Source organism: Natrinema sp. SYSU A 869 (assembly GCF_019879105.1).
In the GTDB taxonomy this organism is placed as follows: domain Archaea; phylum Halobacteriota; class Halobacteria; order Halobacteriales; family Natrialbaceae; genus Natrinema.
Genome location: NZ_CP082249.1, coordinates 114,252 through 341,184, shown reverse-complemented (window position 1 = coordinate 341,184; position 226,933 = coordinate 114,252). Strand labels below are relative to the sequence as shown.

210 protein-coding genes, 4 tRNA genes and 13 pseudogenes (2 of these 227 only partly in view) are annotated in these 226,933 nt (G+C 62.7%); 107 read left to right on the top strand and 120 right to left on the bottom strand.

What is annotated here, in order from left to right:
- From K6I40_RS09765 to mbhE, 3 genes and pseudogenes are all read right to left on the bottom strand, one after another.
- Window positions 1–146: the beginning of a sodium:proton antiporter gene (locus K6I40_RS09765; protein ID WP_222918837.1), read on the bottom strand. Its footprint begins 208 nt before the window's first position; only the first 146 of its 354 coding nucleotides appear in the window; it begins with the start codon at window positions 144–146; the stop codon falls past the left edge of the window.
- Window positions 143–607 carry an MnhB domain-containing protein gene (locus K6I40_RS09760; RefSeq protein ID WP_222918836.1) on the bottom strand — a complete coding sequence of 155 codons (465 nt, stop codon included), beginning with the start codon at window positions 605–607 and terminating at the stop codon, window positions 143–145. The genes K6I40_RS09765 and K6I40_RS09760 overlap by 4 nt, the downstream gene beginning before the upstream one ends.
- Window positions 604–3,059 (bottom strand): annotated as a pseudogene (gene mbhE, locus K6I40_RS09755) (hydrogen gas-evolving membrane-bound hydrogenase subunit E). The gene K6I40_RS09760 and the pseudogene mbhE overlap by 4 nt, the downstream one beginning before the upstream one ends.
- Window positions 3,060–3,224: 165 nt before the next feature.
- On the opposite strand from mbhE, the gene K6I40_RS09750 reads away from it, so the two are divergent.
- The gene (locus K6I40_RS09750; RefSeq protein ID WP_222918835.1) at window positions 3,225–4,886 is read left to right on the top strand and encodes a tRNA uridine(34) 5-carboxymethylaminomethyl modification radical SAM/GNAT enzyme Elp3; all 1,662 of its coding nucleotides are present in this window, start codon (window positions 3,225–3,227) and stop codon (window positions 4,884–4,886) included.
- A 340-nt stretch (window positions 4,887–5,226) separates the two neighbouring features.
- Here K6I40_RS09750 and K6I40_RS09745 read toward each other — a convergent pair whose 3' ends face one another.
- Together K6I40_RS09745 and K6I40_RS09740 are read right to left on the bottom strand one after the other, a co-directional pair.
- Window positions 5,227–5,580, bottom strand: a complete 354-nt coding sequence (locus K6I40_RS09745) for a hypothetical protein (protein ID WP_222918834.1) — start codon at window positions 5,578–5,580, stop codon at window positions 5,227–5,229.
- Window positions 5,581–5,671: 91 nt separating this feature from the next.
- The gene (locus K6I40_RS09740) at window positions 5,672–6,502 is read right to left on the bottom strand and encodes a ZIP family metal transporter (protein WP_222918833.1); all 831 of its coding nucleotides are present in this window, start codon (window positions 6,500–6,502) and stop codon (window positions 5,672–5,674) included.
- Between the two features lie 146 nt (window positions 6,503–6,648).
- Here K6I40_RS09740 and K6I40_RS09735 point away from each other — a divergent pair, with 146 nt between their 5' ends.
- Complete coding sequence (locus K6I40_RS09735) at window positions 6,649–7,206, top strand: hypothetical protein (protein WP_222918832.1); 558 nt, start codon at window positions 6,649–6,651, stop codon at window positions 7,204–7,206.
- Window positions 7,207–7,410: 204 nt separating this feature from the next.
- Here the strand turns inward: K6I40_RS09735 and K6I40_RS09730 are convergent, their stop codons facing one another.
- Window positions 7,411–8,055 carry a hypothetical protein gene (locus tag K6I40_RS09730; RefSeq protein ID WP_222918831.1) on the bottom strand — a complete coding sequence of 215 codons (645 nt, stop codon included), beginning with the start codon at window positions 8,053–8,055 and terminating at the stop codon, window positions 7,411–7,413.
- A gap of 252 nt (window positions 8,056–8,307) precedes the next feature.
- Between K6I40_RS09730 and rqcH the strand changes: the two genes are divergently transcribed.
- The 3 genes from rqcH to K6I40_RS09715 all read left to right on the top strand — a co-directional run bounded on the left by rqcH (window position 8,308) and on the right by K6I40_RS09715 (window position 11,303).
- Window positions 8,308–10,494, top strand: coding sequence for a ribosome rescue protein RqcH (gene rqcH / locus K6I40_RS09725; protein ID WP_222918830.1), 2,187 nt, complete (start codon window positions 8,308–8,310; stop codon window positions 10,492–10,494).
- 135 nt (window positions 10,495–10,629) lie between these two features.
- On the top strand, window positions 10,630–10,872 hold the full coding sequence (locus K6I40_RS09720; RefSeq protein WP_222918829.1) for a hypothetical protein: 243 nt from the start codon (window positions 10,630–10,632) through the stop codon (window positions 10,870–10,872).
- Between the two features lie 137 nt (window positions 10,873–11,009).
- Window positions 11,010–11,303: a hypothetical protein gene (locus tag K6I40_RS09715; RefSeq protein WP_222918828.1), complete on the top strand. Its 294-nt coding sequence runs from the start codon at window positions 11,010–11,012 to the stop codon at window positions 11,301–11,303.
- A 53-nt stretch (window positions 11,304–11,356) separates the two neighbouring features.
- Here K6I40_RS09715 and K6I40_RS09710 read toward each other — a convergent pair whose 3' ends face one another.
- A complete protein-coding gene (locus K6I40_RS09710; RefSeq protein WP_222918827.1) occupies window positions 11,357–11,899 on the bottom strand; it encodes an HTH domain-containing protein in 543 nt (180 codons plus the stop codon).
- A 434-nt stretch (window positions 11,900–12,333) separates the two neighbouring features.
- Window positions 12,334–12,951 carry a hypothetical protein gene (locus K6I40_RS09705; protein WP_222918826.1) on the bottom strand — a complete coding sequence of 206 codons (618 nt, stop codon included), beginning with the start codon at window positions 12,949–12,951 and terminating at the stop codon, window positions 12,334–12,336.
- A gap of 200 nt (window positions 12,952–13,151) precedes the next feature.
- On the opposite strand from K6I40_RS09705, the gene K6I40_RS09700 reads away from it, so the two are divergent.
- Window positions 13,152–14,219 (top strand): mRNA surveillance protein pelota, encoded by a 1,068-nt coding sequence (locus K6I40_RS09700; protein ID WP_222918825.1) that lies wholly within the window; start codon window positions 13,152–13,154, stop codon window positions 14,217–14,219.
- A gap of 23 nt (window positions 14,220–14,242) precedes the next feature.
- On the opposite strand, the gene K6I40_RS09695 is transcribed toward K6I40_RS09700, so the two are convergent.
- The 3 genes from K6I40_RS09695 to K6I40_RS09685 all read right to left on the bottom strand — a co-directional run bounded on the left by K6I40_RS09695 (window position 14,243) and on the right by K6I40_RS09685 (window position 18,941).
- Entirely contained in the window at window positions 14,243–14,998 is a 756-nt protein-coding gene (locus tag K6I40_RS09695; protein WP_222918824.1) for a helix-turn-helix domain-containing protein, read from the bottom strand.
- Entirely contained in the window at window positions 14,995–17,988 is a 2,994-nt protein-coding gene (locus K6I40_RS09690; RefSeq protein ID WP_222918823.1) for an MMPL family transporter, read from the bottom strand. Before K6I40_RS09690 ends, K6I40_RS09695 begins: the two co-directional genes overlap by 4 nt.
- Before the next feature lie 218 nt (window positions 17,989–18,206).
- Window positions 18,207–18,941: an MBL fold metallo-hydrolase gene (locus tag K6I40_RS09685; protein WP_222918822.1), complete on the bottom strand. Its 735-nt coding sequence runs from the start codon at window positions 18,939–18,941 to the stop codon at window positions 18,207–18,209.
- A gap of 447 nt (window positions 18,942–19,388) precedes the next feature.
- Here K6I40_RS09685 and K6I40_RS09680 point away from each other — a divergent pair, with 447 nt between their 5' ends.
- Window positions 19,389–20,198, top strand: coding sequence for a hypothetical protein (locus tag K6I40_RS09680; protein ID WP_222918821.1), 810 nt, complete (start codon window positions 19,389–19,391; stop codon window positions 20,196–20,198).
- A 13-nt stretch (window positions 20,199–20,211) separates the two neighbouring features.
- Here K6I40_RS09680 and K6I40_RS09675 read toward each other — a convergent pair whose 3' ends face one another.
- Window positions 20,212–20,559: a hypothetical protein gene (locus tag K6I40_RS09675; RefSeq protein ID WP_222918820.1), complete on the bottom strand. Its 348-nt coding sequence runs from the start codon at window positions 20,557–20,559 to the stop codon at window positions 20,212–20,214.
- A 310-nt stretch (window positions 20,560–20,869) separates the two neighbouring features.
- Between K6I40_RS09675 and K6I40_RS09670 the strand changes: the two genes are divergently transcribed.
- Window positions 20,870–21,415, top strand: coding sequence for an acyltransferase (locus K6I40_RS09670; RefSeq protein ID WP_222918819.1), 546 nt, complete (start codon window positions 20,870–20,872; stop codon window positions 21,413–21,415).
- A 114-nt stretch (window positions 21,416–21,529) separates the two neighbouring features.
- A complete protein-coding gene (locus K6I40_RS09665; RefSeq protein WP_255681941.1) occupies window positions 21,530–22,585 on the top strand; it encodes a DUF4013 domain-containing protein in 1,056 nt (351 codons plus the stop codon).
- Window positions 22,586–22,729: 144 nt separating this feature from the next.
- On the opposite strand, the gene K6I40_RS09660 is transcribed toward K6I40_RS09665, so the two are convergent.
- Together K6I40_RS09660 and rocF are read right to left on the bottom strand one after the other, a co-directional pair.
- Complete coding sequence (locus K6I40_RS09660; protein ID WP_222918818.1) at window positions 22,730–23,899, bottom strand: NAD(P)/FAD-dependent oxidoreductase; 1,170 nt, start codon at window positions 23,897–23,899, stop codon at window positions 22,730–22,732.
- Between the two features lie 115 nt (window positions 23,900–24,014).
- Entirely contained in the window at window positions 24,015–24,935 is a 921-nt protein-coding gene (gene rocF / locus K6I40_RS09655; protein WP_222918817.1) for an arginase, read from the bottom strand.
- Between the two features lie 96 nt (window positions 24,936–25,031).
- On the opposite strand from rocF, the gene K6I40_RS09650 reads away from it, so the two are divergent.
- Entirely contained in the window at window positions 25,032–25,712 is a 681-nt protein-coding gene (locus tag K6I40_RS09650) for a metal-dependent transcriptional regulator (RefSeq protein ID WP_222918816.1), read from the top strand.
- A gap of 299 nt (window positions 25,713–26,011) precedes the next feature.
- Window positions 26,012–26,545 (top strand): Rrf2 family transcriptional regulator, encoded by a 534-nt coding sequence (locus K6I40_RS09645; protein WP_222918815.1) that lies wholly within the window; start codon window positions 26,012–26,014, stop codon window positions 26,543–26,545.
- 102 nt (window positions 26,546–26,647) lie between these two features.
- On the opposite strand, the gene gyrA is transcribed toward K6I40_RS09645, so the two are convergent.
- The 4 genes from gyrA to psmA all read right to left on the bottom strand — a co-directional run bounded on the left by gyrA (window position 26,648) and on the right by psmA (window position 32,668).
- Window positions 26,648–29,149, bottom strand: a complete 2,502-nt coding sequence (gyrA, locus tag K6I40_RS09640) for a DNA gyrase subunit A (protein WP_222918814.1) — start codon at window positions 29,147–29,149, stop codon at window positions 26,648–26,650.
- Window positions 29,150–29,167: 18 nt separating this feature from the next.
- Window positions 29,168–31,099 (bottom strand): DNA topoisomerase (ATP-hydrolyzing) subunit B, encoded by a 1,932-nt coding sequence (gene gyrB / locus K6I40_RS09635; RefSeq protein ID WP_222918813.1) that lies wholly within the window; start codon window positions 31,097–31,099, stop codon window positions 29,168–29,170.
- Between the two features lie 110 nt (window positions 31,100–31,209).
- Window positions 31,210–31,926 carry an archaeal proteasome endopeptidase complex subunit beta gene (gene psmB, locus K6I40_RS09630; RefSeq protein WP_222918812.1) on the bottom strand — a complete coding sequence of 239 codons (717 nt, stop codon included), beginning with the start codon at window positions 31,924–31,926 and terminating at the stop codon, window positions 31,210–31,212.
- Window positions 31,919–32,668, bottom strand: a complete 750-nt coding sequence (gene psmA, locus K6I40_RS09625; protein ID WP_222918811.1) for an archaeal proteasome endopeptidase complex subunit alpha — start codon at window positions 32,666–32,668, stop codon at window positions 31,919–31,921. Before psmA ends, psmB begins: the two co-directional genes overlap by 8 nt.
- 660 nt (window positions 32,669–33,328) lie before the next feature.
- Between psmA and K6I40_RS09620 the strand changes: the two genes are divergently transcribed.
- From K6I40_RS09620 to K6I40_RS09580, 9 genes and pseudogenes are all read left to right on the top strand, one after another.
- Window positions 33,329–34,597, top strand: a complete 1,269-nt coding sequence (locus K6I40_RS09620) for a divalent metal cation transporter (RefSeq protein WP_222918810.1) — start codon at window positions 33,329–33,331, stop codon at window positions 34,595–34,597.
- A gap of 268 nt (window positions 34,598–34,865) precedes the next feature.
- The gene (locus K6I40_RS09615; RefSeq protein WP_222918809.1) at window positions 34,866–35,645 is read left to right on the top strand and encodes a sulfite exporter TauE/SafE family protein; all 780 of its coding nucleotides are present in this window, start codon (window positions 34,866–34,868) and stop codon (window positions 35,643–35,645) included.
- 54 nt (window positions 35,646–35,699) lie between these two features.
- Window positions 35,700–36,128 carry a universal stress protein gene (locus K6I40_RS09610; RefSeq protein WP_222918808.1) on the top strand — a complete coding sequence of 143 codons (429 nt, stop codon included), beginning with the start codon at window positions 35,700–35,702 and terminating at the stop codon, window positions 36,126–36,128.
- Between the two features lie 103 nt (window positions 36,129–36,231).
- Window positions 36,232–36,759, top strand: coding sequence for a hypothetical protein (locus K6I40_RS09605; RefSeq protein ID WP_222918807.1), 528 nt, complete (start codon window positions 36,232–36,234; stop codon window positions 36,757–36,759).
- Between the two features lie 107 nt (window positions 36,760–36,866).
- Window positions 36,867–38,125: pseudogene (locus K6I40_RS09600) on the top strand (hypothetical protein).
- The gene (locus K6I40_RS09595; protein ID WP_222918806.1) at window positions 38,122–39,120 is read left to right on the top strand and encodes a potassium channel family protein; all 999 of its coding nucleotides are present in this window, start codon (window positions 38,122–38,124) and stop codon (window positions 39,118–39,120) included. Before K6I40_RS09600 ends, K6I40_RS09595 begins: the two are co-directional and overlap by 4 nt.
- A gap of 111 nt (window positions 39,121–39,231) precedes the next feature.
- Complete coding sequence (locus K6I40_RS09590) at window positions 39,232–40,680, top strand: dihydrolipoyl dehydrogenase (RefSeq protein ID WP_222918805.1); 1,449 nt, start codon at window positions 39,232–39,234, stop codon at window positions 40,678–40,680.
- Window positions 40,681–41,374: 694 nt separating this feature from the next.
- On the top strand, window positions 41,375–43,927 hold the full coding sequence (locus tag K6I40_RS09585) for a DNA topoisomerase VI subunit B (protein WP_222918804.1): 2,553 nt from the start codon (window positions 41,375–41,377) through the stop codon (window positions 43,925–43,927).
- On the top strand, window positions 43,924–45,015 hold the full coding sequence (locus K6I40_RS09580) for a DNA topoisomerase IV subunit A (protein ID WP_222918803.1): 1,092 nt from the start codon (window positions 43,924–43,926) through the stop codon (window positions 45,013–45,015). The genes K6I40_RS09585 and K6I40_RS09580 overlap by 4 nt, the downstream gene beginning before the upstream one ends.
- A gap of 384 nt (window positions 45,016–45,399) precedes the next feature.
- Here K6I40_RS09580 and K6I40_RS09575 read toward each other — a convergent pair whose 3' ends face one another.
- On the bottom strand, window positions 45,400–46,398 hold the full coding sequence (locus tag K6I40_RS09575; RefSeq protein WP_222918802.1) for a zinc ribbon domain-containing protein: 999 nt from the start codon (window positions 46,396–46,398) through the stop codon (window positions 45,400–45,402).
- Between the two features lie 239 nt (window positions 46,399–46,637).
- Between K6I40_RS09575 and K6I40_RS09570 the strand changes: the two genes are divergently transcribed.
- The gene (locus tag K6I40_RS09570; RefSeq protein WP_222918801.1) at window positions 46,638–46,943 is read left to right on the top strand and encodes a hypothetical protein; all 306 of its coding nucleotides are present in this window, start codon (window positions 46,638–46,640) and stop codon (window positions 46,941–46,943) included.
- A gap of 107 nt (window positions 46,944–47,050) precedes the next feature.
- Here K6I40_RS09570 and K6I40_RS09565 read toward each other — a convergent pair.
- The 6 genes and pseudogenes from K6I40_RS09565 to K6I40_RS09540 all read right to left on the bottom strand — a co-directional run bounded on the left by K6I40_RS09565 (window position 47,051) and on the right by K6I40_RS09540 (window position 52,739).
- Window positions 47,051–47,754: pseudogene (locus K6I40_RS09565) on the bottom strand (MBL fold metallo-hydrolase).
- Window positions 47,755–47,794: 40 nt separating this feature from the next.
- Window positions 47,795–48,532 (bottom strand): fumarylacetoacetate hydrolase family protein, encoded by a 738-nt coding sequence (locus K6I40_RS09560; protein ID WP_222918800.1) that lies wholly within the window; start codon window positions 48,530–48,532, stop codon window positions 47,795–47,797.
- 201 nt (window positions 48,533–48,733) lie between these two features.
- Entirely contained in the window at window positions 48,734–49,594 is an 861-nt protein-coding gene (locus tag K6I40_RS09555; RefSeq protein ID WP_222918799.1) for a sugar phosphate isomerase/epimerase family protein, read from the bottom strand.
- A gap of 526 nt (window positions 49,595–50,120) precedes the next feature.
- Window positions 50,121–51,035, bottom strand: a complete 915-nt coding sequence (locus K6I40_RS09550; protein ID WP_222920328.1) for a UbiA family prenyltransferase — start codon at window positions 51,033–51,035, stop codon at window positions 50,121–50,123.
- Between the two features lie 70 nt (window positions 51,036–51,105).
- Entirely contained in the window at window positions 51,106–51,936 is an 831-nt protein-coding gene (locus K6I40_RS09545) for a sugar phosphate isomerase/epimerase family protein (protein WP_222918798.1), read from the bottom strand.
- A gap of 2 nt (window positions 51,937–51,938) precedes the next feature.
- Window positions 51,939–52,739 (bottom strand): TatD family hydrolase, encoded by an 801-nt coding sequence (locus tag K6I40_RS09540; protein ID WP_222918797.1) that lies wholly within the window; start codon window positions 52,737–52,739, stop codon window positions 51,939–51,941.
- Window positions 52,740–53,032: 293 nt separating this feature from the next.
- Here K6I40_RS09540 and K6I40_RS09535 point away from each other — a divergent pair, with 293 nt between their 5' ends.
- The 5 genes and pseudogenes from K6I40_RS09535 to K6I40_RS29000 all read left to right on the top strand — a co-directional run.
- Entirely contained in the window at window positions 53,033–54,247 is a 1,215-nt protein-coding gene (locus K6I40_RS09535) for an inositol-3-phosphate synthase (RefSeq protein WP_222918796.1), read from the top strand.
- Between the two features lie 78 nt (window positions 54,248–54,325).
- Window positions 54,326–55,738 (top strand): nucleotide pyrophosphatase/phosphodiesterase family protein, encoded by a 1,413-nt coding sequence (locus K6I40_RS09530; RefSeq protein ID WP_222918795.1) that lies wholly within the window; start codon window positions 54,326–54,328, stop codon window positions 55,736–55,738.
- Window positions 55,739–55,930: 192 nt separating this feature from the next.
- Window positions 55,931–56,005 (top strand) — tRNA-Glu (locus K6I40_RS09525).
- A 503-nt stretch (window positions 56,006–56,508) separates the two neighbouring features.
- Complete coding sequence (gene lrp / locus K6I40_RS09520) at window positions 56,509–56,964, top strand: HTH-type transcriptional regulator Lrp (RefSeq protein ID WP_222918794.1); 456 nt, start codon at window positions 56,509–56,511, stop codon at window positions 56,962–56,964.
- A gap of 300 nt (window positions 56,965–57,264) precedes the next feature.
- Window positions 57,265–57,402: pseudogene (locus K6I40_RS29000) on the top strand (twin-arginine translocation signal domain-containing protein); the annotation flags it as partial.
- Window positions 57,403–57,420: 18 nt separating this feature from the next.
- Here the strand turns inward: K6I40_RS29000 and K6I40_RS09515 are convergent.
- Window positions 57,421–58,506 (bottom strand): sodium:calcium antiporter, encoded by a 1,086-nt coding sequence (locus K6I40_RS09515; protein WP_222920327.1) that lies wholly within the window; start codon window positions 58,504–58,506, stop codon window positions 57,421–57,423.
- Between the two features lie 179 nt (window positions 58,507–58,685).
- Window positions 58,686–59,708 (bottom strand): sodium:proton exchanger, encoded by a 1,023-nt coding sequence (locus tag K6I40_RS09510; protein WP_255682177.1) that lies wholly within the window; start codon window positions 59,706–59,708, stop codon window positions 58,686–58,688.
- A 628-nt stretch (window positions 59,709–60,336) separates the two neighbouring features.
- Between K6I40_RS09510 and K6I40_RS09505 the strand changes: the two genes are divergently transcribed.
- Entirely contained in the window at window positions 60,337–60,591 is a 255-nt protein-coding gene (locus K6I40_RS09505) for a HalOD1 output domain-containing protein (RefSeq protein WP_222918792.1), read from the top strand.
- A 165-nt stretch (window positions 60,592–60,756) separates the two neighbouring features.
- Window positions 60,757–61,524 carry an MOSC N-terminal beta barrel domain-containing protein gene (locus K6I40_RS09500; RefSeq protein WP_222918791.1) on the top strand — a complete coding sequence of 256 codons (768 nt, stop codon included), beginning with the start codon at window positions 60,757–60,759 and terminating at the stop codon, window positions 61,522–61,524.
- A gap of 3 nt (window positions 61,525–61,527) precedes the next feature.
- Here K6I40_RS09500 and K6I40_RS09495 read toward each other — a convergent pair whose 3' ends face one another.
- Window positions 61,528–61,857, bottom strand: a complete 330-nt coding sequence (locus K6I40_RS09495; RefSeq protein ID WP_222918790.1) for a hypothetical protein — start codon at window positions 61,855–61,857, stop codon at window positions 61,528–61,530.
- Between the two features lie 176 nt (window positions 61,858–62,033).
- On the opposite strand from K6I40_RS09495, the gene K6I40_RS09490 reads away from it, so the two are divergent.
- Entirely contained in the window at window positions 62,034–62,831 is a 798-nt protein-coding gene (locus K6I40_RS09490; protein WP_222918789.1) for a transcriptional regulator, read from the top strand.
- A gap of 388 nt (window positions 62,832–63,219) precedes the next feature.
- Window positions 63,220–63,447 (top strand): DUF5795 family protein, encoded by a 228-nt coding sequence (locus tag K6I40_RS09485; protein ID WP_222918788.1) that lies wholly within the window; start codon window positions 63,220–63,222, stop codon window positions 63,445–63,447.
- Window positions 63,448–63,895: 448 nt separating this feature from the next.
- Here the strand turns inward: K6I40_RS09485 and K6I40_RS09480 are convergent, their stop codons facing one another.
- Window positions 63,896–64,783 carry a UbiA family prenyltransferase gene (locus tag K6I40_RS09480; protein WP_255681936.1) on the bottom strand — a complete coding sequence of 296 codons (888 nt, stop codon included), beginning with the start codon at window positions 64,781–64,783 and terminating at the stop codon, window positions 63,896–63,898.
- 373 nt (window positions 64,784–65,156) lie between these two features.
- Here K6I40_RS09480 and sucC point away from each other — a divergent pair, with 373 nt between their 5' ends.
- From sucC to K6I40_RS09465, 3 genes are all read left to right on the top strand, one after another.
- Complete coding sequence (sucC, locus tag K6I40_RS09475) at window positions 65,157–66,308, top strand: ADP-forming succinate--CoA ligase subunit beta (RefSeq protein ID WP_222918787.1); 1,152 nt, start codon at window positions 65,157–65,159, stop codon at window positions 66,306–66,308.
- Window positions 66,305–67,177 carry a succinate--CoA ligase subunit alpha gene (gene sucD, locus K6I40_RS09470; protein ID WP_222918786.1) on the top strand — a complete coding sequence of 291 codons (873 nt, stop codon included), beginning with the start codon at window positions 66,305–66,307 and terminating at the stop codon, window positions 67,175–67,177. Before sucC ends, sucD begins: the two co-directional genes overlap by 4 nt.
- Before the next feature lie 187 nt (window positions 67,178–67,364).
- On the top strand, window positions 67,365–67,520 hold the full coding sequence (locus tag K6I40_RS09465; protein WP_222918785.1) for a hypothetical protein: 156 nt from the start codon (window positions 67,365–67,367) through the stop codon (window positions 67,518–67,520).
- A 111-nt stretch (window positions 67,521–67,631) separates the two neighbouring features.
- Here the strand turns inward: K6I40_RS09465 and K6I40_RS09460 are convergent, their stop codons facing one another.
- Window positions 67,632–68,567, bottom strand: coding sequence for a hypothetical protein (locus K6I40_RS09460; protein ID WP_222918784.1), 936 nt, complete (start codon window positions 68,565–68,567; stop codon window positions 67,632–67,634).
- Between the two features lie 131 nt (window positions 68,568–68,698).
- Here K6I40_RS09460 and K6I40_RS09455 point away from each other — a divergent pair, with 131 nt between their 5' ends.
- Complete coding sequence (locus tag K6I40_RS09455) at window positions 68,699–68,836, top strand: hypothetical protein (protein WP_222920488.1); 138 nt, start codon at window positions 68,699–68,701, stop codon at window positions 68,834–68,836.
- Between the two features lie 54 nt (window positions 68,837–68,890).
- On the opposite strand, the gene K6I40_RS09450 is transcribed toward K6I40_RS09455, so the two are convergent.
- Window positions 68,891–69,790 carry a haloalkane dehalogenase gene (locus K6I40_RS09450; RefSeq protein ID WP_222918783.1) on the bottom strand — a complete coding sequence of 300 codons (900 nt, stop codon included), beginning with the start codon at window positions 69,788–69,790 and terminating at the stop codon, window positions 68,891–68,893.
- Window positions 69,791–69,992: 202 nt separating this feature from the next.
- On the opposite strand from K6I40_RS09450, the gene bioB reads away from it, so the two are divergent.
- From bioB to bioD, 4 genes are all read left to right on the top strand, one after another.
- Window positions 69,993–71,099: a biotin synthase BioB gene (gene bioB, locus K6I40_RS09445; protein WP_222918782.1), complete on the top strand. Its 1,107-nt coding sequence runs from the start codon at window positions 69,993–69,995 to the stop codon at window positions 71,097–71,099.
- 37 nt (window positions 71,100–71,136) lie between these two features.
- Window positions 71,137–72,210, top strand: coding sequence for a transcriptional regulator (locus K6I40_RS09440; protein ID WP_222920325.1), 1,074 nt, complete (start codon window positions 71,137–71,139; stop codon window positions 72,208–72,210).
- Window positions 72,211–72,380: 170 nt separating this feature from the next.
- On the top strand, window positions 72,381–73,604 hold the full coding sequence (locus tag K6I40_RS09435) for an 8-amino-7-oxononanoate synthase (protein WP_222920324.1): 1,224 nt from the start codon (window positions 72,381–72,383) through the stop codon (window positions 73,602–73,604).
- Complete coding sequence (gene bioD, locus K6I40_RS09430; protein ID WP_222918781.1) at window positions 73,601–74,353, top strand: dethiobiotin synthase; 753 nt, start codon at window positions 73,601–73,603, stop codon at window positions 74,351–74,353. Before K6I40_RS09435 ends, bioD begins: the two co-directional genes overlap by 4 nt.
- A gap of 16 nt (window positions 74,354–74,369) precedes the next feature.
- On the opposite strand, the gene K6I40_RS09425 is transcribed toward bioD, so the two are convergent.
- Both K6I40_RS09425 and K6I40_RS09420 read right to left on the bottom strand, forming a co-directional pair.
- The gene (locus K6I40_RS09425; RefSeq protein ID WP_222918780.1) at window positions 74,370–74,567 is read right to left on the bottom strand and encodes a hypothetical protein; all 198 of its coding nucleotides are present in this window, start codon (window positions 74,565–74,567) and stop codon (window positions 74,370–74,372) included.
- Window positions 74,568–74,706: 139 nt separating this feature from the next.
- Window positions 74,707–76,212: pseudogene (locus K6I40_RS09420) on the bottom strand (replication factor C large subunit).
- A gap of 166 nt (window positions 76,213–76,378) precedes the next feature.
- On the opposite strand from K6I40_RS09420, the gene K6I40_RS09415 reads away from it, so the two are divergent.
- Window positions 76,379–77,893 (top strand): hypothetical protein, encoded by a 1,515-nt coding sequence (locus K6I40_RS09415; RefSeq protein ID WP_222918779.1) that lies wholly within the window; start codon window positions 76,379–76,381, stop codon window positions 77,891–77,893.
- A 78-nt stretch (window positions 77,894–77,971) separates the two neighbouring features.
- Here the strand turns inward: K6I40_RS09415 and K6I40_RS09410 are convergent, their stop codons facing one another.
- The 3 genes from K6I40_RS09410 to K6I40_RS09400 form a co-directional block, all read right to left on the bottom strand.
- Entirely contained in the window at window positions 77,972–78,937 is a 966-nt protein-coding gene (locus K6I40_RS09410) for a hypothetical protein (protein WP_222918778.1), read from the bottom strand.
- A gap of 280 nt (window positions 78,938–79,217) precedes the next feature.
- Entirely contained in the window at window positions 79,218–80,585 is a 1,368-nt protein-coding gene (locus K6I40_RS09405; protein WP_222918777.1) for a hemolysin family protein, read from the bottom strand.
- Window positions 80,579–80,755 carry a hypothetical protein gene (locus K6I40_RS09400; RefSeq protein ID WP_222918776.1) on the bottom strand — a complete coding sequence of 59 codons (177 nt, stop codon included), beginning with the start codon at window positions 80,753–80,755 and terminating at the stop codon, window positions 80,579–80,581. Before K6I40_RS09400 ends, K6I40_RS09405 begins: the two co-directional genes overlap by 7 nt.
- A gap of 185 nt (window positions 80,756–80,940) precedes the next feature.
- Here K6I40_RS09400 and K6I40_RS09395 point away from each other — a divergent pair, with 185 nt between their 5' ends.
- Window positions 80,941–81,702: a molybdopterin-binding protein gene (locus K6I40_RS09395; RefSeq protein ID WP_222918775.1), complete on the top strand. Its 762-nt coding sequence runs from the start codon at window positions 80,941–80,943 to the stop codon at window positions 81,700–81,702.
- Window positions 81,703–81,766: 64 nt separating this feature from the next.
- On the opposite strand, the gene K6I40_RS09390 is transcribed toward K6I40_RS09395, so the two are convergent.
- Window positions 81,767–82,411: a metal-dependent hydrolase gene (locus K6I40_RS09390; RefSeq protein ID WP_222918774.1), complete on the bottom strand. Its 645-nt coding sequence runs from the start codon at window positions 82,409–82,411 to the stop codon at window positions 81,767–81,769.
- A gap of 149 nt (window positions 82,412–82,560) precedes the next feature.
- On the opposite strand from K6I40_RS09390, the gene K6I40_RS09385 reads away from it, so the two are divergent.
- Complete coding sequence (locus K6I40_RS09385; RefSeq protein ID WP_222918773.1) at window positions 82,561–83,274, top strand: helix-turn-helix domain-containing protein; 714 nt, start codon at window positions 82,561–82,563, stop codon at window positions 83,272–83,274.
- Window positions 83,275–83,399: 125 nt separating this feature from the next.
- On the opposite strand, the gene K6I40_RS09380 is transcribed toward K6I40_RS09385, so the two are convergent.
- From K6I40_RS09380 to gcvT, 3 genes are all read right to left on the bottom strand, one after another.
- On the bottom strand, window positions 83,400–84,458 hold the full coding sequence (locus tag K6I40_RS09380) for an E3 ubiquitin ligase family protein (RefSeq protein WP_222918772.1): 1,059 nt from the start codon (window positions 84,456–84,458) through the stop codon (window positions 83,400–83,402).
- 200 nt (window positions 84,459–84,658) lie between these two features.
- On the bottom strand, window positions 84,659–85,042 hold the full coding sequence (gene gcvH, locus K6I40_RS09375) for a glycine cleavage system protein GcvH (RefSeq protein WP_222918771.1): 384 nt from the start codon (window positions 85,040–85,042) through the stop codon (window positions 84,659–84,661).
- Window positions 85,042–86,181: a glycine cleavage system aminomethyltransferase GcvT gene (gcvT, locus tag K6I40_RS09370; RefSeq protein ID WP_222918770.1), complete on the bottom strand. Its 1,140-nt coding sequence runs from the start codon at window positions 86,179–86,181 to the stop codon at window positions 85,042–85,044. The genes gcvH and gcvT overlap by 1 nt, the downstream gene beginning before the upstream one ends.
- A gap of 198 nt (window positions 86,182–86,379) precedes the next feature.
- Between gcvT and K6I40_RS09365 the strand changes: the two genes are divergently transcribed.
- Entirely contained in the window at window positions 86,380–87,861 is a 1,482-nt protein-coding gene (locus K6I40_RS09365) for an aldehyde dehydrogenase family protein (protein WP_222918769.1), read from the top strand.
- A 94-nt stretch (window positions 87,862–87,955) separates the two neighbouring features.
- Here the strand turns inward: K6I40_RS09365 and K6I40_RS09360 are convergent, their stop codons facing one another.
- Together K6I40_RS09360 and K6I40_RS09355 are read right to left on the bottom strand one after the other, a co-directional pair.
- Entirely contained in the window at window positions 87,956–89,578 is a 1,623-nt protein-coding gene (locus tag K6I40_RS09360; protein WP_222918768.1) for a S8 family serine peptidase, read from the bottom strand.
- 358 nt (window positions 89,579–89,936) lie between these two features.
- Window positions 89,937–91,574 (bottom strand): S8 family serine peptidase, encoded by a 1,638-nt coding sequence (locus K6I40_RS09355; RefSeq protein WP_222918767.1) that lies wholly within the window; start codon window positions 91,572–91,574, stop codon window positions 89,937–89,939.
- Window positions 91,575–91,903: 329 nt separating this feature from the next.
- Between K6I40_RS09355 and K6I40_RS09350 the strand changes: the two genes are divergently transcribed.
- Complete coding sequence (locus tag K6I40_RS09350) at window positions 91,904–92,362, top strand: NYN domain-containing protein (RefSeq protein ID WP_222918766.1); 459 nt, start codon at window positions 91,904–91,906, stop codon at window positions 92,360–92,362.
- Window positions 92,363–92,387: 25 nt separating this feature from the next.
- On the opposite strand, the gene K6I40_RS09345 is transcribed toward K6I40_RS09350, so the two are convergent.
- Both K6I40_RS09345 and K6I40_RS09340 read right to left on the bottom strand, forming a co-directional pair.
- Entirely contained in the window at window positions 92,388–92,660 is a 273-nt protein-coding gene (locus K6I40_RS09345) for a TRAM domain-containing protein (protein ID WP_222918765.1), read from the bottom strand.
- A pseudogene (locus K6I40_RS09340) lies at window positions 92,657–94,226 on the bottom strand (Na+/H+ antiporter NhaC family protein). Before K6I40_RS09340 ends, K6I40_RS09345 begins: the two are co-directional and overlap by 4 nt.
- A gap of 227 nt (window positions 94,227–94,453) precedes the next feature.
- On the opposite strand from K6I40_RS09340, the gene K6I40_RS09335 reads away from it, so the two are divergent.
- The 5 genes from K6I40_RS09335 to K6I40_RS09315 all read left to right on the top strand — a co-directional run bounded on the left by K6I40_RS09335 (window position 94,454) and on the right by K6I40_RS09315 (window position 100,428).
- Window positions 94,454–95,305 carry a TatD family hydrolase gene (locus tag K6I40_RS09335; RefSeq protein ID WP_222918764.1) on the top strand — a complete coding sequence of 284 codons (852 nt, stop codon included), beginning with the start codon at window positions 94,454–94,456 and terminating at the stop codon, window positions 95,303–95,305.
- 167 nt (window positions 95,306–95,472) lie between these two features.
- Window positions 95,473–96,051 (top strand): DUF2150 family protein, encoded by a 579-nt coding sequence (locus K6I40_RS09330; protein ID WP_222918763.1) that lies wholly within the window; start codon window positions 95,473–95,475, stop codon window positions 96,049–96,051.
- 77 nt (window positions 96,052–96,128) lie between these two features.
- Window positions 96,129–97,670 carry a hypothetical protein gene (locus tag K6I40_RS09325; RefSeq protein WP_222918762.1) on the top strand — a complete coding sequence of 514 codons (1,542 nt, stop codon included), beginning with the start codon at window positions 96,129–96,131 and terminating at the stop codon, window positions 97,668–97,670.
- Window positions 97,671–97,766: 96 nt separating this feature from the next.
- Window positions 97,767–99,104: a hydroxymethylglutaryl-CoA synthase gene (gene hmgB, locus K6I40_RS09320; RefSeq protein ID WP_222918761.1), complete on the top strand. Its 1,338-nt coding sequence runs from the start codon at window positions 97,767–97,769 to the stop codon at window positions 99,102–99,104.
- Window positions 99,105–99,234: 130 nt separating this feature from the next.
- The gene (locus K6I40_RS09315) at window positions 99,235–100,428 is read left to right on the top strand and encodes an AI-2E family transporter (RefSeq protein ID WP_222918760.1); all 1,194 of its coding nucleotides are present in this window, start codon (window positions 99,235–99,237) and stop codon (window positions 100,426–100,428) included.
- 18 nt (window positions 100,429–100,446) lie between these two features.
- Here the strand turns inward: K6I40_RS09315 and K6I40_RS09310 are convergent, their stop codons facing one another.
- A complete protein-coding gene (locus K6I40_RS09310) occupies window positions 100,447–101,205 on the bottom strand; it encodes a DUF2270 domain-containing protein (protein WP_222918759.1) in 759 nt (252 codons plus the stop codon).
- Window positions 101,206–101,421: 216 nt separating this feature from the next.
- Between K6I40_RS09310 and gcvPA the strand changes: the two genes are divergently transcribed.
- The 3 genes from gcvPA (at window position 101,422) to K6I40_RS09295 (ending at window position 105,689) form a co-directional block, all read left to right on the top strand.
- Entirely contained in the window at window positions 101,422–102,759 is a 1,338-nt protein-coding gene (gcvPA, locus tag K6I40_RS09305; protein ID WP_222918758.1) for an aminomethyl-transferring glycine dehydrogenase subunit GcvPA, read from the top strand.
- Window positions 102,756–104,282 (top strand): aminomethyl-transferring glycine dehydrogenase subunit GcvPB, encoded by a 1,527-nt coding sequence (gene gcvPB, locus K6I40_RS09300; protein ID WP_222918757.1) that lies wholly within the window; start codon window positions 102,756–102,758, stop codon window positions 104,280–104,282. The genes gcvPA and gcvPB overlap by 4 nt, the downstream gene beginning before the upstream one ends.
- A 762-nt stretch (window positions 104,283–105,044) precedes the next feature.
- Window positions 105,045–105,689 carry a hypothetical protein gene (locus K6I40_RS09295; protein WP_222918756.1) on the top strand — a complete coding sequence of 215 codons (645 nt, stop codon included), beginning with the start codon at window positions 105,045–105,047 and terminating at the stop codon, window positions 105,687–105,689.
- Window positions 105,690–106,161: 472 nt separating this feature from the next.
- Here the strand turns inward: K6I40_RS09295 and K6I40_RS09290 are convergent, their stop codons facing one another.
- Window positions 106,162–106,338, bottom strand: coding sequence for a hypothetical protein (locus K6I40_RS09290; RefSeq protein WP_222918755.1), 177 nt, complete (start codon window positions 106,336–106,338; stop codon window positions 106,162–106,164).
- Between the two features lie 130 nt (window positions 106,339–106,468).
- Between K6I40_RS09290 and K6I40_RS09285 the strand changes: the two genes are divergently transcribed.
- Entirely contained in the window at window positions 106,469–107,002 is a 534-nt protein-coding gene (locus K6I40_RS09285) for a cob(I)yrinic acid a,c-diamide adenosyltransferase (RefSeq protein WP_222918754.1), read from the top strand.
- A 147-nt stretch (window positions 107,003–107,149) separates the two neighbouring features.
- Here K6I40_RS09285 and K6I40_RS09280 read toward each other — a convergent pair whose 3' ends face one another.
- The 3 genes from K6I40_RS09280 to K6I40_RS09270 all read right to left on the bottom strand — a co-directional run bounded on the left by K6I40_RS09280 (window position 107,150) and on the right by K6I40_RS09270 (window position 108,588).
- Window positions 107,150–107,338 carry a hypothetical protein gene (locus K6I40_RS09280; protein WP_222918753.1) on the bottom strand — a complete coding sequence of 63 codons (189 nt, stop codon included), beginning with the start codon at window positions 107,336–107,338 and terminating at the stop codon, window positions 107,150–107,152.
- A gap of 182 nt (window positions 107,339–107,520) precedes the next feature.
- The gene (locus tag K6I40_RS09275) at window positions 107,521–107,937 is read right to left on the bottom strand and encodes a DoxX family protein (protein ID WP_222918752.1); all 417 of its coding nucleotides are present in this window, start codon (window positions 107,935–107,937) and stop codon (window positions 107,521–107,523) included.
- Window positions 107,938–108,339: 402 nt separating this feature from the next.
- Window positions 108,340–108,588, bottom strand: coding sequence for an adenine deaminase C-terminal domain-containing protein (locus K6I40_RS09270; protein WP_222918751.1), 249 nt, complete (start codon window positions 108,586–108,588; stop codon window positions 108,340–108,342).
- A 476-nt stretch (window positions 108,589–109,064) separates the two neighbouring features.
- Between K6I40_RS09270 and K6I40_RS09265 the strand changes: the two genes are divergently transcribed.
- A tRNA-Val gene (locus K6I40_RS09265) sits at window positions 109,065–109,139 on the top strand.
- 259 nt (window positions 109,140–109,398) lie between these two features.
- Window positions 109,399–109,539, top strand: coding sequence for a hypothetical protein (locus K6I40_RS09260; RefSeq protein WP_222918750.1), 141 nt, complete (start codon window positions 109,399–109,401; stop codon window positions 109,537–109,539).
- A gap of 24 nt (window positions 109,540–109,563) precedes the next feature.
- On the opposite strand, the gene K6I40_RS09255 is transcribed toward K6I40_RS09260, so the two are convergent.
- Both K6I40_RS09255 and K6I40_RS09250 read right to left on the bottom strand, forming a co-directional pair.
- Window positions 109,564–109,980, bottom strand: a complete 417-nt coding sequence (locus K6I40_RS09255) for a hypothetical protein (protein ID WP_222918749.1) — start codon at window positions 109,978–109,980, stop codon at window positions 109,564–109,566.
- A gap of 154 nt (window positions 109,981–110,134) precedes the next feature.
- A complete protein-coding gene (locus K6I40_RS09250; RefSeq protein ID WP_222918748.1) occupies window positions 110,135–112,150 on the bottom strand; it encodes a helix-hairpin-helix domain-containing protein in 2,016 nt (671 codons plus the stop codon).
- A gap of 396 nt (window positions 112,151–112,546) precedes the next feature.
- On the opposite strand from K6I40_RS09250, the gene K6I40_RS09245 reads away from it, so the two are divergent.
- Window positions 112,547–114,004, top strand: coding sequence for an MATE family efflux transporter (locus K6I40_RS09245; protein ID WP_222920323.1), 1,458 nt, complete (start codon window positions 112,547–112,549; stop codon window positions 114,002–114,004).
- A 67-nt stretch (window positions 114,005–114,071) separates the two neighbouring features.
- Here the strand turns inward: K6I40_RS09245 and K6I40_RS09240 are convergent, their stop codons facing one another.
- The 3 genes from K6I40_RS09240 to rdfA form a co-directional block, all read right to left on the bottom strand.
- Entirely contained in the window at window positions 114,072–114,815 is a 744-nt protein-coding gene (locus tag K6I40_RS09240; RefSeq protein WP_222918747.1) for an SRPBCC family protein, read from the bottom strand.
- A 785-nt stretch (window positions 114,816–115,600) separates the two neighbouring features.
- Window positions 115,601–117,556, bottom strand: a complete 1,956-nt coding sequence (locus K6I40_RS09235; RefSeq protein WP_222918746.1) for an archaea-specific SMC-related protein — start codon at window positions 117,554–117,556, stop codon at window positions 115,601–115,603.
- Window positions 117,557–117,619: 63 nt separating this feature from the next.
- Window positions 117,620–118,246 carry a rod-determining factor RdfA gene (gene rdfA / locus K6I40_RS09230; protein ID WP_222918745.1) on the bottom strand — a complete coding sequence of 209 codons (627 nt, stop codon included), beginning with the start codon at window positions 118,244–118,246 and terminating at the stop codon, window positions 117,620–117,622.
- A gap of 647 nt (window positions 118,247–118,893) precedes the next feature.
- Between rdfA and K6I40_RS28335 the strand changes: the two genes are divergently transcribed.
- Together K6I40_RS28335 and K6I40_RS09225 are read left to right on the top strand one after the other, a co-directional pair.
- Window positions 118,894–119,022 carry a hypothetical protein gene (locus tag K6I40_RS28335; protein WP_255681920.1) on the top strand — a complete coding sequence of 43 codons (129 nt, stop codon included), beginning with the start codon at window positions 118,894–118,896 and terminating at the stop codon, window positions 119,020–119,022.
- Between the two features lie 94 nt (window positions 119,023–119,116).
- A complete protein-coding gene (locus tag K6I40_RS09225) occupies window positions 119,117–121,372 on the top strand; it encodes an NADP-dependent malic enzyme (protein WP_255681918.1) in 2,256 nt (751 codons plus the stop codon).
- A 12-nt stretch (window positions 121,373–121,384) separates the two neighbouring features.
- Here the strand turns inward: K6I40_RS09225 and gfo6 are convergent, their stop codons facing one another.
- From gfo6 to K6I40_RS09185, 8 genes and pseudogenes are all read right to left on the bottom strand, one after another.
- Window positions 121,385–122,455: a D-xylose 1-dehydrogenase Gfo6 gene (gene gfo6, locus K6I40_RS09220; RefSeq protein ID WP_222918744.1), complete on the bottom strand. Its 1,071-nt coding sequence runs from the start codon at window positions 122,453–122,455 to the stop codon at window positions 121,385–121,387.
- Between the two features lie 90 nt (window positions 122,456–122,545).
- Window positions 122,546–123,034 (bottom strand): universal stress protein, encoded by a 489-nt coding sequence (locus K6I40_RS09215; RefSeq protein WP_222918743.1) that lies wholly within the window; start codon window positions 123,032–123,034, stop codon window positions 122,546–122,548.
- 137 nt (window positions 123,035–123,171) lie between these two features.
- On the bottom strand, window positions 123,172–124,566 hold the full coding sequence (locus K6I40_RS09210) for an SLC13 family permease (RefSeq protein ID WP_222918742.1): 1,395 nt from the start codon (window positions 124,564–124,566) through the stop codon (window positions 123,172–123,174).
- A gap of 1,226 nt (window positions 124,567–125,792) precedes the next feature.
- Window positions 125,793–126,161 (bottom strand): hypothetical protein, encoded by a 369-nt coding sequence (locus K6I40_RS09205; protein WP_222918741.1) that lies wholly within the window; start codon window positions 126,159–126,161, stop codon window positions 125,793–125,795.
- Between the two features lie 99 nt (window positions 126,162–126,260).
- Window positions 126,261–128,482, bottom strand: a pseudogene (locus tag K6I40_RS09200) (ABC transporter ATP-binding protein).
- 328 nt (window positions 128,483–128,810) lie between these two features.
- Window positions 128,811–129,595, bottom strand: a pseudogene (locus K6I40_RS09195) (ABC transporter permease); the annotation flags it as partial.
- Window positions 129,596–129,603: 8 nt separating this feature from the next.
- Window positions 129,604–130,494, bottom strand: a pseudogene (locus K6I40_RS28995) (glycoside hydrolase family 3 N-terminal domain-containing protein); the annotation flags it as partial.
- A gap of 884 nt (window positions 130,495–131,378) precedes the next feature.
- Window positions 131,379–132,818 carry an aldehyde dehydrogenase family protein gene (locus tag K6I40_RS09185; protein ID WP_222918740.1) on the bottom strand — a complete coding sequence of 480 codons (1,440 nt, stop codon included), beginning with the start codon at window positions 132,816–132,818 and terminating at the stop codon, window positions 131,379–131,381.
- Between the two features lie 111 nt (window positions 132,819–132,929).
- Here K6I40_RS09185 and K6I40_RS09180 point away from each other — a divergent pair, with 111 nt between their 5' ends.
- Entirely contained in the window at window positions 132,930–133,796 is an 867-nt protein-coding gene (locus K6I40_RS09180) for a fumarylacetoacetate hydrolase family protein (RefSeq protein ID WP_222918739.1), read from the top strand.
- A 226-nt stretch (window positions 133,797–134,022) separates the two neighbouring features.
- On the opposite strand, the gene K6I40_RS09175 is transcribed toward K6I40_RS09180, so the two are convergent.
- From K6I40_RS09175 to K6I40_RS09145, 7 genes and pseudogenes are all read right to left on the bottom strand, one after another.
- Window positions 134,023–135,168: an ABC transporter ATP-binding protein gene (locus tag K6I40_RS09175; protein WP_222918738.1), complete on the bottom strand. Its 1,146-nt coding sequence runs from the start codon at window positions 135,166–135,168 to the stop codon at window positions 134,023–134,025.
- Window position 135,169: 1 nt separating this feature from the next.
- Entirely contained in the window at window positions 135,170–136,312 is a 1,143-nt protein-coding gene (locus K6I40_RS09170) for an ABC transporter ATP-binding protein (protein WP_222918737.1), read from the bottom strand.
- A gap of 3 nt (window positions 136,313–136,315) precedes the next feature.
- Window positions 136,316–137,248: a carbohydrate ABC transporter permease gene (locus K6I40_RS09165; RefSeq protein ID WP_222918736.1), complete on the bottom strand. Its 933-nt coding sequence runs from the start codon at window positions 137,246–137,248 to the stop codon at window positions 136,316–136,318.
- A 1-nt stretch (window position 137,249) separates the two neighbouring features.
- A complete protein-coding gene (locus tag K6I40_RS09160; RefSeq protein WP_222918735.1) occupies window positions 137,250–138,203 on the bottom strand; it encodes a sugar ABC transporter permease in 954 nt (317 codons plus the stop codon).
- Between the two features lie 80 nt (window positions 138,204–138,283).
- A pseudogene (locus tag K6I40_RS09155) lies at window positions 138,284–139,581 on the bottom strand (ABC transporter substrate-binding protein).
- A gap of 413 nt (window positions 139,582–139,994) precedes the next feature.
- Window positions 139,995–141,229, bottom strand: a pseudogene (locus K6I40_RS09150) (mandelate racemase/muconate lactonizing enzyme family protein).
- 76 nt (window positions 141,230–141,305) lie between these two features.
- Entirely contained in the window at window positions 141,306–142,349 is a 1,044-nt protein-coding gene (locus tag K6I40_RS09145) for an alcohol dehydrogenase catalytic domain-containing protein (protein ID WP_222918734.1), read from the bottom strand.
- Window positions 142,350–142,508: 159 nt separating this feature from the next.
- Between K6I40_RS09145 and K6I40_RS09140 the strand changes: the two are divergent.
- Window positions 142,509–143,281, top strand: a pseudogene (locus K6I40_RS09140) (SDR family NAD(P)-dependent oxidoreductase).
- A gap of 149 nt (window positions 143,282–143,430) precedes the next feature.
- Window positions 143,431–143,673 carry a hypothetical protein gene (locus tag K6I40_RS09135; protein ID WP_222918733.1) on the top strand — a complete coding sequence of 81 codons (243 nt, stop codon included), beginning with the start codon at window positions 143,431–143,433 and terminating at the stop codon, window positions 143,671–143,673.
- An 80-nt stretch (window positions 143,674–143,753) separates the two neighbouring features.
- On the opposite strand, the gene K6I40_RS09130 is transcribed toward K6I40_RS09135, so the two are convergent.
- The 6 genes and pseudogenes from K6I40_RS09130 to K6I40_RS28990 all read right to left on the bottom strand — a co-directional run bounded on the left by K6I40_RS09130 (window position 143,754) and on the right by K6I40_RS28990 (window position 151,905).
- The gene (locus K6I40_RS09130; protein WP_222918732.1) at window positions 143,754–144,518 is read right to left on the bottom strand and encodes an IclR family transcriptional regulator; all 765 of its coding nucleotides are present in this window, start codon (window positions 144,516–144,518) and stop codon (window positions 143,754–143,756) included.
- 1,277 nt (window positions 144,519–145,795) lie between these two features.
- Window positions 145,796–145,975, bottom strand: a complete 180-nt coding sequence (locus tag K6I40_RS09125; protein WP_222918731.1) for a hypothetical protein — start codon at window positions 145,973–145,975, stop codon at window positions 145,796–145,798.
- Window positions 145,976–146,059: 84 nt separating this feature from the next.
- Entirely contained in the window at window positions 146,060–147,184 is a 1,125-nt protein-coding gene (locus tag K6I40_RS09120) for a cytochrome b/b6 domain-containing protein (RefSeq protein ID WP_222918730.1), read from the bottom strand.
- Window positions 147,181–147,867 (bottom strand): hypothetical protein, encoded by a 687-nt coding sequence (locus tag K6I40_RS28315; RefSeq protein ID WP_255681904.1) that lies wholly within the window; start codon window positions 147,865–147,867, stop codon window positions 147,181–147,183. The genes K6I40_RS09120 and K6I40_RS28315 overlap by 4 nt, the downstream gene beginning before the upstream one ends.
- Window positions 147,864–148,514 carry a 4Fe-4S dicluster domain-containing protein gene (locus K6I40_RS09110; RefSeq protein WP_222920321.1) on the bottom strand — a complete coding sequence of 217 codons (651 nt, stop codon included), beginning with the start codon at window positions 148,512–148,514 and terminating at the stop codon, window positions 147,864–147,866. Before K6I40_RS09110 ends, K6I40_RS28315 begins: the two co-directional genes overlap by 4 nt.
- 26 nt (window positions 148,515–148,540) lie before the next feature.
- Window positions 148,541–151,905, bottom strand: a pseudogene (locus K6I40_RS28990) (molybdopterin-dependent oxidoreductase).
- A 272-nt stretch (window positions 151,906–152,177) separates the two neighbouring features.
- On the opposite strand from K6I40_RS28990, the gene K6I40_RS09100 reads away from it, so the two are divergent.
- Together K6I40_RS09100 and K6I40_RS09095 are read left to right on the top strand one after the other, a co-directional pair.
- The gene (locus tag K6I40_RS09100) at window positions 152,178–154,310 is read left to right on the top strand and encodes a hydrogenase iron-sulfur subunit (RefSeq protein WP_222918729.1); all 2,133 of its coding nucleotides are present in this window, start codon (window positions 152,178–152,180) and stop codon (window positions 154,308–154,310) included.
- A gap of 2 nt (window positions 154,311–154,312) precedes the next feature.
- Entirely contained in the window at window positions 154,313–154,945 is a 633-nt protein-coding gene (locus K6I40_RS09095; RefSeq protein ID WP_222918728.1) for a molecular chaperone TorD family protein, read from the top strand.
- 37 nt (window positions 154,946–154,982) lie between these two features.
- Here the strand turns inward: K6I40_RS09095 and K6I40_RS09090 are convergent, their stop codons facing one another.
- The 5 genes from K6I40_RS09090 to K6I40_RS09070 form a co-directional block, all read right to left on the bottom strand.
- On the bottom strand, window positions 154,983–155,174 hold the full coding sequence (locus K6I40_RS09090) for a hypothetical protein (RefSeq protein ID WP_222918727.1): 192 nt from the start codon (window positions 155,172–155,174) through the stop codon (window positions 154,983–154,985).
- 98 nt (window positions 155,175–155,272) lie between these two features.
- Window positions 155,273–155,632 (bottom strand): hypothetical protein, encoded by a 360-nt coding sequence (locus K6I40_RS09085; RefSeq protein ID WP_222918726.1) that lies wholly within the window; start codon window positions 155,630–155,632, stop codon window positions 155,273–155,275.
- A gap of 192 nt (window positions 155,633–155,824) precedes the next feature.
- Window positions 155,825–156,082, bottom strand: coding sequence for a hypothetical protein (locus K6I40_RS09080; RefSeq protein WP_222918725.1), 258 nt, complete (start codon window positions 156,080–156,082; stop codon window positions 155,825–155,827).
- A gap of 112 nt (window positions 156,083–156,194) precedes the next feature.
- Window positions 156,195–157,004 (bottom strand): hypothetical protein, encoded by an 810-nt coding sequence (locus tag K6I40_RS09075; protein ID WP_222918724.1) that lies wholly within the window; start codon window positions 157,002–157,004, stop codon window positions 156,195–156,197.
- Window positions 156,997–158,835: an aldehyde ferredoxin oxidoreductase C-terminal domain-containing protein gene (locus tag K6I40_RS09070; RefSeq protein WP_222918723.1), complete on the bottom strand. Its 1,839-nt coding sequence runs from the start codon at window positions 158,833–158,835 to the stop codon at window positions 156,997–156,999. Before K6I40_RS09070 ends, K6I40_RS09075 begins: the two co-directional genes overlap by 8 nt.
- 217 nt (window positions 158,836–159,052) lie before the next feature.
- Between K6I40_RS09070 and K6I40_RS09065 the strand changes: the two genes are divergently transcribed.
- On the top strand, window positions 159,053–159,451 hold the full coding sequence (locus K6I40_RS09065) for a hypothetical protein (RefSeq protein WP_222918722.1): 399 nt from the start codon (window positions 159,053–159,055) through the stop codon (window positions 159,449–159,451).
- Window positions 159,452–159,553: 102 nt separating this feature from the next.
- The gene (locus K6I40_RS09060) at window positions 159,554–160,615 is read left to right on the top strand and encodes a zinc-dependent alcohol dehydrogenase family protein (RefSeq protein ID WP_222918721.1); all 1,062 of its coding nucleotides are present in this window, start codon (window positions 159,554–159,556) and stop codon (window positions 160,613–160,615) included.
- Between the two features lie 434 nt (window positions 160,616–161,049).
- Here K6I40_RS09060 and K6I40_RS09055 read toward each other — a convergent pair whose 3' ends face one another.
- Window positions 161,050–161,289, bottom strand: a complete 240-nt coding sequence (locus K6I40_RS09055; RefSeq protein ID WP_345779447.1) for a glutaredoxin — start codon at window positions 161,287–161,289, stop codon at window positions 161,050–161,052.
- Window positions 161,290–161,425: 136 nt separating this feature from the next.
- On the opposite strand from K6I40_RS09055, the gene K6I40_RS09050 reads away from it, so the two are divergent.
- Both K6I40_RS09050 and K6I40_RS09045 read left to right on the top strand, forming a co-directional pair.
- Window positions 161,426–162,463 (top strand): Gfo/Idh/MocA family oxidoreductase, encoded by a 1,038-nt coding sequence (locus K6I40_RS09050; protein WP_222918719.1) that lies wholly within the window; start codon window positions 161,426–161,428, stop codon window positions 162,461–162,463.
- A gap of 343 nt (window positions 162,464–162,806) precedes the next feature.
- On the top strand, window positions 162,807–163,022 hold the full coding sequence (locus K6I40_RS09045; protein WP_006432768.1) for a hypothetical protein: 216 nt from the start codon (window positions 162,807–162,809) through the stop codon (window positions 163,020–163,022).
- 102 nt (window positions 163,023–163,124) lie between these two features.
- Here the strand turns inward: K6I40_RS09045 and K6I40_RS09040 are convergent, their stop codons facing one another.
- The 8 genes from K6I40_RS09040 to K6I40_RS09005 form a co-directional block, all read right to left on the bottom strand.
- Entirely contained in the window at window positions 163,125–163,454 is a 330-nt protein-coding gene (locus K6I40_RS09040; RefSeq protein ID WP_222918718.1) for a gas vesicle protein, read from the bottom strand.
- Window positions 163,451–164,413, bottom strand: a complete 963-nt coding sequence (gene gvpL / locus K6I40_RS09035; RefSeq protein WP_222918717.1) for a gas vesicle protein GvpL — start codon at window positions 164,411–164,413, stop codon at window positions 163,451–163,453. The genes K6I40_RS09040 and gvpL overlap by 4 nt, the downstream gene beginning before the upstream one ends.
- Complete coding sequence (locus K6I40_RS09030; protein WP_222918716.1) at window positions 164,410–164,754, bottom strand: gas vesicle protein K; 345 nt, start codon at window positions 164,752–164,754, stop codon at window positions 164,410–164,412. The genes gvpL and K6I40_RS09030 overlap by 4 nt, the downstream gene beginning before the upstream one ends.
- A complete protein-coding gene (locus K6I40_RS09025) occupies window positions 164,751–165,335 on the bottom strand; it encodes a gas vesicle protein (RefSeq protein WP_222918715.1) in 585 nt (194 codons plus the stop codon). The genes K6I40_RS09030 and K6I40_RS09025 overlap by 4 nt, the downstream gene beginning before the upstream one ends.
- Before the next feature lie 86 nt (window positions 165,336–165,421).
- Entirely contained in the window at window positions 165,422–166,360 is a 939-nt protein-coding gene (locus tag K6I40_RS09020; RefSeq protein WP_222918714.1) for a hypothetical protein, read from the bottom strand.
- Window positions 166,357–166,941 (bottom strand): Hsp20/alpha crystallin family protein, encoded by a 585-nt coding sequence (locus tag K6I40_RS09015; RefSeq protein ID WP_222918713.1) that lies wholly within the window; start codon window positions 166,939–166,941, stop codon window positions 166,357–166,359. Before K6I40_RS09015 ends, K6I40_RS09020 begins: the two co-directional genes overlap by 4 nt.
- Window positions 166,941–167,195, bottom strand: a complete 255-nt coding sequence (gene gvpF, locus K6I40_RS09010) for a gas vesicle protein GvpF (RefSeq protein WP_222918712.1) — start codon at window positions 167,193–167,195, stop codon at window positions 166,941–166,943. Before gvpF ends, K6I40_RS09015 begins: the two co-directional genes overlap by 1 nt.
- Window positions 167,196–167,197: 2 nt before the next feature.
- The gene (locus K6I40_RS09005) at window positions 167,198–167,821 is read right to left on the bottom strand and encodes a GvpL/GvpF family gas vesicle protein (protein WP_222918711.1); all 624 of its coding nucleotides are present in this window, start codon (window positions 167,819–167,821) and stop codon (window positions 167,198–167,200) included.
- A gap of 385 nt (window positions 167,822–168,206) precedes the next feature.
- On the opposite strand from K6I40_RS09005, the gene gvpA reads away from it, so the two are divergent.
- The 3 genes from gvpA (at window position 168,207) to gvpO (ending at window position 170,136) form a co-directional block, all read left to right on the top strand.
- Window positions 168,207–168,494 carry a gas vesicle structural protein GvpA gene (gene gvpA / locus K6I40_RS09000; protein WP_222918710.1) on the top strand — a complete coding sequence of 96 codons (288 nt, stop codon included), beginning with the start codon at window positions 168,207–168,209 and terminating at the stop codon, window positions 168,492–168,494.
- A gap of 6 nt (window positions 168,495–168,500) precedes the next feature.
- On the top strand, window positions 168,501–169,529 hold the full coding sequence (gvpN, locus tag K6I40_RS08995; protein WP_222918709.1) for a gas vesicle protein GvpN: 1,029 nt from the start codon (window positions 168,501–168,503) through the stop codon (window positions 169,527–169,529).
- A gap of 61 nt (window positions 169,530–169,590) precedes the next feature.
- Window positions 169,591–170,136, top strand: a complete 546-nt coding sequence (gvpO, locus tag K6I40_RS08990; protein WP_222918708.1) for a gas vesicle protein GvpO, halophile-type — start codon at window positions 169,591–169,593, stop codon at window positions 170,134–170,136.
- A gap of 245 nt (window positions 170,137–170,381) precedes the next feature.
- Here gvpO and K6I40_RS08985 read toward each other — a convergent pair whose 3' ends face one another.
- Window positions 170,382–170,933 (bottom strand): gas vesicle protein GvpH, encoded by a 552-nt coding sequence (locus tag K6I40_RS08985; protein ID WP_222918707.1) that lies wholly within the window; start codon window positions 170,931–170,933, stop codon window positions 170,382–170,384.
- A gap of 563 nt (window positions 170,934–171,496) precedes the next feature.
- Here K6I40_RS08985 and K6I40_RS08980 point away from each other — a divergent pair.
- Window positions 171,497–171,847 carry a CHY zinc finger protein gene (locus K6I40_RS08980; protein WP_222918706.1) on the top strand — a complete coding sequence of 117 codons (351 nt, stop codon included), beginning with the start codon at window positions 171,497–171,499 and terminating at the stop codon, window positions 171,845–171,847.
- A gap of 41 nt (window positions 171,848–171,888) precedes the next feature.
- On the opposite strand, the gene K6I40_RS08975 is transcribed toward K6I40_RS08980, so the two are convergent.
- On the bottom strand, window positions 171,889–173,358 hold the full coding sequence (locus K6I40_RS08975; RefSeq protein ID WP_222918705.1) for a helix-turn-helix domain-containing protein: 1,470 nt from the start codon (window positions 173,356–173,358) through the stop codon (window positions 171,889–171,891).
- Window positions 173,359–173,498: 140 nt separating this feature from the next.
- On the opposite strand from K6I40_RS08975, the gene mutS reads away from it, so the two are divergent.
- The 4 genes from mutS (at window position 173,499) to K6I40_RS08955 (ending at window position 177,478) form a co-directional block, all read left to right on the top strand.
- Window positions 173,499–176,360 carry a DNA mismatch repair protein MutS gene (mutS, locus tag K6I40_RS08970; RefSeq protein WP_222918704.1) on the top strand — a complete coding sequence of 954 codons (2,862 nt, stop codon included), beginning with the start codon at window positions 173,499–173,501 and terminating at the stop codon, window positions 176,358–176,360.
- Window positions 176,361–176,513: 153 nt separating this feature from the next.
- A complete protein-coding gene (locus K6I40_RS08965; RefSeq protein WP_222918703.1) occupies window positions 176,514–176,657 on the top strand; it encodes a hypothetical protein in 144 nt (47 codons plus the stop codon).
- 89 nt (window positions 176,658–176,746) lie between these two features.
- A complete protein-coding gene (locus K6I40_RS08960) occupies window positions 176,747–177,202 on the top strand; it encodes a YbhB/YbcL family Raf kinase inhibitor-like protein (protein WP_222918702.1) in 456 nt (151 codons plus the stop codon).
- Between the two features lie 69 nt (window positions 177,203–177,271).
- The gene (locus K6I40_RS08955; RefSeq protein WP_222918701.1) at window positions 177,272–177,478 is read left to right on the top strand and encodes a helix-turn-helix domain-containing protein; all 207 of its coding nucleotides are present in this window, start codon (window positions 177,272–177,274) and stop codon (window positions 177,476–177,478) included.
- A gap of 39 nt (window positions 177,479–177,517) precedes the next feature.
- Here the strand turns inward: K6I40_RS08955 and nucS are convergent, their stop codons facing one another.
- Window positions 177,518–178,261: an endonuclease NucS gene (gene nucS, locus K6I40_RS08950; RefSeq protein WP_222918700.1), complete on the bottom strand. Its 744-nt coding sequence runs from the start codon at window positions 178,259–178,261 to the stop codon at window positions 177,518–177,520.
- Window positions 178,262–178,386: 125 nt separating this feature from the next.
- Between nucS and K6I40_RS08945 the strand changes: the two genes are divergently transcribed.
- Window positions 178,387–178,989, top strand: coding sequence for a hypothetical protein (locus K6I40_RS08945; RefSeq protein WP_222918699.1), 603 nt, complete (start codon window positions 178,387–178,389; stop codon window positions 178,987–178,989).
- Between the two features lie 43 nt (window positions 178,990–179,032).
- On the opposite strand, the gene K6I40_RS08940 is transcribed toward K6I40_RS08945, so the two are convergent.
- The gene (locus tag K6I40_RS08940; protein WP_222918698.1) at window positions 179,033–179,518 is read right to left on the bottom strand and encodes a hypothetical protein; all 486 of its coding nucleotides are present in this window, start codon (window positions 179,516–179,518) and stop codon (window positions 179,033–179,035) included.
- A gap of 360 nt (window positions 179,519–179,878) precedes the next feature.
- Here K6I40_RS08940 and K6I40_RS08935 point away from each other — a divergent pair, with 360 nt between their 5' ends.
- Window positions 179,879–181,813, top strand: coding sequence for a beta-CASP ribonuclease aCPSF1 (locus K6I40_RS08935; protein ID WP_222918697.1), 1,935 nt, complete (start codon window positions 179,879–179,881; stop codon window positions 181,811–181,813).
- A gap of 233 nt (window positions 181,814–182,046) precedes the next feature.
- On the opposite strand, the gene K6I40_RS08930 is transcribed toward K6I40_RS08935, so the two are convergent.
- The 12 genes from K6I40_RS08930 to K6I40_RS08880 form a co-directional block, all read right to left on the bottom strand.
- Window positions 182,047–182,487 (bottom strand): hypothetical protein, encoded by a 441-nt coding sequence (locus K6I40_RS08930; protein WP_222918696.1) that lies wholly within the window; start codon window positions 182,485–182,487, stop codon window positions 182,047–182,049.
- A 52-nt stretch (window positions 182,488–182,539) separates the two neighbouring features.
- On the bottom strand, window positions 182,540–183,343 hold the full coding sequence (locus K6I40_RS08925; protein WP_222918695.1) for an ABC transporter permease: 804 nt from the start codon (window positions 183,341–183,343) through the stop codon (window positions 182,540–182,542).
- Window positions 183,336–184,256 (bottom strand): ABC transporter permease, encoded by a 921-nt coding sequence (locus K6I40_RS08920; protein ID WP_222918694.1) that lies wholly within the window; start codon window positions 184,254–184,256, stop codon window positions 183,336–183,338. Before K6I40_RS08920 ends, K6I40_RS08925 begins: the two co-directional genes overlap by 8 nt.
- 2 nt (window positions 184,257–184,258) lie before the next feature.
- A complete protein-coding gene (locus K6I40_RS08915; RefSeq protein ID WP_222918693.1) occupies window positions 184,259–185,407 on the bottom strand; it encodes an ABC transporter ATP-binding protein in 1,149 nt (382 codons plus the stop codon).
- 20 nt (window positions 185,408–185,427) lie between these two features.
- Window positions 185,428–186,576, bottom strand: a complete 1,149-nt coding sequence (locus tag K6I40_RS08910; RefSeq protein ID WP_222918692.1) for an extracellular solute-binding protein — start codon at window positions 186,574–186,576, stop codon at window positions 185,428–185,430.
- 214 nt (window positions 186,577–186,790) lie between these two features.
- On the bottom strand, window positions 186,791–187,096 hold the full coding sequence (locus K6I40_RS08905) for a hypothetical protein (protein ID WP_222918691.1): 306 nt from the start codon (window positions 187,094–187,096) through the stop codon (window positions 186,791–186,793).
- 218 nt (window positions 187,097–187,314) lie between these two features.
- Entirely contained in the window at window positions 187,315–188,127 is an 813-nt protein-coding gene (gene nth, locus K6I40_RS08900) for an endonuclease III (RefSeq protein WP_222918690.1), read from the bottom strand.
- A gap of 83 nt (window positions 188,128–188,210) precedes the next feature.
- Window positions 188,211–188,624: a DUF371 domain-containing protein gene (locus K6I40_RS08895; RefSeq protein ID WP_222918689.1), complete on the bottom strand. Its 414-nt coding sequence runs from the start codon at window positions 188,622–188,624 to the stop codon at window positions 188,211–188,213.
- A 61-nt stretch (window positions 188,625–188,685) separates the two neighbouring features.
- Entirely contained in the window at window positions 188,686–189,060 is a 375-nt protein-coding gene (locus K6I40_RS08890) for a hypothetical protein (protein ID WP_222918688.1), read from the bottom strand.
- Between the two features lie 67 nt (window positions 189,061–189,127).
- Window positions 189,128–190,471 carry an alkaline phosphatase family protein gene (locus K6I40_RS08885; RefSeq protein ID WP_222918687.1) on the bottom strand — a complete coding sequence of 448 codons (1,344 nt, stop codon included), beginning with the start codon at window positions 190,469–190,471 and terminating at the stop codon, window positions 189,128–189,130.
- Window positions 190,472–190,668: 197 nt separating this feature from the next.
- Window positions 190,669–190,803 (bottom strand): hypothetical protein, encoded by a 135-nt coding sequence (locus K6I40_RS28300; RefSeq protein ID WP_255681901.1) that lies wholly within the window; start codon window positions 190,801–190,803, stop codon window positions 190,669–190,671.
- A gap of 161 nt (window positions 190,804–190,964) precedes the next feature.
- On the bottom strand, window positions 190,965–191,495 hold the full coding sequence (locus K6I40_RS08880; protein ID WP_222918686.1) for an inorganic diphosphatase: 531 nt from the start codon (window positions 191,493–191,495) through the stop codon (window positions 190,965–190,967).
- Window positions 191,496–191,700: 205 nt separating this feature from the next.
- Here K6I40_RS08880 and K6I40_RS08875 point away from each other — a divergent pair, with 205 nt between their 5' ends.
- Window positions 191,701–192,060 (top strand): PadR family transcriptional regulator, encoded by a 360-nt coding sequence (locus K6I40_RS08875; protein WP_222918685.1) that lies wholly within the window; start codon window positions 191,701–191,703, stop codon window positions 192,058–192,060.
- Here K6I40_RS08875 and K6I40_RS08870 read toward each other — a convergent pair.
- Window positions 192,057–192,695, bottom strand: a complete 639-nt coding sequence (locus K6I40_RS08870; protein WP_222918684.1) for a rnhA operon protein — start codon at window positions 192,693–192,695, stop codon at window positions 192,057–192,059. The genes K6I40_RS08875 and K6I40_RS08870 overlap by 4 nt on opposite strands.
- Window positions 192,696–193,101: 406 nt before the next feature.
- On the opposite strand from K6I40_RS08870, the gene K6I40_RS08865 reads away from it, so the two are divergent.
- Window positions 193,102–193,665: a sugar O-acetyltransferase gene (locus K6I40_RS08865; RefSeq protein WP_222918683.1), complete on the top strand. Its 564-nt coding sequence runs from the start codon at window positions 193,102–193,104 to the stop codon at window positions 193,663–193,665.
- Between the two features lie 399 nt (window positions 193,666–194,064).
- Here K6I40_RS08865 and rnhA read toward each other — a convergent pair whose 3' ends face one another.
- Window positions 194,065–194,658, bottom strand: a complete 594-nt coding sequence (gene rnhA, locus K6I40_RS08860) for a ribonuclease HI (RefSeq protein ID WP_222918682.1) — start codon at window positions 194,656–194,658, stop codon at window positions 194,065–194,067.
- Between the two features lie 162 nt (window positions 194,659–194,820).
- Here rnhA and K6I40_RS08855 point away from each other — a divergent pair, with 162 nt between their 5' ends.
- Window positions 194,821–195,783, top strand: a complete 963-nt coding sequence (locus K6I40_RS08855; RefSeq protein WP_006184711.1) for a transcription initiation factor IIB — start codon at window positions 194,821–194,823, stop codon at window positions 195,781–195,783.
- A 105-nt stretch (window positions 195,784–195,888) separates the two neighbouring features.
- On the opposite strand, the gene K6I40_RS08850 is transcribed toward K6I40_RS08855, so the two are convergent.
- The 3 genes from K6I40_RS08850 to K6I40_RS08840 form a co-directional block, all read right to left on the bottom strand.
- The gene (locus K6I40_RS08850) at window positions 195,889–197,043 is read right to left on the bottom strand and encodes an alpha/beta hydrolase (protein ID WP_222918681.1); all 1,155 of its coding nucleotides are present in this window, start codon (window positions 197,041–197,043) and stop codon (window positions 195,889–195,891) included.
- A gap of 144 nt (window positions 197,044–197,187) precedes the next feature.
- Window positions 197,188–197,841, bottom strand: coding sequence for a transcriptional regulator GfcR (gene gfcR, locus K6I40_RS08845; protein WP_222918680.1), 654 nt, complete (start codon window positions 197,839–197,841; stop codon window positions 197,188–197,190).
- Window positions 197,838–198,962 carry a glucose 1-dehydrogenase gene (locus K6I40_RS08840; RefSeq protein WP_222918679.1) on the bottom strand — a complete coding sequence of 375 codons (1,125 nt, stop codon included), beginning with the start codon at window positions 198,960–198,962 and terminating at the stop codon, window positions 197,838–197,840. The genes gfcR and K6I40_RS08840 overlap by 4 nt, the downstream gene beginning before the upstream one ends.
- A gap of 207 nt (window positions 198,963–199,169) precedes the next feature.
- Here K6I40_RS08840 and K6I40_RS08835 point away from each other — a divergent pair, with 207 nt between their 5' ends.
- The 6 genes from K6I40_RS08835 to K6I40_RS08810 all read left to right on the top strand — a co-directional run bounded on the left by K6I40_RS08835 (window position 199,170) and on the right by K6I40_RS08810 (window position 204,807).
- The gene (locus K6I40_RS08835; protein ID WP_222918678.1) at window positions 199,170–200,486 is read left to right on the top strand and encodes an HAD hydrolase family protein; all 1,317 of its coding nucleotides are present in this window, start codon (window positions 199,170–199,172) and stop codon (window positions 200,484–200,486) included.
- A gap of 317 nt (window positions 200,487–200,803) precedes the next feature.
- A complete protein-coding gene (locus K6I40_RS08830) occupies window positions 200,804–201,484 on the top strand; it encodes a helix-turn-helix domain-containing protein (RefSeq protein ID WP_222918677.1) in 681 nt (226 codons plus the stop codon).
- A gap of 137 nt (window positions 201,485–201,621) precedes the next feature.
- Window positions 201,622–202,539 (top strand): dihydrodipicolinate synthase family protein, encoded by a 918-nt coding sequence (locus K6I40_RS08825; protein ID WP_222918676.1) that lies wholly within the window; start codon window positions 201,622–201,624, stop codon window positions 202,537–202,539.
- Between the two features lie 62 nt (window positions 202,540–202,601).
- Window positions 202,602–203,732 (top strand): acyl-CoA dehydrogenase family protein, encoded by a 1,131-nt coding sequence (locus K6I40_RS08820; protein WP_222918675.1) that lies wholly within the window; start codon window positions 202,602–202,604, stop codon window positions 203,730–203,732.
- Window positions 203,733–203,781: 49 nt separating this feature from the next.
- A complete protein-coding gene (locus K6I40_RS08815; protein WP_222918674.1) occupies window positions 203,782–204,201 on the top strand; it encodes a hypothetical protein in 420 nt (139 codons plus the stop codon).
- Window positions 204,202–204,267: 66 nt separating this feature from the next.
- The gene (locus K6I40_RS08810; protein WP_222918673.1) at window positions 204,268–204,807 is read left to right on the top strand and encodes an HAD family hydrolase; all 540 of its coding nucleotides are present in this window, start codon (window positions 204,268–204,270) and stop codon (window positions 204,805–204,807) included.
- Between the two features lie 31 nt (window positions 204,808–204,838).
- Here K6I40_RS08810 and K6I40_RS08805 read toward each other — a convergent pair whose 3' ends face one another.
- A complete protein-coding gene (locus K6I40_RS08805; protein WP_222918672.1) occupies window positions 204,839–205,072 on the bottom strand; it encodes a DUF5822 domain-containing protein in 234 nt (77 codons plus the stop codon).
- Window positions 205,073–205,205: 133 nt separating this feature from the next.
- On the opposite strand from K6I40_RS08805, the gene panB reads away from it, so the two are divergent.
- Together panB and K6I40_RS08795 are read left to right on the top strand one after the other, a co-directional pair.
- The gene (gene panB, locus K6I40_RS08800; protein ID WP_222918671.1) at window positions 205,206–206,018 is read left to right on the top strand and encodes a 3-methyl-2-oxobutanoate hydroxymethyltransferase; all 813 of its coding nucleotides are present in this window, start codon (window positions 205,206–205,208) and stop codon (window positions 206,016–206,018) included.
- 247 nt (window positions 206,019–206,265) lie between these two features.
- Window positions 206,266–206,466, top strand: a complete 201-nt coding sequence (locus K6I40_RS08795) for a hypothetical protein (RefSeq protein ID WP_222918670.1) — start codon at window positions 206,266–206,268, stop codon at window positions 206,464–206,466.
- Between the two features lie 53 nt (window positions 206,467–206,519).
- On the opposite strand, the gene K6I40_RS08790 is transcribed toward K6I40_RS08795, so the two are convergent.
- Window positions 206,520–207,317, bottom strand: coding sequence for an alpha/beta hydrolase (locus tag K6I40_RS08790; protein ID WP_222918669.1), 798 nt, complete (start codon window positions 207,315–207,317; stop codon window positions 206,520–206,522).
- Between the two features lie 238 nt (window positions 207,318–207,555).
- Between K6I40_RS08790 and K6I40_RS08785 the strand changes: the two genes are divergently transcribed.
- Together K6I40_RS08785 and K6I40_RS08780 are read left to right on the top strand one after the other, a co-directional pair.
- Entirely contained in the window at window positions 207,556–207,804 is a 249-nt protein-coding gene (locus K6I40_RS08785) for an Hsp20/alpha crystallin family protein (protein WP_222918668.1), read from the top strand.
- Window positions 207,801–210,059 carry a CDC48 family AAA ATPase gene (locus K6I40_RS08780; protein WP_222918667.1) on the top strand — a complete coding sequence of 753 codons (2,259 nt, stop codon included), beginning with the start codon at window positions 207,801–207,803 and terminating at the stop codon, window positions 210,057–210,059. The genes K6I40_RS08785 and K6I40_RS08780 overlap by 4 nt, the downstream gene beginning before the upstream one ends.
- 56 nt (window positions 210,060–210,115) lie before the next feature.
- Here the strand turns inward: K6I40_RS08780 and K6I40_RS08775 are convergent, their stop codons facing one another.
- Window positions 210,116–210,952, bottom strand: a complete 837-nt coding sequence (locus K6I40_RS08775; protein ID WP_222918666.1) for a helix-turn-helix domain-containing protein — start codon at window positions 210,950–210,952, stop codon at window positions 210,116–210,118.
- 304 nt (window positions 210,953–211,256) lie between these two features.
- On the opposite strand from K6I40_RS08775, the gene K6I40_RS08770 reads away from it, so the two are divergent.
- Entirely contained in the window at window positions 211,257–211,571 is a 315-nt protein-coding gene (locus K6I40_RS08770) for a HalOD1 output domain-containing protein (protein ID WP_222918665.1), read from the top strand.
- A gap of 46 nt (window positions 211,572–211,617) precedes the next feature.
- Here the strand turns inward: K6I40_RS08770 and bcp are convergent, their stop codons facing one another.
- From bcp to priS, 3 genes are all read right to left on the bottom strand, one after another.
- Window positions 211,618–212,091 (bottom strand): thioredoxin-dependent thiol peroxidase, encoded by a 474-nt coding sequence (gene bcp / locus K6I40_RS08765; RefSeq protein WP_222918664.1) that lies wholly within the window; start codon window positions 212,089–212,091, stop codon window positions 211,618–211,620.
- 91 nt (window positions 212,092–212,182) lie between these two features.
- Window positions 212,183–213,202 (bottom strand): hypothetical protein, encoded by a 1,020-nt coding sequence (locus tag K6I40_RS08760; protein WP_222918663.1) that lies wholly within the window; start codon window positions 213,200–213,202, stop codon window positions 212,183–212,185.
- On the bottom strand, window positions 213,199–214,374 hold the full coding sequence (gene priS / locus K6I40_RS08755) for a DNA primase small subunit PriS (protein WP_222918662.1): 1,176 nt from the start codon (window positions 214,372–214,374) through the stop codon (window positions 213,199–213,201). Before priS ends, K6I40_RS08760 begins: the two co-directional genes overlap by 4 nt.
- Window positions 214,375–214,535: 161 nt before the next feature.
- Between priS and K6I40_RS08750 the strand changes: the two genes are divergently transcribed.
- Window positions 214,536–214,910 carry an MFS transporter gene (locus tag K6I40_RS08750; RefSeq protein WP_222918661.1) on the top strand — a complete coding sequence of 125 codons (375 nt, stop codon included), beginning with the start codon at window positions 214,536–214,538 and terminating at the stop codon, window positions 214,908–214,910.
- Between the two features lie 182 nt (window positions 214,911–215,092).
- Here K6I40_RS08750 and K6I40_RS08745 read toward each other — a convergent pair whose 3' ends face one another.
- Entirely contained in the window at window positions 215,093–215,569 is a 477-nt protein-coding gene (locus K6I40_RS08745; protein WP_222918660.1) for an N-acetyltransferase, read from the bottom strand.
- Window positions 215,570–215,738: 169 nt separating this feature from the next.
- Between K6I40_RS08745 and K6I40_RS08740 the strand changes: the two genes are divergently transcribed.
- The 3 genes from K6I40_RS08740 (at window position 215,739) to K6I40_RS08730 (ending at window position 218,977) form a co-directional block, all read left to right on the top strand.
- Entirely contained in the window at window positions 215,739–216,206 is a 468-nt protein-coding gene (locus tag K6I40_RS08740; protein ID WP_222918659.1) for an archease, read from the top strand.
- A 108-nt stretch (window positions 216,207–216,314) separates the two neighbouring features.
- Entirely contained in the window at window positions 216,315–217,415 is a 1,101-nt protein-coding gene (locus tag K6I40_RS08735; protein ID WP_222918658.1) for a DoxX family protein, read from the top strand.
- Between the two features lie 95 nt (window positions 217,416–217,510).
- Window positions 217,511–218,977, top strand: coding sequence for an RtcB family protein (locus tag K6I40_RS08730; protein WP_222918657.1), 1,467 nt, complete (start codon window positions 217,511–217,513; stop codon window positions 218,975–218,977).
- Window positions 218,978–219,058: 81 nt separating this feature from the next.
- Here the strand turns inward: K6I40_RS08730 and K6I40_RS08725 are convergent, their stop codons facing one another.
- The 3 genes from K6I40_RS08725 to K6I40_RS08715 all read right to left on the bottom strand — a co-directional run bounded on the left by K6I40_RS08725 (window position 219,059) and on the right by K6I40_RS08715 (window position 220,401).
- Window positions 219,059–219,307, bottom strand: coding sequence for a sporulation control protein (locus K6I40_RS08725; RefSeq protein WP_222918656.1), 249 nt, complete (start codon window positions 219,305–219,307; stop codon window positions 219,059–219,061).
- Window positions 219,308–219,450: 143 nt separating this feature from the next.
- Window positions 219,451–219,666 (bottom strand): hypothetical protein, encoded by a 216-nt coding sequence (locus tag K6I40_RS08720; protein WP_222918655.1) that lies wholly within the window; start codon window positions 219,664–219,666, stop codon window positions 219,451–219,453.
- Window positions 219,667–219,735: 69 nt separating this feature from the next.
- Window positions 219,736–220,401 (bottom strand): helix-turn-helix domain-containing protein, encoded by a 666-nt coding sequence (locus K6I40_RS08715; RefSeq protein ID WP_222918654.1) that lies wholly within the window; start codon window positions 220,399–220,401, stop codon window positions 219,736–219,738.
- A 160-nt stretch (window positions 220,402–220,561) separates the two neighbouring features.
- Between K6I40_RS08715 and moaA the strand changes: the two genes are divergently transcribed.
- From moaA to eno, 13 genes are all read left to right on the top strand, one after another.
- The gene (moaA, locus tag K6I40_RS08710) at window positions 220,562–221,533 is read left to right on the top strand and encodes a GTP 3',8-cyclase MoaA (protein WP_222918653.1); all 972 of its coding nucleotides are present in this window, start codon (window positions 220,562–220,564) and stop codon (window positions 221,531–221,533) included.
- A 187-nt stretch (window positions 221,534–221,720) separates the two neighbouring features.
- A tRNA-Ser gene (locus K6I40_RS08705) sits at window positions 221,721–221,803 on the top strand.
- A 71-nt stretch (window positions 221,804–221,874) separates the two neighbouring features.
- Complete coding sequence (locus tag K6I40_RS08700; RefSeq protein WP_222918652.1) at window positions 221,875–222,405, top strand: 30S ribosomal protein S13; 531 nt, start codon at window positions 221,875–221,877, stop codon at window positions 222,403–222,405.
- Window positions 222,405–222,926 (top strand): 30S ribosomal protein S4, encoded by a 522-nt coding sequence (locus K6I40_RS08695; protein ID WP_222918651.1) that lies wholly within the window; start codon window positions 222,405–222,407, stop codon window positions 222,924–222,926. The genes K6I40_RS08700 and K6I40_RS08695 overlap by 1 nt, the downstream gene beginning before the upstream one ends.
- A 1-nt stretch (window position 222,927) precedes the next feature.
- Window positions 222,928–223,314: a 30S ribosomal protein S11 gene (locus tag K6I40_RS08690; RefSeq protein WP_222918650.1), complete on the top strand. Its 387-nt coding sequence runs from the start codon at window positions 222,928–222,930 to the stop codon at window positions 223,312–223,314.
- 3 nt (window positions 223,315–223,317) lie between these two features.
- Window positions 223,318–224,067: a DNA-directed RNA polymerase subunit D gene (locus tag K6I40_RS08685; protein ID WP_222918649.1), complete on the top strand. Its 750-nt coding sequence runs from the start codon at window positions 223,318–223,320 to the stop codon at window positions 224,065–224,067.
- 129 nt (window positions 224,068–224,196) lie between these two features.
- Window positions 224,197–224,281, top strand: a tRNA-Leu gene (locus K6I40_RS08680).
- 153 nt (window positions 224,282–224,434) lie between these two features.
- Window positions 224,435–224,788: a 50S ribosomal protein L18e gene (locus K6I40_RS08675; protein WP_222918648.1), complete on the top strand. Its 354-nt coding sequence runs from the start codon at window positions 224,435–224,437 to the stop codon at window positions 224,786–224,788.
- A complete protein-coding gene (locus K6I40_RS08670) occupies window positions 224,785–225,234 on the top strand; it encodes a 50S ribosomal protein L13 (RefSeq protein ID WP_222918647.1) in 450 nt (149 codons plus the stop codon). The genes K6I40_RS08675 and K6I40_RS08670 overlap by 4 nt, the downstream gene beginning before the upstream one ends.
- Complete coding sequence (locus K6I40_RS08665; protein ID WP_222918646.1) at window positions 225,228–225,626, top strand: 30S ribosomal protein S9; 399 nt, start codon at window positions 225,228–225,230, stop codon at window positions 225,624–225,626. The genes K6I40_RS08670 and K6I40_RS08665 overlap by 7 nt, the downstream gene beginning before the upstream one ends.
- 12 nt (window positions 225,627–225,638) lie before the next feature.
- Window positions 225,639–225,833, top strand: coding sequence for a DNA-directed RNA polymerase subunit N (locus tag K6I40_RS08660; protein WP_180841420.1), 195 nt, complete (start codon window positions 225,639–225,641; stop codon window positions 225,831–225,833).
- 2 nt (window positions 225,834–225,835) lie between these two features.
- Complete coding sequence (locus K6I40_RS08655; protein WP_222918645.1) at window positions 225,836–226,021, top strand: DNA-directed RNA polymerase subunit K; 186 nt, start codon at window positions 225,836–225,838, stop codon at window positions 226,019–226,021.
- On the top strand, window positions 226,018–226,933 hold the 5' portion of the coding sequence (gene eno, locus K6I40_RS08650) for a phosphopyruvate hydratase (protein ID WP_222918644.1). The gene runs 290 nt beyond the window's last position; only the first 916 of its 1,206 coding nucleotides appear in the window; its start codon is at window positions 226,018–226,020; its stop codon lies beyond the right edge, outside the window. The genes K6I40_RS08655 and eno overlap by 4 nt, the downstream gene beginning before the upstream one ends.

Here is a 226,933-nt window from a genome sequence, read left to right as displayed (position 1 = left end):
CCGCCCATCGCCAGCAGATAGACGTTCGCGGCCTGACTGATGATCGCCAGCCCCCAGACGACCCGGATCAGGTCCCGCCGCAGGAGGAGGAAGGTCCCGAGAGCGAACAGCGAACCGACCGTGGCTGCGAGGACGACCCCCGTCATTCGGCTCCCACCACCGAGAGGATCGTGAGCAGCCCGCCGACGACCACGCAGTAGACACCGAAGTCGAACGCAAGCGCGCTCGCGACCTCGAGATGATCGTAGATCGGAATCCCCTCGAGCATGACGAACGTCTGCGTGAGGAAGTTGCGGCCGAACAGCAATGGCGTGAGGCCGCTGGCGACCGCGATAGCGAAGCCGTAGGCGAAGAGGCGACGATATGCCAGCACGACGCGATCCCGTGAGGGTCCCTTGCCGGGATCGACGTCGCGACCGAGGATCCCCCGCTCTAAGAAATCCAGCCCGAAGGCCATGTAGACGATCGCGAAGGCGGTCGTCGTGAGCACGCCGCCGATGAACCCGCCGCCGGGGAGGTTGTGTCCCTCGAAGAACAGCGAGATCGAAACGACCAGAATGATCGGGACGATCGCTCGAGCAGTCGTGCGCATGATGACCGTCGTCATTCGTCGTCACCTCCTGTGGGTCCGCCGTCACTGCGTGTCCCTGTCGGGTCGTCGTCGGTCGAGTCGCTAGTCAGTTCGTCGCCGTCGCGAATGGCAGTCCGTTCGCCGTCGCGATCGCGCATGACGATTAGCGTCAGGATCGAGATCGCGGCGAGCGCGACCACGGCGAGTTCACCGAGGGTGTCGAAGCCCCGGAAGTCGACGAGAGTCACGTTGACGATGTTGGTTCCGCCACCCTGGGGAACCGCCTGCTCGGCGTAGGCGCGGGCGATCTCGCTCGGGCCGTCGGGACGCGCGCTGGTCGTGACCAGTACCGTCACGAACGCGGTCGCACCGACGGCGACGGAGAGGACGGCGTCGCGGACGACCGTCCCGATCTCGATCTCGTAGTGTTCGGGAATCTCCTCGATCACGAGCAGGAAGATCACGAGCACGAGCGTCTCGACGACGAGCTGGGTCAGGGCGAGGTCGGGCGCGCTCGCGAGGATGTAGAAGATGGCGACCATGAACCCGAGGATCGAGAGGGTGAGGACGCCGGCGATGTGTGACTCGGATGTGACGACAGCGACGCCACCGATCACCGCGACGAGCAAGACGAGCGCGATGGCGAGCGAGACCTCGAGGCCGAATTCGGTCGGTGCGATGGCACCGGCCGCGACGAAGCCGGTGAGAGCGAGGGTACAGGTCGCTGCGAGAGTCCACGTCGCGTACGTCCGGAGGGCCCCGTCGTGGACCGTTTCGGCGAACGCTCGTCCCTCGTCGCTGAGACCGTCGATGGCGGTATCGTACCACCAGTTCGCACCGATCGGCGGCACTGTCTGGGGACCGATCGAATCGCATTGTGGAGACGTCCGTAGGCCGGATACGCGAGGAGTCCGACGCCGATCGTGACAGCGCTCATCCCCAGTGCCGGCGAGTACGACGTCGGGATGCCGGCGTGCATCTCGTGGGGGTCGACCGCCGTCGCCTCGAGGCCGGACTGGACGATGGCGTCGACGGCGAGTTGGGGGTCGACGCTGACGACCGCGGCGAGCAGCGCCAGCACGGTCGGCGGGATGAGGAGCGTGACGGGCGGGCGGTGGACGTGGCCGAGCGCGTCGGGCCGGTCGCCGAAGAACAGCGAGAGGAATCGCAGCGAGTAGAGGACGGTGAAGATGCTGCCGAAGACGGCGACGGCGGGGTAGAGCCACCCCAGCAGGCCGATATCGTGGTGGTGGCTCGCCTCGACGGCGGCCTCGAAGAGCAGTTCCTTCGAATAGAAGCCGTTGAAGGGCGGGATGCCGGCCATGCTGAGCGCAACGACCGTCGTGATCGCCGCGGTCACCGGCAGATCGTGGCGGAGCCCGCCGAGTTTGTCGATCTCGCGGGTCCCGGCCTCGTGGGCAACGATACCGGCCACGAGGAACAGCGCGGCCTTGAAAAGCGCGTGATTGAGAAGATGGAAGACGCCGGTCTCAGCGCCGTAGACCGACGTGAAACCGAAGCCAGCGACCATCAGCCCGAGGTGACTCGCCGTCGAATAGGCGAGCAGTTCCTTGATGTCCGTCGACGCGACGGCCATGATCGCACAGACGGTCATCGTCGTCAGGCCGAGCGTCGCGAACAGGAACAACCACTCCGTGCTAACGAGCATCGGGCGGACCCGCCCGATGAAGTAGACGCCGACCTTGACCATCGTCGCTGAGTGGAGGAAGGCCGAGACGGGCGTCGGAGCCGCCATTGCGTTCGGCAACCAGAAGTGGAGCGGGACCTGCGCGGACTTGGTCCCTGCGCCGATCGCGAACAGTCCCAGCACCGGGAGGAACAATCCTCGCTCTCGCAGGGCCGCTTGCATCGCCTCGGAGTTCTCGAGCATCGCGGCGAGATTGAACGCGGCTCCGGGACCGAGGACGTCACTCGCGACGAGCGAGAGCAAGAGGAGACCGACGAGCAAGAAGAGGCCGCCGCCGACGGTGATGAGCATGGCCATCCGGGCGGCGTACTGCGAGGAGTCGTCGGCGGTATAGTAGCCGATCAGGACGAACGACGCGAGGCTGGTGAGTTCCCAGAAGAGGAAGATCGAGATCAGGTCGGCGGCCAGTGCGACGCCGACGATCGATCCCATAAAGGCGAACAGGGCGGCGTAGTACCTGACGAGGCCGGATTCGCCGTGCATGTACGCGGGCGAGTAGGTGAAGATTAGGGCCCCGATCCCACACGCTAACATCGCGAACAGCAACGCCCAGCCGTCCACGTAGAATCGGAGCGCGATGTTGAGCGAGGGGACCCACTCGAGTCCGACGGCTCCCTCCGTCCCGTACTGGGTCGCAAGGAGGCCGAACGAGGTGAGTGCGACGACGGTCCCGACGAATCCAGTTCCCTCACCGAGGGCGCGAAAGGCCACCGGTGTGAGTGCTGCTGCGACGAACGGTAACGCGACCGCGGCGATGACCATCGCCAGGTCGGGAGACATTCAGTACGCCGAGGGTAGGGCGAGACCGCCCTTAAACGATTACCTTTTGGAAGCCACACCCGTGTCAGAGTCGACGACGCACCATCGGTCGTCCGAGGTGGTGAGTCGGTCTCCCGATCGAAGAGTCCGACACGCTTATTCGCGAACGGCGACGAATTACGTGTAGTGAGTACCGAGACGCCAGAACCGACCGAAACCGAAGCGTTCGAACGGGTCTGTAAGACGCTCGTCGATCGGATCCTCGCCGGCGAGGTCGAGCGCGACGAGGTCGAGAAGGCCAAACTCGAGGCCTGTTCGGAACACTCGGCACCCAAGGTGCCGAAGAACTCCGAGCTGCTGGATTACGCGCCCGAGGAGCACCGCGAGGACTTAGAACCCGTGCTCCAGCGCAAGCCGGTCCGCACGGCTTCGGGCGTCTCGCCGGTCGCGATCATGACCTCGCCCGAGCGGTGTCCACACGGCAAGTGTCTCTACTGTCCCGGCGGACCCGACTCCGAGTTTTCGTCCTCGCAGAGCTACACGGGCGAGGAGCCCGCCGCCGCCCGCGGGGTCCAGAACGACTACGATCCCTATGGGCAGGTGACGCTGCGACTCGAGCAACTGCGCCAGATCGGCCACCCCGTCGATAAGGTCGAACTCATCCTGATGGGTGGGACGATGACTGCCCGGAGCCATGACTACCAAGAGTGGTTCGTCAAGCGCGCGCTCGAGGCGATGAACGATTACGACGTCGACAAGGAGCCCGAACCGGCACAGGGCGTCAGCTTCGCCGAGGATCCCGAGGAGTACGAGTTCAACTATCTCGAGGATGTCATCGCGGAAAATGAGACGGCGGACATCCGCAACATCGGGACGACGTTCGAGACGAAGCCGGATTGGTGCGACCCGGAGCAGATCGACCGAATGCTCGACCTCGGCGGGACGAAAGTCGAGGTCGGCGTCCAGACCACCTACGAGCGGGTCAACCGCGATATGCACCGTGGCCACGGCGTCCAAGAATCGATCGACGCCAACCAGCGGCTGCGGGACTCGGCGTTCAAGGTCGGCTTCCACATGATGCCGGGCCAGCCCGGGATGTCGAAGGAAATGTGTCTCGAGGACTTCCGGCGGCTCTTCGAAGAAGAGCAGTGGAAGCCCGATTACCTGAAGATCTACCCGACGCTCGTGGTACGGGGCACTGCGACCTACGACTGGTGGCACAAGGACGAGTACGACCCCCTCTCGAACGACGAGGCCGCGGACCTGGTCGCGGAGATCAAGGACATGATCCCCCGCTACACCCGGCTCCAGCGCGTCCAGCGGGACATCCCAGCGGACTTCATCGACGCCGGCGTCTGGAAGTCGAACCTCCGGCAACTCGCCCGCAAACGCATGGACGAGCACGGCTGGGAGTGTGAGTGCATCCGCTGTCGCGAGGCCGGAATGCACGACGAGGAACCCGAGACCGTCGAACTCGACGTGATGAGCTACGAGGCCTGCGGCGGCACGGAACACTTCATCTCCGTCGAGGACTTCGAGAAGGACCTCCTCATCGGCTTCTGCCGGCTCCGGTTCCCGAACAATCCCGTCCGGCCGGAACTCGAGAACACGGCGCTGATCCGGGAACTGCACGTTTACGGGACGGAGGTCGCGATGGGTGACGAGGGCGATACCGACCAGCATCAGCATCAGGGCTACGGCCGCAAACTGATGAACCGCGCCGAGGAACTCGCTGCCGACGCTGGCTACGATAAGGTGAGCGTGATCTCGGGCATCGGCGCTCGAGAGTACTATCGGAACAAACTCGGCTACCACCAGGACGGCCCGTACGTCAGCAAGCGACTCTAAGTCCCGTTCGGACGGCGGCCCGATGATATCCAGCGTGGTCGCAGTTCGGCGGCAATTTCCGCAGTAGACATCGCGTCACCGACGCCGAATGCGTTTTATTCTCATTTAGTCACGCAAAATATATACTTATAGAAGATTAGTGTAGCGTGCCGACACCTATCGTCACCGTTGTCAGCTCCCCTACTCCGACATCGGCACACCGCACTGCCTCTCGCTCGAGTGCGCTGCCACCACCCGCTTGATCCCTTGGAGCGACCATCGCGGCGCGTTCGTCGCCAGGGACCCCTTTTCGGACTCCGCTTTCGCCTCGTAGCGGTGACCCCAGTCGCTCCTGAGGTCGTCAGCGGGCAGCGTTTCGGTTCGTGCCCACCGCACGGCATTCGTAGCTCACGAGGACGAGAATCAGGACGATACCGGTTGTCCGGAACGCTAGCTGTTCAAACCCGACCGTGACCGACCCGTATACACCGCTGAGAAGCGCACTGAGCAGCAGGGAGAGACGGACCCGCAGTACCGACGGCCGGTCGTCGACATCGGTGACCACAAGATAGAGTTGCGACCCGAGAAGCGGACTCACGAGTAACACGACGAACGCGAAGAACGGGCCGCCGAGTCCAGCCAGGGCCCCGAGCAGAAAGGCGACGAAACAGATGCCTAGTGTGACGGCGAAGACGGTGTTCTCTCGAGAAACCATGACTACGTATCACTCAAACAATGTATATCTCTTCCGAATATCCGACGGGGACCAACACCGATCGGAGAGCGGATTCCGGGTTGATCCGCGTTCAGACTGCGAGGACGGTGTCGACGACGAGCATAATCGCGAATCCGAGGACGAACGCCGCTGTGGCGGTGTCGACGTAGCCGTGGCCATGACTCGAGGGGATGAGTTCTCGGAAGACGACGGCGATCATCGCGCCGGCGGCGAAGCCGGCGGCGACGGGGAAGAGTCCGGAGACGACCGTGACGAGCGAGAAGCCAACGGCCGCGGCGATCGGTTCCGGAACGCCGCCCGAGAGCGTGGTGTAGAACAGCGTCTTGGGGGCGGAGACGCCCGCCCGAACTGCGGGGACCGCCATCGCGAATCCGTCGGGGACGTTCTGGACGGCGATTGCCGTCGCGATGGCGAGTCCGAGTGCCGTTTCGCCGCTGGCGAATGCGATGCCGACCGCCAGCCCTTCGGGGACGTTGTGGATGGTGACGGTCCCGCCGACCAGTGCGGCCCGTCGCAGGTTGTCACCGTCGTCGCGGAGCGGTTCGGTGACAGTCCCTTCCTCGACCGGTGGTAAATCACCGGCTGGATCGAGTTCTCTCGTGCCTTCGACGCGTTCCCCGCGGAACAGGAGATGGAGATGGGGGAAGACGGCGTTGACCGCGAGGAGGAAGCCGCCACCCCCGAGGATCCCGGCGACGACCTCGAGTGGCGACCCCATCTCGAGCCCGGGGAGCACGAGCGCGAAGACAGCAGCGCCAACCATGATCCCCGCTGCGAGTCCGAGTGACCCGTCGTAGACGCGATGGCTGATCCGGTCGGTAAGCAAGAGGGGAAGCGCACCGATTCCCGTCGTACAGCCCGCGACCGTGGCGACGAGGACTACTTCGCCGAAGGGCGACATATCGTCTCCTTCGCCGCCGCTTCGAAAACGCTTACGGTCGACTTACAAACGATTACTCGCGGCCAGCGCTGTCGTGACCGGTTCGCCGTCATCTCCCGACCTGCTCCTCGGCCCGCCGGCCAAACGAATCCTCGTGGACGCGATCGGTGACGGACCTCGCCGAAGCCGACCTGGTTGAATTGCCGGCTGAACCGGGCGAGGATGATGGAACAGTCTTCGACTCGACGTTGACGGGGCTGCTCGCGATAAACGAGATATCGGTGTTCGTCGGCGAAATCGAACGTGACGAGATCGGCGAGCGATTGGCGACCGATCCGGACGCTCTCTATTCGGTCCAGTTCAAACAAACCGATCGAATCGACGACTACGAGATCTACACTGGGACCGAGCGGGACAACCGAGTCGCCGCTGTCGGTGACGACGCGATCGTCTACAGACGGGGTGACGGCGCGTTCGAGGCCGTCCAGTCGATCCTCGCCGCGCGACTCAATGGTGGGTCCTCGAAACGGACGGGGACGCGGCCTGGCTCACGGAGACCGGCGGTCGCGGCCACCTCGTGTTCGGTGGCTATGGCGGGCCTCCGGCGATGGCTGTCGAGAAGATCGGTGCCGAATCGACAACGTACGACGTGGGGGACCAGTACGACGATCTCTCGGCAGCCAACGGCGTCGTCGCGTCCGCTGGGATCGATGGAGACGAGATGACCGGTGCGTTCGCCGCCGCGTTCGGAGACTCGGCGGACGTTCCCGCGTCGCTTGAGGACGATATCGGGACGACGGCGACCGAGCGGAGTGTCGATGTCGACGGCGGTCGGCTTAGCGCGACCGCGCGGTGGGCGAAAAGACGATCAGGACGTCATCTGATTCGGTCCCAACGGTATACTCGATCCCGAGTGGCGTGCGTCGTTGTCAGTCGACCGTGACCTCAAGTTCGAGCAGGCCGAGGTGGGCGGGTGCGCCGCCGCCGTTGGTGCGGAACTCCTCGGGCGTGGAGTTGACGACGTTGTAGAAATCGGACTGACTGGTGGGAACGAGCGTACTGCCGTCGTCGCGCTGGAGGAACGCCGGGGTGTCCGTGCCCTCGATGAGGTCGCGTTGTTCCTGCCAGTCCTCGTCGGCGTAGATAAAGGTGCCAAAGGAAAACCGGCCCGCGGCGAGGGCGTCGTGTTTCGACATGAATAGCCCGGCCTCCTCGGCGTTGTACTCCTCGTCGCTGACCCAGGCGATCGCTGCGATACCCTCGGACTCGAGCAGGTAGAAGTCCCAGGAGAGCGTCGCGTCGAACACCGCCCAGACGCTACGGGGCCCGACGGTGTGGAGTTCGACGCTGAACGCGGGCCGCAGTCGCTCCCCTTCCGGCTCCGGGACGAAGGTGGCGTCGTAGCCCGGCGATCGAATGCCGCGGTCGTGGTAGACGACCCCGTCCATGTCGACGTCCGCCTCGATCCGGTCGATGATCCCGCTGATCGTGGCACCGCCCTGTCCCTCGAGGTGCTCGAGGAAGTCCGGAAACTGGGAGACGTTCTGCCACGGTTGCTCGTCGCCCGCGCTCATACGGGTTGCCCTCCGTGTGGGTGGCGTGATCGGTCTCGATGTCCGTCACGCGATATCGATCCGGCCGACTCGCAGGTGGTGCCACCGATAGCGTCGTCCATGGCTCCTACTGGGTGCTGGCGCGGATTAGGCTTTCCGACCTCGGGAGCGGTTCCGCAAGGCGGGCGCGGCTAATCAGTTAGCGCCAAAGCGAACCGTTCGGCGCTGGCGTCGGAGCGACACGTCTTTTTGACCGGGCCGGGCAGTGTGAGTATGGATCCAAAGCGGGAGCTCACCAGCGTCGACCTCGCCGCCCTCGTCGGGGAACTCGGTGCCTACGAGGGGGCAAAGGTCGACAAAGCATACCTCTACGGCGACGATCTCGTCCGGCTCAAGATGCGGGACTTCGATCGGGGCCGCATGGAGCTGATCCTCGAGGTCGGCGAAGTCAAACGGGCCCACACGGTCGCCCCCGAGCGGGTGCCCGACGCGCCCGGCCGGCCGCCACAGTTCGCGATGATGCTCCGCAATCGGCTCTCCGGTGCCGACTTCGCCGGCGTTGAGCAGTACGAGTTCGATCGCATCCTCGAGTTCGTCTTCGAGCGCGACGACGGCACGACCCGGATCATCGTCGAACTGTTCGGTCAGGGCAACGTCGCCGTCACCGACGGCGAGTACGAAGTGATCGACTGCCTCGAGACCGTGCGCCTGAAGTCTCGAACTGTCGTCCCGGGCTCGCGATACGAGTTCCCCGACACCCGGACGAACCCACTGACGGTCTCGCGCGAGGCGTTCGATCACGAGATGGACGACTCCGATACGGATGTAGTCCGAACGCTCGCGACACAACTGAACTTCGGCGGGCTCTACGCCGAGGAGGTGTGTACCCGTGCCGGCGTCGAGAAGGGGATGGACATCGACGACGCCGACGAGGACATCTACGAGCGACTTTACGAGACGATCGAGCGCCTCGCGCTCGACATCCGGAACGGCAACTTCGATCCGCGGCTCTATCTCGAGACCGCCGACGAGGAGGCCGGTGACGGGGCAGACGACGACGGTGCAGACGATGACGCGGTACCCGAGGGCGGTGACGCCCACGTCGTCGACGTCACTCCGTTCCCGCTCGATGAACACGACGACCTCGACGGCGAACCCTATGACTCGTTCCTCTCGGCGCTGGACGACTACTTCTTCCGGCTGGAACTCGCGGAGGAAGAAGAGCCCGATCCGACCGATCAGCGGCCCGACTTCGAGTCGGAGGTCGCCAAACACGAGCGCATTATCGAGCAACAGCAGGGGGCGATCGAGGGATTCGAGGAGGAGGCCGACTCATTGCGAGAGCAGGCCGAACTGCTCTACGCGGAGTACGGTCTGGTCGACGACATCCTCTCGACGATTCAGGAAGCCCGCGAACGCGATCGCTCGTGGGACGACATCAGGGAACGATTCGAAGAGGGTGCCGAGCAGGGTATCGACGCCGCCGAGGCGGTCGTCGGCGTCGACGGCAGCGACGGAACAGTCACCATCGAAATCGACGGCGAACGGATCAATCTCGACTCCCAGCAGGGCGTCGAACAGAACGCCGACCGGCTCTACACTGAGGCCAAGCGCGTCGAGGAGAAAAAAGAGGGCGCACTCGCGGCCATCGAGAACACCCGCGAAGACCTCGAGGACGCCAAGCGCCGCCGCGACGAGTGGGAGGCCGACGAGAGCGGTGGCGGGGACGAAGACGAGTCCGATGAGGACGAGTCGGACCTCCCACAGGACTGGCTCTCGGAACCGTCCATTCCGGTCCGCGAAAACGAGCCCTGGTTCGACCGCTTCCGCTGGTTCCACACCAGCGACGGCTTCCTCGTGATTGGCGGCCGCAACGCCGACCAAAACGAGGAGCTAGTAAAGAAATACCTCGAGCCCGGGGACAAAGTCCTCCACACGCAGGCCCATGGTGGCCCCGTCACCGTTCTGAAGGCGACCGATCCCAGCGAGGCCTCCTCGAGCGATATCGAACTGCCCGAGTCGAGCATCGAGGAGGCAGCCCAGTTCGCGGTTTCCTATTCGTCAGTCTGGAAAGACGGTCGCTACGCGGGCGACGTCTATGCCGTCGACTCCGATCAGGTCTCGAAGACCCCCGAGAGCGGCGAGTACTTAGAGAAGGGCGGGTTCGCGATCCGAGGCGACCGGACCTACTACCGAGATACGGCGGTCGGCGCGGCAGTCGGGATCCAGTGCGAACCGTACACCCGTGTCATCGGCGGCCCGCCAGCTGCCATCGAGGGCCAGGCAGTGACCACGATCGAACTCGAGCCCGGGCGGTACGCTCAGGCCGACGCGGCGAAGCGGCTCTACCGCCGGTTCCGCGAGCGCTTTGAGGACGAGACGTTCGTCCGCAAGATCGCAAGCCCGGATCGCATTCAGCACTTCATGCCGCCGGGCGGAAGCCGAATCAACGGTGATTGAACCGCGGCCCGGCGGCGGCCGTCTCGAACCGGTGTTGGGCGTCCAAACCCTCGTCTATCGCCCGCCTGTCGGTCCGGAAGCAATCCCGACATAGACGGCTCAATGTTATTCGGTATCTCCGGACTAGCGCAATTGATGAGCCTACTCGAGATACTCGCACCCGCCGTACTCGGCGGACTTGACGGACCGGTCATCATCGGCTGGGATATCATCGCCGCGCTGGTGGTCACGGTCGGGTTCGTCGTCTTTCTGGCACTCGGTCCCGGAACGCAGCCGTACCAGGCGGAGAGCGCCGAACCGACGCCGACGGACGATAGCGGTATTCGCGACGCCACGGAGGATCGATCCGATTCTCGGAGCGAGTCCAGAACCGATTGACGGGACCGATGCAGTTGCCGATTGACGGGGCCAATGCAGTTCACCTCTTGCTGTGACGCACTCGTTCGGCTCGAGACGCGAGGCGGGCTGCACTTGCCAGGTTCACAACTACACGGCGGATCGTGGACGCGACGACCATGGTGGACATCGATACCGACACCGACACGGAACCGGAACTCGGCACCGCGACCATCGTCTACGAGACGCCCGGCGAGACCGACGAGCGAGCCACCGTCGATAACGACCGGATCGCGTACTTTCAAGATCACTGGCTGTTTGCATACGGGACCGACGAGGACGGAAACGACGTCGTCCGCCGGGTCCCCAAGGAGCGCGTCCACTACGTCGAGCGTTCCGTCGAGGAAATCGAGGAGACCTTCGAGTCTGGCCTCGAGAAAGCGAAGGGGAAACTCGAGGAACTCAGGGACTGACGGCCGTCCTCGACTGAGTCCTGTCGTTCGAACTGCAGGCCGCGATCGCGGTGCTACTCTCCTTTCTCTGTCCGTGCGTGGTTCTCGACAGAGTCGTCGAGTCGATCTAGAATCGGTTCATCCCGGTCGGCGAACGGTTCGGTACTGCCGTCCTCGAGCGCGTTGAGGCAGTTCTCGACGGTGTAGGTGCGGTCGCCGTCTGAGCAGGGCGCAACGCACTGGAGGTCGTCGTCCTCGTAGACGGCGACACACACCGTCGGCACCTGGATTTCGGTGGTGGAACGGCGACTGAGCATCGATTCGGTCTCGTGTCGTTCGAACGCCGGGCGGAGCGTGTACCCCTCGCGATCGGCCCAGGACTCGAACGTGTCGACGGTGGGCGATACCGACGGCTCGGCGTCGCCGAGTTCCTCGAGCGCCGGTCGCACCGACGTCCACGTCTTGACGCGCACGTCAGCGTCTCCCGCACGCTCCTCGAGACGGTGGGCTCGCGCGACGATCGCTTTGAGTGGTTCCACGACGGCTGCGGACGCATTATTTCGGAGAAATACTTCGATCCGGACCGTCTCCGTGGAAGCTGTGTTTGCGTCCATCATTATCGCTGTCCGTTCTCGTTGGCAGCCACACTCATCGGGCCACCATTCAGGAGTATAAAGCTAACAACGTCCGGTCGATGTCGACTGTCGGGTACTGCGTCAGGTCCGTCAGCGCATCGCGATCAAGCGTCTCGGCGGCCCGAAACGGGCCACGATTTTCATCCGTCTTTCTCGCACAGTCAAACGTGCGTCATCACGACACGTTGATCTGGTATCCGGGTGATAGACCAACGCTCGGCCGGCATTGGAGCGCTGTCGCCGTCTTCGATGGATCCGACAACTCACTGTGCTCACCGGCCTCGTACGGTCTACTGTAAGTCATTACCGGCGCAACCCGTTCGCTCTGGGGTTGCGCCGGTAAATCGTTACAGTAATCCGTATCAGAACAACGATCACCGTCGACTATCGGAGAGATACGAGTCCGCCGCGCGATGCTACCGCCGTTTCGCGGCCGATTCGTCCATGTGCATTTCGTGAATCGAGGTCCGACTGTCGGAGGTGTCGTCGAACTCGGTCGTCGGACGGGTCGGCTGTCCCGACTCGGGACGCTCGCCCTTGTGTTCGGTATCGCGGGTCGCTCGGCGCTCAGCCGCGTCGTAGGACGATCCCATCGCGATCAGGAAGCCGACCATTGCGGTCACGAGCGCGACAGCGCCAATCGCGACGGCACCGATCGATGCCACCGCGCCGGAGAGGACCTGTCCCGAAATCAGCAGCGACGCTGCCGTCACGGCCGCGATCAGCGTGAGCAATCGAGCGAGCCGGCTGGTATCGAGCCCGTGGTAGGACTTCTCGCCGGTCGTATCGAACAACACCGTCAGGATTCCGTTGTAGGAATCGTCGGTCCGAGCGTTGCCAAGCGAGTGCGTCGACTGTGCGACCCACACGCCGGCGGTGAAGTTGAGAAGCGCGACGAACGAGATGAGACCGAGCTGCCCGTCGACGAACAGTCCCGTCACTACCGCACCCGTAAACGTCACCGCCATGATGGCGTGGGTGACGAGCGACCGAGTGCCGAAGTCTTCGAGCCGGGATAGGGATTTGAGGTTCATACTTGAACGGAGGAGCGTAGCGAGGATAGCGTCACTCCCTATCTATGTCAAATGGTGTAGGATAACACGACAGTCGGCTCCGCTACTATATCCTCGCGCCCGACGAGGAGACCGACTGAAGGGACGGAAACTGTGCTTGGTTCTCGAACGGCTGGACACCGATCGCAGTCCACTTACCGCCACCCCGCGAACGAACGCTCATGCAGATCAAAGACCGGGAGCAGGTCGAGGGCGGCCGCGAACGGGTCACGGTCGTTCCCGAGAGCGTCGACGACCTCTGGCACCTGCAGTACGTCCTCGAGCCCGGCGACCGCGTCGCAGGCGATACGACCCGGCGGATCCAGCGCAACGACGACCAGATGCGGGACACGGGCGGCGAACGCGAGCATATGTGGGTCGCCATCGCCGTCGACGACGTCGAGTTCCACAAGTTCGCCAATCGACTGCGGGTCGGCGGCGAGATCGTCGCCTCGTCCCGCGAGGACCAGCTAGACTTTCATCACACGCTCAACGTCGAACCGCGCGACGAAATATCGATCGAGAAGTGGTTCAAGCCCGATCAGGAGGCCCGCCTCGAGGAGGCCGAAGAGGCCACCGAGAACCCGGATGTCGCGATCGCGACCGTTGAAGAGGGACAGGCCCACGTCCACACGGTCGCACAGTACGGCACCGAGGAGCGGGCGACGATCACCGGCACGACCGGCAAAGGCGAGTACTCCCGCGGCCGATCGGAGCTGTTCGAAGAGCTCGCGACGGTCCTCAAACGCCTCGAGGTCGACGCGATCATCCTTGCCGGTCCCGGTTTCACGAAACAGGACGCCTACAAGCACCTCGAGGAGAACGAGGTCGAAGTCGCTGAGTTGATCACGATGGTCGACACGGCGGCCGTCGGCGACCGCGGCGTCCACGAGGTGCTCAAACGCGGTGCGGTCGCGGACGTCCAGGAGGAAACTCGCATTGAGAGCGAGGCCGAGTACATCGACGAACTCACGCGGCGTATCGCCGACGGTGCGAAGGCGGCGTACGGCCCCGAACAGGTGAAAAAGGCCGCCGAGTTCGGCGCGATCGAGCGCCTCCTCGTGCTCGACGATCGATTACAGAAGGAACGCGGTCCCGACGGCGAGTGGGCGATCAGCGTCGACGAGATCGTCCGCACGACTGAGCAGAAAGGCGGCGACGTGACGGTCTTCTCGAGCGAGTTCCCGCCCGGCCAGCAGCTCTCGAATCTCGGCGGGATCGCAGCGCTGTTGCGATATCGCCTCGAGTAGACGTGTGACGCGGGCCGTCTCCGTTATTCCACTTGCACTTCGTCGCTGGCCTCGATCAGCTGGATGAGCACGGAGGCGAACAGCGAGCCCGAACTCCAGATCGCTGTCTCACTGCCTTCGCCGCCGAGGACGCTCAGGAGGATGCTATCGTCGTCGGCGATGACGATCCGACCGGACCGCTCATCGTCCGTCCGGTGGGCCGGTGGGCGCTTGACGGTAACACCTTCGACATCGGCGAACTGCTCCTGGACATCGTCCCGTCTGCTCACGACGAGTATCGTGACGCCGGCCGCCGCGCGCTCAGCGAGCGTCCGTTCGATCGGCGCCGTGACGAGTTCTGGGAGGCGGGTCCCGAAGACGATCCGACTCTCGGCCTGCGAGAGGATATCGAGGGTTCGGTCGTCGACGCGGTCCCGGCCGCGAACCGTCCAGATGTCCTCCTGGGTCTCCTCGCCGTCCGGTTCGTTTTTGACGGCTTCGACGTGCTCGAACGCCCGATCCTGCTCGCGCTCGAACTGATCTCGGAGCGTCTCTCGCGCCTCCTCGACGCTGACCGGCCGGTACCGGATCGGACTCGACTGCTGAACCTCGAGCAGCCCGCGGTCCTCTAAGCTCTCGGCGACGCTGTAGACCTGCGAGCGCGGCACGTCCGCGATGTCGGCGACGTCCCTGGCCGTGCCCGCGCTCAGTCGATGGAGTGCGATGAACACCTTGGCCTCGTAGCTGGTGAGGCCCAACTGTTCGAAGGCGTTGATGGCCTCGATTTCGTCACTGCTCACTCGTCGTCACCCCGGTTGGGTTCGGTCCCGCCGTCGCTCGCAGTGGGCGTCGCTGTCCGCCCACCCGACGCGTCGAAGGAGACGTCTGGCCCGAAGTACCGCGTCCAGAGGACCAGCAGCGTCGGGAGGACGACGACGCTGGCCAGGAACGCGTAGGTGATCGTCAGCCCGGTGATGATCCCGAACTGCCGCAGTGCGGGGAGAATCGCGAAGGCGAGCGTCCCGAAGCCGCCGACGGTGGTCGCGGCACTGCCGAGCAGCGCCCCGCCGGTGCCGGTGACGGTCGTCTGCAGCGCCGACCAGACGTTGCCCTGGCGCTCGAGCTCGAGCCTGTATCGTTCGCTGATATGGATGCTGTAGGCGACGCCGAGCCCGACGGTGAGGCTGGTGATCATCCCCGTGAGCACGTTGAAGGGCATGCCGATAAGGTACATCGTCCCCAGAATCCAGCTGACGGAGAACGCAACCGGCAGGAGGGTCACGGCACCCAGCGAGGCGCTGTTACCCGTCAGCCGGTAAGCAACGGTGAGGAACAGGAATACCGCCACGAGCGTGATGATCAGGCTCTCGAGGACGGTATCGAGCAAGTCCTGTTCGACGATATAGCTGACAATGGGGTCGCCGGTTGCGATGGCGCTCCAGCGGCCATCGCTGCCGTCCTCGATGCCGCTGGCGATATCGCGCATTTCGCTGGTCGCCTCGCTCGACGTGGCGTCACCTTTGACGGCGATGACCATCCGGGCCGACTGATACTCGCCGCCGTCGGTTCGGTGGATGACTTGATTCGCACTCTCCGCGTCGATTTCGAAGAGTTGGTCGTACAGCGCCGTGACGTTCTCATCGGGAACGCCGTCGTCGTCGGTGTTGGCCGCGTTGAACGACTCGTTGAAGGACTCGTTCCGTCCGGCCGTCCGTTCCATCGTCGAGAGCGGGTCCTGTATGTCGGTCTCATTGGTCGCGAGCATGTGTGCGACACCGCTTTCGGCGGCATTCTCTCGGGCGACGTCGATTTCTTCGAGTGCCGCGGGATCGGTGACGTTCCCCTCGACGAGGATCTGTGCCTGCCGGTCCTGGCGCTGGAAGTGCTCGTTGACGTACTCGAGGTCGTCCTTGGCGTGATACTCGCCGGGTGCCATCCCGCCGGGCAGCGTCTGAGTCCACTCTGGAGGATTATCCGCGAGGAAGTCTTCCTCCTGGAAACTGGTGTCGACCTGGGTCGCGCCGTATGCGCCGCCGACGGTGAGCAGGGCAACGAGGAGGATGATGACCAGTGGAATCCGGCGGGCGGCGGTCGAACCGACCGTCAGGATCTCGCTGAAGCGGCCGCCGCCGGTCCCGAACGCGCGCTTGCGGCGATCAATCCCGCGGGACTCGAGGAACTCGTCGATCTCGACCTTGGCGGCGGGGATCAGCGCGCCGAAGACGATCAGCGCGGCGACGATCCCGACGGAGCTGACGATCCCGAACTCCCGAATGGGGGCGATCGGGCTGACGAGGTTCGAGAGGAAGCCGATGACGGTCGTGGCCGTCACCCAGACGAGGGCGGCTCCGACGCCGGCCAGCGCGGTCGTCATCGAGCCGCGGACGGTCCCGCCGGTGCCGTCGGTCTCGCGCTGCTCGCGATGCCGCATGAAGACGTGAATCGCGTAGTCGATCGAGAGCCCGATCAAGAGGACTGGTACCGCGACGAACATCTGGTTGAAAGCGATGTCCGCCCAGCCCATGAAGCCGAACGTCCAGACGAGGACGGCGACGATGCCGACGACTCCGAGGACGATGTCGAGCGGGTCGCGATACGCGACCAGCAGCGCGACGACGACGAACAGCAGGGCCAGCGGGCCGACGATGGCGAGGCTGTCTCCCATCGAGCGATCGATCTCGTCAGTAATCAGCCCGCTGCCGAAGACGAGGGAGTCCTGCGTCTGCGTCTCCGCCAGCTCACGGATGTCGATCTGGCTGTCGATTATCTGATCGCTGACTGCGCCGCCGCCCATCCCCTCGGCACTGTCGCCGGCGGTCGCCTGGGTCACCAAGGTCATCCGGGCCTCGGCCGTAGTACTGCCCGGATCGTACGACGGCGGCATCAACGCGATCGCGACGTTGTCGTCGGAGTTGTTTGCCGAAAGCGTCCCTTCGAGGGTCCGCTCGTACTCTTCGTCGCTCAGATCCTCGAGGGCCGCGATCTGCTCGTCGAGGGGTGGCCGATCCTCGCTTTGCAACGCCGCGTACTCCGCTTCGAGGACGCCGGCCGTCCCGTTCCGATACACACCCTCGAGTTGCTCGGTGAGTCGCTGATACTCGGGGTCTTCACTCGGATTCTCGGTCGACGACCGAATCGCGAAGCGCTGCGATTCGATCTCCCGAGCCTGTTGGACGGTCGACTCGTACTGGGCCGTCTGATTCGCGGTGAGCCCGTCGGTCGCGTTCTCAACGATGGTCTCGAACTGCGCCTCGAGCTCGGCCGACTGAGCCTGATACTCGGTCTGGTTGATCGACTCGCTCTCGTACGATGCATTCAACTGCTCGTACTGGCGCTGGAGCCCAACCGTCTCGTTGAGACCCGACTCGAGTCGCGCGCTCGTCTCGTTTAGCGCCGCCGCTTCCTCGTTTCTGATCGCGGAGATCGCGATGAGGTTCTCGACGCCGGTTATCGACTGGTTCTCGACGAGCGTGGCATTGATCGACTCGTTCGCCCGGAGTTCCTGCTGGAACTCGAGCGACGAAATCAGCGACTCTCTCGTGAGCACGTTGTCGCCGCGTGCGATTACCTGGACGCGGGTCGTGTTCTCCTGTTGCTCGCTCGTGAAGTTCTCATTACTGCGCTCGAGGGCTTTCGCTTCCTCGGATTCGCCCTCGAACTGGGAGAGCGAGGAGTCATCGTCAACCATCGGCATTCCGGCCCCGATGAGCGCCGTCAGGAGCAGGAGAACAACGAGTACGATACGTGTATGCGACGTGATGGCGTCCGCGAACCGGTCGAGGACGCTCATTTGGTCACCTCGTTGTTCGTCCGCCACGGATCGGAGGGAAACATTCTGTTGTTATGATCCTACAAACGCGATCGTATATACCTGTTTGGAACGGGCCTCAGTGAGGCATGAATCCAATAACAGAGCGTCACGAAGCCAATATAGCCATCGCTGTCGGAGATCGATACCTGCCTGACAGCGAAACCTGGTCACCGATTCGGCCGCCGGTCGTCGCGGTGCTACTCGATGGAAACCGTCTTGAGATCCTCGGCGAACCGAACGTCACCGTCGTAGTGAGCGCCGATTGACTCGAGCATCTCGTCGTGACGGCCCTCAGTGTGTGGATAGAGGTGAGTCAGGTAGACGCGCCCGATGTCGCGGCCGGCCAGCGCCCGGCCGAGCGTGTCCGGTGTCGGATGATTCGAGACGTCGACATCGTCGGGGAACGAGCAGTCGTGGGCGAGGATCGCCGATCCCTCTGCGAAGTTCGCCAGCCCCGTGAAGGCTTCGCTGTCGCCGCTGAACGTAAAGCGGTCGTCGAATCGATAGGCCAGACAGGGCAGCGAGTGGCGCGTTTCGTAGGCCGAGACATCGAAGCCGGCAACGGAGAACTCGCCGTCGACCACCTCTCTGACCTGCAACTCGATCTTGTCTCGCATGTATTCATGGACCGAGAGCAGGTCGTCGATCAGCGCTTTCGTCCCCTGTGGCCCGACGACCTCGAGGTATTCCTCGCCGGCGAGCCAGCGTGCCTTCATCAGCGGCAGCAGGTCGGCGACGTGGTCGAGATGGTGATGTGTCAGTAGAACGGTCGAGACGTTCTCGTAGCCGACGCCGGATTGCTGGAGCCGCTGGAGCGCGCCGGCACCGCAGTCCAGCAGCAGCGTCCGGCCATCGTCCTGCACGAGGATCCCCGCCTGAAAGCGTTCGCCGGTGGGCATCGCGCTGCCCGTGCCGAGAAAGGTGACACGCATACGCGGCTTTGGAACGGCCGTCCCGATAACAGTTGTTATAGATACGATCTGCTGGTCTGCAGCGCGCTTCGTCCCCCGTTCCGTGCGGTCGTTTTCCGGGTGCGAAGACGTATTCGCGGGAGCAACCGTCGGCATCAATTCGATAGCGTGACGAACAGCTCGAGCCAGCTCGTGATTCTCCACGGACGGGCTGTTGCGGGACGAATAGCTAACTCACCAGCGGCCGACCCGACCCGTATGCGTGTGCGGTCTCGAGGCCTACGGCGAACCGATCTCGATCGAGATGGCCGATCCGCCGCCGCTCGAGTCCGAGCGACTGGCCAGGTAGCTCCACAGTGTGAGCCGCCCAACGGCAGCGGTCGCGACGAACTCACCCCGTGGGAAGCCCGGCGACCGATCGGCGGATTTATCGCCGTCTCGCGCCGATCGACGGATACGAATCGCACCATGACTGTCGTTCTTGCCGGCGTCGGCGCTGACAGCACGAACGTCGGCGCGCTGGCTCCGCTCTACGACGACGGCCGCTTCGAGTACGTCCCGATCCCAGAGAAAACGCGGGAGACAACCGAATCTGAAACGCTCGGCTCGTGGGAGTTACGGGCCGGCGACGGCATTGCGGCGGATCTGACGACTCGCATCACGCCCCAGCCCGTCCACGACGGGACGGAATCTGTCACCGACGAGGCCCTCGAGTCCTGGCCCCTTCATCGCGATCCAAACTTCGAGGGGCTGACTTACGGCGAACACCGGACCAGCGGCTACGTCTCGCGACTGCAGGCGCTCGAGCCGGGCGACGTCGTCGGATTCTATGCGGGCCTGCGACGGCCCGACGGGGACCGCGCGCACCGCTACCTGATCGGCTACTTCACCGTCGACGACGTGGCCGTCGTCGGCCCCGAGACGCCGCCGACCGAGCGCGAGGCGATTCTCGAGGCCCACCCGGCGAACGCCCACGCGAAACGCGCTCGGGACGGCGACCTGTATCTCGAGAAGCAGGTCGTGATCGTCGACGGCCGCGAGCCCGGCGGCCTCTTCAAGCGCGACCCGATCCGGATCAGTGACTACTACGTCAGGGAGGGCAACGAGCGAGCGCAGTACTACCTTCGCGACGAGATCGCGTCCGAGTGGGACGTTCAGGCCGGCGGCGCGAACATGATGTTCAAGCCGGCCTATCGGTGTGGGCTCTCGGGCGCTGCGTTCCGGGAACTGGTCGGTCTTCCCGGTGATCGCTCGGCCACACGGAACGGTCGCATCTGAGGGCTTCGGGGTTTTATTCGACTGAATCGATTTCGACGTCCTCGAACTGTGTGAGGAACGGTTTGACCTCGTCGAAATTCGGTCCGATCGTCACGTCGTCTGCCGATCGATCGTAGTCGACGACGCCGTACGCCGCCAGCCGCGGGAGGTGATCGTGTGTCAATGCGACGAGAGCGCTTTGATGAGATTCGAGACGGGAGTCGCTGCCGTCGTCGTTCGACGGTGCGAGGTGACCTGCAAGTTCCCGAACGGTCGCCCGCTCGACGGCAGAGAGATACCACAGGAGGGATCGATGCGTCGTATTCGAGAGAATGGTGAAGACTGTATCGGTCTCGAGGGTCGCCTGTCTGGTCTGTGCCATACGCGATGTTCGCCGCCCATCGGAACAGCCGTGTTCCCTTCATGCGTAGGCTTTCCGTACCCAGTGGTTTCGATGGCTGTCCCCTCGACGCAGTCCGGGCCCGGTCCTGTGGATCGAATCATACCACCAGCGATCGTTTCGGTAATCAGACCGAAGCTCGAGGCGGTCCGGATTCGACCGCCAGACTGGTGGTCGGCACGCTCTGGATTTTCGGGCTGGATCACGGGGACGACTGGTGGCTCTCATCGCGAGGGTGCCCCGGTTCCGTATTGATCGGTTTGATGTACCACTACATCAAACGGGATAGTCAGTGACGACTTCCGACGAACCGACGCCGCGACACGATCGCGTCGAGCGTCACGCGACGCCCGGGCCGCAAAATTCGCTGGCCCACTGGACCGCCGCTCGCAACCCGCTCCGGGTCGCGATCAATTATATCGTCGTCTGGCTCGTTCGGATTTCGCCCAGCCTCCGACTCAAGCGCTGGCTCCTCCGACGGATCGGCGTCACGGTCGGGGAGGGCGTTTCCTGGGGGCTCGAGGCCACGCCGGACGTCTTCTGGCCGGATCTGATCACCGTGAGGGAGGACGTGATTATCGGCTACGACGCGACGATCCTCTGTCACGAGTTCCTCCAAGACGAGTATCGAACGGGCGAGGTCATCGTCGGCGAACGGGCGATGATCGGGGCCGGTGCGATCGTTCTCCCAGGCGTCGAGATCGGCGAGGGGGCTAGCGTCGCGGCGAACTCCCTCGTGACACGTGACGTGCCGCCCGGAGCGACGGTTGCGGGCGTGCCGGCCCGACAGATGGGCGATGACGGCGGCGATGAGGACGACTTTCCGGCCGCGACGTAACGATCTCGGCTCAGCCGATCGGTTTGCAGCGTCTGTAGTACGGTTTCTCTGCATTTTCGCGTCTCGCTTTCGTTCACTGCCGATTATATTTGAAAACAGAATTACTATACAGCAGTGAACGAATCCCCGCTCATGTCGTACTGTCACGACTGTGACGAAGAATTTGAGATGGGGACGATCCTCTGTCCGGAGTGTGGATCGAAACTGGCTGGGGGGAGCGACGACGGTACGGAATCGTCGTCCGGGTGGTCGAGCGACGACTCCACAGCTGACGATACCGGGTGGTCGAACGATGGGGCCGCGAGTACCGACGCGGCGTCCGGGTGGTCAGGCGACGACTCGAGGAATGGAGGTGGCAGTTGGTCGAGTGCAGACTCCGGGGGTAGCGGTGGGGCAACGACCGTCCATCAAGGTTCGATTCCAACGGCGTCGGAATCGGGGAGATCTGATCCGTCGGAGCCGCGATATCACGATACGGATATCTTCGAGTTCTCGTTTATGTTCCCGCTCGGGAAGGGCGGCAAGCCGTTACTGATCGACTCCGTTCTCGTCTTCTTCTCGTTTCTCCTCGTCCCGTTGCTCTTCTCCTACGGCTACTCCTATCGAGTCGGCCGCGCAGCAGCGCGGGGAGACGGCGAGGTCCCGTCGTTTGACGATTGGGGTGGACTAGGAAAGGATGGACTGATCCTCATTGCCGTCTACTTTGGCGTCATGATCGTACTCGGTGGGGTGATGGCCGCGTTCTTTGGCGCACTAGTTGCGGTCGGGGAGTCCTCGACGCTCGTGTTGCCACTCCTCGGGATCGCGGCGCTTACCCTCTTAGCAGGCGTATACATCCTCGGCGCGATCATCCCGGTACTGATCGGAACGGGCAGCGTCAGTGAGACGTTTTCGAACGGTCGACTCCTCGAGTTCGCGTTCTCGATGCACTATCTCAAGGGAATGGTGCTCCTGTTCGCGTTCTCGACCATTCTGTCGATCGCAGTCAGTATTGTCGCGGTGATCCTCATGATCACCATCATCGGTATCCCTCTATTGATTCTGCTGTACTTCGTGGCCATGGCGTACGTTGCGAATCTCTCGTTCGCCATGTGGGGCTACATCTACAACGAAGCGGCAGCGGCCGGCGACGTCGAACCTGTCGAACCCGACGCACCGCTCGGGCTGTAATAGCGGTCTATACCGAATTCACGTATCGACGAGTCTGATCGAATACCGTTTTGCGAAGCGACCCGTCAGCGGAACTCGGAATACAATCGTACCGACCGGGGACGTGATGCACCGACAAACGTGGTTCGGAATACGACCCGAGAATTACAGCGACGACCAGGACTTCCGTGCCTTGTTCCAAGATGTGATGTCGGCGATCCAGCGGGCTGCAATCATCTTCTTCAAGTTCTGGGCCGGGATACCGCCGAAGGTATCGACGGGCAGGGAGATCCCGAAGGCCGGCTTCACGTCGTGGGCGACTGCCTTCTCACCGACGGAGATGACGGTCCCCTTGTCCACGTGTTCCCAGGTCTGGAGCGGCCGGTTCTCGATCGCACGGGAGATGTTCTCACCGGCGACATCCGCGGCTTGCCAGGCGGCCTGTGCCGTCGGCGGCGCGGGCCGATCGCCCTGATCGATGATCGCCGAGTCGCCGATCGCGAACACACGCTCGTCGGAGGTCTGGAAGTTCGCGCCGGTGTTGACGCGGTTGTGTTCCTTCTCGAGGTCGGCGGTATCCATTGCGTCCCGACCCGTGATGCCGCCGGTCCAGACGAGAATGTCGTGGTCGAGGGGCTCGCCCTCGTCGAACTCGATGTGGTCCTCGGTGGCCTCGGTGATCGGGTCGTCCGTATGGATCTGGATGCCGGCTTCCTCGAGCAGGTCGCGCAGGGCCTGCTGGACCTCGGGGTCGTTGCCGGGGAAGATCTCCTCGAGTGCCTCGACGAGGTGGATCTCGATGGGTGCGCGGTGCTCGTCGCGGAATTCGGCGATCTCGCCGGCGGTCTGGATGCCGGAGAGGCCGGCACCGCCGATGACGACCTGTGCGGGATCGCCGCGGGTGGCGTCCTGGCTGGCCTCTTTGACGGCCTCGTGGATCTCGAGTGCGTCGTCGAGGCTCTTCAGGGTCAGGGAGTGGTCCTCGAGGCCAGGGATGCCGTAGTAGGCGGTCTGGCTGCCGAGACCGACGAGAACGTAGTCGTATTCGACGTCGTCGCTGTTCGTGAGTTCGACGACCTGCTCGTCGACGTCGAGGCCGGTGACTTCGTCCCGGATGAACCGGGTCGACGGGTCCGCGATCTGATTGACCGGGAACGTGATGTCGGACCGAACGTCCGGGTCTCGAATGACGCGGTGGGACTCGTGTAGCACGAGGTGATAGTCGACGTCAGCGATCCAAGTTAACCGCGCGTTGTCCCCAAGCTCCGACTGGAGCTTGTTGATTGCACCGGTACCGGCATATCCAGCACCGAGCACGACGACGTTCTCAGTCATATCCCACACTGGGAAACACTATGATACAAAGCTGTTGAAACAGGAACCAGTGTGTTCACGGTTCGCATACCCTTGATTCGGTTACGAGTTCGCTGTGAACTCGTCGTCGAACCGCTCAGAGGATCCGCTCGCCGAACGCGCTCGCGGTTAGTTCTGCCGCCAGCGTCGCTGTTTCGTTCGCCTTGTCCAGGATCGGATTCACCTCGACGACGTCCATCGATCGGAGGATTTCCTCGGCCTCATCGTGTCGGGAGAGCGCCTCGAGTGCGGCGTGGGCTTCCCGGTAGGTGACGCCGCCACGGACGGGGGTGCCGACACCGGGTGCTTCCTTCGGATCGAGCCAGTCGAGATCGAGACTGACGTGGACGCCGTCGGTGCCGTCGGTCGCGACTGCGAGGGCGTCGTCGACGACCGCGGAAATCCCCCGCTGATCGATATCGGACATGGTGAATGCGGTCATGTCGCTCTCACGGATCAGGTCGCGCTCGCTGTCATCGATGCACCGGAGCCCGACGTAGGCGATCGACGACTCCCGTAGCCGGGGCGCAGGTGCCCACTCCGTCTCGCCGAACGCGCCGCGACCGAGGGCCGCGGCCAGCGGCATTCCGTGAACGTTCCCGCTGGGGGTCGTCTCAGGTGTATTGAGATCGGCGTGGGCATCGAACCAGATCGCACCGAGGTCGGCGTCGCGTGCTGAGCCGGTGAGTGAGCCGATCGCGACCGAGTGATCCCCGCCCAGAACGAGCGGGAACTCGCCGTCCGCGAGCGTCGCTGCGACCCGGTCGCTCACCCGTTTGCAGACGTCCTCGACTTCCCGGAGGAACTTCGCGTTCCCCCGACTGGGCTGGTCGGCATCAGGGTCTCGCTCTTCCGCTCGCGGCATCGTCAGGTCGCCGTCGTCGATGGGCTCGACGCCCGCCCGCTCGAGGCCGTCCGCGAGGTCCGCGTACCGAATCGCGGACGGTCCCATGTCGACGCCGCGTCGATTCGCCCCGTAGTCCATCGGCGCACCGATGATTCTGACGGTTCGGTCCATACCGTCGATACGCGGTCGCCTCGTTTGGTCATGGCGATCCAGCGCGGTCCCCCTGGCGACAGGTTTAGGGTTAGACCCGTCTAAACTCGGTACAGCATGATGCTGAGCGACGTGATGGAAGACTATCTCAAAGCGATCTACCAGCTCCAGCGCGAGACCGACGATCGGATCAAGACCTCCGAAATCGCCGACGAGCTGGACGTCACGTCGCCGACGGTCACCAGCATGCTCGACAAACTCGAGGAGCGGGAACTCGTCGACCGCGAGAAGTACCGTGGGGTGACCCTGACCGACGAGGGCGAGACCGTCGCCTTGGAAATCGTCCGCCACCACCGGTTGCTCGAAGCCTACCTCACCGAGCACCTCGATTACGACTGGTCGGAGGTCCACGCGGAGGCCGACCGGCTCGAACACCACATCAGCGAGGACTTCGAGGCGCGCGTCGCCGACGCCCTCGGCGAACCGGAGGTCGACCCACACGGGTCGCCGATTCCCAGCGCCGACCTCGAGCCTCCCACGCGGCCCGACGGGGAATCGATCGCCGCGTTCGAAGAAGGCACCGTCGTGACCGTCGCCGAGGTCGCCGACCGCGACCCGGACGTCCTCTCCTATCTCGCCGAGCACGGCGTCGAACCCGGCGTCGAACTCGAGATCCTCGAAATCGCGCCCTTCGGGATGGTGACGGCGCGCTCGAGCGAGGCCGATGAACCCGTTTCACTGCCGGAATCCGTCGCGAACCACGTCTGGGTTGCAGCACCCGCGGAACCCGAGCCATAGCCGGTACCGACTGCCGTTCCGGAAGAGCGGCACCCGCTCGGACGAGTTTGGGCCGCGGTCGCTGAGGCAGTAGAAGACGCAGCAATAAACGGGCCGACCCATTGTCCTCAAGGAGACCACAATAGGGTTCGACCCATCTCCCTCGTTTCGGGACTCGAGGGCGCGAATACGAAGACGCGACGCACTCCGCGGAGAACGAAAAGAAACACCTTCCCGTACCCGACTCAAACATCGCAATACTGGCGAAACGATCCGGCTGACCCGCCGGGTTTAAGGAATCCAAATACGAATAAATACCTATGTCATCCATTGAACTCACACCGAGCCAGAAGAAAATCCTCCGTGCGCTCACGAACCTCCACAAGGAGGCCGAAGACGCCATCAAAGGCGAGGACATCGCCGAACAGGTCGACCGCAATCCGGGGACGATCCGCAACCAGATGCAGAGTCTCAAAGCCCTCCAACTGGTAGAGGGCGTCCCAGGGCCGAAAGGCGGCTACAAACCGACGGCCGCCGCCTACGAGGCACTCGAGATCCAGCAGATGGACGAGCCCGCAGCGGTTCCGATGCAACACAAAGGCGAACCTGTCGACGACACGATTATCGAGGAGATCGACCTCTCGAGCGTCCACCATCCGGAACTCTGCCGCGCAGAGATCCACATTCAGGGCACGCTCAGCGACATTCACGAGGACGACTCCGTCACCGTCGGCCCGACGCCGCTCTCGAAACTCCTCATCGAGGGCACCGTCGACGGCAAAGACGACACGAACAACATCCTCATCCTGCGGATCGACGACATGGTCGCACCCTCCGAAGAACCGACCCACTGATCTGACGGTCGGCTTCGTTCTCCTCCTCTTCTAGCAGTTGCTGTTCGGTCGTCGAATACTCCAAAAGTCGGCCTCGAATCAGTAGTCCGAACGGTGTCTCGGTTACTCGGCTACTTCCTCGACCTCGTCGGTCGCGTCGTCGCCGTCGGTGGTCGCCACCGCCGGAATGTCGTCGACCGCAGCGACCGCGTCGCCGTCTTCGACATCCATGACGATCACGCCCATCGTGTTCCGGCCGACGGTCGAGATTTCGTCGACGCGGGTCCGGGCGATCTGGCCGCGCTCGCTCATCATCACGAGCTGATCATCGTCGTCGACCGCCTTAACGGCCGTCACGGGACCGTTTCGCTCGCCGGTCTTGATGTCGATCAGCCCCTTGCCGTACCGGGACTGGGTGCGATACTCGGAAAGCAGCGTCCGCTTCCCGTAACCGTTCTCCGTAACGGTCAGCAGTGCTTGTTCGTCGTCCTCGTCGGTCGCGACGAGTCCGGCTACGGCGTCGCCGTCTTGCAGCTTGATGCCGTTAACCCCGCGGGCGTTCCGGCCCATCGCACGGACTTCGCCCTCGTCGAAGCGGATGGTCATCCCGCCCTCGGTCGCGATGACGAGGTCCTGCGAGCCGTCGGTGACCTCGACGTCGACGAGTTCGTCGCCCTCCTCGAGGTCGGCCGCAATGATCCCTGTCGAGAGGATGTTGTCGAACTCCTCGCCGGCGGTCCGCTTGACGTAGCCGTTCCGGGTCGCCATCGTCACGAATTCGTCGGCGCCAAAGGCGTCGGTGTCGACGATGGCCGTGATGTCTTCGCCGGGGTCGAGATCGAGGATGTTGACCGCCGACTTCCCGCGGGCCGTACGGCCCATCTCGGGGATTTCGTAGGTCTTGAGCCGGTAGACCTCGCCCTGATTAGTGAAACAGAGCAGATAGTCGTGAGTATTGGCCCGGAAGACCGTTGAGACGCGGTCATCCTCTTTGACGTCCGCGCCGATGATGCCCTTGCCGCCCCGACCCTGGGGGTCGAAGCCGTCGATGGGCATCCGCTTGACGTAGTCGTCTTCCGTCATGACGACGAACACCTCTTCCTCGGGGATGAGATCCTCGTGCGTGACCGTTCCCTGATCTTCGATGATCGAGGTGCGGCGGTCGTCGGCGTACTCCTCCTTGATCTCGCGAAGTTCGTCCTTGATCACCGAGAGGAGTTCCGACTCGCTCTCGAGGATCGTGGACAGGCGCTCGATTTCGGCCTGAACCTCCTCGTATTCGTCTTCGATCTCGGCGGCCTCCATCGAGGTGAGACTACCGAGTTGCATCCGAACGATGTGGGCAGCCTGATCCTCGGAGAAGTCGTAGGCCTCCCGCAGCGCCGCTTTCGCGGCCGAGCGGTCCTCACTGTTGCGGATCAGTTCGACGACGTTCTCGGCGTTCTCGACGGCTGTCAGCCGGCCCTCAAGGATGTGGGCGCGGTCCTCAGCCTCCTCGAGATCGTACTCGCTGCGCCGACGGACGACCTCGCGGCGGTGGGAAATGTACTCCGCAAGGGTCTCCTTGAGCGAGAGCACTCGCGGCTGGCCATCGACCAGTGCGAGGTTGATGACGCCGAACGTTCGCTCTAAGTGATTCTCGAGCAGTTTGTTCTTAACGACCTCAGCGTTCGCGCCACGTTTGAGCTCGACGACGACGCGGACACCGTTGCGGTCGGACTCGTCGCGCAGGTCGGAGATGCCCTCGATTTCGCCCTCGTTGACGTCCTCGGCAATGCGCTCGACGAGGCGAGCCTTATTGGCCTGGAAGGGAAGTTCGGTGATGACGATCCGCTCGCGGTTCGATTTCCACTCCTCGACCTCGAACTCGGCGCGGACGCGGATGCGGCCGCGACCGGTCTTGTACGCCGAGTAGATGGCGTCTCGGCCGACGATGTTCGCACCGGTTGGGAAGTCCGGCCCCTTGACGTGTTCCATCAGGTCGTCGACAGTCGCGTCGGGGTCGTCGATCAGTTCGATCGTCGCGTCAATGACCTCGCCGAGGTTGTGTGGCGGGATATTCGTCGACATCCCGACCGCGATCCCCGAGGACCCATTCACGAGGAGATTCGGAAACGCCGCCGGGAGCACGTCGGGCTCTTGCAGGCGGTCGTCGTAGTTCGCCGAGAAGTCGACCGTATCCTTGTCGATGTCCTCGAGTAACTCCTCAGCGACGGGGGCCATCCGCGCCTCAGTGTATCGGGGCGCAGCAGCCGGGTCACCGTCCATCGAGCCGAAGTTCCCCTGGCCGTCGATCAGCGGATACCGCATCGAGAAGTCCTGGGCCAGCCGGACTAGGGTATCGTAGATCGCACTGTCGCCGTGGGGGTGGTAGTCACCCATCGTCTCCCCGACGATCGAGGAGGACTTCCGGTGACTCGAGCCGCTCGAGACGCCCATTTCGTGCATCGCGTAGAGGATGCGCCGGTGGACGGGTTTGAGCCCGTCGCGGGCGTCGGGAAGGGCGCGACCGGCGATGACGCTCATCGCGTAGTCGATGTAACTCTGCTCCATCTCGTTTTCGATACGGACGTTTTCGACTGACCGTGCCTCTACGTCCGTCGGATCGGGTACGTCTGAACTCATGTCGCTATATATTCTATATTATATGTCGATCCACTCGGCTTCCGGCGCGTGGTCCTTGATGAACTGCTTGCGGGGTTCGACGGCGTCGCCCATCAGGACGGAGAACATCTTGTCCGCCGCGGCCGCGTCCTCGATCGTTATCTGTTTGAGGATGCGGTTGTCGGGGTTCATCGTCGTCTCCCAGAGTTGTTCGGGGTTCATCTCGCCGAGTCCCTTGAACCGCTGGACCTGCGAGGGGTTGCCGTCGCACTTCTCCGCAACGATCTCGTCGCGTTCGGCTTCCGTCATCGCGTCGTAGGTCTCGCCACGATACCGGATGCGGTACAGCGGCGGCTGGGTTGCGTAGACGTAGCCGCCCTCGAGCAGTGGCCGCATGTGTCGGTAGAAGAACGTCAACAGGAGCGTCCGGATGTGTGCCCCGTCAACGTCGGCGTCGGTCGCCATGATGATCTTCTTGTAGCGGACGTCCTCGACGTCGAACTCATCGCCGATCCCCGCACCGATCGCGGTGATCATGTTCCGTATCTCGTCGTTCTCGAGGATGCGATCGAGTCGGTGTTTCTCGACGTTCAGAATCTTCCCCTTGATGGGAAGAATGGCCTGGAAATCCGGGTTCCGGGCCTGTTTCGCGCTGCCACCTGCGGAGTCACCCTCCGCGATGAACAGTTCGGCCTCGTCGGGATTTTTGGTCTGGCAGTCCGCCAGTTTGCCGGGCAGGGAGGTGGAATCAAGGGCGGACTTCCGGCGGGTCAACTCCTCGGCCTTCTGGGCGGCCATGCGGGCCTTCGCAGCCTCGACGGCCTTGGCGACGATGGCCTCGGCGGTGTCGGGGTGTTCCTCGAAGTAGGTGCCGAGCCCTTCGTGCATCGCGCTCTCGACGATCCCCCGGACTTCCGAGTTGCCGAGTTTGGTCTTCGTCTGGCCCTCGAACTGGGGATCGGGGTGTTTGATCGAGATGACCGCAGTGAGTCCCTCGCGGATGTCCTCGCCCGAGAGGTTGTTATCGAGGTCCGAGAGCAGGTCGTTTTCGTTGGCGTAATCGTTGACCGTTCGTGTCAACGCAGTCTTGAACCCGGTGAGGTGGGTGCCGCCCTCGCGAGTGTTGATATTGTTTGCGAAGGCGTGGATCGAGCCCTGCAGCTCCTGAGTGGCTTGCATCGCGACTTCGATCTGGATGTTCTGTTCTTCGTCCTCGAAGTAGATGATGTCGTCGTGCATCGCCGAGCGCGTCTCGTTCAGATAGTCGACGAACTCGCGGATGCCACCGTCGTACTCGTAGGTCTCGGCGACGGGCTCGCCCTCGTCGTCGTCCTTGCGCTCGTCGCGGAGCGTGATGCGGACGCCGGAGTTGAGGAAGGCGAGTTCCCGAAGCCGGTTCGACAGCGTCGAGAACGAGACGTCGCCCGTCTCGAAGATGCCAGTATCGGGCCAGAACCGGATCTGGGTTCCCGTCTCCTCGTCCGGCTCCATGTCGCGAACGTGCTCCATGTCGCCGACGGGTTCGCCGCCTTCGAAGGCGTGGCGGAAGATTCCATCGTTGCGTTTGACCTCGGCCTCCAGCCGTTCGGAAAGAGCGTTCACCACGCTCACCCCGACGCCGTGGAGGCCCCCGGAGACCTGATAGGACTTGTTGTCGAACTTGCCGCCAGCGTGGAGGACAGTCAGAATGACCTCGAGTGCAGGGCGGTCGTACTCCTCGTGTGTGTCGACGGGGATACCTCGGCCGTCGTCCGCGACGCTCACCGATCCGTCCTCGTGGATGGAGACGGTGATATCGTCACAGTGGCCGGCCAGTGCCTCGTCGATCGAGTTGTCCACCACTTCATAGACCAGATGGTGGAGTCCTCGAGAATCGGTAGAGCCGATGTACATTGCCGGTCGCTTTCGTACAGCCTCCAGGCCCTCTAAGACCTGAATCTGCCCGGCTCCGTAATCGCTTTCCTGGGACATGTAAAACCTGTTTTCGGATAGTGGTCCGGCACTAATAAAAGTCACGTGTACGCGCGCGAGCGCGAGCAGCCGAAGGTCGACAGAGCGAACGGAATACTCGTCGAAACGGCTTAGATGACCGCGTCGAAGTCGTTGTGGCCCTGGATGTCGACGCCCTCGTCCGTAATCTCGGCGAGGAAGACGCCGTTCCCGGAGCCGGTGTCGCGCTCGACGGCGCTCTTGATGGCACGAGCCGCGACCGACTGGGCTTCCTCGAGCGAAAGGTCGTCTTCGTACTCGTTCTCGAGGAGGCCGTAGGCGAGTTGCATCCCGCTGCCGGTGACGGTGTAGTCGTCAGCCATCACACCGCCGGCGGGGTCGATACTGTAGACGTGGCTGCCATCGCTATCGACACCGCCGAGGATGGGGTTGATGGCCCGGAACGGGCCGCCGCGGGCAAAGTTGCCTGCGAGCGTCGCCAGTGCTTCGATGGGCATCGGCTCGCCACGACGCGACTCATAGAGGTTGACCTCGGAGCGTAGCGTTCGGATGAACGACTGTGCGCCGCCGACCGAGCCGACGAGCGTGAGCGCTCCCGTGGGGTGGATTTGCTCGACCTTCTGGACGTCCTTGTTCGAAACGAATCGCCCGCCGAGGCTGGCGCGCATGTCCGTCGCGATGACGACGCCCTCGTCGGTCGTGATGCCGATGGTCGTCGTCCCGGTCTTGTTGACGGTGTCTCCGTGGTCGTCGCCTTGACTGCCGTTGGGGAGCGAACCCAGTTCGGGTTCGTACGGCGACGGGTCGTCGTTCCCCTGCGGGGTCGTCCCCTGATTCCAGTTATTCATCGGTCTCCTCCGCTTCCGGGTGATCGATCTCCGCGACGATCGACTCGAGACGGTCGGTCTTGACCGATCGGAACGATTCGTCGTCGGTCGTGACCGTCGCGACATCGACATCCCCGGCGTCGACGACCTCGTCCTCAGCGGCGCTGAGTGCACTCAGCGCGACTTCGATACCGCCGTCGACGTCGAGATCTTCGCGGTAGTGCTCCTCGAGGTAGCCCTGGATAGTGTCGCGGTCGCCGCCGATGGCGGCCGCCTTCCACTCGTAGTCCGTTCCCGAGGGGTCGGTCTCGAACAGTTTCGGCTCGCCGTCGTCGATGCCGCCGACGAGGAGGGCGACGCCGAACGGGCGGGCACCGCCAGTCTGGGTGTACTCTTGGATGTGGTCAGTGACCGCTCGCGTCAGTGTCTCGACGCCGATCTGCTGGCCGTAGCGGAGCTGTTCGCCCTGTGCGCGGCGACGGGCGAGATCGACGAGCTGGCGGGCGTCGGCGACGTGGCCGGCGCTCGCAACGCCGACGTGGTCGTCAGCCTTGTGGATCTTCTCGACGCTCTCGCGTTCCATGAGCGGCGAGTTGACCTGCCGATTGGCAGCGAGGACGACGCCGTCGGGCGTGCGGAGACCGACGCTTGCGGTTCCTCGCTTGACAGCCTCGCGGGCGTACTCGACCTGATAGAGGCGTCCGTCCGGGGAGAAAATGGTGATCCCCCGGTCGTATGCCTGCTGATTGGATTGTCCTTGCATATATTTCGGTCTTCACCTCTGGTAAGGGATAGAAATATATAGGCCTTCTTCTGAAGGCAACTTCGTCTGCAGCGGTTCGTTCGGTTCGAACCTCCAAGAATGTGGTGCCGGCACGTTCGAAAGCGCGGAATCACGGAGCAGGCGTTCGGAGTCGGCAGAGAGTCGTCGTTCGGGGAGCGGAGTCGCTCGAGTGATGTTGATTCACCCCGTGTAGGCTCTTGTTGTTCGTTCGCGCATACCCGGCAACGGGGCCCTCGCTTGCAGTTCGCGTATTGCGGTCCGGTAAACACTGTATTACTCGAACCAGCTATCTAAAGGGCTGTCTGCCATCTCAAGCTTTCTGCTCAAACGAGTCCCAGTCCTTGCATCTGGTACAGAATTCCGTACAAGAGTAAACAGGTGACAGCATCCCAGCTGAACTGCCTCGAGACCCACACGTCTGCGGGCTCGAAGGGCCGAGACACCTATGCTTTTCGGGAAACTACCTCACATGGAAGAACACAGTACCGCATTGGCCGTTCCTGTCGAAAAGGCGAAAGAAACCATTCATCAATACGGGCTCGGGCCCCCCTTTGCGGTGACTATTTTCGGAGCCGAGCCAGTCTACATTCTGACGCAATCGGGTGTCACCTCCGAATTCGCGGATCGGGGTGATCGTGCATGAGCGAACAATCAGCGTCGGCGTCGACATCCACTTCGACGTTCGTCGACGCTATTCCCGGCGGCCAAACGATACACGGAGCGCTCTACAGGTACGGGTTGGGTATTATGTTCGCTGCCAACGTGTTCGGTGCTGGGTCGGTGTACATCCTCGCCGACACGGGTGCGAACTTCGCATTCTCTCTGCTGTGGGTGCTCCCGCTCGCGTTCCTCATCGATATCGCACTGCACGACATGAGTGCGCGACTCGCCGTCGCCGACGAACCCCTCGCCGACTATATCGTTGATGTCCTGCCAATCGGAGGGCGGACGCTCCTCGTCGGGGTTTCACTAATGTCTGCGCTATGGGCCGTGTCGAATTACGCCGTCGCCGGAGCGGCGCTCGCCTGGCTCGTTCCGTTCTTCGACAACGTGCTCGTCGGCATCGTACTCGCGGCCGGGTTCGGCATCGCCATCGTGCAGATGAAGGTCTACGATCGGATCGAAGCGGTGATCGCCGTGATGGTGTTCTCCGTATTCGGTTCGTACGGCCTGCTCCTCGCGGGGCTCGATGTTCCGTGGCAGTCGGTTGCAGCCGGGCTCAAACCGGCACTGGCGACCGATATCGGCTACCTCACTGCAGTCATCGCCCTGCTGGGGACGACGGTCTACTGGCCGAACTTCTTCATCCAGTCGAGCATCCAGCCGACGAAAGAGTGGACGGACATCTGGGATTACCGCCGGGACAACGCCGCCGGAATTGCGACGACGCTCACCATCGGAAGCTTCGTGATGATCGTCTCGGCGATCACCCTCTCCGAGGGAACCATGACGCTGACGGGACCTGGTGTCCCGCTCGCAGAGATTATCGGCCAAAGCGCACTCGTCCTGTTCATGATCGCGGTGCTCTGTGCGACGATCACATCGGCGACCGGGACGCTGTTCGGTGCCGGGTTCATCGTTCCGCAGTCGCTCGGACGACACACGGTCTTCGGCGACACCGCATTCCGGCGAACAGTCATCGCACTGATTGTCCTTTCGGCGGCGACTGCGCTCCCGATGCTGCTCTACACGGGCTTCGGTCCCGTCGAGATGGCCATCATCATGCCCGCCGTCAACGGCGCGATCGGGCTCCCGGTAACCGTCTTCGCGCTCATCGGAGCTGTGAACAAGTACTACGACATCGATTGGTACGAGAACGTCGGGTTCTTGGCCGCTGGACTCGTCCTGCTGGTCGGGAGTCTCATGACGGTCCAGTCGCTCTACGAGACGATCGTTACTATCCTCTAATCGGGCCGGACGCGGTATCTGGCTCCCGAACGCATGATTCCACATTTTGGCTGTCCGAACCAACAGTGATCAGCGTTGGCTGAACGCCGTCCCTGTCCACTACACAGGAACTGAACTCGGTCGGTGGCCGAGATCGTGACCGTCCGGACTGCGTTTTCGATTCCGGATGACAGTGATTCAGGATCTGATTGATAGCTGACCGGAGAGGTTCGAAATCAGAAGAGTTAGTTCGAGCGCAACGGACTACTGAATAACTCGTCTAATATGAATGCTTGAGCTGCCCTTCGAACCTTCGCTAGTCCTGTTGCTCGTCTCGATCGCCTTCTTCTCGGGGATCGGTATCACCACCATCGGCCCGGGCGGCATCTTCGTGACGATCGCGCTTTACTCGCTGACGCCGCTGGCCTCGAATGAGGTTGCCGGCACTGCCCACGCGACGTTCGTGGTTACCGGACTCGTCGGCAGCGCCGCCTACCTCCACTCCGGGGAGATGAACACCGGCGAGAGCCGTGCAATCGCGATCATCCTCAGCGGCTCGAGCGTCATCGGTGCCCTCGTTGGCGCATACGTGAACACCGTCGTTCCGCGCTCCGTGTTCGGATTCCTGCTCGGCGGCGTCTCGATGGCCGTCGGCGGGATTATCCTCTACCGGGAACGCCGGGGCTTTAGCCCGGTCTACGACCTCGAGCCCTTGACTCGATCCGGCCGAATCGTATTGGCGACGCTCGGGTTCGTCCTCGGAATCTGCAGCGGCCTGCTGGGGATTGGCGGCCCCGTACTGGCCGTTCCCGCGCTGGTGCTCGTCGGTGTCCCAATGTTGCTCGCTATCGCCGTCGCGCAGGTCCAGTCAATCTTCATCGCGACGTTCGCGGCCTCGGGCTACTTCCTCCAGGGGAACGTCCTGATTCCGCTCGCGGTCGTCATTGGGACGCCGCTCTTGTTCGGCGTCGTCGTCGGTTGGCGAGTCGCTCACGCCATCGATCCCGAGAAGCTGAAGGCCATGTTGGGGGTCGTTCTGCTAGGCGTCGGTCCCTATCTCGCCCTCTGACAGTCCTGATTGGAACCAGACTGAAGGTCACGGGTGTTGACTTCCAGATATCCCATGCCACCGCGGATCCTAATTCCATTCGACGACTCCGAGCCCGCCAACGACGCCCTCGAGTACGCGTTCGACCTGTTTCCCGACGGCGAGTTCGTCGTCCTGGTCGTCGTCGATACCACGTCGCTGCCGTACATCCCGAACACCGCCGACGACACCGAACCCAGCGACGAGACGCGGGAACTCCTGGCCGAGGCCGAGGAGGTGCTGTCAACGGCCGAAGCCATCGGCGACGAGCGCGGAATCGCCGTCGAAACGCGTACCCAAATGGGAACCCCGGCCCAGGAAATCCTCGAGTACACCGAGTCGGAATCGATCGACCACGTCGTCATCGGCAGCCACGGCCGGTCGGGTATCACGCGGATCCTGCTCGGCAGTGTCGCGGAAGTCGTCGTCAGACACTCATCGGTGCCGGTCACGGTCGTTCGGTGATGGCGCTGTCGTGACGGGGCCGCCCCGATTCCTCCTCGTTGCCCTGCAATCACGGGCAGCGGACTCTTCCCGCCGAGGGGCTGACCTCGAGTTGAGAGTCACGATGAGCGATTACGACGGCACCGAGAACCCCGAGACACCCTGGCGTGGCGACGAAGACGGCGCATCAGAGCACGACGGTCGCGGGGACGAGGAACTGACCGGCCGCGACAGAACGCCACACGAACCCAATTCGGCCGAACGGGGGACGTGGATCGCCGCGGTCGTGGGCCTGCTCGGACTTGTTCTGCTCGCCGAGGCTGTCGTCCTCGAGCTCGCCGCGAGTCAGTTCTGGAACGACGTCCTCGTCGGAGCGACGCTGCTCCTCGCCGGTGCATACAATTACTTCCGCCGGTCGAACCGCGAGTTCGGAAGTCTCGGCGTCGCCTCGCTCGTCGCCCTCCTCGGACTGTGGCTCGCCGCTACCCCGTTCCTGCTCGGTACCGGATTGGGCGTCACGGAGACGACGAGCGATATCGGTGTCTGGATCGATATCGTCGTCGGCCTGGTCGCGTTCGGGCTCGGTTCCTACAGCGCCTACACGATCCGTACCCGACGTCGGCAGGTAGATGTTCGACGCACGGCGACCTAATTCGCCACTCCCGTCCGACAGCCAGAGCGCGGCGGTCGTCTCTGCGGTCCTGAAAGTGGCATACTCCGGCACAATCCACTTATCCTGTGTTCTGGTACAGTGGTCCGATGCTTCCGCTCGTCGCGCTAGTGCTCGCTCTCGTCGGTGGCGTGGTGGTTCTCGAGGTCGTGTCGTATCGGGCGCTCGAACGGATCCCCTCGGTCGCGACCGAGGAATTCCCCGAAATCGACCGGGAGCTATTGGGGAAGTTCAGCAGCTTCGATCCCGAACTGGGCTGGTGCCCCCAACCGAACCGGGAGAAACAGAAGGATACGGGCGATCACCTCCCCGGGGAGGAACTCCGCAGCGTCGTCACGTACTCGACGGACGAGTACGCGAGTCGGGTCTGTCCCGCGAGGGAGCGTGACTCCGACGCCGATATCACCGTCTCGACCTACGGCGACTCCTACTGCTTTTGCCGGGAGGTCAACAACGACGAGACCTTCCAGAACTACCTCGCCCAGGAGCTCGATACCCACGTCGCAAACTACGGTGGCGGCAACTACGGGCTCGATCAGGCGCTCATGCGACTCAAACGACAGTACCCCGAGGACCCGACTGACCACGTCTTCATGGTCGTCACCGCCTCCTCGATCGCCCGCATCTTGAGCGTCTGGAAACACTACCAGGAGTTCGGCAACATCCTCGCCGTCAAACCCCGGTACGTGCTGGAAGACGGCGATCTCGAGCGCGTCGAGAGCCCCGTCGACGAGAAGGAGGAGTTGCTCGACCTCAAGTCGAAGGCCGACTTCCTGCGGGAGTACGACTTCCATTACGAGCACTGGTTCAAGCCGCACTTCGCGTCGCGACCCTACACCACTGATTTCTCGAGAAGGATGAACACGTCCGGTACGCGGCGTATACGGCCGGGAAGGAACTCGAGCGCCGTCTCGGACGGCCGATTCCAGGGATCGACTTCGACCTAGAACAGACCCAGTCGGCGCTGCGGTTAGAACAGCCTCGTGTCCGATACCACGAGCGGTTGTTCGAGACCCATGAGTACCTTTTCGACGCGCTCATTCAGGAGTTCGTCGACTACGCGAACGAGCAGGACTTCGAGCCGACCTTCGTGATGGTCCAACAGCTCCGGTACGCGACGTACGAATCCGAACACGGGCCGATCTACGGTGACCTGATGGAGCGACTCGACGACCGATACGACGAGCTGACGACGATCGATATGGCTACGCATCTCTCGCCCGACGACGGCGATGTCGAATCGCTGTACGTCGAACGCGGGGAGGGCGGCCACTACAGCCCCGAGACCAACGCGGAAATCGCGCAGGTGCTGGCGGACGTCATCGAAGAGCGGGCAGTCGTCGAATGAATCCGTTTTATCTCGTCGCCGGGATCGTCATTCTCGTCGCTGCGGTCGTGGACATCCTCTGGACGACCCTCTGGGTCGACGGCGGCTCCGGTCCCGTTTCTGGTCGGCTCACGACTGCTGTCTGGCACAGTCTTCGGACCGCAAGCGGGGAGCACAACAAAGCGCTCAGTATCACCGGTCCGCTCATTCTCGTCCTCACACTCGCGATGTGGATCGGCCTCATCTGGCTCGGGTGGACGCTAATCTTCGCCAGCTACCCGTCTTCCCTTATCAGTACGCGCACTGGCGCAGTCGCCGACTGGTCGGGGCGGTTCTACTACGTCGCCTACACGATGTTCACGGACGGCAACGGCGATTACACGCCGCTGGGCGACGTCTGGGAGATCGCCAGCGCGTTCACGACGGCCTCCGGAATGGCCTTCGTCACGCTCGGCGTCTCCTACATTCTCACCGTTCTCGGAGCCGTCTCCGATAAACGCTCCTTCGCCAGTACTGTCACGGGACTGGGAGAGCGAAGCGAAGCGTTCGTCCGAACGGGCTGGACCGGTGATGACTTTCAGGGCCTCGATCTGGCCCTCGAGTCGCTCGCGTCGGATCTGAGCCTGCTGGCCGAGCAGCACAAGTCCTATCCGATTCTGCACTACTACCACAGTGAGCGGGCCGATCGAGCCTCCGCCGTGGCCGTTCCCATCTTCGACGAATCGCTCGCGCTCTTTCAGTACGGCGTTCCGGACGACTACAGTCCCGATCCCGCGATCATCGAGAACGGCCGCTCGAGCGCCCAGAGCTACCTCGAGACGCTCGACGCCGCGTTCATCGAGCCGGCCGACGAGGTGCCACCGTCGCCGGACCTCGCTCGACTCCGCGAGGACGACATTCCGACCGTCTCCGACGACGAGTTCGAAGACGCGCTCGAGGACCTGACCGAGCGCCGCCAGCACCTGCTCGGTATCGTCCGAGGTGACGCGTGGGAGTGGCCGCCGGCCGAGGAGTGAACCGATCGTCCGCTCCCTGAATCAGTTTTCGACTACATCCCGGGAGTATTCAGTTCAGTTTCTAAGGAAACGCAGAACGGCATTCATTGCGCTCCGGAACCAGTACTATCTATGGAGGAGTACGACTTTCTCGTCATCGGTTCCGGCTCCGGGCTCGACGTGGCGAACGCGGCGGCGAATCAGGGCCAGTCGGTCGCGGTCGTCGAGAAGGGACGGCTCGGCGGCACCTGTCTCAACCGCGGGTGTATTCCCTCGAAGAAGCTGCTGTACCACGCCGACGTGATGGAGACGATCCAGCGTGCCGACGAGTTCGGGATCGGCACGACGGTGAACGACGTTCGGTTCGCCGACATCGTTCAGGAGGTCACCGAGGACGTCCACGGCAGTTCGGACTCGATCGAACGCGGACTCGCGTCGTCGGACCGGATCGACCTGTATCGGGCGGAAGGCCGATTCGTCGACGACCGGATGCTCGAGTTCTCCGGCGGGGAACGGGATGGTGAGCGCCTCGCTGCGGACACCATCCTTGTCGCGGCGGGGACGCGCCCGGCGATCCCGCCCATTGACGGCATCGAGACCGTCGACTATCTCACCAGCAGGGAGGCCCTCCAGTTGCAGGCTCCGCCGGACCACCTCGTCATCGTCGGCGGCGGCTACATCGCCGCCGAACTGGGGCAGTTCTTCGGGACGTTCGGAAGCGACGTGTCGATCGTCGGTCGGCGACCGAATCTACTCCCCGATACCGACGAGGAATTGGCCGCCGCGTTCACGGAACGCTACGCTGACCGGTTCGACGTGTATACCGGCTACGAGGCCACCGCAGCCATGCAGTCCGGAGATTCGATCACCGTCGAGGCGCGCCCCTTCCCGGAACCGGACGATGACGCGGCGAGCGGCGTCGACACCGTCTCCGTGACCGGCGACGAACTGCTCGTCGCGGCCGGCAGGGTCCCGAATACGGACACGCTGAACGTCGAGGCCACCGGTATCGGAACTGACGCGGCCGGATTCGTTGAGACCGACGAGTACCTGCGGACGACCGCCGAGGGCGTCTGGGCGCTCGGCGATATCGTCGGCGAGTACCTGCTCAAACACAACGCGAATCACGAAGCGCGAGCCGTCGCGCGGAACCTGTTCGGCGACAACCCCGAGCCGGTCGACTACTCCGCGATGCCCTTCGCGGTCTTCGCCTCGCCAGAGGTCGCCGGCGTCGGCCTCACCGAGCAGGAACTGCGCGCCACCGACCGCGAGTACGCCAAACGAACCTACCGCTACGAGGAGACGGCCCGCGGCAGCGCGATGCACGCCGAGGGATTCGTCAAACCGATTATCGACCTCGAGGGCGAAATTCTGGGCTGTCATATCATCGGTCCCGAGGCCTCGGACCTGATCCAGGAGGTCGTCGTCGCGATGACGGCCGGCTCCGGGACGGTCCAGGACATCCGGCAGTCGGTCCATATCCATCCCGCGCTCTCCGAAGTTGTCCAGCGCGCGTTCTCCGGACAGTTCACTCGCGGCGGTGGTCATGGGCATGGCCACGATCACGAGCACAGCCACTGAACGCGGACTCGAGCGGGTCGGGGACTCACTTTTGGGCCGCTTTCACGATCGTTCGGCTTACCGAAATCTCGCAGCAGGCGGCGGTTTGAGCCCGTTGCACAGCGATACCGGCCGCCTCGTCAACGGCCTTGAGGCAGCCAGGAAGTTCGCCGAGAACCAACGACGAGCTGGAACACATCTTCGACGGTCGAAAATCACCGCGATTTTCGAGGGACCCAGAACGCATAGCGTTCCGGTGACGGTGCCGGGACGCAGTGGATCCCGAAACTGGAAGACGAGACCACAACTACCATACTGTCGGACAGAAGTCACTGCAGATTCGATCGCGAAAGATCGTCCGTCGACTGTGGAGACGGACGAATTCACTGATTGATTCAACAAGTTCTGTCTGACAGTACACGACCGCTATCAGTCCGCCAGCGACGAGGCCGCCGCCTGCGACTACTGTGCCGGCGCGTTCGGCGTCAAGGAAACGATCGACGACGTCAGCGTCGTTGCCATCGACGACAACGACAGCCACCCAAGCGTCCGCTCGCTGGCTGACGTCGACAACCGGATTATTAGCTTCTAATCGGGGGTTAGAACCCGCTGGCTGCCAGTCACATGCACATCGAACCGTCACGGAACGGGGTGCGGAATCACTTTCACTCCGGTAGCACACACCTTTTAGCCTCCCCGTTAGTAAGGGAAGACGATGACGTCGTTCCAGTCGACACTCGGTGACGAAGCGGGGATCGCCGAGGAGCTGGCAGAAAGCCAGCAGTCGATCTCCATCGCCGAGTTCTTCGAGAAGAACAAGCACATGCTCGGCTTCGACAGCGGCGCTCGAGGCCTTGTCACGGCCGTCAAGGAGGCCGTTGACAACGCCTTAGACGCCGCCGAGGAGTCGGGTATTCTCCCGGACATTTATGTCGAGATTCAGGAAGCCGGCGACTACTACCGCCTGATCGTCGAGGACAACGGTCCGGGACTCACGAAAGAAACACTCCCGAAGGTTTTCGGGAAACTCCTCTACGGCTCTCGCTTTCACGCACGCGAACAATCTCGCGGGCAACAGGGGATCGGAATCTCTGCTGCGGTTCTCTATGCCCAGTTGACCAGCGGGAAACCCGCCAAGATTACCAGTCGAACCCAAGGCTCGAGCGAGGCCGAGTACTTCGAGCTCATCGTCGACACCGACAGTAACGAGCCCGAGATTAGCGTCGAGGAGAAGACTACGTGGGACCGCCCCCACGGGACGCGCATCGAACTCGAGATGGAAGCCAACATGCGCGCACGTCAGCAGCTCCACGACTATATCAAACACACGGCGGTCGTCAACCCCCACGCTCGCCTCGAGTTGCGCGAGCCACAGGAACACTTCAAGTTCGAGCGCGCGACCGACCAGCTCCCCGAGGAGACTGAGGAGATCCGGCCCCATCCCCACGGCGTCGAACTCGGCACCGTGATGAAGATGCTGACGGCGACGGACTCCCAGACGGTCTCGGGATTCGTCCAGGAGGAGTTCACCCGCGTCGGGAAGAAGACCGCTGACTCAATCATCAACGAGTTCCGCGACCGTTACTACGGCCGCGAGATGCGCTGGCGACCGCCGGCGAACCACGAGGAGAGCGCGGAGCCACGCTCCGCGGCTAACTCGAGCGGGCGACGCCCGCGAGAGGATATCGACCTCCACGCCGCAGTCGAGAACGCGACGGCGAACAAAGGCCCCGATGCGACGGCGGCGTTTGCCGAGGCCATCGCCGACACAGTCACCGACTACGACCGCGTTGCACACTCCGAGCTGCTCGAGGCCGTCGAATCGGCCGCCGACGCGGTCGAGGACGACCACGGAACGACGTTCGGCGACACCGTCCGCGAAAACGCTGTCGAAGCGGTCTGGCTCGAGCTGATCGACGCTGTCGAGGCAGCGGGCGATGCCGCGGCTGACACAGTCGGCAGCGAAGACGAGGCAGAGACCGAACCGGTGGTTGAGGGCGACTCGCGGCTGGTCACCGACCTCTATGCCCTTACGGACGAGGCGACGAGCACCCGCAAGGACGACGAGGTCATTCACGCCTTCGCCGACCGACTCGCGGCCAAGTTCGAGGACGAACATGCGGACGAGAACGTCCGTCACCGGCTCACCCACAAGGAACTTCGGACATACGTTAACCGGGCCGCCGATCTGACTGAGGAGTACGACGACGTCTCTTTCGGTGAGACGGCTCGTGAGAACGTCACCGAGGCGATCTGGGACATAATGGCCACCGTACCGGACGAGCCGCCGCTCGTTCGGGAGCTCGACGGCAACCGCGACGCGACCAGCAACCTCGTCGATGCGATGCGTGCGACTGACATCATGGCACCGCCGACGCGGTGTCTCGCGCCCATCACCGAGGACCTCATCACCGCCGGCCTCGAGAAGGAGTTCGATGCCGACTTCTATTCGTCCGCGACGCGGGACGCCGGCGTCTCCGGCGGCGATCCGTTCATCGTCGAGGCCGGGATCGCCTACGGCGGCGACCTTCCCGCCGAGGGAACCGGTGAAGTCATGCGATTCGCGAACCGGGTGCCGCTGGTCTACCAGCGCGGTGCCTGTGCGACGACGGACGTGGTCAAGTCGATCGGATGGCGTAACTACGGCCTCGACCAGCCCGGCGGCTCCGGCCTGCCGAACGGGCCGGTCGTGATCATGGTTCACGTTGCCTCGACCAACGTCCCATTCACCAGCGAATCGAAAGACGCCGTCGCAAACGTTCCCGAAATCGAAGACGAGATCGAACTCGCCATTCGGGAGGCGGCCCGCGACCTCAAGAGCTACCTCAACAAGCGCCGGTCGATGCAAAAGCGCCGGAAGAAACAGAACGTCCTCGGGAAGATTCTCCCGGAGATGGCCACGAAGGTCGCCGAAGTCACCGACCGCGAGGAGCCCGACATCGACGATGCGATCGCGCGAATCATGAACAACGTCCTGGTCGAGCGCCACACGGAGCAAAACGGCGACGGAACAGCCGTCTCCGTCGTCGTCGAGAACAACTCGAGCACGAACGAATCGCTCGAGATCACCGACATCGTCTCGGCCGAGCCTACCGACCTCTCCGACAGCGCGACCGTCGTCGAAATGGACGGTGAGTGGTTCGTCAAGTGGGAACCAGAGGTCTCGAGCGACGACGAGGCAGCCCTCGAGTACGAGGTGCCGGACGACGCAACGCTCGATTTGGACGTCAAAGGCGTCGAAAGCGAGAAATTAACGGTGAAACAATGAGCACGGACGACACCCAGCAGGCACAAGAGCAGTTGATCGATCTCGCGGCACAGTTCTACGACCAGTTCGAACTGGGCGAGATCCCCCACATGTCCGTGCCGACGCGGACGAAGAACAACATCGAGTACGACGAAGAGATGGACGTCTGGGTCTACGGCGACCGCGAATCTACCCGGTCGGCCAACTCCGTCCGCGGCGCACGCAAGCTTCTGAAGGCGATCTACACCATCGAGTTCCTGTCGGACCAGCTCGAGGAGGACCGCTCGTCGACCCTGCGTGAACTCTACTACCTCTCGGAGAGCTGGGACAATGACGAGGCCCAGTTCAACGATCAGGACGAGTCGAACAGCATGGTCGAGGACTTAGAAATCGTCTCGGGGATCACCCGCGAGGACTTCCACATGCGCCCCGAGGAGTCGGGTGCGACGATCATGGGACCGCTCCACCTCCGCGAACAGACCCGCCGCGGCGAGCGCGAGATCCACTGTCAGGAGGATGTCGGTGAAGGTGGCTACCAGATTCCGAACAACCCCGATACGATCGAGTTCCTCGGCAGCGATGCCGACTTCATCCTCGCAGTGGAGACTGGTGGGATGCGCGACCGGCTGGTCGAGAACGGGTTCGACGACGAGTACAACGCCCTGATCGTGCACCTCAAGGGTCAGCCCGCACGCGCGACTCGCCGGATTACCAAGCGGCTTCACGACGAACTCGATCTTCCCGTTACTGTCTTTACAGACGGTGACCCGTGGTCGTATCGAATCTACGGCTCCGTCGCCTACGGCTCGATCAAGTCCGCCCATCTCTCGGAGTACCTCGCGACCCCCGAGGCGGACTTCATCGGCATCCAGCCCGCCGATATCGTCGAGTACGAACTGCCGACCGACCCGCTCGCGGACTCGGATATCAACGCCCTCGAGAGCGAACTCGAGGATCCGCGCTTCCAGACCGACTACTGGGAGGAACAGATCGAACTGCAACTCGATCTCGGGAAGAAATCCGAACAGCAGTCACTGGCGTCTCACGGTCTAGACTTCGTGACGGACACCTATCTCCCCGAACGTCTCAGTGAGATGGGTGTCCTCTAGACACCCACCGAGCCGCCGTTTGGGAAGATGATGCCGGAGCGATTGGACGACATGGGCGTACTGTAGCGAACCCATGCACCCTCGTCGGGTTTGCTGGTCAGTGGCGAACTGTCATCGCGATACGTATTCGCGATACGTACAGGCAGACGCGGATCGGATCGGATCGGATAGCGGCGATTTCTCGGTGTAGAAAGAAAAGTGGAATCCATCGACCGTCGATAGAACCACCTCTTCCCCGTCGTCAGGTACGTTGTTAGTAGCCGATGCCGAGTTGGGTGGAGATCGCCTCGTCGTTCTCGAGTTCGTCAACGGTTTCCCGAATCCGCCGTTTCCTACTCGACTCTGCATAAGAACAGTGGCGTATAGCTTGTAAGTAAGACGCTATTAGGGCTGTTCCGATTCCGGCTCCTGGTCCGGCCTCGACCCCGTCGATGACTCGTCGACCGTCGGTTCCATGATCGCCGTGCGATCGGTCGCACCGGTCGCGGCAGACTCCGCGTTCGCACACTGTCGGCAGTAATAGTTTCGTCCGTCGGTGGCGGTCACCGGCACGCCGAGCACGCAAAACTCTGCGCGGTAGGTCCGCTCGAGTCCACGGTCGATGGGGCCGGCACACGCGGCACACGGGGTTTCGGGGGCAACGACTGTTCGTTCGTCCACCGTGTGTGTCCGCCCGTTCGTCAGCACCGAGTGGCGGGCCTCGAGGCGGCGACTGACCGATGGGAGAACGCTCGTTCCTGCGACTGCGAGGATGAGTCCGAGCGCCACCAAGATGAGACTCACCGCCGATAGTCCCAGTTGGACGCCGAGCGCGATGGTCATCGTCGCCAGCAGCCACCCGACGACTGCGGTCGCCCGCGGACGGAGTTTCGACGCAGCGGTGGCGTCGTCGGATTCATTGCTGTGGACCTGCTCCGCTCGCACGACCATCCGCTCGGCATCGTCGAAATATCGGTACGCGCCGTAGAGGACGTTCCCCATCCCCATCGTCCACCAGACGGTGATCAGTGCGACCAACAGGTGATCGTCCACGCCACCGAACGTCCGTCGGATCATCACGGCGTGATCGCCGAAGTCGTGCTCGAGTTGCCAGCCCTCTCGGGAGGCGGCGGCGATTCGATATTCGAGTCGGTTGCGGTCCGTCGTTCCGGTCGCGGTGCGGTCGGTCGTCCTTTCTGTGTCGCGGCTCGTGTCCGTTCGCGGTCGGCTTTCGGAACCCGACCGCGACGTCGACGCTGAACGCGACCGCCCGCTCGAGCGGACGGCCGTCGCGCCACAGTTCGGACAGTAGTTCACCGACGGCTCGAGTGGCTCACCGCAGTCAGTGCAGTACAGCGGCCCGGTTCGGCCGTGACCCCGACGTCGAGGACGGTCACCGCGCATACTCGACCGTCGTCGACTGCGACACTAACTCTTTGGAGATGTCGGGATTCTAACTCCAGTGGCGGGAGTCACGGAGCCAGTTACCTGTCACGCTCCGCGTCGACCGTCTCGAGATACCGAGGGACCGAACATTGCCACATTCACTGCCGTCGAATCAGGGACTGCAGACCGACGTGCCCTGTGACTGCAGGTACAACCTGTTCCCGTCTGTGGCGGGTTCTATCCGCTAGACTGGTGATATGGCGAACGACAACGACAGCGAACGGCCGTTGCACAGTGATCCGGACGAGGAGGCGATAGACCAGCCGACGACCACCAACGCACAGGAGGCCGACGAGGCCGCGTGGATGATGAAAGAGGGTATCACAATCGGCCTCATCGCCATCGGTGCCATGGTGATACTTGGCCTAGGCCTCCTGCAATGGACGGGTCTCGTCGACCTCTTTGCGCCAATCGCGGACACCGGGCTCGGACAGTGGGCGGCGTTCGCAGTACTGGTACTCATCGGTCTTGCGGTATTCGCCTGGTCGCGAATGGGCGTTTGATTCCGACTCGAGGCGGTATCCAGGACTCCGGCACATACCTGTGATCGCCGCGGCGATCAAGTCCGTCCTCAAGAGCCACACCACGTTCGGCGCGTCCGTCTCCTTGTTTACCCGTCGAGAGCGACCGGAATACCGCGTCTCGCGACGTCGACGACGAACGCGTCCTCGTCAGTTTCGATCTCGGGGACGGTATCGTAGTGAACCGGGACCACGAGGTCGGGTTCGATTCGCTCGGCCAGCGATGCGGCCTCGCGACGATCCATCGTACATGTCCCCCCGATCGGCGGGAGAAAGCAATCGGCATTCGTGGCGTCATGAACCGGGAGGACGTCGGTATCGCCGGGCCAGAACGCGGTGATGCCGTCGATCGTGACGCCGAAGCCACACCCCGTCCCTCGAGGTGATAGGGTGTTCCGTTGTCGTCCGTATGGGGTCCGTCGGGATCGTTGTACGCCGGCGTCGTGAACAGATCGAGCGGCCCGAGGACGAACGATTCGTCCGCGCGGACGCGTTCGACCTCGAACGGCAGGTCTACTGGTCGTTCGTCGACGCCGTCGATCTCGCTTGCGTCGACCGCCTCGTGGACGACGACCAGCGCATCCTCGCGAGCGACCCGTCGAATCGACTCGGGGTCGTAGTGATGGCCGTGACTGACGAGAATCAGATCCCCATCTCGAGGTTCGCGACCATCCAATATGCCGTACTCCTCGGGACCGGGGTCCATATAAATGACAGCGCCGGTTTGGCCCTCGAGTCGGATCGTCGCGAGACCGAACCAGTCGAGGGTCACCGCGTCGAATCGGACAGTCATTGGTGTCTCGTTTCTCGAGCGGGCTGAAAAGGATTCGACCTTAGGGGAGTCGGATCGAGTGCTCGAGCGTGCCGACGCCTTCGACTTCGATTTCGATCTCGTCGCCGTCGGAAAGTGGGCCGACGCCCTCGGGCGTTCCGGTCGCGATCACGTCGCCAGGTTCTAAGGTGAGGTAGGTCGTGATCTCGGCGATCAGTTCGGGGATCGAGAAGATGAGTTGCTCGCGAGAGCCGTCCTGCTTGAGTTCGCCGTTGACCCGCGATCGGACGAACGCGTCGTCGGGTACCTCGTCGGGGGTCGCAAGCACCGGTCCCACCGGCGCGGCCCCGTCGAACGCCTTGCCGCGAATCCAGTTCTGTTCCTGATTCTGGTCCTCGCGATTCGACACGTCGTTGAGGCAGGTAAAGCCCTCGACGACGTCCATCGCGTCGGCTTCGGGGACGTGGCGACACTGCTCGCCGATGACGACGCCGAGTTCGGCCTCGTAGTCGATCCGATCTTTCCCGGCCGGCGCGGTGACGGTGTCGCCGTGACCCGCGAGCGCGTTCGGCGGCTTCAGGAAGAGCAGCGGTCGGTCGGGCAGGTCCGACCCCATCTCGTCGGCGTGGTCGGCGTAGTTGCGTCCGATACAGACGATCTTCGAGGGTTCCGAGGGCGGGAGGACGTCGATATCGTCATCCTCGAGCGCGTAGCTCTCGTTCGCGAAGTGAACCATCTCGTTCTCGTACTCGCCGCGGCGGGCTGCACCGGCCGGGTCGCGAAAGCGGACGTATTTCATGCTCGGTGGAATGGTCGCAGGGGGTAAAAAGGATTGAGAAGGCGGTTAGTTCAGGGGTGTTCGAAACGTCAGTGACCGCAGGACAGTGGCCAGCGCGGTGGACGGGGCGCAGGACAACGTCGATCGGTGACCTCTAGCACCCACTGAAACGATTTACACGCTGATCGCACGGCTATCGTGCGATCAGGTGTGCAATGGCTTTCAGTGGCTACTAGAAACGTACGCCTCGAGTGCCTCGTAGGCCTCCCGTGCCGCCCAGTCGGGTTCGTCGGGATAGGTGTAGAGTTCCAGCGTGGCGAAGCCGTCGTAGCCGATGTCCGCGAGCGCGTTGAAGATTTCACGAAACTCGAGGTCGCCCTCGCCGGGGATCCGGTGGTAGTGTTTCCCCCGGCGGCCGCCGACGATGTCCTCGAGGTGGACGCCCGTGATGGAGCCGGCGCTGGCGCGGATGCTCTCCGCGACGTCCTCGCCGTAGACGGCGGCATGTCCGACATCGAGATTGATGCCGAGCGAGTCCCGACCGATTTCATCGATCAACTCGAGTACCTCCTCAGTGTTCTCGATCAGCAGTTCGGGTTCGAACTCGATGCCGACCTCGATATCGCGCGCCTCGGCGTAGTCGAGGATTTCGTGGAGCGACCCGCGAAGATAGTCGTGGGCTTCCTCGGGCATCGTTCCCGGTAGCGGGCGGCCGGTCGCCAGGCAGACTGCCGGCGAGTCGACCGCCTCCGCGAGGTCGATCGCCCGCTTCGTGTACTCGACGCGCCACTCGCGGGCCTCGTCGTCGGCACGGATCACGCTCGGTTCGAAGAAGGCCGACGGCGGCGCGTCGTCGTAGTACCCCATCGCCGTATTCGCATTGATATTCGAGACGGCGAGACCGGTCTCCTCGAGGGCCTTGAGGACGGCGTCGCGGTCGTCGTCGTCGAATTCGGGGAAGTAGGCGTGGGGCTCATCACCGAGAAGTTCGACGCCGGCATAGCCGTGGTCGGCGATCCGGCGAATTGCGTCAGGGAGATCATATTGCGTGTACGCGTTCGTCGAGAAGGCGAGTTCGACCATCGATCTGGACCTCGTACACCGAAGTGCCACTAATTCATTGGCCCGTCACTCTCGAACGAGGGGCAGAAACTGCTCGAAATCGTCGAGTCGGTGAGAGCATCGGACGATACCATGGGTACCTACGTGCCCTCCGTGCGGTGGCGCGCGCTGGGCTGCGGTGAGTCGATGACCGAACCCAGAGTAGGGAGTTTTCTCGTTTTCTCTGGTATTGCATGATTAGAATGCGAACAGAGCTGTCCCGCTTACGCGGCAACTAGGACACCAGACCCTCTCCACCCGATTTCTCCTCACGGGCGCTGTGGGACGGTGAAACCGTCGTCTCACGGGTGCGTCGCATCCGTTCGACTGCTCGCAGAACCCTGGTTCCGCGCTAACGCTCACGCCTAACGGCGCTCGCTCATCCACGGGAAGACGCGTCGCGTCTTCCACGCGCCTTCGCACACATGTTCGCGAAGGCCTCGCACGAGACTGTCGGCCACCCTTGCTGTCACTCGGTCGGCTGCCAGCGCGCCACCCCTCTTGGGAGTCATGTCACGTCGAAGATGCGAGCGAGGCCGACCGCCGGTACGAAGAAGACGCCAGCAGCGAGCCCCCAGCGAACACCGACGGCGGCGGCAAAGGTCGCATCGAGCAAGACGAGCCCGAGGACGCATGCGCCGACCGCTGGACCGATGGTACCCGGCACCGGATCGGCGTACGTGGCTCGCAGGGGACGCTCAACCCACCAGCAGAACGCGGCGGCGAACATGATCGCGACTATCGTTTCGAGCGTGGCCGGATCGACGCTCGCGAGGAACCAGCCGACGGCGAGCACCGCCGCGATCGCACCTGCGGTGGCGACCGCGACGGCACCCCGATTGCTGCCCTCGGTTTCTCGAGCCGCCATGGCCGTGACGGCAGCGATATAGCCGGTGATGACGGCGGGAACGGCGAGCAACTGAATCGGCGACTCGAGTATCACACCCCCGGCCGCGGTCGTGCCCAGGACGACGTTCAGCCCGCGCGTCGTCCCCATCGCGAGGAAGCCGGCGGCGGTCCCTTTCAGGAGGCCGTCGTAGACGACGATCGCGACGGCGACCAGCCCGGCGGCGACGGCGGCCGGTCCGCCCGCAACGGCGAACGCGATTCCCACGGCGGCGAACAAGAGCGCGAATCCGAACCCGAACGCGCCGCGCCGAGAGACGCGACCGGACGGAATCGGACGCTCGGGCCGCTCTCGAGCATCGATCGGAGCATCGAAGGCGTCGTTGAGTGTCGTTCCCCCAGCATAGAGGCAGACGGAGGCGGTCGCGAGCCCGGCAACAGTGCTCGGAACCGGATCAGCACCGGTGATAGTCACCAACGCGGCCCCGAGGATCACGTCCGGTGGCGCAGTAAAGAGGTTCGGCGCGCGGACCAGTTCTGCGAACGCACCGAGGGTCGGCCCGCGATCGTTCTCCATCCCGGGTTCGCTCACGGTATCGACCGTATCCGCGTTCTCGGTTCGATCCGACGACACGCCGCCGGCCACCCTACGCCCACCCGCGTTCCTCAAGGTAGGCCATCGCTTCCCGCGCGGTTTCGATCGGCGTCTCCTCGTAGGGGTAGAGCTCAACGGTGACGAAGCCGTCGTAGCCCCGGTTCTCGAGTTCGCCGAGGAACGCGTCGATGTCCATCTCACCGTCGCCGAGCTGGGTGTGCTCGTGCGTCCGGTCGGCCGGGATGTCCTCGAGGTGGTAGTGACTCGTGTGGTCCCAGAGAGTCTCGACCAGTTCGGCCGGGTCCTCGCCGACGCAGTAGAAGTGGCCCGCGTCGAAGTTACACCGCACGCGCTCGGAGCCGACCCGGTCGAGGAGTGCGAGGAACTCGTCTGCGGTCTCGATCAGTAGGTCGGGTTCGGGCTCGACGAGCAGGTCGACGCCGAGATCCTCGGCTTTCGGGATGATGTCTTCGAGACTATCCACGAAGGTGTCCATCGCCCACTCGCGGGATTTACTGTCGGGAATCGGCCCGCCGGGTTCGATCGAGATGTATGGCAGATCGAGGTCGGCCGCGGTCTCGAGCGCCGCGAGGGTGTAATCGATCCGCTGCTGTCGGTACTCTTCGTCGGGTTCGATATAGGAGGGGTGGTGAAAGCCTTCGATCGCGGTCAGCATGAATGCGTTGCCGTTGCTGACGGCGATGTCGTGCCGGTCGAGGACCTCCTCGACGCGCTCGCGTTCCCCGTCGGTGCAGTCAGGCGGATAGAGGTGGGGTTCGTCGAGCAGCAGTTCGACACCGTCGTAGCCCGCGTCGGCGATGGCCTCGATGGCGTCCTCGAGTTGGTACTCTCGGAAGGCGTTGGTGGAGAAGCCAAACTGCATCGTCAGGCCTCGTAGTCGAAGTTCGGCGACTGGTCGAAGAACTCGTAGGGGTTCTCGAAGACGACTTTTCGAACGTCCTCGCGGTCCCAGCCCCGATCGAGCATCGTATCACGAGCTTTGGGCACCGCCAGCGGGTCCGAGGGGTCCCAGTCCGCGGCGCTGTTGAAGATCATGTTATCGGTTCCGTGCTCCTCAAGCAGGTCGATCGCCGACTCGGTCTCGATCTTCCCGGGGTAGAGCGTGAAGCCGATCCAGCAGTCCGTCCGCGTCGAGATATCGATCGTGTTTTCGGTGTTATGATCGATGATAATCCGCTCCTGCGTGACGCCCATCTCCTCAATGATCTCGACGATGCGTTCGGTGCCCGACGGCTTGTCCGTGTGAGGTGTGTGGATAATGACGGGGAGTTCGCGGTCTTCGGCAATCTCGAGTTGCCGGCGGAACGCCCACTCCTCGTCATCGGTGACCTGATCGAAGCCGATCTCGCCGACGCCGACGACGGGGTCGCGGTCGAGGTACTCCGGAATCCGGTCGACGACCTCCTCGGCCATGTCGCGGTAGTTGGCTTCCTTCGGCTCGAGGCCGATCGTTACGTAGTGGTCCATGCCCGCGGCTCGCTCGGCGCGATCAGTCTCGTGCTCGATGATCTGCTCGAAGTAATCGAAGAAGGAGCCGGCGTTGTGTTTGTCCTGACCGCTCCAGAACGCGGGCTCAATACAGCACTCGATACCCGCTCGCCGCGCTCGCCGGTAGTCGTCGGCCGAGCGCGAGACCATATGCATGTGAGGATCGATAATCCGCATACAGGCCGTGCCACGAGCGGACGGTTTGGTGCTGCCGGTCGTTCGACCGACAAACTCGAGGTTGATGATCGCACAGTAACTGGACCCGCCGGCGGAATACGGTGTTACGACCGGGCAAAACCGAGTTACTTCCGCTACGGGAGTCATAACGAAAGTCGTCCGGCTACCACTCCCGTGGGAATGCTCCCAATCGAACCAGCGATGGCTGCGGGACGGTGGCGTGTGACCGGTTCTGGGGACCGACGCACGTCGGAATTCGAGCGCAACCAGCCGTCGAGACGGGACGATTCCCGATGAGCCAGGGGACGGACCCGACAGACGACGACCGAACCGGCGTCTGGCTAGTGGGCGCGCGCGGGAACGTCGCGACGATGTCGATCGTCGGTGCCCGTGCCATCGCCCGGGGACTGACCGATACGACCGGAATGGTCACGGAACGCGAACCGGTCTCGAGTCTCGACCTCCCGCCGGTCGAGGGGCTCGTCTTCGGCGGCCACGATATCGAACCCGAGTCGCTGGTCGCACAGGCCGAGCGCCAGTGCGACCGGAACGGCGTTCCCGACGCTGAGACGCTCGAGGCAGTCCGCGACGATCTGGCCGCCATCGACGAGCGGATCGAAGTCGGGACGGCGGTCAACTGCGGTGCTGCCGTCTCCGAGGAGAGCGAACAATTAGACGAGGCTCTGTCGATCCGAGATGTCGTCGACCAGATCCGGGACGACTACGAGACCTTCCGCGATACGCACGACCTCGAGCGACTGGTCGTTGTCAACGTCGCCTCGACGGAACCCGAACTGGCGGATTCGGAGCGCTATGACACTCGCGACGCCCTCGAGCGGGCGATCGACGAGGATGACAGCGATCTCCCGGCGAGCGTCTGCTACGCCTACGCCGCGATCGTCGACGGCCACCCGTTCGTCAATTTCACGCCGAGCACGGGCAACGCACTCGGCGGCGTCCGCGAACTCGCAGCCGAAAACGGAGTCCCGCATATGGGACGCGACGCGAAGACCGGCGAGACGCTCGTCAAGTCCGCGCTCGCACCCATGTTCGCTGGCCGAAATCTACACGTCATGAGCTGGGAAGGCCACAACATCCTCGGCAACAAGGACGGCCTCGTCCTCGAGGACGAGGCGAACGCCGCGGGGAAGCTCGCGAGTAAGGGCGACGTGCTCGATTCGATCCTGCCCGACATCGGCCACAATCGCGTGCGGATCGACTACACGCCCTCGCTGGCCGACTGGAAGACCGCCTGGGACTACATCCACTTCGAGGGGTTCCTCGAGACGGAGATGAAGATGCAGTTCACCTGGGAGGGGTCCGATTCCGCGCTGGCCGCGCCGCTCGTCCTCGATCTGGTGCGGCTGGTCGCCCACGCCGATAAGCACGATGACGGCGGGCTCCAGCCCCAGCTCGCGTCGTTCTTCAAGGCCCCGATCGGCGTGGACGAGCACGACCTCTCCCGACAGCTGGATCGGCTCTCCGACTACGCCGAGCAGTATCGCTGACGACGACCGTCCGCCTTCCCGTTCCCGCATTGCACCCAAATACCATGATCACCACCCCCACCGCCGATACCGAGACCGATGACTGACTCAACAAATTCCGAGACGACTGCCACTGCCATCGAGACGGCTGCCACTGCCGACCGCGTGATCGTCCTCGACGTCGTCGGCCTCCAGCCCCACCATATCGACGCCAAGCGAACGCCGACCCTCGAGTCGTTCTTCCCGTCCGAGTCAGTGACCAACCTCCGACCCCCGTTTCCCGCCGTCACGGTGCCCGCCCAGACGACGCTTGCAACCGGGCAAAGTCCCGGCGAGCACGGCGATGTCTCGAGCGGCGAGTACGACCGCGAGCGCGACGCCGCCGAGTTCTGGGAGCGCGACCGCGACGGCCGCGACCGGCTCTGGGAGACCGCGAGCGACGAGGCGGGACTGACCACCGGCGTCCTGAACTTCCAGCACCTGATCGGCACGAGTGCCGACGTCGCAGTCACGCCGTCCCCGATCGAGGACGAGAACAACGACATCCTCGAGATGAACTGTTGGACGAATCCCGACGGCTTCTACGACGACCTCCGCGAGGAACTGAACCACTTCCCGCTGCACAACTACTGGGGGCCCGGCGCAAACGAAGCGGGGAGCCGCTGGATTCTCGCGGCCGCGAGCGAGGCGATCGACCGGTTCGATCCCGATTTGCTGTGGATCTATGTCCCGCATCTGGACTACGTTGGCCAGAGCGACGGCCCTGAAAGCGACGCCTTCGACGAAGAACTCGCCGTCGTCGACGATCTGCTCGCAGCGTTTCTCGATTTCCTGTCCGAAACCGAGCGCTGGGACGAGACCGTTCTCACGCTCGTCAGCGAGTACGGGTTTCACGAGGTCGACCACCCGGTGTTCCCGAACCGCGCATTCCGCGAGGCCGGCCTCCTCGAGACGGATGACGACGGCGACGTCAATCTCCCCGCCTCGGACGCGTTCGCTATGGTCGACCACCAGATCGCACACGTCTACATCGACGGGTCGACCGACGCCGCTCGGGAGGCGCTCGCAGGACTCGAAGGGATCGACGCCGTACTCGACGAGTCGGCCAAGGCCGACCGCGGGATCGACCACCCGAACGCGGGCGAACTTGTCCTCGTGGCCGAGCCCGATAGCTGGTTCCAGTACTACTGGTGGACGGACCGCGCGAACGCTCCGCCGTACGCGACCGAGATGGACATCCACGCCAAACCTGGCTTCGATCCCTGTGAACTGTTCTTCGGCGACGAGGGGCTCGTCTCGCTGGACGCGTCGCAGATCAGCGGCTCCCACGGCCGCGTCGACGAGTCGGCGTTCGGGGCGTTCGGCCTCGGCGGACCGGCTGCGCCCGCATTCGAGGGCGAGGAATCGGTCGACGCCACCGACGTAACGCCGACGATCGTGGATCTGCTCGGACTCGAAGGGAAGCTCGCGATGAACTTTGCCGGTTCGTCGCTTCGGAGAGACCGAGAATGAGGGAGATCGGTCGATATTCTCGAGGGAGACACCGTTTGGTGTCGGAGAAATAACCGGTCAGCGTACGTGATATCGTGCCACTGCTGGTTCGGAACGGAACGTTTTCATTAGGCCTCGGCAACAACCAGTTGCGAAGCACGCCCCGACGGTTCGCTGAACGCGGTGACGCGAGTCCCGGTGCGAGCTAAGATCGCTCCGTTGGTGTAGTCCGGCCAATCATTTCGGCCTTTCGAGCCGATGACCTGGGTTCAAATCCCAGACGGAGCATTTTTCGAGCGAAACGTAGCAACGCAGAGTGGAGCGGAGAAAAGCGCGCACGTTCTGAGATTTGAAATAGAGAGACGCAAGCGATAGCGGGCGTTTCATGTGATTCAAACACCAGATATTTCAACGGATTCGCAGCCAGACGACTCTCGAGTGTCTTCCGAACTCGAGAGAACGCCGTCTCATCACGGTCAGTCTCCGTGAACTCGGTCGCGACGGGTGTAGAAGGGTGTGATGCGTTCGCGATGAAGGAATATCCGTCATCTGACACCGCTTGGGGCGTTTTCTTTCATGGATTGAAAGACCGGATTTCTCCCTCGTTACTCTCTTTTCGGTGACTCCGTAGGAGTTCGTCTCCGGCAGCCATCTGCGAGCGGGTCAGTGTTCTTTCACTAATTCACAGCTCTGCACGACTTGTCCGTACACATCACAACACCACCTCAATAGAAGCGGATAGAACTGGATATTCGTAAACCCCTAGTATGAGGAGTGCTTCATACTGGACAATGACCTACGAACACTTGGACTCGGATCTGGTAAACGAACTGCTCAATGACGGCCGTGCGAGTCTGCGAAGCCTCGCCGAAGAACTCGACGTCTCCGTCACTACCGTCTCGAACCACCTCTCCGATCTCGAGGATGAGGGCGTGATCGAGGGATACACACCGAAAATCGACTACGACGCGGTCGGCTACGACGTGACCGCCGTCATGCAACTCAAAGCCGAAGGGAACGCACTCCCCGAGATTACGGAAACGCTGAAGGATCACCACCAGATGATTTCCGTCTACGAGGTCACTGGCGATTACGACGTGATCGCCATCGGGAAGTTCCAGGACACGGACGACATGAACGATCAGATCAAGACGCTGATCACAGACCCCGATATCAATCAGTCGAATACGAGCATTGTGCTCAACGCCGTCTCCGAAAACGAACAGTTCGAACTCGAGACGGAGTAGTCGAACTCCATCATCGAACTGTCGAGGGGGCTGAAATCAACTGTGGACGTACCGCCTCCGCCTGCTGCGTAGCGGAAGCTCGGCCGTGACTACTCGAACGGGCGCTCGGCTTCCTTCATTCTCAAGAATGAAGACTATTTATTGTCCCTTCGGAGCCCGCGCTAACTACCGATTGCTGATAACGATCAACTAACGGGAAGTGACGAGACAAATGCAGTGAATCGGCGTTCCTGAAGAAAGATATTCAATACCAACGACTGTGGAAACGTCTACTGCTACCGGCGAGGTCTCTCAACAAGCATCACGGTATATGGTACCAATCAAGAAGACAGGTACAGCTACGGGGAGGTGAGTGACGCGGATCGGCGCAATTTCCTCAAGACACTCGGCGTCATCGCGGGCGGCGGTATCACCGGTGCGACGCTTCGACCCCTTCGGCGAGTTGACTCTCACCGGCTACAGATAGTTCGCGATCCAGTAGGCGATGTAGAGCCCGAACAGGACGACGCCGCCGACGCGGGTGACGCGTCCCCGTGCGAGCATGGCCGTCACGACGAGCAAGCAGCCGGCGAGGAACGGCCAGTGGACCGTCAGGACGTCCCCGCCCGTACTGACCGGGTGAAGCAACGCGATGATCCCGACGTTCGCCGTCATGTAGAAGACCGTGCTGCCGACGACGTTCCCGACGGCGAGCTCCGGTCGGTCCTGTCGAACCGGTTCGACGGTGAGCGCCAGTTCCTCGATCGAGGCGATGAAGCTCAATACTGTCGCGCCGAACGCCAGCCCCGAGATACCGAACGCGACGAAGATCCCCTCGGCACTGACCACCGTAATTCCGGATCCGATCGTCATCCCGACTACCGCGAGGACGGCGACACCGAGATTGAAGAGACCGCTGCGATGCTCGAACGACGGCACGAACTCGTCGAGATCGAGATCGAAATCCAGGTCGTGCTCCTGCTCCGATCGGCTGCCCAAGTCGTCGCCGCCGTCCGGTGCTTCCGGTCCCACCTCTGTACTCGAACCCGGTTTGGCCTCGAGACTGACGACTTCCTGAATCTCTTCGGAGAGGAGATACGTCGTTTCGGAGCGGCGCTCATGCCAGAAGATGTACGTGAGCAGCGGAACGAATAGCCCGAGGAGGGCCGCGCCCTCGAGCGGATCGATCGTCCCGCCGATCGACAGCGCGAACGCGGGGACGGGCACGAGAACGAGTATGAGCAGATATGCTCGAGGGACATCCATTCGAAATGGGACGAGGATCCCCGCGAGTCCGACGGCGACGGCGAGGACGAACAGCGACTCCCCGAAAACCGTCCCGAGCGCGAGATCTGGGAGGTCGACGAACGCCGCAGTCAGGCCGAGGACGGCATTCTCGAGGTCGACGCCGGCCAGTACGACCGCCAGAAAGAAGCCGGAAATCCCGAGCGAGACCGCGCTCTGGGCGACGGCCTCGATGAAGACCTCGACGCACCAGATTACCAGCACGACGCCGACGAGAAAGAGGGCAACGAGGGCCACTGTCGAACTCGGAACGACCATGCCTGTGAGCATATACCACGGCCGTACTTAGTATTCGAGTGTGGTCACGCTGGAACACGACGGCTCGTCGGAACGCGGTCTCCGTGGGGATCGGTCGCCATCGCCGGTGTCCCGGATCCGATCGTCGTCGCTGTGTCGCAGATCTGCCGGCGAGACCAGTTCCCAGCACTCACCACGGATCAGCCACCGATCGGAACGCCGCCGAACACGACGATCGCGATCAGCCAGTAGGCGATGTAGAGCCCACCAAGGAGGAAGCCGTGCCATCGCTTCAGTTCCCCCTCATAGAGGAAGTACGCGGCGAGGGCAGTCACGAGGATCACCGTCGGGAGATGGAAAGTGAGCACTGACCGAGAGATCTCGAGGTCGCTGAGGAGCATGATGACGCCGACGTTTCCGGTCACCGAGAAGAGAACGCTCCCGATGACGTTTCCGACGCCGATCTCGGGGACTCCCCGTCGGACCGGCTCGATCGTAAGCATGACGTCTTCGAACGTGAGGATCACCGTCAGGACGGTCGCCCCGAAGACGGTTTCCTCGAGGCCGAGCCCGTCGACGACGACTTCCGACCCCGCCTCCAGCAGCATCGACGCGAACACGATGCCGATCAGTGCGAGGACGGCGAGGGAGAGCCATATCCACCCGGACGCGGAACGATCGCCGACGAGTCGATCCTCGGAAATTTCCGAGAACTCCGCCGGCAAAGCGATGCCGCCGTCGGCCTGTATCTCTTCGCCGAGTTCGGTGTTCCGGAAGACCGGCGTGTCACGCTGATACTCTCGAGCGATGATGTAGCCGAACATGAGGACGAATGCGCCGAGGAGCAGGAGTCCGTGAACGAACGTCAGCGTCCCGAGGAGCACGAACGGGATCAACAACAGCGGTGCCAGCGCGAAGAGGGCGACGTAGTCAGGCGGAAGATCAACCGGGAATGGACGAATGATTGCCGCGAGCGCGAGTGTTACGCCGATAATCGCCAGTCCGGTCCCGAGCGCCGTTCCGAGGGCAGCACTCTCTAGGTCGCCGGCCGACAGAACGAGTGCAAGAATCGTGTCGTCGAACTCGAACCCGGTGAAGAGTATTGCGAGCGCGAACAGCGATATCTTCAATCTCAGCGCCGCTCGAGTGAGATAGCTGATTAGCTTTTCGACACAGACCGTCAGCAAGACACCACCGGCAATGAGGACGAGTAGTGCCCCCATCACCCCCTGTGCTTCGACGAACCCGTCGATTGCTCCCTCGATACCGCCCTCACGTTCCGTCGCGTCGCCGTCCTCCCCTGTACTTTCATCGTCACCCTGAGCGACCACCGGCGTGACCGGGACTGCGACGAGCGCTGTGATCACCAAGAGACCCGTGAGGAGCCGTCGGATCGATCGCCGAGATGGGCGGAGTGAGGGTGCTAAGATACCCCATCCGTGGGGCGTTTCACTGCCCAGCAGGAGTATCGCACCGAACAAAAGCACCGTATACACGAGCCACGGCTGCTGCGAAGTGATAGTGTTCTCGACGAGGGCATCGAGCATGTAGGATCCGCATGCGAACCAGTGCCATATAGCTATCAGGCCGGGGAGGACAGTTCATTGGAACTCTCTCCACGAAATCCGTTGGAAATCTTTACACGGGCCCTGTTGTACACCACTACACTACTGTCCGATCCGCGCCCTGGCATGGGATTGCTCTCACGACGACTCCACGTTTTTCTGTCCAGATCCGTCCGACAGTCATCGATCCGAACGGACGCAACAGCAAATCAATACCCAATGGAAATTCCGTATGACAATCAATATTTCGAAACCTATTAATGGAGCGGTGTGGCCGTAGATTCCAATGGGACAAACCCTCGCGGTCGGCACCGACGAGGTGCACGAGCGGATCGTCACCGGGGTAGCAGCACTCGAAGGAGCTGATCCAATGGAATTACCGCCACTGTTCGATGCGGTTGACCCCGATGCACTCGCAGCAATCTTTGCAACGACGGAGTCCGGTGACCGTCGCTCCGGCCACATCGGGTTCACGTACGCCAATCATCAGGTGCGAGTTGAATTCGACGAGACCGAAGAACCCGTCGTGACGATCGATTGATCCGGGATACGGTCTCCGAAATTACGGACTTCCGTTCTCCACCGTCCGTCGCGCGGTTCGAACTCCCGGCCTGACAGCGTGACGCTCGAGTCTCGGCGAGCCCGAGTTCCGATCCGATTCTGTTCGAAAGAAGACTAATGAAGCGCCGGCCGGTACAATCCGCCAATGGCACGACTCAACCGGCTCAGGGTCTATCCGGTGAAAGGACTCAACGGTATCGATCTCGAGGTGGCCGACGTTCTCGAGGGTGGGACGGTCGCTCACGACAGGGAGTTCGCGCTATTCGACGCCGACGCCGACGTTTTCAACGGCAAACGGTCCGTCCGAGTACACACGCTCGATACCGAGTACGACCCAACGGCCGGTGTGCTCACGGTCGAGACACCCGACGGCGAGGGCCGACAGTTCGATCTCACGGCCGACCGCGAGACCGCTGAGTCCTGGTTCAGCGAGTTTTTCGACGCCGACCTGTCGCTCGAACGGGACACCTCGCTCGGGTTCGTCGATCGGCGCGAAATGGGACCGTCAGTGGTCAGTACGGCGACGCTCGAGGCGGTCGCATCTTGGTTCGACGAGATGACCGTCGAGGGCGCGCGACGACGGATCCGGGCGAATATCGAGGTGTCCGGCGTCGACCCGTTCTGGGAGGATCGGTTCGTCGGCGCGGACGCGCCAGCGTTCGAGATCGGTACCGTTCGATTCGAGGGGGTGACACCCTGTGGGCGCTGCGTCGTCCCCCAGCGGGACCCCGATACCGGGGAGCCGATCGGAGAGTTTCAGTCGCAGTTCGTTCGAAAGCGAGAAGTAACGTTTCCCGAGTGGGCCGACGCCGACGCGTTCGATCACTACTACTCACTGATGATACTCACGCGCGTTCTCGAGGACGATCGTGGGAAGACGCTCTGTGTCGACGACCCAGTCGAAACCGTGTAGCACTCAGTGGTCGATTCCAGGCCGCTGGAACGTCGTTTCGGCTGCCTCTTGTTCGTCGCTCGAACCGTTTAGCGCGTCCGTGAGTTCCGGCGCGGCCAGTACCTTGTTTCGCTTGGGGCCGTCCGGGCGGCGAAAGTAGTAGGTCTCGGCACAGCCAGCGACCAGTTCGGAGAGCGGTCGATCCTCGTCGTGGACGACCGAGACGAGATCACCGGTAACTGCGACCAGCGCCGCGTCGTCGGGTTTGTAGAGCGCGTCTCGGAGTTCACTGACGGTGCTGTCGGCCGGTAATTCGAGGGTGACGCCGTCGACGGTCGCCCATCGCGTCTCCATATCTGTTCGTTCGGGCGTAACGCTCTATATGATTGTGCCCGCAGACACAGGCCGGTCCCAGCATCCCGTCGAAACAGCCCTCGCTCGTGGCGACTACTCGGACTGCCGTCACGGGGACAGAAACGACCAGCAGGGCCAGTGCGATAAAGTAGGCTCGGTTGCAGAACCGAGACGTGATGGGTGATCAAACGGGGGACGCGATCGAGACGCTCGAGTACGTCGCACGCTCACCGACCCGAGTACGGATCCTCGAGACGCTGTCCGAGGACGGTGCCGTCTCGAGGGACTCGTTGCGAGCCGAGGTCGATGTCGTACGAACGACGCTGCAACGGAATCTGGACGGATTGGCGGAGCGAGGGCTGCTCCGCGAACGAGGTCGGCGGTACGGACTCACGTCGGCCGGCGCACTCGCGACGGGGGCAGTGACGACGGCTCTGGATCGGATCGGCGTGGCGGTTCGCTTGCGGCCGGTGCTCGAGCGAATTCCGGCGGCCGAACTCGAGTTCGATCTTGAGGAGTTGGTCGATGCGACGGTTGTCGAATCCACCACGGCGAACCCCTACGCTCCGGTCGAGCATCACGTGGCGAGCCTGTCCGGTGCGGCGCACGTCAGAGCGCTGCTACCGGCAACGGGGACGAAACAGCTCGAGCGGACACGGGAAGCCATCGAATCGGGGGCAGCCTTCGAGTTGCTAGTTACGGAGTCGGTCGCAAAGACACTGCGGACGGACCCGTCAATCGCGGACACGTTCGCGGCGATGGCCGACGAGGAGTCGCTTTCCGTCTCGGTCGTCGACGCGGAGATTCTGTTCTATCTGGGGATCGTCGACGATGCCGTCCAGATCGGCGTTCACGACGGGAGCGGGCTGCCGACGGCGCTCTTGGAGTCGACCGATACGCGAGTTAGAGAGTGGGCGATCAGTCGGTTCGAGACTCACGAGGAGCGAGCGGTCGAGATGAATCCCAACGAGTAGCCGCCGATGGCGATAGGTGTCAGTCGAGTAGCAGTTGGGCTGCGACTGACCGCAGCATGTGCACGTCGTGCACGCGCTGCGTGGGATACACTGATGGCGTTTCGACCCAGCAACTCTGATGCGGTAGGTGGAGACTCTCGACCGCGCTCTTGGGTGCCGCTGACGGCAACGGATGGGGGAGGTCGATCGACGGGCGACGGTTGGCCGGATGCTGCGACGCCGACTTTCGGTTCCGATCCGCACCGGAACCGCTTTTCATTCTCGAGTAGTCGTTGGTGAATCGGCCGTTCGTTCCGGACCGTACTCGGTGGTGTATCAGCCGCAAGTCTGTCTCGAGAGGGCGACCGTATCAGGAAACGCTTAGGGCGTCGCGTCCGGTACCTCGAGTGTGAGCGAGAATCGCGTCGTTCAGGGGCGAATGGTCACGGCTAAGAAACTCGCGGAACTCGTCGAAGGCGACTCCGTGATGGAAGTCGATTCGATCGAGGAGGCCGACGAGGAGTGCCCGGAGTGTGACGGGAACGTACTGAAAGTCGTTTACATGCCATCAGTTACCGAACTTGTCACCGGCTGGAAGTGCCAGGACTGCGACTGGAGCGAGGCTGACCGCGACTGAACCAAGACGTTACAATTGGACGCGTTACGCCGTCTGCCCGAAGAAGTGCAGTCGGGATCGGCACAGTCGTACCGACGGCAGTTCGGGACCGCCTGCTCGAGGCGGCGAAGCGGCTCCTGTAACGGCAGGGTCAGTGAGCCGAGATTCATCAGGGTTACACTGGGAGTTCGGCTCGTCCGTCCGTGCACATGTCCTCCCTGTTACGATCGGACCACGCTAGTAATCGGTCTCGACGAAGATCGCCGTCTTCTGTTCTCGGATCGTCTCCACCGATCTTCGCCAGGCGTCAGGATGATCTAGCGCCGTATCCCAGAAACGCAGTTAGGGGCACCAACACGACGATCGAGACGATCACCTTCACTAACAGCTCGACGAACGGATCAGCTGCCGTCTCCGATTCGCCAGTGGAACCACTGCATCCACTCCACACCGCTACTACACGAGGGCGTTACCAGAGCAGCCACTCGAGGACGAGGACGATAGCGGCGAGGAAGACGTGTTCGCCGTCGACGACGAACCCGTAATACAGCGGGCCGCGGTCGGTGGTTGCAAAGGGGATGTACGCACAGACGTAGGCGTTCATCGCGAGCACGACGAGGAACTCGCGCGAGACTACGCCGCCGCCGACGAGGGCGATGACCGCCGCGGCGACGGCGACGGTCGCCAGCAGCGATAGAACCCGGGTCCAGCGCGGGCCGAACAGGTTTGGAACCGTCGGAATCCCCTCCGCGCGGTCGCCCTCGATGTCTTTCACGTCGAAGATCACCGCTGCGATGGTGATCATGGTCGTGATGTAAGCGAAGAGAAACAGGATCTCAGGCGAGAGCAGCCGGTCGTAGTAGTAGCCGACGCCTAGCGGGATCGCACCCCAGGCGAAACCGACCACGAGGTTCTTCACGAGGAAGAGCTGCTTGACCCCGCCGACGGAGTACAGGAGCACGACTACGAGCGGAAGGAACATGTATACCGCGCCGGGGAGGCCGAGCGCGACTGCGACTCCGACCGCGGCAACGTAGAGGCCGACCCCCGCGGAGAGCCAGAGCGTCCCGTACTGCTTCGTAAACGCCGCGCGCTGTGGCACGTTCTGTTCGTCTTCCTCGAGGTCAGTGAACCGATTGACGGTGTAGACGAACATCGTCGCTGCGAAGACGATAAACAGCGGCAGGGGCTCGAGCGGGAGATCTGCGAGGAGAGCGGTCGTGACGGCGACGCTGACCGTCGCCAGCGAGATGAAGAGGTTACTGTGGACCAGAAACCGAAGGGCGGTCGTTATCGATGACACCCAACCCGGCGTTCGATGCGTTGCGGTAGGGTTCGTCACGACGGTGCGCCTCATCTCGGACGTAGCGGCTGGCAGACGTTTGAATGCTGCGTCGATCGCGTTGATCCCGTCGATCCGTCGTTCGGTCGGGCGATTCCGCGAAACATGATGAATTATGTGGGATGGTGTCGGTCCCGAACCGATTCTCTGGAAGTAACTCGGATTCGTACTACTGGAAAAACGACTACTCGTGGCAGGGATTCGGGACCGAGTCCGGACGTGCGGGAAGGTCACACCCACCTTCGGTTGAAAATGAACACAAATATGGGAGATTAGAAAACGGTACGGCGGTAACGCACCCTGTGTAGTCGATACACGTCGATGGATCTCCCGTGGCGAGTGGAAACTGGCAGGATTTAAGCAAGGTCGGCACGCCCGTTCGAATGGCATGAAATTACATGAGTATCAGGCGAAGAACGTCTTCGCCGATGCCGGGATTCCGACGCCGGACTCACAGCTCGCGTCCGACGTCGACGGCGTCGTATCCGCGGCTGAGGAGATCGGGTATCCAGTAGCAGTGAAAGCGCAGGTACAGGTCGGCGGCCGGGGGAAGGCCGGCGGGATTAAACTCGTCGAGGACGCAGACGAGGCTCGGGACGCGGCCTCCCAGATCCTCGGAATGGACCTGAAGGGGTATCACGTCGATCGCGTCCTCGTCGAGGAAGCGGTCGACTTCACGAACGAACTCTACGTCGGGATCACGATGGACCGCGGCGAGGGCAAGCCCGTCGCGATGGTCTCGACCAAAGGCGGCGTCAACATCGAGGAAGTCGCCGAGGAAGACCCCGAGGCGATCGCTCGCGAACACATCGATCCCTCCTTCGGAATGCATCCGTATCAGGCCCGCAAGGCCGTCTACGATGCCGGCGTCGATCAGTCGATCGCCCGCGACGTCTCGAGCGTTCTCACTACGCTCTACCAGCTCTGGGACGACAAGGACGGCGCTGACGCCGAAATCAACCCGCTGATGGTCACGGCCGACGACGAGGTCATCGCGGCCGACGCCGTGATGAACATCGACGAGGACGCGCTGTTCCGCCAGCCCGAACTCGCCGAGATGGAAGAGGCAGCCGCCGGCGGCGACGAACTCGAGCAGAAGGCCGACGAGTACGGCTTCGACTACGTCCGACTCGAGGGCAACACGGGGATCATCGGCAACGGTGCCGGACTCGTGATGACGACGCTCGACCTGGTCGACCATTACGGCGGCGAGCCCGCTAACTTCCTGGACGTCGGTGGCGGCGCGAAGGCCGCCCGCATCGCGAACGCGCTCGACATGGTGTTCTCGGACGACAACGTCGATTCGGTCGTTTTCAACATCTTCGGTGGCATCACGCGCGGCGACGAAGTCGCCCGCGGGATCAACGAAGCGCTCGAGCAGTTCGACGAGATCCCCAAGCCGGTCGTCGTTCGACTGGCCGGGACGAACTGGGAGGAAGGCATGGAGATTCTGAACGAGGACCTCGTGACGGTCGAACAGACCCTCGAGGACGCGGTACAGCGTGCTGTTGAGTACGCTGGGGAGGTGAACGACCAATGAGCGTACTAGTCGACGACGACACGCGCGTCGTGGTACAGGGCATCACCGGCGGGGAAGGCAAGTTCCACGCCGAACAGATGATGGAGTACGGCACCAACGTCGTCGCTGGCGCGGTCCCCGGCAAGGGTGGCCAGGAGGTCAGCGGTGTACCGGTCTACGACACGGTTCACGAAGCTGTTGACGAGGAGAATGCGGACACGTCCGTAATCTTCGTCCCGCCGGCCTTCGCCGGTGACGCAGTCTTCGAATCGCTCGACTCGGATCTCGACCTCGCGGTCGCGATTACGGAGGGTATTCCGACTCAGGACATGGCGCGCGTCAACAAGCGCCTTTCCGAGACGGAAACGCGACTCATCGGTCCGAACTGCCCCGGCCTCATCACGCCTGGCGAGGCCAAACTCGGCATTCTCCCCGGCAACATCTTCGCCGAGGGGAACGTCGGTCTGGTCTCCCGCTCGGGGACACTCACCTACCAGGTCGTCGATAGCCTGACCAACCGTGGTATCGGACAGACCACGGCCATCGGTATCGGCGGCGACCCGATCATCGGCACCGACTTCGTCGACGCCCTCGAACTCTTCGAGGACGACTCCAATACCGATGCCATCGTCATGTGCGGCGAAATCGGCGGCGAAGACGAGGAAGAGGCAGCCGCGTTCATCGACGACTACGTCGACACGCCGGTTGCCGGCTTCATCGCCGGCCGTACCGCACCGCCGGGCAAGCGGATGGGCCACGCCGGTGCGATCGTCTCCGGCTCCGGGACGGGCACTGCAGAGAGCAAGATCAACGCGCTCAACGACGCCGGCGTCCCCGTTGGCGACACCCCCGAAGAAGTCGCCAACCACATCGAAGAGTTCCTCGCGTAACGCTGCCGTCTCGCGCTCGCGTCGGCCCGTGATCGCAGTCGCGGGCCGATCGGTGTGTGATCACGTCTTTTTTCGAGCTGACTCGAGCGATACTGGGTCTCGAGTTCCCACTACAGAGGCTGTCTAGCGGGGATCCCCGTCGCTTTCCCGCAATACGATCATAGTCCCACAGCGCGTCACCCTCGGTATGCCAGTCTGGCTCGAGTGTGATCGCTGTGGCTCCGAGCAGACGATCCCGGAGCGACCGGACGATCCGGAAAGGGGCGGGACGCAGTGTCCCGAGTGCGGTGGGAAGTCGTATACGGTTCGACGGAACGGGCTCATGTGGCATCCCGAGACGTAATCGCGCTCGAGAGCAACGAGCCGAGGCAGGGTCAACAAGTCGGTTCCAGGCCGTCGCGATACGAAGCGATGTGACTCCGGAGTCGACCGAGCAGTCCGTTCGGCGGCTGGCTCAGAATAACCCGTTGAGCAGCGAGCGCAGCCGGCCGAGTAGTCCCGACGGTTCGTCGTCGGCTGCGCTCGCGTTCCCGGTATCGTCGGACGCAGTCTCGGTCTCAGTGCCCTCGGTGTCGGTATCACTCCCCATGCCGTCACCATCGTGGTCGGCCGTTTCGGCGTCATCGACCGCGTGTGTATCCGACTCGGCCTCGAGACTCGAGCCCGTGTCGTCATTCCGGATCAACGTGTCGTCGCTCGGGTTCGATGGCGTCTCCGGAGTGGCATCGGCATCGACCGCAGTGTCGGTGTTGCTCTCCGTGTCAGTATCAGTGACAGCAGCCACATCAGGCTCGACGGCGTCGGCAGACCCGTTCTCGACGACGGGCTCGCCGTCGGATGGCTCGTCGACAGTCCCGGTAGCGGTCGCTGTCGCTGCGTCCAAGTCGACGGTATCATCGACGGACGGTGTTTCCTCGTCGGCTCCCTCGGTCCCCTCGTCCGTACTGGTTCGGTCGGTCGGCTCGCCATCCCGTGGATCGTCGGAGCCGTTGGAGTCGACCCAGAGGAACTCCCGTTCTTTCGTACGGCCAGTGAGAAGCAACTCTGTCAGTGCATCGCCATCGGCAACGAGAGCGTCGTCGACGGGCGTCTCCGGGGCCGGCTCCGGTTCGTCTGCGCTCGCGATGATGTCATCCGGACTTTCGTCTGCGAGCACGTCGTCGGCAGTACCCTCGTTTGCAGCCTCAGTCTGGAGTTGATCGAAGACATCGGCGGCCGTCCTGTCCTCGACACCGTCCGTTTCCTCCCCGTCGGTTTCGTCCCCATCTTCCAGTTGTATCCGGGGCTGGTCTCCCGACTCGGGGTCCTCGAGCTTCCCGAACAGGTCGTTGACGCTCGAGCCCACGTCGAACTTACCGTCACCCGGACTGTCTGTAGTACTATCTGTCATGAACCCGTTCTCTACTAGTGGATTATCACACGACTTTAATTTTCGGAATTTACTCAGACGCGATAGATGTGAGATGTGATGTATGAGTCTACTGGCCGTTGGCGGGTATCGACGGCAACGGAAGTTGACAATTGACCAGTATACGGGCACGAACAGATACGATTAGAAAATCACCATTCCGGCAGTCCGTCGAGGCCTCGATGGCGGGCGAGGACCTCGAGGCCTACGCCGACGACTATCCGGAACTGGCGACGGCCCTCGAGAGGTGAGGTGCCGAAACGCCGCGATAGCGACTCGGATCGGTTCGATCCGTCTCGCTCGAGTCAGGTTCGATCGACGAAGTCGACGATGTGCGCGGCGATCTCCTCGCCGGCGTCTTCTTGCAGGAAGTGTGCGGCCTCGTCGATCCAGACGTCGGGCTGCTCGCTCGCGGTCGGGATGAACTCCCGCAGCGGATCGCGGTTGTCGGCCATGATCGGGTCGTTCCGCGCGAACAGGACGAACGCCGGTTTCTCCCACTCGGCGAGTCGGTCCCGGGCGTCGGTGAACAGGTCAACACCGGGATCGTCAGGCGACTGCGGTACGAGTCCGGGAAACGTCCGTGCGGCGGCCATGTATCGCTCGTCGGGGAACGGTGCGCGATAGGCGTCGACGACCTCTTCGGAGAGGTCGTGGTAACAGCCGTTTTCGACTAACTCACCGATGTCGAGATCCTCGGCGGTAGCGACCATTTCGGCGAACGCGTGCCAGGTCTCGGTCATCTCCTGGGTCCCGTCGGGGAGACCGGTGTTCATCGGCACCAGCCGGGCGAACCGCTCGGGCTGATTCGCCGCCAGTGAGAGTCCGAGCAAGCCGCCCCAGTCCTGGCAGATGAGCGTGATATTCGTTAGGTCAAGTTCCTCGACGAATGTCCGGAGTGCGTCGTAGTGCATCTCGACGGTGTACTCGTCTCGGTCTTCGTACCTGTCGGACCGCCCGCAGCCGATCAGATCGGGGACGACCACGCGGCCGCGCTCAGCCAGGACGGGCATCATCTTCCGGTAGAGGAACGACCACGTCGGTTCGCCGTGGAGACAGAGGAACGTCTCGTCGGCCTCGCCGTCGTCTCCATCACCGCCGGTTTCCACGTACGCCATCCGTAGATCGCCGACGTCGACGTACTGGGGGTCGTAGTCGAAATCCGGGACGTCCTCGAATCGGCCCTCTGCGATACTAACTACCATACCCCGCGATACCTCATACCACTATTCAAAAGTTAGGGAACCGACGTGAACGCCTCTCTCGTTTGCCGAGGTCGGGACGGCCGCGCGACGCCGGTTCCGATCACGTGCTCCGAGAACGGCTGGTCACCACCGCCTCTCGGGGACCGTCCGCTCGGAACGACCATCCAAAAACATTATGTTTCCGTTAACCACGTCTAGAGATGTGGTTTACGAGACTGGAAACGAGACGGTCGATGACGCGCTCGAGCGGGTGATGGCCGGCGAGGTGCTCGATCGGACCAACGGGATCGCGTTGATGGCCCAACCGGTCGCGGCGCTCGCCGAGGCCGGCGCAACCGTGCGCGATCGCTTCGGTGACGGCACGGTCGACGCCTGCTCGATCGTCAATGCGAAGGCAGGCGACTGCGCCGAGGACTGCGGCTTCTGTGCGCAGTCGGTCCACTTCGATACCGGTATCGACACCTACGGCTTCCTCGGTCCCGAGAAGATCCTCGAGGCAGCAAAGCGCGCCGAACGCGACGGTGCCCAGCGATTCGGCATCGTCGTGGCCGAAAAGGGCGTGTCGAAGGAACATCGCCCCGAAGAGTGGGCGGAGGTCCTCGAGTCGATCCGCCGCGTACGCGACGAGTGCGACCTTGAGGTCGACGCCTCCCTCGGCATTCTGACCGAAGAGGAGGCCGCGATCCTCGCCGAGGAGGGGATCAATCACTATAATCACAACATCGAGACCTCGCCGAACTACTTCCCCGAGATCGTCAACTCGCACAGTTTCGAGGATCGGGTGAAGACGCTCGAGGTCGCCAAGGAGGCCGGGATGGACCTCTGTGCCGGCGTCATCCTCGGCATGGGCGAGACCCCGACCGATCGCGTCGAGGCCGCCATCGCCCTGCAGGACATTGGCGTCTCCTCGCTGCCAGTCAACGTCCTCAACCCAGTCGCGGGGACGCCGCTGGCCGAGCAGGGCGTCGACATCACGACTGAAGAGATCGTCAAGACGGTCGCGGTGTACAAACTGCTTCACCCCGAGTCGCGGGTGCGCCTGACCGGCGGCCGCGAGGTCAATCTCGAGCCCGACGAGCAGCACCTGCCGCTCGAGGCCGGCGCGGACGGCATCCTCACCGGTGATTACCTCACAACCGAGGGCCAATCGCCCGGCGACGACATCGAAATCATCGAGCGCGCGGGGCTGGAACCGAACACGGACACCAACGACTTCGATCCGGAGGAGGTCAAGGCCCGCCACAGCGGCGCTGCGGAATCGTCGACTGAAGAGACGGCGAGTACGGGCGCGGAACCGAGCGATGACTGACGACTACCCACGCGAATCCACCAACACATCGACAGACATGAACGAAATCACGTTTGCGGTACTCGGAACCGGCGGTATCGGCCGACGAGCACTCGAAGTGAGTCAGTACAAGGAGGCGTTGACGCCCGTCGCGGCGTGTGACCGCCACGGTATCGCCGTCGACTTCAACGGCCTCGACGTCGACGAACTGCTCGCGGCGACGGAGGGCAATATCGACAGCGAGCCGCGAGACAACGAGGTTGCGACGGACGGTGGACCGGGTGCTACGGCCGCCGATGGCGACGTCAAACAACACGGCGAGGACAAGGGTGTCGTCGCCTCGAGCCAGGCTCGAGCCAGCGAGGATCCCATTCAGGCGGTCATCGACCACGGCGATCGGATCGACGCGGTCCTGCTGGCCCTGCCGAACTACGAACACGACTTCATCCCGCGGACCGCCGACCGCTTCGCCGAGGGCGGCTACTCGGGTGTGATGATCGACGTGCTCAAACGCTCGCGTGTGATCGACATGCTCGACGACCGGAGCGAGGCGTTCGAGGAGAGCGGTATCACGTTCATCTGCGGCGCGGGCGCGACCCCTGGCCTGCTGACCGGCGCGGCCGCACTCGCCGCCCAGTCGTTCGTCGAGGTTACCGATGTCGACATTTGGTGGGGCGTCGGGCTGAAGTCCGGCTACGAGGACAACCGCGGCACCGTCCGCGAGGACATCGCCCACCTCCCCAAGTACGACATCGAGACCGCACGCGAACTCTCCGAATCCGAGATCGAGGGGATCATCGACGACCACGACGGCGCCATCGAGTTCGAGGACATGGAACACGCCGATGACGTCCTACTCGAGCGCGCCGGCGTCTGTGATGCCGAGGATGTCACCGTCGGTGGGATCCTCGACGTTCGCAACGATGAGAAGCCGACGACAACCACGGTTCGCGTGACCGGACGGACGTTCGACGGCGAGACGGCAACGAACACGTTTCAGTTAGGCGACGAGACGAGCATGGAGGCCAACGTCAACGGCCCGGCATTGGGCTATCTGAAAGCCGGCGTTCGCCGAAACCGTGCGGGCGAGTACGGCGTCTTCGGCCCGGCCGATCTGATGCCCGGCTTCTAACCGCGACCCATCGCCGTTCCGATCCGTTTTCGACAAGCTATGCTCAGGATACCCCAGATACCACCACGTACCGTCCGACTCGAGCCGATCGACTCGATCGCCTCGAGTCGTGCCAATCGATCGATCCGAACCGTGAGAATCAAACCATGGCACTGACTCCGTATAGCCGAATGGCCGACCGCGGGTTCGACCTCGAGGACCGACTCGAAGTCCTCGAGGAAAACGACTTGAAACGCGCGCTATCGCCCGGTGACCGGGTCGCCGAGCGCGGCTACTTCGCCGAGCCCTCGGGCGGCGAATTACCCGTACTCGACACAGCGGAGGCGCTCGTCTTCGCCTCGAACAACTATCTCGGACTGACCGACGACCAGCGGATACAGGACGCGGCCCGGCAGGCCGCTGCGACCGTCGGGACGGGTGCCGGGGCGAGCCGACTCGTCACTGGCGATACGATGGTCCACCGCGACCTCGAACGGCAACTCGCCGAGGTCAAAGGCACCGAGCGCGCGCTAGCCTTTTCGTCGGGCTACGCCGCGAACGTCGGAACGATTACGGGACTCGAGCCGGACGTGGTCTTCTCCGACGAGTTAAACCACGCGAGCATCATCGACGGCTGTCGGCTCGCGGACACCGAAACCGTCGTCTACGACCACTGCGATGCTGCGAGTCTTCGATCGAAGCTCGAGGACCGAGCCGAACGAGCGACGCAGGATGGCCGCGATCCGACTGACGAGTCCTGGCTGATCGTCACCGATTCGGTGTTCAGCATGGACGGCACCGTTGCCCCGCTCGAGGCGATCTGTGACGCCGCCGAGGCGTTCGGCGCGTGGGTGATGGCCGATGAAGCCCACGCAACGGGTCTCTATGCGAACGGCGGTGGCGTCGTCCAAGCGGAAGGACTCGAGGACCGGGTCCACATTCAGATGGGGACCCTTTCGAAAGCGCTGGCGAGCCAAGGCGGCTACGTCGCTGGCAGCGCGGCGTTGATCGAATGCTTGCTCAACGACGCGCGCTCCTTTGTCTTCTCGACCGGACTCACGCCACCGGCGGTTGCGGCCGCGAGCGAGGCGCTCCACGTCGCCCGCTACGGCGGTGCACGAGAGGAACTCTGGGAGAACGTCGCCCACCTCCGCGACGGCCTCGAGTCGATGGGATTCGAGGTGTTGGGCGACTCCCAGATCCTCCCCGTGCTCGTAGGCAATCGGCGGGACGCGATCGCTCTCGCTGACGGGGTCCGCGAACGCGATGTCGTCGCGCCGGCGATCCGACCGCCGACCGTTCCCGAGGGGACCAGCCGCATCCGCGTCGTCCCGATGGCGACGCACGATCGGAACGACATCATCACCTGCCTCGAGGCGTTTCGCGCGGCGGGCAAGGAAGTGGGGCTGCTATGAGCGCCGAGCGGCCGATTGCCGTCGTCGGCACTGGAACGGACGTCGGGAAGACGGTCGTGACGGCCGGGCTCACGCGCTTGCTCCGCGAGGAGGGCCACGACGCTCGGGCGATCAAACCGGCCCAGACCGGCCATCCGCCCGCCGACGTTGACGGCTCACAGTCGTCGGCTCGGCAAGCTTCGCTCGTCGGTGACGCGGGGTTCGTCGCCGCGGCCTGTGACACTCCAGAGGCCGCGACCTGTCCACGCTATCTCGAGCCGGCGCTCGCGCCGCGCGTCGCGGCCGAGGTCGCCGGGGAGGACCTCGAGTACGAAGCGATCCGCACAGCTTGCGAGCGCGAGATAGAGACGACCCCGGTCCCGATCGTCGAGGGGATCGGCGGCCTCCGGGTTCCGCTGGCCGGCGATCAGGAGGTGCTCGACCTCATCGCCGACCTCGCGGCCACGGCGGTCGTCGTCACGCGGTCAGGACTGGGCACGCTCAATCACACCGCGCTCTCGGTCGACGCGCTCGAGGATCGAGGAATCGACATTTGCGGTCTCATCGTCAACGAGTACGCCGGCGAAACGATCGCGGAGCGGACCAATCCCGACGAACTCGAGCGGATGACCGGGTATCCCGTCGAGACGGTACCGCCGCTGGGCGGGACCGAACGTGATGGCGATACCGAACCGCGTGCCCTCGCTGCGGGCGTCAGCGATGCACTGTCGTCGGCGTTTCGCGATCGACTCCCGGTAGAAGTTCGCTGATCGGGTCCGCAATCGATCAGGCAGACGGTGCCTGACGCTCTTTGTCGACGCTCGCCGACTCGTGGTCGGACGAAATATCGGTTATCTCTGCATCGAGGTCGACCAGATAGGAGACGACTTCGGATTTCCGGTGTTTCACCTCGAGGTGGACGCGAAGATCGTTGCGATCGTCGTACGTCTTCGTACAGAGCGGGCAGCTATGTGGGTCTGTCATTCAGCGGATCACCAAGAGTCACTCTCACCGTTCATCGACGTAATAGTGTCGATCATTCAATATATAGACATATTTTGGCAAAAGAAAACACAAACCCGGTTCCCTCGAGCCCTCGAGTCGGCGTCCGGGAAGGAAACGGTTACATAAAGTCGCTCAACCCGGACTGATCGTCGTCGGATTCGTCGGCTGCTGACGATCCATCCGACACGGACTCAGCATCGTTTCATCGTCCGACTCCGTTGCTGTGAGTGCCTGCTGCCCGCTCGAGCCGTCGGTATCGTCGCCGCTCTCGTCGCTCACAGCGGTGACCGTCTCGCCGTCTCCGCTCGAGCGCTCGGCCTCGAAGAAGGCGTTGCCCGAGTGTTCGACCGCTTCCTCGGCTTTCAGCTCTTCGGCGTCCTCGACGATCGACTGGACCTTGTTGGTATCCTTTCCGCTGCCAGTGACGAACGAGACTTCGGACTCGTCGAGTTCGTAGGCCGCGGCCATGCGGACGGTCAGATCGCGGTTTTGCAGTGGTGGGTCATCGCGGAGAGGAAGGGAAGGATCTCTCGGCGGACCGTAGCGACGCTCGCACCCTCTCGCTCGGCGATGCGCTCGGCGATCGAATCGCGGGTGTTCCGCGTCCCCTTGGTCCGACCGAGTTTCGACCAGTAGCTCGGCGGCCCGTATCGAGTCCAGCCACCTTTGTCGCCCCGGCGCGAAGCGGCGACGCCGGCGGTCATGTTGTCCGTCGCGTACCGCCAGTAGGAGTAGTTCTGGGTGGCCCGAACGCGACCGAGCCAGCGGTCGGCGTTCGAGAGGAACTCGTAGGCGTCGGCCAGTTCCGCGCCCTCGTAGTCCTTCGGGACGTTGTCCTCGATCCAGTTGAGCAGATCGTCCGGCGTCTCGTCGACGTCGTAGGAGGCCCGAAGCGCACCCTCAGCGTCTTTTCCTTGATGAGTTCATCGAGAAAGTCGAAAATTCCCTCGGTGGTATCGCGCTCGCTCGTCACCACGTCGTCGACGGTCAATCGCTCGGCCTCTTCGGCGACCGCCTGCAGGTCGTTGACCGCCGACCGCAGGTCACCGCTCGTCGATTCGGCGATCTTCTCTAAGGCTTCCTCCTCGAAGTCGATGCCTTCGCGTCGGCAGATGTCCCGTAGCACGGGGACGATCGACCGCTTCGAAACATCACGGAACTCGATCGTCTCACAGGAGTTGCGCAGCGACTGACTCATGTCGTAGAACTCGTTCGCGACGAGAATGATCGGCTGGTTCGCGTCCTTAACAACGCGCGTTACCTCTCGAGAGCCGCCGTAGTCGGCGTTGCCGTGGAAGTTGTCCGCTTCATCGAGGATGACCAGCCGACGGCCCGCTTCGCCGGCGGTGAGCGTCCCGCTCTTCGCGGCCTCGCCGGCGATCTTCTCGATGACGTCGGCCCCTCGGCTGTCGCTGGCGTTGAGCTCCATCACGGGCCAGCCCATATCGGTGGCCAGCGCGTGGGCAGCCGACGTCTTCCCGACGCCGGGGCTGCCGTGGACGATCACCGATTTGTGGTGGTCGTCCCAGCTCTCGGCCCACTCCTCGAGTTTGTCGCGGGCCTTATTGTTGCCGCGTACCTCCGACAGCGTCGTCGGGCGGTACTTCTCCGTCCAGTCGGTCATTGGTATGTCGTTGGGGTGAGTCGCGTTTAGTGGTTGCGGACCCGTCGGCTACCGCGACGGTTCCTCCTCTCCTGTCCCAGCAGCACTGGCGCTCGTCCGCGGGTTGTGTCACTTCGAGCGAAGTCCCTACCCCACCTCTAAGCGACTGGACCGCCTTGTTCCGATGATGGCGGCGTTCATCGACCTCGTCGAGCGTTCACTCCGTGACGAGACGCACAGCGAGTTCGACCGTCGCGTCGACGAGCAAGCCACCCGTCTCACCGATGCCCTCCGAGCAGGGCGGCTCGACAATCCCAGCTTCGGTCTCGGGATCGAACTCGAGGCCTACGCGATCGACGAGGACAATCAGCTGGCTCGAGTGCCCGAAACCGTCTTCGAGAGTCCCTGTGAGAGGGAACTCGGGTTGCACAACGTCGAACTGCACACTGATCCGAGCTCGTTCGATGGGGAGGGAATCGTGGCGCAGGCGGCAGCGCTCCGCCGTGATTTCCGGGCTGTGCAACGAGCCGCCGAGCGGGAGGGGCTCGAGATCGTCTTGGACGCCATGTGGACGATTCCGCCACCGGAGGGCAGTGACGACTACTTCACGGACGGCAATGAGAACGAAGGGATGACCGTCGCGGCGAATATGACGCCGTCGCCGCGATACTGTGCGATCGACAACGACGTTCTGCAGCGAACCGGGGGGTCGATTACCCTCTCGGTGCCGGGCCTCGAGCGGGCGTTTCCGTCGATCCTGTTCGAGTCGCTGGCGAGTTCGATCCAGCCACACGTTCAGGTCCCCGACGTCGACGCGTTTCCGCGCTACTACAATACCGCCCTGCGGACGCTCGGTCCGGTGCTCGCGTTAGCGACGAACTCGCCGCTGCTCCCGCCGGACCTGTACGATATCGACGATCCGTATCGCTTGCTCGAGGAAACGTATCACGAACTCCGAATTCCCGTCTTCGAGCAGTCAGTCAACCGGGCGTGGGAGAAAGTTCGCTTCCCCACTGAGATTGGGAGCGCGGCCGATACCGTCGACAAGCTTATGGCTGATCCGACGTGTGCGCCATTTCTCCGCGAGTGGCTCGTGGACGGCGATCGCGAGACGTTCGGAGACCGGTTCTGGGAACTCGATCACAAGCGGGGGACGTACTGGCGGTGGCTCCGTACCGTCATCGGCGGCCAGCCGGTCGATCAGGGCGACCGGTGGTCGATTCGTCTCGAATACCGCCCGCTTCCCACCCAGCCGACGATCACGGAGACCATCGGCTTCCAGTGTTTGGTCGCTGGGCTCGTCCGGGGTCTGTGTGTGGCTGATCATCCGCTCTCGACTCTCGAGCGAGATGCGGCGGAACGGAGTTTCTACACCGCGGTCGAGAACGGAATCGATGCCGACCTCGCGTGGGTCACCGCCGACGGCACTCGAACGACCGACTCGACCGTGATCTACGAGGAACTCTTCGAATTCACCCGTCGGGGCCTCCGCGAGCAGGGCGTCTCATCGGACGTCATCGAGGACTATCTCGCACCGCTCGAGGCGCGCTGGACCGAACGGACGACGCCGAGCCGATGGAAGTTGGCCCGCGTCGGCGACTATCTCGAGGCGGGCGAACGATTCGACGACGCGGTCTCCGAGATGCAAACCGAGTACATCCGTCGGGCCGGGACCGACGACCCGATCGTCGAGTGGCCCTGAATCCGGCGCAGACCGGCCACCGACCGATCGGTCGCGCGTTTCGGACCGCAAATCGGAGATCGGCGCGGTTCGGGGGTCTCAGTTCGTTCCGTAGACGAGCACGGATCGCTCGGCCGCGTCGTCGTCCGATTCGATGCGGACGGGAAACTCCTGATCGGTATTGACGGGCGGCGTTTGGTATCCCGTCGTGAGGGTCGTCCGCTCGCCGGCCTCGAGGCTCACTGCCTGCCGTTCGACCCGTTCCGAACTGTGACCGACGATCAGTTCGAGGTCCTGTGTGCCGTCGGCCCCGCCGGTGTTCTCGATCGTCGCGCTCACCTCGAGGAATTCGCCGGCGTCGATCGGCGTGTTCGTCTCGAGACCCGCTATTTCGAACGTCGCGCTCGCTTCGTCGGCAGTGGCGCCGCCACCGTCGTCGGGTTCGATTTCGCGCAGACACTCGCGCCCGTTCGGGTTCCCGTACGTGGAACCGCCCGTGAGGTAATCCTCTCGATCGGTCGTGAGTGACGAAATAACGGTCCCGTCACTGCCGTACTCGGGTATCTCGACGGTTATCTCGTCGGCCCCTTCGTGAACCGCTGCGTCGTCACTGATCTCGAACACGACCGTCCCCGAGAACGGTGCGGCCACGTCTTCGCCGAACACGACCCCGTCCTCTATCATGGTGTTCCCGTACAGCCCGTCCTCGTAGAAGTCCGTGCTCGCGAAGGCGACGTCGTCGGCTTCGAACGTCCCCGCAACCTCCGCTCGAGTGCAGGAGGGGAACGTCACGGTTCGCTCCGACCCCTCGCTCTCGTCGACGGATTCGTCGCCGGTCTCCTCGGTATCCGTCTCAGTCTCGGTATCCGTCTCAGTCTCGGAATCCGTCGACGAATCGGTCTCGGTACCCGTCTCCTCGGCGGATTCGTCCGTCGCGTTCTCGGCAGCCAGGTCGGTTTCGCCGCGTGACTCGTTCGACTCGTCTGATTCAGTAGCATTCATGTTGAGACATCCCGCGAGACCGAGTCCGACACCGGAGACACCGATGAATGTCCGACGTTCCATACCCGGTCGAAGTATATCTCACGATATAAAGATGTCGCAGAGGTGTTATGTCTGGTTACAGTCATCGATTCGTGAGTGAACGTCCGCAATATCGGACCGTCGTCTCGAGACCCGAGACTCCGCGTGGTACCGGCCGACTGAGTCCCTACCGATCGCGGCATCTCTACGACTGAGACTCGAAAATGTCTCCGGGACGAAATGAGGAGGGGGAATTCGATTCGGGCGACCCGGCAGCCGACGCCTCAGCGAAAAGAGGAGCGGTGAATGGGCCCGGCGACGGTCAATCGGACGATCCTTCGGCCTCCGGAACGGCCTCGCTGACGGTCACCCGCGAGATGCGAGTTCCCTCCACGCCCTCGACGGTCAACTCGTAGCCGTCGGCCTCGATCGAGTCGCCGACTTCGGGCGCGCGACCGAGGCGACTCAACACCAGACCGCCGATGGTGTCGAACGCGTCGCCCTCGAATTCGGTTCCGAGCGTCTCGTTGACGTCCGCGAGCGGAACGCCGCCGTCCATGGCGTAGCGGCCGTCGGGGAGTTCGTCGACCGAGGGTTCCATCGATGCGACGTCGAACTCGTCCTGGATCTCGCCGACGACTTCCTCGATGACGTCCTCAATGGTCAGGATGCCCTCGAAGGCACCCCACTCGTCGATGACGACGGCCATCTGGACGTTCTGTTTGCGGAACTCCGCGAGGATCTCGTCGATCCGTCGGGTTTCGGGAACAATGAGGACGTCTCGAGCGAGGTCGCGAGCGGTCGGTTCACCGACCGGTTCGTCGCCCGCGTCGTCCCCGTCTGCGGCCTCGATGGCCTGGAGGACGTCCTTCGCGTGGACGAACCCGATGACCGGTTCGTCGGCGACCTCGTCGACGACGGGGAACCGCGTGTAGTTCCCGCTGGCGGCGACGCCGCGGAGTTCAGAGAGGGGCATGCCGGCGCGGACGGTGACGACGTCCGGGCGCGGCACCATGATCTCGCGGGCGACCGTCTCGCCGAGGTCGAAGACGGATTCGATCATCTCGACTTCGTCCATGTCGACGGCTCCCTGTTCGCCGGACTGGGCGACGATCCGCAGGATCTCCTCCTCGCTGTGGCTCTCGTCGCGCTCGGAGGCCGGCGCGACGCCGATGAGCCGCGTAAAGAAGTTCGCCGTCCCGTTGAACACGATGATCCCGGGAATGAAGATGTAGTAGAAGAACTTCATCGGCGCGGCGACCAATAGCGCGATCCGCTCGGCGTCCGCGATGGCGAGCGTCTTCGGCGCGAGCTCCCCGAAGACGACGTGCAGGAAGGTGATGACGCTGAACCCGATCACGATAGAGACCAGATGAAGCGTTCCAGCGGAAAGCACCGGTCCCAGCACGGGTCTGAGAAGCGAGGCGATGGCCGGTTCGCCGACCCACCCCAGCCCCAGTGAGGCGATCGTGATACCCAACTGGGTCGTCGCGAGGTAGTCGTCCAGGTTCTCCTCGGCCTCCTGGACGAGCTTCGCCGACGACCGCCCCTCCGCGACGAGCTCTTCGATCTGCGTCGGCCGGATACGGACGTACGCGAACTCCGCGGCGACGAAAAAGCCGTTCAGGAAGACAAGGAAGAGGGCGAAGAGGAGTCGCCCGAACGAGAAGGCGAGGTCGACGGCTACCATCGACCCCACCCCGGTCGCCGCGAGAGATCTCGCGTCGTCGGTATCGCGTTCGATCCGTCTCGCGTTCGATCACCGATTCGCTCCCCCACCGCGGCAGCGCCGGTGGGTCGACGGAGATCGCTCGGCGACGGGGACGCAGCGGGACGCTCGTCGCCGGTGAAGACTTCCATACGGCCGCTTGGCACAGGACTTACAAAATCGTGGCGCTGGCGACCGACGACGGCGACCGGTTCGGACGGCCTCGAGCGCGTTTCGATCCGGGGTCGCGGTTCCGACGAACGGTCGCGCGATACCGCCCCCATCGACCGACGACCGGAACCCGAGCCGATAACTGGCCGGGCGTCGAACCCCGGCTATGAACGTCGCGATCGTCACCGTCGGCGACGAAATTCTCGCGGGATCGACGACCAACACCAACGCGTCGTGGCTGGCCGAGCGGATCACCGACCGGGGCAGCACCGTCCGGCGCATCCTGACGATTCCCGACGACCGGGACCTCATCGCGGACTACGTCGACCGCTGGAGCGACGCGTTCGACGCCGTGATCGTCACCGGCGGCATCGGCGGCACCCCCGACGACGTGACCGTCGAAGCCGTCGCGGACGGCTTAGAGCGCGAGTTCGTCGTCCACGGCGAGATCCGAGAGCGACTCGTCGAGAAGGCGGCCGCGTTCCGGGACGAGAACCCGGACATGGTCGAGGAGTACGACCTGCAACTCGACATCGATGCGGCGGCCTCGATTCCCGAGGGCGCGACGCCGATCGTCACCGACAAGGGGTGGGCCCCGGGCTGCATCGTCGAGAACGTCTACGTCTTCGCTGGCATTCCCGACGAGATGCAGGCGATGTTCGAGGCAGTCGAAGACGAGTTCCAGGGCGACTCGACCGCAGAAACGCTGTACACGCCAGCACCCGAGGGGTCGCTCCACGAGGCTCTCGAGGGAGTCACTGAGCGCTTCGACGTTTCGGTCGGGAGCTATCCGCGAAGCGAGAACCGCCCCGGTCGGATCCGCGTCTCGAGTACGAATCCGGAAACGGTCGAGGCGGCGATCGCGTGGCTCTGCGAGCGCGTCGAGACGACCGCACCGCCGTCCGCGAGCAAGGGGCCGACTGAGTAGCCGTCCCGCTGTGGCCCGTGACAGCGGCGCAGTCGGACCACCGGTCTCAGTTGGACCACTGGTCTCAGTCGATCCGCCGGTCTTCGACGATTCGAACGAGTACCGTTCCGAACCCGGCGACGGCGAGCACGAACCGTTCACCGGTCGCCGCGATGGGGAAGATCCGTTCGACGGCGGTCGCCGGTTCGTCTCGAGTGGGATCGAACCCGGTTCTGTAGTGGGTATTTTCGGTGGTCCCGCGGGCCGTCGACTCGGCCAGGTGCCTGGCATCGAGTTGGACGAACGTCTGGACGAGGCCGCGCTGATCGGTCACGAGCAGCGATCCCGACAGGTCGTAGAACCGGTCATGGAGCGGCCAGAAGAGGTTGACGCCGTTGAAGAAGGCGTCGAACAGAACGTGTGCGAAGAGTACCCCGGCCAAACTGGCCCACGCGACGCGGTGGCCGTAGCTCCCCCACCGGTCTCGGAGGATCGATTCCTCGCGGATCGAGCCGTCCCACAGCAACACGGCGGCGGGGACGAGGACGATCCAGACGTTGTGTAACGCCGCGCGATGCGTGCCGGGGACGACGATGCCGATCAGCGTATCGAGATCGAGGAGGGCGGCACAGCCCATGACGACCAGAATCGCCCGGGTATCGAACTCGTCGCCGAGCAACGCAACCCCGAGTAAGCCTGCGAATGCAACGTGGACGACGGTTGATGGCACATTCCGCGGACTCGAACCGCGAGGGCTTGATTGTTTGGATCGTTGAACGAAGCGGCAACCACTCGAGTCGAGATCGATGGCCAACTCGCCCGTTCGGCCGGGCAGTCGGTCTCCGGTAGCTACTTGGATCGACCCGCCGACCGTCGGGTATGAGCGGACGCGGACCGAAACGGGAACTCGCGGAGAAGATCGCCGGGGAAATCACGCTGAGTGAGGATCCCGGCGCGACCCTGCGCAAGTGGCGCACCGACTTCGACATCTCGCAGACCGATCTCGCGGCCGAACTAGACGTTTCGTCGTCGGTCATCTCCGATTACGAGAGCGGCCGCCGGGAGAGTCCTGGCATCGGCGTCGTCGGCCGACTCGTCGAGGGGTTGCTCGTGATCGACGAACGCCGCGGCGGGGAACGAATCAGGCAGTACGGCCGCGTCCTCTCGGCGGGCTTCGAGAGCGACGTCGTCTACGACCTTCGAGAGTACGCTACCTCCCTTCCCCTCACGCGGTTGTACGACGACCTCGAGGCGACCGAAGTGGCCTCAAGCGGCACTGAGCAGGTCAGCGGCCACACGGTCATCGACAGCATCGAGGCGATCACGCGCCTCTCGAGCGAGGAGTTCTTTCGCCTCTACGGGCAGAGCACGAACCGCGTCCTCGTGTTCACCAATGTCACGCAGGGCGAGGGCGTTGGCATCGCGCTGCGAGTGATCAATCCGACGCCGAACGCCGTGATTCTCCACGGACTCGAGGAGGAGGACCTCTGGGATCACGCGAAGGAACTCGCACGCATCGACGGCTACTCGCTCGCCGTCACCTCGGCCCCGCTCGACGACGTGCTCGAGCACCTCATGACGCTCGACGACTAGGTGAGCGGTTCGTTTTCTGAGACGCTACCGGTTCGTGTGGGTCGAACGCGTCTGATCGATCCGTATGCGCTCGCTGCGGACACTTTGGTCTCTTGTCCTCTCTCTGTCGGTCACTGTCGGTGAGTTCACGGGAGGCCGTGGCCGGCGAGCCACCACAGAAGAGCGAATCCGCCACCAGTCAGTACGACGGTGGCGAAGACACAGCCCGCGATCGTCTCACGGAGGGCTCGAGCCACCTGCCGTTCACCACCGGGAGCGACGACGAAGTCGGCGATCGAGTCGTCGGTCGCGACGATCGAAGTGCCTCCACCCTCGGATTCGGCGATGCCCAGCACGGTCGCCGTTTCGCCGACCTCGAGGACTGACTCGCGGTAGCGTCGATCCCGATCGCTGGTCTCGAGGTCGGCTGACTCCCAGAGTCGGGTCGCGAGCGGTTCCGGTAGGCTCTCATCGGCGGCGACCCGTTTCGACACCGGCCGCTCGAGCCGGCACGCCGCGTCCGTGGGATCGACGACGACCCGACCGGTGTCGGCTTCGAGGGCAAACGAGGTTCGCTGATCCGCGATCACACGGGCCGGGTCGGTCGAGTACGTCAGTACGCTCCGAAACAGTGAATCGTCAGCGCCGCCGCCTGGCTTCTTGGCGTCTTTCGAGGAGGTCGTCGTCGCCGTGAGCCGGTACCAGACCGCGTCGCGACCGGTGAGTGGTGCCACGAGTGGCTCTCGGAGCGGAACGACGCGGCCGGAGACGGCGACAAGCCCGTGGTCAGCGGCTCCGGGGGCAGTGCTGGTTGCCCGACGAAGCGTGGCGTACGAGCGAAGCGTGGTGAGAAGGCCACCGAGGAAGTAGAATCCACTGCCGACCAGCAGGCCACCGACAGCGACGGGGACGACGACGCCCCGCGATCTGCCGATGGGAGCGTTTCCGAGGAACGGATACGATCCGACGGCAAACGGCAACCAGACGATGACCGTCGCGACGAGCATGAGGACCGCGTACGGTCGCGTGCCCACGTGGATTCGGCGAGTGGCCCAGTCGAGTCCGGACGCCGCATCGTCATTATAGACGTCCACCCCGACGACGAACCCCCACACGTGCAGGAGCAACAGCAAGACGGCCAGATCGAGACCGGTTATCGCGGATGCCGAGGTCGCACCGATCGCCGTCGCTGCAAGAGGACCCACTATCGTCCGCTAACGTGTGAACTATCCTAACAGTTTCGGATGGGCCCGTCAGCGTTTCGGCGTCTCGAGCGGGCTAGCGCCTCGAGAGTAAGAGGAGAGAGTGAAGGGGTGAGTGAGTAACGAACGTATGAGAGGGAGCGAACAGCGCGATCGCTACCGAAACAGAGAGATCGAATCGGTGTCGAAGATGGAACCGTGGTTCAGGCGATCTGATCTTCGTACTCGTCAGCGGTCAACAAGTCTTCGAGTTCGTCGAGATCATCGGCCTCAATTTCGAGCATCCAGCCCTCGCCGAAGGGGTCCTCGTTGACGAGTTCAGGGCCGTCGAACAGGTCGTCGTTGATCGCGACGACCTCGCCGCTGACGGGCGCATAGAGATCGGAGACGGCCTTGATCGACTCCACGACGCCGAACTCCGTTTCTTGCTCGAGCTCGTCGCCCTCGTCGGGGAGTTCGACGAAGACCACGTCGCCGAGTTCGTCCTGTGCAAAGTCGGAGATACCCACGCGGACGACGCCGTCAGTCTCGAGTGCCCACTCGTGCGATTCCAGGTACCGTCTATCGTCGGGAACGTCGAAGCTCATTATACTGTGTCGATGAAGGGTGTGGTTTCGACTCTCGCTTTCTTCGATTGGCCACGGACGACTACCTGCAGGGTGGTCCCCGGCTCCGCGTACTCAACCGGCACGTACCCGAGGCCGATCGGCTTCTCGAGGGTCGGGCTCATCGTCCCGCTGGTGACGGTGCCGACGACCCGGCTCTCGGTGGTCGTGATGTCGTAGCCGTGTCTGGGGACACCGCGGTCGATCAACTGGAAGCCGACGAGTCGCTCGTCGACGCCCGCCTCCTCGATCCCAGCCAATGCGTCCCGGCCCACGAAATCGGTCTCGAGCGCGACCGTAAAGCCGATACCGGCCTCGTAGGGCGTCCGCGGGTTCGAGTCGGGGTCGAAGTCCTGCCCGGCGAGCAGCAAGCCGGCTTCGATCCGGAGCGTATCGCGCGCACCCAGCCCGCAGGGCTGGCAGTCGAACGCCGTCCAGATATCCGTTGCTGCCGCCCAGGGAACGATCAGTTCGAAGCCGTCTTCGCCCGTGTAGCCCGTCCGGGCCATCCAGCAGTCGACGTCGTCGATCGTCGCGTACCGAGCCTCGAACCGATCGAGGTCGTCAACGGATTCCGCGGTGAGATCTTCGACCAGGCCGACCGCGTTCGGCCCCTGAACGGCGAACATCGCGTACTCGTCGGTCCGGTTGTCGACGGTCGCCTCAAGCCCCCACTCGTTGCGGTAGCTGATCCATCGTTCGTGGGTCGCCTCGTCGGTGCCGGCGTTGGGGACGAATAGGTACGTCGGGTCGCCGTCGGCGGCGTCGCCGTCTCCGCGGGATTCCGGCAGCGTCTCGCCCTCGGCGGGCAGCCGATAGACGACGGTATCATCGATGATGATCCCGTCCTCGTCGGTGATCGCGGCGTACTGGGAGTCGCCGACCTTGAGCCGGGAGACGTCGTTCGAGGTGAGCCGCTGCATCAACTCGGTCGCGTCCGGGCCGGTGACGTGTATCTGGCCCATATGCGAGACGTCAAAGACCCCGACATCCTCCCGCACGGCCGCGTGCTCCGCCCGGATCGAATCGAACTCCACCGGCATGTCCCAGCCGCCAAACTCCGTAAACTTCGCTCCACGCTCGTCGTGAATCCCACGTAACGGCGGCGTCTGAAGCGGCATAGTCGGGATATCACCCCCGGTGTAGTAATGTCTTTTCGTCGGCTGATCGCGACGGCAGTCGCCCCGCCACCAAGGTGACGGTCTCGACAGCGGACCAATCTCCATGGCCGACCCGTAACTCGTTTCGGTTACAACGGGCTCACCTATCGTCTCCGGTTGCCGAACACATAAGACTGAAAATAACGTACGCAGCGGCGTATGAGCACGCCAGCACTCGAGCCACAGGCCGACTGGAACCAGCTATACATCGACGGTGAGTGGTGCGACGCCGCGAGCGACGAGACGATCCTCGTCGAGAACCCGTCGAAACAGGAAGTGTTTACGGAGGTGCCGGCGGCGACGGTCGATGACGTCGACGCCGCCTACGACGCGGCCGAGACGGCCCAGCCCGACTGGGAAGCGATGCCGCGCGAGGAGCGCGACGAGATCGTCGAAAACCTGCTGGACGAACTCAACGCGCACTTCGAGGAGATCGCCGGGCTGCTCGCGACGGAGGCCGGCACCCCGGGCTACCGCGCCATGGGCGAGTTCGCCACCGCGACCGGCGACGTGGAGATGGCACTCGACCTCGAGCCCCCCGAGGAGGAGGTCCGCCCGTCCCCGTCGGTCGACGACAAGGACAACCACATCGTCCACGAACCGGTCGGCGTCGTCGGCATCATCTCGCCGTGGAACTTCCCGCTGCACCTCTCCCTGCGAGCCCTTGCGCCGGCGATCGCGCTGGGGAACACCGTCGTCCTGAAGCCGGCGACGGACACCCCGATCACGGGCGGGCTGCTCATCGCGAAGCTCTGTGAGGCGGCCGGCGTCCCGGACGGCGTCGTCAACGTCGTCACCGGCCGCGGCTCGGACATCGGCGACCGAATGACGAGCCATCCGACGCCGCGGGTGATCTCCTTTACCGGGTCGACGGCCGTCGGCAAGGGCGTCGCAGAGAACGCCGGCCAGAGCCTCGCGCTGCCCGCTCTCGAGCTCGGGGGCAATGCGCCCTTCATCGTCACCGACGAGGTCGATCTCGAGCGGGCCGCGCGCGCCGGTGCCTTCGGCTCGTTCTTCCATCAGGGGCAGGTCTGCATTTCGATCAATCGGCATCTCGTCCACGAGGACCTGTACGACGAGTACATCGACCTGCTGGTCGACCATGCAGAGTCACTCACTATCGGTGATCCATCGGAGAACGAGGACGTCACGTTCGGCCCGGTGCAAAACGAGACCCAGCGCGACGATCTGGTCGCGTTCATCGGGGACTCGATCGAGGCGGGTGCGACCCTCGAAACCGGCGGCGAGGCCGACGGCCTGTTCGTCGAGCCGACGGTCCTCTCGGACTGTACCAATGACATGCCGACGGCGTGTAACGAGCACTTTGGCCCCGTCGCACCCGTGATCCCGTTCGCCGACGACGAGGAGGCCATCGAACTGGCCAACGACACCGAGTACGGCCTCTCGGCGTCGGTCTTCTGCGAGGACGAGGAGCGGGCCCGCGACCTCGCCGATCGGGTTGAGGCCGGCATGGTCCACATCAACGACCAGCCGATCAATGAGGACCACAACGCGCCATTCGGCGGTGTCAAGCAGTCCGGTCTCGGTCGCTACCACGGCGAGTGGATCACCCGCGAACTCACCGAGCCCAAGTGGATCTCCGTCCAGGGTGAGGAACGGGACTACTTTGTCTTCGAATAGCGCGGCCGAACGCGGGATCCCGCGCTGCGGCCGATTTGTCGGTTCGAGTGCGATTTCGCGGAATCGGCCCGCCGGCGGGACCGGCTTCGCTTCGCTATCGCCCGTGTTCCTCGAGCCGGAGCGTGTACTCGCCGCTCCCGCTGTTCGCGTGGACTTGGAGACCGAACGCCTCGCCGCCGTCCAGCGAGAGCGTAATTGAGCCGCTCGTGCCCGACCCCGACGCCGCCTCGTCGTGATCCCACCTAGTCGGTGAGCGACCGTCCGTGGACACGTAGAGGTCGAAGTCGCCACTGCTCGGCCCCTCGAGCGAGACCGTGATCGAACAGGGGTCGTCGGTGTGTAGTGAGTAACTGTACCGATCGCTGTCGCCCCACCAGCCGCTGCCGTCGAGCGTGTCGCTCGCACTTGCAGTGATCGTCTCGTCGCCGCACTCGCCGGGCGACTCCTGATTGTCCGCGCCGTCGCTGCTGTCGGAGAACGGATCCGTCTCGACCGCCGCACCCGCGTCGACGCGTCCGTACCCCTGCTCGTCGTCGGCGAGACCGACGCCGACGGCCGTCGCCCGGAGGTGTTCTCGCAGTTCCGTCCGCGAGAGGTCGGGATAGGCCGAGAGCGCGAGGCCTGCCACGCCGGAGACCACCGGCGCTGCCATTGACGTACCCGACATTTGCAAGTAGTCGTCACCGGTCACGCTCGAGATGATTCGGCTCCCCGGTGCGGCGAGTTCGATCGCCGAGCCGGTGTTCGAAAAGGAGGCGATCGAATCGTCGCTCTCGACGGCCGAAACGGCGACGACGGTGTCCTCGGCGGCCGGAGAGTAGACGCGGTTGTCCCCGTCGTTGCCGGCCGCCCCGACCAGCAGGACGCCGCGGTCGGCCGCGTACTCACAGGCCGACGTCAGCGTGTCGTAGGAGCCGTCGACGCCCAGCGAGAGGTTGATAATATCGGCCCCCGCGTCGGCGGACCACTGGATCGCATCGGCAATATCGGAGAGCGATCCCACGCCGTTTTCGTTGAGTGCGCGGACCGAGAGGAGCGAGCAGTCGCTGACGCCGGCGTGGCCGGTCCCGTCGTCCGTCCCGCCGGCGGCGATTCCGCCGACATGGGTGCCGTGTTCCGCGCCGTGGGCGGGATACGGATCGCCGTCATTGTCGATGAAGTCCTCGCCGATCCGGTCGTCGACGACCGCCTCAAGCGCGGGGTGATCGTATTGAATCCCCTGGTCGACGACGGAGATGACCACGTCCTCGCTGCCGCGCGTCGTCTCCCAGGCGCTCTCGCAGTCGATCTGCTGAGGAGCGTGCTGATGATCGTAGTAGGGGTCGTCCGGCTCGAGCAGCGACTCGATCGTCACGTTGGGTTCCGCGTACTCGATGGCGGGCGAACTGGTGATGGCGTCGATGAATTCGTCGCGTGCGTGAGCGGGCGCGTCAGAGGGGAAGGAAACGACGGCGTAGTGAATCGATTCGTTCGCGTGGACGACGTCGGCATCGCCGGGGATGGCGGCACGCGCCTCACCGGCCACGTCCGCGGTCGACGGCGAGATGCCGACGATGATCTCGTCTCTCTTCGGCCCCGGTTCGCGGCTCGGGGTCGCGGTCGCGACGCCGCTCGAGCCGATCAGCCCGCCGACGGCGATCGAACCGGCACCGGTCAGGATTGATCGGCGGTCGTACGTGCGATCGGTGGCGGCGTCCGGGGGACCGTTCTGTGTCATGGGACGACAGTCATCAATACCTGAAATTAGTAAACCCTTATCGAACAACCGAGGGATTTATTTTGGAAAATATGGTCGTATTGGTGTCAGAATCTATCTTCTTTGGAAATCAGGTATGAACATATGAAGTCGGTTCTTTATGTCCGGCCGAATGGATACGAGAACCGGTATGGCGTTTCCAAGAATAACGCGACCGCACGGCAGACAACTGGCTGCAGGACTGCCGTGGGAACGGGTCCTCGCTGCTCACCCGGACCCGACTGCCCCATGGTCGCGACCGGTTCCCGGACGCCACATTCGACGATTTCCGAGAGATTCCGTGTATTCCCTAGCAGGGTAGTAGCATCCGTCTCTCGGTTTAGCGACCACTTTCGTCGACGGTCATGGTATAAGAACCGCTACCGGTGTACCGGCTGACGAGGAGGCCGAACGCTTCGCTGCCGGTGAGGTCAACCTCGATCGTTTCGTTACTGTCTTCGCTTGCCGAGCGCTCGTCGTAGTCCGATATCGTCGGCGTCCGTCCGTCGACCGTCAGGTAGAGGTCGAAGTCAGCGCTGGTCGGTCCCTCGAGGGTAATAGTGGCACTGCATGGATCGACCGTCTGGAGCTGGTAGGTATAGGTGTCGCTCGGATTACCGCCCCAGCCACCACTGAGTTCGCCATCCGCGCTTGCAGTGTTGACCTCGTCACCGCACTCGCCGGGATCCGGGTTCGGATCTGGAGAACTACCCGGCTCGGTGGTGACGGCGTTGCCCGCGTCGACGCGACCGCTGCCCTGTTCGTTCCCCGAGAGGCCAACATCGACGGCGGTGTCCTGGAGGTGTGTACGCAGTTGCTCGTTCGAGAGGTTCGGCCACGCCGAAAGCGTGAGCCCGGCGACACCGGCGACGACCGGTGAGGCCATCGAGGTCCCCGGGAAGTAGTCGTAGTCGTCCCAGGGAACACTCGAGAGGACATCGTCACCGGGTGCGGCGAGTTCGATCTCCGGGCCGAGGTTCGAGAAGTCCGACAGTGTTTCTCCCTCGTCGAGTGAGGAGACGGCCACGACACTGTCGTGGGCGGCTGGGTACGAGACGCTACTGCCGTAGTCGTTACCGGCTGCCGCGACGAGCAATGCCCCCTGCGATTTGGCGTACTGACAGGCTTCCCGCATCAGTTGCGTCGCACCGCCGCCACCGAGGGACATGTTGATGATGTCCGCTCCCTGATCAGCCGACCACTGGATCGCATCGGCGATATCGGAGAGCGAACCGCCCTGACCGTCACCGAGTGCACGTGCCGAGAGCAGCGAACAGTTCGAGATGCCGGCGTGTCCCGTCCCGTTATCGGTGCCACCGGCTGCGATACCAGCAACGTGCGTCCCGTGATTCTCGCTTGCGCTTACTGGGTATGGATCGCCGTCATTATCGACGAAGTCGGAGCCGCCGTTCGAAACGCTTCTATCCATGTTCCCAGAGAGATCTGGGTGGTCGTACTGGACCCCCTGATCGACGATCGAAATCGTGACATCCGGATCGCCGAGGGTCGTTTCCCAGGCTTCCGGCGCGTTCACCTGCTGTGGTGCGTACTGACTCCCGAGGTTCGGGTCGTTCGGGGTGTAGAGTGTCGACGCCGTATCAGCATCGCTTTCCAGTTCCTGTGGGTCCGCCCCGATGGCCTCATAGGTCACGTTGTCTTCGGAGTACGTAACCTCATCAGCATCGAGGACGGTTTCCTTGGCCTGTATTGAAGCCTCGTCAGCGATCTCGACTGCGGCATAGCCGAGCGTCTCGTTCGTGTGGACGATCTTCGCGTTGCTCGGAATCTTCGGCTCCACAACTGCTTCAATATTGGAGACATCGGAATCGACCCCGACGATGAGTTCGTCTTTCTTCGGTCCTGGCTCCCGCCCTGGCGTCGCGGACGTGATGCCACCGAGACCGACTAGCGCGCCGAATGCGCCGATTGATTGTAAAAGCGATCGCCGACCGACCCGTTGGTTATTTCTATCGGACATAATGCAACCGAAGAAATACGATACCGATATTAAATAATTCCTAAACATAATGAATTACAATAAAATATGGACACTAGTTTTGTAATTCAGGATGGTATACACTCTCTCACCCATGTTTTGGAGTGTCGAGTATTGTAAGATTCTTAATATTTCATGAAAATAGATTTAGAAAATATTTATTTCACACTTTGGGTAGTGGATTCGTATGGCCAGTCAGTCTCTCACAGTCACGATTCGTGTAGCTGACCGAACCTATCAACGAGACGATCGACGACACTACCGAGTCGTCACACCTATTTCCGTGCACGGGAAAATTCCGGTAACTGACCATGTTTGACCGCGTTCGCGCACGTCTTTCGCCCGACACCGTAACCGAACCGGCAGTAGGGTTGTTCGTCGACGGGCCGAACGTCTTCCGCGACGAGTTCGACGTCGACCTTGATGATCTCCGCGATACGGCTCGCAGGCTCGGTCGTGTCGGCGTCATTCGAGTCTACCTCGACGAACACGCCACGCCCGGCCTCATCCAAGCCGCCGAAGCCCGCGGCTTCGAGGTAATCATCACCAGCGGCGACGTCGACGTGAAACTCGCCGTCGACGCGACCGCGCTCGCAGGCGACGGCACTATCGACCAACTCGCGATCGTCTCGAGGGACACTGATTTCAAACCCGTCCTCGAGTACGCGGGTACGGTCGGTGTGGAAACGATCGCGATCGCGCCGGGCTCGCACGGCCGCTCGGACGCCCTCCAGAACGCGGCCGACGACGCGCTTACACTCGAGCCGTGAGAGAAGATCGCGGTCTGAGACCGCTTCAGCCTTCGTAGGAACTCTCGCCGACGATTTCGAGGAGTTCACCGCGACCGCTCGCAGTGGTCTCATCGAACTCGGTCACGCGGACCCGGACCTGCTTTTCGACCGTTCCCGGACCGGCACCCTCGACGACCAGTTCAGTGTCACCGATGTACGCGCGGCCCGATGTGCCGTTCGACTCCGCGATGAAGACATCGACCTCGCTTCCCTGCTCGAGGGCCGGGCGAGACGTCCGGAACCGCCAGCCCTTGAGGTACTTTCCGAGGAAGCTCATACGCGAGCCACCTCCTCGGTCTCGCGGTCGGTAAGGTACTCGCGACCGAAGCCGGTCAGCGCCGCGATGACGAAGACGGCCACCAGTAGCCAGCCTTGGAAGACGAACGGGACGACGTCGATCGGCGTGACAACCATCGACTCGGTAAACCACTCGTAATCGTCGGGGAGAGTCTGCATCGCCCCATAGGCAGCGAGGACGCCGCCCGACCACGGGAAGATGTAGCCCATGGCGGCGGTCTGGCCGTCTAAGATGTTCGCCCGGCGGTAGCCGTTCAGGTTGAACCGCTCGCCGATCTTCGAGATGTAGGGGCCGATCGCGACCTCGGCGGCGGTGTTGATCGTGATGATCGCGTTGATCAGCGCCGCGGTGCCGACCATCGTGAGTTCGGCGTTCCGGACGTTCGTCGCGAGGTTCTCGAGCGACCACTCCAGTAAGACTTCGAACGCGCCGCCCCGGATCATGATCTGGGCCGCGCCGATGATCAGGAGGACGAGAATCGAGAGTTCGAGGAACCCTGACACGCCGGCCATCAGGCTCCCGGTGACGCCGACCGCGTCGGGATCCTCGACGATCGTAAGGACCGGCAGGGCCTCGAGCGGGCCGGCCAGGGGCGCGTCCTCGGGCGCGTTGAACATGACGATATCGCCGAGGCCCGTCAGCCTGAAGCCGAGGTTGAACACGATGGCGATGACGATCCCCCACGAGATTGCCTCGACGATGTGACGACCGGCGACCGCTGCGCCGATCACGGCCAGCATCGAGATGACGTGGACAAGGCCGATCGCTTCGCTGCCCTCGAGGAAGATCGACTGGGCTTCGGCTCCGATCTCGAGGCCGTCCATCGCGCCGCCGGCGGCGACGTAGCCGACGAAGGCGATGACGGCGGCGATGATGACGTACTTGAACCGCGAGGCGACGACGCCACCGATGTCGGCATCCTGCGTAACGGCGCTGACGATCGTCGTGTCGCTGACGGGTGCGAGGTTGTCGCCGAAGATCGCACCGGAAAGGATCGCGCCGAACAGCAAGACGGGATTCGCGCCGAGCAACACGCCCGCCGGGAAGAACAGGCCGACGAAGGCGACGCTCGCGCCGTAGCCCGTCCCGATCCCCGTCGTGAAGACGGCGGCGAGGACGAACGTGATCGCCGGGAACAGTGCCGCGCCGACACCGGCGGTGTCGGCTAGCCAGACGAGGCCGCCGACGAAGCCGCCGTCCTGTAACAACTGGGCGAACATGCCGGCCCAGATCCACGCCACGATGGCGGTCACCGCGACGGGTTGGGTCATCCCCTCGAAGATCGTGTTGGCGTAGGACTGCCAGTTCCCCGGGTGAAGAACATCCCGAGGATCAGCCCGACCAGGATGCCGACGATGAGGCCGCCCGTATCGCCGATCCGCCAGAGGGCGGTCTGGACGATGGCCCACACGATGAAAACCCGATCGGGAACGCGCTCATCCCGCGGCCGCCGTAGAACTCGACGCGGGGGCCGTCCTCGGTCTCCCCGCCGATGAACTGGTCAGACGGGTCCTCGCCGGCCGGCGCTCCTCCGTTCTCGCTCATGGTCGATCACTCATACTGTGACACACTCGTGCTAATTGGATGAATCATAATAACTATTGTTGACAAAATCGGTTCAATGAGCTAGTTGTTCGATATCGATCCTTTCGGCAGTACGGCCGACAGCCATCATGTACCTATCGAATCGATCCCCGGTATCGATCGGACGGCCGGTCTCGTCGCTCGCTGGGATCGGAGAACTTTCCAGCGCCACCCGCCCACTGTCGAGTATGATCGACGATCGGCCGGTGCTGGACGACCACCTCCACCTCGACCCGGACAACCATCGGGGTATCGACGCCGTCAAAGATTTCGCCCGCGTCGGCGGCACCCACCTACTCGTGGTGAACAAACCCTCCTGGCACCTCGGTGTCGAGGCCGAGACCGGCGAGGACTTCCGAACGGTCTTCGAGCGGACTATCGAGATCGTCGACGAGGCCTCGAGCGAACTCGAGGGCCGTGCATGGCCCATCCTCGGCGTTCATCCGGGACTCGTTTCGCGTCTGGTCGACGACCGCGGGTTCGCGCCCGAGGACGCACGTGATCTCATGCAGGCCGGGATCGACGTCGCCGCGGAGTATGTCGAGTCGGGCAAGGCGCTGGCGCTGAAATCCGGCCGGCCACACTACGATGTCGACGACGACGTCTGGGCGGCTTCGAACGCGGTCATGCGCCGCGCGTTCGAGCACGGGTCCAATCTCGAGTGCGCCGTCCAGCTCCACGCCGAAGCCAGCGAGGACATGACCGAGGTGGCCGCGTGGGCCGAGGACACCGGGCTGCCGGCCCACCGCGTCGTCAAACACTACGCAAGCGGCCGTCTCGAGGGGCCCACACCGAGCGTGATGGCCGATAAAGACCGCCTCGAGACCGCAGCCGAGCGCGGCGAGCCGTTCCTGATGGAGACCGACTACATCGACGACCCCGATCGACCGGGGGCCGTGCTCGGCCCCAAGACGGTCCCTCGGCGGGTCCGATGGCTCCTCGAGAACGGCTTCGACGAGGCGGTCCGGATTGCCCACGTCGAGACGCCGAAGCGAGTCTACGGTATCGACACTGAAGCGACCCTCGAGCGAAAGGAGTAATATCCTATTAAGGTCGCTCGAGCACGCCAGTATCAGCGAATATTGCCGATACGCGGCACGAGCGGGATTGTACGCAGCTAGTAGGAGTTCTTTCGTTTCGACTACTCATTCATTTGGAGCGGCTAGTGTAGAGAAAGGCCTTTCAAGCGGCCGGTGTAGGTGTCTGTATGAGCAATCCCCCGACCGAGTTCTACTCGGAGGAACGCTGGCAGAACTGGATCGATCGCATCAAAGACGAAGACATCGATCCGGAAGACGAATCGTCGGCGCGACTCCTGTTGAATCTGCAGGACGACACGGCGATCGCAATCGCCAAGATCGTCGCTGCCTACGACGACGGGGAACTCGAGCAAGAGGTGGCCCTCGAGGAGATCAACGACGTCCGCGAGATCGTCCTTGACGAAGTCGACATCGAAGACGAGGAGAAACTGATCCTCGTCGACGGCGTTCAGACCAGTCTCGTCTGCGTCTTCTTCGCGGCCGAGGAGTACGTTGCGAACGGGCCGACCGACGAGGGTACCGTCGGCGACTACCTCAGCGCTGCGGCCGACGCCGAAGCCGAAGAGGATCTCGACGCCGCACTCGGCTACGCGGCGCAGGCGGGGACGCTGATCATCGACGATCAGGAACTCGATATGACCGTCGCCGAGGACCTCGAGTATGGACTCGTTACGGAGTGGATCAACGGCCTCGACAGCCTCCAGAGCGCGATGAGCGATCCGGAAGTCGTCGAGGAAGACGAGTAGTCCGGTCGACGGAGTCGGGCACGTTTTCGGCGCTCGGTAGCCACCAGACGTTTACTCCCCGATGACTATCCTCGCGTATGACACAGTGGCTAGACGAGCGTGCGGTAACCGTCCAGATCGGGGCGGTCCTCCTGCTCGCGATCGTCTTCGCCGCGCTCGCGCTCTATCAAGTCAACGCCGTTCCCGTGGAGAATCAGGCGATTGAGAGCGAGCACAACCAGCAGGTCCACGGAGAACTGCAGGATCTGCGGAACGCGATCCAGAACGCGGGGATGGGTGGCGGCTCGGAATCGGTCTCGGTCACGCTCGGGACCCATTACCCGACTCGAACCTTTTTGACGAATCCATCGGATCCGACAGGCACCCTCGAGACGGGAGAGACCGGAACCATCCGTATCGACAACGCCGATTTTAACGGAACATACACAGGCGACCCGGGAACACTTCTGGGGACGAACCACGAGACGCGGACGCTCCGCTACGAGCCGTCGTACAACGAGTACCGAGATGCGCCGACGACCCGGATCGAACACGGCTCCGCGTTCAACGAGTTCGACGACGCGTCGATCGCGCTCACCGACCAGCCGCTGATCGATGGTGAGTGGATCACTATCGTCCTCGTCGAGGGCAACCTGTCGACGACCGCGAGCGGCACGACATCCGCCGATACCAGGATGGTGAGTGGCCCGACGGATCCGATCGACCTCGAATCGACCGGCGATAACATCGAGATCAGGGTCCCGACGGAGTCACCGACCGCGTGGAACGAGACGATCGGGGCCGATTTCGGAACCGGTCAGGAGAACGCGAAAGTGACCGACTACGCGGCCGGGCAGTTGACGATCGAACTCGAGGACGACCCCGACGCGGACTACGAACTTCGGATGGCACGGGTCGGTGTCGGTGATGCAAGTCCATCCGACGACGACCCGTTCGATGTTCGGGACGCCGGCGGCGAGGGCGGTAGCGGTTCGACGCCCGCCTATTACGTCGACTGGCAGGATCCCACCGGGCGATCCGGTGTCGACGACAGCAACTGCGACGCAACCGCCTGTACGGTCACCGGTGGCGATGTCGAGTTGACGATGGCGACCGACGGGACCGCAGCCGATGCCAGCGTCGAGTACGCGGTGAGCAACCGAAGCGTCGGAACCGTCTCGCCGACTGAGACCACGACGAGCGACGACGGAACGAGCACCACACGGTTCACGGTGGGCTCGAACGCCGCTGACGGCGATACTGTCAACGTCTACGCCTCGAGCGGGAGCGACGGCGACAAGATCGAGTTGACGATCGATCGAAATTCCGAGAACGGCGGCGAATCCGGGCCAGCGGTTGACTCGTTCACGACGCAGCAACGACCCGGTAACAACGTTGGTCTCAGGTACAGCTGGGAGGTGTCGGCCACCGACACGGAGCTGGAGACGGTTACGGTCGAACTGTTCAGGGATGGGTCGTACATCGACGAGAAGACGGACGCCGTCAGCGGGCAGACCACCAGTCGAAATAACGAGGAGTTCTCCGACCTCAGTAGTGGACAGGAGTACACGCTCGAGTTGACCGTCACCGACGCGAACGGGGCCAGCGAAACCGCGACCCGAACGCAAGTCGCCGGGTAGCGACCAGTCTTGCGTCGACTTCGGTCGCGATATCTTTCGACGTTTGTCGAAATGACGAACGACAATACCTTGTATCATCGCCCGTATTGACGAGATATGACTGCAGTCGGCATCGACGCCGTCGAAATTTGGACCGGGAACCTCAAACTCGACCTTCCCGGCACGTTCGCCCCGAAGAAGGGCGAAGACCCGGAAAAATACACGAAGGGGCTCGGCCTCAACGCCAGTTCGTTCCCCGATAGCTACGAGGACATCGTCACGATGGGAGCGAACGCTGCCCACCGGCTGATGAAGCGCAAAGGCCTCGAGCCCGAGGATATTGGCCGCATCGACGTCGCGACCGAGAGCGCGTTCGACAACTCGAAGCCAGTTTCGACGTACGTCGCTGGCTGCCTCGAGCAGGTCTACGAGGCCGATTTCCACCACGCGAACAAGGGCGAGCGGAAGTTCGCCTGTATCTCGGGGACCCAGAGTCTCGACGACGCGTACAACTGGATCCGCGCGGGCCGGAATCGCGGTCGATCAGCGCTGGTCATCGCGACCGACACGGCGCTGTACGCCCGCGGTGACGACGGTGAGGCGACGCAGGGAGCCGGTGCCGTCGCGATGCTCATCAGCGAGGATCCGAATCTGGTCGAACTCTCCGCCGAACAGGGGTACGGCTCGGCCGACGAGACCGACTTCCTCAAGCCCAACCAGCAGTTCCCGAGCGTCGACGGGAAACGCTCCGTGCAGGTCTACCTCGCGCGGATGCGCGAAGCACTCGAGGACTTCGAGAGCGTTGCAGGCGAGGTCCACGAGGAGGACTTCATCTATGCCCCCTTCCACACGCCGTTCCCAGGGATGGTCCGGAAGGCCGCCCTACTGGCATTCCGCCACGTCACTCGGAACACGGAAGTCGAGGACGAACTGGCAGACGAAATCGGTCGCCAGCCCCGACCCGAGGCGTTCGACTCCGACGACGAGTATCGCGACGCCCTCCGGGAGTACATGGACCTCCTCAAGGACACCGACCGCTACGCCGAATGGTACGACACGACGATCGATCCGACGCTGACGATCGCTCGCGAGGTTGGCAACTGGTACACCGGCTCCGTCCACGTCGCCCGCGCGAGCGCGCTCAAACACGCCCTCGAGAACGACCGCGAGATGACCGGCAAGAAACTGCTCATCGGCTCCTACGGCAGTGGAGCACAGGCGGAGATGCACTCCGAGACGGTTCAGGAGGGCTGGAAAGACGAGATCGGGGCCCTGAATATCGACGGGCAACTCGCCGACCGCTACGAGATGGAGTGGGCCGACTACGAGGAGATCCACGACTCCCACAACCACGATATGGACGTCGATATCGAGGAGTTCACGACGCCCAACGAGGAGTTCGTCTTCGACGGCTGGGGCCGCATGGGCGAGCGGAAGTACCGCTACGTCGAGTAGTGGCGTGACAGGTTGAGAGGACGTGAGTCGGTCGACTCGCGTTCAATAGCTCACTTGACTCGAGCGAGCACTCCCCCCGTTCAGTTCTCAGTTCAGTGGACTAATTTGTCGGGGCGTTGCAACCGAGTGTATGGCAGATCGTCCCGAGCCACCGGCGTGGGTCGTCGAGCAGCCCGTCCTAACCGGGCTCGCACTGGTCAGCGTGTTGCTCGGCTTCTTTATCGTCCTTCCGTATCTACAGTACGTTCTCTTCGGGGTTGTTCTCGCGTACATTCTGTTGCCCGTCCAGAACCGACTCGAGACGTACGTCAGGCCGATGATTGCGGCATTCATCACCGTCATCATCGCGGTGATCGTCATCTTGCTCCCGCTCGCGTATATCCTCAACGTCGCGTTCCGGCAGTCGACGCTGCTCGTGGACGCCATCCGAGAGGGCGACGTCAACCTCGAGATGATCGAAGGGGAACTCGCTGACAGGGGGTATCCGGTCGACCTCACTGGACTGTACGAGTCGTATCAGGACGGGATTTCGACTGCTCTCCGCGGACTCGCGAACAGCGCGCTCGATATCGTCGGCGGGCTGCCGGGGATCGTGATCGGGTTGACGGTGACGCTGTTCGTCTGCTTCGCGCTGTTGCGGGACGGGGATCGACTGATCGACTGGCTGTACCGCGTGATCCCGATCGACGACGAGATACAGCAGGAGCTGTTCACCGAACTGGACCAGCTCATGCGGGCGTCGGTCATCAGCAACGTCCTCGTCGCGGCCATTCAGGCGGTGATGCTCGGGGCCGGACTCGCAGTGCTCGGTATCCCCGCCGTCGTGTTACTCACCGTCCTCACTTTCGTGCTCACCCTCTTGCCGCTGGTCGGTGCATTCGGCGTCTGGCTCCCCGTGTCGATCTATCTGGTCGCAGTCGGTCGGCCCGTCGCCGCGGCCGGCCTCGCGGTCTATGGCCTGCTCGTCACCGTCTCGGACACCTATCTCCGGCCCGCGCTCATCGGCCGCACGAGCGCCTTTAACTCCGCCATCGTCGTCGTCGGTATCTTTGGCGGGCTCATCACCTTCGGTGCCGTGGGGCTGTTCATCGGCCCCGTCGTCCTCGGCGGTGTGAAGATCGTCCTCGATATCTTCGCTCGAGAACGCATCGGCGGGACGGGAGCCGACGCCGAGGCTGAGACCGACGCTGTGGCTATCGTCGAGACGCCGGAGTCCGACGCCCCGCCCGAGAATGCGGCCGCCAAATCGGAGTCGACGACCGATGAACCGAGCGAGTCCGATACTGACGGTGACGGTAGTGATGACGGCGACTCCGACTCCTGATCGGGCCGCCGACCTCGATCAGTCGTTTTTCCAGTCACCCGGCTCTACCCCGTGGATTTCGCCTTTCGCCTCCCGTCCGCCCGGCCACAGGCCGATCGCGATCACGCTGACGAAGAAGAGTCCGAGGAACCCCGCCACGATCGCGCCGTGGAGCCCCGGCAGTTCGGCGGCTTCGGTCCACTGCTGGCCCGGGGTGAACATTGTGACTTTGAACACCCAGCCGACTCCGGCCACTGCGAACAACAACCCGTAAACCCGACGGATGCGCCGTGAGAGGGCCTCTCGAGTCGATACCTTGAATGTCGGATGGCGGAGATCGTCGCTCAGTTCCTCGCGCCAAGCGGGGTGTTCGACGCCGGTGGGCTCCAAGGCGTTCGCGAACACGTTCTCCTGAACGAAGCGGACGCGGGCGCGCCAGTGGTCGTAAAATCGGTAGCGTCGCACCTCGTAAAACAGGAAGACCAACAGGATGAACATCCCTATCAGGAGTAGGAAAGCGGGCATATTCTGACTCGAGAACACGAGCGAGAGCAGTGCAGCGAGCAGCGTGATCGACCAGTCGGTGGTCCGATCGATTCGATCCTGCGCACTGTTGGCCTGGCTGACCTCACCGCGGTAGAAGTGCGGGAGGACGCCGAGTAGGGAGTCGGTATCGGTGGCGACCGTCGCCCCGATCTCCTGATCGTCGCGATCGAGCGGTCCGTCTCTGTTCTCCCGTTCGCCCCGATCTCCCTCGATCGGCCCGTTCTCACCGGGTTCGTTGCTGTCGTCGTCCATGCCACCCCACGACACCGCGGCCGTGTATAGTGGCCCGTGTGGCGACTGCAGGGCCTGCGGTGGTCAGGTTCGTCTGTGAATTACCGGTACCCACTCCGAAACGAGTGCGTTCATTACCCCGTACCCGCTAGAGGCCACTATCGTGTCTCGGATCAAACGGCGTCACCGACGCTGGTGGGGGGCGGACGGCGCATTCGATCGAGACCACTACTAAGCATGCACGGATCACACACCACGGGGAGTCCGTACGCTCCCTATACGGAGGAGGACCGCACGGCGATGCTCGAGGCGGTCGGTGCGGAGTCCGCAGAGGATCTCTTCGACATCCCGGCCGACGTCCGGTTCGACGGGCGGTTCGACATCGACACGCGAACGGAACGGGAGACCAGACGGCTGGTTCGCTCGATTCTGGGTCGCAACGACGACCTGACCGAACTACTGGGACGGGGCCACTACGGCTACTACGTCCCGTCGCTGGTCGATCACCTCGCGGATCGCTCAGAGTTCCTCACGTCCTACACGCAGTACCAACCCGAAATCTCTCAGGGATTCCTGCAGGCCCTCTTCGAGTACCAGTCGCTGCTGGTCGAGTTGACCGGCCTCACAGTCGCAAACTGCTCGATGTACGACGCCGCGACGGCTCTGGGCGAGGCTGCCACGCTGGCCGACCGGGTCCGGAATACGACGGGCCACCGTGTACTCATCCCCGACCTCCTGCGTGAGGAACGGCAGAGCACGCTCGAGAACTACGTCGCCGGTACCGATCTTGACGTCGAGACCTACCCCGTCGACGACGGCAACGTCGATCTCGTGGGACTCGAGGAGACCGTCGACGAGGCGGTCGTAATGATCTACGCCGAGAATCCGACGGTTCGCGGAACGATCGAGGAGCACCTCGATGCAGTCGGCGACCTCGCCGACGACAACGACGCGCTCTTTACGCTCGGTTCGGACCCGATCGCGCTGTCCCTGCTCGAGCGGCCCGTCGACGTCGGTGCAGATGTGGTCGTCGGCGACGCGAGCGTGCTCGGCCTCCCGACGAGCTACGGGATGGGGCTGGGCCTGTTCGCGACGCGGGAGGACTACCTCCGGCAGGTCCCCGGCCGGCTGGTCGGGGCCAGCGAGGACGCGACCGACCGCCGAGCGTTCACGCTCACCCTACAGACTCGTGAACAGCACATTCGTCGGGAACGCGCAACGAGTAATATCTGTACGAACCAGGCCTGGGTCGCGCTCCGAACTGCGATGCACGCGGCCGTCCTCGGGCCAACTGGCATGGTCGATCTCGCGGAGCGAGACGTCCGGCGAGCCCGGACCCTCGCGGAGCGACTCGACGACATCGTCGGCGTGAAAGCGCCGGTCCACGACCGCCACCACCTTCGGGAGTTCGTCGCTCACGTCGACCAGCCCGCGGGGGCCATCGCCGATGACTTAGAGCAGCTCGGATTCGCGGTCCACGTCGTCGGCGACCACGAGATCCAGGTCTGCGTCGCCGGCATTTCGGACGACCGGATCGATCGGTTCGTCGAGGCCACAACGGAGGTGGCACGATGACCGATGAGCGATCCGATGCCCCAGACGACCGCGACGCCGCACAGTCGTGCTATGATCAGGCCCGGTACGTCGAGAACGGTGAGTACGAGCCGTTGCTCTCGGAGAAGGATCAGACGCGTGTCGAGATCGGCGATCCCAGTAGCAGCCGTGACGGAGACGGCGAGGACGGTTCGCCGCTCCCCGATGACCTCACCCGCGACTCCCTCGAACTCCCCGAACTCTCCGAGCCCGAACTGGCTCGCCACTACACGCGACTTTCCCAGATGATCTACGGGATCGACAGCGGGCCCTACCCGCTGGGGTCGTGTACGATGAAGTACAATCCCAAGTTCACCGAGGACGTGGCCGCGCTGCCGTCGGCGGCCGTCCATCCTGACCGGTCCGAGGGGTCCGTTCAGGGCACCCTCGAACTCCTGTATCGGTTGCAGGACTATTTGGGACGAATCGGGGGCATGGACGCAGTGACACTCCAGCCGCCCGCCGGCGCTGCCGGCGAGTTTGCCGGAATTCAGATCGCCGCGGCCTACCACGAGCACAACGATGAAGGCCACCGCGACGAGGTCATCGTCCCCGAGAGCGCCCACGGGACCAACTTCGCCAGCGCAGCCCTCGGCGGCTACGACGTCGTCTCCCTGCCCAGCGACGACGAGGGGCGAGTTGATCTCGAGGCGCTCGAGGCGGTCCTCTCGGAGAAGACGGCTGCGCTCATGTTGACCAACCCGAACACGCTCGGGCTGTTCGAGCGCGATATCACGGAAATCGCCGAGATGGTCCACGATGTCGGTGGGCTGCTCTACTACGACGGGGCGAACCTGAACGCCCTGCTCGGCCGTGCCCGGCCGGGCGACATGGGCTTCGACGTGATGCACTACAACGTCCACAAGACGTTCGCGACGCCCCACGGCGGCGGTGGGCCAGGTGCCGGTCCGGTCGGCGTGGTCGAAGACCTCGCGCCGTTCCTGCCCGTGCCCCGCGTCCGCGAGCGCGCCGGCGAATCGACGTCCGGAGACCCGATCTACGAACGCTTCGAGCCCGAACACACCATCGGTAAGGTCCACGGATTCGACGGCAACTGGCTGGTACTCCTCAAGGCCTTCGCCTACATCGCACGACTCGGCGACGAGGGACTCGCGGACGCGAGCGCCTCTGCGGTGCTCAACGCGAACTACCTCGCCGAGGGACTCGAGTACGACGTCCCCTATGGCCCGTTCCACCACGAGTTCGTCGCCAGCGCTGGCGATCAGGACGCCGCCGACGTCGCAAAGCGAATGCTCGACTACGGCGTCCACCCACCGACGACAAAGTGGCCCGAGATCGTCCCCGAGGCCCTGATGACCGAGCCGACTGAAGTCGAGAGCAAGGACACCCTCGATCGTCTCGCCGCCGCGTTCAACGCCGTCGCACGCGAGGACGACGCAACGCTCGAGGCGGCACCGGAACGGACCACCGCACGCCGGATTGACCAGACGAGCGCCGCGCGGACCCCGCGGCTCTCGTGGCAGGCGCTCACGGACGATACATAACCGGGACCGACTTTATAGCCTCTTCCACTATTTCGAGATTTATACAGAATCGGGGAGAATACCTGCGGCTTTAGCCGCAGGATGAATCCGACAACCCATGTCACCAACTACGCTCGACGCGCCAGTTCGAGTTTCCAATCCATACTTTGAAGTGCTAAGAACCGCTATACTGCGGTAAGGTCAGGTCGGAACGGAGCGGATTCCGAACGACCGTCGGAGGCGGCCAGCCCGCCCACGATAACGAGGCAGTATCCGAAATGCCGACGCGGTGAACGCGAATCCTCGAAGGGTTCGCCTTGTGCCCGTCGGCCTGAGCAAGCCCGACGATAACTCCAAGTCTGGCGACGTGTCAGTGACTCCCTGCTGGCAAAAACAACAGATGGGGGGCAACGACACCGAGGATAGGAGTAACGGCGGTTTGGCACCGGCCTCAGAACGCAAGGCGTTCTGATGGGCTGCACGAGAGCTTCGCTCTCGTGAACGCCAGTCAGCCACCGACCACGATGGCTGGGTGAGACGCGGACTCCCGTGAAGTGGCGGCATCCGTGGTTGCAGACCTGAAACTCCCACCGCTCGGGATTCCTCCGCGTTCACGCGGAGGAGGATGTCAATCGGTTGCGATTGTTTTAGCATGCCCCTCGGAGAGACATGATGTGATTTTCAGGGGACAGGCCCGTTATCTATTTATTAACCATTAGTTGAAATAATAGATATTTGGATGTATCGGAAAGGGTATACATAGCCGCGCGTATCATCCGTAGCATGACTTCCATCTCATTGGAATACACAAGAGATGATGCAAAAACCCTGACCAAAGCCGCCTTCGAACGGATGCACGACATTGAGACTTACTTTGATGACGGCCATCGAATTATTGGAAAGACTGGATCCAATTTCAGAAGCTATGGTGAGAAAATCATCGTAGACATTCCCGAAAATCAGTCCTCAGCCGCCGAGACGATGATCACAATTAGAGCTAAAAAAGAAGTTGAGATGAACATGACTGCCAACCCCGAACAATACAAGTCACAGTTTCTTGCGGAACTCGAACGCACTCGTGGGTACCCGGTCGAACACGTCCTCAAAACATTTGATGAAAATTGTCAAAGCAAAGAAGTGTTTCACCCTGACGAACAGACGAACGGCTACGATACGGTTAAAGTCGTCCTCGCAGTAATAGCTATATTCATGTTCATTTCATGTTCACGCCTTTACTCTTCATTCCATAACGATGAACAGTACCAAAATTATTGGCAGCATTGTTCTTGTCATCGGACTCCTCGTCCTTCTCGGTGGTCTCACTATGCCGAGTACAACGACGACTACGAGTACCAGCTGTTACGACAATCCGATGGGATACGGACAAGAGTGCGTGGAATCAACATACGAAACCACGAATACCAGTAAATCCCCAACTATTATCTTCGGATTGATCATCACGATCGCAGGTGGTTGGCTGATGAAAAGAGACGGTACCAATTCAAATCCCGTCCGAGCGCAGAAACCGTCATCAGCTGACTCAGAATGGACGGGGGATAGCCGGGATACACGATCATCATCAGCCACCCCACAATCGACAGACAACGATTCAAACAGTGGGTTTGCACAGCAGGTGAAAGAGGCACATAAGGAAGATAAGTAGCATAGTTGATGATATGATGGCAGTAATACAATGACTGTGTGACTGCGTCTTCGGTAGATAGAGCTGATTTGAACCAGTTATAGAGGATGAGTCCCCTCTCACGAACCCTCGTTATAATGACCCAATCGACCAGTATGATCGATATTTACCATAGAATTAAAACAGGACGAGGGAGCGTACGAGTCGGAATCGGAACTAACGCTATGAATGCCACAAAGCTAAGAGAAACTGATGAAATTATGCGCTACTCGAGTCGACGGCAGCGCCGTTGTCGCCGATGCGGACAAAGCCGTAGTCACAGTCCGGGCAGTGCCATTTGACCTTCTCGCCGAGGTGAAGTGTCGTGCTGGCGGCGCGGTAGAACGTCTTCTCGCCCCCGCAGTCGGGACACTCGTGTTCGAGTTCCAGAGCCATACGAGGCGATAGTGAGCGAAGCGAGTTTAACGTACTGGTTCCGGCGGCGACCGGATCGCTGATCGCGGCCACCGACTGCAGCAAGCCGGGCGACAGGGAAGTTAAGTGGAATCCCGACGTCGACCCAGCTATGTCGATTTACACCGGCCGCGGCGACGACGGAGAGACGGATCTCCGGGATATGACTCGTGTCTCGAAGTCGAGTGCCCGCATCGAGGCCTACGGGACCGTCGACGAACTCAACGCCCTGCTCGGCACGGTTCGGCCGACCGACCACGACGACATCAACGACCGACTGTCCGAAATTCAGAACCACCTCCACGTGGTACAGGCTGACCTCGCGAACCCCGATCCCGACGAGGACGACCCCGCGATCCGCCCCGAACACGCCGAGACCGTCGAGAACTGGATCGACGAGTACGACGAGGAACTCGAGCCATTGACCTCATTTATCCTGCCGACCGGCAGCGAACACGGTGCGGCGCTGCACCACGCCAGGACAGTCTGTCGGCGCGCCGAACGACGAGCGGTCGCGCTCGCGTCGGAGGAACAGATCAACGAGGATGCGGTCCAGTATCTCAATCGGCTCTCGGATGGCCTGTTCACGTTTGCCCGCGTTGTCAACGCTCGCGACGGGGAACTGGAGGAAGCGCCCGAATACTAGATTGAACGACTGCGATCCTATCCTCGACTTCGACTTCCGCGTTCGCCGGGCCGAAGACGGACTCACCGTTCAATACCGAACGAATCGGCGTGGCTCCCTCAGCTCGCCGCCGCGTGTCTCTGTCCCTCGAGCGCTACGGGAACGGCCCTACGCGTCCCCGATCGACGGCGGAAGTTCGATAGCGACGAGGTCGTGACCTGTTTCCTGCCGATGGTCCGTTCCGATTCGTGTCGCTTCGTCGCGGCCGTCAGCCGGTCGTTCGTACGAACAGCCGTCGCACTCCACGAGGAACTGCTTCGTCTCTCCGCGATCGGGGGCCATTTCGTTCGTTGCCATGCTCGACTAGTCGACGACCCACCGTTTGAACTATCCTCCAAAAGAAATTGGAATGACAGGAGCTCGCCACGCAATACGAGATAGCACACAGTGAACGCACTCCCTCTAATGGAGGGCTATTGTGTAATCGCGTTCGCTATCGGTGCCGATTCGAGAGAATCGAAGTGAACTATCGATTATCGTTAGAGGCCGATATTTAGCGCGTAGCCCCAGGTCTCACCGGCGAAGACTAACACGAGCAGGGAGACGCCAAGCAGTTGGACGTTCTTGAGAAAGTGGTTCATCTCGTTTTGCTGCTGATCCTCGGGGACCGCCCAGAAGTCGTGCATGAACGGTGTGACGAGGAGGAAGAACACCGCCAGCATCCCCGCGGCGATGATGGGATAGACGCCGAGAACGATGCCGAGCCCCGCGAGGACGAGCACCACGCCCGACGCGACGACGCCGAACTTGGCCGCGGGAACACCCTTTGACTCGGCATAGCCAGCCATCATATCAGTTGCAAGGAAGTGATTGATTCCCTGATAGACAAGGAGGCCACCGAAGAGCAGTCTACCCACGAGCAGGAGTACCGCACCGATACCGCTCTCGAGCGCCATCAGTCACTCACCTCCAGACTCGAGGCCGTTGCGTGTCCTCCGTTCGTCTGCTGGAACCGATTCTGATCTGCGAGTCGCGTTTGTAGTTGCATTACGTTATCTGATATGTACCTGAAACAGTTATATTCTCGCTAACGTGAGTGTTACCGGGTGAAAGGCCGGTTATCGGCGAACTCTGGACTGCTGGATGAGGTCATGTGACATATTTCTATTCGGGAGACCGCTTCCGGTAGATCGTTCGAAACGACTCGAGGCGACCGTCGAGGGACCCGTTACTTCACGGAATCCGAATCGAAATCAGGGTCAGGCCTGCGGCCGACGAGTGATCGGCCGAGCACGTCCGCGTACCCCGACGGCGTGAGCTCCAATGCGGGGACGCCGGGAACGTCAGCGTCTGCGTAGTCAACAGCGGCCGCTCGATATCGCCGCCGCTCTCGCGGAGGGACGCCTCGAGCGCCGCGAACTCGGTCGTGAACGCGTCGGGGCCATTTCGGCGGCGGTCGCGGTGATCGGCATCGTGAGGTCCGCGACGACCTCGTCGTCGCGAGCGACCGCGAAGCCCCCGCCCATCGATGCGACGCGGTCGGCAGCGACGACCAGATCGGCGGTCGCATCCTCACGCTCGAGGGCGACCGGCTGTAACTCGTTCATGGCGGGTAGGTCTCGTGCACCGTCCGCTATTAATTGATCGCGCGAAACCGTGGCGTTCCCCACGGGTTCGGGGACGCTCTGGGCCACAGGTAGTTCGAGGTCGGATTGTGCTGTCCGCGAAAGAACTCTACCCACGCTCGCCCTCTTCATGTATGTGAATTACATGGACAGGCAGTTCCACGACAGCCGATACTCCCTCGCTCGAGCCGTCGAACATGCCCGTCTGGGGTGACCGAATCCCTCGCGGTACCTGTGGCCCGGGCTCAAGTCCTCCTCGGACGAGAAACCGAACCGGAACCCGAACGCGGTCGTGTCGAGGGTGCAGTGGCGGATGTCACTGTAGTCAGGCAGCGAGCAGAGACGCGCGGGCGGGCTTGGCTTGGCACGAGCCCGGGTAGCGGCGAGTTGCTCGAGTGGGGCCGACGACGATCGGTGAAAGGAAGTCTTAAGTTAAACGCACGGGAATTCTCTCGTGCGGGTTGGTGATCTAGTCCGGTTATGATACCTCCTTCACACGGAGGAAGTCGGCAGTTCAAATCTGCCCCAACCCACTCGTCACCTTGTTCCCTGTGAACCCACAGACTGCGTAGGAGTGTTTATATTTGAAGCCAGCATTGGCAAACTGGATTCGATCAAGTCTCTTGTCTGGGGGCGTCGCCGTTGTGCGATTATACACACTAGCTTCTTTGGGGGATGGCTATACCTGCTTTATCCCGTTAGGCTACTCCCCTCATGACTTCCTTACGAATCTGAACAGCACCTGAGAGACTAGCGGTGAAGCTTAAGCCAACACGGGTGATAGTATAACACATGGCATACCAGCTGCAATGTGACAGCTGCGACCTCGAGAGTGAGCACACCGACTGGGCCGACGCGAACAGCGACGCCAGCGATCACGAAGCCGAGTACGCCGACCACTGGGTAAGTATCGTTGACCTACGGGAGGCCTGACCGACGGGTTTGACTGGCGATCTCTTATCGCTTCTCGAGCCCGTTTTCTCTCGCGAGATAGGCTGATAGGAGCGCAGTGTGGACTGTTCGACTGTCCGTCTCCTGAATCGTGGCGGCGGCCTGAAAGCGTTCGCGAGCGCGCGTCACCGTCTGTGGCTCGGCGGCGAGGTGGGCAAGTACGAACGTGTCGGCGTCGACCCCTCGAGCGGCCTCGAAATCCGCCTCATCGTACAGGGCCGCGAAGTTTGCGACCACGTCCGAGACGAGCCGATCGGTCGCGTCGCCACCGGGATCGCCCACGGGGACGTCGGATTCGGATGGATCGAAATAGTTCTCGTAGTCGACGACGCCGGCTTCCTCGTACAGAAACCCCTCGAGCGCGTCGGAGACTGGCTCCGAGACGTAGACGCCGAACAGTTTGTATCGATCGTCGCTGGTCATCACGTGAAGTACTGTGTCGCTCTTCCGTAAGGGATGCCCTCGAGGACAATAAATCTGCAAGGGGCCGCAGCGATAGTCGACCCAACGATACCGGAGTCCCCAATCGAACTCGACCTCGAACAACAGCGAAGAGTCCGTGCAACCGTCGAGTCCGTCAGGTATCGGCCTGCTCGATCCAGCTTGCCGCTCGCTTCTCGGTGACCTCGGCCGCGTCGGCAACGGTCTCGCTGTCGGCTTGAGCGAGGTCGTCGAGCGAGGTGATGCCCGCATCGACGAGTCGCTCGCGGTACATCGAATCGAGTCCGTCGACGAGTTCGAGCCGCCGGTGCGTGGCGTCAGGGTTGGCCGCTAACTGCCGGTGCAGCTCCTCCAGCCGTTCGACGTGTCGCTCGAGTAGCGCCACCGTCCGGTCGTGGTCCCGAGCGATACCCTCGTCGGGCCGATCCGGTCCCGCGTGCGACTCCTCGCGTCGGCCACGAGACGGTTCCTCTCTCGATCCCATCATCGTGGCGGCAAGTTCGACGGGCGTGCTGGCGACCGTCTCAGCGAGTCGCAACTGCTGGCGCTGCAGTGCCATCCCGCTGGAGACGGCGTTTCGGGCGAGTCGCTGCTGGAGTTCGACTGCCTGTTTGCCCGGCTCTAGCGCCGCTCGCTGGGCGGCAAACATGGCCGACAGCGGAGTGGCTGATTGACTCCGATCGTTGCTCGCGGCCACCTCCGATGCCCTCGTTTCGGTTTTCCTCTCTTCGGGCTCCATCTCGAGGTCTTCGAGCGCTGTTCGATCGCGGTCACCGGCCGTCTCGGCTGGGCGGTGGTCGATATCGGCGTCGTCCTCGGTGACGATTCGGCGGTCGACCATCTCGACGCCGGCCTCAGCTCCGGTCTGTTCCCCACTGATGGCATCAGGATCGATATCGGGATCCGTCTCACGGTCGTCATCCGTGACCGACTCGATATCCGATCCCCGATCCAACTCATCGACTAGATTCTCCTCTTCCGACGGCCTCGAGTGTGCCGTTTCCTCGTGTTCGGCGGTTTCATTGCTCTCTGCAGTCGATTCGATATCGATCCCGTTGTCCAGTTCGTCCGCAAGGCCCATATCCTCGGCCGGATTGCGCTCCTCGGCGTCGTCCAACCCGTCGCTGACGTCTTCGAAGGAGTTGCTCTCGACGGTTCGATCGATCTCGTTCGCGTCCGCGGACCCTGCCGACGCTGACTGGCTTTCGCCCGCCCTCCCTTCTTCAGTAGTGCCCGTCTCGGTCGACTGGATCCCGTCAGTCGCGCCCCGTTCGTCCGCCATATCCACGGTCGATGCGGCCTCGTCAGGGGCTCCGCTCTCATCGGCGTTGTCCGAAGAGTCGATCTCCGTCCGCCCCGATTCGTCGGTTCGGGACGGGTCTTCGAGGTCGGTACGCTCGTCCGAGTCGCCGATCTCGGTGCTCTCGTCGACCGCGTTCGCCCCCGCGGCTTCGTCCGTTTCCGCCGCATCCGGCTCGTCTGTCGATGCCGTCTCGTCGATCGCTGCAGTGTCCTTGAGCCCATCCCGCGCATCGGTATCGACGATCTCGTCGGCCGCGCTCGGGGCATCGAACTCGCGTTGCTCGTCTGCCTCGAACGAGTCGTCATCCGCGACCGGCTCGTCGAATGCAGTGTCGGCATCGGCGTCGTCGGTATCCGCCGCCGGATGCGTTTCCTGCGTCTCCTCGAGTTCGTCGGCACCGCCGATCTCGTCGTCCGGATACAGTTCGTCAGCGCCGCCCCTCTCCTCGACGGGATCGCCCGGTGGGTTTCGATCGCCCGCCGCAGCCGACTCCGATGGCTCGATCTCGTCCGCTTCGTCAGAGTCTGGACCCCGGTCCACGATGACGTCAGGCTCGGAGTCTCGGCCGGCATCGTCGATATCGGTACGCGCCGCCGTCTCCGGATCCTTGGGCTCCGGCCCAAGTCGGATCACGTCGTCCGAGATGGTTCCGACCGCGCCTTCGCGAATTACCACGGTATCTCCGGTGGCTCGCTCCCAGCCGAGAGCCGCCCTAATCGAATCCATGACGCCGGAACGCGGTTTGACGTGAGCGGTGCCGCCCTCGATTTCAGTAACGGTGCCGATCACCTCCCCGTTCGCGTTCTCGACCGTTTTGTCGATGTCGTCCGGCGAAAACGTTGCACACATAATCGGTGGTGAGCGGGTCCGAGACAAGCCAGTACTGCCTGCACCCGCGTGGGTCGTCACACTGTGCTGGCTGGTACTATCCACCGCTCGCCTCGCTCGGCTCTATCGAGGTATCCTACCGTACAGACGACTCTGCATCTCGGTCAGAGTCGATTCGAAATCGCTCGTTCTCGAGCGGACATCCGGCCGTAGGGACACATACTAGCTGGCCCACAGATGAGTCCGTTTCAGTCTCCGGAAGTATCCGTCTGATTATGTTGAAACACAGAGATGCGTGAGCTATTCGATGGCATACAGCCAGCAATACGGCCTATATCGCGTGATCGACCATGACGTATCACTGAGGTATAAAGCGTTTTAGCGCTGAGACTCGAACGATCGAGTGTGGCTTCTCGAGTGCCGAATCCATTCCGTTGGCTCCTGCTGTCGATCGGCTCCCTGCTCGCGCGGGTCGGGATCGTCGACTCTCAGCGCGTCGAGCGGACCACCGATCTCGCCTGGCCGCGGATCGTCACCGGCATCGCCCGGATGTCGAAGTCCGCGGCGGACGTGGCCATGGTCGGGATCGCGCTGGGTCCGGCAGCGATCGCTGGCGTCGGCTTTGCGACCCCGTTCTGGTCGATCGCGTTCGCGATCGGTGGCGGGGTCGCCGGCGCGACGATCAGTCTCGTCTCGCAGCGCTACGGCGCGCAGGCGACCGAAAAGCTGTCGCTGGCGGTAACGACCAGCGCGCTCATCGTCGTCGCGATTACCATTCCCCTCGCGGTCCTCTACTGGACGGTTCCCGAACAACTGATCAGACTCGTCGGGAACGACGCGGCGTCGACTGCGTACGGTGCGGACTACCTCCGAATCCTCGCGCTCGGCGTACCCTTTGCCGGCGTGAACCTGATCGCCAGCCGGACGCTCGTCGGTGCCGACGACGCGTGGACGCCCATGATGCTCCGCGCCGGCGGCGCAGTCGCCAACGTCGCCGTTAACGCCGTCCTGCTGTTCGTCCTCGAGTTGGGCGTCGTCGGCGCTGCGATCGGGACGGTACTGGCGAACGTCCTCGTCCTGGCGGCGTTCGTCACCGGGTTTACCGTCGGCCGGCTCCCCGTGATCGGGGAGTTCCCTGTGACAATCGACCTCTCGCGGCCGTACACGACCCTCGAGGACGTCCGGAACGTGATCGACATCGGCGCGCCGCTGGTGTTTACGAACGTCGCTCGGCGGGCCGCGCAGTTCCCGATGCTTGCCATCGTCGCGCTGTTCGGACCGAACGTGGTGGCCGCCTACGTCGTCGCACGCCGCGTCCGGGATCTGATGGACACGCCGGGCTGGGGCTTCTCGCTGGCCTCGAGCAGTCTCGTGGGTCAGGAACTCGGAACCGGCGATGAGAGTGACGCCGACACGTACGGCTACGAAGTGCTCTGGTTCGGGACCGCCGTGTATCTATTCAGCGCGACCATCGTCCTTCTCTTCGCCGAACAGGTCGGGCGGCTCTTCGTCGACGATCCGTCGATCCTGCCGCTGGTAACCACCTTCATCGTCGTCGCCTGCGTGAGCGTCGTCTTCCGCGGCATTAGTGGCGGCGCGACCGGCCCGCTCCGTGCGAGCGGTGACACCCGCTGGCCGTTCTACGGCCAGGTACTCGGACTCTACGTGTTCGCGCTCCCCGTCGCCGCTCTCGGGGCCGTTTCGATTCCCGCGGGGCCCCTCGAGGCCATCATGCCGCTGGGAATCGGCGCGCTCTACGCGGCGCTGATCCTCGAGACGTTCGTTCCCGCCGTCGTCACGTACTATCGGTTCGCTGCCGGCCACTGGAAGGTCATCAGTCGCGGCTATCGACCCGAATCCGCGCCTGGTGATTGAACCGTCGCCTCGGGAACCGAGACTGCCTAAAGCAGGTCGCCGCTACCCCGCGCGGATGGATTGTGCTCTAAGGTCGGAATTTCGCCGGTCTCGGCGAGGCTCTTGAACCGATGGAGTGCCTTCTCGGCGATCGTTTCGGGAACGATCCCCAGTCGCTGGAGCAGCGCGGTACCGATGGTGCCCCCGGCGGGTCGAACTGCCACCGAAGCGTCACCGTCGTCCCCCGTTCCCCTGGTGCCGGCTGGAAGCGCACGCTGCCTTCGTTGGCGATCATCGCCCCCTCGCGCGTCTTCCAGTGCAGGTCCGGTTCGGACTCGGCGTCCGTTATCTCCGTCTCCCAGGTCAGGTTGGGACCGCGGGGCGTCTGGACGTCCCAGTGGTGGCGGTCCTCGCCGGCACCGGTCACCTCGGCGACGGGACCCATAATCCGCGTCAGTCGCTCGGGGTCGCGCCAGTACTCCGCGAGTTCGTCCGCGGGCGCGCCGACCGTGATGGATCGTTCGACCGTCACCGGGCCGCCAGCATCCTCAGCCACGGATTCGTCCAGTTCTCCAGAGACTCCCATACTGCGGTCTCGAAGCGGACGGCGACGCCCGCTGACGCCGCGAGCGATGAGCCACCCACCGCCGAGCGCCATCGCCGCACCGCCGATCGATCGCCGTCTGAGACCGGCGACGATGAGTATCCCCCCGACGGCCGTGGTGGCCAGCCGTCTGCCGCGTCCGCTCGAGCGCTCCGACTCGGTACGAGTTTGATCGCTCGCATGGCCCTGGGTCTCGATCGGTATCGTCTCCGACGAACGATCGCTCATGGGTTCCCCGACGGAACGCGTCGTTCGAACGACCGACCGATTGACCACTGACGGTCCGCCAACTCAACGGTCCGTGGCCGCGTCATTTCGAGTGGCCGCGACCGTGGTATCGTGGAACAGTTCATACGGGGAACACGATAGCGGCAATATTGTAGCTTACAACTGCACATGCAACGGCGTGTACGTCGTTGGTCGACGGCGACCCCAAGCAACTCGAGTCGCTCAACCCAGTCCGATATCCAGTACTCGTCTTACCGTTGCGATCGAGTGAGAGCGGAGATCGATTCGATCGATCCGCTCGAGAGATGGACGTAACGGTTACTGGCGGTCTATCAGTTTCAGTTCTATTATCTCTAGGTGGTATGTTCGAGACACGGAATCGAGGGTGATTCGACTCACTTCTTCAGACAGTATTCGATCCTGCTACCGTTACGTACCGCATACGCGATAGTACAGCGGACTCTGGATCGATTCGACGATCTCGAGTTCCTCGGTTTCTCGTCCGATCGACCGTCCTGACCGAGACGGTTCGTCGAAAGGTGCTGCCCCATATTCCGTTGTCCAAGGCGATCTATTCGGCTTTCAGTGGTGTCTGTGAGCGCAAGAGGGGCTACAGAACATTCTACATCGGAATACATGGATTTCTATACTATATCTCTATTGTGTCTATGCCCATACCGTATCGTCTGGTTCGATTACTCCGATGAGCAAACTCTGCCGATCGACGCTGTGCACGAGGATCACGGATGGAGACCGAGTCGGAACGAACCGGAAATCGTTGACAGCTAGATCTCCTCGACGTACGTATACGACTCCGATAGCGCCTCGGCGTCCTCGCGAAGCAAGGCGACGACGAGACAGTCGACGTACTCCTCGAAGTACTCGACGAGGTCGGCGATCCGGTTCGAATCGATCGCCTCGAGCGAGTCCAAGAGCATGAACGGCACGATCTCGTGGACGTCGTGGACCAGATACCCGGCCAGCGCGAAGACGAGCCCCGTGACCTCGCGTTCGCTCTCCGAGAGGTGATCGACGGTGTCCTCATAGGTCCGGCCGTCCTCGGTCGTCCGGACGATGTGGAGATCGAACGCGGTCCGCGTGACCTTCCGTCGCCCCTCCCGGACCGTCTTCTCGCGGCGTTCGATCCAGATGCGATCGATGTTTCGATACTCCAGAATCGAGAGGATCGACTCCATGTGCTCGTTGAACGCGTCGACGGCGTTCGCTTCGATCCGATCGACGCGCGTTCTGAGATCGGTCAACTCGTCCTCGACCGTCTCGCGGCGGTCCTCGAGGTCGCTGCGCTCGTCGATCTTTGCTTCGATCTCCTCGATTCGATCCTCGACCTCGTCGCGTTCCTCCTTGAGGTCCTCGAGTTCGAGTTCGAGCCGATTCAGTTCGCGGTGGGTCTCGATTACCTCACCGTACTCCGCGTTTTCGAACGTCTCAGCGTCCGATTCGAGCTCGTCAACCCGCTCTTGCTGGTCCTCGAGATCCGCCTCGAGTTCCTCGATGCGCTGGGATCGCTGCTCGAGTTCGTCCTCGATCGCCTCGAGTCGCGTTTCGACCTCCCCGCGTTTCCGGCGTCGCTTCCGAAGCTCCTTCTGTCGGTCGGAGAACTCGTCGATCTGCTCTTGCAGGTCGCTCCGCTCGGAGAGCTTTCGCTGGCGGAGCGAGCGCAATCGGTCGAGCGTCGATTCGATCCGATCGCGGTCGACCTGAGAGCCACATGTCCAGCAGACGACGTCATCCGAGTCCGCGAGTAGCTGTTCGGTGATATCGCCGTCGTCCGTCTCGTCCGACTCGACCGATTCCTCGAGATCGAGGTCGAGGCCGTCGTCCGCGAGTCGCTCCTCGTTGAATCGGATCACGCTCTGGAGTTCGCTGACGGTCGTGTCGAGCGACCGCTTCCGGTTGCGAAGCTCCTGTACGCGCCCCTCGAGTCGGTCCGGTGACTCCTGCTCGTCGTCGAATGTCTCGAGTTCCGCCTCGAGTTCGTCGCGTTCCCGTTCGAGTTCGTCGTGACTCTCTCGTTCGGTCTCGAGATCGTACTCGATGGACTCGAGTTCGGTCCGTGCGTCCTGGAGGTCGGCGAACGCCGACTCGATCTCTTCCTTTCGCTCGCGACTCGCCTCGACGTCGAGATCGAACGCATCGAGTTCGGCTTCGAGCTCGTCGATCCGTTCGGTGGTGGTCTCGATCTCGTTCTCGAGTGCGACGCGGTCCTCTTCGAGGTTGGGGAGTTCGCTATCGAGCTGGGCGAGTTCCTCGAGCCGATCGTCGAGTTCGCGCTTTTCAGCCTCGAATTGGCTGATCTCCGCTTCGATCTCGTCGGTATCGATCGGTTGCATGATGAGTTCGCGGAGATCGTCGCCCCGTCTGACGGTGCGACGTGCCTCGTTGGACTCAAGCAGGAAGGCGAACAGATCCGCGAGCTCCGGATCGTCGAGGTATGGGTCGCCGTCGAAGACGACCTCGCCGTTGCGTCGCTCGAGATATCGCGTGTACTGCTCGTCGTCGAACGCCAGTTCGACGTGACCGGCGTCCGCGTCGCCTTTCAGTGATGATCGTCGACTACCAAGCGCCGCCATGATCGTCTGGAGGAACGACGTTCGGTTCGTCGCGTTCCGGCCAGTCAGGACGTTCATGCCGGGCTGGAGCATTACCTCAGTACTGTCTATCCCGCCGATGTTCTCCGCCGTAACGGTGATCGACGAGGTGACTGACTCTGGAGATGACACGATATCCTCTTCTCGCCGCTGAACTAAATGCTATTTGGTTACGGCCGCTTTTCGGCGGGTGGCTCACGCGGCGTCAGCGCCGTCACAGTCACAGCCGCCCTGATCGAGCAGGTCAGCGATCGGGTAGTCGGCACCGCAGTTCCCACAGATCGTTCGAACGTCGACGAACACCTCGTACTCCCGATCCGTGATCTCGCCGGCATTACCGAGTTCCTCGAGCGTGGATTCCGTGATGACTTGCGTGCGGCCGGCAAGGCGCTGGACGGTTTCTTTCTTTCGTTCGATTCGGTCCTCGGGGTCTTCCTCCGGAAGAGAGGCGTCGCGGACGTTCGTGAGATACGTATAAATCGTCTGGTGGGTAACAAAGTCAGATTGAACGTCGTCGATATCGACACCCGAACGCTCGAGTTCGCGCCGTTTCCGAACCGCATCGGATCGCGACACGTCGTCGTCCGTTAGTGTTCGATAGAGCGAGTCGATGTCCGTCTCGAGGACGGACGAGCCCGCGTCGCGCACAGCCGCGCTGAGTACGGCCTGATTGAACTCGGTCGCGAGATCGCGTAGACTCGTTCGTTCCGTCCCGTCACCGATCCACTCGGCCTCGAGACGCTCTCCCCAGTCCTCGAGGCCGTACCGGTCCATCACTCGTTCGACCTTCGTTCGTCGCCCACCACTCGAGTCGTCTGTCATACCGGATGTCACTGATGCCTGTCGTACAAATGTTGTGATTACCTCCGGGACTGACGAGCGAGTTCGATACCGGACGGGTGCCGTAATCAGCGATAAATTTCGCCAATAGTATAAATATAGTGTCATGGAACGAGAGCAACCAGCTGTCAGATCGTACCGATATCGGAACCGTTCAGAGACCGCCTCTCACAGCAATATAGGCGTTCAGAACTACTGAAACGGGATCTATCCCAGCCAAAATATCGGATTGTATTTAGCTCTAATTTCGTCTCTTTGCCATATTGGTCACGCATATTGTGGGGCGGAGACGAGGAGGGACCGATTGGAACCGGCCGACGACGCGGCCGGTTACAGAGCTATGTTTGTAAACCACTAGCGGCTGCGTTCCGTCCGATCGATGTTCGCTATTGCTGAATTGTCGGGAAGACCTGTTCGGAGAGTACCCCCAGTAGTCCGTCCGCCGATTCCGTGGGTGATAGCCGATGAAGTCGACACGGGCGCTGTCCCTAGCCCGGCGTGTCTGCCGATACGATCGGCGATTAGCTGCCTTCCGTTTCCCATTAAGTAACGGTGTCGTTCTCGGTTCGTGATCCGGGTTGTGACGCCTAGGGAGAAGGTTTAAGCCCAATTCCATCGAAGAGGTGATAATGACGGCCCACCAGCAGCTAGTCGTACAGCCGTATCGATGTCCCGATTGCGAGGGCGCGCTCACCTTCGAAGAGCGATCGTGGCAGTGTCTCGACTGTGGCCACGTTCCGCGTCACGCCGCGGACTAATCGGGTTTCCATCGGACGAACGTTTCGATTGGTGCAGATGACCGAGCGCAGCCGTACACTTTTGTCGGTCCGCCGGAGACACACGATCATACCAATGGACGAAGACGCACTCGAGTATCACAGGATCGACCCGCCGGGCAAGATCGAGATCGCGACGACGAAGCCGACGAACACGCAACGGGACCTCTCGCTCGCATACTCGCCGGGTGTCGCCGCACCGTGTCGAGAGATCGACGCGGATGCGGGCGAGGCCTACCAGTACACGACGAAAGGGAACCTCGTCGGCGTCGTCTCGAACGGCTCAGCCGTGCTCGGCCTCGGCGACATCGGTGCACAGGCCTCGAAGCCAGTTATGGAGGGGAAAGGCGTCCTGTTCAAGCGCTTCGCGGATATCGACGTCTTCGATATCGAACTCGATCTCGACGATCCGGACGCGTTCGTCGAATCGGTCGCGGCAATGGAGCCGACCTTCGGCGGGATCAATCTCGAGGACATCGCGGCGCCGGACTGTTTCGAGATCGAAGAACGACTCCGCGAGCGCCTGTCAATCCCGGTGTTCCACGACGACCAGCACGGCACCGCCATCATCAGCGGTGCCGCCCTGCTCAATGCCGTCGAGATTTCTGGAAAAGACCTCGCGGACCTCGAAGTGACGTTCGCCGGTGCAGGCGCGGCGGCGGTCGCGACGGCCAAGTTCTACGTCTCGCTGGGTGTCCGCCGGGAGAATATCACCATGTGTGATATCGACGGTATTCTGACGGCCGAGCGGGCCGAATCCGGCGACTTAGACGAGTACAGTCGACAGTTCGCCCGAGACCTCCCCGAGGGTGATCTCGCGGACGCAATGCCGGGTGCGGACGTCTTTGTCGGCCTTTCGGCCGGCGGCATCGTCAGCCAGGAGATGGTGCAGTCAATGGCCACGGACCCGATCATCTTCGCGATGGCAAACCCCGATCCGGAGATCGGGTACGAGGAAGCCAAGGCTGCCCGCGACGATACGGTCATCATGGCGACGGGGCGGTCCGACTACCCCAACCAGGTGAACAACGTTCTCGGATTCCCCTTCATCTTCCGCGGTGCACTCGATGTCCGCGCGACCGAGATCAACGAGGAAATGAAGGTCGCAGCGGCGACGGCGCTGGCTGATCTGGCCAAACAGGATGTGCCCGATTCAGTGGTCAAAGCCTACGGCGACCAACCGCTGCAGTTCGGGCCCGACTACATTATTCCCAAGCCTCTCGACGCCCGCGTTCTCTTCGAACTCGCACCAGCAGTCGCGCAGGCGGCGATCGAGTCGGGTGCGGCCCGCGTCGAGCCCGATATCGACGAGTACGTCGAACGGCTCGAGGCGCGCCTGGGCAAGTCCCGCGAAATGATGCGGGTCGTGCTCAACAAGGCGAAATCAGATCCGAAGCGGATCGCGCTGGCCGAGGGAACCGACGAGACGATCGTGCGAGCGGCGTCACAGATGGTCGAACGGGGCATCGCAGAACCGATCCTGATCGGCGACGAAGACGAGATTCGCAGCACCGTCGCGAACCTCGGTCTGGAACTCGAGCCGGATGTCGTCGATCCCGCCAGCGGCGACTACGAGGTGTACGCCAACCACCTCTATGAGCGTCGAAAGCGAAACGGCGTCACCCGCCGCGAGGCCGAATCGATGATCCGCGACGACACCAACTACTTCGGGAGCGTCATGGTCGACCGCGGTGACGCTGACGCGATGCTCACGGGACTGACGAACCACTACCCGTCGGCGCTCCGACCACCGCTACAGGTGATCGGCACGGCAGACGACGCCGACTACGCGGCCGGTGTCTACATGCTCACGTTCAAGAACCGCGTCATCTTCGTCGCCGACGCAACGGTCAATCAGGCTCCCGGCGAGGACGTCCTCGAGGAAGTGACTCGCCACACCGCAGAGCTGGCTCGCCGGTTCGACGTCGACCCCCGTGCCGCCCTCCTTTCGTACTCCGACTTCGGCAGCGTCGACAACGAAGGAACGCGGAAACCTCGCGAGGCGGCCCGCCGCCTCCGCGAGGACCCAAGCGTCGAGTTCCCCGTCGATGGCGAGATGCAGGCCGACACCGCCGTCGTCGAGGACATGCTGACCGGCACCTACGAGTTCACCGACTTAGAGAAGCCGGCGAACGTGCTGGTCTTCCCGAACCTCGAGGCCGGGAACATCGGCTACAAGCTGCTCCAGCGGCTGGGCGGTGCGGACGCCATCGGTCCGATGCTGGTCGGGATGGATGAACCGGTTCACGTCCTCCAGCGGGGTGACGAGGTCAAGGATATCGTGAACCTCGCGGCCGTGGCGACGGTGGACGCACAGGACGACGAGGACTGATCGGGACCGCGGCTAGAGGTCGAGCGGCTCGTCCCGTTCGGCGGATTTGTGGAGGGTCTCGATAATCCGCATATCCTGCAGACCGTGTCGGCCGTCGGGATAGATCTCGCCGTCACCGAGGAGGCGGTCGGCGAAGTAATCGAACTCCTCTTCCATTTCGCGTTCGGCGTCGAAGCTATCGTGCTCGACCGTAACCGAGAGATCACCGCGTGAGAGCTGTAGCGAACACTCCCCGTGGAACGCCGGCCGCAGTTCGATCTGGCCCTCCGTTCCCGTGATCTTGAGGTGGGTGTCCTCGTGGGCGTTCTGGCTCGAGGTCGAGATCATCTGGACGTCATCCTCGAAGACCAGCAGCGACGAAGCGCGCTCGTCGGGCATCTCTGTGAAGGCCTCGTGGCTCGAGGCCATCTCGGAGTGGACGCTGACCGGGTCGCGCCCGAGCAGGAATCGCGTCGTGTTGATCGAGTAGATTCCCAAGTCCATCACCGAGGTCCCGTAGCCGCTCAGATCGGGGTCGAGCCGCCACTGGTCCGGATCGGGGATCATCTCGAGGAGCGGCTGGCTGTTGTGGCCGTAGACCGAGACCGGGTCGCCGAGGAACCCGTCCGCGATCAGTTCGCGGGCTCGCCGTACCGCGGGATCGGTCTGCATACGGTACGCAATCATCAGCGGGACGTCCGCGGCCTCGCAGGTCTCGACCATCGTTTCGGCGCGCTCGACGGTCGCCTCCATCGGCTTCTCACAGAGGACGGCCTTGTCCAGTTCGGCCGCGGTCTCGACGTACTCGAGGTGGTAGGCGTTCGGCGTCCCGACGTAGACAGCGTCGTACTCGTCGCTCGCTTCGCCGTCGTGGAACTCGTCGTAACTGATCCCGCGTGCCACGTCGTTCTCGTTGGCGAGCCGCGTCGCTTTCTCTGTCGAACTGCTGACGAGCGTCGTCACTTCACCCAGCTCCGACGATTCGATCGCCGGTAGCGCGACATCGATCGTCCACCAGCCCAGGCCGAGCAGGGCGTATCTGACGGTACCGCTCTCGGTCGTCTGCCAGGTTCGTTCCTCATAGTTGTCGATCCAATCGAGCATGTTCTTGTGTATTTTCCGATCTGATAAAAAATGACCGATGACAGTGAGTGACGATGACAGGGTTCAACTGCCGTTCGCGACTCAGTGTGTCTACGAATCGGCCGCCCGCCCGCCGTCCTCTTCGAGCGAGACCGTTACGGCCCCGTCAAAGTTCAACAATACGCGTTGGATCCAGTCGCCAAAGATCGCCTTCCCGGTCGGCGAGCGTTTTCGACCGGCGATGAAGACGTGATCGCAGTCGTATTCGGCCGCGGCGTTGAGCGTTCCCATTCCGTATCCCTCCGAGAGGACGTTTACGGCGACGGTATACTCGACTGCGGTCTCATCGAGCGTTCGTTGGACGAATTTCTCGAGTTCGGTCTCGGCCGCGTCGATAATGGCGTCTTCGCCGTCGTCGTCAGAGATTCCCTCGATCTCGCCGATCGATTCGATCTTTCGAACGCCGGGGCCGATCTCCTCACCGGTCGCGAACGCCAGTACGACCAGTTCCGCGTCGCCTCCACGTGCGTACTGTGCCGCTTCACGGAGGAGGGCCGCGTGGTGAGAAGTTTCTTCGACGACGACAAGTCCGTTTTCCATACAGGACCGTCGAGCGGGATCGGATTAAGTATTCTGTTTGGTAACATGCAGCTTGTAACGAAAGAATCGGCACGGATCGGGTTCGAGCCCGATACCGCCGTCCCGATGGTCGACCGGCTATCGGCAACGCAGTTGGGTTAGACGAGGGGGAAAGCCGTCGAGTACACGAGGAGTAAGCCCAGACTCGAGAACGAGAGCACGATCGTGAGTGCGGTCCACGTCTTCAGCGTCTCGGCCTTCGTGAGCCCGCCGATTTCCTTGACGATCCAGAAGCCGGAGTCGTTGAACCACGAGCAGATGACGGCACCCGAGCCGATCGCCATCACGAGGTAGGCCGGGTGGACGGTGAGTTCCGGAACCTGCGGGGCCATGATCCCGCCCGTGGTCAGCATGGCGACCGTGACCGACCCCTGCGCAACGCGAAGGATCGCGGCGATGAGCCAAGCAGTCACGAGGAGTCCGATACCGATACCGTCGAGCGTCGATGCGACGACTTCGCCGATACCGGCCTCAGCGAGCATCGCGCCGAACGCACCGCCGGCCGCGGTAATCGCGGCGATATTCCCGCCGTTTCGCAGCGCGTCAGTGATCTCGTCTTCCCAGACTGACCGCGGGAAGTCGTCCATCCGAAGGTACGTGAGCGAGGCGATCACCGCGGCGAGGGTCAGCGAGAAGTTGACGTTGCCAACGTAATCCGTCGCTGGCTGGACGGACTCGAGCGCGGGGTAGACGTCCACGAACGTGTTGACGACCGTACTGGCAGCGATAAGGGAGACGGCGACGATGACCGGAAGGATCGACTCGGTAAACGACGGCAGGTTCGAGGCGGGTTTGGACGCCTGCTCCTCGAGGTCCTCGACGGTCGTCCCCATCGTATCACGGAGCGGGATATCGACGTACTGGTTGATGAATCGGCCGAAGAGGATTCCGCTGATGAGCGCTGCGGGAAGAGCGACCGCCAGTCCGATGATGATGGTCGTACCGAGGATGGATCGCTCCGGATCGAGTTCCTGGGCGACCGCGAGCGGCCCCGGCGTCGGTGGCACGAACGCGTGCATTGCGACGCCACCGCCGCCGACGACGACGATGTACAGCGCGTAGTTCTTCCCGATTCGAGCGCGCATGGCGCGGGCGAGGGGAGCCATCAGGTAGAACACGTTGTCGAAGAAGACGGGGATTGAGAGGATCGAACTGCTCACCCAGAGCGAGAGGTCGGCGTTGTCGTCGCTGACGAACGACTGAAAGGACCGAACGATCCGGTTGGCCGCTCCGGAGTCCGTCATCGACTTCCCGATCACCGCCGCCATCAGGATTGGGATCCCGACGCCGGCCATATTGTTCCCGAACGCCGTCGCAACGGCTTCGGGAATGCCGCCGATGCCGACATCGGTCAGGAGGAATGCATTGGTCGTCCCAACGAGCAGCGCCGAAAGTATCAATCCGACGAAAGCCGGAACGTCCCATACGACAAGGAACAAGATCACGGAGACGAGTCCGATACCGAACGCTATCAGTGGTGCGGTGGCTACCATGTGTCCGTATACCACATTTTCGCACGTCCATAAAAAACCATGCATTTGTCCTGTGTGATATCCGACCATTGGGTTTCACGATCTGAATCTTCACACAATTATTTCAGGAAAATCACACCAAGGGACTGATTCGATGGTCCGTCGATGGCCTCGAGCGATCAGTCTAACGTTCACGCCACTCATCGGATGGGAAAACCGATTCGTTCAGACGAAAAGTGTTCTACTCTACCGAGAACGTGATCGTTCTCAGCGCTGATGGAGCGTTCGTATATGGTGAACGGACATTCGCTTCGCTGAGACGAAACTGTCGGCTCCCAATCAGTGATGCCCACGCACGCTACGACGGCCGCTACTGACACGCGCGTTCGAGTCTCACACTGTGATAGGTGGATATCTACGTCTCAGTTCGTAACAGACGCTAATTCTGACGTGAGAATTTTCCTCCTCTGTTTGGAATTACGGCCTTATGTTTGTAATCCCCTAGTAGGAGTGTAAACGTGTCCTATATCTTGACGGATATTAGATAACACGGACCGTCCCTGAAAAACGGAACCGGTACCATCCGCCGACCGGTCGCGTCTCACTGCGTTCGGAACAGCGCTAAAACGGCCTGTATCGGCGTGAAACAGGGAAATACGACATTTGAACATCTGCGTCCGTGAGTCCTCTCCGCTGAATGTCGCTCCGACATCGGTAGTGTCTCGGTTAGTACCCGGACGAAGAATCGGTTCCGCCGATCGAGGGACGGCAGAAGCATCAGTGTCCTCTTTCCGTTTCCCTTCGGAACGGCCCGTAATCGCGGTTATGAGACGTATCTCGGTTCTCCGAGAGGGAAGGATACGCCCATCCATCATCATAATTGGATAGAAAGATATGATAGATGTCTGCCGGAGCGAAAGATACCGGTGACAGAGCAGTCACTCAGCTACGAGAATAGACGGCAGACCGTCCTCAAATCGATCAGCGTGCTCGGCGTCTTGGCGGCCGCCAGCCCAGCCGTAGCAGCGCAACTGCCATCGACGAGTAAATTGCGAGTAGAGAACGAGATCGGCGTCCGCGCCCATCGCACACGCTGTGGCTTCGCGGACGCGTCTGCCGAGGGAACTGCTCTCAACCCCACAGCGAACACGCGCTCGTCGACAGGCGGGCCCTCACGTCTATCTACGAGGCGGCCGAGACCGGTGTGGAAGTCTCAGTCCGATCATCGGATTACCAGGACACAACGGTCACTGCTGCCTCTCGTCGGACGACGCGTCCGTCCCCTGTTGCTCGAGGACGGTGGTGAGTCGATCCGCGAACTCGACGGTTCGCCTGGGAAGCCCGTATCGCTCGGTTTCCATGTCGTACTCCCGGAGTTCGGAAACCGTCTCTTCGGTGTGCGGGAGCGTCGTCACCGTCTCGCGAACGTCTATCTCGAGCACGCCGTCGTCGGTTTCCAGCCACGGCTGTGTCCGCTGTGTCTGGTCGTACTCGATCGAGTGCGTCTCGTCACCGATCACATCGACGATGTCGTCGATCGCACCGATCTCGATTCGATCGTCCTCGGCAGAGAGGAAGAGCGTTCCGTCAACGGAATCCGGCTCGTACCGTGTCATCGGTGCGGAGTACAGCCGCTCGCATAATAATAGTGTTGTCGCCGGCCAGGTCCCGAGAACCGAAGGGGAGTCGATCGAACGTGAGGGGAACGGTGCGTCTCAGTGCTCCGCGAGATCTTCGCGCGTCTCGACGGCCCCGTCTAGAGGGTCGCTGTCCCAGTACTCGTGATTCGGATCCTCGCGGAAGCAAGCGGCCTCCCCGTCCCCGTCGGAGACCGCTTGCAGGTTCGGGTGCTCCTCGCGACAGGCCTCTCGGGCGACGGGACATCGCGTGTGGAATCGACAGCCTGAGGGCGGATCGACCGGGTCCGGGACGTCGACTTCCCTGAGCGGTGGGTCACTGGCCTCCATCGAATCGAGATCGAGGTCCGGTGTCGCCCATCGAAGCACTTCGGTGTACGGATGCCGAGGGTCGTGAATGAGCCGCTCAGCGGAGCCGATCTCCACAATCTCGCCCAGGTACATGACGGCGATCCGGCCGTCACCGTGTTCGGCGAAGTACCGCGCGTTCGAGAGGTCGTGGGACACGAACAGGAACGAAGTCTCGAACTCCGACTGTAGTTCCAGCATCAGGTCCATGATCTCGATGCGCAGCGAAACGTCGACCGCACTGATGGCCTCGTCGGCGAGGATCGCGTCCGGGTTCATCAGGAGCGCACGAGCGAGCGCGACGCGTTGCTTCTCGCCGCCTGAGAGTTTGTGGGGATACCGATCGAGGAACTCCGTCGCCGGGGCCATACCGATCCGTTCAAGCAGGGAGTGCATTCGGCTCCGACGCTCGCTTTCGCCGATGTTCGGATGTGTGTCTGAGCGACTCCGAGAGAATGTCAACGATGCGCCGGTTGGGATTCAACGCGCTCCCCGGGTCCTGATGGATGATCTGGAGCGCTGACCGGATGTCGCCGTACGGGATCTCGCCGCCGCTGTCCTTCGTCTCCCAGATATCCTGTCCGCGGTACTCGATCGAGCCGCTGGTCGGGCGCTGGAGTCCGATCAGTGTCTTCCCCAACGTCGTCTTGCCACAGCCGCTCTCGCCGAGGAGACAGACGAGGTTCTGTTCCTCGATATCGAGCGAGATGCCGTCCACTGCCCGGACCTCGTTCGGGGCTTCAGTGAACCGCTCGAGCAGTCCCTGCTCCTCGGTGAAGTGGACCTCGACGTCGTCGAGCGATAGGAGCGGCGTTTCGCTCGCCCCTTCGTCGCGTTCCACCGCTGGCGATTCCGATGTCCCGGCCCGGGTGGCGCTCTCGACGTCGTTGCTCGTCTCGCCGAAATTGAGTTCGATCTCCTCGCGCGCCTCTCGCCAGTGGTGACACGCCGTGCGGTGATCGGTGTGTTCCCCGTCGAACGAGGCCAATGGCGGATCAGTCGTCCGGCACTCTTCCGTCGTGAGCGGACACCGCGGTTCGAATCGGCACCCAGACGGAACGCTCACCGGGGCGGGGCCTTCGCCCTCGATGGGTTGCATCTCTGTGAGCGGCGCATCGATGTTCGGCGTCGCGTTCAACAGCTTCCGTGTGTACGGATGCGCCGAGTTCCCGATTATCTCGTCGCGCGGCCCGATCTCGGCGAACTGGAACGCGTATATGATCGCCATTCGATCAGCCAGCGACGCGACCAGTGGCAGGTCGTGGGTGATGAAGACGATCGTCAGGTCATACTCGCTCTGTAAGTTGTCGAGCAACGTCAGGATCGACCGCTGCATTAGCAAGTCGAGCGCGGCCGTCGGTTCCGTCCATCACCAGAACCTCCGGGTCCAGGACCATACTCAACGCGATCAGGGCACGCTGTTGCATCCCGCCAGAGAGTTCGTGGGGGTACGCGTCGAGTACCCGCTCCGGCTCGAGATAGAGGTTCTCGAGGAGTTCGCGAGCGAAGTCGAGTCCCTCCGAGACGTCCTTGTCATGGGCCTTGAGTGTCTCAGTGAAGTGAGCCCCAATCTTCATCGTCGGGTTGAACGAACTCATCGCGCCCTGGAACACCATGGACACCTCCTCCCAGCGGAATTTGCGGAGTTCCTCGTCGCTCAACTCGAGGAGGTCGACCGTGGACCCGTCTTTCGGGTGGTACCGAATCTGTCCGGTGAGGACTCCAGGATCCGGAATAGCGTCGAGCAGCGCGGAGGCGAACATCGATTTGCCGCTCCCGCTCTCGCCGACGATGCCGAGGACCTCGTGTCGGTCGATGCTGACGTTGACGTCGTCGAGCACGCACGTTTCGCCTCCGTTGTAGGTGACGTTCGTGTTCTCGATCTCGAAGATCGGATCTTCGACGGTTTCCTGCGATACGACTCGTTCGCTGGATGAGCTATCGGTAGCCATTATACTGAGGAACAGGCGTAATACACGGTCTTCAGGCCGTGGATACGCACCGTAAGCTTGATTGGTCATCTACTCGTCACAACAGTCGTGCGCGGAAAACTGGCAGTTGACTCGGTGTTTGCCACGGCGAGAGCCGAAATCAAACAAGTAAGCCGACCGCGCCGACCGACACAAAATAAGATACCTCCAAGCCATCGCTGTGGTAGGAGTAACGGCTTCGTGGCAGAGCCAGTGCTGTCGGTCACAAACCGTAGACCCCCAACCGTCAGGATTGACCTGCCCGGCAAACACCGGGTGGGAGGCCCGCGCCTTTAGGCGCGGGAGGATGTCACATCGTCTCCGTTGTCGACGCGTCGTTTTCCTCCGTTACGGATTCGGATTCGCCGGTAAGGCGAGTCCGGACTCGGGGATTGAAGATCCGGTCCATCCCCTGACTCAACAGGATGAGTCCGAAGGCCAGCCCGACGATGGCGATGATCGGGACGAGGAGCCAGTGGACTGCCTGCATCGTGAACAGGCCACCTTGATAATACGCGTTATTCAGCGTGACGCCCCAGTTCTGCCCCGTATACGGTAATACGCTGATGAAGTACAGGCCGACGGCCGCGAAGATCGTGTAGCGTGCGGCGAGCACGAAATTGACCATCACGTACGGCATGAGATTCGGCACTACGTCCTTGGTGATGATGCGCCACGTACTCGTTCCCATCGTCCGGGAGGCCTCGATGTAGCTTTCCTCCCGTATTGAGAGGACTTGTGACCGTATCGAGCGGCCCAGTCCGGCCCAGTAGTTGATCGTCAGCACGACGCCGAGCAGTATCGGATTCTCCGGGCTGAGCGCGATCGTCAGGACGATGACGAGCGGGAGTCCCGGGATCGCCATGAAGAAGTCGGAGATCGAGGTAATGACGGTGTCGACCATACCCCTTTGTATCCCGAGACGGTGCCGACCACGACTGCGAGGGTGGTCGCCCACACCCCGCCCGCGAGTACCATCAGTAGGATGAACGGCGTCGAGTCGATAATCAGGGCTAACAAATCGACTCCCGATTGGGTCGTCCCGAGCGGATACTGCATGTTCTCGAACGGGCTGAGGAAGCGCTCCGCCTGATTCGATCGTCCGCGGCGACGCCGTGTTCGCTCCGGAGGAACTCGACGCTGTAGTAGTCCGAGACCACCGTTCCGTCAAATCCCCACTCCCTCCGAAGCACGTCCGTCAGGAGCCACTCGTCGCTGGCACAGGGGACTCCGTCGACGTCGTGATAGGCGTTCATGACCGACTCGGCGTCCGCCGTTTGGATCGCCGCTTCGAAGGGGAACAGATGCGTCTCGAGGAGTTCACGTCGTCCAAGGTTGACCGAACTCCGGTTCTTCCCGCCCTCGCCAGCGCCGTGGCCGACGAAGTGCTTTAGCGTCGCGGAGACGCCATCGCCGTCCCCCTGAAGCCCGTCGACGTACCCGCACGCCATCGCCGCGACCAAATAGGGGTCCTCGCCGAACGTCTCCTCGACGCGTCCCCAACGGAGATCGCGGGCGACGTCGAGGACCGGCGGCAGCACGTGCGCGGTCCCGATGTCCTCTAGCTGGTCCCAGACGGTGTCGGTAACCGTCTTGAGGAGGTCGGGCGACCACGTGCTCGCCATCCCAATCATCTGCGGGAACGTCGTCCCCTCGGGACCCATGTACCCGCTGAGACACTCCTAGTGGGGGATTGCGGGGACGCCGAGACGGGTCTCGTCTCGCAGATACGCCTGCAGTTCGTTCGTCCGTTCGGCCGCCTCGGACGGCGAGAGGCTTCCCTCACCGCCGATACGAGTCAGGTGGCCGATACCGGTTGAGAGATGCTCGTCGACGGCTTCCTCGTCAAGCTCGCCGTTTTCGTCTAGGAGTTTGTCGGCGTTCACGGACCCGAGTTGAACCGCTTTCTCCTCGAGCGTCATCTCCTCGAAGAGTTCCTCTACGCGCTGCTCGGCCGGCGTCCCCGTGACGCCGCAGTCTGAACTGGTCTGCATGAGCAGAATTCACTCGACCCAGAGTCTTAATGATTCGGACTAGAGCGCTCTACGGCGAGGTTATCCGCTTCGTTCGATCGCTACCCGGGAAGAGTCCGGGGCTTCGCTCAAGCGACACGGCGGAATCCTGAGACGCCGTATCGACGTCTGGTAGCTTATCGACCACGCGTCCTCGAGTGGGCGCTCGAACGCTAACGTTCGGGTCTCGAGTCGTCGGTGCCACGGTCTCGTTCTCTATCGGGCGTCCGAGAGAGGTTCGCTGCTAGTGCCAGCCCTCAGTCGGTTTTCGATTGGCGAAGTGATCATCTGTACTGCCAACAGAGCGTTCATCTATGACGAACATCAATTAACTATCGCTGAGAGAAGCTATCGGGATTCGTCGATCAAGACGCAATTATGAGCCGCGAGAACCCGCTCTAAGCGTGAGCTCTCGGTCACAGCGTCTCGTTCCGCCGGTATTTCTGTCCGTAATTCCTGAACGCCACCGGTTTCGATACGACCGGGTGATGGAATGGCTGCTACACCATTTCACGAGAGATCGCTCGGTTTCGAGCTGTAACGGGCGCTAATTCTGCCGGATTGGGCCGTCGGCGATCCAGCACTGGATTATGGCAATATGGGTGTAAAGAACCCCAATTCAACGTGAGACCGCCGCACTATTCGTTCGTAATTGCATAACGGAGTTGAGTCCATAGAAATGAGAGACACTACGGGACCGGGCTACCACCTGCGCGGGTCCCCTCGAACACGATGCAGTACAGCAGTGGAGTGATCGGTCGTGACGCTGGAAGGCTCGCTGGTGAATTCGTCTTCAGTACGCAGTCGGGGTGTAAAAGCGAAAAATCGTGTCGCGTCCGAACTCAGCTCGGGCGGTTCTCAGGCCGTCAGTAGTTGTCGTAGACCGTCTTGCTGATGCTGTAGAAGTCCAGTCCGGCGTCGCCCTGCTCGCGGTAGGTCTCGCTTGAGGAGTCCTTCATGCCGCCAAAGGGGACGTGGAGTTCGAGGCCGGTGGTCTTCTCGTTGACCTTCACGACGCCGGCTTCGATCTCGTCGACGAAGCGGTTCGCTTCGCTGTGGTCGTCGGTGACGACGCTCGCGGAGAGCCCGTAGTCGACGTCGTTGGCGACGTGGAGCGCCTCGTCGAAGTCGCTGACGGGGATAATGGCGAGCGCCGGCCCGAAGACCTCCTCCTGAGAGATCCGCATCTCAGGGTCGACATCCGAGAAGACCGCGGGCTCGACGAAGTAGCCCTCGCGGTCGAGTGCACTGCCGCCGTACTCGAGGGTCGCACCCTCATCCTTGGCGATGTCGACGTACTCGAGCGTGCTCTCGAGTTCCGATTCGCTGACGTGGGGCCCCATGCCGGGGTCGTCGAGTCCGTGGCCATGGTCGATCGCGGCGGCGCGGTCGACGACGGCGTCGACGAACTCGTCGTAGACGTCTTCGTGGACGATGGCGCGGGAGGCGGCCGTACACGCCTGCCCGGTCACGCCGAACGCGCCGTCGGCGACGATCTGGGCAGCCTCCTCGGCGTCCGCCGTGTCACTGACGACCGTCGGGTTCTTCCCGCCCATCTCGAGTTGGACGCGCTTGCCGTCCTCGGTCGCGGTGTCGTAGACAGTGTTACCGACCGCTGTGCTGCCGGTGAAGGAGACGGCATCGACGCCCTCGTGACTGGCAATCGTGCTGCCGACCTCGCTTCCGGGCCCGGTGACGACGTTGATGACACCGTCCGGAAGGCCGGCTTCCTCGAGCGCGCTCGCCATCTCGTGGACGACGCCGGGCGCGAGTGTGGCGGGCTTGATGACGACCGAGTTACCTGCAGCGAGTGCAGGGGCGATCTTCCAGGCCGGGATCGCGATGGGGTAGTTCCACGGCGTGATTAGGCCCGCGACGCCGAGGGGCTCGGTTTTCGTATAGAGGTTCGTATCTCGTGCGCTCGAGCTCTTGACCGTGCCGCCGATGTCGCTGGCCTTCGACCCGTAGTAGTGGAAGATGTCGATGGCCCGCTGTACCTCGCCGCCGGCCTCGCTCCGGGTCTTGCCCTCTTCCCGTACGAGCAGTTCGGTCAGTTCGTCCTTGCGCTCGTCAAGGAGCGAGCCAGTCTTCGCGAGGATCCGGCCGCGCTCGGGGCCAGGGGTCGATCCCCACTCGTCGCTCGCGTCACGTGCCGCTTCGATCGCTCGATCGGTATCCTCGGCGTCGGACTCCGGATAGGTCGCGATGACCTCCCCGGGGTTCGCGGGATCGGTCGTCTCGAACGTTTCGCCGGTATGCGATTCGGTCCACTCGCCACTAACGTAGTTCAACCGCTGGTCTGCCATACATGTGACCGTCGTCACGTCCGCTCATAATTCTTGCCGTTCCGACGCTTCCGATCGGCTGAATCGTCCAGTGACGAGACATTTATAATGGACTAGGGTGTTGGTGCCTTCATGCGGTATCAGCGCCTATCAACTGGCGATCAGTATAGACTGATCGCTGTCGATGACGAGACAACGTACGATCTGACGGCCGTCAAGCCGCGACTGGACGGCTTCGGGGAACTCGCAGCAGCGGCGGACATCGCGAGCTGCGGAATCGACGAGCTAGCGAGCGAGATTACGGCCGAGGCACCGACCGTCTCACGCGACACGCTCACCGACGGCACGCTGCCGGTCGTCCCGGAGGAAGTGTGGGCGGCAGGTGTCACCTACGAGATTAGCGAGGAGGCGCGCGAGGCAGAGAGCGGGATGCCGGAGATGTATCTACACGCCTACGAGGCCGAACGGCCGGAGATTTTCTTCAAAGCGACACCGAGTCGAACTGTCGGGCCAGGCGAGGCCGTCGGAATCCGAGCGGACTCGACGTGGGACGTACCCGAACCGGAACTCGGTATTGTCCTCTATGACGGCTCGATCGTCGGCTATACGATCGGCAACGACATGAGCAGCCGCGAAATCGAGGGCGAGAATCCACTGTACCTGCCCCAGGCGAAGATGTACGAGCGCTGCTGTTCGATCGGTCCCTGCATTGCCTCCGCCGAAGCCGTCGGCGACCCCAACGAACTGTCGATGTCCATGCAGATCACTCGCGACGATGAGGTGCTCTACGACGGCGAAACCTCGATCGGAAACATGGCACGCAGCTGTGAGGAACTGGTCGACTATTGGCGTGACCACGACGTCGTTCCCGAACTCGGCGTCCTGCTCACTGGCACCTCGCTAGTCCCGGACGACGGCTTCACCCTCCAGCCGGACGACGAGGTCCACATCGCAATCGATGAGATCGGTGAACTCTCGAATCCCGTCATTGAAGTCTAGCTGAGATTACCTACAGGGGCCGTCGACCCCTACAGAGCCATTCGAGTGCGATTCTTTTGCGGTCGAGATGACCCGGGAGAGCACATAGTGGTCGCTATCGAATCGTCACCATTCCTCACAGTCGATGGCTGAGTATCCGCCCTCAAATCGTGACTGCTGGTCGCCGCAAAAACTCGGTGTCCACCCACGAAACTCGATCGCCACCGGTCGAAACGAAGCGTCCGCCTTACGGCAGCGTTCCGTCGTCGGCACCGGTGAACGCTAACTGGCGATTCTTCATCGCCATACCGGTCTCACCGTCGAAGAGGTGGATCGACTCCTCGGGGAAGTCGACACCCACTCGATCACCGCCGCTGACCGACGGAACGCCTTCGGTCGTCGCGATGAACTCGTCGCCGTCCGCCGCACCGTCGAACTGGAGGTGGACGATGTTCTCGTTCCCCATCGGCTCGACGACGGAGACCGTCGCCGCGAATCTCCCATCGCCTGCCCCTCGCTCACCGAGCCGGACGTCTTCCGGACGGATCCCGAGCACGAGGCCAGCCCCGCCCTCGAGATCGGTTCTCAGCCCGGTCGAGAGCGGATACTCAAACTCGTCAGTCACCAGCGCATCCTCCTCGAGGTGGCCGTCGAAGAAGTTCATCGACGGCTCGCCGATGAAGCCCGCGACGAACAGGTTGTTTGGTTCGTGGTAACACTCGAGGGGCGTGCCGACCTGCTGAAGCTCCCCCTGATCCAAGACCGCGATCCGGTCGCCCATAGTCATCGCCTCCGTCTGATCGTGTGTGACGTAGACTGTGGTCACGCCGAGTTGGTCCTGCAGATGTTGCAACTCCGTCCGCATTTCCGCTCGCAGCTTTGCGTCGAGGTTCGAGAGCGGCTCGTCCATCAAGAACACGTCGGGATCGCGGACGATCGCTCGGCCCAGCGCAACCCGCTGTTGCTGACCACCGGAGAGTTCGTCAGGTTTGCGATCCAGCAGGTCGTCGATTCCCATCAGTTCTGCGACCTCCGTGACCGTCTCGTCGATCTCCGCAGCGGAGCTGTCGGTCGATTCCTCGAGCCCGAAGGCCATGTTCGCCCGGACGGACTTGTGGGGATACAGCGCGTACGACTGGAAGACCATCGCGATGTCCCGGTCCTGTGCCGACACGTCGTTGACCGTTCGGTCGCCGAGTCTGACCTCGCCGTCCGTGACCTCCTCGAGGCCGGCGATCATCCGCAACGTCGTCGACTTCCCACAGCCCGAGGGACCGACGAGGACGAGAAAGTCCCCGTCCGGAATATCGACCGAGACGTCTTCGACCGCCATAACGCTCGCTTCACCGTCCTGATACACCTTGGTTACGTCGTCGAGTTCTAAGCCCGCCATGTTACACCTGTGTGAGTTCGCGTTCGGTCTCGAGCTGACGGTTCCGGAGCGCGTCGCCGCTCGTGCCGTCGAAGACGTGGACCCTGTCGGGATCGATAGTGACCACGACCGATTCGCCCGGTTCCACGACGTGCATGCCGTCGGTCACCGCCTGCAAGACGTCGTGATCGTCCGTCTCGTCGGGAGTGAGATGGACCACGTTCTGGTCGCCGTGTGTTTCCGCGACGGTCACCGTCATCCGATACTCGTGGTCGCCGAGTGCCGACGCCGCGTCCTCGTCACGTCGAACGTCGACCGCTTCGGGGCGAATCCCGAGGACGAGCTCGTCCGCGTCGCCGACGGCGTCCGCGAGCGTGGCATCGAACGGATACTCGAGGTATTCGCCGACGAACCCGTCTTCGGAACGGCGTCCGCGGATGAAGTTCATCATCGGCTCGCCGATGAAGCCCGCGACGAACTGGTTTGCGGGCTCGTGATAGAGCTCGAGGGGTTCGCCGACCTGCTGGAGACGACCGTCGTTCAGTACGGCGATCCGGTCGCCCATGGTCATCGCTTCCGTCTGATTGTGGGTAACGTACACCGTCGTCACGTCGAGGTCGGCCTGTAGGCTCTGGAGTTCCGTCCGCATCTGCGATCGGAGTTTGGCGTCGAGGTTGGCCAGAGGCTCGTCCATCAGGAAGACCTCCGGATCGCGGACGATCGCCCGGCCGAGTGCGACCCGCTGTTGCTGACCGCCGGAGAGTTCGCCAGGGTTGCGATCGAGCAGGTCTTCGATCCCGAGGTCGGCGGCGACCGCTTCGACTCGCTCGTCCATTTCGTCGCCGGTATACCCCGCTTCCTCTTCCAGCCCGAACCGAACGTTTTCTCGGACCGTCATGTGGGGATAGAGGGCGTAATCCTGGAAAACCATCGCGATGTCCCGGTTCTGGGGAACGCGATAATTCATGTGGTCGCCGTCGATGTAGAGGTTGCCCTCGGTCGGCGACTCGAGACCGGCTACCATCCGCAGCGTCGTCGACTTGCCACAGCCCGACGGCCCGACCAGGACGAGGAACTCGCTGTCCTCGACGTCGAGCGTAACGTCCTCGACGGCGACCGTGTCTCCGAACCGCTTCGTCAGGTGATCGAGTTGAATTCGTCCCATAGGTTATCCACTCTCCGTTCGCAGCCCTTTCGCGAACTGTTCGGCGAACGCGACGTACAGGATGATCGTCGGCAGTGCCGCGAGGAACGCTGCCGACATCCGGATACCGAAGTCGATCCCGGAGGTCGACGCGCCGATCGCGGGGAGGACCAGCGTCACCGGCGCTGCCGGATCGTTCGCGCCCGTGATGAGGGTAAACGAGAACAGGAACTCGTTGTAAATCTGGGTGAACTGGTAGATGAAGACGACGCCGAACATCGGCTTCGAGATTGGCAACACGATGCGCCGATAGATCTTCGTGATACTTGCCCCGTCGATCTTGGCCGCCTCGACGTACGAGTCCGGCATCCCCTTGTAATACGACCGAAAGAGGATCGTACAGATCGGAATCCCGTACGCGACGTGGGTGATTATCAGCGGAACGAGTTGGGAGTGATACCCCTGCAAGAGCGGGAAGGCCGCGAAGAGCGGCTCAAGCATCCGCGCGAGCGGAAACAGGTTGTTCCAGAACCGTGCCAGCGGCACCAGAACGGCCTGATAGGGCACGAAGACACCGATCAGGAACAGCGACAGCAGTGCGATCTGGCCGCGCCAGTTGACCATCGTCAGCCCGTAGGCGGCCATACTCGCTAGCAACACGTTGATGATCGTCGCCGGAATCGCCATGAGCAACGAGTTGACGAACGCGTTCGTCAGCTGGCTGAACGCGTACTCGAGGTTCGAGATCGTGAATCCCTCGTTGAGAGGTGGTGCGAACGGCAAGGACCGGGCGACGGCTTCGTTCGTTTTCAGTGCGGTCATGATCCCGGTCTCAATCGGGATGAGGAAGAATCCCAGAAAGAGGATGACCAGCGTGTACTGGCCGATCCGTCTGAGGTTTACGTCCTCGACGAGCGATGCGACGTCGATATTCGATCCGGGTGTTGACTGTGACATGTTAGAGGCTCCCCTGTCGGTGCTGATAGATCAGATATGGCGCGATGACGCTGAGTGCGAGCAACAACAGCATCGTCGCAATCGCGGCCCCGTACGCCCATTTCCCGAACTTGAATGCCTGCCGGACCATCAGCGTGGCCAGGATGTCAGTCCCGTTTGGTGGCCGGTACTGCCCGACGAGCGCGTAAAGGAAGGTAAACGCCTTGAGCGCGAACACCATCAGGACGACGGCAGCGCTGACCGACGACTCCTTTAACTGGGGCACGATGATCCGCAGGTACGTGCGGAGCGTACTCGCGCCGTCGACTCTCGCCGCTTCGAACTGGTCTCGTGGGATCGACTGGAGGCCCGCCAAATAGACGACCATCGCGTATCCACTAAACTGCCATACCAGCGCGAAGATAACCGCCGCGAGCGCAATATCCGGGTTCCCAAGCCAGTCGATCGATTCGAACCCGAACGCTGTCACGATGACGGTGAGGACCCCGCTGTCCTGATTGTACATCCACAACCAGAGCTGGGCCGTCACGACGAACGACAGTGCCATCGGAAGGAGATAGATCGTCTGAATCTTGTCCTTGTATCTGATCCCGTGATCGAGGAGAATCGCCAGGAACAGACCCAGTGCTAGGGAGACCGTCGTGAAAACGACGAGCAAAACGAAATTATTGAACGCGGCCTCGCGGAACGCCCCGCTCGCCAGCGCCGTCCGGTACATCTCGAGGTCGAGACTGGCGAACGTAGGGCGGCTGATTCCGGCGTAGTCGGTAAACGAAATCGCGATGTTGTAGCCGATCCCGCCATAGACGGCGATCGCCATCAGGATGAAGGGAATCCCCCAGTATGGCGACGATCGAACGAAGTCGCTGTTCAGGAAGTACCTGAGTTTCGTCTTCCAGTCTACCACCTCCTCTGTCGGTATTGTCGGAGAGTCAGTTGTGTCGCGTGTTGCCATCGGCCTAGATATTTGCTCCCTCCATAATAAAAATTGAGTTATGGTTCGGTGGTCTCGTCCGTTGCCTCGAACGTGTGTCGTTACTGGGAGACGGCCTCGAGCAGGCCGTCGGCTGCCGCTTCGGCGTCGTAGGGACCCGTGAAGTTGTTCCCGATCGCGCTCTTGCAGTCGTTCATGGCTTCGGGTTCGACAGCGAGGCCGTGAGCGATCGTCGGCGGATACGCCTCAGAGTCGATGAGGTCCTCGTAGGTCATCGCCAGGAAGTCCGTCAACTCGTCGGAATCGATATCGGTTCGGAGCGGAACCGATCCCTTGAGGTTGTTGAACGCGACCTGAGCCTCCTTCGTACCGACGAACTTCTGCCACGAGATCGTCTCTTCGGAACTCGGATTGTCGGTCGGCGTGACGAACGCGTCGACGTGATAGAAGTACAGTCCCTCCGTACCCGGGAATGGGACCCAGTCCCATTCCTCGCCGTAGTTGAAGTTCTCGTCGGCCCGAAACATCCCGTACTGCCAGTTCCCGCCGTGAATACACGCGGCTTCCGACGGGTCGTCGCTATCGCCGATTATCTTCTGTGAGGCCTCCGAGTACCCGATTGAGGACGCGTCGTCGTTGATATAGTTCTCCTGAATCTCCTGTAGCGTTTCGAGCGCATCGATAACGGCGTCTCTGTCGCCGTCGCCCTCGATGAAGTCCGTATACGCGTCGACGCCGCTCTGGCTCGTGAGGATCTGCGCCCACGTCTGCAGCCCGAGGAATGGCGCTCGCATCCCGTGTGCGAACGGCGTGTAATCGGTCTCCTGGTCGATCGTCTCGAGTGCGTCGATGAGATCCGGCACGCTCTCGAGGCTCTCGGCATCGATGCCTGCCTCGTCGAAGGCGGCCGTATTGTAGAACAGGTTGTTCATTCGGTGAGAACCGATCGGCACCGCCGGCATCTTATCGTTGAAATTACAGATTTCGACGACACGGTCCTGCATGCTCTCCTTGTACCCCTCTGCCTCCCAAACGTCTTCCTCGAGGTCCATCAGACTCCCGCGATATCGTTCGAGGTTCTTTCCTGGCCAGTTAGCGAACCCACTCATCGGATTCGAGTTCGTCAACCGGCGAAGGATGGTCGAATTCAGTTCGACGTTCCCGTCCCCACCAACGGCCTGGAAATTCGGATCCAGGTCGGAGTGATTCTCCTCGAACGCGCTCGTCAGTGCATCAACCGCGTCGGCACCATCCCCCCTGTCCAACCGTGCAGAACCTCGAGTCCGCCAGAGGTATTCCCGCCGAGACAGCCGGCCAGCCCGAGTGCGGTACCCGTTGCAATCCCACCGAGATACGTTCGCCTATCAACACTGGTGACCGGTTTGTCATTGTCAACCATACTGATTAGCAAACGTCCGTATATAATTATAAAACTATCGGTACTCAGTTGTCAAACAGTGTCACTTTAGGTAGAACGAGGGCGTGTTCCTCCTCGAATTGCCCGAATGCGGCGTGTCTCCTCTCGAGGCCGATCTGAAGCGGCCGCTGCAGAGAGCCGCTGCTCAGGCTGTCTAGGCTCGACGGGGGAGAATGAATGTGGGACAGACTCCCTCGAAGACGGTTTTGGCTGGGCGGGGCGAGACAACTCGTCCGAGACGCGAGGCACTGCCTCGATCCGGGAACGCTGTACGGACTACTGGACTCGGCTTCGCTTACGCCTCATCGAACAACGCAAATCCGAGATTTGCGAGCATGACGAAGCTCATGCTTCGTCGAACAACCCGGAGCAACGCTCCGTGACGTGACGTCGGTTTACGCCTCATCGAACATTTCAGCACCGTCAGCCAGATGCTCCTCGACGGCGTCGAAGTCGAGCGTCAGGCCGAGACCCGGCTTCTCCGGCACTTCTGCGTACCCTCGTGGATGATGTCTTCCTCGACGAGATCCGACCACCAGCCCAGTTCGTAGGAGTGGTACTCGACGGCCAGCGAGTTCGGAATCGCCGCGCCGACGTGGATACTGGCCATCGTCCCGATCGGCGAGGAGACGTTGTGCATCGCGACCGGCACGTAGTACATGTCCGCGAGATCCGCGATCTTCCGCGTCTGGCGCATCCCACCGACGCGAGGCACGTCCGGCGCGACGATATCAACCGCCTGCTCCTCGAGGAGGCGGCGGTTGCCGTGATTGCGGTAGACGTTCTCGCCGACGGTGATCGGCGTCGAGGTGCGCTTGGTGACTTCGGCCTGGACGTCGTGGTTCTCCGGCGGGATTGGGTCCTCGAGCCACCAGACGTCGTAGTCCTCTAAGCGCTCGGCGAGGCGGTGTGCGCTGCCGGAACTGAACGACCAGTGACAGTCGAAGGCGACGTCGGCGCGGTCGCCGATGCGTTCGGTGACCTTCTCGACGATTTCGGCCTTGTGTTCGATCTCGGGGCCCCGGAGGTGGCGGTTCGCGCGGTCTTTCTCGTGGCCGCTGGGGACGTCAAGGTCGAACTTCAGTGCATCGTAGCCGAGGTCTTCGACGACACGCTCGGCCTCGTCGGCGCAGGCGTCGGGGTCGGCCTCTTCTTCAGTGTGGCAGTCGCAGTACATCCGCATCTCGTCGCGGTACTTGCCACCGATGAGCTGGTAGGCCGGGACGTCGAGAATCTTGCCGGCGACGTCGTGCAGTGCGAGCTCGATCCCGGAAATCGCGGAAATCGCTTTCCCGGCGATCGAGCCCTCACCGGAGAGCTTCTGGACGAGGTGTTCGTAAAGTCGGTCGATGTCGAGCGGGTTCTCGCCCTCGAGGAAGGGTGCCATCCGCTCGATGATTTCCTGTTCGCCGGCTCCCCAGTAGGACTCGCCGTTCCCGACGAGACCCGCGTCAGTGTAGACACGGACCAACGTCCACGGATAGTTGCCGTCGACGATGGTCGTCTGGACATCCGTAATCTCGACATCGCGCGGCCCGCGAGAGCTGGAAACCCCCATCGTCTCCGCGGAGAGGTCGCGCATCGTATACTCTGCGTTCGGGTCGGACAGCTGTCTGTAGTCCATCGACAGTCGTGAATGACGGCAGGTGCTACTAAAACTTCCGTCTGAAACGATGCCACGTACCGAAGAAAATTCGCGCGCAGTCTCAGTCTCGAAGGACCGACACGTCGAAGACGGGCTTGCACGTTCCGCCCTCGAGGAAGGTTTCGAAGGCCTCGTCGGCCTCGAGCAGGTTAAAGCGGTCGTCGACGAACGTCTCGGCGTCGACGTCGCCCGTGTCGATCAGGCGCAGCGCGTTCTCGAAGTCCTCGTACTTCGACGCGTAGGAACACTGCAGGTCGATCTCCGCGCGGACGAGCGGCGAGTAGGGCATCGTCGTTTCGCCGGTCTGTCCGATGAGGACGATCTGACCGCCCTTCCGGACCTCGTCGACGGCTGACGGCAGCCCCGACGGGTGGCCCGTCGTGTCGAAGACGACGTCGTAGCCGATGCCGTCGGTCAGTTCGTCGCGGACGGCGTCGAGATCGTCGTCGGCCACGTTGATCGTTTCGAACCCGAGCTCCTCGGCGAGCGGGAGGCGGTAGTTGGCGTCCTGGCCGACGCCGCTGACGACGACCTCGCCGCCCTGCGCGCGGGCGACCTGGGCGGTGAGGAGTCCGATCGGACCGGGCCCCTCGACGAGGACTCGCGTGCCGGCGCGAACGCGGGAGTTCTGGATGACGGCGCGGGCAGCGATGCTGGTCGGTTCGACCATAGCCGCGTGTTGCTGTTCGACGCTGTCGGGGACGGGGTGGAGCGCATCCTCGGGGACCGCGATATAGGGCTCGTAGGCACCGTCGTGATCCACGCCCGTGATGACCGAGTTCTGGCAGACGTTCGATTCGCCGATCTCGCACTGGTAGCAGTCGCCGCAGCCGCGGATCGGCCGCTCGACGACCCGGTCGCCGACCGCGAACTTCGTCACGGTGTCGCCGACCTCGACGACGTGACCCGAGTACTCGTGGCCGATGACAGTCGGCAACTCCATTCGTTCGAACGCCGATTCGAACTCGTAGATCCCCGCGTCGCTCCCGCAGAGACCCGCGTAGTCGACCTCGATCAGCGCTTCGTCCGGCCCGGGTTCGGGCCGCTCGCGGTCGACGAGTTCCATAGCTCCGTCACTCCGACTAGTCTTGGCTAATCCACGCATGATACCGGATCGTTCGTCGTCAGTTATAATTCTGTGGGGTTTGGTCCCGAATCGGTATCGAACCGATCGACTACCGGCGCAGTGGACCGTCCCGGCCCCTCGAACGGCCGTCCGGAGCGGAAGGTAAACGTAATGTGGACGGACGGTCTCGCTTGCCGTATGGTCGATTATCAACACAGCCCGGTGACTGTCAGTGGCAAACGAGCCGTCGTGATCGGCGGGACGAGCGGTATCGGACAGGCGATCGCCCTCGGCTTCGCCGAGGAGGGAGCCGACGTCATCGCGACGAGCCGAGACGAGACGAAAGTCGCTGAGACCGCGACGGAGATCGAAGATCGAGGGGTTGAGACGGCGCAAATCACCTGCGACGTGACCGAACCCGACTCGCTTGAACGCGTCCGCGAGACAGCCGTCGCCGAACTCGGTGGCATCGATATCGTCGTCGCGTCGCAGGGAGCGATCTCGCGGGCGTCGGTCCAGGACATTTCCGATGAAGAGTGGGACTTCGTCACCGATGTCGCGCTCGATGGGGTTCGCCGCGTGACTCAGGCGTTCGCACCCGCGATGGAGGAGGGCGGTTCGATCGTCAATATCTCCTCGCTGTCGGCCCGGCTCTCGATGGCGAACCTGCCGGCTTACACCGCGGCGAAAGGCGGCGTCGAGGCCTTCACCCGCGCGTCCGCGAAGGAACTCGCACCCGATATCAGGGTCAACGCGATCGCGCCGGGCTTCGTCATTACGCCCCAGAACGCGGACACGTACGCTGACGGGACCGAGAAGCGCGAGCGGATCGACGAGCGAACCCCGCTCGGCCGGGTTGCCGAGCGCAAGGAAATCGTCGGCGCGGCGATTTACCTCGCCAGCGACGCCGCATCCTTCGTGACCGGTGAATCGTCACGGTTGACGGCGGATTTGCGGACAGCGCGTTCTAACCGGACCAACGTCTTTGTAGTCTCGTTGGCGAATTTTAGCCGAACGAATGCGAGAGAGTGAGAGAACGACTCGAACGTGAGCGGCCGGAATCCATCGAATCGAGACCGTCATCGACGACAAACGCCACGGCTACCACGTCCTCGAGGGGGTGGATGTCCCGATCATCGTCGATCCCGGCATCGTTGACGCACCGACAACGGTCTATCGGCCGTTCCTTGAGGAGCGGAACTGGTCGCTCGAGGACGTTTCACTCGCCGTGATCACCCGCGCGGACGCCGACCATCACGGCGGGACTCACGAACTCCGTGAACATGAGCCGTCGGTCACGTTCGCCGCTCACGTCAGCCGCGGCACCCTCGAACGGACGACAACCGACGGCGTCGTCGCGTGACGGCGAGCGTGAGACAGAGGTTCGTCATTAGTGAACATGAGTTTATGGGACGAGTTGACGAACGACTTCCGACAGGCCGTTCAAGAGTAGGTGAGGTTCAGTTCGATGACGTTCGCCGCACTCTTCAGCAGTTCGGGCAGTTCAGTCTCGAACCGCTCTCCCTTCATGCGACTCGTCGGTCCGGCCACGCTGAGGGCACCGATCGGTCGGTCCTCGAGGTCCAGAATTGGCACGGCGACACAGCAGAGGCCGCCGATCCGTTCCTCCCGGTCGAACGCGACGCCGCGATCGCGGATCTCCGCGAGTTCGGCCTTGAGTTCGTCGCGATCGGTGATCGTGTGTTCGGTATCGGCCGACATCCCGTGGCTATCTAAGATTTCGTCGACACGGTCCTCGGGCAAATACGCGAGGATCGCCTTCCCGAGTCCCGTATTGTGCAGGAGAACCCGATGACCGGTACTCGCGGCGACGTTAACCGCTTGATCACCCCGTACTCGGCAGACGTAGACCCCCTGTCCGTGTTCCTCGACGAGCAAATTAACGAGTTCGTCGGTTTCGTCCGCAATCGACTCCATCTCCGGGCGGGCCGTCTCGTAGAGGTCGTCGCGCTGGCGCACGTACCGTCCGAGGTCGAGGAATCGAAGTCCGATATCGTACTGTCCGTCCTCTTTGACTACGTACTCCTCCTGCTCGAGCGTACTGAGGTAGTTGTAGACGCTGCTTTTCGGGAGGTCGAGTTCAGTGGATAGTTCGGTGACGCCGGCCCCATCGAGCCGACGCAGTGTCTGGAGAATGTCGAACGTCGTGACCACGGACTTGACTGGATTGTTCGCTCGTTTACCCATATATCGGCTAGTCCGTGTTTCCTATAAATATCTATGTGTTCATTATTCACGAACAAATCGGTCCGTCCGTGACTCAGTTTTCGGACAGGCTGTCGGCGGTACGAGACTGAGAGCTACTAAATGTGTGTGGTTCTCTACCGCAACCATCGACGTGCGATGCGGGTAGTGTTCTCTAATAATGAACACCCGTTTTCTATAGTGGGTGAGATGAAGTGACACGAAATCGAGCGAAGAGCTACTGAATTCGACTCGTTCCGGCATGACAGGATACCTATCGAAGCCGAGTTCGATCTCGGTAGGCGCGAGAACCCGGCTCTTCAATCATCGACCACAACGAAAACCGCTGACTCCCTGTTCACTATTACATAACACATGTTTACTCCCGCCAGAGCGGGTGCATCCGTTCGGGTACTGCGTCTTAATTGTCTAACTGGCATGATCGCACATACCAGTAGCAATTTCACTGAGAGAGGAAAGTGACGGTACTTCGACATCCAGATTACAAGTATATGGGTGTAATCTGAGAGCGAGGTGGTCGCAGTTATTGCATACACTAGTAGTATCTCATACGATATCTCAAATATCAGTACACTAGTATAGTAATATATATGATTGTAGTACCATTTCTGATATTATACAAGTACATGATATTATCCGAGAGGGCGTGCAAATATCCTAGATAATTAGTGATCCTACTGGTTGATCACCATGTGGCTACTGTATCAACAGTAATCAAAGACTTCCACCCATTACTCAGAGGTATATTGAGACGGTTCTTCGGAATCGAGAATAGCGCACAGAACGGCCAACAGCGGTCACCGGTGGGCTCGTAATTCCGCTATCGAACCATTCGTAACTGAAATGAGTGTATCTTGGTATTTTCAGCGAAAACTCCGCATTTCCACAGTCCGGAATGGTGCTGTGAAGACATAGTTACTCGAGCAGATTCTAGATCCATCTCGACGAGCAGTCAAAGTGAGGTCGAGTATAGCGCAAATAGTGGCCCTCATACGGATTAATCGCGCACATACGTCGAATCTGGACGGAGACGAAAACTCGCGACTGCATTGGATCGCTTCCCCGATTGTCTGCCGGTTCCGTGAAAGTAACAAAGATAATATTATTATGTGGAAAAGATATTTTCCGGAGCGGATCGGCGGGAATTCGAATAGTACGATAGATTCGGATGGTCGCAAACGAGGAATACGCGTGGCCGACGGAACGGCTCATCGAGCGCAACATCTCGAACGGCACGGCCCGGTTCGATTCGGTTCGCGTTACAGAACGAACCCGCCGACCATCGCGAGAATAAAGAGGGCGGCGATGATCGCGAGTGCCTCGAACCGGTACTCAGAGCGCCCCTCAAGGTCCGGCGTCGCGAAGACGACGCCGAGGAGGCCGCCGACGGCCACGATCAGGATCGCGACGGCGTAGATCGAGTACAGCATCTCTGCCATACTATCCCAGACGTGTCGAAATCACGTAAATCCCCACCGGAGCGGTCGGAAATCCGACGGAATCGTCGCGAAACTCGGACGCGATTAGCCGCCGGAGTCAGTGTCCGTCCGCCCGCTATTCGTCCCGTCGTCGGTCGCCGATCGACCGTCGGTCGTTCGCGTCCCACCGTCAGTTCCGGATCGGTGTCCGTCCTCATGGTCACCGCTACGGTCGGATTCTCGCCCTCCACCGTCGGCGGCGGTCGTCTGCTCGGCCGTGTCCCGCCGCTGTTGCATGTACCGCGCCCGCAGCACGTTGCCGTACATCGAGAGCACTAGCCCGATGAGCAAGACGAGCATGCCGACGTTGACGCCGATGGTTCGCAGGACGCTCCCCTCGTTGAACTGGAGTCGATTCGGAACCGGGTAGCCGCCGTACGAGAGGCTGGCCATCATCACGCTAACGATGCCGACGACGACCAGTACGGCCATCACATTGGTCGCCCATCGCCACGAGGAGCGGAGCCGGAGCCGCTCGATCCCAGTGGTCTCGTATTCGTCGGGGTCGTCGTGGAAGTTCGGCGTTCGGTCCTTCGGCAGGAACGCCTTCATCTCTACCGGGTAGAAGGCAGGATGGAAGCCGTGCTCGAAGGTGTGGAACATCACGCCCATCAGCATGATGACCCCGAGTAGGCCGTGGAAGGCAACGAAGGCCATGACGACCGTCTGGGAGTTGTAGAAGTCGATCAGCCAGGTTTTCCGCCAGATCAGGAGGCCGGAAATCATCAGCAAGAGGAGTTCGACGGTAAAGATCCAGATAACTCCCTTGCCGATATAGGAGATCAGCGGCACCTCATCGGCCTTGTAGCCCGCGAACTGGCGGGCGGCCGGGTGGCGCTCGTCGGCCCGCCCGAGCGCGAACTTGACGTCCTGTATGAACGCCGAGATATCAGTTCGATTGGGCAATACTCCGCGGAAATTCGAACGACTCGTCGACCGCAAGAGCATGTAGGACACCCAGAATCCAGTCAGGAAGATCAGTGAGAATCCCGCGAACCGGTGTATCAGGAGCACGCCCTCATTACCGCCCATCAGTTCGACCATCCACCACAGTTCCGTGTTGAACGCGATGGCGTATCCCGTAAAGAACAGGAAAAAGACCGTCAGCGCCAGCAGCGAGTGGAACGTGGTGGTGATCCGCGAGAACTTGCCGTGGTCGAGATTCGTCATCGGGATTCACCTCCCTCGGACCGAGTCGGATCGTCGTGCGGTGCCGAGTCCGATTCCGACTCCGGTTCCGCGGCAGCGCTCGAGTCAGCCGACGGTCGTCCCGTGGCACTCGGCGCACCGCCGTCGGTCGCCGCGGCCGATTCCCGCTCGCGAGCCGTCGCCGCTGGCGGCCGCATTCGCGCGGCCAGCCGCCGGAACGCCGCCCAGTGGATGAACACCATCAGGAGGATGAAAATTCCCATAATGACGTCCGCGAAGTGGACCACCGCGATCGCGATCTCGAGGGCCGGCACGGTGTTGCCGAAGACCCAATCGGCGGCGACGCCGCCGCCCTGGACGGTCGGCCGGACGCGTAGCAGGTTCTCGAAGAGCGGTGCGCGCCCGGAAACGAGCGCGACGGCACCGCCCGCCAGCACGAGTCCGATGAGCGCGCTGATCGCGAAGGCGATCCGATCCCAGCGGCCGCCGCCGTCGCCTCCGGTTCCTGACCCGGAGTTCGGGTCACGGTCGGGGCTCGATCGTGATTCGTCGGTCAATACCTCGCTACTCTCGTCGCGTCCGGCGGCAGTCTCGGTGGTGTCGCGATCGTCCCAGTCGACCGCATCCGTCGTCCGGTCCTGATTCCTCGCGGCTCGGACGTCGTCGCCCTCGTGCGGTCCGTTGGGTGGTTGTTCGTCGCTCATTGGTCACTGAACAGTTGGGCGTCGTCTGCCCCGAAGATGATCTCCATGGCCTCCTCGTTGAAGAAGGGGCCGCTGTCGCGTTGCTCGAGTTCGTCGGCGATCTCGCCGGCACTGCCGACGAGGATCGCGTCAGTTGCACACTCTTCGGCGCAGGCGGGCCCCTTCTGGACCTCTTGGCGCTCGCGACAGCCGGTACACTTGTCCATGATGCCGCCGGTGCCAAAGAGTTGGGCCGTTCCCTCGTTGCTGTCCGGGAACTGCGGCGCACCGAACGGACAGCCCGACAGGCAGTACTGACAGCCGACGCAGAGGTCTTCGGTCACCGTTACGAACCCGTCGTCCTCTTTTTGGAGCGCGTTTGTCGGACAGACGGAGACGCACGGCGCGTTTTCGCAGTGGTAACACTGCATCGGGAGACTCGTCTCGCCGGGCCGTTCACCGGCTGCGAGTCGGTCCGTCTTGTCGGCGTTCTGGCCCTGTGGCCCGGCGCTCCCTTCGGCCATCGTCGTGATGTCGATGCGCTGGTTGTGTATCTCGCGGTCCCAGGTGCGCTTGCAGGCGACAACGCAGCCGCCGCAGTCGATGCAGGCCTCGACGTCGGGAAAGATCCGCATCCCCTCGCCGGTGCTCATCACGCCCTGACTCATCACCTGTCCGGATCGATTGTCTTGTGTCACGGTGTGTCACCTCCCTCAATCATGTCCCATTCGCGGACGTCGTATCGTTTCTGCGCGCCGAGTCCGTGCTCGTCCTGCGGATAGTCGATGAACTCCATCCCGAGGTCGTCGACCACGCTTTGCGTGGCCTTCTGGACGTGGACGACGCCCGATTTGGTCTCCTGCATCTGGGTCTCGGCGTCGAACCCGCTCGGCGTGATGATGTTCGCGCTCTCGCCGATGGCCAGCGGCGTGGTTCCCTCGGGCCAGTTGCCCGACCTGTCCTCACCGTGGAAGACGCCGCCCCAGTGGTAGGGGAGGAAGACCTCCTCCTCGTTGACGCGGTTCGTCACATAGGCCTTCACCAGGATCGACCCCTTGTCCGACGAGGTGACGACGACGTGATCGTCGCCGCCGACGACGTTGAGTTCTTCGGCGAGCGAGGGGTTAATCTCGGCGTACATGTGGGGCTGGCGGTCGGCGGTGTACTCGTTGTTCCGCGTCTCGGCACCACCGCCCTGGTGTTCGACCTGCCGGCCGGAGGTCAGAATCACCGTTCGGCCGCTCTCGGCGTTGCTGCCGAGTTCGGTGTGAACCCGTTCGGTCGCGTCCGCCTGGACCGACGCGTTGTTCTGGTCGAGTCGCCAGAAGTTGACCTGTTCGCCGTTGGCGGGCCACTGCTCGACGAGATCGGGGCGTGGGCTCTCGACGGGTTCCCGGTGGACGGGCACTGTGTCGAGGAAGTTCCAGACGACCGCACGCGCCTTCCCGCGTCCCGTCGGCGGGTCGGGCTGTGCATAGTCGTACTCCTCGTAGGCCGCAGGGTCGATGTCGATCTCGTCACCGTACTGATTGTTGATCGCCTGTGCAGCGGAATACACTGACTCAGTTTCGTCGAGCGCATACCGGACGGGAAGCGTCTGCGTCGACGCGTTTACCGGATCGTCGGGCAGCATCGTCGCGTAGTTCGGATACGATGGCACGCCGTTGATCTCCTGACCGTCCCACCACGGTGCCTCGAACGACTCGGCGATCAGATCGAGTCCATCCTCGCCGTTCTGATTGTAGGTCTTCTGGAGCGGGTAGTCCTTGTCGATGTTGAGGTCGTTCCACTCGTTGGGAGTCGGCGCTCTGACGCCCCAGTTCTCCCGGAAGTCGTGGCCGCCGTCGCGGGGGTCGGCCTCCTTCGTCCAGATGATCGGCGACCCGGGATGGTCGTCGCCCCAGTACGGCCAAGGGAGCATCCAGTAGTCGCCGTCGACCGGCAACCCGTTGGTGTCCGCGCGCAGGTTGTCCGTGTTAAACGCCCAGTCGTACTCCTGATGTTGCTGGAGCTTCTCGGGCGACTGCTGGTAACCGATCGATCGCGTTCCGAGATTGATCTCCCGAAGTGCGTCCTCGTAGGAACTCTGGCCGTTGTGAACCTCCGGACCGCTCCCCCAGTCGAAGTGCTCGCCGAAGCCCAGATGATGGGCCAGTTCCTGCATGATCTGGAGGTCGGGCCTGGAGTTGTGCGCCGGCGGCGAGACCCGCTCACTCCACTGGACCGAACGGTGGGAGTTCGTCACCGTCCGGACGTGTTCGTACTGGCTCGAGGCTGGCAGCAGGATGACGTTCGCGTCATCGGGCAGCGTCCCAGCGACGGCCGGGAAGACGTCGACGACGACCATCAGATCCAACTCCTCCATGGCCTGCTTCATCTTGTCCATCTCGCTAATGGAGTTCGCGGAGTGACCCCAGAAGAACGCCATCTTCAGCGGGTCGGACTGGTAGAGGTTCGACTCGAGCAGCCGATCACCCTGCTGGAGAGCCGCTTCGTACCAGCGGGCAACAGTCAGCCCGATCTGGAACATCATCGACCGTTCGTCGACGTCGTCGATCGGTGCCTCCTGATCCAGACCCTCTTCTTCGTCGTCGCCTTCCTGCTCTTCGCCCTGCTCCTCGTCTCCTTGGCCCCTCCACTCTCTTCGCCTTCGCCACCTTCCCCTTCCTCTTCCTCCTCGACGCCGACGCCTGCACCCCCCGCCTCGACCTCGGCCGGCGTCTCCATGCCGCTCCACATGTCTTCCGGCATCATCTCGAACTTGTCGTACAGCTCCCGGAAGGAGGTGCTGCCGCTGGTCCAGGGACTCCGGTCCCAGACATCCGCCCAGTGCTCCCACGACCCCGGCGAGTCGACGCCGTAGTAGCCCGGGAGAATGCTGGCGTCGACGCCGAGGTCGGTCGCCCCCTGAACGTTTGCGTGGCCGCGCATGACCTGCAACCCGCCGCCGGAGCGGGCCGCGCTCCCGGTCGCGAGGCTGAAGAGGGCATACGAGCGGATGTTCTGTGTTCCGTTGTTATGCTGGGTCCCGCCCATCGCCCACTCGAGCTGTATCCGGGGCACGTTCTCGATGACCAGGTCGCCGATTTCCTCGAGGTCGCCCTGATCGATCCAGGTGATGTCCGAGACCGTCTCGAGGTCGTACTGATCGAGTTCAGGTTCGACGTCGGGCCAGCCCAACACCCGGTCCTTGAGGAAGGTGTTGTCGAGTCCGTCCTGCTCTCGAATGTAGTTGAGCAGGCCCATGACCAGCGCGACGTCCGTGCCGGGTCGCAGCCGGTAGAAGTAGTCTGCGTGGGCCGATGTCTTCGTGTAGCGCGGGTCGATCGAGACGATCGTTCCGCCGCGCGCCTGGCCCTCGAGGATGTGCTGCATCGCGATCGGGTGGGATTCGGCCGGGTTCTGCCCAAGGATGATGAGCAGGTCGAAGTTGCGGTAGTCGTTAATCGTGTTCGTCATCGCGCCGAATCCCCACGTGTTCGCGAGGCCGGTCACGGTCGGCGAGTGACAGATCCGCGCCTGGTGATCGACGTTGTTTGTGCCCATGAAGGCCGCGAGCTTGCGGATGGCATAGGCCTCCTCGTTGGCGTGGTGGGCACTGCCCAGCAACATGGCGCTCTCGCGGCTGTACTCGTCGACGGTCTCCTGCCAGGTCTCGGCGATTTCGGAGTAGGCCTCGTCCCAGGAGATCTTCTGCCACTCGCCGTCGACCTTCCGCATCGGATGTTTGAGTCGCTTGACCGAGTGCTCGGTCTCGAGAATGCCCGCGCCTTTCGAGCAGAGCGAGCCGTTGTTGATCGGGTTCTCGAACCACGGCTCCATCGCCGTAAAGGAGTTGCCGTCCTTGACGGCCTTGAAGCCACAGCCGACGGCACAGTAGTTACAGATCACCTTCGACGTGTCGGCGTCGTCGACGACGCCGTCCTCGCCCTCTTCCTCTTGACTAAGGACGTGCCCGGTGACGCCGCCGCCGAGGACCAACCCACCGGCGAGAGCACTGGCTTTCATGAACGATCGACGATCGAGGTCGATGGTCACCGGGTCGCTGTCCGCGCTCATTGGATGCGGTACCCCACTACTCGGCGAACACTCGTTCGCGTTACCATGTGGACAGTACCCGTGACCACAGTACCCATGACCATGACTCGCACTTCACTAGACGGCGCTATGAATATTTGCTATGGATGTTTTCGGTAATATATATTCGAGCTAGCTTTCTTCCGGCTAAGAAACGAAATACGTTATTACTATCGAGTAGTGTTCGAACTTTGCCGGACAGTCACGGTATTTTTACGGAATACTATTGTATTGTCACGGTATACCACGATAGGATGAGAGTCGGGAGTTTCGTCTGTTCGTGTGCGGACACCTGCGACATCGATCTCGAGGGCGTCCGCGAGGGGATCGAAGATGTCGACGTCGCGGCGAGTTCGAGTCTGCTCTGTGCGGACGGTCTCCCCGCGATGGAGCAGGTCATCGACGAGTACGACCTCGATCAGCTGATCGTCACGTGCCCCGAGTCGCGGTCGCAGCAGAAGATCGAACGGGTCGCCGAACAGCAGGGACTCCATCCGGACGCGGTCTCATTCGTCGACCAACGCGAGCGCGCCGGGTGGGTCCACGACGAGGCCGGTGCCACGGCGAAGACCGCCCGAATGGTCAACGCCAGATACGCGGGACTCGAGTCCGAATCGGTCTCCCGGACGGTCTCGCGGGACGCCGGCGAACGGGTCGCGGTCGTCGCCGATCCGGAGACCGCGGCGGCGCTTGCTGACGACGCCGACGTGACGCTGCTCGCCGATGGCGAGGAGTACGTCGACGCGGCGGCCGATCTCGACGACGTGACGATCGAGCGCGGGCGCGTCATCGACGTCGACGGCCGGTTCGGCGAGTTCACCGTTCGCCTCGAGTCGCGCGTCACCGAGGAGTGCATCTCCTGTATGAAGTGCGTCCACGAGGGGCCCGACGGTATGGTCACGCGCTACCCGGTCGATATCGATCCAGACGCACCCGACGGCGCGTGGACGGACGTCTGCCCCACCGACGCGATCGAGATGGACGGGACCGAACGGACCCTCGAGTTCGACCAAGTCATCTACCCAGCGGCCACCCGTGCGACGCGGGGCGGCCGGATCGGCTTCTACACCGCGCCGATCGACGCGGCGACGATCTCAGCCGTGAGAAAGCACCTCGGCGGCGTCGAGAAACCCGACCACCTTGACCTCGCAATGGACGTCTGTGCGGCCGGCGACTCGAGCCAGGCGGGCTGCAACGAGTGCGTCGAGGCCTGCCCCCACGACGCGGTCGAACGGGCGCGGATCGACGAGGTCGAGTTCCACAAAGAGGCCTGTCAGAACTGCGGGGCCTGTACCAGCGCCTGTCCGACGGGGGCCACGATGCTCCGCGAACCCTCGAACGAGCGACTCGCCCGCGAGGTCGAGGCGCTGCTCCGGCCGACGGACGACGAGGGCGGCTGGCTCCTGAACCGCTCCGGCTCGGACATCGACGCCGCGATCGTCGCGTTCGTCTGCTCGGAGGAAGCCGACGACGCGCTCGCCGAGTACGGCCGGCTGGCCGCCGCGGGGAAAGCGGCCGTCGAGTACCCGCCGATCCTCCCCGTTCGCGTGAACTGTACGGACACCGTCGGCGAGGCCCACGCGATGCACGCGCTCGCCTGTGGCGCGGACGGCATCGCCATCGTCGGCTGCGGCGGCGACTGCCGTCACTCCGGCCCGGATCCGAAAACCGCCCTCGTCGATCGGCTCAACCGCGCCACGACGGACCTCGCGCTCGGCGAGCGGATCGGCTTCTTCGCTCCCGATCCGGACGAACCGGCTCAGTTCGTTGATGAACTCTCGACCTTCGCCGTCGAACTCGAGGACTCGCCGATTCCGGTCGGCGACCACGAGGCGACCGGGGAAATCGACGCCGACCGGGATAACCCCGCCTTCGACAGTCACGGCTGGACGCTCGAGAGCGTCCGCGCGATCCTCGAGCACGTCGAACCCGACCGCGAGGTGATCCGCGGGCTCAAAGACTTCGGTCGTATGCAGGTCGCCGAGGGCTGTACGCTCACACCGACGTGTTCGAACCTCTGTCCCACCGATGCGATCCGCCGGAACGAGCAAGACGCCGTCCTCGAGTTCAACCACGAGAAATGCGTGAACTGCGGGCTCTGTGAGGAGGGCTGCGTCGAGGACGTCATCGAGATGCGCGACGGCCTCGACCGGTCGTTACTGCCGGAGAACCGCGACGGCGACGATCCCGCCTGGATCGAGGTCTTCGACGGCGAGATGCGAGAGTGTCGCCACTGCGGGAAGCCGTTCACCAGCGAGGGATCGGCACAGAAGATCCAGGCGGAAGTCGGCGATCTCGTCGCTGGCATCGCGCCGAGCGCGCAGGGAAACATCTTCGAGTACTGCGGCGACTGCCGCGCACAATTGCTCTCCGACCGAGGTGACTGACCATGAGTATGGATCAACAGGCCCTCTACGACGCCCGACTCGAGCTCGTAAACTTCCTGATCGACGCGTTCGCGGACGTTCCCAGCGAGGCGTTCGTTGAGACCCTACTGTCGGGGAACGTTTCGCTCCCCGACGAGAGCGTCAGCGAGCGACTCGATCGGGGATTCGCGGAACTCGAGACCTTCATCGACGAGAACCGGGATCGCGACGCCGACGCCGTCCGGGATGACTTGGAGAGCGAGTTCACGCGGCTGTTCGTCGGCCCGCGGCCGCCGGTCCTCCCCCACGAGACCTACTACCGAGAGGATACCGACTTTCGCGGTGGCGGGTTAGCGGCAGTCGAGGCGAGTTACGCCGCGGCGGGCTGGTCACCGCCCGAGGAATATCCCGAGGAAAACGACTACGTCGCTGTCGAACTGGCCTTCCTCCGACACCTGATTCGCCGGCAGCAAAACGGCGACGAGGAGACGTTCGGCTACCAGCGAGTCTTCCACGAGGAGCACCTCTCCGAGTGGATCGACGACCTCGCGGCGGACGTCCGCGAGCGGACCGACGAGCGGTTTTACGAGGCCGTCGCCGCGCTGCTCGAGGGCGACGTCGCGTTCGAGGAAGAGATCGCGATGCAGATGGCCTGAGCGAAGCGACGGCTCGAGGCCCGAATCCGCGGCCCGGTTACTCCTCGCCGTCGGTCTCTTCGTCGTCCGTCTCCTTGTCGTCGATGAACGGCTCGAGAACCTCATCGCTGAACGAAATGTCGCCGTCGATCTCGCCGTCGTTGATGTCGTGTGGCGCGGTGTGCGTCCAGACCTCCTTGTCGCGTTTCTTGTCGAGTTCCGGATCCGGTCGCCAGCTCGTGTGCGTCATATCTGTATGTGTGCGATTGACAGCCTTAGGCTTTTGTTACGATTCTCGTATACGTCTCGTCGTCGGTCGAGGGTGGCGGTGGACCGACAGCGTGCGGTTCAGAACGGCCGCGGGTCGTCGGGGTCCGACGCCGACGCGGACTCGGTTTCGTCGTCGAGGAATGCGCGCGCGAATAGGTCGACGTGCAGCGCCAGCACTGCATCGGGCTCGAGGCCGAACTCGTCGGCCTGTCGCTCGAGGTACTCCTCGAGGACATTGGTCGGCTCGTGATAGATCTCGCCGCTGGCAGCGTCGACCGCGAACTCGACCTCGTTCGCGCCAGAGACGAGGTGTTCAATCTCGAGCAAGGCCTGCTCGGCTTTCGTCTCCAGCGCTGCTTCCTCATCCATGAGTCGGTCGTCACCCCACGCCGTCGCGGCCTCGTGAAACCGGTCGCTGACGGTAATCGTGAGGGTCACGGCGACATCCTCTCCCCGTCGAACGCCAGTTCCCAGCGCGTGTGATTCTCGCAACTGGCACAGGGACGATACGCCTCGTCGGGCTCGAGGTGGCCGAATCGATCTAGGCGGCCACACCGAGTGCACTCGTAATACATCGTGGTCAGTGTCGTGGTTGCTCGGTTGTCAGTAGCGGGCGGCGGTCGCAGGCGATCAGTCAGGTGGCCACTCGTCGGGTGCCGGTTCGGGTTCGCCGAGGGCCCCGAAGGCAGCGATTACGACGCCGAGGAAGATCGCCAAGACGATGAGTCCCATCAGACCACCGAGGCCGTGCTGTCCGACCCAGTTGCCGCCCGTGACGCTTCCCATCGTATTGACGATCTGCAGTCCGACTAGAACGACCCAGCCGGCCGCGATCAGGAAGCCGAACGCGAGCAGCGGGTTGTGTTCGATCGCAGTACGGATTCCCATGCGAGTTACAACCACACGCAGTGTAAAATGGCTTCCCGAACTACTATCCAGCGCTGACTATCACGGATGCGGAGACGACGGAATGAGATACCTGTCGCAATCAGCGGTCCGGTTACGACGGCTCCGTCTCGAGTTCCCACGCTGCTTTCTCGGCCGCCGTCTCGAGCGGCACGAACTCCCAGTCGGCCGCGTCGGCGACCGGTTCGTCCTCGCCCGCGATGCCCACGACGACCATCCGATCCGCGTGAAACATCGATGTCCGGTCGATCTCGGCGAGTCGCTCGCCGGGACCCGTCCCCGTTCCGTTAAAGAAGTCGGCGTCGATCCCGTGTTCTCGCTGGAACTTCTGGACGACGTGAGCGGGGACGTCGCCGACGATACCGATCCAGTCGGCCCAGCCCCCGGCGTCGCCGAAGACCCGTCGCGGGTGCTCGAGGCGGCGCACGGCCCTGTAGGTGAGTGCCATCGTCATGTCGTCCGTCCCGCCCCCATGCGGGCCAGACGCAGCGGGCGATCCCGAATCCGTCCGAGAGCCCATCGGGCGCGGCGTTTCCGGTGAATCGGTCCGGGTGGACGGCTCGCCGGTCGTTTCGCTCGCAGTCCCCCCGGTATCGCTGCCTCGCATTGGAATGCCTGCCGGGGTTTTGTCGCCCGTCTTGGGAACGTGCGGTGTGGGAGCGCGGGTGGGGCTCGAGCCCTCCCTCGCCGCGTCGGAATCGTCGGCCTCGGTCTCGTGACCGCCGTTCACCTCTCCTCCCGTTCGGTCTTGGTCGCTGGGAGAGCCAAAGCCCATCGGCGGCGAATCGAGTTCCGTCTCCGGATCCCCGTGAGTATCATCGCGCCAGACCGGATCGCCGACGGCCCCCTCGTTCCCCTCGTCGACGTCGGTCTCGAGGTCGTCCAGATCGATTCGGTCAGTCATCGTCGTTCACCTCTGAGCGGGCTGGATCGCGATCTGACTCGGGGACGGGCGTCGCGTCGTCGACCGCGATCTCGAGATCAAGTCGCTGGATCGTCTCCCGCGTTGGTCGGCCCTCGCTGTCCCACCCTCGATACCGGTAGTAGCGCTCGAGCAGCGATCGGAACCGCTCGGCCTCGAGCGCATCACCGTCGCCCGCGTGCCCCTCGTCCGGGTTCGACTCGCTTGGCTCGGCTGCGCTGGACTCGAGCAACGCGTCCGGGAGCGCGTCGTCGGTTCGGTCGAACCCCTCGCGGACGTTGAACAGTCGAACCAGCGTCCAGATTCGCTCGCCGGCGGTCGCGAGCGCTTCGCGGTCGTACTCGCGGCCCACCGCCGCGAGCCACTCCGCACCGAGATCCTCAGTCAGTACCTCCTCGAGGAAGTCGTCGGCGATCAGGCTCCAGAGGACGGCCCGACGGTTCTGTTCGCCGACGACGGCCGCGATCCTGGCCTCATCGTCGGGCCAGGCGCGGCCGACGGCCTCGGACTCGACCGGTCGCGCGCGTCGATGGCAGGCACCCCGGTCGCTCGTCGCGTAGGCCAGTGCCATCGTCTCGGCACCACGAGGGTCGTACGACGAGCAGTCCATCCCCTTGACCGTCGGGATCAGGTCCGTGCCGCCGAACTCGGCGGCCGCCGCCTCAATCCCGTCCGCGAGCGCATCGCCCAGCGGCGACTCCCGGGCCGCGATTTCGCGGATCAGCGCTCGGGCGGCCTCGTCGTCGCCGAAGGAGAGGTCGCGCTCGAGGAGCCCCTCCTGGCTCGCGCGGACTGCCCAGGCGACGGCGTTGCCCGCGGTGATGACGTCCATCGCGAGGCGATCGCAGAGCGCGCCGAGCGCGGCCACGGCGTCGAAATCGTCGATCCCGAGCCCGGCCCCGAGGACGATCGACGTCGCACCGCGCGGGACGCTCTCGCCCTCATCGCTCTCGACGCGGAAGCCGCCAGGGACGCGTTCGTCTTCACGCTCGCGTCCGTGAGCGCACTCGCGGGCCGCCTCGATACCGATTTCGCTCGCCCCATCGAACCGGCTTGCCTGCCATCCCCGCGTCGGTAACGCGCCGACCGCGTTTGCGAAGTCGATCGTCTCGAGAGTGGCGCTCGCGGACTGCCAGCGACCGGTATCGCTCTCGGCGAAGGCGGTCTCATAGCGCTCGCGGAGGTCGTCGAGCCCGGTCGGTGGCTCGCCGCGAGTGACAACCGCCTTGAGCCGCTTGGCTCCCATCACCGTTCCCGCACCGCCCCGTCCCGCGTGGTGGTCGCCCCCATCAGAGGCGATGGTCGCGTACCGCACGCCGCGTTCGCCCGCGGGGCCAATACAGGCGACGGCGGCATCCGAAAACGCCTCGCAGGTCGTCGCCGCGTCCGCTCCCCAGTGATCGTCGGCCGACTCGAGTCGGCCGTCGCCGTTCTCGACCTCGAGAACGACGGGCTCGTCGGCGACTCCGGTGACGAGAACGCCGAGGTGGCTGCCGAGCGACCCGGCGAGACGGCGGGGGAACGAGCCGCCGCCGTAGGAGTCGAGAAAGGCCCCGGTCAGTGGCGACTTGGTGATCGCGGCGTACCGCGCCTCACCGGGGATCAACCCCGAGACCGGGCCGAGCATGAACAGGAGCACGTTGTCGGCCGAGAGCGGCTCCGTTCCCGGCTCGAGTTCCTCGTAGAGGTATCTCGCACCGAGTCCCTTCCCACCGACGTACCGCTCGAGCCACGCCTCGGGTACCCGTTCGCTGGTCACGGACCGAGTCGAGAGGTCGACCCGAAGGAGGCGCGCTGGTTCCTCGCATGCCATTAATTGGCATGTACGCCGCGAGCGACCTTTAACGGTTCCCCGGAATCGGAGACGAGCGGCGGATTTCCAGACTCGAAACTGATAGTGCTAATGGATAGATCGAAGACGACACCGGTTCGATGGATCTCTCAAATACTATCAGTTGGTTTTATAATAACGAGATAATATCTCAATTTCCTGCAAAAATTGCTTGCACTCCCGTGCTGACTCTTGTCATATGCGGATGGAACTCAGGGTCTGCAAACACTGCTACGAGGGGACGCACGGAAACGAACGGAAGACGGCGATCACGAGGGACATGGTCGCATGTGCGGAACGCGTCCGCGAGTACAAGGACCTGATCGGGCTCGACTCGCTGTACATTGCGAAAGTCGAGGAAGGCGATGTCGGCGGTGCGGAAGCATTGCCCGCGATCGTCGCACGGATCGAGGACGAGCAGGTGACCCTCGCGGATACGCAACTCGTAATGGAAGATGGGGACGGAAATCTGCTCGTTTACCCCGAGCCCGAGGACGTACTCGAGGTGCTGACGCGGAATATCGACCAGATCAGCGATCAGACTCGTCAGGACGTGACCGTCGAGCTCTCGGCGGACGGTACAGAACTGATCACATAGCGGCTCAGCACCGAAACCGCTCCCGGTCGCTGCTCGCGATCAGGGGGTAGTAGGAGGGGCGAACCGCCTATATTTTTATATGTTCCATTTAATTATCAAATTATGCGAGCTGCCGTACTCGAAGAACATGGAGAACCGCTCTCGGTCACAGACGTCGACTACCCGGAGCCGAAACCGGATCAGGTCATCGTCGAAACCGAGGCGTGTGGCATCTGTCGCAGCGATTGGCACGCTTGGCAGGGAGACTGGAGCTGGATCGGTGCAGGGGTTCCGGAAGGCCAAATCCTCGGCCACGAGCCCGCGGGCATCGTTTCGGCGGTCGGTGACGACGTCGAGACGCTCGAGGAAGGCGACCGCGTAGCGGTCCCCTTCCACCTCGGCGACGGGAGTTGTTCTCACTGCCGCGAGGGGCGAGCGAACAACTGCGAGTCAGTCATTCCGCTCGGCCTCTCGGAGTTCGCACCGGGCGCGTTCGCGGAGGCCTTTCCCGTTCGGGAAGCCGATTTCAACTGCGTGAAACTCCCCGACGAAGTCGACTTCGCTGAGATGGCCGGGCTGGGCTGCCGGTTCATGACGGCCTACCACGCACTGGCCGACCGCGCGAACCTCCGACCCGGTGATTGGGTCGCCGTCCACGGCTGTGGCGGCGTCGGACTCTCGGCGATCCACATCACACAGGCGCTCGGCGCACACCCGATCGCGATCGACGTCCTCGACAGCAAACTCGAGCGCGCCGAAGAGCTCGGTGCCGTCGAAACGATCAACAGCACCGAGGTCGATAGCGCTCCGGCAGCGGTTCAGGAGATCACCGGCGACGGTGCCGACGTCTCGATCGACGCGCTGGGGATCGCGGAGACCTGCCAGAACTCGGTCAACAGCCTCGGCACGCAGGGAAGCCACGTCCAGGTCGGGCTGACGACCGGCGAGGAGGCGGGCCAGATCGAGCTCCCCGTCGACGTCATGACGATGCAGGAGATCGACTTCCACGGCTCCTTCGGCATGCCACTGGTCCGCTACGAGGAACTGTTCAACCTGATCGCACAGGGCACGCTCGAGCCGAGCAAGATCATCGGCGAGACCCTCTCGCTCGAGGAGGCACCCGAGACACTCGCCTCGATGGACGACTACGAGACGGTCGGTATTCCGGTCATCACGGAGTTCTGAACTAGCCCTGCGGAGACGACCGATCGACAGCGCTTTTTTTGCCGACTCGAGCCACTAGGTGCGACCCGCGTTCGGGCCAGCTAATCGTCGAAATTCCTGGGCCGCCGCTGTTCGGTATCGGTGTCGCGAAACCCGGGCGGGGCGGGAGCCGCCCTGGGCGTGAGAGACATGAGCGTACTCGAGGCGGGGGCGAGTCCACGTCGAGCGATCCGGGCACGAACGCACACAGTCGGCTGGTCAGCGCGTCGATCGGGCCGAGCGCGTACCCGGCGGGGCCTTTCCTCCCCGCAGGTCGGCTAATGCAAGTCCCGGATATTGTTATGCGGGCGTTTGGTCGCCGGTAGCCGGTCCGAACCGTCCGCAGGTGGCGTCTACTCCGCTCGTAGACCGCCGCTACGGTCCGGAGTCCGCGCCACCGCTTCGAATCCTGTTCGTCAGGCGAGCGTCCGGTCGACGTACTCGAGAATGTTTTCGGACTCCGCCATCGTCACGCCGCGCTCGTCGTCGACGAGCACGGGAACGGCCCGCTGTCCCGACACTCGCTTGACCTCGTCTCGACCCGAGTGCAGCGCGGGGACCTCCTCGCGCTCGTACTCGATGTCTTCCGCGTCGAGTCGCTCGGTGACGGCCTCACAGTACGGGCAGCCCTCGAGGACGTACATCGTGATGTCGATTGCCATACAGTCACTTCCCGGTGGAGACGGAAAGCGCTAGCGGCGCTCCGGGAGACGCTGCGACGGCGAGACAATCGACCAGGAGCATGTCTCCGACACCGCTAAAGGGATGGCGCTGGCGACCGTTCGGACTCGTATGAGCGACGGCGCTTCGCAACGCCCGGTTCAGTTCGGTATCGTCGGCCTCGGATACATTGGAACGACCGTCGGCGGCCAACTCCACCGCCACCCGGACGCGACCGTCCGGGCGGTCTGCGATCTCAACGCAGACCGACTTTCGCAGGTCGGTCGAGAGTTCGACGTTCCCGACGACCGTCAGTACGCCGAGTACTCGGCGATGCTCGCGGACGCATCACTCGACGCGGTCCTGATCGGAACCCCTCACACCCTCCACTACGAGCAGGTCATCGCCGCCCTCGAGCGGGGCTGTCACGTCTACTGCGACAAGCCGTTGACGACCGACCTCGAGCGGGCGCGCGACCTCGCGGAGCGGGCCGAGCGGAGCGACCGGACCGTGATGGTCGGCTACCAGCGTCACCTCCAATCGGCGTTCCGGACCGCACGCGAGCGGTTTGCCGATCGCGAACCGACGTGGCTGACCGCCTCGATCACGCAGGGATGGATCGATGATTCGCGGGGGACTTGGCGGCTCGATCCCGACCTGTCGGGCGGCGGGTTCCTGTACGATACCGGGAGCCACGTCCTCGACGGCGTGCTCTGGACGACCGGTCTCGAGCCCGAATCCGTCGCCGCGAGTATGGACTTCCACGACGATGATCGACGGGTCGATCGCCGTGCCCACCTCGACGTCGAGTTTGCGAACGGCGCGAGTGGGACGTTCTCCTTCCACGGCGACGCGCCGTCGGTTCGCGAGCACATCCACCTCTGGGACGCGGAGGGTGCGGTCTACCTCGAGGGAACGCAGTGGGGCTCGCGAGACGTCCGCGAGATCGATTCCGACGCCGGAGAGTACGCTCCCTATATCGACCCCCGGGGCGAGAAATCCCGCGCCGATGCCTTCCTCGAGAGCATCAGGGAGGGAACCGAACCGCCAGCGACGGTTCGAGATGCGCTCCGGGTAACGGCGCTGACCGAGGCAGCATACGAGGCGGCGAGGACGGGTGATCGAATCGCCATCAATCTCTCGGCAGCCACTCTCGAGGAAGAGGATTGATCACGGGATTTGATCACCGATCAGGTGCCGGTTCACCGGTCACTATCGGGCATCGTGACGCTATCGGAACCCGAGAACGGACCGCAGTAACTGACTCATTTCATCGGGAAAGCCGAGTTTTCGGCGGCCGAATCGGTTCGCGGATTGCCGCCATCAATCCCGGTTCTACCCGGTGATTATGGGGTAGTTACTTGCGTTCAGTCCGGCTCGCGAGGCAGCGGCTACCGGCCGCATCCGCTGGACTCCGCGTTGCCGGCTGCGACCCGGGTAAGAACGTGATAGTCGGTCGTCCCTTTCGGTTACAAGCCGGATAACTACAACCGGTGACGGCTATCGAACGGGTATGATCACCTGCACTAACTGCGAGACCGCCCAGTTCCTGCAGATCACGCAGAGCCGCGTCTACTTCGAGGACGGCGAGATGATCAACGAAATCTCCGAGACCTACGAGTGTACCCTCTGTGGCGGGACTGGCCAGTACGTCTACGACGACGACAGCGACGAGGAGACCGTCACCGGCGACGTCGAACACACGACGGAACGCCCGAAGTACGCCTGACTGGCAGCCCCCATCCGGGGGCGCAGTCGGTCCGCCGTTCGGATCGGTCCCGGCCGAAGCGACAATTCGCGCCTCATCCCCCTCTATGCCCGTATATCGCCGTTATTCTCCTTCCGACTGGTCGTCCTGATCTTCGGCACCGTCGTGCGAACTCCCGATTCCGAGTTCCGTCAGTTCCTCGAGTTCTCGCTCCGAATCCGGCTCGTCGTACTGACGGCGGTCGACGGCCGCCGTCCGTCGACTGGCGTCCCACTCTTCGAAGAGCCCGTACTCGTTCATCGTCTCCATGCCCGCGATGGCCGCCGTGAGCTTGATTCCGACCAGCGGGATCTCTGCGACCGAGACGATCACGTCCGCACGCAGGATCGCGCCGTCCCTGAGCAGTACGTCGAGCACGTCGACGAACGCATCGTCGTCCTTTCGCGGTCTCATGGCTGTGGGTTCGCGTGATCGCTCGCAGCAGAGGTCCCGTCACCGTCGCCGCCACCGCCGAGCTCCGGTGCGAACGTGTACGGTGGCCACGGTCCGGTGAACCTGACCTCGAGCCCCTCGTTCGCTGCGACGTCGTCGAGTATCGATCCGATCGCTCCCTCGTCGTCCTCGTGAGCCAACAGCGTGAGCCGGCAGAGAGTCTCGCCGTCGTCCGAGTCAGCGCCTGTACCGGCACCACTACCGGCCACGTCATCGGAGAGCGTTGCGTTCGGCGACCGCTCGAGTGCGTGGACTTCCCGCGCTTCGGCTGCCAGCCGCTCCTCGAGGTCGGCGGTCAGCGACTCCCGTCGGGCGGCCCGGAGTTCCATGAGCCGCTGGTCGAACTGCTTCTCGAGTAGGAACGCCGTTCCCTCTGTGGAATCGCCGATCTGCTCGTTGAGCTCACGCAGTCGATCGTCGCGCTCGATCAACGACTCGTCGCTGATGGGATCGATTTCGACGACTTCGACCCGGTACTCCCAGTGACCTGCGAGTCCGGACAGCGCCCGCTCGAGGATGTCCGATTCTGTGCGGAGCCATTCGCGGACGCCCGCATCGTCGCCCCGAAGAATTGTATCAAACTGGAACGGAATCGGCGTCCCGAACACCTGACCGGCCTCGTCGACGACCGTCTGGTGGCGGACGAGCCAGCGCCTGATCTGTGCGAGATTCCCCGAGTCGTAGATCCCCTCACAGGCGTGGACGACGGCTCCGATCCCGTCTTCGGCGATGACCGAGACCGATTCGTCGTCGACGCCGGTGATCTCGAGGGCGGCATCTTCGTCGGCCCGCACGATACAGTAGAGATACCGACCCTCGTCGATATCTGGGGTGTCGGTCGACGCAGCAGCGGGCTGCTCTTCGAGCGACTCGAGGCGGTCAGCGGCGTGTTCGGGGTCGGTAGATTCGTCGTGACTCATTCGTTCTCACCCCCGAACACGGAGTAGCCGGGTTTGTTCGTAGCCGTCGGCTCGCCGTGGAGCTGTTCGATCGCGTCGTTGACCAGCCCGTCCAGATCGCTCCGGAGGTCGTCGACGCCGTCTTCGATCCCCTCGTCGTCTTTGAGCCGCTCGATTTCAGCCTCGATCGTCGCGAGCTGATTCCCGAGGCGTTCGATCTCTTCGTCAGAGAGGTTCCCCGACTCCATGCGACGAACCGCCTCGCGCTCGAGAGTCCCGATCAGGATCTCGACGACGGCGATGACCAGCGTCATCAGCCCGTCACGTGCGTCCTCGCCGTCGCCGACGTCGATCGCCGTCACGATCCGTCACCCTCCGCTTCCGGGGCGGCCTCCGCTGCTTCGGCCTCCTCGTCGGTCGAGTCCGTCTCGTCCTCGCTCGAGTCCGCCTCCGAGTCGTCACTCGAGTCCGAGTCATCGCTGAGCAGGTCGAACCCGCCGCTGGTGGGTCTGTTCGGGTTCGGTCTGGCACCGAGGCGTTCGCTCACCAGTTCCTCGTCGTCGACTGCGAGATCGCTCTTGCTCTCCTCGACGCTTCCGCTGCTGTCGACGCTCTCCTCGCCGTCCGCGTCCGACTCGTCCGCGGTGACGTTGACGCCGCGAGTGGGGTCGATCACTGGATTCGGCCGGTCGGTCTCAGCGAGTTCGGGCTCGTCGACCGCTTCCGCGACGCGGCACATGTCCGTTCCCTCGGGGAACTCGAGACCGTACTTCGCTGCGGTCTCGAACGAGGCGATCGCCGCTCGGACCTGCACGCCGAGCAGTTGCGTGTCGCCGATCGAGACGGCGATGTCGGCGTTGATGACGATCCCCTTGTCCAGTAGCATCTCGACGACCTCTGCGAGGTCGGCCTTCTGCCGGCTGGGCTGGAAGTCATTGGCCATCGCAATCACCCCCAGTGGTGTGCAGGGTCGGCCCACAATCAGTCGTCGCACTCACCTCGCAGCCGGTCGGTTGTCGGAGTAGTGGGTCAGTCATTGTTGTTGCTCTGCTGTCGTTTGTTCCGCCGTTGTCGTTCCCGCTCGAGTTCGAAACGTCGGCCGTAGATTCGCTTCCGCGTAGGTGCCGTCGAGAGCTTGACCTCCTGTGGCACCGTCGAATAGCGGGCTCCGCTGCCGAGGTCACGTCGCTCGGTGGGCATCGTCGCCGCCGCCGTCGGGTTCCGCGAGTTCGTACTCGAGTCCTGCCGACGCATCTTCTTGCGGTTGAACTCATAGAGGTTCTCGAACGTCTCGTGGGTCTCGAGCAGCGCCGTCCGGAAGGCGTCGATCCCCTGCATCGCCTGCTGCTGGATGGCGACCTGATAGGCCTCGGGATCCTCGGCGACGTCGATGTCGCCTAGAGCCTGCTTTGCCATGGAGCCGGCGTCCATCCCCGTATCGAGCACGCCATCCTCGTCGTCTCCGAGCAGTCCGTCACCATCCTCGTCACCGTTTGCGATGTCCGACACCGCGTCTTCGACCATCCCGGCGTCGTCGCCGTCCTCGAGGTCATCCACGGCGTCGTCCAGTTCACGTTTGTTCTCCCAGATGTCGGTCAGATCCGTGGCGTTCCAGGCGTTCAACAGATCGATCGCGTCGAACAGCTCCGTGAAGTCGACGAGTTCGCTTACGCCCTCATCCTCGTTCGCCAGCACGTCGGGGATCTCGCCGAGTTCGATCGAATCGAGGAGTTCGTCCCCGTCGACGGCATCCGGTAACTCGCTCAGATCCATCGCCTCGAGGAGTTCGACGACCTCTTCGGCGACCCGCACGAGGGTATCGAGGTCGCCGACGACCGTTTCGAGAGTGTCGTCGTCAAGGTCGTCTAACGCGTCGCTCTCGCCGAGTGTCTCCTCGAGCCGGTCGAGGCTCTCGGTCGCGTTTTCGAGCAGCGCGTCGAACGTGTCCGCGGACTCGGCGTCGCTCATTCGTCGTCCTCCGCCGCGTCGGTCTCCTCGCCCGCTGCGGGCTCAGGGATGACCTGAACGGTAAGGACCCCGTTCTTGATCATCGCCTGCGATTCCGTTTCCTGCCAGGGGATCTCGATGCGGTCCAGTTCGGATCCTTCGACGGCGATGACGAGCATCGAGTCGTCGAAGCCGACCGTGATGTCGTCCGGATCGGCACCGGCGACGTCTGCGGTGACGACCAGCTCGTCATCGTAGGTTCGGGTCGCCACGTTGTGGTCGCTCGAGGGACTCGACGATCGGATGCGGCGCTTCCGCGATCGATCGCTGTCCCCGTCCCGCGACCCGTCGCCGCCGAACCGATCCCGATCGAGCGGCGACTCGTCCGCGAGATCGTCGGCCGATCGGATCGAGATGTCGTAATCGAAGACCGTCCGGTCGCTCCGTCGCCGTCCCGAGGTCGACTTCGGACCGCTCTCGAGCGATTCGAGGGCGGACAACAGGCTCGAGAGCCAGTGGTCGTTCTCGTCGGCGAGCTGATCGTCGGTGCTGCGGTCGTCGTCCGATTCGTCGCGGTCGTCGTGCGAGGGGGTATCGCTCATTATCGTTTCACCTCCACGCGGCCACTCGAGAGCCGCTCGTGAACGTCACGAGCGGTCTCGAGTTCCGCCTCGAGTTCTTCCTTGCGACGCCGGTACTCCTCCTCGGAGCGCTCGCCGAGTTCGTACAGCAACTGGTTCTCCTTGAGTTCATCCTCGAGGGCCTCCATATCGTACATCTCGTCGAGTGCGATCGAGTGGAGCGCATTGACGATACCGAGGAACGGTCGAAACAGGAGGTCATCGAGGACGAACATGGTTACTGTTTGGCTCCGATTTTCACGTCAACGAAGCTGTACGGCGCGAACTGACCCGTATACTGGACTATGAGGTCCTCGTGTTCGTCTTCGAAGTCGGCGACGGCGTCGTCGAAGGTCTCGCGCTCGTCCTCGTCGACGAGATACGACCGATTGAGTACAAGGCGGTCGCTGAACAGGTCGTTTTCGACGGACTGTGCGGCGATGGGGTCGAAGACGTCTGCGACGTCCGCCTCGATCGATTCGCGGTCGACATCGGCGTCTGCCTCGCGGACAAGTTTGAGTCCGAGTTCGATCTTGCCCTCAATATCTTTTATCGCGCGTCGGAACGCCGGTCGCGCCCCGCGCAAGACGTTCTTCAGTTCCCGGTCGCTCTCGAAGGCCATGCCGAACTGCATAGGGACGATCGTCGTTCCGCCGTCGTAGTCCATGATCTCCCGGAGGACCTCATCGTGAATCTGGGCGTCCTCGTCGGTCTCTTCGGGATCGGTCGTGTCGATATCGGAGACGACAGCACCGAGTCGCCGATGCGAGATCGTGTAGACGCGTTCGGCACCGGCGACGGCCTCAGTCTCGAACTCGACGGTATCCGACTCCACGATGCCGTAGACGTATCGGTTACTCATCGCGGATCACTCGCTGAACGGTCATGACGCCGCGTCGTAGCCGACGCGAGCCCAGTAGTCGCCGCCCGTTACGGATCCGTCGCTGAGACCCGCGGGTATTGCGCGTCGATACACGCGTGCGTAATACGCCGTTTTTGGTGGGACAGGTCGATGACATGGAACTGCGATAGCTGGTACTCTCGCGACCGACATCGCGGTGGCCGGAGGTACCCGAGTATCGTCATGAATAATTGGTCATCGCCGCGGGTTATCATGGTGCTTGCAATCGCAACCCGGCGGTACGTTCACACGGTAACGCTCCCCTCCGAGACGATAGCGGCAAATTCGGCTCACTCGGCTTGCAATAGCAGCGCGAGCCGTGTTACGAGCCGGCAGTCAAACGAGAGTGTCTATGGCACAACGAACACCAAACTCCTCTAGCCTGGCAGAAGTACTCGACCGCGTCCTCGACAAGGGCGTCGTCATCGACGTCTGGGCGCGCATCTCGGTCGTTGGGATCGAGTTGCTGACCGTTGAGGCCCGCGTCGTGGTCGCCTCGGTCGACACCTTCCTGCACTACGCGGAGGAGATCGCAAAAATTGAGCAAGCCACGGCGGAGGGCGACCTCGACGAACTCGAGGAGCTCGAGGTCGAGCCCCGGCCCGAATCGTCACCGAAGTCAACCTCGCAGTAACACCCGATGGCCGACGATGCCTCGCGCAAGCGCAAGGTCCGTGGCAGGAAGATCACGGCCAATCGCGAGCAGAAGGAGGGTCGTAGAGCGAAGAAAGAGCTCGCGCGAAAGGCACCGAGCGACGGCAACCAGAACGGCCCCCTCACCGATCCGGAGGCGGTCGTTCCCGAACCGTTCGTCGAGACCGACGCCGTCCGGTCGCTGCGCGACCGAATCAACGGCTGGCTCGAGGCGGACCAGCCGGTCCACCTGATCGGCCCGACAGGATGTGGCAAGACGGCGCTCGCGTTGTCGGCCGCCGCAGAGCGCGGTCGACCGGTCGTCTGGCTCAACGGTGACGAGGCAGTCGACACCGCCGCGCTCGTCGGTTCTCACGCCGGCGGCGAACGCTATGAAGAGAACGATCAGTTCGTCAGCGGCGTCAGCAAGAAGACCCAGATCGTCCGCGAACGCTGGGTAGACAACCCGCTCTCGGTCGCGGTCCGAGAGGGTGCGACGCTCGTCTACAACGAGTTCTCGCGTAGCGACCCCGCCGCCCACAACGTCCTCCTGTCGGTCTTCGAGGAGGGCGTCCTTGAGCGACCGGGCAAGCGCGGCGAGGATCGGACGATCGACGTCCACCCCGAATTTCGGGCGATCCTCACGTCGAACGACGTGGAGTACGCCGGGGTCCACGAGCAACAAGACGCGCTGCTCGACCGGTTCATCGGCGTCCACGTCGACTACTACGACGAGGAAACCGAACGTGAGATCGTCGGCGCGCACGTCGACCTCTCCGCGGACGACATTGCGTCCATCGTCGAGACGACGCGGGCGCTCCGCGACGAACTCGAGATCGTCGTCGGAACCCGCACGGCGATCACCGCCGCGAAGGGACTGGCCGTCTTCGACGGCCACGCAGACTCCGAGGAGAACGGCGAGTTCGACAACGAGACGCTGGCAAACGTCTTTACGGACGTGCTCGCCCCAAAGGTCGCGGGCGAAAACGGCGGCGACATCGACGAACTGCGATCGAAGATTACCGAGACAGTCTGATCCAAACCGGCGGTGATCAAATCAACCTGCGTGAACGACACATCGAACTGAACCCAGACCAATGGCTGAAGCCGACGCGCAATCACGAGAGCAGTGCAAGGCCCTCACTACGGACGGCGAGCGCTGCTCACGGCCGGCCCAAGACGACGGCTTCTGCTACCAACACGACGAGAGTAACCCAACAGTGAGCGACAGTCAGGCAGCCCAAGAGGAAGAACAGGCCGACGAACAGGCCGAAGGCGACGAGGTCGAACAGCCGAAATCCCGCGGCACGGCGAGCATGACCGCGGAGGAAATGACCGATCCCGACGAAGTCGAGGCGGACGTCGACGTCGAGCAGAAGGAAATCGAAGGGATCCTGGCGGTCCGCGAGACCGTCCGGTCGACCGCCGGCAAGCTCATCGGCCACGAGTTCGACGGCGTCAGCGAAATCTCCCCGACCGACGACGGCTGGCGCGCCGTCGTCGAGGTCGTCGAACGCCGAGCCGTCCCCGACACTCAGGACATCATCGGCCGCTACGAAATCGAACTCGACACCGAGGCGACCGTCCACGGCTACCGCCGACTCGACCGCTACCGCCGCGGTGACACCACCGAGTTCGAGTAACGCTCGAGCGAGCCTCGCCCGCTCGCGGGCCCTCGAGTGGGAACGCTGTCCGTCGCTCACTGCCGTCGTCTCCTTTTCGTCGCGTTGTGCCCCGGCCGATCGCTCATACTGTCGGATAGAACTAGTTGACTATCGATCGCTGAATTCGTCCGTCTCCACAGTCGACGGACGATCGTTCGCGATCGACTCTGCAGTGACTTCCATCCGACAGTATCGATAGTTTGGAGTTGGAACGAATCAATCTTCTATAAAGAGGAGTCGCTGACTGATTCGAAATCTTCTGATTTTATGTAGACTTCAAGGATACCGTTCTTGAACCAAGCTTTCTTCATTTCGGGTGAGGCCCACGGAAGGTCAACTCGTCCAACAACAGTACCAGTCTTACTAATAACGAGTTCGTTTGTTTTCGGGTTAATACCAAATGAGATGTCGTCTATACTTGTACCAAACATATCAGAAATTACAATAAACTCGTCGTTGGTGAAACGAGTGTCGATTAAACACTCTTCAGATTCTGATTCATACGTCCGTTTCTTCCGCTTACGTTTCACGGACTCTGAACGCTTATTCTGCTTTGTTTGCTTTCTACCAGCAGAAGGGCGTGATTGAGGGGGTTTTCTTGAGGTCGTTGTACCACTTATGCCTCCTTCAACTACATTTCTCAATCTATCAGACAATGATTGCAACCCAGCTTGAAGAGAGGATTCAAGAGCGGCTCCAAGAGAGTTCCCCTCTTGTTGCCTGTCGAATTTCGACGATTTACTGGTTCCCTGCTCGGTTTCGTCCTCATTGCTCACGAATGTTCACCTTTTGCCATGGTATCATATGGCTCGAACCGGCATAAAGTACTGGATTCACCATTTATTGTGATTCATCAACGCATTCATCTATTGACGATAGACCACACGATATATTTGCATGTATACTTCCACTATAACGTTCAAAACAGCCTTATCCCATCTGACACGCTCCTCTCCCAATTCCCCTAAGGGTTTCCGCTAGTTCTGGTTGTTACGGCCCCGCTATCATCTATCACCGCTACTTCTTGTCTCTCATGGCAGGTACCGGCAGGTTCGTCTTTCTACCAGCACGGCGCGCGCTCTGCGCGCCGCGCAATTGCCCTGCCCCCTTAGGGGCACAGCCAGTGGAACGTTCGCACTGCATATGAACTGACCCTAGAAGCGATTGGTCACAACCACGATTGATGAACCCAACCTCGAGACCTCTCATCTCCCAAGACTTCTAAACCCGACCCCAGACGCGTGATCTCCTAACAGTACCAACCCGCGACCGTCTCAAGGCCGAGCGCCAGTACCGTCCAATCACAAAACCGAAGCACCTGCTAGCCGTCGATCAACTCGTGCAATCGATCGAGGGTCACGAAGTCCACGGCGTCGATGTCGGTCCGGAAACGCGGTGTGCCCATTACGACACCGACCGCGACGTGGTCGCCTTCAAATTCGCCTGCTGCGAGCGCTATTACCCCTGTTTTCGCTGCCACGAGGAAACAACGGACCACGAGGCAATACCGTGGCCTCGAGCCCGGTTCGACGAGCCGTCCGTCCTGTGTGGCGTCTGCGGGGCCGAACTCACTATCCCCGACTACCTCGAGTCCGACTACAGCTGTCCGGCCTGCGACGCCCCGTTCAATCCCGGCTGTGCGACCCACGCGGAGTTGTACTTCGAGACAGCGGACGCAGGCGCAGAATAACGAAACCGATTCGAGTTGTGGTGAGACTCCCCTCAAGCACTTCAGTCGCCGGCCGGAACCGCTCGCGGGTCGGCATCGGGTTCGGGGTCGTCGATCAGGGCCGCTTCGACCCGGGGTGGCAGTTCGTTGACGATCGAGCGACCGTCCTTTTCGCGGACGACCAGGTCGTCGTCCTCGAGCGCGGAAAGATGGTGCGAGACCGTACTGGGATCCCGACCGAGTGCTTCGGCGAGCCGGCTATTGGGTGCCCGACCGAGCTCAGCGAGGGTCTCGAGCACCTCGCGTTTGGCGGGTTCCGCGAGGGCAGCCTGCAGTTCGGCTCCCTCAATCTCGAGGAAGTACCGGCGTTTTCCGTTGCGTTTGATCGGCGTCACCAAGTCCTCGTCTTCCAGAATCCGGACGTGGTAGCGAACCGTCGAGAGGGGGATATCGGCCCGGTCGCTGACCTGCGAGAGGTAACAGCCAGGCTCGTCCGCGATCGTCTCGTAGATCGCCCGGCGGCGGTCGTGCTCGAGCGGATCGGAATCGTCGTACTGACTGTATCGGAAGAGGGGGAAGAGCTTCCAGAGGTCCGTCCCCGCTCGTCGGAGCTGCTCTCCGCCGCGGACCTGACTCAGCCAGCCGGCCGTCGCGGTGCTCGTACCTCCGGCGGCCCCGGACGCACTGGCACCGCCTGCCGCCGCACCGGAGGCGCTGATCGCTCCTAACAGCCCGACCAGCACGGCGTCAGTCGCTGTCTCGGTGTTTCCGGGCACCGCGGACGGGCCGAATTGGTCACCGCTCTCGCTCCCGACACTCGCGTTGTCGGCCGTCGATTTACCGTCGCTCTCGCCGGTGCCGTCGGCGCTCGAGTCCTGGTCCTCGGTCCCGATTTCGGCCTCGAGAGCGGTGTTGACTCCTGTCTCGTTGGCGATCGTCTCGACGGCCGATTTCATTTCATCGACCGCTGTGCCAACCGTATCCTCGGTTTTGTTGATCGCTGTATCGACAGTGTCCGCCGTTCCGTCGACCGCCGTATCGACAGTGTCCACCGTTTCATTGCCTGCCGAATCCACGGTATCTCCCGGTTGGTCGGCCGTTTCTCCGGTTTCATCGACCACTGTATCGACGGCATCGCCCGTTTCGGAGACGGTATCGCCGGCTGTTTCGGTCGTCTCGTTCTCGACAGCGTCAGTCGTACTACCGGTGGTGTTTTCGACCGTATCAGTCGTACTGTCGGCGGTACTTTCGTCTGTATCGGCCGTATTGTCGGTGGTATCCTCGGCGGTATCTGCAGTGCTATCGGTAGTGTCCGAATTGGTGTCAGTCGAACTGTCAGTCGTGTTCTCGGGTGTTCCCGTCGTCTCGTCGCTCTCGAGGAGGGAATCGCTGGCCGGGTGCGTGACCGAACTCGTCAGTGTCGAGTCGCCACTGGAGACCGCGGCCGCGCCACCCGCAACGACGCTGGCGAGCACCGCGGTGACGACGAGACACGCGAGCACACGCATCACGATCGACGAATCCCGTTCCATACCAGTCACCAACTATGTGTGGTCGACCGTAATACGTTTTTCCCGTTTCGTGACAGTCAGTGAACCCGATAGGTGGAGCTAGAGTCACCGGTGGGACGGATCCAGCAAGGTATTTGAGCGTCGGGCGGCCGAATTCGGGTATGGACCCGGCGCTTGGCCCTCCGGAGGCGATGGCCGAGAAGCGCGATGAGCTGACGCCCATGATGGCGCAGTATCACGATCTCTGTGCGCGCTACGACGATGCGATCGTTCTCTTTCAGGTAGGGGACTTCTACGAGACGTTCTGTGGCGCGGCCGAGCGCACTGCGCGGCTGCTCGAGATCGCGCTGACCAGCCGCGAGGACAGCACCGGCGAGTATCCGATGGCCGGCATCCCGATCGACAACGTCGAGTCATACATCGAAGAGTTGCTCGAAGCGGGGTATCGGGTCGCGGTTGCCGATCAGGTCGAGGAGCCCGGCGAGACCTCGGGGGTCGTCGAACGGGCGGTCACGCGCGTGATCACGCCTGGGACGCTCACCGAGGACGAACTGCTCGCGAGCGACGACAACAACTTCGTCGCGGCAGTCGCTCGCGACGATGCATCTCCCGGCGAGGACGATGCGCTTGCACTGGCCCTACTCGACGTCTCCACGGGTGATTTCCTCGCGACGAGTTCAACCTCGAGGGAGTCCATCGCTGACGAGGTGAGTCGGTTCGCGCCCGCGGAGGCCGTCATTGGTCCGGACGCACCCGCTGATCTCGTTCCGGCGAACTGCATGGTCACGCCGTACGACGAGGACGCGTTCGACCGCGAGCGAGCGGGCGAGAAACTCTCGGCGTACTTCCGAAATCCCGACGCCCTGCTGGCGAGCGACGCCGAGATTCGGGCCTGCGGCGCGCTCCTTTCCTACGCGGAGTACGTCCGCGGCGGCGAACACGAGGGCGAATGCGGCGACGAAGACGACTGCACCGAAGCGAGCGACGACGATGCAGACGCGACCGGGAGTCCGGACGAGGACGCTCACCTCGAGTATCTCACCCACCTCACGCGGTACGATCCTCGCGAGTACCTGCTGTTAGACGCCGTCGCCCTGCGGAGTCTCGAGCTGTTCGAACCCCGCGCCATCAACGGGCGGGACGACGCGACGCTCGTCGGCGTTCTCGATGAGACCGCCAGCGCGCTCGGCGGGCGGAAACTTCGCGACTGGCTCCGACGGCCGCTGCTCGAGCCCGATCGCATCGAGGCGCGACTGGACGCCGTCGAGGAACTCACGAGCGCGGTCCGGACGCGCGAACGACTGCACGAGCACCTGCGGGATGTCTATGACCTCGAGCGACTGATCGGGCGGATCTCCCGCGAGCGAGCGAACGCGCGGGATCTGCGGTCGCTGCGGGACACCCTCGCCGTGGTGCCCGACATCCGCGAGGGGCTCGCCGACGCCGACTGCGACCGGCTCGAGCGGCTGCACGCCGATCTCGATCCGCTGGCGGATGTCCGCGAGTTGATCGACGACGCGATCGTGTCGGATCCGCCGATCGAGATCACCGAGGGCGGGATCATCGCCGAGGACTACGACGAAGACCTCGATACTCTGCGTGGGACCGCCCGCGACGGGAAGCAGTGGATCGACGACCTCGAGGAACGAGAGCGCGAGCGGACTGGGATTACCTCGCTAAAGGTCGGCTACAACTCAGTCCACGGCTACTATATCGAGGTGACGAATCCGAACCTCGAGTCGGTGCCCGAGGACTATCAGCGCCGACAGACCCTCAAAAACTCGGAACGGTTCGTCACGCCAGAACTCAAGGAACGCGAGGACGAGATCGTCGGCGCAGAAGAGCGCGCCGACGAGCGTGAGTACGAACTCTTCTGTGACGTTCGCCGCGAGATCGCCGACGAGGTCGAGCGCGTGCAGGGACTCGCCGAGGCGCTCGCCACGCTCGACGCACTCGTCTCGCTGGCGACAGCCGCCGCCCAGTACGACTACTGCCGGCCCGAGATCCTCGAGCGCGACGGGAGTCAGACCCTCGAGATCGAGGGCGGTCGTCACCCGGTCGTCGAGCGCACCCAAGAGTCGTTCGTCCCGAACGATGCCCGCTTCGCGAGCGATCGCCGGCTAGCGGTGATTACGGGACCGAACATGTCCGGTAAGTCGACCTACATGCGACAGGTAGCCCAGATCGTCCTGCTTGCGCAGGTCGGGAGTTTCGTTCCTGCAAGCGCTGCCCGGATCACGCCCGTCGATCGAATCTTTACCCGCGTCGGGGCCAGCGACGACATCGCTGGCGGTCGATCGACGTTCATGGTCGAGATGGACGAACTCGCGACGATCCTTCGGGAGGCCGACGAGAACTCGCTCGTCCTGCTCGACGAAGTGGGCCGAGGCACCTCAACGGCCGACGGAATGGCCATCGCACAGGCGATCACCGAACACCTCCACGATCGGGTCGGAGCGACAACGCTCTTCGCGACGCATCACCACCCGCTGACCGAACTGGCCGACGTCCTCGCGGCCGCGTTCACGCTCCACTTTGAAGTCGATCAGGAAGACGGCGACGTGGTCTTCTACCACGAGATCGCCGCCGGCGCGGCGACAGGCTCCTACGGCGTCGAGGTCGCGACCGCGGCCGGCGTTCCCGAGCCGGTGGTCGAGCGGTCGCGGGAGCTGGTCGCGGACGCGGCCGACGAGGGGATCGAGGGAGGGGGAGAGACCGATGTAGCGTTCGACAGCGACTCGAGCGATGGGGCGGCTTCCGATCCCGACGGCGAGCCACCCGCGACGGCGACTGCGGACGGCGGTGAGCAAACCGCAGGTGAGCGCGAGCGAAGCGATCGCGATCCACATCGGAACGCAAAGCGTTCCGAGGAAGGTTCGCGATCCTCGTCGGAGCTCGACTCCGACGTCGGTGACGTACCAGCAGATGTCGCCGCCGAACTCCGCGCGCTCGATCTTGCCCACCTCACGCCCGTCGAGGCGCTAACGGAGCTCGATCGACTGAAGCGGTTGCTCGAGGAGTGACGACAGTCAGCGACGGCTAACCAGCAATTTTTCGGTAATGGGGAGTTCGAACGGCTCGTCGAAATACCGCCGGTCCCTGCGAAGCACCCCGAGAAGACTGTGTGTTGCAACGCCCTGCACAACACACAACTGACTTGGCATCAAATTGATTCTATGACATATCGTTCGACGATCGGCTGGTCGCTCATCACGTCGGGTATCGTCACGCTGTTGCTCGCCTTTCTCCCGGGCGATTCGCTGTGGTGGGGAATCGGGCTACTGATCCTCGGAATCGTCATCTTCGTGGGTCGTCGGTAGCCGGCCGCTCTCCGGATGCTGCCTGTAAGTTTATTCTATCTGGCGAGCGAACACCCGACCCGGGACCGCACACGGAGGTGGTGATCGAAATGGGAGACCTGACACTCAAGAGCCCCGAGTTCGACGACGGGGAACGAATCCCGGAGGAGTACGGCTACACGGAAACGAACGTCAACCCGCCGCTCGAGATCAGCGGCGTTCCGGACGACGCCGAATCGCTCGCGCTGGTCGTTGACGATCCCGACGCGAAGGAACCCGCCGGCAAGGTATGGGATCACTGGGTCGTCTGGAATATCCCGCCGGCAACGGCGACGATTCCGGAAGACTGGGATGCCGATGACGCGATCGAGGGGACGAACGACTACGGCGACCACGGCTACGGCGGCCCGAACCCGCCGGACAGGGAACACACCTACCGGTTCGAACTGTTCGCCCTGGATACGACGCTCGACCTCGGAACTGACGCGAGCGCGGACGACCTCGAGTCGGCAGTGGAGGGCCAGGCCCTCGAGCGGGCGCAACTCGAGGGAACGTATCCGGCATAATAGTCAGTGAGGGAACCATTAAAAAACACGTACTGATAGTCATCGAATCCGTCGAACTGACGACAAACGATGACTGAGGGCCCGGCTCGTCCGCATCGCATCGGTGACAGTACGACCCTCGAGACGGCCTACAGCGCCGGCTTTTTCGACTGGCCGCGAGAGCAAAGCGGCGAAGACGTCGCCGAGATGCTGGATGTCCCCGCCGGTAACGTTCTCCCAACATCTTCGAACGGCCCAGCGAAAGGCCATGGAAACGCTGCTCACAGCGGCGACTGACGCGGATAGCTAATCCCCAGCGAGCGGCCGGGAGTCCGTTCACTCGGCCGGCGGCTCGAGCGAGACGAACTCGAGGCTGTGTTCAGTCAGGAGCCGACTCGCACGGTCGGTGACTGAAGGGGAGACCAGAATCCCGCGAACGGCGGCGTCGGCATGGAGGTCGCGCTCGAGGGCGTCAACGTAGCGCCGGAGCTGGCTCACCGCGTCGGGCCCGACTCGGCGACGCTTCAGTTCGACCACGACCGCCCGGCCGGCGGAGTCCTCGCCATAGATGTCAACCGCACCCGCGGGTGTGTCGCGTTCGGTCGCCAGCGGCGTGAAGCCGGTCTCGAGCAGGGCGGGGTCCTCGAGGATTCGCTGTCGGAGGTCCTCCTCAGTGCCGACGAGGGCGAGCTCGTTCTCGTCGGACCCCGAGAACGCGGAGACCTGCAACACTTCCCGAAACCTGACACAGAGCCGTTCGTCCGGCGTTGATCGCAGGCTCTCGAGGATGAGTGCCCCGTCCTCGCAGGACACATCGTGGTCACAGCCTGGCGGCTGCCAGTTAACCGGCTGCTGGCCCTCGTCGGTGTGGACCAGCGCTGCGCCGTCGGGCTTGAGCATGACGTGGCGATGGCCCGCCTCGAGGCGGCTTGAGGCCCGGCCGTCGTAATCGACAGTACACCGCCCGTAAACGGTCACGATCGCGTTGCGATCGATCCCGCTGGCGACGACGTCGCGAGCGGCCACTGGCGTCGGCTCCTGGAGGGTTTCCGTTCGCGTACCGTCCTCTGGATCCGTCACTGGACCGTGGTAGTAGGGGAACGGATAAAAGGTGCCCGCTGTTGGGCGGATTCGCGGCGATTCGGCGGACTCAAGTCCGGACCAACGCAGAAGGTATATCCACGTTCGTCCCTGCGCAAAACACGATGTCGAACCTATCGACCCGTCGTGGGTTCCTCGCACTGTCCGGTACCGGCGCCGCTGCATCGCTCGCTGGCTGTTCTCAGCTCGATTCGATTGGGCAGTCGAACGACGAGGGAGCGAACGGGGTCACGCTATCGGTCACGCCGGACCAGGAGGAATTGGTCAGTCTCGAGGAAGAAATCCAAGCCGATATCGACAACGGCAATCTTAGCGAACAGGAGGCGGGACAGGAGTTCCAAGACAGGCGACTCGAGTTGATGAAAGAAACCACGACGTCGTTCGAAGAATCGGCCGGCGAGAGCGACCTTTCGGTCGAGGAATCGAAGCCGAAGTACGGACTGCTCCGTGTTACGGGGCCCGACGAGGCGATCATGGATACACTTCGAAACGGAGATGTCAGTGGCATCTATCCCGGTGAGCAGTACGATATGTTCATCCAGCGACAACAACAGCAAGAGCAACAACAGGCGATGCTCGAAGAACAGCAGCAAGCACAGAACGCGGGCAACGAGACTACCGAATCGGGCTCCGACAACGTGACCAATGGATCCGGCTCCGGCAACGAGACTACCGAATCCGACTCCAGCAACGAGACGGCCGAGTAACTCGAACATCGGCCAATAGTCGGCTACTCCCCTCTCCCAAGATTTACCGCTCGAGGGCGAACGGGCTCTCTCGTTCGGTCCAGTTCCAGCCCGGCAACCGCTCTTGAAAGCCGGCGGCGAGGGCTGCCTCGCAGTCGTCAATGCCGGCGTTTTCGTCTTCGTCGCCGTGGACCTGAATATCGGCGTAGTGAAAGGTCGCTTCGCCGAGCGTCCGTAACGGTTGCGGGCCAGCGATCGTCGCAGCCAGTTCGCGCCCGAGGAGTTCGTCGACGACAAACCCCGGATAATCGCCCTCGACGTCGAGTTCTCTGAGGATCATGACCATCGCTGCGACGTTGACCGCCAGATCGCCGTCCGCGAAGACGGCATCGACTTCCTCGCGGTACTGTGGTTCGGTGACCGCGTCGACATCGGTTCCGAAGGCCTCGCCGAGATCATCCCGAACGTCGTTGATGAGGGGAACGACCGTGTCGGCTCGATTCGCGATCCACTCCCGCTCCTCGCGGACTCGAGTCGGGGTAACGTACATGCGATACTGACTGGTATCACCCCCATGGCCCTGATTTTTGCGAAGGCTTTTATACCACGCAAAGAATAGCCTCGAGTAAGCGGGTTCTCCCTGGAATTGTCCCGCACGGACCAGGATAACCGATCCGGGAGCGTGTTCGTCAGGTACGGAGTAGGATACGATGAATCGGGAGATGAGACGGAGTACGAGCGATGTTGTCCCACGTGGGCGGCGACGCTCGCAGTCGGTTCCGACGCGACGGACGCCGCTTGGCAACCCTCGTGGAACCGAGATTCGTTCTCCAGACCCGATCCTCTCTCCCCGGCCCGATACCACGTTCGACCCCGGACGACGAGTTCACGCAAGCCACATTGGCGACTTATGAGCACTGTAGAGCAGCAACTCGACGATCTCAAAGCACAGATCACGAGCGAGTTACCGAGCGATATCTCGGTCTCCTCGGTGAAATACGAAGGCCCCGAACTGGTGGTCTATACGCGCGACCCGAAAAAGTTCGCCCAGCAGGGCGATCTCATTCGGCAACTCGCGAGTAAGCTTCGCAAGCGGATCACCGTCCGGCCCGACCCTAGCGTCCTCTCGCGGCCCGAACAGGCTCGCGAAGAGATCATGAACGTCCTCCCCGAGGACGCGGGCGTTACTGACCTCGACTTCCATGCCGACACCGGCGAGGTCGTTATCGAGGCCGAAAAGCCCGGCATGGTCATCGGTCGTCACGGGTCCACGCTCCGCGAAATAACGAAGAGCGTCGGCTGGACGCCCGAAGTCGTCCGCACACCGCCGATCGAATCCTCGACCGTCTCGAACGTTCGGAGCTTCCTCAAGCAGGAACGTGACGAACGTCGGGACATCTTGGAGAAAGTCGGCCGACAGATCCACCGCGAGGAGATGTCCGACGACGAGTACGTCCGCATCACCACGCTGGGCTGCTGTCGCGAGGTTGGGCGAGCGTCGTTCATCCTCTCGACGCCCGAAACGCGAATCCTCATCGACTGCGGCGACAAACCCGGCGCGGAGGGCGAAGTACCGTACCTCCACGCGCCCGAGGCGCTCGGTGCAGGGCCACAGACCATCGACGCGGTCGTCCTCACCCACGCCCACCTCGACCACTCCGCGCTGATCCCGCTGCTGTTCAAGTACGGCTACGACGGCCCGATCTACTGTACCGAACCCACACGAGATCTGATGGGGCTGCTGACGCTCGACTACCTCGACGTCGCAGCCAAGGAAGGACGGAGCCCACCCTACGAAAGCGAGCAGGTCCGCGAAGCGATCAAACACTGCATCCCGCTCGAGTACGGCGACGTCACCGACATCGCGCCGGACGTCAAACTCACCTTCCACAACGCCGGTCACATCCTCGGCTCGGCCGTCTCCCACTTCCACATCGGCGATGGCCTCTACAACGTCGCCTTCTCCGGTGACATTCACTACGACGACACCCGCCTGTTCAACGGCGCGGTCAACGACTTCCCGCGAGTCGAAACACTCGTCCTCGAGTCGACCTACGGCGGTCGCAACGATTACCAGACCGATCAGGCCGACTCCGAGAAAAACCTCAAGGAAGTCATTCAAGAGACCTACGAGAAGGACGGGAAGGTCGTTATTCCCGCCTTCGCGGTCGGTCGCTCTCAGGAGATCATGCTCGTCCTGGAGGAGGCGATGCGCAACGGCGACATCCCTGAGATGCCGGTCCACTTGGACGGCATGATCTGGGAGGCGACGGCGATCCACACCACCTACCCCGAGTACCTCCGGGACGACCTGCGGGACCGCATCTTCCACGACGACGAGAACCCGTTCCTCGCCGAGCAGTTCAACCACATCGACGGCGGCGAGGAGGAACGACAGGACGTCGCCGACGGCGAACCCTGTATCATTCTTTCGACCTCCGGGATGGTCACCGGCGGTCCGATCATGTCCTGGCTCGGCCATCTCGGTCCCGATCCAGACTCGTCGCTCGTCTTCGTCGGCTACCAGGCTCAAGGAACCCTCGGCCGACGCATCCAGAACGGCTGGGACGAGATCCCGACCAGCGAAGTCGGCGCCATGGGCAACGGCGGCGGCCGCGGCACCCTCTCGCTGAACATGAACGTCGAAACCGTCGACGGCTTCTCCGGCCACGCCGACCGCGCCGGCCTCGAGAACTTCGTCAAGACGATGAATCCCCGCCCCGAGAAGGTCCTCTGTGTCCACGGCGACGAGCGGTCCACGCAGGACCTCTCGAGCGCACTCTACCACGACTTCGACATGCGAACGTTCGCACCGAAGAACCTCGAGACCTTCCGCTTCCTATAGAAAGCCCTCGGCGAGCCCTGGCGGGCTCGCCTCGCCCTTTTAGTCCGCCAGGACCGAACCGAGGCGCGGCGCGCGGATCCGCGCGCCGCGCGGCGGCCTGCCCTCCCCCGTTACTTGAGTGGGGGCTCGATGATGGATAGACTAGGAGGGACTCTGCGTGCTGCTAGTGGTATTCTTTGGTATCCATTCATTTCTGGATCTCGGTCAATACTTCCTGACCAAGTTGCTCTGAATTACTCTTTTCTCATTAGATGAGAAGTGAAATATATGAGAGGTGTTAGCAGCAGTGTAAGCGCAAAATAGGGACTTCTTGGATAATCGTAGCCCGGTAGATGAACATAGCCTACAGCAGTGAAAAAGGAATGTGCCAGAACGAATAGAATCAGGGTATAGAAAATACCGTCTTTAGGATCAATGTATTCACCTCCTTCAAGGAATAGCGAGCCGCGCCATGCCAATGCAGAAATCCCAATAACACTAATTGCATTGAGATACCTGACCAAGGTCGGAGTAGAATGAACCTCCACATAGCTTCCAGAACCAATTAAATCCAAGACTCCTGTAACTGATGCCCAGACCATTGCTATTAGCACAGCGATAAGCCACAAGCCGTATTGGCGAATTTCTACAGACGTACGTTCAACAATAGACATATTGGTATCGTTTTCATTCATTTGATTGTTCTAATAGTTATCTATTGGACCGAAAATCGAAAGAAGCAACGAATCAGGAGAGCTGTTTCGAGAGCCAGTCCAAGTTCGTCGCGATCGTCGCGATCACGATGGCGACCACCGAGATCAGGATGAGGAACGTCGAGACGACGCTCACCATCGGGTCCAGCGACTGTCGCAGCGCTTTCCAGGCGACGACCGGAATGGTTTCTGTGCTGTGACTCGAGAGGAACAGGGCCATCACGAACTCCTGAAGGCTGACGATGAACGCGAGCAGCGCGCCGACGAAGATTCCGTGTTTGACGTTCGGGAGGACGGCGTAGACGAACGACTGGATCGGCCCCGCGCCAAGGTCGCGCGCGGCGTCGAGCAGTTGCCAGTCGAATCGGCTGAACACCGACCGCATCACGAAGTAGACGAGCGGTGTCGCCCACAGCGTGTGTGCGAGGATGATGCTCAGGTACGAGGCGTCCATCCCGACCCTGACGAAGTAGACGCGCATCGAGATCCCGAGGATGATCGGCGGGATCAACAGCGGCACGAGGACGAGCGGCGCGAGCAGCTGTCCAGCCCAGCCGTCGTCGAGTTCGTGCCCGAAGGCGGCCGTGACGCCGAGCGTCGTCGCAACGACCGTCGTCCCGACACCGACGAGGAGACTGTTGTCAAACGCCGAGAGCCAGCTCGTTTCCTCGAGGAACGCGCGGTAGTGGACCAGCGAGTAGTTCTCGGGCGGGAAGAGCAACTGCCCCGACTCTGCAAAGGAGGTCACGACGACCACGACGAGCGGTAACAGCATGAACGTCAGGATCGCCAGATAGCCCGCTCGGAACAGGGCGTTCTCGAGGGTCTCTCTATGCATACTCGAACTCACCTCCGAAGCGGCCGAGCGTGACAGTGAGAACGGCGACACTCACGAGCATCAGCACCAGCATGATGATCGAGTACGCGGTCGCAATTTCCCACTGGAGGTTCGACAGCAACCGTTTCTCGACTTCAATCGCGAACGCCTGATCCCGAGCGCCGAGTAGCCCTGGCGCGGCGTACGCGCCGACGCTCCAGGCGAAGGAGATCACCGTCGCGACGATGATCCCGGGCATCGCCTGCGGGACGACGACCTCGAGGAACGATCGCGGACGGCTCGCTCCGAGGTCGCGGGCGGCTTCGACGAGTCCCCAGTCCATCGTCGATAGGACGCTGTAGATCGCCAGCACGGCGTAGGGGAGGACGATGTAGATCTGGCCGACGATCACGCCGACCGTCCCGGGTGCGAACTGGATCGGCTCCGAGACGAGATTCAACGACAGGAGGATGTCGTTGAGCGTCCCGTTTGGTGAGAGGAGTGGCCGGAACGCGTACGTCTTGATGACGAGCGTCGTCAGGAGGGGCAAGATCACCGAGAACAGCAGGAGGGATTTGATCAGCCCTTCAGCTCGCCAGATCACATAGGCGTAAAACAGCGCGATCACGACCGTGATCGCCGTGGCGGCCAGCCCCAGTTTGAACGAATAGATGATGGGATCGAGCAACACGCCGTTGGTGAATACCTCGACGTACCCGTCCAGCGACCACGTCCCGTCGACATACCGGAGATCCGGCGACCCCTCCATGAGGCTGATCCGGAGCAGGATCAGGAACGGGGCGACGAAGAGTAATAACTCGAATACCAGCAGTGGGGCCATCAACAACAGCGCCCGTTTCGAGCGCGACCGCTTCCGAAGCGGTTCCCAGAGCCGAGCGACCGGTGCCGGCAGTGACGATTGCGTGCCGGACATCGTTACAGATCGACCCTCGAGCCGTTGTCGCGGAACGCGAGGAGGTCCGCGCCGTCCCAGTTGATCCGGATCTCGTCACCGGCGTCGAACGCGCCGGCGTCACCGACGGTGCGTTCGACGAAGACTGTGGTCCCGTTGACGACGACAGAGTAGCGAACCGTCGAACCCCGGTAGAGAACGTTTTCGATCGTCCCGACGACAGAGTTCGTCGTGCTCCCGTCGGTGCGAACGGCGTGGGCTGTCTCCCCGTCTTCGGACCCCGCCGACTCCGCCGGTTCGATCGAGAGGACTTCGGGACGAAGTGACAGGGTCACCGAGTCACCTTCCGCGAGCGCATCCGCCTCGCCGCTCGCCGTCGGAAGGATGACTTCACGACCTAGTTCAGTCTCGACGCGGATGGAATCCAGCGTCGTCCGCTCGACCGTCCCCTCGACGAAGTTCGTATCGCCGAGGAAGCCCTCGATAAACTGGTTCTTCGGGTTCTGGTAGACCTCGTTCGGCTCGCCGACCTGCACGAGGTTCCCGTCGGCCATGATGCCGATCCGATCGGCGAGGGTAAAGGCCTCGTCCTGATCGTGGGTCACGTGGACGAACGTCTCCTCGAGTTCCGCGTGGATCTCGCGGAGTTCGATCTGCATGTCCTCGCTGAGTCGCTTGTCGAGGTTCGACAGCGGCTCGTCGAGCAACAACACGTCGGGGTTGACGGCGAGCGACCGCGCGAGCGCGACCCGCTGTTTCTGGCCGCCGCTCAGATTCATCGGATTGTCGTCGGCGTACTCCGCCATTCGGACGCGCTCGAGCATCTCGTGGGCCTGCTCGCGGCGTTCGTCTTTCCCGATTCCTTGCATCTTCAGCCCGAAGGCGACGTTCTCGAGGACCGTCTTGTGGGGGAACAGCGCCCAGTCTTGGAACACCGTCGCGGTGGTGCGTTCGTAGGCCGGCCGATCGGTCACGTTCTCGTCGCCGATGCGTATTTCGCCGTCGGTCGGCGTCTCGAGGCCGGCGAGCATCCGCAGCGTCGTGGACTTGCCGCTCCCGCTGGGCCCGAGCAGACAGAGCAGTTCGCCATCGTCGATCGTCACCGAGACGTCCTCGACGGCGAGTTCATCTCCGTACCGTTTCTCGAGTCCGGAAAGCGTAATTTCTGACATGAATGTGGTGTCGCGACCCGTTAGGAACTTCGCTGTATCTCGGTGAACTCGTCGGAGAGTTCGCTGCTGTGATCTGCGAGGAACTCCCAGTCTGGGAAGGCGATCTTTTCCGCTTCCTCGCTGTTGCTCGGCAGATCGTCGGCCAGTTCGCCGGCGTATTCGGTGTTCTCGTTACAGAACAGCGTGGGCATCTTCTCGGACCAGGCCGTCTGGACTTCGGCGTCCATGAGGAAGTTGATGAACTCCTCGGCTTGGTCGCGCTTGTCGGTCCCCTTGACGACACACCAGTGGTTCAGGTAGCCGGTCGTCTCCTCCGGCATCGTGTGGGTCAGGCCGTCGTAGCTGTCGATGTCGTACGCCGTCTGCTCGTAGTACCACTGTGCGATATCGATGACATCGTTTTGGAAGGCCTGCCAGATGTCCTCGCCGGAGCTCGCCCAGCTCTCGATTGGCCAGTTGCGGACCGTCTCGAGGATATCGTCGTGGAGGGCGGCGTCGTGCATCTCCTCGCCGAGTTCCGCATCGTCCATCCCAACGGCAGCGGCGTACATCGGATACCACCAGAAGCCGGTGTCAACGCCGACGCCGTTGCTCTCTTGAACGGCAGTCGAGGAGAGGTCGGCCCAGGAGTTCGGCTCGAAGTCCAGGTCCTCGCGGTGGACGATGGTACAGGGGGCACCGTCGACCGGCATCCCGTACTCCGTGGTCCGGAAGTCTGCGTAGTAATCGATGAGTTCGTCGGCGTTCGGGACGTTCTCCGTCCGGATCTCGTGGAAGAGATCGTCCTGTCGGCCGAGGTAGTAGAAGTTCCCCTCCGTGATGGTGACGTCGTACGGCGGATCGTCGTCCGGTGCCGTCTGAATGTCGGTGAGGATGTCGTTCCAGCCGGGCTGGACCGTGACCTCCGCGTCGAACTCGTCTTCGTATCTGGAGACGACTGACTCCTCGAACCGATCCGCGTAGTTTCCACTCCAGACGCTGACGCGCAGCGGATCGCCGCCGCCGCTGGAAAGCAGTTCCGTACAGCCGGCAAGAGCGGTTACCGATCCCGCCGCCGTCACCGACAACACCCGTCGGCGCGAGGCGGACGTCTCCCCTCGCTCGCTCGTCGATGGTGACTCCGACTCGCACTCGCTCGTCTCTGCAACCCGATCTGGGCCTGCAGGCATTGGTACCCCGGGTCTACCCCGATACCGACATAAAACCGTTGTGGAGTCTTCGAAACGTATCACGAGACGTTCATAATGGATCTAACTCTCCGAATTGAGTGGGGTCGATGACTCGGCCGATTCAATTCGATGAATATTATGGCATGAACAAACATGCCGTATCGGCATCGTCGAGGCCGAATCTATCCGATTCCCGTCTCGACTGATGGCTCGGCTACCCGCGGGTTCGGCCGAACTCGAGTGCCAGTGGGAACCTCTCTCGATCCTGTCTCGTTTCGGATAGCGGCGTCGCTCGAACGGTCGTCGAAACGAGTGTGATCGTCTCGCTCGACGATACCGTCGGCTGGTCGCGTGCCTCGAGGTCGTCGACCAGGCTCGTACACAGCGAGGAGTAGCCACAGAGTACGACGCGTGGTTCCCGACGTTCTCGATCATCTCGGGGATGGTCGGATCGGTGCACGTCCTGATCATAGCCGGTCGTTATCAACGATCGGACGATACCGCTGAACGAGTTCCCCATCGATGGGGTCGGTCCCTTCAACGTCCGCATTCCAACCAGTACAGTATCGCCTTCGCAAGCGCTACAATCAGGAACGACAACAGGGAGAGAACGAAGCGCTCGTTCTCGGCCACCCACTCGGTTGGAGACGCTTCCCGATACTCCCGTACTGTGGCCCGTACGGGGATTCGAGCCGGCGGGGTTCTACCTGCAGCCGAAACTGGGGACCGCCGGCACAATCAGTCGAGCGTCTCGGCTGGATCGACGACCTCGCCCGTCGCGGGGTAGACGCCGACCTGGTCACACAGGTCAGCCATCGGGCAGGCGTCGGGATCCTCGAGACAGGCGGGCTTGCGCGCCGTACAGTACTCGCGACCGAACTGGATCGTCGCCGTGTGGCCGAACCCGCACTTCGCCGCGGGGACATCCTGTTCGAGGACGGCCCGAACCGCTTCGTGGTCCGCGTCCGCTTCTGCGATCCCCATGCGCCGGTAGATGCGGTGGACGTGCGTATCGACGGGGAAGACGCCGCCGCGGCCACCCGCGAACAGCAGGACGCAATCGGCGGTCTTCGGGCCGACGCCGCGGACCTCGAGGAGGGTCTTGCGGACCATCGACGGCTCCTCGTCCTTGACGAAGGTGGCGAACGCTACGGCGGAGCCGAACTCCTCGAGGACCCACTCTGCGGTGTCGATGATGGTCTCAGACTTCTGGTTGTACAACCCAGCGCCGCTGATCGTTTCCGCGAGCGTCGACTGCTCGGCGTTCGCGAGGGATTCCGCGAGGTCGACAGCTTCCCTACCGTATCGCTCGATCAGCGCATCATGGGCCGGCTGACTCGCCTTGTCGCTGGTGTTCTGGCTCAGGATCGTCCGAACGAGACAGGTGAAGGCGTCCCGGCCGCCGTACTCCTTCTGCCAGAACAGTTCACCCAGTCGATCGACGACCTCTTCTGCGCGGGTCGCTGCGGTCGCCGGGTCGAACTCGGCCGCTGCCCCGCCGCCCGTCGCACCACCGCTGATGTTGACTGCAGGCTCCGGATCGTCGCTCATATCGCTGCGTTGGGGCCATGGGATCAAAACCGCGACGGAATTACCGGCGACTCGAGACCGGAGCCTCCTGATATCGCCGGAGATTACTCGACGCTAATCGTCACCGTCACCTCGGCCCCGCCGGCGAGCGCGTCGACGAGATCGCGGTCGAACCCTTCGGCTGCGAACGCTGCACCCACCACAACCGTCCGGTCATCGACGTAGTCGCTCGTCCGGCCGACCACACTTCGCTCGTTGGTGAACTCGAGGTCGGGATCGCCCCGTCCCGTCACCGACTCGCTGTGGCCGTCTGCGTCGATGGTGACCGTGATCGTTGCGTCGGCGTCCCGGCAGGCGTCGACGAATTCGGGATCGAAGTCCGCCGGAGCGCGGTCGGCCTCGATCGCGAGGATGCAGTCCCCTGCGGGAGTGAGGTAGTCGTCGGTTGTCACCTCGAAAGTGCTCGCGTGCTCGGCGCTGACATGCTCGTGGCCGCGAGCGTGAATGACTTCGTCCATGCTCGGCGGTTCGTTGCCGGGCGGAAAACGGGATCGAATCGGATCGGTCGTAGCGGTCGGACTACGGCTGTGACGCTGACCGGTACCCCGAACGGAACTCGCGAACACCGGCACCGAGGGCGGTTCCGAGAACGATGACAGACAAGATCGCAACGAGCCCGACGCTCCGTTCGGCGTTCAGGGACCCTGTCGCGACGCCCGCGATCACGACGAACGCCGCGCCGGCAGCTGCGAGACTGGCCAGGCCGAGTCGAAGCGCCGAGCCGCGCCGGCGCGCCAGGAGGTACTGTGGCAGCGCGACGCCGGCGGCCAGGTAGATCGCGATACCGATCGGCGTGACACCGAGCACTGCCGGGCTCTCGGTGACGACAGTAGCGACGCCGGCGAGCAGGAACGCGACGACCAAGCTGCTCCCGACGAGGAGGGCACCTCTCATATCAATCGGTTGAACTCCGGCGAAAATATAGCTTCCGACGATTCGGCCGACGCCGCCGAGGCGGTCGTTAAATGAGGCTCGCGCCGTCGAAGTCGCCGCGGCTGTACTCGACATCCATCAGATCGAGGATCGTCGGCGTGATGTCGAAGAGGTCGGCGTCATCGATGGTCGCGTCGGGATGGTCGATGTACAGCGACGTGTTGTCGAAGCTGTGCATCCCATTGCGCGGCCCGGTGTCGAAGATTTCCGCGTCGCCCTTGAAGCCGGACTTCAGATCGAAGCCCTTGTTCGGGATTGCGACTAGATCCGGCGCGATGTCGTCGTGATCGCCGCGGAAGGCTTCTTCCTTCTCGACGACACGCTCGACAACCTTGTTGCCATCCGGCCCCTCGAGCGCCTCGAGGTCGGCCTTGAGTTTGTCGCGGACCGCATCGTACTCATCCTCGGGGACGGAACCGCGGGGTTCGCGGCCCTCGAGGTTGATGTAGAAGCGGCCGGGGATGAACGAGTAGGCCTTCGTGTCGTCGGAAATGTCGTTCAGTTCCTCGGGATCGTCGGCCCGGAAGGAGAGCCAGCCCTCCTCTCGGAGCCACTCGTTGAAGTGGACCTCGTAGTCGAGGCTGGTGAAGCCGTGATCGGAGGCAACGATCATGGTGACGTCGTCGGGCAGCGACTCCCGGAGGCGGCCGATGTAGTCGTCGACCTTCTTGTAGAACTCGATGAACGCCTCCTTGTTCTCGCCGCCGCGTTCGTAGTCTTTGAACAGGAAGTGATTGACCCGGTCGGTAGTCATGAAGACGCCGAAGAACAGGTCCCAGTCGTCTTCCTCGATGTAGTGCTGGAAGGCTTCGTATTGGGCGTCGATCGTCGCGTGGGCGTCCTCGATGAACTCCGATTTATCGTCCTGATGGCCGAGTTTTGGGTTGACGTCGATCCGGTAATCGAGCGTCTCGAGGTAGTCCCGAACGTCGTCGGGGTAGGCCGCCTTGTCGAGGCCGGGCGAGAGAAAGCCCGAAACCATCCGCTGGACGTCGCGCTGGGGTGGGAACGTGACGGGGACGTTCATCACGGTGGCCTTGCGGCCGTTCTCCTGAACGCGATCCCAGACGCGGTCAGCCTGGACGTCCCGACCCATTGGGACGTAAGTGTCGTAGGTGCCGACTTCTCGGTCCTGAAAGCCGTAGACACCCGTCTCGCCGGGATTCATCCCGGTTGTCAGGGACGGCCAGCAGGCGCTGGATTCCGGCGGGACGATGCTCGAGATCTCCTCGGCGGTCCCGTCGTTAGCGATTGCAGCAAAGTTCGGGAACAGTTCCTCGTTCTCCGATAGGAGACTATACGGCACGCCGTCGACCCCGATAAATGCGACCCGGGGATCGTCGTCGCCCCGTAATCGGTCGAACAGACCCATGGACGGACGTAGTTCGACCGCATACAAGAAGGTTCGTTTCGAGACAGTGTTTTGCGAATGGCTGACACTCCGTGTGTCGGTTTGACAGTCACCAATGATGAATCGCGGCGACGAGCGATCAACCGACGAGGGTGGCGGCGGGCAGGTTCCCGGAAGCCATTCGAGGACCGTCGAGCGGGCTCGAGGGCGATGGGCGGCTACGAGTCGTGGTCGCTCGAGTCCTCGGGATTGAAGTTGGTCGGAACGACCGTGGGGTGGGCCATGCCGACGGCGGATTCGGCCGTGTCGTCGGCCGATGATGCCGTTTCCGGACTGGAATCGGATGCTGCCATACAGGAATGACTACGGCGGGAGCGGGGATAAAATTACCCATGCTCATAACGCATGTCCCGGTCGGGTACGGATAACTCTCGGGTATCCGCTTGCGACGGCGACGACAGAAGAAAGGATATACCGCAGACGCGGTGCCGAAACGCTCTCGTCGAGTTCGACTCTAGAAGTTCTCGTCGTAGAGATCCTGGGCGTGCTCGATCGCATCGTAGGCTGCCTGCTTGTCCTCCCACCCCTGCGTCTCGACTTCCTTGCCTTCTTCGAGATTCTTGTAGGTCGCGAAGAACTCGTCGATCTCGTCGAGTTGCTGCTGGGTGATATCGTCGAGATCGTCGATGTGATCGTAGCGCGGATCCTCGCTTGGGACGGCGATGACCTTGTCGTCCTGTTCGCCGTCGTCGTCCATCTTCATCAGCGCGACGGGACGGGCCTCGATGATGCAGCCGGGGAACGTCTGATCCTCGACGAGCACGAGCACGTCGAAGGGGTCCTCGTCGTCGTAGTACGACTGCGGAATGAAGCCGTAGTCGCTCGGATAGTGCACGTTGCTGTGAAGCACGCGGTCTAAGACGACGCCAGGCACGTCCTTGTCGTACTCGTACTTGTTGCGCTCGCCCTTGAGACACTCCACGACGGCGTAGATCTCTTCTGGCGGATTCGGTCCAGTCTCGAGGTCTTCCCAGAGGTTGACCATGTACCTGAGAATCCACGGTCGATCAAAAAGTACTTTCGTAATCGAGTGTCACTAACTACGTGACGGTTGCCAGATACCAAATAGACATGAATCGGGCACATACACCAGTGTCCGGCGGTGTAGTGGTCGGTAGCGGCCTGTCCAACCGACTGATACGAAGGATTAGTTGACAAGTCTTAAATAGTCTGGTGACATTAACACACGTATGTCAGAGGCTCAATCAATCACCGGCGAACAGAGTATTGCACGCGAACTCACAGCCTTCCAGAACAACATCCTCGTCATCCTCGCTAAGGAGCCGATGTACGGCCTAGCGATCAAACGCGAACTCGAGGACTACTACGGCACGGAAGTCAACCACGGCCGACTCTACCCCAACCTCGACGAACTCGTCGATCTGGGACTGGTCGAGAAGAGTGAACTCGACAAGCGAACCAACCAGTATTCGCTGACTGACGACGGCTACGACGCCGTCCTCGACGGCATCCAGTGGTCCCTCTCGAAGGTCGTCACGGGCGACGACCGTGCCGACGAGATCCGCGAAATCGTCGAAAACAGCTACTAGAACTGGCCCTCCGAGACCGGCTCCTCTGCCGTCTCGAAGACCAGACTTATCGATTCCGCGATCACTTTCTGTTGTTTTTCCGACGGCCAAGCGTTCCGAACCACGTAGTCCGTGCGAAACTCCGTGAGCTCCTCGCTGGTCAGCGTGTCCATCGGCTTCGCGTAGTGGTTGCCAGCGAAATCGGCGAGCAACGCTGCGTTGTCGCCGTGAACGTCGCCGTGACCCTCCCTGACCGCCGCGACGAGCTCTCGATTGTATTCGTCGACTGACTCCCAGTCGTCCGGATTCTCGGATCCCTCGAGTGGAATCTCGAGCGCGCGGTCGATGTCTTCGATTCGGTCGGTCCGGATAACCCCGTCCTCGTGCCACTCCTCGGGATGGAGTACGAGCACGTCGTCGCCGTCGTCACGGATGCGGGCGGTGAAGTCGTGGTCATCGAGCAACTCGTCGCGCCGGTCCTCGTAGGCCTCGATCTCGTTTTCGTCGACCGCAGTTCGCTCGAGTCGCGTCAGCCGTTCGGCTTCGTCGACGACCTCTCTGGGGAGTTCCTCGCTTCGATTCTCACGATCGTCGGCGGGGTCTGCGTCCGGCTCGTCGTCCACACCGTCGGCGTCGACTGCGTTCGGATCGGCCATAGGAGAACGTATGTACTCGACCGGTTTTCCGCTTGCCGATCCGCTTCTGTGGTGTGCCCTCTCGAGTTTTCTGCTGATCGGGTGAGAGTGTGAATGGAGCAGTGGATTCTGGGGGTGAGAAGAAGTGTCCTTCCACCATGGGAACAGGGAATCGCCACGCCCTCCCCAGCCGATTTCTCCGCACGGGCGCTGTGGGACGGTTTCACCGTCGTCTCACGGGTGCTTCGCACCCGTTCGACTGCTCGCGGAACTCCGGTTCCGCGCTAACAGTAGATAGTAACACGATTTCTTTATTCAGAAAGTATTCTGAAACCGAATCGGACGATTTGGTAACTACAGATGCGAACTGAACGATACGAGGTGTCATCAGAAACACCTATTGGGATGGGAGTGCCCGGTGGCAGCCATGAGTAGGGAAAAAGAAAAGATGCTGGACGGGGAGCTGTACGACCCGACCGACCCCGAGCTTGTGGCCGACCGGAACCGTGTGCGAGACCTAACAAGTCAATACAATAACACGGCACCTGACAACCAAACTGAACGGCGAGATCTGATAGAAGACCTCTTTGGGTCGGTAGGCGAGGACTGTCAGATCGAGCCTCCATTTCGCTGTGACTATGGATACAATATCCACGTCGGTGAGAACTTCTACGCAAACTTCGACTGTGTCATTTTGGATGCGGGCCGAGTAGAGATCGGTCGGAACTGCATGATCGCACCTGGCGTCCACATCTACACGGCGACCCATCCGCTCGACGCCACCGAGCGAATCAAAGGGTCAGAGTACGCTAAACCGGTTACAATCGGTGACAACGTCTGGATCGGTGGGAAGGCTGTTATTAATCCCGGTGTGACTGTCGGAGACGACAGCGTCATCGCCTCCGGAGCAGTCGTGACCGAGGATGTTCCCGACGAGGCCGTCGTACAAGGCAACCCCGCGACCGTAGTAAAAGATCTGAGCGATAACTGACGCTACGAAACTCCGAGCTCGGTGATAGATCTACTTCCTGAACTTACCGCGAGTTTCATGACCAACTTTAAATAAAGAAACCGTATTACCAACTACTGCTAACGCTCACGCCTCCGGCGTCTTCGCCCGGCGTTACCGCGCGAATGGTCCGAGGGACCGCGGGTCCCTCGCTATTCGCTCATCCACTGTCAGAGCACGCTCTGACAAGCTCTGAAAAATCTTCGATTTTTCGCTCACGAGGCGGCTTTGCCGTCTCAAACGACTTCGCTCACACGCTCGCGAGGACCTCGCATAGTATCATCGGCCGCCCTCACTGGCGTTCGGCCAGCCGCCAGCGCGCGCCGCACACGCCGGCTAATCAGTCCGAAGTGAGACGTCGCTCGCCTATACTGAGCAAATCTAGGCCTGGTCGAGCGCCTCGTTCACGAGACCGTCCGCACGATCGTTGACCTCTCGAGGAACGTATTCCAGCGTCCACTCATCGAACGGCCGCAGTAGTTCGTGGACGGTCACGCGCTTCTCGCGGAGTTCGGGGTTGTTGGTGTCGTACTCGCCGCGGACCTGCTTGACGATGAGTTCAGAGTCACCGCGGATATGAACCTCGTCGTAGCCGTAGTCGCGCGCGGCCTCGAGCGCCGCGATCAGCGCCTCGTACTCGGCCTGATTGTTCGTCGCCGTTCCAATCGTCTCGCCGCCCTCGGCGACGATGCCGTCGCCGGTGACAATCACCCAGCCGATCGCGGCCGGGCCGGGATTGCCTCGGGAGCCGCCGTCGAAATAGACGTGGGCGCGGCCGCCGCCTTCGCGGAGCAGTGCTTCGATGTCGCGCGGGTCCGATCCCTGGATGACGACCTTATCGTCGTAGGCGATGGCGGTCGCGCCGCCGCGGCTCGCCCGCCAACGTTCGTGGTCAGTGTTTCCCGAGTCGACGGCGACACCCGCCGCCTCGAGTCGTTCGCGAGCCGCCTCGACGTCGCACTCGATGACCGGCATTCGTCCGTCTGATCGGCTGGTCCCGGATAAAGGTGTTCCGGTTCCGAATCGTAAACTTCGACTTTTAACCTCCCTACTGGCTGTTTTCGGCGGATTCGGTGCAGTAACCGAAACACCCCCACCAAATATTTATATAGTATGGTGATACTACTATAAAGTGCGATGACACGGTCCACCCGCCAGCGGGAGCGAACGCGCGAGACGGACGAGACCGAGGATCAAGAGGGGGTACGTGCCTGCCCCGAGTGTGAATCGGATAATCTCGTTAAGGACTCCGACCGGGGTGAGCTCATCTGTGAAGACTGTGGGCTCGTCGTGGAGGAAGAACAAATCGATCCTGGCCCGGAGTGGCGGGCGTTCAACCACCAGGAACGACAGGAGAAGTCCCGCGTCGGCGCGCCGACGACACAGACGATGCACGACAAGGGACTGACGACGACCATCGACTGGAAGGACAAGGACGCCTACGGGCGCTCTATTTCCTCGAAAAAGCGCAGCCAGATGCACCGACTGCGGAAGTGGCAGGAACGCATCCGCACCAAAGACGCCGGCGAGCGCAACCTGCAGTTCGCACTCAGTGAGATCGATCGGATGGCCTCCGCACTGGGCGTCCCGCGCTCGGTCCGCGAGGTCGCGTCCGTCATCTACCGACGTGCGCTCAAGGAAGACCTCATCCGCGGGCGTTCGATCGAAGGTGTCGCGACGTCCGCACTGTACGCCGCCTGTCGAAAGGAAGGGATTCCCCGCTCGCTCGAGGAAATCTCGGAAGTCTCCCGCGTCGAACGCAAAGAGATCGGTCGCACGTATCGATACATCTCGCAGGAACTCGGCCTCGAGATGCGTCCCGTCGACCCGAAAAAGTACGTCCCGCGCTTCTGTTCTGAACTCGAACTGTCCGAAGAGGTCCAGACCAAGGCCAACGAGATCATCGAGAAGACGGCCGAGGAAGGACTGCTCTCCGGGAAGTCACCAACGGGCTACGCCGCGGCCGCAATCTACGCTGCGTCCCTGCTCTGCAACGAGAAGAAGACCCAACGCGAGGTTGCCGATGTCGCACAGGTGACCGAGGTGACGATCCGGAACCGGTATCAGGAACAGATCGAAGCGATGGGAATTCACGGCTAAGCCGTCCGCTCACCGACGCTGATCGACTTTTTTATCACAGGTCTCATCCGTCTCACAGCTCCCGCAGCCAGTCATGACTGGGCGACGGTTCTTGGCCGACCGCTGTCACGCGATCGTCCGATCGAGGAATTGCTCGATCGCGTCCGGTCCCGCGGGCGGGGCGCGCTCGAGCAACCCGTCCGTTGACGCTCCGGTTTCGGCTCCGGCCTCGAGGTGGGCGGTCGCGGTGACCGTTTGCGCGGGCCGCGGGTCCACAATGAGTTGCTCCATCGCCGTTCGTTCCGACTCTGCCCCGAAAACGTGACCCAAGTCGTGGAGTTCGTACATCGTCGCGCCGACGGCGGACGCTTGCAGCGCCTCGAACAGTAGTCGGCTCTGCCGGATGGAGACGACCTGGTCCTCGCGGCCGTGCGTGATGAGGAACGGCGGCGTCTCCGGACCGACGTAGGTCGTCGGACTCGCCCGCTTGGCTTTGTCCCGATTCTCCGAGACGTCCCCACCGAGGAGGAACGATTCGAATCCGTCCGGTTGACTCGGAAGTTCGAGGAGGTCACTGATGCCATACCAGTCAACGACCGCCTGCACGGTGCCCGACTGGTCGGGGGCGACGACTTTCGCGATGGCGTCGTCCGGATAGGCGTCTCCGGGGAGGGTCTCGATGTCATCGAGGGTGCCAGCGAGGGCTGCCAAGTGACCACCGGCCGACGCGCCCCACGTCGCGACGCGGGCCGCGTCGAAGCCGTACTCGTCGGCGTTCGCTCGGAGCCACCTGATCGCGGCCTTCACGTCGATAATCTGGTCCGGGAAGACGCCCCTCGGCGTCGGATTGTTCTCGATGCTTTCGGTCGGGAAATCGGCGTCGTCCGGAATCGCCGCTAATCGGTAACTCACGCTGGTTATCGCACACCCCCACTCTGCGGCGTACCGCGCCAGATCTGGTGCGTTCTTTCGAGTTTCGAAGACCCATCCACCGCCGTGGATATAGACGACGAGCGGCGGGTTTTCGTCAGTCTCCGGGACGTATAGATCGAGTTTCATCTCGCCCGCGTCGCGCGCTGCATACGTGACGTCTTCGTGAACCGAAACGGATGCCGCCCGGTCGTCGTCCGTCTCCTCGCCGTCCTGCTCGTTCGACTGATTCGCGTTCGACTCATCGCGCAGGTCCAGGCGCGAACAACCCGCGACTGCGACCGTTCCGATCGTTCCGGACGTTCTCAGGAATTGCCGTCGCAACACCGCCGCATGGTCTGTATCGCTCATGGTAGAGGGCTGGATACAATTTTTTGCGTAGGGGGTATATCGTTGGTGGAACGGTGCGCTGGGGCGGAGAATGCCCTGTCGATAATAGAGATGGGACTCGCGCCGGGTGCCGACACGGCGGCATGGCGATGTCCGCGCGAGCGATCAGTCGTCCTTACCGACGCTGATGACCTGCAACAGCGAGTAGATGGGGACGCCCTCGAGTTCCTCGAGTCCCTGTTTATCGGCGAGGACGACACAGGCGAGGGGTTTCCCGCCCTCGGAGCGGATGGCCTCGATGGTCTCGCGCATGGTGGTGCCGCTGGTGATGGTGTCGTCGACAATGTAACACTCCCGATCGCGGATACCGGCGAAGTTCCGGCTGAACGTGCCGCCGAGTTCCTCGATATCGCCCTCTTCCCACTGGTGTTTCGCGGGGGTGTAGGTCCCGAGATCGGTCTCGAGTTCGCGCGCGACGAGGGTGGCGATGGGGCCGCCGGCCTTCTCGATCCCGATCGTCAGATCGATGTCGTCGCCGTGTTTGGCGAGCATGTCGGCCATCGCTGAGGCGATGGCACTCATTCGCTTGCTGTCCCGGCCGATTGCGGACCAGTCGACGTGGATGTCCTGTGGGCCACCCCCGCCGTTTTCCGGTGGTTCAGCTGCCTGATCGGTTGGCTGCGGTGTCGTACTGCTGCGCTCGACGAGCCAGCTCGCGGTCTCCCGGGAAACGTTCAGCTCGTCCGCGATTTCGCCCTTCGAGAGTCCGCGGGCCGCGAGTTCGGCCGCGCTCTCGATGAGGTCGTCGACGTTTTTCATATGTCTTCGAATTCGACCGCCGTTTTTATAGTCGTGTCGTCATCCGAACTTGCTGCCGACCCGTGCCCGGCCGCCGCGACGGGTGCAGTCGCTTCTGGGAACGCCCGATCGACTGATTCGAGGCCGTAAACGCCGGAGACGGTCTCCTCGAGCACCCAGTTGGGAAGTCCTGAGAGGGTGTCGATGGCCGCCTCGAAGTGGCCGTAATTGGAGTTGACGCTGCCAACGAGGGACTTGTTGTGGAGGACCAGTTCGCGGTGGAGACGGCCACCCTCGACCTCGAACGACCAGTCGTCAGGGACACCGAGCAGCGCAGCAACGCCGTTGGGAGCGAGCGCCTCGATCGACTCGAACGCGTGTTTCGCGTGGCCGGTCGCTTCGTAAACGATGTCCATCGGCTCGTGGACGTCCGGGATCTCGGGGACCGGTGTCTCCCGCGAGTCGATGTAGGTCGCGCCGAGTCGCTCGACGATGTCGATCGTCGGATCCGGTCGGTCGGACCGACCGAGACAGTAGACCCGGTCGTAGTCAAGCGTTTGTGTGAACATCGCGGTGGTCAACAGCCCCAGCGAGCCGGTGCCGAGGACGAGTGCGGACTCGGGCCGCCAGTCGAACGCCGAGCGAGTCGCGCGGGCGTGCTCGATCGCTTTCTCAGTGATACTGATCGGCTCGACGAGAAAGCCCCACTGCGCTAGTTCGGCCGGAATCGGGACGAGGTCGTCAGCCGGACTCGTGATGTACTCGGCCATGAATCCGTGCGCCCCGACGATACCGCGTTCGACGTACTCGCCGTCAGGGGCCATGTCGGGCTCACCGCGCTCGAAGTACTCGTTGGTCTCGACGTCGGCGGGCGGTCGTCGAACCGTTGGGACGACGTACTGGCCCTCCTCGAGGGCCGTTCCGTTCGCCTCTTCGACGACACCCACGGCTTCGTGACCGAGAACCAATCGATCGTCTCCGTCCGGGACGCCGCCGTGCGTTCCGCGGATGACCTCGTAATCAGTGCCGTCGACGCCCACGCGACAAATCCGCACGAGCGCTTCGCCTGATTCCGGTTCGGGAACGGGCCGCTCGACGACCTCGGGAACACCCGCCCCGGGCGTAACTGCAATGGCTTTCATGCTCCCTAGTAGGAACCATGAGGATAAATATTTATTCCTATTCGAGTAAATCGCTGTGCTGCGGCTGTCGAATCCGTCGACTTCGCGCGAGAGAGTCGCGCTCGACGGTCGAGGCGGGCGTAACAGCAGTATAGCGCGGACGCCCACGGCTTCAGCGTGAATAGCTAACCAGAAACGATTATCCGCCTGCCCACGCCTGTAGTTCACATGGAGCGATACGATCTCGTCTATCAGCTCTACGACGAGTACGACACGAAGGCGTTGCAAGAGTACCAGGAGTTCGTCGACGTCTTCCCCGCCGTCGATTCCCGGGTCGCGCTCGAGCACTGGCAGGAAGCGACCGAGGAACTCGAGGAGCGGAAGGACGAAATCCGGTCGTCATTCGCGGCCGGCGAGACGTTCGCGGAGGTCGCCGCGCGAGCGACCCGCGATCAGGCCTTTACCGCGCTCGATCTCGAGGCAAAGTACGGCCGCGCAGTCAACGTCCTTGTGCTTGACGTCGACGAGACGCTACGCTCTGCGGGCGGGACCGACAACGAGATCCCGCGGGAAACGCTGCACGTGCTGACGGAGTTCCACGAGGCCGGCGTCCCGATCGTCATCTGTACGGGCCAGACCCTGGAGAACGTCAAGGGGTTCGCGATTCAGGGGCTGGGAAGCGAGATCGTCCACTCGGGGGATCTCTCGATCGTCTACGAGGCGGGGACGGGTGTGTTCACACCGGGCCACGGCGCGGAGACGAAGCAGTTGCTCTATGAAGACCTGGACGAGTCGATCCGGACCGTCTTCGACGACGTGCGCTCGCGCGTGTTGCCCAACGCTCCTGAAGAGCTCCGTCGGGGCTGTCACCTGCAGGGCAACGAGTTCAACGTCACGATGAAGCCCAACTACGAGACCGGCTCCGGGGACGCTCGCGAGATCATCGACGAGGCACTGGTCTATCTCATTGATCTGCTCGCGGACGCCGTCGGCACGATGCTCGCGGGTGCGGAGAGCGAACCGGACGGTTCGGACAGTACAGCGGCGGACGTCGGTGCGGAGGGCGATGGCGAGACGAAACTGGCCGACGAGTCGATCGTTGACTGGACCCGCGCCTTCTATGCCACGCAGGACCCGGAAATCAGGGCCGTCCTCGAGGGCGAAGGGGCCTATCCCGATCTCGACGACGCAGTTCCCGAGCGGCTCGCGGCGGTTCTCGAGCGCATCGACGTCGCCTATTACGAGGCCGACGCGGCCGAGATCGGCAGCCTCGAACTGAACAAGGTAGTCGGCGTCGAGCGCGCGCTTGACGTACTCGGAGTCGACGATCCGTTCGCGCTCGTGATGGGCGACTCCAAGAGTGACCTGCGCGTGATGGAGTGGGTCGCCGCAAACGAGACGGGGATCGCGGCAGCCCCGGAACACGCCTCGCAGGATACGCTGGAACACGTCCTCGAGACGGACGAACTCGTCTTCGATCGCGGGAAGAGCGTCGACGTCCTTCGGACGGTGTACGCGCTCAATCGGCTGGCCCGCCTCGGGTGAGACGCCGCGACCCAGACCCGTTCACGGTCGCCGTTCCATCATGGGATTTTGACCGTCGCGAGGGGTGACGCACTTCCTTAAACGGCCGGAATACAAAAGCCCGCTCATCAAGCGTGTTCGAGTCCACCTTTCTATCAGCACGATCCGAGCGAGCGTGGTCGGCAACAGTGGTTTCATAGCCGCTGTGGCAGACGCGTTCATAACGATACCGAGCGGATCGGCTGGATACTTATGAAACAAATCGGGTCCACAGGCCACTACGACAGCGGTGTTGTTCGCCAACCGGACTCGGGTCAGCGTTCCGAGGTGACCTCCCAATGACGACGATCGCAGAACTTTCGCTTTCGACGGACGAGTTCGCACTCGCAGAGACCTTCCAGCAACTACCGGCCCTCGAGGTCCGCGTCGAAAGCGTCGTCGCGGAGGGACCGGTCCGAACGGTGCCGCTCGTCTGGTTCTCAAACACCGACCGCGGTGACCTCGAGGCGGTTCTCGATGTGGACTCGACCGTCCACGAGTACCGCCAGTTGCTCGAGAACACCGAGGATGACGAACTGTTCTACCGGCTCGAGTACACCGAAGAGGTCGGGTCGGTCTGTTGCTGTGTGTACAGCCACGGCGGCACGGTGCTCGACGCACAGGTTTCGGACGGTCAATGGACGCTCCGCCTGCTCTTCCCCCATCGCGAGGAACTCTCGAGTGCCGTCTCCGACATCGAGGAGCGGGACGTCCGGATCGACGTCAAGCGCATGGTCGAGGCCGGCCAGGACGAGGACCTCGAGACGACGGCGGCGCTGACCGAGCCCCAGCAGGAAGCCATCGCTGAGGCCTACCGGCAGGGCTACTACGACGTCCCCCGCGAAATCTCGCTCGAGGAACTCGCGAACGAACTCAATATCTCCCACCAGGCGCTCTCCGAGCGGCTCCGCCGGGCGAATCGCGTGCTCGCGGGCGAACAGTTAAACGAACCGGCGGGCGAGATGGCGGCCCCGGACTAACGCGAGTCCGAGAAACGAACCGACGGGCGAGACGGCGGCCTCGGACTAACGCGAGTCCGAGAACGTCTCCGCTCGAACGGCAGGCGCTGTGACACTGACAACAGGCGTTTTTTGACTGTGCCCGGCGGAAGACGACCATGGCGAATCACGATCCCGGTAGTGCCGATCCGTTGTCGCTGCATGGCGTTGTCCCACCGACTATCACCGCGTTTCACGAGGACGAATCCGTCGACTACGAGACGACGGCTGACCACGCTCGGTTCGTCGTCGATCGCGGAGTCCACGGCGTCTTTCCGCTGGGGACCAACGGCGAGTTCCCGCTACTCTCAGGCACAGAGCGCGATCGGGTCGTCGAGACTGTCGTCGACGAAGTCGGCGACGAGGTCCCGGTCATCGCCGGCGTCGGCGCGCCCAGTACGTACCAGACCGTCGCCCACGCCGAACACGCCGAGTCGGTCGGTGCGGACGGAATCGTCGTCGTCACACCCTACTACTACCCTCTGGATCACGAGGGAGCCCTCGAGCACTACCGTCGGGTTGCCGAGGCCGTCGACCGCCCGGTCTATATCTACCACATTCCGAGCAAGACCGGGAACGAACTGTCCCTCGAGACCCTCGCCGGTCTCGCAGCAATCGACAATATCGCGGGTGTCAAGGACTCGAGCAAGGACGTTCCCTGGCTCGCACAGGCGATCGACGCCCATCCCGACCTGACCTTCCTCGCGGGCTCGGACTCGCTGCTCTTCACTGGGCTCGAGATCGGCTGTTCAGGGCTGGTCAGCGCGGTCGCGAACGCGTTCCCGGAACTTGTCGTCGACTGTTATGACGCCTACGACGCGGGCGACGAGGACCGCGCACGCGAGCTTCAGAGTGAGGTCTTCCAGGTCCGAAACGCGTTCAAGAGCGGCGGTGCGTACATGTCCGGCGTCAAGACGGCGCTCCGAATGCGCGACTTCGACGCCGGCCCGCTGCGGAGCCCGCTCCGACTGAAAGACGACGAATCGGCGGGAGAGATGCGCGAGGAGCTTCGAGCACTCGAACTCGACGGGGTTTAATCCCCACCGGTCGCGGCCGATTCCGACACGGGGACTTTTGCTACGGCCGTCGAATGGCCGCCATGGAACTCACCGCGGAACAGGAAGCGGTCCGCGACGTCGTCCGGGAGTTCGCCAGCGAGGAGATCAGGCCAACCGCACTCGAGGCCGACAGGGACCAGACGTTCCCCGAAGCCGTCTGGGACGGACTCGCCGACCTCGATCTGACGGGGATGACGGTCCCCGAGGAGTACGGCGGCTACGACGCGGACCCGGTCACGGCCGCCGTGGTCAACGAGGAAGTCGCGTACGGGATGTTGGCCGTCGCGACGGCGCTGTCGGTCCACTCGCTCGCGACCTCCTGTATCGCGGAGTTCGGGAGCGAGGACCTGCGGGAATGCTGGCTGCCCGAGATGGCCGAGGGCCGCCCGGTTGGTGCCTTCGCGCTTTCGGAGCCCCACGCGGGATCGAATCCAGCGGAGATGTCGACAGAGGCGAGAAAGGACGGCGATGAGTACGTCATTACCGGCGAGAAGCAGTGGATCACGAACGGCGAGCGGGCGGGCGTCTACGTTCTCTTCGCGAAGACCGATCGCAACGATCCCTCGACAGTCACGCAGTTTCTCGTCCCGGACGACGTCGACGGGCTGACCGTCGGCGAGAAAGAGGACAAACTCGGCCTGCGCGCGAGCGACACGACGAGCCTGACCTTCGACGGCGTCCGGATCCCCGCCGAGAATCGGCTTACCGAGGAAGGGAAGGGGCTCTCGGCCGCGTTTCACATCCTCACTGGCGGCCGGATAGCCATCGCGGCTCAGTCTGTCGGCCTCGCACAGTGTGCGCTCGACGAGGCGATGGCCTACAGCCAGGAGCGCGAGCAGTTCGGCGACCCAATTTCGGACATTCAGACGATTCGGCACAAACTCGCCGAGATGGCGACTCGTATCCGAGCCGCACGACTGCTGACCCGGGATGCCGCCCAGAAGCGAGCGGCGGGTGGTGCAGCGCTCGAGGCGAGCATGGCGAAGTACTTCGCGAGCGAGGCGGCGATGTTCGTGACCAACGAAGCAGTCCAGATCCACGGCGGCTACGGCTACGTCACTGAGGGCGAGGTCGAGCGCCTCTACCGCGACGCCAAGATTACCGAGATCTACGAGGGGACGACCCAGATCCAGAAGACGGTGATCGCGCGGGAGTTGCTCGGGGAACGGTAATCGGTATCGTCGCAGGAACCTATTTACGCTCCGGCTGAGGGATGTTTCTATGGTCGACATACCCGTTTATAACTCATCTGTCCCCGGCTCGAACGACCGGTCGCGTGCTCTCTGGCAACTCCTCTATGCGACCGCTCTGACGCCGATTCTGTTGCTGACGGAACCCAGCCGGGAAATCGCCTCGATCGAAGCGACAGTGGCGGCCGTCGGGCTCGGATTGATCGTCGGGGCCGTAGTCAGTCTCACGCTGTCCGGCGCTCAACTCGGCCCGCAGGACGACGCGCTCGCGACGGTCGTGGGAATCGCGACAGTCGGCGGTGTGACTGTCCTCCTCTGGCTGTTGCTCCCGAGAGACCACATCTCGACGTTTCTGCATTTCGCGATCGCGTTTCTGTGGGGGACAGCACTCGCATCGGCGGCTCGCCACGTCGTCTGGCCGTCGCTCAGTTCGTCGGAGTCGACGGAGTGAACGAGCCACGGGCCGGACGCTGCCGGAGACCGAAGTCACTAATCCGTCCTCTCCCTATCGAGCCGTATGACCGAGTACGACGCCGTCGTCTACGATCTGGACGGAACCCTCGTCGACCTCGACGTCGACTGGAACGCCGTCGCCGTCGACGTCCGCGAGGTGTACGACAGCGCGAACGTCGAACCGCCAAGTGACGGCCTCTGGGACATGCTTGAGGCCGCGGACGACGTCGGACTGGCCGCCGAGGTGGAGTCGGCCATCGCGGCCCACGAATACGACGGTGCGCGAACCTCGAGCCGACTTGCCCACGCCGACGAATTGCTCGAGCAGTCGCTGCCGGCAGGCGTCTGCTCGCTGAACTGCGAGCAGGCGTGTCGGATCGCGCTCGAGGAACACGCGCTGGCGACGGTGGTCGACGCCATCGTCGGTCGCGATACGGTCGCGACGCGGAAGCCGGATCCGGAACCGCTGCTCGCGACCGTCCGCGAACTCGGGGCCGAGCCCGAACGGGCGCTGTTCATCGGTGACTCCGCGCGGGATCAGCAGGCTGCAGAACGTGCGGGAATCGATTTCGAGTACGTCGGCGAGGGACCGTCCGGTGTCTGAGTCCGAACTCCTGCTCGAGTGACTGAGTCGACTACGTCTGTTTTCGTTTGGCGTACGCAAAGACGACGATCGACGTGACCAACCAGATGGGAGCGCCGACCCGGATCGCGAACTCGACGCGGTCGGCCCACGTGGGGAGGGTCGCGGTCGTCGACAGGGCGGCGACCAGCGGCGCTCCAACGAGGATGGTGGCGACGAAGGTCGTCTGCATTACCCAGCCATAGTCGACCCCGTCGGGCGAGGTCGTTCCGACGCGTTCAGGCACGCGTGAGTATGGCGACCGATCCCTCTTAAGCGCGCCGGGTCCGCGCGAGAGACACGAACGCGAGGGGCGTCGAGACGCGGGAACGGTTGCCGAAGCACAACGAGGTTTAATCATGGGGTACTAACCTGTGTGTATGCCTACCGTGCGGGATCTCCGGGCGAACGCGGGCGAGGAACCGATCACGATGTTGACGGCCTACGACGCGCCCACAGCGTCGATCGTCGACGAAGCCGGCGTCGACGTCATTCTCGTCGGGGACAGCCTCGGCAACGCCAGCCTGGGCTACGAAAACACCCTTCCAGTGACAGTCGACGACATGGCTCGTCACACCGGCGCGGTCGCGCGAGCGACCGACGACGCCCTCATCGTCGCCGATATGCCCTTCCTCTCGGTCGGGATCGACGAAGCAGCCAGCCTCGAGAACGCGGGCCGGATGCTCAAGGAGGAAGACGCCCACGCGGTCAAACTCGAGTGTGGTCCTCACACCGTCGACCTAACCGAGAAACTGGTCCAACTCGGGATTCCGGTGATGGCCCACCTCGGGCTGACTCCCCAGCACGTTAATCAGTACGGCGGCTATCCCCGACAGGGGACGGATCAGGCGGCCGCGGAACGTATCCTCGAGTTAGCCGAGGCCCACGAGGACGCCGGTGCGTTCTCGCTAGTCTTGGAGCACGTCCCGTCGAATCTCGCGGCCGACGTGACCGCGGCACTGGACATCCCGACGATCGGAATCGGTGCCGGACCGGACTGTGACGGGCAGGTACTCGTGGTCGACGACGCGATCGGGTTGAGCGAGTGGTCGCCCTCGTTCTCGACGCAGTTCGGGAACGTCCGCGCCGAGATGGAGTCCGCGGTTGGGGAGTACGTGTCGGCAGTCGAGTCCGGTGAGTTCCCCGCCGAGGAACACAGCCACGAGGAGAGCGACCTCGACGACATCTATTGATCGGCTGACGGTCGCGGCAGAGAGTATCTCGAGCGTCGTTGCGAATCGTCCCCTCGAGCGTGGTCCCGTCTTTCAGTCGGGAGCATTCGAGGCGGATCTTCGACCGGCGGTCGTCCAAAAGGGATGTCGACTCGAGCCAGAGGCTACTATAGCAACCGACTATACGATATCGGCATCCGCCGGATTTAGCGGGGGAGTTTATATATCGTGCTGGAGTACCTCGAAGACAACGCGGAGGACCGATATCATGTCAGAACCGTCGACCGAGACGTCTCCTGAGTTCGGGTCGCCTACCGATCGTCCATCGCGGCTACAGCACGTCACCGTCGAACAGGCGGACGTGGCGGTCTGTACGATGTTCCCGGAGGAAATCAGCGAGGAGATAGTGTCGGCACAGTGGATCACTGCGACCACGGATTCGTTTGTCTCCCTCGAGCAGCGCAGGTAGTCCCGCGGCGTTCGAATCGCCACCTCGTTGCGGCAGCCGTTTTTCGCCAGCTCTCAGTACCAGTCTCGGTTTCGATCCCTGGCGATTCCCGCCAGGAATTCCTCGACGACGCCGTTGAACGCGGCCGGTTGCTCGACCATCGCCAGATGGGCAGCATCCTCGATTTCGGCGATGCCGGCTCCGTCGATTTCGTCGGCGAGATACTCGTGGAACCACGGCGGCGTCAGTTGGTCGTACTCTCCGTACACCGCGAGGGTAGGGATGTCGATCGAATCGATGCGATCGCGGACGTCGAACTCGTGGCAGGTCAGGAAATCCCGGCGCGTGACCGCCTGTCCGGTGTCGTACATCCGTTCCATCGATCGCTCTCGGAGCTCCGGATTGGGGTCGTGAAAGAGCCGATCCGGGCCATGGAGGAACTCGACCGCCCGCTCGAAGTCGGACTTGAGCCATGCCAGCAGGTCCTCGAGCACGCCGAGTCGCGCACCGGTTCCCGTCAGCACGGCCGCTTCGGGGTTAAACTCGCGCTCGATTAGGATCTGGAGGACGACGGCACCGCCCAGCGAGTTGCCGACGAGGACCTCCGAATCCGTCGCTTCGACGACGGCCAGCACGTCGTCGGCGTAGGCCGACAGCGTCGAGTAGCCGGCGCTCGCATCGATATTGTCCGAGTCACCGTGGCCGCTGAGATCGATCGTGACGATTGGATGAGCGTCCGCGAGCGGCCGCTGGCCTGCCCAGACGTCGCGCGATCCCCCGCTCCCGTGGACGCAACAGATCGGCGGTCCGTCCCCGCCTCGGTCGACGACATCGTATGCCGTCTCCCGGCCGTGGTGTGGTACCATTTCCATACGGAACGCCACACCGGGGACGGGCATAAAGACTCGATTCGACAGCAACCGGAGAACGCCAGCAGCGGGGCTATGATCTGTCCGACCGAACTCCGCGGTACCGTTCCCGGACGAGCGTCCGCGGTGATCGAAACCGTGAACTACGAACAATCATCTTCTCATCTAGTACGCTGCCTTCATGCGATTAGCCGCCGAAAGGCTTATATATTTTCGGCGCTTACCTTGGGTTAGTTACAGCATGACTCCCGAACAATTCACCCCCGAAGAGGGACAGGTGGCTCGTCGATACGAATACGACGACAGCACAGTGATGGCTGTCGACTTCGGTACCGAGGAGGCCGACGCATCGGTCGACATCGTCGACGGTACTGTTATCGTCGTCATCGCCGATGACCAGTACGAGATCGAACTCCCTGCAGATACCGAGAACCCGCACACGTTTATCAAAAACGGCGTTCTCACTATCGAACTGGAGGAGGAACTATGAAACTTACTGTCAAACCACTTAAACAAAAGGACGCCGGTCGCGGACTGGCCGCGATCGATCGTGTCTCCATGAACGAACTCGACCTCGAGAACGGGGACTACATCGTCATCAAGGGCAAAAGCGAGAGTCAGGCCGTCGCTCGCGTTTGGCCCGGCTACCCCGAAGACGAGGGACGCGGCATCGTCCGAATCGACGGCCGCCTGCGCCAGGAGGCCGACGTCGGTATCGACGACAGTGTCACCATCGAACCCGCCGATGTCAAACCGGCCAAATCGGTCACCGTCGCCTTGCCCCAGAATCTGCGGATCCGCGGTGACATCGGTCCGCTCGTCCGCGACAAGCTTTCCGGTCAGGCCGTCACCGAGGGTCAGACGGTACCGTTCTCGCTCTCGTTCGGGCCCATGGCCGGTTCCGGCCAGTCGGTCCCGCTGAAGATTGCGAGCACCTCGCCGTCGGGCACCGTTGTCATCACGGATTCGACGAGCATCGAAATCTCCGAGACCCCTGCCGAACAAGTCCAGTCCGGTAGCGGGTCCGCAGAGGGCGTCCCGGATGTCGCTTACGAGGACATCGGTGGCTTAGACGACGAGCTCGACCAGGTCCGCGAGATGATCGAACTGCCGATGCGCCACCCCGAGCTGTTCCAGCAGCTGGGGATCGAACCGCCGAAGGGCGTCCTCCTGCACGGCCCGCCGGGAACGGGGAAGACCCTGATGGCCAAGGCCGTCGCCAACGAGATCGACGCTCACTTCGAGACGATCTCCGGCCCGGAGATCATGTCGAAGTACTACGGTGAGTCCGAGGAACAGCTCCGCGAGGTCTTCGAGGAGGCTGAGGAGAACGCCCCCTCGATTATCTTCATCGACGAACTCGACTCCATCGCGGCCAAGCGCGAGGAGGCCGGCGGTGACGTCGAACGACGCGTCGTCGCCCAACTTCTCAGCCTGATGGACGGCCTCGAGGAACGGGGTCGCGTGACAGTCATCGCTGCGACCAACCGTGTCGACGCGATCGATCCAGCGCTCCGCCGCGGCGGTCGCTTCGACCGCGAGATCGAGATCGGCGTGCCCGACAAGGAGGGCCGCAAGGAGATCCTGCAGGTCCACACCCGCGGGATGCCCTTAGACGAGGGGATCGACCTCGATCAGTACGCCGAGAGCACGCACGGCTTCGTCGGTGCCGACCTCGAGTCGCTGGCCCGCGAGAGCGCGATGAACGCGCTCCGTCGCATCCGCCCCGAACTCGACCTCGAGTCCGAGGAAATCGACGCCGACGTGCTCGACTCCCTGGAAGTGAGCGAGCGAGACTTCAAGGAGGCGCTCAAGGGCATCCAGCCCTCCGCGATGCGCGAGGTCTTCGTCGAGGTCCCCGACGTCACCTGGAACGACGTCGGTGGACTAGACAATACCAAAGAGCAACTCCGCGAGACGATCCAGTGGCCGCTGGACTACCCCGAGGTGTTCGATCAGATGGACATGCAGGCCGCCAAGGGCGTCCTCATGTACGGTCCACCGGGCACGGGGAAGACGCTGCTCGCCAAGGCCGTCGCCAACGAGGCCCAGTCGAACTTCATCTCGATCAAGGGCCCCGAACTGCTGAACAAGTACGTCGGCGAGTCCGAGAAGGGCGTCCGAGAGGTCTTCGAGAAGGCACGGTCGAACGCACCGACCGTGATCTTCTTCGACGAGATAGACTCGATCGCAGGCAAACGCGGCCAGCACCAGGGTGACTCCGGCGTCGGTGAACGCGTCGTCTCCCAGCTCCTGACCGAACTCGACGGCCTCGAGGAACTCGAGGACGTCGTCGTGATCGCCACGACCAACCGGCCGGACCTGATCGACAGCGCCCTGCTCCGTCCCGGACGCCTCGACCGTCACGTTCACGTGCCGGTTCCCGACGAGGACGGTCGCAAGAAGATCTTCGATGTTCACACCCGCGACAAGCCGCTAGCCGAATCGGTCGACCTTGAGTGGCTCGCGGGCAAGACAGAGGGCTACGTCGGTGCCGACATCGAAGCGGTCTGTCGCGAGGCTTCGATGGCCGCCAGCCGCGAGTTCATCAACTCGGTCGACTCCGAGGAGATGGGCGACACCATCGGCAACGTCCGCATCAGCAAGGAACACTTCGAGCACGCGCTCGACGAGGTCAACCCGAGCGTCTCTCCCGACACCCGCGAGCAGTACGAGGAACTCGAAGGCGAGCTCCAGCAGGCCGAACCCGGGCAGGACGAACAGCTCGGCCGCACCTTCCAGTAAGGTCGACGACCGCGGTCACGCGCTGACCGCTGGCTCGTCGATTGCAACTGCGCCACTCATTCTTCGCACGTCGTACACTCCGCGTTCGGGTCGTACGGCCCGACCGGGTCACCGGTTTCGAACTCGAGCGCTGCCAGTCGTTCCTCGAGGGTATATCGGAGCCAGACGACGAGCCCGTGACCTCGCTCGCTGGACCAGACCCCCGTTTCGGTCGTTTCGCTCGGGACGAGTCCCTCCGTCAGCGCACTCAACACGATCGTCTCCCGGTCGACCAACAGCAGTCGACCGAGTTCCCGATCCGTTTCGCTGTACGAATCGAAGTCGAAACCGGTGACAGCAACGTTCGCTGTCGAGACGACATTGTGGATGGCCTGTCGAGCCGATACCGACGGAACTTCGACGAAGACTGCAACGCACCGCTTGCGCGCGGCATCGAGTCGCTCGAACAGGGCCGGCTCGAGCAGCTCTTCGTCCGCGACGAGGAGATAGATCTCGTTCGTGGCGTTCTCGATGGCCGCTGCCGTCCGGTTATGTACGTCTTGATCGCTGGCAACCTTCCAGACACCGTCTTCGTCGGTCGTCCGTTGCTCGAGTTCCTGTAGATGTGTGGTCGCGGTCTCGAGGTGGCCGCGATACTCCTGTTGCAGTCGTTTCCCGGCAACCGCAACGGGGACGACGCTGTATCTGCGCGGCTCCGACTCCTGGACATCGACGAGGCCGATCCGGTGTAACTGTTCGACGACATCGTAGACGCGTGATTGGGGGACATCGGCGACTTGACTGATCTCCTTTGCCGTCCCCTCCGAGAGTTGTGTGAGTGCGACGAAACACTGCGCCTCGTACGTTCGAAGCCCTAGCTCCACCAGTGCGTCGACGGCATCGGCTTCAGACATGATCGATTCGACCCTTCGTTGCGGGAGACATAGTGGAAGAGAGATGGACACGAAACGCGGAAAAGCTATTCCACTTCTTCAGTCCGGTAAAATCCGACAGTAATCGGTGCATACTCGAGTCACAGGGCGGGACACACCAGTGCGACGATCATCGTGACAGAGCTGGTACGTCGATCGAACTCTCCTATTCAAGGCAAAGCTTCGTAGTGAATGATCGGGAACCATCGGTAATGGTCGGACCACCGATCGACTGTGGCGAGGCGATCGACGATCGACGATCGAGAGACAGGAGGACGAGCGACTAATGCCCGGGTCCGATCGCGATCCCCCGGGCGAACGGCCCCTCCTCGCCGAACGGACGTACGACGACACGACGCCGGCCAGCATCGCCGTTGTGTACGCGATTTCGGCCGCACTCGATACCGATCCGATCGACTGTTCGACCGAACACGGATTCACGCTGTACGACCATCTCGACCCGGAAGCCCTCAACGCGCTTGTGACCGACGATCGACGGAACGGTTCCGTCACCGTCGAACTCTCGCTGAACGATCATCTGCTCCGAGTCACGGATAGCGGTCGCGTCCGCGTGCTCGGCCCATCCGGGTCCGACTCGTGAGCGGACGCGGACGAGCAAAACCGCGTACTGAGAGAATGCGTCCGCGTCAGTGTGTGATGTCCGCCGGCTCGAGAGCCGCGAGCACCTCATCAGCGTGGCCGTCCGGCGAGACGCTCTCATAGACCGCCTCAATCTGCCCGTCCGGGTCAACGACGTAGGTGTTCCGAAAGACGCCGTCGAAGGTATTTCCGAACATCTGTTTCTCGCCGTAGGAGTCGTACAGTGTCGCGACCTCGCCGAACTCGTCCGATAGCAGATCGAACTTGAGGTCGTAGTCTGCGGCGAAGTCGGCAATGTCGTCGACAGAGTCGTCGCTAATGCCGACGACTGTGGCATCGCAGTCCTCGAGCCGCGGGAGCGTGTCGTTGAACCCGCAGGCTTCGGTCGTACAGCCCTCCGTGTTAGCGCGCGGATAGAAATAAATAACGAGCCGCTGCCCCTCGAAATCGGAGCGGGTGACCGTTTCGCCGTGTTGGTTTTGCAGTTCGAACTCGGGTGCCTCATCGCCGACGTCGAGCATGCATGCGAGTTAGCGACCGGTACTGTATACGTTACGGTTTCACACGGCAACGGACTGGAGACGAAAACGAGATAAAGCGCCGAGAGACGGCTTACTCGAGCCGTTCGGCGGCCTCTCGCTCGACGAGTGGGGCGGCGTTTTGTTCTGGCAGCGTGACGACGTCGTCGCTCGTCAGGGTATACTCCCGGTCATCGACGCCGAGAATGGAGCCGATATCGCTGGTGATTCGAACGGTTGTGCGATCGATCTCGGCGGTCGTGTCCTGAGCGTCGCCGGCCGCTGGAGCGGCGTCGCCTTCCGCGGCCGGCGAGTCGACAGGGCGGTCGGTACCGGTGTCGGACTCCGGGGGAGTCGCGTTCCCCTCGTGATTGCCGGGACCCTCGCTCGGTGGCTGGCCCGGCGGTCCGTCCGCCGGGTCGATACTCTCGGTTCGATCCGCCGTGCTCCCATCAGTCGCCCCGACCGACGGATCGTCCCCGCCCATGACGTCGGCAGGGGAGACGCCACTCGAGTCGTTCGCTCGCGCATCATCCTCCGCAACGGGATCGACGTTCGACGAGGGTGCGTCGGACGGTGCCGATGGCGTGTCATCCGCGGTCGCATCGCCGGCCGGCGGATTCTCGGCTCGCGGCTCGATATCACCGGGCGCACCGGTCGGCGGGGTATCGGATGCAGCCGTTGAGCCAGCGCCAGCGCCTGCGTCCGAACCGGTGACCGAGTCCTCGACGCCCTCGAGGACGTCGAGGACGCGGCTCTTGTTCGATCCGATCCGCTCGACGAGATCGTCGAACAGATCGGCTTCCTCGGCGGTCAGGCCCTCGTCGTCGGCCGGCATCCCGGCCGCGGCGAGGCTGGCCTGTTTGACGAGTTTGCCCATCCGGCGCTCGTAGATCGCTTCGACGACGTCCTTGGCGGTCTCGATTTCGTCGGTCAGGCGGCCGACTTCGGGCGAGGAAAAGGGATCGTCAGCCTGATCGGCGACGCGGTCGCGTTCGTCCTCGAGATCGGCGATATACTCGCCGACCTCCTGATAGAACGAGGGGCGCAGATTCTGGAGGCTGTCCTTCTGGCGCTCCTTGCTCTGGACTGAACGCAGCTCATCTAAATTCATTCTTTCTCCTTCTCGGCGCGGCCGCGTGCCATCAGGAACACGGCAACGTACTCTGGTAGTGACTGGTCTCCCTCCGAGACCGTAAAGGTATCTCCTCCAAGTTCGACCTCACCGCCGTCACTGACGTCGACCGTGATCTCGTGGCCCTCGAACGTCTCCGGAACGGCGTCGACCAGCGGGTCGAAGTCCGCGATTTCGTCGCGCTCGAGTCGTACCGTTTTCAGCCCGCTCCCGCCGTGGAGACTGCCCGGGAGTCGGATCAGTCGGTTCGTGTCCGTCGTGACAGGTTCGTCGATGGGCGCGTTGTCCCGCTCGACGGCCGTACTTGCGAACCGTTCGGCTAACTGCGCGATCGCAGTGTGGACGGTGACGTTGCCCGCCTCGAGTTGCTCGTGATTATTACGGGCGGCGTTCAGCGTGGCCTGGGCCTTCCCCTCGCCGATGCCGTCGAAGGACTGGAGCCGCTCAAGGGCGGCATCCTCCTCGAGTTCGAGCAACTCGTCGACGAAGGCCATGAAGTGGTCGTGAATTCGAGCGCCCCACCCGCCCTCGATCCGGAGCGTACGGCGCTCTGTCGGGGTCTTCCGTCCCAATCCGGACACCGTCTCAGTCTCGATCAGGTCCTCGAACTCGAGACCGATGCCGCGGACGTAGTCGACGATCTCGCGGCGGTGCTCCCGCTCTAAGTGTAAGACGTTCTCGTCGCGGACGTGGACGTGATACCCCCGGCCGCCCGAGAAGACGATCTCGAGAATCTCGAAGGCGAAATCGTCCTCGAGAAACTCGAGCAGCCGGAGCAGGGCATCCTTACACTTCGCGAGCATCTCGCCATAGCTGTCCTCGCCCAGCGTGACGCTGGGAAGGTGGTCGGCGTCGAGGTCGAAGACGAGATCAGCGGACTGCCACTCCTTCTCGGACATCGAACTCGCGCCGGGGTCGCGAAACCGGCCGGCGGAGAAGTAGACGTGTCGCGGGCGCTTTCGGACGAGAAACTCCGAGAGATCGCCCAGCTCGAGCAGCGAACGGTGGCGAACCATCGTCGTATCGGGGCCCTCCGTCCACGGGATGAAGCCCCACTCGCGTTCGTTGGCCGCGGGCGGCGGCGTGATCTCTGTGCGTCGATAATGGTCGCGAAATCGCCCCCGCAAATAGGCCCTCGTTCGCTCCTCCATACGACTCGAGTAGTCGTGGATGGGGGCGTATAATCTTGCCGAATGATCGACCCGGCTGGAAGGGGTCTCGAGATGTGGCGCGTGCGGTTGATTCGTGTAGAATTGCCACCAATTATATATGATGCCCCGAAAGGTATCAGTATGAAACCACGTGGCGTGGGGTGGGGGAGATCCTGGCCAGTGGTCTCTTTGTGTTCGCGGTGACGTATCTCCTCCTAATACCCGGACGCGGGCTGTGGGCCGTGCTCGTAGACCGGAGCGAATCGGCTTTCTTCGCCAGTTCACTGGCCACGTGTACGATTTTCGGTGGCGCGTTCTCAGCACTGACCGGGGCTCGAGTCACGCGCTTCGTCGGTGGTGGATTTCTCGTCTACGCGCTCTGGCTCGTTTATCGTGAGGTCACGGCCGGACCGTTTGACAGTCCAGCCCACATCATCGTCGGAATCGTCTACCTGATCGGATTCGGGATCGGTGCAGGACTGGTTGAAGGCGCGGAACGCGCAGGACTCGTGAGGCGGATTCCCGTCTTCGAGTAACACGTTCCGCGCAGTTCGAGCGTCGACGGACGAAGGAAATTCGGATCAACGCGAGTCCGCGGATGACCCGGATTCACGCGAATCGACGGTCACGTAGTGCTCGTCGACGGTACTGTCCGGGACGATACCGACGGGTAGCCGGGGCTTGTGAGAGCGTTGACCCGAGACCACAGAACCATCTGTTACCGTCGAATCAGGTCCGAAATCCGGTCGGCGATGCCGACATCGGCACCGAGTTTCAGATAATATGCGTCGCCGCCGTCCTCGTAGTAGTCGTCGATCCGGCGCTTGATCTCGAATCCGAGGTGTTCGTAGAACTGTAGGGCGTTCTCGTTGCTCGTTCGGGCATGACACGTGATCGTGTCGTGGTCGTCCGCCACGTGCGCGACGAGTCGTTTGCCGATGCCCTCACTGCGGTACTCGGGATCGACGGCCAGAAAGAGAATGTATCCGTCGCGTCGAACGGCGGCGAATCCGATGAGTTGGTCGTCTTGGACGTAACAGTGGACTTTCGACCGTCGATACGCGTCAGTAAAGAAGTCGTACCGCTGCTTGAGTACATCCTCCTGACGATTGATCGTCTCCTTGAGCTGCCAGGCGTCGTCGACGAAATCGTCGCTCCCCGGTGCGACGACGCGACTGTCGATATTGACGCTCACTACCACAACCTACCAGCGTCGTCAATATAATTCCACCGGCAGTCGATCCTCGGGAACGTCAGACGTAGTCGACATGTCCGGACTGATTTGTATTCTGTTCGGACAAAATTCTGGGCCCACTCGATCGAAACGACGGGCATAGGACCCCGGCCGGAGAAGGGGTTCCCAGATGGGGTTCGAACTGCGCGACCACACTGCCGACGTCGCGGTGGCAGCGACCGGTGACTCGCTCGAGGCGACCTTCGCGGCGGTGGCCGATGGCCTCGCAGCCGCGTCCTGCGACGAAATCCCGGCCGATACCGGCGAGCGCTTTCCGCTTTCCGTGACGGCCGAGAGCCGCGAAGCACTGTTGTTCGACTACCTCGACGAACTGATCTACCTGCGAGACGTTCGGGCGGAGTTGCCAGTCGATCATCTCGTGGAGTCGATCGAGACGCCCGCGTCGGACCAGAGACCGGACGCGACCGACGAATCGGACGAATGGACCCTCGAGGCCAGCGCCCGCGGCGTCCCGCTTCCCGAGATCGACGCCCGCGAGGTGAAGGCGGTGACGTACTCGGAAATGCGTCTCGAGCGCGTCGGCGGGGACGGCGGTGGCAACGAGGACTGGGAAGCATATGTCGTCTTCGACGTTTAAAGTCGAATCGAACTGCAGTCGTCCAGACACGCGTTCGAGGGGCAAACACGACGGTACTCGCCCTATCGGACAGTCGTATTTTCACTGCGCCGGTCGTACGTCGCAGTGATGGGGGACAGATCGCAGCGGATTCGAGACCGGCGACTCATCGGAACGGTTGTGCTCGGTCTCGCGTTCCTGCTCCGAACAGTCGGAACGGCCCGTGCACACGAGGAATACGTTGTCGACGAGGAGCGTGACGTCACTGTCGGCGAGTTCTTCGCCGAGTCGCTGACCGATCCGTTCGTCGTCGGCCCGCTGCTAGCGGGCGGGGTCGCTGTCGTCGTCGTGATCGCGATCTATCTCGTCGTTCGTCCGCTGCCCCGGGACATCGCGTCGTTCCGGGCTGCCATGCAGGAGTACACCGAGTACGTCCCCTGGCTGCTCCGAATCTCCTTTGGCATTCCGTTGATCGGTGCCGGGTTCAGCGGCTACTTCATCAGCCCCGCACTCCACGTCGAACTCCGGCTCCTGCAGGTCACGCTCGGCTTCTTCCTCCTCTTCGGTCTGGCGACGCGAGTCGTCGCGATGTTCACGCTCGCTGCCTACCTCGTCGGCCTCGCATTTCGGCCGATTCTCGTGTTGCAACTCGAGTTCGTCGGCGGGCTGCTCGCACTCGCGTTACTCGGCAGCGGGCGTCCGAGCGCGGACCACGTCCTCCAGTACGTCGCCGGGACATCGGGGACGGTCTACGGCCGGTTCGATCCGGTGTACGACCGTGCCCGCGCGTTCCAGGGATGGATTCGCAGGTACCGCTCGCTCATGCCGACGATCGTTCGCATCGGCCTCGGCTGTACGTTCATCTCCCTCGGCCTCGGCCAGAAACTCCTGCGACCCGGCATCGCGCTCGCGGTCGTGGACCGGTACGATCTGACGGCGGTCGTCCCCGCCAGCCCGGAGCTGTGGGCCCTCGGCGCAGGGCTGGCCGAGGTCGGCCTCGGTCTCGCACTCGTCATCGGGGTTTTCACGCGAACGAGCGCAGCGACGGCGATTGGCGTGTTCACGCTCACACTCTTCGCGCTGCCCGACGACCCCGTCCTCGCTCACGTCGGCCTCTTCGGGCTTGCGTCAGTGTTGCTCATCACCGGGAGCGGCCCCTACGCCGTCGATCGACGGCTCGGGACCGCCGAGGTCGATGAACGCACCGACGCGGTACCAGGTTCCGCGTGAGCGTGACTGACGAAATCGTGATCTGACGGTGCTAGTGACTATCGCAGACGCTGGAGAGACGAACATCTTTCATCGCTGGGGGCTGACTTCCACGTATGACTACCTTCGACGCCAACGGCATCACGTTAGAGCGGGTGCGCGAGTACGTCTGGGAGATCCCTCAAGAGGGCGATATGCGCGCCCCTGCCCGGGTACTGGCGAGTGAAGCGCTGCTCGAGGAGATCAAGGAAGACAAGTCCCTCGAGCAGATCAAAAACACGACGCACCTGCCCGGCATTACCAACCACGCGATCTGTATGCCCGACACCCACCAAGGGTACGGGTTCCCGGTCGGTGGTGTGGGTGCGCTCGACGCCGAAAACGGTTGTATCTCGCCGGGAGCGGTCGGCTACGATATCAATTGCGGCGTCCGAATGATGCGGACGAACCTGACCTACGACGAGGTGCAGGGTCACGAGGAGGAACTCGTCGACTCGCTCTTCGCCAATATTCCGTCAGGGCTCGGCGGCGGCGGAATCGTCGAGGCCGGCGTCGACGCGATCGACGAAATCCTCGCCCGCGGCGTCGACTGGGCGCTGGAGAACGGCCACGCCGTCGAGGAGGACTTGCTCCACTGCGAGGACGAGGGGATGCGCGAGGGTGCCGATCCCGAGAAGGTGAGCCAGAAGGCCAAGGACCGCGGCAAGAACCAGATCGGATCGCTGGGGTCTGGCAACCACTTCCTCGAGGTCCAGCGCGTGACCGACGTTTTCGATTCGGGCGTGGGCGAGGCCTACGGGCTCGAGGAAGACCAGATCGTCGTGTTGATCCACTGTGGCTCCCGCGGACTGGGCCACCAGACCTGCAACGATTATCTGCGGAAGATCGAGCAACAACACAAGGGGCTGCTGGACCAGTTGCCTGACAAGGAACTCGCGGCCGCGCCCGCGGGCTCACAGCTCGCCGAGGACTACTACGGCGCGATGAACGCGGCGATCAACTTCGCGTGGGTCAACCGGCAGCTGATCATGCACCGCACGCGGCAGGTCTTCGAGCGCGTCTTCGATCGTTCCTGGGAGGAAATGGAGATGGACCTGCTCTACGACGTGGCCCACAACATCGCGAAGAAAGAGACCCACGTCGTGAACGAGGACGGCGACGAGCGCGAACTCTACGTCCACCGCAAGGGTGCAACGCGGGCGTTCCCCGCCGGCCATCCCGAAGTCCCCAAGGCCTACCGCGACGTCGGCCAGCCAGTGATCATTCCCGGCAGCATGGGTGCGGGCAGCTACGTCCTCCGGGGCGGCGAGAACTCGATGGACCTCACCTTCGGCTCCACCGCCCACGGTGCCGGCCGCCTGATGAGCCGCACCCAGGCGAAAAACGAGTTCTGGGGCGGCGACGTCCAGCAGGACCTCGAGGACCAGCAGGCGATCTACGTCAAGGCCCAGTCCGGAGCCACGATCGCTGAGGAAGCGCCGGGCGTCTACAAAGACGTCGACGAGGTCGTCCGCGTCTCGGACGAACTCGGCATTGGGGATAAGGTCGCGCGGACATTCCCCGTGTGTAACATCAAGGGGTAATCGGGTCGCATCGTCCGTCCACTTGGACCCGTTCGTTCCGATCGCTGATACCGCGGGAAGTCAACCGTGGCCTGACCCGAATCACGGTTCGGCCAGCGATCCGGTTCGAGCTTGTGCGGCGAGATACAGGACGAGTGCAATCGCTTGCACGACTAACACGAGAAGAATCCCGCTCATCACGATGGCCGCAGCGATGCCGAAAACGAACGTGGTACCCGCCAGAATCAGCGGTGACCGACGGTCGTGGTGTTTGGCTTCTCGGTACACGTAGCCCGAGAGGAGCGCCTGAATCCCGGCGTAAATCGGGGCACCAATTCCAATTGCAGCCATTTCGTTCCGATTCCAGTAGCGAGTACATGACTTTTGTGTTATGAAAAATCCACTGCTATTTTCGGCTGCTCTCTATGAGTGACTCGTCATCGCTTCGCGAACCGAAAGCGGGGCGACCACGCTTCACAGCGCGACGCTCGTCGCTACTTCAGCCGATACGGACTCTCGTCATCGCCGTCTTCGCCGTCGTCCTCGCCTTCGTACGGTTTCCGGGCAGTGATCGTCACGGTCGCTTCGGGGTCGTCCTCGTCTGCCCACGGACTATCGTAGGCCGAGAGCTCGAGGTCGGTGACGTCCCATCCCTCCTCCTCGATGAGTTCTACGAGGCGACGCTGGTCCGCGAGCATATCCTCGTCCATACGCCCTCGTTCGAGCGTGGGCGGGGTTAGGTCTTCCGCCGGTCGATGCGGCGCGGCACTCCATGCAGATCACTCCTTGTCCGACTCGCCGACGTCGACGATCTCCGCGACAAGCGTTCGATGTGCGCGCCGGAGTCGCTCGGAGAGCGCCTGATGCGAGATACCGAGTTCGTCCGATAGATGGTCCATATCCATCTCTCGGGGGATCTCGTAGTAGCCGCGCTCGAGGGCCGCAACCAGCGTCTCGTACTGAGCGTCGGTGAGGCCAAACCGACCGTGGCGATTCTCTTCTAGTCGGTGAACCTTCTGAATCCCGATGGAAAGTCCCTGCTCGGTCGCGAAGTCGTAGGTCCGAGAGAGCGCCTCTCGTTCGGGAAAGAGGACCCGGAATCGCCACGCTTTGTTCTCGACGTGTGCATCGAGGATCGTCGCCTGTTCTTCGGTCAGCAGGTGCAGTATGACGATCACGTCGTCCACCCAGTTCATTCGATAGAGACACTCGTCGGTGAGATCCGTCAACGGTTCGAACTCGTCGACGCTAGGGTCGTCCGACAGTGCGTCATCGGCGGTCGCAAGCGTCGATTCGTCGCCAGCGAACCAGACGTACGGCATTACGTGATCCGGATCGTACGCGACGACGCGTTCGATCTCCACGGCGAGGCCGTCCGTCGCCTCGAGCGTGTGATGAAGCGCGAACTCCGCGGCGGGAACCGAGAGTGCCGCGATGGTACTCATGGAGAGAACCACCACGCCGATGACCAAGATACCGGGCCCAGCCGGGCAGCGAGCGACGCATCGATCCTCTAGTATGCTGACAACATATGGAAACCGAAATCGGTTACGAGCGGCCGAAATTCCCGGCGTGTTTAAGCGGATCCGTCTGCAAATAGATGGTATGCTCACCGACGAATTCGGGCGGGAGGTCTCTGGGGTTCGCGTCTCCCTCACCGATCGGTGTAACTTCGACTGCGTCTACTGTCACAATGAGGGACTCGGGGACACTCGCGGACCGATGGACCCGCAGGACGACGAGATGTCGACCGACGACGTCGTCCGGTTTCTCGAGGTCGCCGCGGAGTTCGACGTCAACGCAGTCAAGTTCACCGGTGGAGAGCCGATGCTTCGGCAGGACTTAGAGGAGATCATCGAGCGCACGCCGGATGGGATGGAGGTCTCGCTGACCACGAATGGCACGTTCCTCCCCGGTCGGGCCGAGGATCTCGTGGACGCGGGTCTCGAGCGGGTCAACGTCTCCCAGGACGCGCTCGATCCGGAGGACTTCGCCGCCGTGACGAAGAGCGGGGCCTACGAGACGGTGCTCGAGGGGGTCGAGGCCGCGCTAGATGCGGGGCTCGACCCAGTCAAACTCAACATGGTCGTCTTCGAGCACACGGCGGGGTACGTGCCGGAAATGGTCGACCATGTCGCGGAAAACGACGGGCTCCAACTGCAGTTGATCGAGTATATGCCCGAACTGACAGGCAAGCCGGAGTGGAATATCGATATCGGGCGCGTCCACGAGTGGCTGGCGGAGCAGGCCGATGAGATCGAACATCGGGAGATGCACGACCGGAAGCGCTACTGGATAAATGACGGCATGGTCGAGATTGTCGACCCCGTCGAGAACCCCACCTTCTGTGCGAACTGTCACCGCGTTCGGGTCACCCACGAGGGCTACCTCAAGGGCTGTCTCAACCGCAACGACGACCTCAAATCGATGGGCGAGATGACGAAACCGGAGATCCGCGAGGCCTTCCGTGATACCGTCGCCGGTCGAGTGCCCTACTACGGGGAGTACATGGTCCAGAACGAGGAGGGCCAGTGGGAGATCAACGAGAAGTACATCGAGGAGTACGCCGGCGCGTAGCACCATCATCGGCCCCACGTCGTCGGTCGCTCGGTCTTCATCTCGAGCAGGAGTAACACGGGAGACAGAGTCACACGGCCCGCCGCGACCTTTCGTTGCCCTTAAGTAGGAGACGGGGATAGATTCGGATGCAATACGTGCAGGGGAGTGATCCCCGAGTCCGAGAGGGCGATGATAGACGAACGGTGTTGTGGTAGCCAAGCGGCCCAAGGCGCATGGTTGCTAACCATGTGGCGTTAAGCCTCCGGGGTTCAAATCCCCGCCACAACGTCGGACACTTCACTGGCGTTTTCCCGCCAGTCATTTGCAACGCACGCAGACCAGACACAGATACACGACACATGAGCGCCGAAGAACCTCAAGAACAAGAAGACGACGAAGATCTTCGATACTTCGTTCGCATCGGGCAAACCGACCTCGATGGGACGAAGTCCGTCGAGCGCTCGCTCTCGGAGATGAACGGGATTGGTCGACGAACCTCCCGGCTCATCGCCGAGGAAGCGGGTGTCGACCGAACGGCGACGTTCGGCCGACTCGACGATGACGTCATCGATGGCGTCATCGAAGTCGTCGAGAATTACGCCGACGAAGTCCCAGACTGGCTCAACAACCGTCAGGACGACTTCTACAGCGGCGAAACGACTCACGAGATCGGCAACGATCTCCAGTTGACTCGACAACATGACATCAACCGGATGAAGATGATCGACTCCTACAAAGGCTCTCGCCACAAGCGGGGCCAGAAGGTTCGCGGTCAGCGAACCAAGTCCACCGGTCGTACGGAGGGCACCATCGGAGTTAACGTCGAAGAGATCCGCGAAGAACAGGCCGAAGAGGCCGCCGCCGCCGAAGAAGAGGACGAGGGTGAATAATGCCACTCGGCACTGACACCAAGCAATACGAGACGCCGAACCACCCCTACCAGGGTGAGCGCATTGCCTCCGAACACTCCCTCGTCGACCGCTACGGGCTCTCCAACAAGGAAGAGCTCTGGCGTGCTCAGTCCGAGCTTCGCTCCTACCGGCGCGAGGCCCGAGAACTGCTCGGCCAGGCCCAGGACGACGAAACCGTCATCCGCCGCTCCGAGGAGTTCCTCGGTCGGCTCAAACGCGTCGGCATCCTCGACGAGACCGACGAACTCGGCGACATCCTGTCGCTCGAGATCGAGGACATCCTCGAACGCCGACTGCAGACGATCGTCTACCGCAATGGGCTGGCGAACACGGCCCAGCAGGCTCGTCAGTTCATCACGCACGGCCACATCATGGTCGACGGTCAGCGCCACCTCGTCCCCTCCTACGTCATCGATATCGACGAGGAGGATCTGGTGGCCTTCGACGAGAACAGCCCGCTCGCGGACGATCTCCACCCCGAACGCGCGGAGGGTCAGTAACATGAGTCAGGACGAAAAATGGGGCATTGCCCACGTACACGCATCGTTCAACAACACCGTCATGACCGTGACCGACCTCACGGGCGCGGAGACGATCGCCAAGTCCTCCGGTGGGACGGCGGTCAAGCAGAACCGCGACGAGGCGTCGCCGTACGCGGCCATGCAGATGGCCGAGTCCGTCGCCGAAGAGGTCAAAGCAGCCGGCATCACGGGCCTGCACGTTCACGTGCGCGGCCCCGGCGGCAACCTTCAGAAGTCCCCCGGTCCGGGCGCACAGGCGACGATCCGTGCGCTTGCCCGCTCGGGCATCGAGATCGGGCGCATCGAGGACGTCACGCCGATCCCACACGACGGATCGCGCGCTCCCAAAGGGAAGGGCGGCTACTAGACCATGAGTGCAGAGTACGACGTCGAGTTCGTCGAACGCGAGGATCGTGAGGCACGGTTCCTCGTTCGCGGCGTGACACCCGGATTCGCCAACGGCATCCGTCGAGCGATGGTCGCCGACGTGCCGACGATGGCAATCGACACCGTCCGGTTCGTCGAGAACTCGTCAGTTATGTTCGACGAGCAACTCGCCTTGCGTCTCGGGCTCGTCCCGCTGACAACGCCACCGGTCGGCGAGTTCGGCGAGGACGAGACCGTCACGCTCTCGATCGACGTCGAAGGGCCGGCCACCGCGTATTCCGGCGATCTCGTCTCCAGCGATGATCTCGTTCAACCCGCTGAGGAAAACGTCCCGATCATCGAGCTCAAGGACGGCCAGCGCTTCGAGGCCGAGGCCGATGCCGTCATCGACCGCGGGAAAGACCACGCCAAACATCAGGGCGGGGTCGCAGTTGGCTACCGACACCTCCAGCGCGTGGAGGTCGACGGTGAGCTCCCCGAGTTCGAGGACCAGGAGAGCCGGATCATCCGCGGCGTGATCGAGGACGATGGTGAGCTTGTTTCGACGAGCGAATTCGACCACGATCTCTCGAACCGCTACCCGGGCAAGGAGGTCCGGATCGAGGACGTGCCCAACGCCTTCGTCTTCCACGTGGAGACCGACGGCTCGTTCCCCATCGAAGAGCTCGTGACGCGGGCCGCGGACACGATCGCGGAACGCGCGACCGAACTCGAAGACGCAGTACAGCTGTAGATATGAACCGACGCCCCCAACCCATTCAGGACGCGCCACTCGCCGACGCCGTGAGCGACGAGACCGGCGATTGCGCGTCCGCTGGAATCGAAAGGGGTTTGAAGGGGCGACGGGTAGACGGAAGTGCGAGCAGGGATAGCCAAGTCAGGCCAACGGCGCAGCGTTCAGGGCGCTGTCTCGTAGGAGTCCGCAGGTTCAAATCCTGCTCCCTGCATCACTTCTCTACGACCGACCGACAGTCGAGAGGCGCTCGAGCAGTATGCGATCGCTTCACGACCGAGTTCGGTCGGCAGTACAACAATTTCGATTCCACAGTCGACGGCGCAGTTCCTCGCGTCGTCGATCAGTTAGCAGTTGGAGGATACCAATGAGTAGCAAGACTAATCCGAGGCTCAACGATCTTATCGCCGAGCTGAAGTCGACGTCCCGCGAAACGGACGCCGATGTCTGGCGAGACGTTGCGGATCGACTCGAGAAGCCCCGGCGCACCCACGCTGAGGTGAACCTGGGCCGCATCGAGCGATACGCACGCGAAGAAGAGACTGTCGTCGTTCCTGGCAAAGTGCTGGGATCCGGCGCACTACAGAAAAACGTTACCGTCGCCGCCGTCAACTTCTCTTCGTCCGCAGAGACGAAGATCGATCAGGTCGGCGAAACGGTACCGCTCGAGGAAGTACTCGAGAACAACCCCGAAGGGTCTAACGTCCGAGTGATTCGATGAGTCTCGCAGAGTTTGACGCAGATCTCGTCGTCGACGCACAGGACTGTATTCTCGGTCGCGTCGCAAGCGAAGTCGCCCAGCGCGCGCTGGACGGCAACCGTGTTGCGATCGTCAACGCCGAGGACGCAGTTATCACCGGCGACGAGGATGACATCTTCGAGACGTACCGTACGCGGCTAGAACTTGGCTCGGACCGCGGGCCGTACTACCCCAAACGACCGGACATGATCTTCAAGCGGTCCGTTCGCGGGATGCTTCCGTACAAGAAAACCCGTGGCCGCGAGGCACTCGACAGCGTCCGCGTCTACGTCGGCAATCCCTACGAGAACGACGACGATCACGAAACGGAAGTGATCGAGGGGACGTCGCTGGACCGCCTGTCGAACATCCGCTTCGTCCACCTACACGAAGTGTCCGAACAGTTAGGTGCTAACGTCACATGGTAACCAACACGAGTGGCAAGAAAAAGACGGCCGTCGCTCGCGCTACGGTGCGCGAAGGCGAGGGTCGCGTTCGAATCAATTCCCAACCCGTCGAACTGGTCGAACCCGAAATGTCCCGGCTCAAGATGCTCGAGGCGTTCCGCATCGTGGGCGAGGACCTGCGCGACGAGATGGACATCAACGTCAGCGTCGAGGGCGGCGGAATCAGTGGACAGGCCGACGCTGTCCGGACCGCCATCGCACGCGGGATCGTCCAGCACTCGAACGACGCCGAACTCCGCGACGCGTTCATGGAGTTCGATCGGTCGCTGCTGGTCAACGACGTTCGTCAGTCCGAACCGAAGAAGTGGGGCGGCCCGGGCGCTCGGGCGCGCTACCAGAAGTCCTACCGCTAAGGTGATTCAAGCATGATGGTACCGGTCCGGTGTTTCACCTGTGGCAACGTCGTCGCCGAACACTGGGAGGAGTTCGACGAACGAGCAAACGAGGGCGACGAGGATCCCGAAATGGTCCTCGATGAGCTCGGCGTCGATCGCTACTGCTGTCGACGCATGCTCGTCAGTCACAAGGATCTAGTCGACGTCGTCTCCCCGTACCAGTAACAATGCAACAACAACAGCACAATCGCTACGAGAAGGCACGCATCCTCGGCGCTCGAGCGCTGCAGGTCTCCTATGGCGCGCCGGTGTTGATCGAGACCGAGCAGACCCAACCGATCCTCATCGCCGCCGAGGAGTACGATGCCGACGTGCTGCCGTTTACCGTCAAGCGGGGGTACGATCGAAAATGACGCTCATTACCGACATCCGGCTTCGTCGGATCCTCGACTCGCGAGGAAACCCGACGGTCGAGGCCGATGTTGTAACCGAAAGTGGCGGCTTCGGCCGCGCTGCGGCACCCAGCGGTGCCAGTACAGGCGAGTACGAGGCCGTCGAGCGGCCGCCGAGCGAGGCGATCGCCGCGGCCAGGGAACACGCCGTTCCCCGCCTCGTCGGCGAGGTCTACGCGGGTAACCAGCGCGACGTCGACGCTGCGCTCCACGCCGCCGACGGTACCGACGACTTCTCGGAGATCGGTGCCAATAGCGCGGTCGCGATCTCGATGGCCGCCGCGAAGGCCGGTGCCGACGTGCTCGGTGCCCCGCTCTTCCAGCACCTCGGCGGCACGTTCCGTGGCGACAACTTCCCGATTCCGCTCGGCAACGTCGTTGGTGGCGGTGAACACGCCGCCGACGCGACCGACATTCAGGAGTTCCTGGCTGCACCCGTCGGTGCACCCAGTGTCGCGGACGCCGTCTTCGCCAACGCGGCCGTCCACGCCGCCGTCGCCGACCTGCTCGAGGAACGCGACGTTCCTTGTGGCAAGGGCGACGAGGGTGCGTGGGCACCGTCGATCGACGACAGCGAGGCCTTCGAAATCGTCGCCGAGGCGGTCTCGATGGTGCAGGACGAGGTCGGCTTTAACATTGGCTTCGGACTGGACGTCGCCGGCGCTGAGTTGTACGATTCCGAGTCAGAAACGTACGAGTACAGTGACCGGAGCCGTGACACCGACGAACAGATCGCCTACATCGCGGAACTGGTCGAGGAGTACGACCTCGTCTACGTTGAGGACCCGCTCGACGAGGACGACTACGACGCTTTCGCCGATCTCACGGACGAGGTCGGCGATCAGACGCTGATCTGCGGTGACGACTTGTTCG

Bases quoted from the DNA above. Each gene is read 5' to 3' on its own strand.
- K6I40_RS09325 (WP_222918762.1), top strand. From the start codon at position 96,129: ATGACACAGTGGCTAGACGAGCGTGCGGTAACCGTCCAGATCGGGGCG.
- K6I40_RS09740 (WP_222918833.1), bottom strand. From the start codon at position 6,502: ATGTCGCCCTTCGGCGAAGTAGTCCTCGTCGCCACGGTCGCGGGCTGT.
- K6I40_RS09335 (WP_222918764.1), top strand. From the start codon at position 94,454: ATGATCGACGATCGGCCGGTGCTGGACGACCACCTCCACCTCGACCCG.
- K6I40_RS09175 (WP_222918738.1), bottom strand. From the start codon at position 135,168: ATGGCGGGCTTAGAACTCGACGACGTAACCAAGGTGTATCAGGACGGT.
- K6I40_RS08910 (WP_222918692.1), bottom strand. From the start codon at position 186,576: ATGCCTGCAGGCCCAGATCGGGTTGCAGAGACGAGCGAGTGCGAGTCG.
- K6I40_RS09650 (WP_222918816.1), top strand. From the start codon at position 25,032: ATGATGCTGAGCGACGTGATGGAAGACTATCTCAAAGCGATCTACCAG.
- K6I40_RS08975 (WP_222918705.1), bottom strand. From the start codon at position 173,358: ATGGAACGGGATTCGTCGATCGTGATGCGTGTGCTCGCGTGTCTCGTC.
- K6I40_RS08855 (WP_006184711.1), top strand. From the start codon at position 194,821: ATGACACGGTCCACCCGCCAGCGGGAGCGAACGCGCGAGACGGACGAG.
- K6I40_RS09255 (WP_222918749.1), bottom strand. From the start codon at position 109,980: ATGACCAGCGACGATCGATACAAACTGTTCGGCGTCTACGTCTCGGAG.
- lrp (WP_222918794.1), top strand. From the start codon at position 56,509: ATGACCTACGAACACTTGGACTCGGATCTGGTAAACGAACTGCTCAAT.
- K6I40_RS08915 (WP_222918693.1), bottom strand. From the start codon at position 185,407: ATGTCAGAAATTACGCTTTCCGGACTCGAGAAACGGTACGGAGATGAA.
- K6I40_RS09535 (WP_222918796.1), top strand. From the start codon at position 53,033: ATGAGCCAGGGGACGGACCCGACAGACGACGACCGAACCGGCGTCTGG.
- rnhA (WP_222918682.1), bottom strand. From the start codon at position 194,658: ATGCCGGTCATCGAGTGCGACGTCGAGGCGGCTCGCGAACGACTCGAG.
- K6I40_RS09290 (WP_222918755.1), bottom strand. From the start codon at position 106,338: ATGGCTCTGGAACTCGAACACGAGTGTCCCGACTGCGGGGGCGAGAAG.
- K6I40_RS08925 (WP_222918695.1), bottom strand. From the start codon at position 183,343: ATGCATAGAGAGACCCTCGAGAACGCCCTGTTCCGAGCGGGCTATCTG.
- hmgB (WP_222918761.1), top strand. From the start codon at position 97,767: ATGACTGCAGTCGGCATCGACGCCGTCGAAATTTGGACCGGGAACCTC.
- K6I40_RS09540 (WP_222918797.1), bottom strand. From the start codon at position 52,739: ATGCGGATTATCGATCCTCACATGCATATGGTCTCGCGCTCGGCCGAC.
- K6I40_RS09605 (WP_222918807.1), top strand. From the start codon at position 36,232: ATGAGCGATTACGACGGCACCGAGAACCCCGAGACACCCTGGCGTGGC.
- K6I40_RS09555 (WP_222918799.1), bottom strand. From the start codon at position 49,594: ATGGTCGAACTCGCCTTCTCGACGAACGCGTACACGCAATATGATCTC.
- K6I40_RS09020 (WP_222918714.1), bottom strand. From the start codon at position 166,360: ATGAGCGACGCCGAGTCCGCGGACACGTTCGACGCGCTGCTCGAAAAC.
- K6I40_RS09275 (WP_222918752.1), bottom strand. From the start codon at position 107,937: ATGGCGCTCGAGAGCGGTATCGGTGCGGTACTCCTGCTCGTGGGTAGA.
- K6I40_RS09450 (WP_222918783.1), bottom strand. From the start codon at position 69,790: ATGGTAGTTAGTATCGCAGAGGGCCGATTCGAGGACGTCCCGGATTTC.
- K6I40_RS28300 (WP_255681901.1), bottom strand. From the start codon at position 190,803: ATGGCAGCATCCGATTCCAGTCCGGAAACGGCATCATCGGCCGACGAC.
- K6I40_RS08840 (WP_222918679.1), bottom strand. From the start codon at position 198,962: ATGAAAGCCATTGCAGTTACGCCCGGGGCGGGTGTTCCCGAGGTCGTC.
- K6I40_RS09405 (WP_222918777.1), bottom strand. From the start codon at position 80,585: ATGGTAGCCGTCGACCTCGCCTTCTCGTTCGGGCGACTCCTCTTCGCC.
- K6I40_RS08825 (WP_222918676.1), top strand. From the start codon at position 201,622: ATGGCGAATCACGATCCCGGTAGTGCCGATCCGTTGTCGCTGCATGGC.
- K6I40_RS09410 (WP_222918778.1), bottom strand. From the start codon at position 78,937: ATGGAACGTCGGACATTCATCGGTGTCTCCGGTGTCGGACTCGGTCTC.
- gyrA (WP_222918814.1), bottom strand. From the start codon at position 29,149: ATGAGTTCAGACGTACCCGATCCGACGGACGTAGAGGCACGGTCAGTC.
- K6I40_RS09215 (WP_222918743.1), bottom strand. From the start codon at position 123,034: ATGGAAAACGGACTTGTCGTCGTCGAAGAAACTTCTCACCACGCGGCC.
- K6I40_RS09310 (WP_222918759.1), bottom strand. From the start codon at position 101,205: ATGGACGACGACAGCAACGAACCCGGTGAGAACGGGCCGATCGAGGGA.
- K6I40_RS09700 (WP_222918825.1), top strand. From the start codon at position 13,152: ATGCAGATCAAAGACCGGGAGCAGGTCGAGGGCGGCCGCGAACGGGTC.
- K6I40_RS09440 (WP_222920325.1), top strand. From the start codon at position 71,137: ATGAACGAAATCACGTTTGCGGTACTCGGAACCGGCGGTATCGGCCGA.
- K6I40_RS08735 (WP_222918658.1), top strand. From the start codon at position 216,315: ATGGGGGACAGATCGCAGCGGATTCGAGACCGGCGACTCATCGGAACG.
- K6I40_RS09100 (WP_222918729.1), top strand. From the start codon at position 152,178: ATGAGAGTCGGGAGTTTCGTCTGTTCGTGTGCGGACACCTGCGACATC.
- K6I40_RS08895 (WP_222918689.1), bottom strand. From the start codon at position 188,624: ATGGACGAAGTCATTCACGCTCGCGGCCACGAGCATGTCAGCGCCGAG.
- gvpF (WP_222918712.1), bottom strand. From the start codon at position 167,195: ATGTTCGTCCTCGATGACCTCCTGTTTCGACCGTTCCTCGGTATCGTC.
- K6I40_RS09610 (WP_222918808.1), top strand. From the start codon at position 35,700: ATGCCACCGCGGATCCTAATTCCATTCGACGACTCCGAGCCCGCCAAC.
- K6I40_RS08740 (WP_222918659.1), top strand. From the start codon at position 215,739: ATGGGGTTCGAACTGCGCGACCACACTGCCGACGTCGCGGTGGCAGCG.
- K6I40_RS08660 (WP_180841420.1), top strand. From the start codon at position 225,639: ATGATGGTACCGGTCCGGTGTTTCACCTGTGGCAACGTCGTCGCCGAA.
- K6I40_RS08865 (WP_222918683.1), top strand. From the start codon at position 193,102: ATGAGTAGGGAAAAAGAAAAGATGCTGGACGGGGAGCTGTACGACCCG.
- K6I40_RS09160 (WP_222918735.1), bottom strand. From the start codon at position 138,203: ATGGCAACACGCGACACAACTGACTCTCCGACAATACCGACAGAGGAG.
- K6I40_RS09365 (WP_222918769.1), top strand. From the start codon at position 86,380: ATGAGCACGCCAGCACTCGAGCCACAGGCCGACTGGAACCAGCTATAC.
- bioD (WP_222918781.1), top strand. From the start codon at position 73,601: ATGAGCGCCGAGCGGCCGATTGCCGTCGTCGGCACTGGAACGGACGTC.
- K6I40_RS08870 (WP_222918684.1), bottom strand. From the start codon at position 192,695: ATGGCCGATCCGAACGCAGTCGACGCCGACGGTGTGGACGACGAGCCG.
- K6I40_RS09395 (WP_222918775.1), top strand. From the start codon at position 80,941: ATGAACGTCGCGATCGTCACCGTCGGCGACGAAATTCTCGCGGGATCG.
- K6I40_RS08810 (WP_222918673.1), top strand. From the start codon at position 204,268: ATGACCGAGTACGACGCCGTCGTCTACGATCTGGACGGAACCCTCGTC.
- K6I40_RS09125 (WP_222918731.1), bottom strand. From the start codon at position 145,975: ATGGCAGAGATGCTGTACTCGATCTACGCCGTCGCGATCCTGATCGTG.
- K6I40_RS08785 (WP_222918668.1), top strand. From the start codon at position 207,556: ATGACTCCCGAACAATTCACCCCCGAAGAGGGACAGGTGGCTCGTCGA.
- K6I40_RS09050 (WP_222918719.1), top strand. From the start codon at position 161,426: ATGAGCGACGGCGCTTCGCAACGCCCGGTTCAGTTCGGTATCGTCGGC.
- K6I40_RS09350 (WP_222918766.1), top strand. From the start codon at position 91,904: ATGTTTGACCGCGTTCGCGCACGTCTTTCGCCCGACACCGTAACCGAA.
- K6I40_RS09025 (WP_222918715.1), bottom strand. From the start codon at position 165,335: ATGGCCAATGACTTCCAGCCCAGCCGGCAGAAGGCCGACCTCGCAGAG.
- gyrB (WP_222918813.1), bottom strand. From the start codon at position 31,099: ATGTCCCAGGAAAGCGATTACGGAGCCGGGCAGATTCAGGTCTTAGAG.
- K6I40_RS08955 (WP_222918701.1), top strand. From the start codon at position 177,272: ATGACTGAGGGCCCGGCTCGTCCGCATCGCATCGGTGACAGTACGACC.
- K6I40_RS08715 (WP_222918654.1), bottom strand. From the start codon at position 220,401: ATGAGTACCATCGCGGCACTCTCGGTTCCCGCCGCGGAGTTCGCGCTT.
- K6I40_RS09165 (WP_222918736.1), bottom strand. From the start codon at position 137,248: ATGTCACAGTCAACACCCGGATCGAATATCGACGTCGCATCGCTCGTC.
- rqcH (WP_222918830.1), top strand. From the start codon at position 8,308: ATGGATCCAAAGCGGGAGCTCACCAGCGTCGACCTCGCCGCCCTCGTC.
- K6I40_RS09745 (WP_222918834.1), bottom strand. From the start codon at position 5,580: ATGGTTTCTCGAGAGAACACCGTCTTCGCCGTCACACTAGGCATCTGT.
- K6I40_RS08670 (WP_222918647.1), top strand. From the start codon at position 224,785: ATGAGTCTCGCAGAGTTTGACGCAGATCTCGTCGTCGACGCACAGGAC.
- K6I40_RS08760 (WP_222918663.1), bottom strand. From the start codon at position 213,202: ATGAATTTAGATGAGCTGCGTTCAGTCCAGAGCAAGGAGCGCCAGAAG.
- K6I40_RS09415 (WP_222918779.1), top strand. From the start codon at position 76,379: ATGGCGGCGTTCATCGACCTCGTCGAGCGTTCACTCCGTGACGAGACG.
- K6I40_RS09315 (WP_222918760.1), top strand. From the start codon at position 99,235: ATGGCAGATCGTCCCGAGCCACCGGCGTGGGTCGTCGAGCAGCCCGTC.
- psmB (WP_222918812.1), bottom strand. From the start codon at position 31,926: ATGAATAACTGGAATCAGGGGACGACCCCGCAGGGGAACGACGACCCG.
- moaA (WP_222918653.1), top strand. From the start codon at position 220,562: ATGCTCACCGACGAATTCGGGCGGGAGGTCTCTGGGGTTCGCGTCTCC.
- K6I40_RS09680 (WP_222918821.1), top strand. From the start codon at position 19,389: ATGACTGTCGTTCTTGCCGGCGTCGGCGCTGACAGCACGAACGTCGGC.
- K6I40_RS09295 (WP_222918756.1), top strand. From the start codon at position 105,045: ATGACTTCCATCTCATTGGAATACACAAGAGATGATGCAAAAACCCTG.
- K6I40_RS28315 (WP_255681904.1), bottom strand. From the start codon at position 147,867: ATGAGCGACGAACAACCACCCAACGGACCGCACGAGGGCGACGACGTC.
- K6I40_RS09580 (WP_222918803.1), top strand. From the start codon at position 43,924: ATGAGCACGGACGACACCCAGCAGGCACAAGAGCAGTTGATCGATCTC.
- K6I40_RS09480 (WP_255681936.1), bottom strand. From the start codon at position 64,783: ATGAGGCGCACCGTCGTGACGAACCCTACCGCAACGCATCGAACGCCG.
- K6I40_RS09715 (WP_222918828.1), top strand. From the start codon at position 11,010: ATGGTGGACATCGATACCGACACCGACACGGAACCGGAACTCGGCACC.
- K6I40_RS09545 (WP_222918798.1), bottom strand. From the start codon at position 51,936: ATGCAGTTTGGCTTCTCCACCAACGCCTTCCGAGAGTACCAACTCGAG.
- K6I40_RS09130 (WP_222918732.1), bottom strand. From the start codon at position 144,518: ATGGGTAAACGAGCGAACAATCCAGTCAAGTCCGTGGTCACGACGTTC.
- K6I40_RS08880 (WP_222918686.1), bottom strand. From the start codon at position 191,495: ATGGTCAACCTCTGGGAAGACCTCGAGACTGGACCGAATCCGCCAGAA.
- mutS (WP_222918704.1), top strand. From the start codon at position 173,499: ATGGACCCGGCGCTTGGCCCTCCGGAGGCGATGGCCGAGAAGCGCGAT.
- K6I40_RS08940 (WP_222918698.1), bottom strand. From the start codon at position 179,518: ATGTACGTTACCCCGACTCGAGTCCGCGAGGAGCGGGAGTGGATCGCG.
- K6I40_RS09225 (WP_255681918.1), top strand. From the start codon at position 119,117: ATGGACGAAGACGCACTCGAGTATCACAGGATCGACCCGCCGGGCAAG.
- K6I40_RS09575 (WP_222918802.1), bottom strand. From the start codon at position 46,398: ATGCGCGGTGACCGTCCTCGACGTCGGGGTCACGGCCGAACCGGGCCG.
- K6I40_RS09270 (WP_222918751.1), bottom strand. From the start codon at position 108,588: ATGAACGAGTTACAGCCGGTCGCCCTCGAGCGTGAGGATGCGACCGCC.
- K6I40_RS09075 (WP_222918724.1), bottom strand. From the start codon at position 157,004: ATGACTGACCGAATCGATCTGGACGACCTCGAGACCGACGTCGACGAG.
- K6I40_RS08875 (WP_222918685.1), top strand. From the start codon at position 191,701: ATGTCAGAGGCTCAATCAATCACCGGCGAACAGAGTATTGCACGCGAA.
- K6I40_RS08685 (WP_222918649.1), top strand. From the start codon at position 223,318: ATGAGTGCAGAGTACGACGTCGAGTTCGTCGAACGCGAGGATCGTGAG.
- gvpO (WP_222918708.1), top strand. From the start codon at position 169,591: ATGGCTGAAGCCGACGCGCAATCACGAGAGCAGTGCAAGGCCCTCACT.
- K6I40_RS08655 (WP_222918645.1), top strand. From the start codon at position 225,836: ATGCAACAACAACAGCACAATCGCTACGAGAAGGCACGCATCCTCGGC.
- K6I40_RS09560 (WP_222918800.1), bottom strand. From the start codon at position 48,532: ATGAAATACGTCCGCTTTCGCGACCCGGCCGGTGCAGCCCGCCGCGGC.
- K6I40_RS09170 (WP_222918737.1), bottom strand. From the start codon at position 136,312: ATGGGACGAATTCAACTCGATCACCTGACGAAGCGGTTCGGAGACACG.
- K6I40_RS09615 (WP_222918809.1), top strand. From the start codon at position 34,866: ATGCTTGAGCTGCCCTTCGAACCTTCGCTAGTCCTGTTGCTCGTCTCG.
- K6I40_RS08695 (WP_222918651.1), top strand. From the start codon at position 222,405: ATGCCACTCGGCACTGACACCAAGCAATACGAGACGCCGAACCACCCC.
- K6I40_RS08920 (WP_222918694.1), bottom strand. From the start codon at position 184,256: ATGTCCGGCACGCAATCGTCACTGCCGGCACCGGTCGCTCGGCTCTGG.
- K6I40_RS08905 (WP_222918691.1), bottom strand. From the start codon at position 187,096: ATGGGGAACTCGTTCAGCGGTATCGTCCGATCGTTGATAACGACCGGC.
- K6I40_RS09620 (WP_222918810.1), top strand. From the start codon at position 33,329: ATGAGCGAACAATCAGCGTCGGCGTCGACATCCACTTCGACGTTCGTC.
- K6I40_RS09685 (WP_222918822.1), bottom strand. From the start codon at position 18,941: ATGCGTGTCACCTTTCTCGGCACGGGCAGCGCGATGCCCACCGGCGAA.
- K6I40_RS09355 (WP_222918767.1), bottom strand. From the start codon at position 91,574: ATGTCCGATAGAAATAACCAACGGGTCGGTCGGCGATCGCTTTTACAA.
- K6I40_RS09065 (WP_222918722.1), top strand. From the start codon at position 159,053: ATGCGGATGGAACTCAGGGTCTGCAAACACTGCTACGAGGGGACGCAC.
- K6I40_RS08795 (WP_222918670.1), top strand. From the start codon at position 206,266: ATGTCAGAACCGTCGACCGAGACGTCTCCTGAGTTCGGGTCGCCTACC.
- nth (WP_222918690.1), bottom strand. From the start codon at position 188,127: ATGAGCGACGATCCGGAGCCTGCAGTCAACATCAGCGGTGGTGCGACG.
- K6I40_RS08830 (WP_222918677.1), top strand. From the start codon at position 200,804: ATGACGACGATCGCAGAACTTTCGCTTTCGACGGACGAGTTCGCACTC.
- K6I40_RS09425 (WP_222918780.1), bottom strand. From the start codon at position 74,567: ATGACAGACCCACATAGCTGCCCGCTCTGTACGAAGACGTACGACGAT.
- gcvPB (WP_222918757.1), top strand. From the start codon at position 102,756: ATGACCGATGAGCGATCCGATGCCCCAGACGACCGCGACGCCGCACAG.
- K6I40_RS09070 (WP_222918723.1), bottom strand. From the start codon at position 158,835: ATGGCATGCGAGGAACCAGCGCGCCTCCTTCGGGTCGACCTCTCGACT.
- K6I40_RS09705 (WP_222918826.1), bottom strand. From the start codon at position 12,951: ATGAACCTCAAATCCCTATCCCGGCTCGAAGACTTCGGCACTCGGTCG.
- K6I40_RS09590 (WP_222918805.1), top strand. From the start codon at position 39,232: ATGGAGGAGTACGACTTTCTCGTCATCGGTTCCGGCTCCGGGCTCGAC.
- K6I40_RS09570 (WP_222918801.1), top strand. From the start codon at position 46,638: ATGGCGAACGACAACGACAGCGAACGGCCGTTGCACAGTGATCCGGAC.
- gfcR (WP_222918680.1), bottom strand. From the start codon at position 197,841: ATGAAAAACGTCGACGACCTCATCGAGAGCGCGGCCGAACTCGCGGCC.
- gcvH (WP_222918771.1), bottom strand. From the start codon at position 85,042: ATGAGCTTCGACGTTCCCGACGATAGACGGTACCTGGAATCGCACGAG.
- K6I40_RS08780 (WP_222918667.1), top strand. From the start codon at position 207,801: ATGAAACTTACTGTCAAACCACTTAAACAAAAGGACGCCGGTCGCGGA.
- K6I40_RS09645 (WP_222918815.1), top strand. From the start codon at position 26,012: ATGTCATCCATTGAACTCACACCGAGCCAGAAGAAAATCCTCCGTGCG.
- K6I40_RS09345 (WP_222918765.1), bottom strand. From the start codon at position 92,660: ATGAGCTTCCTCGGAAAGTACCTCAAGGGCTGGCGGTTCCGGACGTCT.
- K6I40_RS08720 (WP_222918655.1), bottom strand. From the start codon at position 219,666: ATGGACGAGGATATGCTCGCGGACCAGCGTCGCCTCGTAGAACTCATC.
- K6I40_RS09280 (WP_222918753.1), bottom strand. From the start codon at position 107,338: ATGGCAACGAACGAAATGGCCCCCGATCGCGGAGAGACGAAGCAGTTC.
- K6I40_RS09005 (WP_222918711.1), bottom strand. From the start codon at position 167,821: ATGAGTAACCGATACGTCTACGGCATCGTGGAGTCGGATACCGTCGAG.
- K6I40_RS09675 (WP_222918820.1), bottom strand. From the start codon at position 20,559: ATGGCACAGACCAGACAGGCGACCCTCGAGACCGATACAGTCTTCACC.
- K6I40_RS08675 (WP_222918648.1), top strand. From the start codon at position 224,435: ATGAGTAGCAAGACTAATCCGAGGCTCAACGATCTTATCGCCGAGCTG.
- K6I40_RS09240 (WP_222918747.1), bottom strand. From the start codon at position 114,815: ATGAGCGATCGTTCGTCGGAGACGATACCGATCGAGACCCAGGGCCAT.
- K6I40_RS09015 (WP_222918713.1), bottom strand. From the start codon at position 166,941: ATGAGCGATACCCCCTCGCACGACGACCGCGACGAATCGGACGACGAC.
- K6I40_RS09250 (WP_222918748.1), bottom strand. From the start codon at position 112,150: ATGTGTGCAACGTTTTCGCCGGACGACATCGACAAAACGGTCGAGAAC.
- K6I40_RS09730 (WP_222918831.1), bottom strand. From the start codon at position 8,055: ATGAGCGCGGGCGACGAGCAACCGTGGCAGAACGTCTCCCAGTTTCCG.
- gcvT (WP_222918770.1), bottom strand. From the start codon at position 86,181: ATGCCGCTTCAGACGCCGCCGTTACGTGGGATTCACGACGAGCGTGGA.
- K6I40_RS28335 (WP_255681920.1), top strand. From the start codon at position 118,894: ATGACGGCCCACCAGCAGCTAGTCGTACAGCCGTATCGATGTCCCGAT.
- K6I40_RS09045 (WP_006432768.1), top strand. From the start codon at position 162,807: ATGATCACCTGCACTAACTGCGAGACCGCCCAGTTCCTGCAGATCACG.
- K6I40_RS09120 (WP_222918730.1), bottom strand. From the start codon at position 147,184: ATGACGAATCTCGACCACGGCAAGTTCTCGCGGATCACCACCACGTTC.
- gvpL (WP_222918717.1), bottom strand. From the start codon at position 164,413: ATGAGTCACGACGAATCTACCGACCCCGAACACGCCGCTGACCGCCTC.
- K6I40_RS09385 (WP_222918773.1), top strand. From the start codon at position 82,561: ATGAGCGGACGCGGACCGAAACGGGAACTCGCGGAGAAGATCGCCGGG.
- K6I40_RS09080 (WP_222918725.1), bottom strand. From the start codon at position 156,082: ATGGGAATCCGTACTGCGATCGAACACAACCCGCTGCTCGCGTTCGGC.
- K6I40_RS09205 (WP_222918741.1), bottom strand. From the start codon at position 126,161: ATGACACGGTACGAGCCGGATTCCGTTGACGGAACGCTCTTCCTCTCT.
- K6I40_RS09185 (WP_222918740.1), bottom strand. From the start codon at position 132,818: ATGGCAGACCAGCGGTTGAACTACGTTAGTGGCGAGTGGACCGAATCG.
- K6I40_RS09710 (WP_222918827.1), bottom strand. From the start codon at position 11,899: ATGATGGACGCAAACACAGCTTCCACGGAGACGGTCCGGATCGAAGTA.
- K6I40_RS08945 (WP_222918699.1), top strand. From the start codon at position 178,387: ATGTCGAACCTATCGACCCGTCGTGGGTTCCTCGCACTGTCCGGTACC.
- gcvPA (WP_222918758.1), top strand. From the start codon at position 101,422: ATGCACGGATCACACACCACGGGGAGTCCGTACGCTCCCTATACGGAG.
- K6I40_RS09360 (WP_222918768.1), bottom strand. From the start codon at position 89,578: ATGACACAGAACGGTCCCCCGGACGCCGCCACCGATCGCACGTACGAC.
- gfo6 (WP_222918744.1), bottom strand. From the start codon at position 122,455: ATGCTCGATTGGATCGACAACTATGAGGAACGAACCTGGCAGACGACC.
- K6I40_RS08960 (WP_222918702.1), top strand. From the start codon at position 176,747: ATGGGAGACCTGACACTCAAGAGCCCCGAGTTCGACGACGGGGAACGA.
- K6I40_RS08725 (WP_222918656.1), bottom strand. From the start codon at position 219,307: ATGGCTGCAATTGGAATTGGTGCCCCGATTTACGCCGGGATTCAGGCG.
- K6I40_RS08965 (WP_222918703.1), top strand. From the start codon at position 176,514: ATGACATATCGTTCGACGATCGGCTGGTCGCTCATCACGTCGGGTATC.
- K6I40_RS09090 (WP_222918727.1), bottom strand. From the start codon at position 155,174: ATGACGCACACGAGCTGGCGACCGGATCCGGAACTCGACAAGAAACGC.
- K6I40_RS09465 (WP_222918785.1), top strand. From the start codon at position 67,365: ATGCCAGTCTGGCTCGAGTGTGATCGCTGTGGCTCCGAGCAGACGATC.
- K6I40_RS09585 (WP_222918804.1), top strand. From the start codon at position 41,375: ATGACGTCGTTCCAGTCGACACTCGGTGACGAAGCGGGGATCGCCGAG.
- K6I40_RS08690 (WP_222918650.1), top strand. From the start codon at position 222,928: ATGAGTCAGGACGAAAAATGGGGCATTGCCCACGTACACGCATCGTTC.
- priS (WP_222918662.1), bottom strand. From the start codon at position 214,374: ATGGAGGAGCGAACGAGGGCCTATTTGCGGGGGCGATTTCGCGACCAT.
- K6I40_RS09060 (WP_222918721.1), top strand. From the start codon at position 159,554: ATGCGAGCTGCCGTACTCGAAGAACATGGAGAACCGCTCTCGGTCACA.
- rocF (WP_222918817.1), bottom strand. From the start codon at position 24,935: ATGGACCGAACCGTCAGAATCATCGGTGCGCCGATGGACTACGGGGCG.
- K6I40_RS09260 (WP_222918750.1), top strand. From the start codon at position 109,399: ATGGCATACCAGCTGCAATGTGACAGCTGCGACCTCGAGAGTGAGCAC.
- K6I40_RS09595 (WP_222918806.1), top strand. From the start codon at position 38,122: ATGAATCCGTTTTATCTCGTCGCCGGGATCGTCATTCTCGTCGCTGCG.
- K6I40_RS09530 (WP_222918795.1), top strand. From the start codon at position 54,326: ATGACTGACTCAACAAATTCCGAGACGACTGCCACTGCCATCGAGACG.
- bcp (WP_222918664.1), bottom strand. From the start codon at position 212,091: ATGCTCGACGTCGGCGATGAGGCACCCGAGTTCGAACTGCAAAACCAA.
- K6I40_RS09400 (WP_222918776.1), bottom strand. From the start codon at position 80,755: ATGGAAGTCTTCACCGGCGACGAGCGTCCCGCTGCGTCCCCGTCGCCG.
- panB (WP_222918671.1), top strand. From the start codon at position 205,206: ATGCCTACCGTGCGGGATCTCCGGGCGAACGCGGGCGAGGAACCGATC.
- K6I40_RS09210 (WP_222918742.1), bottom strand. From the start codon at position 124,566: ATGGTAGCCACCGCACCACTGATAGCGTTCGGTATCGGACTCGTCTCC.
- K6I40_RS08935 (WP_222918697.1), top strand. From the start codon at position 179,879: ATGAGCACTGTAGAGCAGCAACTCGACGATCTCAAAGCACAGATCACG.
- K6I40_RS09435 (WP_222920324.1), top strand. From the start codon at position 72,381: ATGGCCGACCGCGGGTTCGACCTCGAGGACCGACTCGAAGTCCTCGAG.
- K6I40_RS08890 (WP_222918688.1), bottom strand. From the start codon at position 189,060: ATGAGAGGTGCCCTCCTCGTCGGGAGCAGCTTGGTCGTCGCGTTCCTG.
- K6I40_RS09095 (WP_222918728.1), top strand. From the start codon at position 154,313: ATGAGTATGGATCAACAGGCCCTCTACGACGCCCGACTCGAGCTCGTA.
- sucC (WP_222918787.1), top strand. From the start codon at position 65,157: ATGAAATTACATGAGTATCAGGCGAAGAACGTCTTCGCCGATGCCGGG.
- K6I40_RS09040 (WP_222918718.1), bottom strand. From the start codon at position 163,454: ATGAGACCGCGAAAGGACGACGATGCGTTCGTCGACGTGCTCGACGTA.
- psmA (WP_222918811.1), bottom strand. From the start codon at position 32,668: ATGCAAGGACAATCCAATCAGCAGGCATACGACCGGGGGATCACCATT.
- K6I40_RS08790 (WP_222918669.1), bottom strand. From the start codon at position 207,317: ATGGAAATGGTACCACACCACGGCCGGGAGACGGCATACGATGTCGTC.
- rdfA (WP_222918745.1), bottom strand. From the start codon at position 118,246: ATGACAGACGACTCGAGTGGTGGGCGACGAACGAAGGTCGAACGAGTG.
- K6I40_RS09550 (WP_222920328.1), bottom strand. From the start codon at position 51,035: ATGGAGAACGATCGCGGGCCGACCCTCGGTGCGTTCGCAGAACTGGTC.
- K6I40_RS08665 (WP_222918646.1), top strand. From the start codon at position 225,228: ATGGTAACCAACACGAGTGGCAAGAAAAAGACGGCCGTCGCTCGCGCT.
- K6I40_RS08775 (WP_222918666.1), bottom strand. From the start codon at position 210,952: ATGTCTGAAGCCGATGCCGTCGACGCACTGGTGGAGCTAGGGCTTCGA.
- K6I40_RS09490 (WP_222918789.1), top strand. From the start codon at position 62,034: ATGGGTGATCAAACGGGGGACGCGATCGAGACGCTCGAGTACGTCGCA.
- K6I40_RS09330 (WP_222918763.1), top strand. From the start codon at position 95,473: ATGAGCAATCCCCCGACCGAGTTCTACTCGGAGGAACGCTGGCAGAAC.
- K6I40_RS08835 (WP_222918678.1), top strand. From the start codon at position 199,170: ATGGAGCGATACGATCTCGTCTATCAGCTCTACGACGAGTACGACACG.
- K6I40_RS08700 (WP_222918652.1), top strand. From the start codon at position 221,875: ATGAGCGCCGAAGAACCTCAAGAACAAGAAGACGACGAAGATCTTCGA.
- K6I40_RS09285 (WP_222918754.1), top strand. From the start codon at position 106,469: ATGTCGATTTACACCGGCCGCGGCGACGACGGAGAGACGGATCTCCGG.
- K6I40_RS09690 (WP_222918823.1), bottom strand. From the start codon at position 17,988: ATGAGCGTCCTCGACCGGTTCGCGGACGCCATCACGTCGCATACACGT.
- K6I40_RS08930 (WP_222918696.1), bottom strand. From the start codon at position 182,487: ATGAATGAAAACGATACCAATATGTCTATTGTTGAACGTACGTCTGTA.
- K6I40_RS08730 (WP_222918657.1), top strand. From the start codon at position 217,511: ATGACTACCTTCGACGCCAACGGCATCACGTTAGAGCGGGTGCGCGAG.
- K6I40_RS08885 (WP_222918687.1), bottom strand. From the start codon at position 190,471: ATGGGTCTGTTCGACCGATTACGGGGCGACGACGATCCCCGGGTCGCA.
- K6I40_RS08850 (WP_222918681.1), bottom strand. From the start codon at position 197,043: ATGAGCGATACAGACCATGCGGCGGTGTTGCGACGGCAATTCCTGAGA.
- K6I40_RS08820 (WP_222918675.1), top strand. From the start codon at position 202,602: ATGGAACTCACCGCGGAACAGGAAGCGGTCCGCGACGTCGTCCGGGAG.
- K6I40_RS09145 (WP_222918734.1), bottom strand. From the start codon at position 142,349: ATGCGTGGATTAGCCAAGACTAGTCGGAGTGACGGAGCTATGGAACTC.
- K6I40_RS09180 (WP_222918739.1), top strand. From the start codon at position 132,930: ATGCGGTATCAGCGCCTATCAACTGGCGATCAGTATAGACTGATCGCT.
- K6I40_RS09660 (WP_222918818.1), bottom strand. From the start codon at position 23,899: ATGACTGAGAACGTCGTCGTGCTCGGTGCTGGATATGCCGGTACCGGT.
- K6I40_RS09720 (WP_222918829.1), top strand. From the start codon at position 10,630: ATGAGCCTACTCGAGATACTCGCACCCGCCGTACTCGGCGGACTTGAC.
- K6I40_RS09500 (WP_222918791.1), top strand. From the start codon at position 60,757: ATGGCACGACTCAACCGGCTCAGGGTCTATCCGGTGAAAGGACTCAAC.
- K6I40_RS08770 (WP_222918665.1), top strand. From the start codon at position 211,257: ATGCCCGGGTCCGATCGCGATCCCCCGGGCGAACGGCCCCTCCTCGCC.
- K6I40_RS09110 (WP_222920321.1), bottom strand. From the start codon at position 148,514: ATGAGTCAGGGCGTGATGAGCACCGGCGAGGGGATGCGGATCTTTCCC.
- K6I40_RS09760 (WP_222918836.1), bottom strand. From the start codon at position 607: ATGACGACGGTCATCATGCGCACGACTGCTCGAGCGATCGTCCCGATC.
- K6I40_RS09510 (WP_255682177.1), bottom strand. From the start codon at position 59,708: ATGGGGGCACTACTCGTCCTCATTGCCGGTGGTGTCTTGCTGACGGTC.
- K6I40_RS09505 (WP_222918792.1), top strand. From the start codon at position 60,337: ATGGGACAAACCCTCGCGGTCGGCACCGACGAGGTGCACGAGCGGATC.
- gvpN (WP_222918709.1), top strand. From the start codon at position 168,501: ATGGCCGACGATGCCTCGCGCAAGCGCAAGGTCCGTGGCAGGAAGATC.
- K6I40_RS09515 (WP_222920327.1), bottom strand. From the start codon at position 58,506: ATGGTCGTTCCGAGTTCGACAGTGGCCCTCGTTGCCCTCTTTCTCGTC.
- K6I40_RS09460 (WP_222918784.1), bottom strand. From the start codon at position 68,567: ATGACAGATAGTACTACAGACAGTCCGGGTGACGGTAAGTTCGACGTG.
- K6I40_RS09495 (WP_222918790.1), bottom strand. From the start codon at position 61,857: ATGGAGACGCGATGGGCGACCGTCGACGGCGTCACCCTCGAATTACCG.
- K6I40_RS08815 (WP_222918674.1), top strand. From the start codon at position 203,782: ATGGTCGACATACCCGTTTATAACTCATCTGTCCCCGGCTCGAACGAC.
- sucD (WP_222918786.1), top strand. From the start codon at position 66,305: ATGAGCGTACTAGTCGACGACGACACGCGCGTCGTGGTACAGGGCATC.